We start from the raw sequence: 210,607 nt of genomic DNA, 5'->3' as shown, positions 1-210,607 counted from the left end.
TGACTTCAAAACTACTAATGTAATTTTAAAGCTATTATCGTTCCAACAGAACGATAATGAATTGACTGTGCCAAGTCCGAAGACTTGATTGGTCACTTCGTTTCATTGAAACCTAATTTGATACCGAAGTATCTAATTGGATTATCATCAACGAGTGCCCACACAGATTGATAGGTTCTTATTTTTAAAGAGCAAACTTTGAAGTTCTCTTCAAAGTGGACGGTCATTTTATCGAGATAACTTGCCGTGTCAAACACTTTTTTAAGTTATTTCTCTGTGAGTTAACTTCTAACTCACTGACCTTGTCATCTCGGTTTCGCTTAGCTTGCTTTCCCGTGACAACGGAGGCGCATTATAGGGAGTTCCCTAAGGAACACAAGCCTATTTTTCAAAAAAACTTGGCTTTTTAGTTCGTTCGTATAGAAAACAAACAAAACTCAATAAAAGTGTATTAAAAAGGGGGCTATTGCCCCCTAAAGTTTGAACTTTATCCCACTTTTCAGTGCATCAATGCAATTATTGATGAGCAATGATTTGGTCATTGCTAACAATCAGCTGTACTTTCTTGTCTGGTAATATCTCTCCAGCCAAAATCGACTTCGCTAATGGGTTTTCTACATTCTGTTGAATTGCACGTTTTAAAGGTCGTGCACCATATACTGGGTCGAAGCCAACTTGGGCGATCAAATCGAGGGCTTTATCAGATACCTCAAATTGGTAGCCTTTTTCTTCTAAACGTTTAGCCAAACGTTCTAGTTGAATAGACGCAATAGATTTAATGTGTTCTTGACCTAGTGGGTGGAAGACGACACTTTCATCAACACGGTTTAAGAATTCCGGACGGAAGTGTTTGCTTACAACATCCATCACCTCATTCTTGATTCCTTGGTAATCCAGAGTAGCAAAGTTCTCTTGAATACGAGCCGAACCTAGGTTCGATGTCATAATGACGACCGTGTTACGGAAATCCACCGTACGACCCTGTCCGTCAGTTAAGCGTCCGTCATCTAATACTTGCAGTAGAATATTGAACACATCAGGGTGAGCCTTTTCTACTTCATCTAATAAGATGACGGAATAAGGTTTACGACGAACCGCTTCAGTTAAGTAGCCCCCCTCTTCATAGCCGACATAACCCGGAGGCGCACCAACCAGCCTTGCCACAGAGTGTTTCTCCATGAACTCTGACATATCGATACGTACCATGGCATCTTCACTATCAAACATGAAGCTAGCGAGTGTCTTACACAACTCTGTTTTACCTACGCCTGTTGGACCTAAGAATAAGAAGGAACCAATTGGTTTATTTGGATCGGATAAACCAGCTCGGCTACGACGGATAGCATTCGATACCACCTCAACCGCTTCAGCCTGGCCAATGACACGTTTATGCAGAACATCTTCCATACGGAGTAATTTCTCTTTTTCTGCTTCAAGCATTTTTGAAACAGGAATACCCGTCTGCTTAGAAAGCACTTCTGCAATTTCATTGTCAGTAACCTTATTACGCAGTAGCGTCATCTCTTGCATTTCTGCTTGAGTTGCTAGGTCTAATTGCTTTTCTAATTCAGGAATACGTCCATACTGCAGCTCAGACATACGGTTTAAGTCACCAGCACGACGAGCAAAGTCCATATCCATACGAGCTTGTTCTAACTCACCTTTAATATGTTGCGTACCTGATAGCGCTGCTTTTTCAGCATTCCACACTTCTTCAAGCTCTGCATACTCACGCTCTTTCTCGTTCAACTCATCGTTAAGCACATCCAAACGTTTTTCACTCGCTTCATCATGCTCGTTGCTCAGCGCTTGCTGTTCGATTTTCAGTTGAATGATTTTGCGCTCAAGTTTGTCTAGCGACTCTGGTTTAGAGTCAATTTGTAGACGAATACTAGAAGCAGCTTCATCAATTAAATCGATCGCTTTGTCGGGTAGTTGACGATCAGAAACATAACGATGCGACAAGCTAGCCGCCGCAACAATCGCCGGATCTGTAATTTCTACGTGATGGTGAAGCTCATAGCGTTCTTTTAAACCACGCAGAATTGCAATGGTATCCTCAACACTTGGCTCATCCACCAGCACTTTTTGGAAACGACGCTCAAGCGCAGCATCTTTCTCTATATACTGACGGTATTCATCTAGTGTTGTAGCGCCCACACAATGAAGTTCACCACGAGCCAGCGCTGGTTTTAGCATGTTACCGGCATCCATAGAGCCTTCACCTTTACCTGCACCAACCATAGTATGAAGCTCATCAATAAACAGAATGACGTTGCCTTCTTCTTTGGCTAGTTCATTCAATACCGACTTCAAGCGCTCTTCAAATTCACCACGGTACTTCGCACCCGCAACAAGTGCGCCCATATCTAATGAAAGCACTCGGCGACCACGTAGCCCCTCTGGAACTTCATTATTAATGATGCGCTGAGCCAAACCTTCTACGATTGCTGTTTTACCAACACCTGGTTCACCAATGATTACAGGGTTGTTTTTAGTACGGCGTTGCAATACTTGGATGGTACGACGAATTTCGTCATCACGACCAATAACCGGATCCAACTTACCCTGCTCTGCACGTTCAGTAAGGTCTATGGTGAACTTTTCCAACGCTTGTCGAAGTTCTTCCGCATTCGGGTCATTAACCTTTTGGCCACCTCTGATCTTTTCGATCGCTTGACTCACTTTTTGCTCGGTCAAGCCCATCTCTTTCAATAACTGACCAAGTGGACCACGGTCTTCTAATGCTGCAAGCAAGAAGACTTCGGAGGAAATGTAGGAGTCCTGACGCTTTTGAGCCACTTTGTCACACAAATTGAAAAGCGTACCCATAGAGCTAGACAGCTGAACATCACCACCGATGCCACTGACTTTAGGCAGTCGATCTAACATTTCGCTCAATTTAGAGCGTAGATGAGTCACGTCGACATCTAACATTGTTAGCAGTGGACGAATTGGGCTACCGTTCTGATCAAGCAATGCCACCATTAGGTGCACTGGTTCGATATATTGATGATCGCGCCCTAACGCTAGTGACTGAGCATCAGAGATAGCGATTTGAAACTTGCTTGTGAATCTATCAAGACGCATATCTTCCTTCCTAACCTCAACTGAAGAAAATTCTTTTGACAGTTAGAAAGATGGATACGCAGAGAGGGAATTTCAAGGGAGAGAATTAATAAAGATAGCTTTGCAAAAATGAAGCTATGCATCTTTGTACTTTTGGGTTGTAGTGGTTAGTCCTCGATCCAAATAAAAGTCGCTTGTCTACCCGTCACACCATCACGACGATATGAGTAAAAATCTTCTCTATTTTGGAAAGTGCACAATCCGGAATCAAATACTTGAGTGACCCCAGCTTTGTTAAGACGTTGAGTTGCAAGCTTGGACATATCAGCCAGCCACTTACCTTCAACATTACGAGGTGTAAAAGCTTGATGCGCTTGAGAATCAAAATCTAAAAAGGATTGTAAGACATCCTCACCCACTTCAAATGCTTGAGGTCCAATTGCAGGACCAAGCCACGCTATTACTTCACCAGAAAATAGCGCTAGTGCATTTTCAACAATACCATTTGCTAAACCGCGCCAACCAGCATGCACGGCTGCCACTTGGCTGCCCTGTGTATTGGTTAATAGAACAGGTAAACAATCTGCAGTCATCGCAGAACAGACAATATTATTTGAAGAAGTAAACACACCATCAGCGTCAAGTACTTGTGTTGTTGGTGTGCTTACTTGAGCTACCACAGTAGAGTGAGTTTGATTCAACCAAATTGGCGCATTTAGCATATTCGCTTGTTGCGCCAACCAATTACGGTTCTTCTCTACTATAGACGCATCATCCCCAACATGCGTACCAAGGTTCAACCCTTGATATGGCGAAGTCGAAAAGCCTCCGACTCTTGTAGAGGCGAAAGCTTTAACATTTTTCGGCGCGGACCAATTGGGAACAATCGTCTTCATATTAGAACTCGTCAGGTAGACCGAACTCTTCTGTATCTTTACGCAGCGCTTCTGTCATCTCTACCATGTCATCAGGAACTGGAGCGTGGAACTCTAGCTCTTCACCAGTGATAGGATGTTCGAAACGTAGCATTACCGCGTGCAATGCTTGACGATCAAAACCACGAATCATGGCTGTTAGCTCTTCCGATGCACCTGTTGGGATACGAGCACGACCGCCATAAGCAGTATCACCGAGTAGCGGATGCTGTAGGTAAGACATATGAACACGGATTTGGTGCGTGCGACCGGTTTCTAGACGAAGACGGATACGTGTGTGTTCACGGAAATGCTCTGCAACACGGTAATGCGTTACCGCCGGTTTACCCAGAGGCGCAACTGCCATTAGCGTACGCTTAGTCGAGTGACGACCAATTGGCTGATCCACTTTACCACCCGCCGTCATACGACCGATTGCAATCGCTTCGTACTCACGAGTGATGTTACGTTTTTGCAAAGCGCGAACCAGACGAGTTTGTGCCGGAACAGTTTTCGCAACCACCATTAGACCAGTGGTGTCTTTATCTAGACGGTGTACGATACCTGCACGAGGTACTTCAGCGATGTCTGGGTAGTGATGCAGCAATGCGTTTAGTACTGTGCCGTCTGGAGTACCCGCACCTGGGTGTACAACAAAATCACGAGGCTTGTTGATTACGATGATATCTTCATCTTCGTAGACGATATCTAGCGGGATATCTTGTGCTTCCCAGCGTTCTTCATCTTCCAGCTCGGCTTGCAAGGTAATTTCCTCACCACCCATTACTTTGGTGCGAGGTTTAGTGACAACTTCACCATTCACTTGTACCTTCCCGTCAAGCAACCACTCTTTCAAGCGAGAACGAGAGAAGTCCGCGAACAATTCGGCGATAGCTTGGTCTAAACGTTGACCTAACTGGCTATCTTTTACGGTGTTGGTTAAAACAATCTGCTGAGCCATATCGAACTTTTTTAAAAACTGTGAGACTAATGCTCACGACTGTGGAAAAATAGACTATTACGTCATTGTATCTGTTACTGGAAAGAAAGTAACGGCAGCTTAAGAAATATTTAGATTCAAGGAACAGACTCCTGATATGAAACATCAGACTTTAACAGGCCTTTTAGCGGTATCCCTTCTGTTTGGCTGTGCAAGCAAAGAAGAAATCGTTCCTGATGTGCCACCTTCTGAACTGTATGCAGACGCGCAAACTTCTCTGCAAAGCGGTAACTGGCTTTCTGCCATCGAGAAATTAGAAGCTTTGGATTCGCGTTACCCGTTTGGTGCCTACTCTGAGCAGGTACAACTTGACCTTATCTACGCGTACTACAAAAACGACGACCTAGCACTCGGTCTAGCAACTATTTCTCGCTTTATGCGTTTGAACCCGACTCATGAAAAAATGGACTGGGTGTTGTACATGCGTGGTTTGAGCCACATGGCACAAGATCGTAACTTCATGCATGACCTATTTAACGTTGATCGTAGTGACCGTGACCCAGAGCCCGTTAAGAAAGCATTTGATGATTTCAAAAAACTGCTAGAGCGTTACCCGAACAGCCCATACGCGGAAGATTCACAGAAACGCATGGTGGCGCTGAAGAACCGTCTTGCAAACTACGATCTTGCGACAGCAGATTTCTACTTGCGTCGTGAAGCTTGGATTGCGGCGATTAACCGTTCTCAAGAGCTTCAAAAGACTTTCCCTGACACAGAAGCAGCTCGCAAGTCGCTTGAGATTCAACTAGAAGCTTACAAACAGTTGAAACTGGATGACGCCGTTGCCAGAACGGAAGAGCTTATCAAGCTAAACCCAGCAAACTAATCCTCAACCGCCACAGCTCAAACTGTGGCGGTTTTGTTTTCCCTTCTTATTTTTACTCCACCCGCTAACTTGATGATTTTTTGAGCGCTACTTATGCTTAAAGTTCTCCTTCACCATCAACATGGATGTGAACGTGACATTATCAAAGTTATGGATAGGATTGCTGCTTCTACTCTCAGCATCGAGCTTTTCTCTTGAGCTCTCCCCTCTTAGACAACCACCTTACACGGGGGATCTGGATGTCATTAAAGAGAAAAATGTTTTACGCGTATTAGTGTCTGCCGACCTTGGTTTCTATTACATAGAAGGTGGAGAACCAAAAGGCATTGGTGCAGAACTATTGGCTCATTTCGAAAAAGAGCTCCGTAAGCTCAAACCAAAACTCAACATTCAAATTATCCCAGTTTCACGCGATGAGTTGCTACCTTCTCTTGAGCAAGGTTTAGGGGATTTAGTGGTTGCCAATCTCACCATTACCGATGCACGCAAGAAGCTGGTCGATTTTAGCGATCCTGCTATTACCGGGATTGAAGAATGGGTCATCACTAACAAAAAAACACCAGCAATGACGAAGATTGAACAACTGAGTGGCAAAGAAATTTGGGTTCGTGCCAGTTCGAGTTATTTCGAGAGCATTCAGGTATTAAACAAACAGCTTAATAAAAAAGGCTTACCACCAGTGGTGGTGCACTTTATTGAAGAGACGCTGCAAGACTATGAACTGGTAGGAATGCTAAACAATGGCTATATCAAAGCTATCGTACTTGATAGCCACAAAGCCAAGCTGTGGATGAACTTTATGGATGACATCCGAGCACACACCAAGATTCCGATTAGAGAAGGGGGTGAAATTGGTTGGGCCATGCGCCATAACAGCCCGGAGCTAAGAAAAGCGGTCAACAAGTTCATCCAAACTTCCAAGTCCGGAACACTACTGGGCAACGTCATTTATGGAAAATACATCGATAACACCAATTGGCTCAACAAAGCACTGAACCCCAAAAAGATTGCTCAGCTTGAAAAGCTCTCATCACTGTTTGCTAAGTATGGGGAGAAGTACGACTTTGACTACCTCCTCATCGCAGCGGTGGCCTATCAGGAATCAGGGTTCGATAACAGTCTAGTATCAAGCCGTGGTGCCGTTGGTATTATGCAAATCTTACCGAGTACGGCGAGTGACCCTAATGTGAACATTAAGAATGTCCGTAATCTAGAGAACAACGTTCATGCAGGGGTGAAATACTTAGCGTTTCTTCGCCGGTATTACTTCAGTGATAGCAACATAACTAAAGAGAACAAGCTCTACTTAACGTTAGCTGCATACAATGCTGGACCTGGAAACATTGAGAGAATGCGTAAACGTGCCGCTCAGCAAGGTTACGATCCGAATGTATGGTTCAATAATGTGGAGGTCGTAACACGTAGAAGCTTAGGGGAAACCATCAGGTACGTAACGAATGTGAACCGCTACTACGTGATCTACAAACAGTTAGAAAGTCTCGACCTAGCAAAAACTCTCGATAATGTTCTGCTTGTGCCTGATGACCCTGTCTTTATGACGCCATTGCGCAGCGTCAGCCAAACGCCTCAATTGAAAACACACTAGCTAGAAACCAAAAACGCCGCTCATTTGTTGAGCGGCGTTTTTGAATCTAACTTATTGTGCACTTTAAGAGTGATCTGATTCACATCTTTGATCTGGTTAATTTTTAACTAACTAGAATTACAGGCCGTATAACTCCCCTAAAAACGGGTTAGTTTTCAGCTCAGTACTCTATCCAATCTAATGATTTCGAATCCGATAACAAGCAATTTTCACATAAATCTCAGCAGTTCTTGAGTGAGATCACATTCATTTTTCATCTCGAAAAACCCATCCAAAAAAGCGATCTAGATCACATTCTTTTCTCCTCAAAGCGGTAATCTGAACTCAACCCATGAGGGATGAAACAGAGGAAAAACATTTATGACAATGAACATTACTGGTAAAAACATCGAAATCACCTCTGCAATCCGCGCTCATATTGAGAGCAAATTTAAAAAGCTGGAGAAATGGCAAGTAGACATCATTGGATGCCAAGCAACATTCAGCGAGGAACCAAACAAACAGAAGAAATTCGAAGCCGTTATTAAAGTTCCTAAAGGCCAGCTAATCGCCTCAGCAACTCACGAAGATCTTTACGCAGCTATTAATGAAGTGGAGCAAAAACTAGAACGACAACTGAATAAGCTGACCCACAAACCTGAAGCTCGACGTGCGAATAAGCCTGAGCTAGTGGAAGAAGAAGAGTAAAACGTCCAGATTGAGGAAGTAGCGCCGAAAGGCGCTATTTTTTTGCTTGACGCTCCCCGCCTGCTTGCTTATTGTGTTTAAACACTCACAAATTAAGCACTATTTATGCACTCAACTAACCTGTTTCTTTTTGACTTCTTTTTCCTTCCATAGTTGGAGGGGCTAACTCGTTTGTGAAAGAAAAGTCAAAAACAAACAGAAAGCCTCCCAAATCGGGGGGCTTTTTTTATAAGGAAAGAATTGATGACTGACCAACCTATTTCCCTGGAAGAAATTCGTTTACGTTTGAATGAACTCGATGACGAGTTATTAAGCCTGCTGTCCGAACGCCGTAAGCTCAGCATTGAAGTCGCTAAAAGCAAAGTTCAAACTTCGAAACCTGTTCGTGATGCCGTCCGTGAACAACAGCTTCTAGTAAAACTGATCACCAATGGTCGTGATAAATACGAACTCGACGCTCAGTACATCACCAAACTTTTCCATACCATCATTGAAGACTCGGTCCTTCTTCAACAAAGCTACCTACAAAACCTTGTTAACCCACAGCAAAGCCGTAAGCCACTTGCTCGTGTTGCTTTTCTTGGTGCGAAAGGCTCTTACTCACACCTTGCAAGTCGCGAATACTTCAGCCGCAAGAACACAGAGTTAATTGAACTCAACTGTGAACACTTCAAAGAAGTGACTCAAACGGTCGAATCAGGTCATGCTGATTATGGTGTGCTGCCAATTGAAAACACCAGTTCAGGCTCGATCAATGAAGTCTACGACCTACTGCAACACACAACGCTGTACATCGTTGGTGAACTGACTCAACCAATTGAACATTGCTTGGTGGCAACCAAAGACATTCGTCTTGAGAACATCAAAACGCTTTACTCTCATCCACAACCACATCAACAATGCGGCGAGTTCCTGAGTCGCATGAAAGGCGTGAAACTAGAATCTTGTGCAAGTACTGCAGATGCGATGCAAAAAGTGCAAGAGCTCAATCGTGATGATGTAGCGGCAATCGGTAATGCTTCAAGCGGTAAGCTTTATGGTCTACAAGCGATTCAGGGCAATATCGCAAACCAAACCGAAAACCACACACGCTTTATCGTAGTTGCGCGTAAACCAGTAGAAGTATCGACACAGATCCCTGCAAAAACCACACTGATCATGTCGACTTCTCAAGAAGCAGGCTCACTGGTTCAAACACTATTGGTACTTCAACGTTACGGCATCAATATGACCAAACTAGAATCACGTCCAATCATGGGTAACCCATGGGAAGAAATGTTCTACGTTGACCTTGAATCTCATCTTGGTTCGAACGAAATGCAACAGGCAATTGATGAGCTAACTAAAATCACTAAGCACTTGAAAGTACTAGGCTGTTATCCAAGTGAGAATGTGAAACCGACTCAAGTTAAACTGAGCTAAAAGACATCCGTAGGTAAAAAGATCATGGCAGGCCAAAAAGTCGTTATCGCATCACTTAACCCAGCGAAAATCAAAGCCGTAGAGAGTGCTTTTCACAGTGCTTTCCCTGAGCAGAAGTTTGAATTCATTGGGGTCAGCGTTCCAAGTGAAGTCGCAGATCAACCAATGACAAATGATGAAACACATCTCGGAGCTCTGAATCGCGTTCGTAACGCTAAAGCCGAAATAACGAATGCCGATTTCTATGTCGGTTTAGAAGCAGGTATTGAAGGGAAAGTCACATTTGCTTGGATGGTGGTTGAATCTGATACGCATCGCGGGGAATCTCGCTCTGCAAGCTTGATGTTGCCACCAGAAGTACTACAGAAGCTTAAACATGCCAATGAACTTGGTGATGTGATGGATGAAGTGTTTGGTACCGACAACATCAAACAGAAAGGTGGTGCAATTGGGTTGCTAACTCAAAACCAACTGACTCGTAGCTCGGTGTATCATCAAGCTTTGATTCTGGCGTTGATTCCATTTACGAATCCCGAGCACTTCCCTGCGAATTTATAACCGCTTTTAGACTCATGGCTAAATAATACACGAATTAAAAAGGGCGGTTTTTCCGCCCTTTTTACTGTCTATGATATAGAAACTCAAACGACCTTACTGAGCACCTTGCTCGAGCAACGTCTTGAGTTTGTCCTTATCGACTTCCGACTTTGACTTCAACTCATTTGAGCCGCGAGTGATCGTTGCTATGCCAACCCCCAGCATTTGACTGATTTGACGTTGAGAAAGCTCACCTTTCAGCAATTCATTCAGAATGTTCACACGTGCGGTGAGTGATTCTCTCTCATCCGGTGTCATTAGCATGGTCAACAACATCTCATGTTGCTGGTTATCCACACTTGAGCGGATCAATTCAACAATCTGCTGCCAGTCTTTGTACTCAGGTTCGTGTGACATCAAGTTACCTCACTCAATACTTGGTATTGATCTCATTTGGGGTCAAGAACGCACCATCGACACCTAAAAGGTCACGGTAATACGTTTCAAACATCAAAATGTTCTGCACATAACCGCGAGTCTCTTTAAACGGAATCGCTTCAATAAAGGAATAAGCGTCCACTTTTCCTTGGGTTCGCTCTCGCCACGTTTTTACTCGGTTAGGTCCTGCATTATAAGCGGCGAGCGCAAAAATACGATTATTATCGTAATCCTCCATTAACCCTTGTAAGTAATGGCTACCTATTTCAATATTCTTACCTACATTGTACAAGTCTTCCGTACCTTGGTATTTAAGCTTGTATTTACGAGCAGTGTACTTCGCGGTTGCAGGCATAATTTGCATCAAGCCACGAGCACCAACGGGTGAGCGAGCCTCAGAGTCCAGTGCACTTTCTTGTCGAGCCAAAGACATCATAGTAATAGGATCGATGTTATGTTTCTCGGCATAGAAATTAAACCACCAGCGGTGAGCGACAGGAAAACGCAGAGGAATGTTGTCCCACATTTTAGCTTGAATACTCGCTGTTACCGTTAAATTATGCCAACGTTTAGAAGCAGCATAAGCCGCCAACATCTTTTTCTCTTCTTTACCAACACGACGCAGCAAATGTGCCCATTCACTTTTGGCAGCAGCAATTTTGTCGGTTTCAATCAACTCTTCAATTCGCACTAACGATTTTTGGTAAGGTTGAACAACCTTTTTATCGAGCTTCACGGTACTCGATGGATACTTAATCGACTGACCAATCGCATTCGCTGCAGCAACACTATAAAAATTCCGTTGACCCGCCAATTTAGCCAAGCGCTGTTTGCCCGCGACTTTATCACCCAACGCCATCTCACTGCGTCCTAACCAGTATTGCCACCGAAGCGTCGCTTGTTCTTTTTCATTTAAAACTGCAATCCACTTCTGTACCCCTTTCCAATCACCATTTTGAATCGATAAACGAATGCGGCTTTCAATCAAGGGTAAATTCTTACTCGATTTCGTCTTATCATCACGCCATTGAGCCAACGAATCTGACTCGGTACGAATCAAACGAATCGCAATATAGTCAGCTAATGCTTGCGCTTTCTCTGGTGAAAACTTCTGTCCTTTCACAACGATTGCGTAAGCGTCTTGCGCCTTTTTTGTATCCTTACGCGCTAGTTTTTCTAACGCGAATTCACTTTGAGCACGGTTGAAATCATTAGCAGGTTGTTTCTTAGCAAATGCAGCGACCGTTTCTGGTTTATCAAACAGTGCCTTCATCGCTTTGGCTTGCTGCTGCGCCTTGCTTGATTTAGGCAGTTTTTGTAGGTAACTCAATAAACCACCGTTACGCGCATCAAACGCCAGCAACATGCGTTGTAAGATAAGTTCATCAGAGCGCTCACCCGCTTTATCCCACGCAGAGAATAATGGGTCACACTCATCTGCAATGCTGCTGCCACGCAACCACATGTGTTCTGCACCTTTGAACGCAGCCACTTGTTTGCCTTGATTTAATTGGGCGACGTAAAAAATACATTGATAGCGCTCACCACTTGGTTCCACTCTCTGAAACTCAGTAATGGTTTTCCAATCTTTCTGACGATAAAGGTTATCTAAGTAAGGGGCACGAATTCGACGTGAGAATGGAAAAGCCTCATGGTCTTTAATAAATTCGTCTACCTGTTGTGGAGACTTACTCGATAATTGCCTCAGAAACACCCGATAATCCACATAAGGAGTCAGTGGATAGTTGGCGATTTTTGAACGGATAGATAAGTAACCATCAATGTCATTCTTATCTAATAGGTCTTGAGCTTGTTCATAGACCTGGCGCTGCTTTTCTAAACTCAGCGCAGCGTTTGCTGATACGCTAACCGCACATAAAGCGGCTGCATAACATACTCTTTTAGCCAATTCAGATACGTTGAATCTCATGTGCGTCATTTTCCTCAGACGTTTATCACTCCATGCCTTACTAATGAAGAATACAAAGCGTAGTAAGTCATAAAGCATATGCATCTATTTACACCGTATTAAGTTCTCATTGTAAAGCGACTTGATGTAATAAATGTTGTACTCGTGAAACTTTAGAACCCTTAAAGACAAATAGATTCCCAACAATCCATTCTTCCTGATGAATCGCAGCACATTGAATTAAGGGTGAACAAGAAAAGTGTATACCCTAAAGTTGTGAGTTTCCGGTCAGCAATGAAGAAGAAATCACATGAGCGGCGAATTTCTTGCAATGCGGTAACAAAACTCAAGGAGTTGGTATAAAATAGACGCTTTGAATGACAGTTAATTTAGGAACGATCGGCAATGGCTGAATACGTATATACCATGTCGCGGGTGAGCAAAATCGTGCCACCTAAGCGTCAAATTCTTAAAGACATCTCTCTAAGCTTCTTCCCAGGTGCAAAAATCGGTGTTCTAGGTCTGAACGGTGCGGGTAAATCAACTCTGCTACGTATCATGGCGGGCATCGATACTGATATCGATGGTGAAGCACGTCCACAACCTGGTCTAAACGTAGGTTACCTACCTCAGGAGCCAGTACTAGACGAATCAAAAACCGTTCGTGAAGTGGTTGAAGAAGCGGTATCTGATGTTGCAGACGCGCTGAAGCGTTTGGATGCGGTATATGCTGCGTATGCAGAACCAGACGCAGACTTCGATGCACTTGCAAAAGAGCAAGGCGAACTAGAAGCGCTAATTCAAGCGAAAGACGGTCATAACCTAGACAACGCGCTAGAGCGTGCGGCTGATGCACTTCGTCTACCTGAGTGGGATCAAAAGATTGCAAACCTATCTGGTGGTGAACGTCGCCGTGTTGCTATCTGTCGTCTTCTTCTAGAGAAGCCAGACATGCTACTACTAGACGAACCAACCAACCACTTGGATGCTGAGTCTGTTGCATGGCTAGAGCGCTTCCTAGTTGATTACACAGGCACTGTAGTTGCGATTACCCACGACCGTTACTTCCTAGATAACGCTGCGGGTTGGATCCTAGAACTTGACCGTGGTGAAGGTATTCCATGGGAAGGTAACTACACGTCTTGGCTAGAGCAAAAAGATGCACGTCTACAACAAGAAGCATCTCAAGAAAAAGCTCGTCAAAAGACCATTGAGAAAGAACTTGAATGGGTTCGTCAAAACCCTAAAGGTCGTCAAGCGAAGTCTAAAGCACGTATGGCGCGCTTTGAAGAGCTGCAAAACACTGACCACCAAAAACGTAACGAAACCAACGAGCTGTTCATCCCACCAGGTGAGCGTCTAGGTGATAAAGTTATCGAAGTGAACAACCTGACGAAATCATTCGACGGTCGCGTTCTTATTGATGACCTATCATTCAGCATGCCTAAGGGTGCAATCGTAGGTATTATCGGTGCCAACGGTGCTGGTAAATCGACCCTATTCAAGATGCTAAGCGGCACAGAACAGCCTGATTCAGGTACGATTGAGCTAGGTGAAACCGTGAAGCTAGCGTCCGTTGAGCAGTTCCGCGACTCAATGAACGACAAGAACACCGTATTCCAAGAAATTTCTGAAGGCGCTGATATCATCAAGATCAACAACTTCGAAATTCCTGCACGTGCTTACTGTTCTCGCTTCAACTTCAAAGGTTCAGATCAACAGAAGATTATCGGCGAACTGTCTGGTGGTGAGCGTAACCGTGTACACCTTGCTAAGCTTCTTAAAGCTGGCGGTAACGTACTATTACTCGATGAGCCAACCAACGACCTTGACGTTGAAACACTACGTGCGCTAGAAGAAGCTCTACTAGAGTTCCCTGGCTGTGCAATGGTTATCTCGCACGACCGCTGGTTCCTAGACCGTATCGCGACACACATCATCGACTACCGCGATGAAGGTCAAGTTAACTTCTACGAAGGTAACTATAACGAGTACATGGAATGGCTGAAGAAGACGCTTGGTCCTGAAGCGGCTGAGCCACACCGTATCAAATACAAGCGCGTATCGAAGTAATTTCGACCGCAGGTTGATGTGCGGTATTTCACCTTACATCTCACCTTTGCTTGTAATTCGTACAAAGGTCGCTATCATAGCGACCTTTGTTGTATGTGTTGCATAAATAGCTCAAATGCCCTTGTAGCATGTAAAGAGCCTAACCTTTAGCCAGCATAACTCTGTAGCATTTTCGACATTTCAAACACAAAAATCGAACATTTTTTGTTCTATTTGGTATAGTCTTGCCATTGTTTGACACTTTACGAGAAAGCTCTATGACGGAAAGACGACGCTTTTCACGCATCATCTACCAAGTACCAGCCTTAATTGAACAGAGAGATTTGGTAATACCAGCTACCATTCAAGACCTTTCTTTACATGGCTTGTTATTAAAAGCTGAAGATGCAAAAAAACTGAATTTATTACAGCCCGTAGAAGTCGGTTTTTCGTTTATTCAATCAGAGCAAACCATGCGATTAAATGCTGACGTCATTTCAATTGCAGACAATGAAGTTCGGCTAAAGATCAGCAACATAGACATCGACAGTATTAGCCAATTAAAACGATTCATAGAATTGAATGTAGGCAATAACGAGCTCCTAAATCGAGAGTTAGAACACCTTTCGGATTTAGGGGAAGAATAAACTGAACGCCTGCTTTAGTAACAATAATCATGTCTAGAAAAATCATCATGCAGATCCCAACCAAAGATGGGAATCAGCAATTTCATTTGGGTCGCCTTTCGATCCTAACCATTTGCGCATCGGTCATTGCGCTACCGGCTGTCATTGGTGGCGCTTGGTATATGAACCAAAAACAGGTTCATGACACACAAACATTAAACCAGACCATCGCAAAGCTTGAGAGCGAGAAAGCACAAATCACTGCATTGTACGAAGAGCAGTTGGACACCAACCATTCATTATCTCAGTCTCTGACGGACAAAAATAACCAAATACAACTTCTCGGGAAGCGCGTATTTGATGTTGAATCCGTACTCGGCTTGGCAGATGAAGAGTTAATAGGTGAAGAAAGCAATCTCGCGTTAGAAGAGCGGATCGATGCAGCTGCGATAGACTCAGCGGTCAGAGCCACCATGTTTCGCTTGATACCAAACGACAGCCCGATGACCTACCAACGTATTTCATCTTCATATGGCAGTCGTATTAACCCTATTTCTGGTAAACGCCATGTTCACACCGGTATCGATCTCACCTGCAAACGCGGTGAAGAGATCCTGGCTCCAGCAGATGGAGTTGTGGAGACAGTACGACCAAGTAACAGAGGTTACGGCAACTACCTAACTCTGCGTCACTCTTTTGGTTTCTCGAGCTCTTTTGCCCACTTAAACCGTTTTAAAGTGAAAAGTGGTCAGTTCGTAAGTAAAGGTGATGTGATTGCACAATGTGGTAATTCAGGTAACTCAACTGGACCACACTTACATTATGAGGTGCGCTTCTTAGGTCGTGCGTTGAATCCTCAATATCTGATGGATTGGACACCAGAAAACTTCAACTACGCATTCGAGAAAGAGAAAAAGGTGAAATGGGGACCATTGGTTCAATTGATTGATAATGTCGTTCGTCTGCAAATCAATCTGACTAACTCACCTTACCGTGATACTAGCATCAGCACCGTATCAAGCGAAGATAAGACAGGAACCGCAACCAACTAAGGCTTTGCGCTCCTTTTCTTCACTTCACATATAAAATGAGCAGCCTCAGGGCTGCTCATTTTATCTATCAAGTCGGTGTTTATCCACGATGGATATTGTCATTCGCTTGTTTTAGCAGATTCTGACTCTCGTTCATAAATTGTTGAGAGTACTCACCAAACCAATCACTGACTTGTTCAAAGCTTTCAACAAATTCTGCTTTGTCTTTGCTATCCAAAATGCTCAGCGCCTCACCAAAACGTTGGTGGAATCGCTTAATCATATCGATGTTCTCTTGCGACGAAAGAATAATGTCACCGTAGAGGTTTGGATCTTGACCAAACAAACGCCCTACCATCGCTAACTCCAAGCGGTAAATTGGCGAGCTCAACTTTAACAACTGTTCAATGTTTGGATTCTCTTTACTTAGGTGCATACCATAAGCAAACGAAGTGAAGTGACGCAGCGCCTGAATCAATGTCATGCCATGATCGTGCTCTTTCGCATCAATTTGGCACAGGCTTGCGCCCCAAATCCCAAACTGTTGCAATAGCCATTGGTATTGTTCGTTACCACGACCATCACAGTACACAATTACCTGTTTCGCTAAGCTTGGTACATCTGGACCAAACATAGGGTGTAAACCAACAACCGGACCTTGGTGCACATTCAACATTGCTTGCAATGGTTTAGACTTGATGGAAGTCAGGTCACAAAGAATGCAGTCTTTTGGTAGATTGCCTAGCTTTTCAATCACACCTTCTGTCAGGTGAATCGGAACAGTAACCACCACCAGCCCAGCATCTTCCAAGATGTCGCCTGCATGATCCCAGTCTTTACTGCCCAGCACTTTAACTTGGTAACCAGAAAGCTTAAACATTCGACCAAACAGACCACCTAACTGACCATTACCACCAATAATAACCACTGAGCGCAATTCTGGGTTCAAACACTTAAAACCGGAATCTTTCTCGCTGGCATAAGACTCACGCATTGTTCGACGAAGAATGTCTTCAATCAGTTGTGGAGGAATCCCCATTTTTTCAGCTTCAGCTCGTCGTGATGCCAGCATTGCCGCCTCACGATCTGGGGCATAAATTGGCAAACCGTGTTCGCTTTTTACTTCCCCTACTTTCTCTACTAGAGCCAAACGCTGAGCTAATAGCTCCAACATTTGCTTGTCGACTGCATCAATCTGATCGCGTAATGCGTTAAGTTCAACTGCCATTGATGTTCCTTAAATCCCGTGTTGTTAGCCTTTTAGACGATTCTCTAAGAAAGGCACCAGCTCTTCGTGTGCATGACGTAATAGTGCCTCAGTTGAATCCCAATTGATACATGCGTCGGTGATCGATACGCCGTATTTCATCTCTTCGAGTGGCAGGTCAGAAGATTGATTACCTTCATTGATATGGCTCTCGATCATCAAGCCAATGATTGACTTGTTTCCTTCACGGATTTGATGAATCACATCTTCTGCGACCAATGGTTGACGACGGTAATCTTTACGCGAGTTCGCATGGCTACAGTCCACCATCAGCGAAGCATCGAGACCAGACTTCGCCATCTCTTGCTCACATTCAGTCACTGATACTGAATCGTAGTTGGTTTGCTTACCTCCACGTAAAATGACATGACCATTTGGGTTGCCTTGTGTCGTTAGCAGTGCCACTTGGCCTTCACGGTTAATTCCCATGAAACGATGACTAGAAGAAGCCGCTTGCATCGCGTTAACAGCAGTTGCCAAGCTACCATCCGTACCATTCTTAAAACCAATAGGCATAGAAAGACCACTTGCCATCTCGCGGTGAGTTTGTGACTCCGTAGTGCGAGCACCGATCGCCGCCCAGCTAAAAGTATCCGCAAGGTATTGTGGGCTGATTGGATCAAGAGCTTCTGTTGCTAGCGGGATTTCCATCTCTGCCAATTCAACCAGCAGTTCACGACCAACATGCAAACCATGTTCAATGTCGAAGCTACCATCTAGGTGTGGGTCATTGATCAAACCTTTCCAACCAACCGTGGTTCGAGGTTTTTCAAAGTAAACACGCATTACAATATACAGTTGGTCGCTTAGTTGTTCTGAAAGGGCTTTTAGGCGCTTAGCGTAGTCCTTCGCTGCCTCTACGTCATGAATAGAACATGGTCCACATACAACAAGCAGACGATGATCTTTCTTGTGAATGATGTCAGCGATGGTTTGACGAGACTCTTGAATGAAACGACGTGCCTTTTCACTCAAAGGAAGCTTAACTTTTAGCTCCTCAGGCGTGATCAGTACTTGTTCTTCGCTGATGTTGATGTTGCTCAATTCACTTCTTTGCATAACTTCGACCTGTATATTTTTGTTTACACTCAACCAATTCCTTGGTGAGACAACTAAGCTTTATCGACAAGATAACAGGCTACAAAAGAAATACAAGCGTACACAATAAAAAACATTTAATGTAAACTTAAATTTACACACAAAGAAAAAGCCGAAATGCAGGGCACTTCGGCTTAAAATAGGTGTTTTCGACAGTTTACGTATCCCCCCAAGTAAACCAATACTCAAGGTTTACATGGCTAACCAATCAATCGCTTCATGGCTTCAGTAGCGTCTTTCCACTCTTGAGACAATTTTAACTCGCTTAGTGTAAAGTTTTGTTTTTTCAGCAAGGCATCAGCAAGAGGAACGGAAGTAATTGGCAGGTTATCGAGTACTTCCACCTGTGCATCGCGCTTGTTACAAACTAATAGCATGTCACAACCTGCTTTTAATGCCTGTATGCCTCGCTGGGCAGGACCACCCATAATTGCGGCACCTTCCATGGTCAAATCATCAGAGAAGATCAAACCTTTAAAACCAAGTTGTTGGCGCAAGATTTGTTTTAACCAGTACTCTGAACCACTTGCAGGTTGATCATCATAATTGGGGAAAATGACATGAGCAGGCATCATCGCATCTAAGATGCCGGAATCGATTTGCGCTTTGAAAATAGCCATATCTTGCTCAAAGATATCACTGCGCTCATCGTACGGAGTCTCTAGATGTGAATCAGCAATCACACCGCCATGACCAGGAAAGTGCTTACCTGTTGTTGCCATACCGACACTCTTCATGCCATGCATGTAAGCAGAACTGTGACGCAAAATTGTGTCCATATCCTCACCAAAAGCTCGACTGCCGATCGCTTTACACTGATGGCCTTTATCCAGCACAGGCGCGAAACTTAGGTCAATGTCATGAGCTATCAGCTCTGCGGCCATCAACCAACCACCCATGCGTGCCAGTTCCTCACTATTTTGGTGCTTGGCATATTCGTCAGCCGCTGGAATGAGAGAGAAGCCTTCACGGAAACGCTGAACGCGCCCGCCCTCTTGGTCAACACCAATCAAAATCGGACGTTTCGCCGCTTTACGGATAGACTGGGTAAGAGCTTGAAGCTGCTTGCTGTCGTGGTAGTTACGTGTAAATAAAATCAAACCACCAACCGTTGGATGTTCCAAAATTTCTCTGTCTTCTGCAGTCAGTTCGTAGCCTGCAACATCAACCCATAACGGTCCCATTGTTTCTCCTCAAAATCGGCTGAATATCTCGTATTCGATGAGGTTATTCGCTTCAGAATTGCTTTACAATAAGTGAATCGAAGAATTGACGGAATCGGCTGTGAATCTTAACAATCTGTACATTGGCGTAATGTCTGGAACCAGCATGGACGGTGTGGATACGGCACTGGTAGAAATTGAAAATGACCATGTTTGCCTAATTGCGCACGATGATTACCCAATGCCGCCTCACATTAAACAAATGCTTCTGTCGATTTGCACAGGACAAGACACTAACCTGAAAGCACTTGGCGAACTGGACCACCAACTCGGGCATTTGTTTGCCGATGCCGTATTACAACTACTGAATAAATCTGGCTATTCCGCTGAGCAAGTCCGAGCCATTGGCAATCATGGTCAAACCGTTTTCCACCAGCCAACTGGCGATCTGCCCTTCACTACTCAACTGGGTGATGCCAACATCATTGCGGTCAAAACCGGTATTGATACCGTGGCAGATTTTCGACGCAAAGACATGGCGCTAGGTGGACAAGGTGCACCACTTGTTCCTGCGTTTCACAAAAGCATCTTTGCGATGCAAGACTCCACAACGGTAGTGCTTAACATCGGTGGTATTGCCAATATCTCTGTATTACATCCCGAGCAGCCGGTGATTGGTTATGACACCGGTCCGGGTAATATGTTGATGGACGCATGGTGTGAGCAGAATACTGGACAAGGCTTCGACAAAGACGCCCAATTTGCTCTGCAAGGTAAGATCAATGCAGCTTTACTGGCTCAACTGTTGGAGGCTCCTTATCTTGCGATGCCACCGCCTAAAAGCACAGGGCGAGAACTGTTCAATATCGATTGGTTACATCAACAGCTAACGAATCACCGTGTCTCTGTACAAGATGTACAACGCACACTTTGCGAATACTCGGCAATGACCATTGCTGTCGAAGTGGAAAAGTTCACTCATGGTCAAAAGCCTCAGCTTTTAGTGTGTGGTGGTGGAGCAAGAAACCCACTATTGATGCAACGTTTGGCAGCCCTTCTCCCTCAGTGGCAAGTCGCAACAACCAACGACAAGGGTGTCGACGGAGACTATATGGAAGCCATGGCTTTTGCTTGGCTTGCACAGCGCCACGTTCATGGATTGCCAAGCAACTTGCCAGAAGTGACAGGGGCAAGTCGTCTTGCTTCACTCGGTGTGCTCTATCCTAAAAACTAAATGAGTTGTCCTAAATACAGCTTAAAGATGAAACGAATTCAGTATTCAAAAGGCTTAAATCACTATGACAAATGACGCGCTTATTGCCGCTCTCGCTCACCTTGTTTCAGAAGGTCGCAACCCAGATACGATGGACATCGACTTATTACCATCTCTGGATATTGTTCAACGTCTTAATCAACAAGACAAACTCGTTCCACTTGCCGTTGAGAAAGCGTTGCCGGAGATCGCCCTCGCGGTAGATAAAATCACCGACGCATTTAAGGTAGGCGGTCGTTTGGTTTACATGGGCGCAGGCACCAGTGGTCGTTTAGGGGTGCTTGATGCATCAGAATGCCCACCAACATTTGGTGTGTCTGACAAGATGGTGGTTGGCTTGATTGCAGGTGGTCCAGAAGCCATCCTCAAAGCGAAAGAAGGCGCAGAAGACTCTCCAATTTTAGGTGAACAAGATTTGAAAGACATCGAGTTCACTCATCATGATGTCGTGGTCGGCATCGCCGCTAGTGGACGCACACCTTACGTGATTGGTGGTTTGGAGTACGCCAACGAGATAGGTGCGACGACAGTGGCACTGTCTTGCAACCCAGACTCACCAATTGCAGAGATCGCTAGCATCGCCATTTGTCCTGTCGTAGGTCCTGAAGCTTTAACCGGTTCAACACGTTTAAAATCAGGAACCGCGCAGAAGCTGGTTCTGAATATGCTGACCACAGCGAGCATGATCCGTTTAGGTAAGAGTTATCAAAACCTGATGGTCGACGTGAAAGCGACCAACAACAAACTGGTAGCGCGCGCCGCACGCATCGTTATGCAAGCGACCGATTGCAGCAAAGAACAAGCAACCGAAGTACTTAAGCAAACAGACTATGAAGTAAAACTGGCGATCTTGATGATCCTGACCGATCTTGATATCGATTCAGCTCGTGCGCATCTGCATCATCAAGATGGCTTCTTACGTAAAGCCGTTGAAAGTCACCAGCCAAAATGACGGGTGAGATGGTTAACCAGATTGACCAACACAAGAAAAACAAAAAGGAGACCTCAAGGTCTCCTTTCTTATTCTGATATCAAGAATCAGTCTTCATATAGCCACTCATCAAATTCTTGGTTAAGCTTGTCATTCGCTTTGCGCTTGATTTGATCAGGATTCGTCATGTTTTTCACACGGTCGACCTTATTGGTGTACTTGCTAGTGGTATTGTTTACCTTGCGCTTAACCTGGTTCTCCACATAAGTGCCATCGGTGATCTCTTTGATATTACGCTTAGTGTGATTGATGGTGTTGGTTATATGATGCTTGTCATGGTCATACTTTCGCTTCACCTTGATCGACTCTTTCAATACATTGGTTGCGCCAACGGTCAAAGGGAACAGTGCTAATACGACCAAAAAGACTTTTTTCATGCTTCTATTTCACTTCTGATTGAATCTAATCATATCAGTACATCAAAGCGATAAAATTCAAATGTCAGAAGATTAACAAGGCAAATTGCTGTCTTGATTATGAAACAGAACTAGTTACTGTATTCGTTCCAACCGCGTTGCCATTCCATTCGAAACTTCTGCGCTTGTGGTGTGCCTTCGCATACACCTTCATAGTACTGACCAGACAATCCCATCTGGTAAGCGAAATCAGGATTACAGTATTCCGTCACCCCTTCGAGATAACCTTGGTCGTAGTCACCTTGCTTAGCATTACCGAGTTGATTGAGTTCTTTCACCGTACGAGAAGTATGCCCTGCAATGCCATCTTGATAACCGATCTGATACCAATCACCAGATTGCGCTAATTCTTCCGTGGTCGCCGCACAGCCTGCCAATAAAGCCAGCGCCAAACCTAACGTTGCCTTTTTCATGATTCTTCCTTAACTAGTTGTTTTCCAAACAAGCTTACCACTAAAGCCCGTAATGTGCCGCTTATCTGTCGATTTCGCCACTTAACTCTTGAGGTAACCACTTACCCTTAATCACAGCCACTCAATGGTGAATAGAACCACTTAGCCCATCGTGCTACCACTAAGCAAACGATAAAACCACTTAATCTTTATATCGACCACTCGCTTCTCTATTCGACCACTCATCCACTGAGCGAATGCACTTAACAAAAGAGGCGAATACCATACATCCTGAGCTTAAAAAATTACCCTACCTAATAAACCAAGGACAATTGCTATGATGTGGTTTCTAACCTGTGTCGCAGCCCTTATCGGCGGATACTTCATCTACGGTGCTTTCGTTGAGAAAGTTTTCGGTATCAATGAGAATCGCCAAACTCCTGCCCATACAAAAACCGACGGTGTTGACTACGTTCCAATGTCAACCAAACGCGTTTACCTTGTTCAACTACTCAACATTGCTGGTGTTGGTCCTATTTTCGGTCCAATCATGGGTGCCCTATACGGTCCTGCCGCTATGTTGTGGATTGTTGTAGGTTGTATCTTTGCAGGTGCAGTACACGATTACTTCTCAGGCATGCTTTCTGTTCGTAATGGTGGTGCATCAGTACCAACGATTACAGGTCGCTACCTAGGTAATGGCGCAAAACACTTTATGAACATCTTTGCCATTGTCCTGCTGCTTCTTGTTGGTGTGGTATTCGTATCTGCGCCTGCTGGCATGATCACGAACCTAATTAACGACCAAACTAGCCTAAGCGTCAGCATGACAACGATGGTTGTATTGATTTTCGCTTACTACATCATCGCTACAATTGTTCCAGTTGATAAAATCATTGGTCGCTTCTACCCACTGTTTGGCGCACTACTGATCTTCATGTCTGTTGGTCTGATGACAGCTGTCGCGTTTTCTAGCGAACACACAGTGATGGGTGATTTCCAAGTAAGCGATATGTTCACTAACTTGAACCCTAACGACATGCCTCTATGGCCAGCACTGTTTATCACTATCGCATGTGGCGCTATCTCTGGCTTCCACGCAACTCAGTCACCACTGATGGCTCGTTGTATGGAAAACGAGAAAAACGGTCGCTTCGTATTCTACGGTGCGATGATTGGTGAAGGTGTTATCGCGTTAATCTGGTGTGCTATCGCTCTGTCTTTCTTCGGTACGCTTGACGGTCTTGCAGAAGCAGTGAAAAACGGCGGTCCTGGTAACGTGGTATACAGTGCTTCATTTGGTCTACTAGGTGTATTCGGTGGTGTGATTGCCTTCCTTGGTGTTGTAATTCTGCCAATCACATCAGGTGACACAGCATTCCGCTCTAGCCGTCTGATTCTTGCTGAATACTTCGGTATGGAACAAAAAACACTACGTAATCGCCTTCTAATGGCTGTACCACTATTCGTTATCGGTGGCGTTTTGACTCAAGTAGATTTCGGTATCATCTGGCGCTACTTCGGCTTCGCAAACCAAACAACAGCAGTAATGATGCTTTGGACTGCATCGGCTTACCTACTGCGCCATAACAAGTTCCACTGGATCACGACTGTCCCAGCGGTCTTCATGACAACCGTGTGTGTTACGTTCATTCTAAACAACAGTACATTAGGCTTTGGCCTGCCAATGCAAATCTCGACCATCGCAGGTATTTTGTTCTCACTAGCCGCTGCTGGCTACGTAATTAAAATCTCTAAAGGTAAAGGTGAGACTGAGCTTGCTGACGAAGAGAAACCACAAGCTGCTTCAGAAACTGCATAATGAATACCTTCGCTTGCTAACCGATTCATTATCAATGACTGGATAAAACCAAGAGCCTGCCCACCGCAGGCTCTTTTTGTTTCTCTTCTACGTTACAATAACAACATCATTTTTAGGTTAGGTTCGCTATGGAACTGGTCATCTCCCTTTTACAACAAATGTGTGTTTACTTAGTGCTGGCTTACATGCTGAGTAAAACGCCGATCATTTTGCCCCTGCTGAGTATCTCCTCTCGCCTCAGTCATCGGCTCATTTGTTATGTACTCTTCTCTGGCTTTTGTATTCTCGGCACCTACTTCGGCTTGCATATTAACGATGCTATCGCCAATACGCGTGCCATTGGTGCTGTGATGGGTGGGTTGTTTGGTGGTCCTGTGGTCGGTTTTGCTGTGGGGTTAACCGGTGGTATTCACCGCTACACACTTGGCGGTTTTACCGATTTAGCCTGCGCAATTTCTACCACGGCTGAAGGCTTGATTGGCGGCTTGCTGCATGTCTACCTTATAAAGCGTAACAAGGGAGCCATGCTGTTCAATCCAAGCGTGGTATTCAGTGTCACTTTTGTAGCAGAAATTGTGCAGATGATTCTGTTACTCGCTGTAGCCAAACCTTTCGACCAAGCCTATGCGCTTGTCTCAGCGATTGCCGCTCCAATGATCATTGCTAACTCGGTTGGTGCGGCACTGTTTATGAGTATCCTGCAAGACCGTAAAACCATTTTCGAAAAATACTCAGCCACCTTCTCCCGCCGAGCATTAAGCATCGCCGATCGCTCAGTTGGTATTCTAAGTACCGGCTTTAACAGTGAGAATGCAGACAAAATCGCCCGCATCATCTACGACGAAACCAAAGTAGGTGCCGTCGCGATCACCGACCAAGAAAAGATCCTAGCTTTCGTTGGTATCGGCGATGATCACCATAAGCCAAATACTCCTATTTCATCGCAAAGCACGCTAGATTCGATGGAAAAGAACGACATCATCTACCTTGATGGTAGCGAACGACCGTATCAATGCTCATTAGCACAAGACTGTAAGTTGGGCTCTGCATTGATAATTCCTCTGCGTGCAGGCAAAGAGGTGGTGGGAACCATTAAGCTTTATGAACCAAAACGCAAACTGTTCTCTACTGCGAATATGTCAATGGCAGAAGGGATTGCTCAGCTTCTTTCAAGCCAAATCTTGTATGGTGATTATCAGCAGCAACAAACTCTACTGGCTCAGGCAGAAATCAAACTGCTGCATGCTCAGGTGAATCCACATTTCTTGTTTAACGCGTTAAATACCATTAGTGCCATCACTCGTCGTGATCCTGACAAAGCACGAGAACTGATCCAAAATCTGTCTCATTTCTTCCGCAGTAACTTAAAGCAGAACATCAATACAGTGACGCTAAAAGAAGAATTGGCGCACGTGAATTCCTACTTATCGATCGAAAAAGCACGTTTTACCGATCGCCTAGAAGTTGAGATTGATATTGAACCAGAATTACTGGATATCAAGCTGCCGAGTTTTACTCTTCAACCTCTGGTCGAAAATGCCATCAAGCATGGTGTTTCTAATATGTTAGAGGGAGGAAAAGTGAAGATTTATAGCCAAGCACACCCTCAAGGTGCGCTGATAACGGTTGAGGACAACGCAGGTAGTTATAAGCCGCCAAAAGAGAATCATTCTGGTTTGGGTATGGAAATCGTCGATAAGCGCTTGTCGAATCAATTTGGGCGTGATTCAGCGCTAAAAATTACCTCTCAGCAGCATCAATTTACTAAAATGAGTTTTATCATTCCCCACTCGCGATAAGCGCAATGAAAACGCACAAAAGGTAATCTTGGATGTTAACCGCCCTCGTCATTGATGATGAACAGTTTGCTCGTGAAGAGTTGGCAGAGCTATTGGATGAAACGGGTCAAATTGAGGTGATTGGCGACGCGTCAAACGCCATCATGGGACTGAAGAAAATCAATGAGCTGAAACCAGATGTGGTGTTTCTCGACATCCAAATGCCTCAGGTGACGGGCATTGAGCTGCTGGGAATGTTAGACCCAGAAACTATGCCTTACGTGGTGTTTGTGACAGCTTATGATCAATACGCTATTCAAGCCTTTGAAGACAATGCCTTCGATTATTTACTCAAGCCCGTTGATCCATGTCGTTTGACCAAAACCGTCAAACGCCTTAGCAAGGTGATGAGTCAATCTGCGCTCACTCAGCAACTGTCAGCCATCGCACCAGAAAACCTCGACCAAATTCCATGTATTGGGCACAACCGCATAGTGATCATGGCGACGGAGACAGTTGAGTGTGCTTACAGTGATATTAGCGGTGTACATGTGCGCTCCACCAGCCAAACCGCAAGTACTCAATTGACCCTGAAAATCTTGGAAGAGAAAACGCCACTGGTACGTTGTCATCGACAGTATCTCGTAAGTATTAAAGCCATCAGCGAGATTAAGCTATTAGAAAACGGGCTGGCAGAAATCATTACCAAAACAGGCTTTGAGATCCCCGTGAGCCGCCGCTACTTAAAAGTACTCAAAGAGCTACTCGGCATTAGTCATTAGGGTATATACCAAAATACCCCCGAAATGGCTGGGTATAAACCATCACGAGTAGATAGAAACCACACAATCAAAAAAGGCGACCTTCTGGTCGCCTTTTGCATATTTTCATCGCCTTAATCAACTTGCTTGATTTGTAGCTCTTTTGGTACTTCGAAGAACATGTTTTCTTCGCGACCAAGCACTTCATCTACGGCTTGCGCCCCAACCAACTCTTTGATGCGATCTAGGATTTGATTAACCAGCTCTTCAGGCGCAGATGCACCAGCAGTCACACCAACCTTGCCTTTACCTTCAAACCATTCAGGCTTAATGTCTTCAGGACAATCTGTTAGGTATCCTGGCGTACCTAGCTTTTCAGCGAGCTCTTTTAAACGCGTTGAGTTTGATGAATTCTTTGAACCTACAACAACCATCACATCTACGTCAGCAGAAAGCTCACGCACAGCATCTTGACGGTTTTGCGTCGCGTAACAGATGTCATCTTTACGAGGACCTTGAATGTCTGGGAATACGCGGCGTAGCTCTTCAATTACGTCAGCGGTTTCATCAACAGACAGTGTCGTTTGGCTCACGTAGTGTAGATCAGATGGATCCTTTACGATCGCTTTTAGCTTCTCAACATCCGCTGGTGTTTCCACAAGGTACATACCGCCTGTATCACTGGAATACTGACCCATTGTGCCTTCCACCTCTGGATGACCAGCGTGACCGATCAATACCACTTCCATATTGCGACGGCTTGCACGTGCTACTTCCATATGTACTTTGGTTACCAGCGGACAGGTCGCATCAAACACAGTTAAATCACGAGACTTCGCTTCTTGGCGAACCGCTTGAGATACACCATGAGCGGAGAAAATCACAATGTTGTTGTCTGGCACTTCGTGCAGTTCTTCAACGAAGATAGCACCACGCTGTTTTAAACCTTCAACCACAAAGCGGTTGTGCACTACTTCATGTCGAACATAGATAGGTGGCTGATACATCTCTAGCGCACGTTCTACGATGCTAATCGCGCGGTCAACACCAGCACAGAAACCACGTGGGTTAGCTAACAGGATTTTCATTTCATTGCTCATGGAAGTTATCTTTTATTTGGTTCGCTATTCTACTGACAAAATTTCGACTTCGAAAGTCACGTCTTGTCCCGCGAGTGGATGGTTGAAGTCCACTGTTACTGAGTCGCCAGCAATCTCAGTAATGATGCCTGGGATTTCCATACCATCGGGACCACTGAACGCCATAATAGTGCCGACTTCAACTTCCGCTTCGCCCACAAATTTAGTGCGATCCATATGGTGGATATGGTCTGGATTTGGCATGCCAAAAGCGTCAGCCGCTTTTAGTTCAATTGCCTTTTGTTCACCTACTTGCAAGCCTAATAGGCACTGCTCAAAGTTCTCACTTAAGCTGCCGTCGCCCATCACGAACTTAGCAGGCTTGCCCATGTTATGTGTGCTGTCCGCTACAGAGCCATCTTGCATTTTGATGGTGAAATGCAGTGTTACTGCTGAATCTTGATTTATTGTTGTCACGTTACTGCTTCCTTGTTCTTGGGTTTTCCAGCGCTCTATATGATCACTCACCGTGATTACTTTTATTGTACGGAGATACGCGGATTGCGCTCCAACATAATAAAAAGCGTCGTCCGAATCAACGGACGACGCTTAGGGTTATTCGATATATCGCAAAAGATTACTTGTCAGCATCCTTTTTGCGGAAGCCATCAAGAATGATCATTGCCGCACCAATACAGATAGTTGTATCTGCAAGGTTGAATGCAGGCCAATGGTAGTTCCCCCAGAAGAAGTCTAGGTAATCAACAACAAAGCCATGAACAACACGGTCAAACACGTTGCCCACTGCACCACCAATAATCAGTGCGTAAGCGATGTTGTTCCATTTTTCTTTCGCTGGAAGCTTGCTCATCCAGTAGGTCAAAAGACCTGTAACAACAAACGCGATACCTGTGAACAACCAGCGCTGCCAACCCGCTTGATCGCTCAAGAAGCTGAATGCTGCACCGTAGTTATGAACATAAAGTAGGTTGAAGAATGGCAGCACCTCAATTCGGTTTGCCCATCCGTAGCCCATGTTGTCCATCACCACCAATTTGATGCCAATATCTGCAATAAATACCAGAATTGCTAACCACAGCCAGCGAACTCCAGATTGCTTTAACGTCAGTGCTTTTTCACTCATTACTTTACCTACAAACAGCCCCAGTAAATACTGGGGCTGTTAATTTTAAAAAAAGTTCAGTTGTACTGGGTAATTACGCGAATTTACGTACTTCACCTTCGCCGTCAACGTTAGACACACAACGACCACAGATCTTCTCGTGACCTTCGATTGTGCCTACGTCTGGCGTGTGGTGCCAACAACGGTCACACTTCTCGCCTTCAGCGGCTGCCACTTCAACAAACAAGCCTTCGATATCTGTCGCTTGTGCTGCATCAGTCTTCTCACTTAGAGACTTAACTTTCGCAGCAGAAGTTAGTAGAACAAAGCGCAGTTCATCTTCTAGCTTGTTGATTTTCGCCGCTAGAGCGTCATCAGCAAATAGCGTCACTTCAGCTTGTAGTGCACCACCGATGGTTTTCTCTTTACGCGCATCTTCTAGAAGTTTGTTTACTGCACCACGAACCGCTTGGATCTCAGTCCAAAATTCGTTGTTCAGCTCTTCACCTTCAGCAAGACCGAATAGGCCATCGAACCACTCACCAGTGAATACGAACTTGTCGCGCTCGCCTGGCATTTCGTTCCAGATTTCATCTGCAGTGAACGACATGATTGGCGCCATCCAACGAACTAGCGCTTCTACGATGTAGTAAAGTGCTGTCTGACAGCTACGTTGAGCGTTACCGCCACGTTTTGCTGTGTACTGACGGTCTTTAATTACGTCTAGGTAGAAAGAGCCCATTTCGATTGAACAGAATTGCATTAGACGCTGAGTTACACCGTGTGTGTTGTACTCTTCGTACGCTTTAACAATCTCTTCTTGTGCTGCTAGCGCACGACCAACAGCCCAGCGATCTAGCGCAACCATCTCTTCAACAGGAACGATGTCTGTTTCTGGGTTGAAGCCGCTCAGGTTAGCTAGGAAGAAACGCGCTGTGTTACGGATACGACGGTACGCATCTGCGCTGCGTTTTAGGATTTCATCAGAAACCGCAACTTCACCAGTGTAGTCAGTAGATGCAACCCATAGGCGAAGAATGTCAGCACCTAGCTTATTAGTTACGTCTTTTGGCGCAACCACGTTACCGATAGATTTCGACATCTTACGACCGTGACCATCAACCACGAAACCGTGTGTCAGTACTTGTTTGTAAGGCGCTTCATCTTTCATCGCGATAGATGAAATTAGAGAAGACTGGAACCAACCGCGGTGTTGGTCAGAACCTTCTAGGTATAGGTCTGCACTGTTGCCGTTGTACTCTTCACGAGCATCAACAACAGAGAAGTGTGTTACACCAGAATCGAACCATACGTCTAGCGTATCTAGTACTTTTTCGTACTGGTCTGCTTCGTCACCTAGTAGTTCTGCTGAATCAACATCCCACCACGCTTGAATGCCTTTCTCTTCAACCAACAGAGCAACCTTCTCGATAAGCTCTAGTGTGTTTGGATGAAGTTCTGCTGTTTCTTTGTGAACGAACAGAGCAATTGGCACACCCCAAGTACGTTGACGAGAGATACACCACTCTGGGCGACCTTCGATCATACCTTCGATACGGCTTTGACCCCACTCAGGCATCCACTCAACATTCTTGATTGACTCTAGTGCTTTAGCACGTAGGCCAGCTTGGTCCATAGAGACGAACCATTGAGGTGTTGCACGGAAGATGATTGGAGTCTTATGACGCCAACAATGTGGGTAACTGTGCTCGTAAGCGTGGTGGTGTAGTAGTGCACCTTTTTCTTTTAGTACTTCTACTACTGCATCGTTCGCTTTAAATACGTGCTGACCAGCAAATAGCTCTGTATCTGGTAGGTAAACGCCGTTTGAACCAACTGGGTTTGCTACTTCTAGGTTGTACTTGTTACCAACCGCAAAGTCTTCTTGACCATGACCAGGAGCAGTGTGAACAACACCAGTACCTGAATCAGTTGTAACGTGATCACCAAGGATCGCCGGTACTGTGAAATCGTAGAATGGGTGTTGGAACTGAGAAAGCTCTAGATCCGCACCTTTTGCAAAGCCTAGGTTGTGGAAGTGCTCGATACCAGCACGATCCATTACGTCTTTCGCTAGCTCAGCAGCAACGATAATACGCTCAGCGTTGTCGCCTTCTGTTTGGATAAGTACGTATTCTAGATCATCACGTAGACATACTGCGCGGTTTGCAGGCAGCGTCCAAGGCGTTGTTGTCCAGATAACGATAGACACGTCACCTTGACCTTCATGACCTTCTGTCAGTTCAAACTTAGATAGCAGTGCCGCTTCGTCAGCCGCTTTAAAACGAACGTCGATAGATGGCGATACTTTATCTTTGTACTCAACTTCTGCTTCAGCAAGAGCTGAACCACAGTCTGTACACCAGTGAACTGGTTTAAAACCTTTCAGTAGGTGACCTTTGCTTGCGATCTTACCAAGAGCACGAATGATGTTCGCTTCAGTTGCGAAATCCATAGTGCGGTATGGCTTGTCCCACTCACCCATGATACCAAGACGCTTGAAGCTCTCTTTCTGACCTTCAACCTGACCGGCCGCGTACTCACGACATTTCTCGCGGAACTCAGCAGCTGTCACTTTTTGTCCTGGTTTGCCAACTTTCTTCTCTACCATCAATTCGATTGGTAGACCGTGACAGTCCCAGCCTGGGATGTAAGGTGCGTCAAAACCTGAAAGTGTTTTGGATTTAATAATAATGTCTTTAAGAATCTTGTTTAGTGCGTGACCAATGTGAATGTCACCGTTCGCGTAAGGAGGGCCATCGTGCAGTACGAATGACTTTTTGCCTTTCTTAGCTTTACGGATTTCACCGTAAAGATCTTCTTTGTACCAACGCTTAAGCATTTCTGGCTCACGATTGGCCAGGTTGCCGCGCATTGGAAACCCTGTTTCAGGTAAGTTCAGGGTATCTTTATACTCACTCATCGATTCTTAATTCCGTTATATTGGGCGAAAATTAGACATTATGTTGCACGGTGGAATAAACCGCTCAACGCTCAAGCTGACGCAGCCACACCCTTGCTGCTTCAGCATCCAATTCGATTTGTTGTTTAAGTGCTTCAAACGACTCAAACTTTTGCTCATCTCGAAGTTTGTGCAAAAGTTCCACTTCTAGCTGCTTGCCATATAAATTAGCGTGAAAGTCGAATAAGTGTACTTCTAACTGCTGGCGAACACCATTTACTGTTGGTCGTTGACCAATATTAGCGACACCGCCAACTGGCTTATCTCCTAAGCCAAGCGCTTGAACAACATAAACTCCGGAAACCGGAGAAACACAGCGTTTCAAAGGAATATTTGCAGTAGGGAACCCAATGGTTCGACCTAGCTTTCTTCCATGAGAAACACGACCGCTGATGCTGTAATCTCTTCCCAGCATCTCTTGCGCGGAATGCAAATCATCACGAGCCAGCGCTTTACGAATAGCCGTGCTACTCACTCGTAATTGCTGTAAACAAAAGCTTTGGGTACTCACGACTTCAAAGCCGTACTTTTCCCCCGCTTCTTGTAACATTGCAAAGTTTCCTGTTCGACCTTTGCCGAAACAGAAATCATCACCAATGACAAGAAACTTAACACCCAATCGACCAACCAACAAGTCACGGATAAACTCTTCCGCCGTAAGGTCAGCAAAATGACGATTGAAGTTAACACACAGCAGACGATCGATGTCGAGCTTACTCAGCTGAACAAACTTATCACGCAGTCGCGTTAACCTCGCAGGTGCCTTATCTCGAGCAAACAGCTCCATCGGCTGAGGTTCAAAGGTCATCACAATCGAAGGTAACGAAAGTTTCTCCGCTTGTTCAGACACTTGCTGCAATACTTGTTGATGACCTCTATGCACGCCATCGAAATTGCCAATAGTCAGCACGCACCCATGATGGTGCGACTTGATATTGTGAATGCCTCTAATCAGTTCCATTGGATACTGCTTTATGCCTCTGTTTTTACTTTGCACTGTGTGAAACTGACGGATTATATACCAATCAACCTTATTCTGTCCCAGCTTTTAGGTCTTTTAAACGTACACCGAGTAAAAACACGACGGCTAGGTAAACACCTGCACCAAGCGCAATCAGCATTCCTAATACGCCACTGCGATGAGCAAAGCTCCAATCTAACCATACCGACATGTCTTCTAGCTGCCACAAAATAGCCGCAACCATCGCAGCTCCCGCGATCATCAAACGTATAATAAAGAGGACTGTACGTTTGGTCACTTGGTACACACCTGCGATATGGAGACCACGGTAGAGTAATGCCATATTTACAAAAGCAGAGAGCGCAGTCGCGATAGCCAGACCAACATAGCCATAGAAATAAGCAAAGATCGCATTGAATACCATGTTAGTTAGCATCGCAATAATGCCGTATTTCACTGGCGTTTTCGTGTCTTGACGAGAGTAGTAACCCGGAGCAAGAACTTTGATCAGCATAAAGTTAAGCAAGCCAGAAGCATACGCTAATAAAGAGAGAGAAGCTTGATGCACATCCTGCGGAGAAAACTCACCACGCATGAACAGCACCATTAGCATCGGCTTCGCCAGTACCATTAAGCCAAGCATTGCTGGGATTCCCAGTAAGGTCACCATACGAATACCCCAATCCATGGTGTGTGCAAAGCCTTCACTGTGAGCATCTACGTGCTTACGTGATAACGCTGGGAGAATCACCGTCGCTATCGCAATACCAAACAGGCCTAACGGGAATTCCAACAATCGATCGGAATAGTACAACCAACTGATTGAACCGGTTTGTAGAAAACTGGCAATAAAAGTGTCAAACAGTAGATTGATTTGGCTTACAGACACACCAAATAAAGCAGGAATCATCAAGGTACGGATCTTCACCACCCCCGGATCGCGCCAACCCCATTTTGGCTTGACCATAACTCCCGCTTTAATAAGGAAAGGAATTTGAAATAAGAACTGAACCAACCCACCAAGAAAAACACCAATGGCAAGACCAATCTCAGGTTGTGACATCTGCGGAGAGATAAACCACGCCGCCAAAATGATCATCACATTGAGGAAGACGGGAGTAAAAGAAGAAACCGCAAACTTACCTAGTGTATTGAGAATGGCTCCCGATAAGGCAACAAAAGTGATGAACCATAAATAAGGAAAGGTAATCTTGAGCATTACGCTGGCAAGTTCAAACTTCTCAGCCGCGGGACCACCATGCATCCAGTCTAAAAACCAACCAAAACCAAATAAAGCAGTCACGACGCCAGAGCCAAGAACACCAAGGATGGTAACAATAGAGACAATCACACCCAATGTACCAGCAGCACGAGCAATCAACTCACGAGTTTTGTCCATGTCCCCTTGTGCGTGACTTTCAGTTAATACAGGAACGAAAGCTTGAGAAAATGCGCCTTCAGCAAACAAACGGCGTAAGAAATTAGGAATTTTATTGGCAAAGAAGAAGACGTCGGCACTTGCGCCTGCCCCCATCAAGTTTGCTACTACTACATCACGAACTAAACCTAGGACGCGCGAAATTAATGTCATGGCACTGACGATCATGCCAGACTTGAGCAGTCGTTTACTCACTGTAACCTCGGAATATCACCAAAAGATAGCCAACCCTATTCCTCTAAGCCTTTGAAAGCTACAAATGGGCGTTAAAAATATATCCGGTTATTGTTAGATCTAAGCGGATAATTATTAGCAATGGTCTAAAAATGCTGTTAGAATCCCCGCCATCTTAACCGCGATAACCTTTCTTACCAAAACTTGTTTTGGCTTCGATGGGTTTTTGCACAAATCATTTGACATTTAGGCGCAAATGAGGGATAGTCCTCGCCCTTAAATTGTCACAGAACTAAGTTTTTGGGAGTTAGACCCTTGGCAAATAGTAAATCTGCTAAGAAGCGCGCTATCCAAGCTGAGAAACGTCGTCAGCACAATGCTAGCCGTCGCTCAATGATGCGTACTTACATGAAGAAAACTGTTGCTGCTATCGAAGCAGGCGACAAAGAAGCTGCAACTGCTGCATTCGCTGCAGTTACACCTATCCTAGACCGTATGGCGACTAAAGGCCTTATTCACAAGAATAAAGCAGCTCGTCATAAGTCTCGTTTCACTGCACAAATCAAAGCTCTATAATAGAGAATTGATTCTACAGTGAAGAAAAAACCGGCTAACGCCGGTTTTTTTATACCTAAAATTCAGCAAAACTCGAATTCAAGATAATAAAAAAGCTGGCACTGCCAGCTTTTCTAATTTGTGACCTGTCATCACGCGGTTGCTTCTGCACAATAAAGACCATGAAGTGTTTGAATTAGCGCTTTCACTTCATCGCTCTTCAATGTGTAGTAGACCGTTTGTGCTTCTTTTCTTGTCGCAACTAACTCATCACGACGAAGCCACGCTAAGTGTTGAGACAATGCCGACTGACTCAACTCTAGTTTTGCGCAAAGTTCCCCGACCGAAAGCTCTTGATTATGCAGCATGCAAAGGATTTGTAGGCGTCTCTCATTTGCCATCGCCTTGAGCAGCACGACAGCCTTGGCGGAGTTTTTCTCCATTTCTTGTAGATTCATGCGTTGGACCTCTAGCTACAACTTACTTTTCCCAACCCTGGCCAGTTTGTTGTGTGTTACAGAATTTTATAATTTCGAGTTATAATTTTATCGATAGTAATCTATTTAATTGAGCAACGGAACGTGTTCATTCAAACATTTGGCTAAAATCTGCATCACATACGTTCTTAACCGCTGGATGTTGTATCATTCGTTCCGCAAAAATGACGTAGTACTCTTCTTTTAAGTCTTCAACGTGACCAATCAGTTGTAAGTTTCGGTCATCTTCAATCTCCGACATATAAACTGTTGGAGCCAAAAAGATCACATCATCGCGGTAGCGTGCAAAAGCTTTCATGAGTGCCACATCGTCAAACTCACCCAATACATCCGGTTGTAAGCCTTGGCGATCAAACCACTGCAATACTTTACGACCCATTGCCGTTCGGCTTGCCGGGATCAACAACTTTTTCTTCTCTAAGACTTCAGGAAAGCTCACTCCTGCGATTTCAGACGAAGCAAAAAAGCTCATACTACTTTCACCCAACTTCTTACTGTACAGACCCGGGCTTTGTGTCGAATCTACTGGGCAATCGGAAAGGATCATATCGAGTTTATGTTGTGACAAGCGCTCCAACAGCAACTCGTGTGTTGATTCATAACAACGTAAATGAATGCTGTTGTCTTCAGGAACTGTCGTCATCAAGACTTTGCTGACAAGACGTTTAGAAAGCGCATCGGCGACGCCGACTTCGAAAAGGATATTAGAGTGTTGGCTATAGTTAACAATATCGAGCATTTCGTAGCTCAAACCAAACATACGGTCGGCATACTTAAAAACTAACTGCCCAAGTTCTGTTGGTTCAACTGTACGTCCATTCCGTTTGGTCAACTTCCCCTTCATACGGTCTTCAAGTGCTTTAATTTGTCCAGTAACCGTTTGAGGCGTCAGGAATAACGCATCTGCTGCTTTTGTTACCGAGCCTTGTTTACACACCATCCAGAAGTAATAAAGGTGGTTGTAGTTTAAATGTGACATAGCCAATCCCTATAAAGAAGATGACACTTTTTATATCAAATGTGACACCGACAAACAATAAGTTCGACAAAACCTACATAAAGCTACAAAACATATGGTTTTACCGAAAGTATAAGATTCACACTGTCATAAAACTTGAAGCCAAACGCACTTTTTTGATCTTGCCCAGAAATAAACCCGCCGATCTATAAGCAATAAATACCCTTAATAATCAACACCTTAATTTGATGTGAAATTTTCTTCACGGATAACTATCAAAAAGAATAATAAAAATCCTCTATAGAAACCTAACTGTAATATTACTGAAATATTTCATCTCTAACATCGCCCTCAGTTTCAACAACAGACCAAATAAACGAACTGAAAGGTCCACGGAGAAAATTATGATGAACCAAGCTACTTCTACAGCAGCACCAATCTCGAGTACGACTCGCTGGTTACGCTGGGCTAACTTGGCATTCATGTTGTATCTGCTTCTTCTAGCAGTATCTATGGTTGGTAGCGGCTTCAAATGGGCGACTGGTGATCAAGCTAAAGTACTCTTTGAATTTGCGTCTCACCCAGTCGCAGGTCTAATGATCGGTTTGGTGGCTACGGCACTGATCCAATCTTCCAGTACCGTAACTTCTATTATTGTAGGTTTGGTTGCAGGTGGTCTACCTGTAGAAACCGCTATCCCTATGGTAATGGGTGCGAACATCGGTACAACCGTAACAAATACACTGGTTTCGCTTGGTCACGTTCGTTGTAAAGACGAATTCAAACGTGCATTCGCAAGCGCAACAATCCACGATTTCTTCAACTTACTTGCAGTACTGATCTTCCTACCACTGGAAATGATGTTCGGCATCCTAGAGAAAATCTCTCACTGGTTGGTGTCACCATTACTAAACACAGGTGATATGAGCATGAAAGGCTTTGATTTCATCAAGCCAATCACGAAACCAGTAGTAAGTGCAATCAAAGAGCCACTAGCAACATTTGGCGACACTATGGGTGGCGTAGCGCTAATCGCTCTAGGTATCGGTACTATCTTCGTAGCTATCACTGTTATGGGTAAGCTAATGAAGAGCCTAATGGTTGGTCGTGCACGTGACATCCTTAAGAACGCAATCGGTCGTGGTCCTATCCACGGTATCGTATCGGGCTCAGTAGTAACTGTTCTTGTTCAGTCTTCTTCTACGACAACAAGTCTAATGGTTCCACTTGTAGGCTCAGGTGTTCTAAAAGTACGTGACATCTACCCGTTCACTCTTGGTGCAAACATTGGTACATGTATCACGGCTCTACTAGCAGCAACAGCGGTATCTGGCGAGTTCGCAGTATTCGCACTACAAATTGCACTAGTACACCTAACGTTCAACATTCTGGCGACACTGTTCATCTTCGGTATCCCGTTCCTACGTGAGATTCCAGTGAAATGTGCAGAAGTGATTTCAGAAATGGCGATTAAGAACAAAGCAGTTGTAGCAGGTTACCTACTAGCAGTATTCATCGTACTACCAGGTTCTATCCTTGCTCTGACAGCATAATAATAAGATTACCATCGCTTATTTAGGCTCCACTTCGGTGGAGCCTTTTTTCGTTTTGGGGAAGCAAGAAGCGCTCTCATTTCTTAATCACGCAGTAAACTATGGTAAAAGAGATTTCCGACGACGCTCCTTCGTCGCTTTCGGGAATGACACCGTTTGATTTCAGAGTGGTTGAAAGTCATCTTCAAGAGCGAGGTACGAGCGAGTTGGGGATCTTTTATTCCCTCTCACGTCTCGAAGCGAAGCGTTCCTCAGGGCAAAGTCCGCTCCCGGCTCTCGAAGCGCAGCGTTCTATAGGGTGAAGCCCGTTCCCTTCTTTCCCTGCCCTTCAGGCGTAAAAAAACCGCCATGCAGGCGGCTTAGAAAACTCAACATACTCGTTAAACTGAGAACGGGTACTGAATTGGATCGTGATGCTCGTAACCTTCTACCCAGAAGTCATCTAGGGTTACCCATGTTTCTAAATCTTCTAGCGATTTAATTTCTGGGTTGATGTGGAAAGTTGCGGCTTTTAGTGGCTCACGTTTCAACTGAATGTCACGCATTGGTGCAAGCTGATCTTCGTAGATGTGTGCGTTAACAATCTTGTGGTATGCCTGACCAGGTTTCTTGCCCGTGATTTGCGCCATGATTGCCAAGAACACATACACTTGAACCATATTGAAATTCAGACCTAGCGGGACATCACAAGAGCGTTGCGTGCTGTTTAAGTAGAGCGTGTCACCTAACAGTGAGAAGTGGTGGCTGTACATACATGGACGCAAACAACCCATGTGGAATTCACCCGGGTTGTAGAAGTTTAGGATTTCACCACGGTCATCAACACCACGCGTTAAATCATCCACAATCTTACGCAGTTGGTCGATATGACCGCCATCTGGCTTCGCCCATGAACGACCTTGAACGCCATATACACGTCCCATGTCATCTTCACCTTTGCGGAACGGGTTGTTTAGCCATGCTTCATTTAGGTTTGCGTTCGCATCCCACGTTTTCGTACCTAGCTTACGGAAATCTTCTGCGTTGTCGTAGCCACGAATGTAGCCAAGTAGCTCAGCAACTGCCGCTTTCCAAAAGCTCTTACGTGTCGTAACTAATGGGAATTGGTTGTTGGCAACATCGTAGGTCAAGTCTGCGTTGATCACCGTTAGGCAGCGTTTGCCTGTGCGCTCGTTTTCAACCCAAGTGCCTTGGTCAACGATACGCTGACACAAATCTAAATACTGTTTCACACCAATTCCTTACTTCGTTTCTGCTTGGACTTTGTCTTGGTAAAGACCACGTTTGTACGCCCAAACCATCATAAGAACACCCAGAATGATCATCGGTGACGATAGGATTTGTCCCATCGAAATGTAACCACCAAATAGACCAAGCTGTGCATCCGGTTCGCGAACAAACTCAACTAGGAAACGGAATGTACCATATCCAGCTAAAAATAGCCCTGATACCGCACCTAAAGGACGAGGCTTTTTGATGAACCAGTTCAGAATGAAGAACAGCACAATGCCCTCTAGGAACATCTCATAAAGCTGAGATGGGTGACGAGGCAGTGGGCCACCATTCGGGAAGATGATCGCCCATGGCACATCTGTTACGCGTCCCCAAAGTTCACTGTTCATGAAGTTACCCATACGCCCCATGCCAAGACCAAACGGCACGAGCGGAGCCACAAAGTCAGCCACACCGAAGAAAGTTCGACCATTCTTATGTGCGTACCAGAACATTGCCGTGATAACACCTAACAAACCGCCGTGGAATGACATGCCGCCAGTCCAAACTTCAAATAGGTATAGGGGGTCTGCTAAGAACAAATCAAAGTTGTAGAAGATAACGTAGCCAACTCGACCACCAATCACTACCCCAAGGAAACCAGCGAACAACAAGTCTGAAACTTGTTCACGCGTCCAACCACTACCCGGTTTATCTGCGCGACGATTTGCCAACCATAGTGCGAACATAAAGCCGACTAGGTACATCAAACCGTACCAACGAACAGAAACAGGACCAATAGAGACTAAAACCGGATCAATATTGGGAAATTCTAAGTATCCCTGAGACATAACTCATTCTCTTCTTATTACTAATAAAACAGGTGGACTTTACAGCAGCATGGTCGCTGCAACAAACATCAAGAACACAGCAAAGATCTTTTTTAAGACTGCCGTAGGAAGGTTGGTTGCCATTTTAGCGCCGACTTTCGTCGTGAGCATCGACGTCATCGCAATCGCCGCTAAAGCTGGTAGGTAAACATAGCCAATACTGTAGTCAGGTAACTCCTCAACTTTGTAGCCATGCAAGATAAATCCAATCATGCCTGAAATCGCAATGACACAACCGCATACCGATGAGGAGCCAACCGCTTTGCGCATTTCAATGCCATGCTTGTTTAAGAAAGGCACCGACAGAGAACCACCGCCAATACCAGCAAGACTAGAGACTACACCAATTCCCGTTCCGTACATCATAGTGACCGGACTACTCGGCATTGGCTTCTCACTTTTCGTCTTGATGGAGCGAAACATTTGTATTGCTAAGCACAGCACAATCACACCGAAGACTTTCGGTAGGTAATGAGTCGGGATCCATTCCGCGATATTAGCCCCAACAAAACCACCGATAACCACGCCAGGCATCAACCATTTGACGACAAACATATCGACATTCCCAAGCTTCAGGTGGTTCAGTGCAGAAGAACCTGATGTGACAATGATACTCGCTAATGACGTTGCTAATGCCATATGCATGCTCATTTCAGGAGAGATACCAGCAAGAGGAAGAAGGTATAGTAACGCAGGTACGACAATCAGCCCGCCTCCGATACCAAGAAGCCCCGCCATCACGCCTACAAAAGCGCCTAGCGCGAGCAATAATATAAATAAAGAGATGGTCACTGTTACCCTACTTCTTACCTGCACGAATAAAGCCGGCAAAGCCTTGCTGGATAAAGAAATCATGCATCATTTGATGGATTTCTTGCCCGTAAGAGCATGACATGGCTTTCTCGACGAGTTTTTCTAGTTCTTTTTGTTGGCTATGACGAATCAAATACTTCACCTTAGCCACGTTCGAGGTGTTCATGCTCAAACTGTTGTAGCCTAAGCCCAACAGGAGCAGCGCACCAAATGGATCACCTGCTAGCTCACCACAAATACACACAGGTACTTGATACTGGTGGCAAACATCGTGAATTTGTTTTAACGCTAACAACACCGCGGGATGCATGGATTCATAGACATCCGCAACACGGGAATTGTTCCGATCAACTGCCAACAAATATTGCGTTAAGTCGTTAGTACCCACCGAAACAAAGTCAACACGATGAGCAATGGCCGGTAACAAGTACACCATTGATGGGACTTCTATCATCACCCCAACCTTTGGTGCTTGAATTCGCTCATCCAGCAACACGACTTCACTGTACGCTTGATTGATAAGCGTAATCGCGTCATCGAGCTCTTTTATTCCCGAAACCATAGGAAGCAAAATACTTAAGTTGCCGCTTTCAGCACTCGCCCTTAGCATCGCTCTCAGTTGGATCAAAAAGATATCCGGATGATCCAAAGTAAAACGAATACCGCGCCAGCCCAAGAACGGATTATCTTCATCAATCGGCAGATACGGCAATGGCTTATCACCACCGATGTCCAAGGTACGCATCACAACGCGCTGATTCGGATAACTATTAAGAATTGCTTGGTACTGATGATACTGCTCATCTTCAGAGGGAAAGTGATGCTGAAGTAAAAAAGCGATTTCTGTTCGATACAGACCAACGCCATCGACACCTGAGTTGATCGCGATATTGCTATCGGCACTCAACCCCGCGTTAAGCATCACTTCAATGTGGCAATCGTCTTTTGTAATGGCTGGCAGTGCCAAGTCTTTGTTCACCATGGCGAACAGTTCAGACTCCTCACTCACAAGGCTACGATACTCGCGTAGAAGCTGCCTGTTAGGTTCTAAATAGATCTCACCAGTGTAACCATCCACAATCCCCTTCTTGCCATTCACGACACTGGTGTTAATGTTCGCGCCCATGATGGCAGGTACACCCAATGCCCTTGAAAGAATCGCCGCGTGAGAGTTCGCTGCACCTTCCAATGACACGACCGCTAAAAGGTGTTGTTTTGGAATCGACGCTAATAACGTGGCCGTCAGTTCATTGGCAACCAAGATCACCGGACGATCGATCGAGGCATGTTCTTGCTCGCTATTGTGCAAGAAATAGAGCAGGCGTTGTCCTAGTTCACGAATATCTTGCGCACGTTCACGCAGATACACATCCGACATACGTGCAAAGCGGTTCGAATAGGTCTCAACAACTTGTCGCAACGCCCAATCTGCTCGGTCGCCTTTCTCGATCTGCTTCTTCAGATCACCACGCAACATTGGATCGTTAAGTAAGTGGGTAAAAAGGTCGAAGATCGCCAAGGCATCTTTATTGATTTCGCTGTCGAACTTTTTCCGCATACGGCGAAAATCACTCAATGCCCTCTCTACTGCAACCGCTAAAAGTTCATGCTCACGCTCTTTATCTAACGCAGACGCAGGAAACACATCATTTAAGTTTGGTTGTGTATTATCAAACCAGAACTCACCAATCGCTACCCCAGTTGAAGCCGGTAGGCCTTTGATCACCGTAGGTTTGGAAGCAAGTTGCCAATGACCGAGGTTTTGCGCATGGGCAATGAGCACCGCAAGCTGTGCCGATAGGGTAACAAGGAAAGACTCTTCCATCTCACTGAACAAACGCGGTGTTTTCTGCTGGATAACCAACACGCCAAGTACTTGTTTGCGATGAATGATTGGCGTACCAAGGAAGGAGTGATAAACCTGCTCGCCTAATTGGGGGAAGAATTTGAAATCAGGGTGAGTGGAAGCTTCTGCTAAGTTAAGTGGCTCTGCACTGCGCTTCACCAAACCAACCAAGCCTTCATTGAAGTTGATATGGATGCTATCGCCTTCAAAAATAAGGCCTTGAGTTGCCATTAACTCAAGGCGCTGCATTTCTTCGTTAGCAAGATAGATAGTACAACATTCAGTGCATAGGGCGGCACAAGTCTCTTTTACCAATATATCGAGTGCCAGATGCACATCATCGACTCTGGAGACTTTCTCAACTATTTCCCTTAGCTGACTGAGCATGTTAACCCTCTATCTACGTTGCTTTTTTCTTTTCCCTTTCGTCTTACGCTCTCGAAAAGGCATGGCTAAAGATGCAAACTCTTTCATTGCTCGACGGTATACGTCACGTTTGAAAGAAACAACTTGCCTAACTGGATACCAGTAGCTTACCCAGCGCCAACCATCAAATTCAGGGGATTTCCCGCGCTGCATATTGATGCGAGACTCATCGCACTCTAATCGCAGCAGAAACCATTTCTGTTTTTGGCCGATACAAACAGGCTTGGAGTCCCAACGCACCAATCGCTTTGGTAGCTTATATCTTAACCAATGACGACTTGTAGCGATGATCTTAACGTCTTTTTTCGTCAGACCGACTTCTTCATATAACTCCCTGAACATGGCTTGTTCAGGTGTTTCACCTTCGTCAATCCCACCTTGTGGAAATTGCCATGAGTGTTGCCCGTATCGTTTAGCCCAGAAGACCTGACCATGGTTATTACATATCACAATACCAACATTGAGTCGGTAACCATCGCCATCTATCACTGGCTAACCTCTATGAATAATTTTTTATTACCGTGATTTTTCCACATATCCCCATTACTAGCAAACTTACTGATGTGATATGAGCAAGATTTATTACCTTTCGCCCCGTTTTGGATATCTTTTGAACAGACATTATTTTATCAACACAAGTTTGAGACATAGCCCACATTTATTCACCTTTTCTGTGAATAACTTTGTGAAGAAAACGCTATCAACAAAGAATTTTGTTCAAAACCATTATTGTCGACATTTATAAAGGCTCAACCAAAAATAGATAACTAAATGATTAAAAAGGAATAAAAAGCAATATTGATGATTTATTGATCTTATTTGCCTTGATGATCTTTTCATCAAATACAGATCGGTCAAAGATCGCACAATCGGTTATTTATCCACATTAGACAGGTAGGACTTCATGGCATCTCAATAAAAGCAAGTCTCAATCGCTACCTAAACCCCTGTTTATTCATCCAGCTCAGCTAGAGATCCTATTGGTCACTTCCTAATCTGTGGATAAGTTATGAATTGATCATTCTTAATCCAGCTCGATGAAATCTTAGACAGAGGATTTTATTCAAATTTGTTAGACTAGATGTTTTCCAATACCACCTTGTCATTATGAAACCAGAACCACAATCCGAAGCTGAACTGATGGAACGCGCGCACGACATTGCTGGCTTAAGCTTTGCTGAGCTTGCCGAAGAGGCTGGCATGACCGTTCCAGAGAACTTGAAACGCTACAAAGGTTGGGTTGGTCAATTGCTTGAATGGCATTTGGGTGCGCCTGCGGGTAGTAAGCCGCAACAAGATTTCGCTAAACTTGGGATCGAACTAAAAAGCATTCCGATCAGTTATTCTGGTAAGCCATTAGAAACCACTTTTGTCTCTGTAGCACCATTGACTGGTGTACAAGGCTTAACATGGGAAACCAGTCACGTACGCAACAAACTTTCCCGCGTACTTTGGGTTCCCGTGGAAGGCGAGCGCGAAATTCCTTTAGCAGAGCGACGAGTTGGCAGTCCATTGATTTGGTCACCAGACCAGGAAGAGGAGCTAGTCCTAAAAAACGATTGGGAAGAGCTGATGGAAATGATCGTGTTAGGTAAGTTTGATCAAATTTCCGCCAGACATGGAGAGGCACTGCACTTACGACCAAAAGCTGCAAACGCAAAAGCTTTAACAGAAGCATACAGTTCAAATGGTAAACCGATCAAAACCCTGCCTCGCGGATTCTACCTCAGAACACAGTTTACTGAGCAGATCCTACTGAAGCACTATATCAACGCTCAATCCGAGTAACTAGGTTCTGTTGGTCTTTTGCGGTTCATTTCTACAGCGTTATCGGCTTCTCATGCAGGCTAGCTACGCTTCAAAGCCTTTGTCTTGTAGAAATTTCCCACAAAGTGCGGCAAAAATCAGCTCAAAAGATCAACAGCCCCTAATGCGTTACCAGTGACAATTCAATATCACAATATGAGGCTGCACCATCGCTACCAAATTCATCGTACGCGTTGTGCAGTCTTAAATAAGCTTTATCAATCCCCAACCTAAGCAGTTCTTCTTTCACCAAGTCTAACGATCCAAAGTGAATCGGATCTTCGCCATCTTTGATCGGCTCAAGTTGGTGTTTGTACTCCACTGCTAATAGATAGTCAGAGACATCAGAACAACCTATCACAAAGACCTTCGGTGTTTTGTAGGAGTCTTTGTGGTGGCCATGCAACCACATGTCGAGTTGATGCTTCTGCATAATGCACCTCCTTCACAAGATCTTTTAAGTCTAGTTACCGTATTGATAACTTTCGAGTTAACTACAAAGCGAAAGTTAAATCATTTGCGACAGCGACTAAAAATCCCCTATATTGGAATGACTTATTCAGTCGGTAATTCTTCAAGGACGTGAAATGCAATATACAAAACTACCGCACTCATCACTCGAGATCAGTAAGATCTGCCTTGGCACTATGACGTTTGGTGAGCAAAACACCGAACAAGAAGCGTTTCAACAACTCGACTTCGCCCTCGACCGTGGCGTGAACTTTATTGATACTGCAGAGATGTATCCCGTTCCACCAAAAGCAGAAACACAAGGACTCACTGAGCAATATATTGGAAATTGGTTAGCGAAAAGTGGCAAGCGCGAAAAAGTGGTATTGACAACGAAAGTCGCTGGTCCACGCAACGTGCCTTATATTCGAGAGAACATGAGTCTGAATCGTCGCCATATTCATACCGCTATCGATGACAGTCTCAAGCGTCTACAAACCGATTATGTCGATCTATACCAATTGCACTGGCCACAACGCCAAACCAACTGCTTTGGTCAACTCAACTACCCTTACCCAGATAAGCAAGAAGAAGTCACACTGATCGAAACACTTGAAGCACTGACCGAACTAGTTAAAGCAGGCAAGGTACGTTACATAGGTGTATCGAACGAAACCCCATGGGGTGTGATGTCACTGCTGCGTTTAGCAGAAAAACACGATCTGCCTAGAATAGTTTCAATCCAAAACCCATATAACTTGTTGAACCGCAGCTTTGAAGTTGGTTTGTCTGAAATCAGCCATTATGAAGGCGTTCAGCTACTTGCTTACTCACCTCTAGCCTTTGGTTGTTTAAGCGGTAAATACCTCAACGATGCGAAGCCAGAAGGTGCCCGATGCACTATTTGGGAACGCTTTGCTCGTTACTTCACTCCACAAGGCGTGAAAGCAACAGAAGCATACGTCAATCTAGCTCGTGACCATGGTTTGGATCCTTCGCAAATGGCACTTGCCTTCGTCAATCAGCGACCATTTGTGGGTTCTAATATCATTGGCGCTACTAACCTAGAACAACTTAAATCCAATATCGACAGTATCGATGTTCACCTCAGTGAAGCGTTACTCAATGACATCCAAGCGATTGGCACCACTTACTCAAACCCTTGTCCGTAAGACTTCATGTTGACGTGACCAACACACTAAAGTAACGGACACTAAAAACAAAACAGGCTGACCATAGTGGTCAGCCTAGTTTGTTTCTATCAAGCCCAAATTGAACCAAGTGCATTAAGGAAAGTTCAATTTGGGCTTTTGATTACGTCAGTATTCGCGAAGTTAAAACTCGGCGAAGATGGCGAACTCGACGATCAACTTTTACGGCGTCTGGGACGCTAGTTCGAGTTGAGCGGCCGTCTTTATCTAAGCCAATATCTTTTAGCAAGTGTTCGTTAGTCCATGGAATATCATGTGAGCTACGACGAACCATACGTTGCCATTGTTTTTCTTCACGTTTTAGATCTGCTTTCAATAGCACAGTTGCTAGTTTCAGATAGATAGAGTGACGCATAACTTATTCTCCAAATTGCGATAAAGGATCGACTGGGAAAAATAGTGCGTAATTGGACAGAAAAATTCTGTTGAGACTAAGCCGCTACTTTTCCGCAGCCTAGTAAAAGAGATAGGTTACGGATTAATTTAATCTAATGAGCCAGTGGCATCCTGTTTAGTCGCATCAAAGGTTGAGCGAACAGCAGGCATACGATCAGCGCAAGCAGTGGTGTTAACAACGTAATGTTTCATCTTGCGCCTCCTAGCTAAAAATTAATCCGTGATTGATGTGGTATAACTCTTTGAGTTACGGCTAAATTGTAAGCAACGGAGGATATTTATCAAACAATTTTTATCCTTTCGATTAAAAACAAACCAATGACCTAAAATTAGGTTTCATATGGTTTTTTGAATAACATATTCAACTAAGGAATATATAAAACATCGAGTTTTATAAATAACCGAATTCTATTCACAAAAAAGGAGCGCATATGCACTCCTTTTTGGGATAAGTTGTTTCGTCAGCACTTACTGATTCAAATTAGATTAAACCGTCTGCTCTGAAATCAAATTATGCTTGTTCAATAGTCGATACATGGTTGCGCGCGATACGCCAAGCTCTTTCGCTGCGTTCGATACCTGACCGGAATGTGATTCCAACACAACAAGCAGTGCATCACGCTCGCTCTTTTCACGAATTGACTTCAAGCTACGTTTAGAATCATTGCGTTGTGGAAGATCAAGATGATGTTCTTCAATCATTACGCTATCCGACATCAGTACAGCGCGTTTGACTTGGTTCATCAACTCACGCACATTACCTGGCCAGAAGTAACGTGTCAGTGCTTTCAGCGCATCTTCAGAAAAGCTTTTCGCCTGCGAGTTATATTCTTTTGAGAACTCTTGTAGGTAGAAGCGCGCCAATAATGCGATATCACTTGCGCGTTCTTTCAAGCTTGGCACATTAATGCGAAGCACATTGATGTAATGGTAAAGCTCTTCATTGAAGTCACCATCAATCAGTGCTTTTTCAACATCAGAAGAGTTAGCAGCAAGAACACGAACGTTAACATTTTTCGCACCATCACGAGTTTCAATCGTGCCTTCTTGCAAGAAACGCAGAAGGTTCATCTGCTGTTCTTTAGAGATGGTCAAGATATCGTTGAAAAGCACGGTACCACCATCAGCCTGCTCAAGCAGACTTGCTTCCATATCGTCATCAGCATCAATGCCAAAGACTTCGGCTTGGAAGCGTTGCTCGTTAAGCGCGCGACAGTTAATTGATAGGAATGGCTTGTGAGAACGTGAGGATACTTTATGAATCGCACGTGCAACAGCTTCTTTGCCTGTACCGCTTTCACCATAGATTAGAATACTTACATCGGTTGGACCGATACGTTTCACTTGGTCACGTAGACGTTTCATTGGGATAGATTCGCCGATCAGCCCCATGTCTAAGCTGCTACCAAAGCTTGGCCATACTTTTTTCTCTAGCTTCAACATACCAAGTTGGTGACCAATGGTACTCAATAGCTGTGCATCAGGGATTGGTGCCGTGAAAAAGTCGATACAGAAGTTCACAATGAACTGACAGATGGTATCAGTTCCGAGTTGAGATTCACGGATGAAGGCTAACCAACGAACGTGCTTGTGAGAACTCACTAAGTTCGCCAAACCATTAAGACTGAACTCGTCATGGCTAAGGTCAACTATACCAATACATGGACCAATATCTTCTAACAATGTGTTGGCTTTACGTAAATCACCCACTTGGTGACATTTCCATCCCACTTGCTCTAGCACCGAAAGCCAAGGTTCATAAGTACCGCCAACTACTACAAGCGATCCCGGAATGGAATCCATCTTAAACTGCCCAGCCATTCTCTAACCCTTATTGATTGTTCATAGAAATTTCGCGCCACAAACCCATCTTTGCGAACGGGTAACATTATCGAGACTACGCGCGCTGAAGTCTGTCTCAATATTAAGACTATGCAACAGATTGAGATTTGGCGAATGCTTATTTAGACCTCTTATATACAATCAAATGCAAACAGTTGAATTTATTCAAATTAAAGATACAAAAAAACCACCCGAAGGTGGTTTTTTCATTACTCAGCGAGGAGATTTACGCTTGTGGGCGCATCGCTGGGAATAGGATCACGTCACGGATAGTGTGCGTGTTAGTCAGCAGCATAACTAGGCGGTCGATACCGATACCTTGACCTGCTGTTGGTGGTAGACCGTGCTCTAGTGCAGTGATGTAGTCTGCATCGTAGAACATTGCTTCGTCATCACCAGACTCTTTCGCTTCTACCTGTGCTTTGAAACGCGCGTCTTGGTCTTCTGCATCGTTAAGCTCAGAGAAGCCGTTTGCTACTTCACGACCACCGATGAAGAACTCAAAGCGGTCTGTGAAGAATGGGTTGTCATCGCTACGACGAGCCAGAGGAGAGATGTCCGCTGGGTAGCCAGTGATGAACGTTGGCTGCATTAGCTTAGGTTCTGCAGTTTCACCGAAGATTTCTTCAAGAAGCTGACCACATGTCCAGAAAGGTTCGACTTCAACGTGCACTGATTTCGCGATAGAAACCATTAGGTCACGGTTTTGAATGTCTTCTTCTGTTAGCGCTTGGATTTGTGCGTGGTCTGGGTTGTAGTGCTTGATTGCTTCAAACATGCTCATACGAGTGTAAGTGCCACCAAACTCAACCGTGTCATCACCGTAAGGCATTGACGTTGAACCTAGAACTTCTAGAGCGACTGAGCTTAGTAGTTCTTCAGTTAGGTCCATAAGATCTTTGTAATCCGCGTACGCCATGTAGAATTCCATCATTGTGAATTCTGGGTTGTGACGTGGAGAAAGACCTTCGTTACGGAAGTTACGGTTGATTTCGAATACGCGATCAAAACCACCAACAACTAGACGTTTCAGGTATAGCTCAGGCGCGATACGTAGGTACATTGGCATGTCTAGTGCGTTGTGGTGCGTGATAAATGGACGCGCACTCGCACCGCCAGGGATAACGTGCATCATTGGCGTTTCAACTTCCATGAACTGTTTAGAGATCATGAAGTTACGGATTGCAGACATTACTTTAGAACGTACTACGAACGCTTGACGAGAATCTTCGTTAACGATTAGGTCAACGTAACGTTGACGGTAACGCATCTCTTGGTCAGTTAGACCGTGGAACTTCTCTGGTAGTGGACGAAGTGCTTTAGTTAGCAACTCGTACTCTTCCATGTTCACGTATAGGTCGCCTTTACCTGATTTGTGCAGCGCACCTTTAACACCGATGATGTCACCGATATCAAGACCTTGGTATTTGTCTTTTAGTACTTTTTGAACCGCTTTGTCAGCGTAAGCTTGAATACGACCAGAAGTCTCTTGGATTACTAGGAATGGACCACGCTTAGCCATGATACGACCAGCGATTGCAACTACGTGGTTAAGCTCTTCTAGCTCTTCCTTCGTCTTTTCACCGAACTCTTTTTGAAGGTCGCCCGCTAGTGCGTCACGACGGAAGTCGTTTGGGTGGCCATTTGCTTTGCAGCTCTTTCGGATTTCATCCAGTTTAGCGCGGCGTTCAGCAATTAGCTTGTTTTCTTCTTGTACAGTTTCGTTTTGAACAGCATCAGTCATTTTCGATGTATCCTGTTTTTGTCGGTGAAAAGCTTTATAGACCTGATTTCAGGCTAGCTTCAATAAATTTGTCCAGATCGCCATCAAGAACCGCTTGAGTATTACGGTTTTCAACGCCCGTACGGAGGTCTTTAATGCGTGAGTCATCCAATACGTAAGAACGGATCTGGCTACCCCAGCCAATGTCAGACTTAGCGTCTTCATTAGCTTGTTTTTCCGCGTTTTGCTTTTGCAATTCAAGCTCAAATAGCTTCGCTCGAAGCTGTTTCATTGCCTGATCTTTGTTCTTATGTTGAGAACGGTCATTCTGACACTGAACCACTGTGTTCGTTGGTACGTGTGTAATACGAACCGCAGATTCGGTGGTGTTTACGTGCTGACCACCAGCACCTGACGCACGGTAAACGTCGATACGTAGGTCAGATGGGTTAATGTCGATATCAATGTTTTCATCAATCTCTGGGTAGATAAACGCAGAAGCAAATGAAGTATGACGACGACCGCCTGAATCGAATGGCGATTTACGAACTAGGCGGTGAACGCCTGTTTCTGTGCGTAGCCAGCCGTAAGCGTACTCACCAGAGATCTTCACTGTTGCGCCCTTAAGACCCGCAACTTCGCCTTCCGATACTTCGATCACCTCAGATTTGAAGCCTTTTGCTTCAGCCCAACGTAGGTACATACGTAGCATCATGTTGGTCCAGTCTTGTGCCTCTGTACCACCTGAGCCAGCTTGCAAATCAATGTAGCAATCAGAGCTGTCATGGTCACCAGAGAACATACGACGGAATTCAAGCTGTTCTAGCTTCTCTTCCAACTCAGCAAGTTCTGGTTCGATCTCGTCAAACGTTTCTTGATCTTCTTCTTCAACCGCAAGCTCAAGAAGACCTTCAACGTCCTCTACACCTTGCTCTAGTTGATCGATAGTTTCAACAACCGCTTCAAGAGATGCACGCTCTTTACCTAGTGCTTGTGCACGTTCTGGTTCGTTCCATACATCTGGTTGTTCAAGTTCTGCGTTGACTTCTTCTAGACGCTCTTTCTTAGCGTCATAGTCAAAGATACCCCCTCAGGACATTCGTGCGCTCAGACACGTCCTGTAGACGGTTTTTAATTGGATTGATTTCAAACATGTTGGCTCAACATTTTAGAATAGAATTTAACCGAGAAATTCTACTCAAAAATGTGACCGAGATACAGGAAAATTTCGGCTGGGAAATCAGATTGCAATTAGAGAGAGCACGGTCATAAAATTTTTGCCCCACAAAAAGGCGACCGTACTCTAAAAGAAGTGACTTTCTAGGTCCTACTTAGCTTCAATGTGATCAATCATTAACTGTAATGATTGGTTGCCGCGAAACTCATTCACATCCAACTTATACGCGAGGCGTACTGTTTTCACTGATGCATCCGGCCAACGACGCAAGTCAACATTAAATGCAATGCCATCGATCATGACGTTTGTTGGATGACCTTTGAAAAGTGGTTCTAGCATCAGCTTAAGGTGCTTCTCACCGACCAGTTTCTGGTGCAATACTTTGAACTCACCATCAAAGATAGGTTCTGGGAACGCTTGCCCAAAAGGACCACCTGAGCGCAATTGTTCAGCAACATTCATCGAGAATTCTTCGGGTTTAAGCTCGCCGTCCGACATAACCACACCTTTCAGCGCCGCTTCGTCCAGTTCTTTCTTCACGACTTCATCAAACAAACGGCTAAAGCGCTCGAAGTCTTGTTCTTTGATGGTCAAGCCTGCCGCCATCGCGTGTCCACCAAATTTGATGATCAAGCCTGGGTTTTGCGTATCGATGAAATCCAGCGCGTCACGCATGTGTAGCCCCGGAATAGAGCGACAAGAACCTTTAATTGTCCCCTCTCCGCCATCGGCAAAGGCGATAACAGGACGATGGAACTTCTCTTTAATGCGCGAAGCAAGAATACCGATAACACCTTGGTGCCAATCACGTTGGAACAGTGCTAAACCGTAAGGCAATTCACTGTTTTCACCAAATTGAAGACGCTCACAAAAAGCCATCGCTTCTTGCTTCATCCCTTCTTCAATCTCTTTACGGGTTTGGTTCAAACCATCCAACTCACTCGCCATACGACGCGCCGCATGGATGTTGTTACACATCAGTAGTTCAACACCGAAAGACATGTCATCCAAACGACCTGCGGCATTAATACGAGGACCAAGTGCAAAGCCAAAATCAGATGCAACCAAACGACGAGCATCTCGCTTCGCGACTTCAATCAGAGCTTGAATTCCCGGGCGTGCTTTGCCTGCACGAATACGCTGCAAGCCTTGGTGCACAAGAATGCGGTTATTTTCATCCAGCGGCACAACGTCGGCGACGGTGCCGAGAGCAACCAAGTCGATCAACTCCATCAACTTAGGCTCTTGCATGCCTTGCTGCGCGAACCAATTTTGTTTACGCATGTACACACAAAGCGCCATCATCAAATAGAAAGCAACGCCAACCCCTGCCAATGCTTTCGATGGGAAAGCACAGCTGTCGAGGTTCGGGTTCACCATGGCATCCACATTCGGCAGCTCTTGCCCTGGTAAGTGATGGTCAGTAACCAGTACAGTAATGCCGTTTTCTTTGGCGTAGCGAACCCCTTCAATCGACGACACACCGTTGTCTACCGTCATAATCATCTCAGCACCCAGCTCTAACGCCTGGTCCACGACTTCAGGACTGAGGCCGTAGCCATCTTCAAAGCGGTTCGGCACCAAGTAGTCCACGTTATTACTGCCAAGCATACGTAGGGCAAGCACTGACAACGCCGAGCTAGTCGCGCCATCAGCATCAAAATCGCCAACGACAATAATGCGCTTTTGCTCATTAATGGCTTGGAACAACAACTCAACCGCCTGGTCAATGCCACCCAACTGTTGGTAAGAATGTAAGCCACGAGCAGAAGTCTCTAACTGTGCTACATCTGTGATACCACGGTTAATGTAGATGCGCTTGAGAATAGGTGGAATGGAATCGGGAAGAAGAGAAAGATCCGGTTCAGGACGTCGTTGAATTTCTATCATGTTTGAAAAGAGCCAACGAATATCGCTGGCTCTGCTCCTTAAAGGATTATTGTTGCTCTAAACGTTTTAGTAGTTCAGCCGGTGGAAGGTAACCGCCTACGAGTTCACCACTTGGTAGGAAGATTGCTGGCGTACCAGAAATACCAAGTTCACGACCTAGGTTGTAGTGCGCTTGAATGGTTTCTTTGCACTGTTTTAGATCTTTCGCTGGATTGTCGAAAGTGCGCTCAACTTTTGCATTGTGCATTGCTGATTTCGGATCTTCTGCACACCAAATTGTCGCCATTTGTTCAGCAACTGGACCTGTTGCACCTTGACGAGGGTACGCCATGTAACGAACAGTAATACCCAAGTCGTTGTAACCTTGCATCTGGCTGTGTAGACGTACACAGTAACCACACGTGATATCGGTAAATACCGTCACCACATACTTCTCGTTGTCCGCTTTGTATTCAATCACGCTATCAGAGAACTTCGCGATTTTCTCTGCGTTCAATGGTGCTTGACGCTCAGCAATCACGTCTTTGTAGCCGCCGTTATCATCGATGGCGTAAAGTGTACCGGCAATAAAGTGGTTGCCATCGTTTGATGCGAACAACACACCACCATTGGTTTGGATTTCTAATAGTCCAGCAACGTCTGATGGTTGGATATCAAGAATAGACACACCCAGCTTAGAGAACTTCGCTTTTAGCGCAGCTTCATCAAAGTTCTGTTTTGCCGCTGGCGCGACTTGTTGTGCAGGAGTTTCCGTTTTTGCCTGACTTTCTTCAGCACCACAAGCGGTTACGAAAAACGGTAAAGTCAGCAGAGTTAGTCGGCGTAATACGCTCATTAAATTCACCTTAAAATAAAATCTTTTCATCCAATGAGACAAAGGATGAACCAAACCATCATTATGCTCTTGGGTGGTGTTGACTGTGGATCTGTTTCAATCGTTCAGTCGCCACGTGAGTATAAATTTGCGTTGTCGATAAGTCACTATGCCCCAACAGCATCTGTACGACCCTGAGATCTGCGCCATAGTTCAATAAGTGTGTCGCAAAAGCATGGCGCAATACGTGTGGAGACAGTTGGTCGGTATCAATACCCGCTATCACAGCGTAGTACTTGATACGGTGCCAAAAGGTCTGACGGGTCATTTGTCTCGCACGTTTACTTGGGAATACCACATCCGACGTAGTCTCTCCCAATAGAGCAGACCGACCTTGCTGGATAAAAGTTTCAATCCAATCGACCGCGTTTTCCCCCATAGGAACCAGGCGTTCTTTACCACCTTTACCGGTCACGCGCACTACCCCTTGACGCAAACTGACGTTTTCCATTGTCAGACTGACCAACTCTGTCACACGCAACCCAGTCGCGTAGAGTAGCTCAAGCATGGCTTTGTCTCGCAGCTCAACGGGATCATTAGGATCTGGTGCATCAAGCAGTGCGTCCACTTGCTCTTCACTGATGTCTTTAGGCAGACGCTGAGGCAACTTTGGGCTGACCAACAGCGCACTCGGATCATCGCCGCGTACTTTTTCACGGTGAATGTATTGGAACAAGCGACGAATCGCTGACAACATACGCGCACGGGATGTCTGCTTGTAATCTAAATCAACGAGGTAACTTTGATACTCTTGCAGACCAGACAAACTGATGAAATCTAGACGGTAGCTATGTTGCTCCATCCACGCGAGCAATTTCATTAAATCATTTCGGTAGGAAGCCAACGTGTTCTCCGATAGACCACGCTCCATCCACATTGCATCTAAGAATTGTTCAACCAGACCAAAATCTTGTTGATTGACAGGCTGTTGTGCCGTCATGAACGCTTCCTTATCTGTTTATATTTACAGTATTGAGAGTAAGGCAACTGCTCAACCAATACCATAAAAAAATCATCTCCCGCGGGATATTCGCTGCAATCTTCCCCGATTTATGGTTAGAATCTGCCACAACAGCAACATAAAAAACGACGAATATAATGAAAATCGGACTCTTTTACGGCTCAACAACCTGCTACACAGAAATGGCAGCAGAGAAAATTCGCAATATCATTGGTGAAGACCTTGTCGACATTCACAACGTGAAAGAGACACCGCTGTCGCTGATGGCAGATTACGATTTACTGCTAATTGGTATCTCTACTTGGGACTTCGGTGAAATCCAAGAAGACTGGAGCGCTATCTGGGAAGATATTGCAACCACACCGCTAAAAGGCAAAGTCGTAGCTTTATTCGGCTTGGGAGACCAAGAAGGCTACGGCGAGTGGTACCTTGATGCGATGGGTCTACTGCATGACGAGCTAAAAGCAACGGGAGCGCAGTTTATTGGTTACTGGCCAAACGAAGGCTATGAGTTCGAAGCATCAAAAGCACTGACAGAAGATGGCAGTCAATTTGTCGGCTTAGCGTTGGATGAAGATTCCCAGTACGAACTCAGTGATGAGCGCATCGAGAAATGGTGTGAGCAAGTCTTAGTAGAGTTCCACGACACACTTTAAGTCATACGGCATCCAGCACTTGCTAGACAACAGATAAACAAAAAGCCCGGCGAATCACTTCACCGGGCTTTTTTTGTTTTGCTAGTCAGCAATTATGCAGTTTCTTCAGTCAACTCTGGTTGTGAGGACTTAGCAATAAAGAACATGCAAACAATCGCTGCAAATGTTGGTAGAACCCAACCCATGCCCACTTCAAATAGCGGCAGCATGTTGAATGCAGACACGTCTAGACCCGCAACTTTCGCAGCATCAATCAATGCAAATAACAGTGATACTAGCAGTACAGAGCGGTAAGCCACTCGTGGGTTTGGAAGCTTGCTACGTACAAACGTTAGCGCAACCAATGCTACTGCTACTGGGTATAGCGCAAACAGAACCGGAACTGATAGAGAAATTAGCTGAGACAGACCAACGTTTGCAATCAGTGCACAAGCCGCACCGTTGATAATAACCCACTGCTTGTAAGTCAGTTTCGTTTTAGAGCTGAAGAAATCTGAACATGCAGAGATAAGACCGATAGCCGTCGTCAAACATGCAAGCAATACGATGATTGAAAGTACAATCTGACCGTAAGGACCAAATAGCGCCTGAACGTATTGGCTCAGCACAGCACCACCGTTGTCTGCGCCTGCTGCAATAGTTGAACTCGTCGCACCTAGGTAGAACAATGAGATGTATACGAACGCAAGACCTGCAGCGGCAATACAGCCAGCACAGATTAGGTATTTTGTCGTTGCTGCACGCTCAGTGATGCCTTTACTGCGAAGTGCGTCCACCATTAGCATACCGAACATCAACGATGCGAACGTATCCATGGTGTTGTAGCCTTCAAGGAAGCCCTTAGTCAATGGTTGAGTTAGGTACTCGCCGTGCGCGCCCATCATTTCGCCTTGTGGGTCAATGAATACCGCAATAGCAAGAACGATAAGACCAAGGAACAGAACTGGCGTTAGCACTTTACCAATCAAATCAATCAAACGACCTTGGAACCAAGCGAAGATCATAGCCACCGCAAAGAACAAGATTGAGAATGATGTTAGATGCGCTTGAGAGGCATCTAGGAAGAATGGTTTCACTGCCATTTCATATGCTACAAGACCTGTACGAGGTGCAGCAAATGCAGGACCAATGATGATGAAGATCAACGCCGCCATCAGCACTGCTGCTTTCTTAGGAAGATCTTGAGTCAAGTGATCCCAAGAGCCGCCTGCCACAGCAATAGCAACGATAGTAATAAGAGGTAGACCTACCGCTGTTAGCAAGAAACCGAACATTGCTGGCATCAGGTGATCACCGGCTAGCTGACCCGCTAGTGGTGGGAAAATGATGTTGCCAGCACCCAAAAAGAACGCAAATAGCATAAAGCCTACTGCGATAATATCTGTTAGTTTTAACGTCTGCTTCACAGATAACCCTTTTTCTCTAATTGATGAATGTTGTGTATGCATCGACCACTTTTTTGTATACCCAAAGTTAATGAGTACCTGTGGTTCAATCTATAAATTTCCGCCGCATAATGACGAAGTACCCATCATTTGGCAACCTTTAAGAAAAAAACACCATATTAATTTAGTTCGTCAACTTAAAAGCAGTGAATATCACTAACTATAGATTTGAGACCAGTTCATTATCTCGATCAAATTGAAATACAATTTAATAACCAACAAGATAACAATCTATACAATTAAGAAACAATAGAGAAATTAACTCTATTATTGAGTAAAAATAAAACAATCATGAAGAGCGAAAAATTTCAGACTAAGGACTTCAAGTTCAAGCAGTTTTCGATTCACGGCGGTGAAAGTGGCATGCCCGTAAGCACTGATGGTGTGATGCTTGGCGCTTGGGCAAATTGCTCACCACAGAGTAAAATTTTGGACATTGGTACAGGCACGGGCTTGCTAGCACTAATGTGTGCACAGCGATTTCCTGCCGCACAGATCACCGCTCTTGATATTGAAACATCAGCGGTAGAAGCAGCGCAGCAAAACTTCACCCTATCCTCTTGGTCCGACAGGCTTCACATCCACCACGCCGATGTATTGCAGTTTGAACCAACACATCGCTTCGAGCACATCATCTGTAATCCGCCCTACTTCAACAGTGGTGAGCAATCGAAGCAAAGCCAACGTGCAACTGCTCGACACACGGATACTTTGCAACACGCTTCATTACTTAAACGCTGTAATGAACTACTCGAAGAAGACGGTACTGCCAGTTTTGTTCTGCCGATTACAGAAGGCGAATTGTTTATTGCCATGGCTAAACAGCAAGGATGGTTCTTATCGCGTATCTGTCGCGTGCAACCATCACAGAAAAAGCCAGTCCACCGTTTACTGTTTGAATTAGCCAAACAAGCTTGTGATACTCAAGAAACGCACTTGATCATTCACTCAAACGAGGGTTATAGCGACGACTTTACTCAGCTAACTCGCGAGTTTTATCTTAAGATGTGAAATAACATGTGATCCTTGTCACCAATCACTTTATAATGTGCGACCTTTTTATATTCTATGCTGCTGTGGCGAACCATTAACCAAGCTTTGCTTGTGGAGAACTCATTGTGATCAGAACCTTTGCTGAACTTGATCTAGACCAAAACCTACTTGAAGCCATTGACGAGATGGGCTACGAACGCCCAACTAAAATTCAGGCAGAAGCGATTCCACAAGCGTTAGATGGTCGTGACATTCTAGCGTCAGCACCAACTGGTACTGGTAAAACGGCAGCATTCGTCCTGCCAGCACTGCAATACCTGCAAGATTTCCCACGTCGTAAACCTGGACCTGCACGTATTCTGATCCTAACCCCAACTCGTGAACTTGCGATGCAGGTAGCGGATCAAGCTCGTGCTTTAGCGAAAAACACCAAGCTAAACATCTTCACCATCACTGGTGGTGTTCAATACCAAGAGCACGCAGATATCCTAGCAACGACGCAAGATATCGTAGTAGCAACACCAGGTCGTCTACGTGAATACATTGACGCAGAACGTTTTGACTGTCGTGCGATTGAATGGCTAATCCTTGATGAAGCAGACCGCATGCTAGACATGGGCTTTGCTCCAACTGTTGACCGTCTGTCTAACGAATGTCGCTGGCGCAAACAAACCCTTCTGTTCTCAGCAACACTAGAAGGCAAAGGCGTAGAGGGTTTCACAGCAGACCTACTGAACGAACCAGCAGAGATCGACGCAAAATCACCACTACGTGAGCGTAAGAAGATCGCACAGTGGTACCACCGTGCTGATGACGCAGAGCATAAACTTGCCCTACTAAAACACATCATCACAGAGCAAGCAGAACGCACTATCGTATTCTTGAAGACTCGCGAGCGTTTAGCAGAGCTTCGTGCCCAGTTAGAGAGCGCACAGATTCCATGTTCTTGGATTCAAGGCGAAATGCCTCAAGATCGTCGTAACAACGCGATTTCTCGCTTCCGTGAAGGCACTGTAAACGTGCTATTAGCGACAGACGTAGCGGCACGCGGTATCGACCTTCCTGACGTATCACACGTAATCAACTACGATATGCCACGCACGGCAGACGTGTACCTTCACCGCATTGGTCGTACGGCTCGTGCAGGTAAGAAAGGTAATGCTATCTCAATCGTAGAAGCGCACGACCAACCAATGATGGATCGCGTTGCTCGTTACGTGAAAGAAGACATCAAAGAACGTTTCGTGAAAGAGATGCGCCCTAAACACAAAAAGCCTGTGTTTAAGAAGAAAAAGAAAAAAGACGACAAGAAGAAAGTAGCGAAAAAGAAAACCGCTAAGAAGAAGTAATCACGTCTAATTGATTTCAAATCTAAAAGAGCCGCAATCGCGGCTCTTTTTGTTTTTCATCTATAGTTGATGAGCAGGCAAGGTTTTGTCTTCATAGGCATCAGCGAAGCCATGGTTACGGTCACGGTGCCCCGCTTCATCCTCTCGAATACGCAAAATCACATCTCTTAGCATCGCATCAGTTGGCAGCTTGTAGTAATCAATCGCCAGAGTCGGGGCTGGTACGTTCTCCACTTCCCCGCTATCAATTTTCTCTAGGTACTCAGTGTAGCTGTTACACGCTTCTTCTTCGAAGTAACCAACAACACGGTGAGCGATTTTAGAAGACAGCAGATAGATGAAGCTGTACACAACAATGAAAACACCTTGTCCCAGCAACACCAACAAACGCTCAACCAAACTTGGCTTGGCAATATCGAGGAAAATCATTAGGTGCATGCGCTCGTTCTCAGCCTCATCGAGAAGTTCTCGGATCCAGCCTTCATCATCTTTCATTCGGCGTAGCGCTTTCAAGTGATTGAACATCCCAGCTACCATACCCGGCACGGCTGCGATGGTTTCGAGAATTACCGCTCGTTTCGCGTATTTCTTGCCATAAAAGATGTTCAGAGTGAATTTCAGCAATTTGGTAATACGCAGTGCAACGTACTCCGATAACTTAGAGGCTTTTTTGTGTGTGAGCTTGAAGTCTGACATAGGAGAACTCCTTATTTTTAAAGTTGCATTTAAAATACAACTTTAAACTTTATTACTCAACTATTTTTTAAGATATAAACTTTTTATGTAAAAATTCGATTAAGATCAGATCGAATAGGCATAAAAAAAGCCGGATAACTATCCGGCTTTTTGGCGTACTTTATTTCGCTGAATCATCAACTCGCGATTGACTGACTTCAATCAGTTTTGCTCTTCTCGTTTGAACACTAAGTCTGTTGGTGTCGACTCTTCTTCAACGAAGTAGTAACCCGCAACATCAAACTTAGTGAGGTCAGCAACGCTTTCGATACGGTTTTCGATGATGTAGCGAGCCATCATGCCGCGCGCTTTCTTCGCGTAAAAGCTGATCACCTTATATTGACCATTCTTACAGTCTTTGAAGATAGGCGTGATCACTTGTGCATCCAAGTTCTTTGGCTTCACCGCTTTGAAATATTCATTTGATGCAAGGTTAATCAATACGTTGTCGCCTTGCGCAGCAATCGCTTCATTCAGCTTATCGGTAATGACATTACCCCAGAACTGGTAAAGGTTAGATCCCTTGTCGTTCGCCAGCTTAGTGCCCATCTCAAGACGGTATGGCTGCATTAAATCGAGTGGCTTAAGCAGACCGTATAGACCAGATAGCATTCTTAGGTGATCTTGAGCGTAGTCAAAATCAGCGTCAGAAAGGGTTTCCGCTTCAAGACCTGTGTACACATCGCCTTTAAATGCCAAAATGGCTTGGCGAGCATTATCTGTGGTGAAAGTTTCACTCCACTCTTGGAAACGGCCAACGTTCAAATCAGCGATTTTGTCGCTCACTTTCATCAGTGATGCAACATCGGCAGGTGTTAATTTACGGCATACCTCGATCAGCGCTTTTGAATAGCTAACCAAGTCAGGTTGAGTAAACTTCTCGGTCGCGAGTGGTGATTCGTAATCGAGCGTTTTAGCTGGAGAAACTACGATGAGCATGACTTTAACTTCCCTAATTCTATTTTCCATTTAGAGTACAAAAAAAGCCATGCATTGTCTGCATGGCTTTTTGAATCGTGTTGATAGCTTTCAACAATGATTGGCAGTGAACATCACTTAGTCTTCTTTTTTCGTGTTGTCCCAAATGCCATCTTCTAGCTGAGACTTCAGCTCAGGGAAGTCATTTGCATCAAACGTCGGCACTTTACCTTCGCTTAGCTGGCGGTTGTAGTCTTTCGCCAGTTTAATCACGATACCAGATAGCAATAGAATCGCCACCAAGTTCACTATCGCCATCAAACCCATTGATACGTCAGCCAGTGACCAAACCACAGGTAGTGATGCTAGCGCACCGAACATAACCATACCCAATACAATGATACGGAAGATGCCTAGACCTGCTTTGTGGTTGTGCTCTAGGAAGATTAGGTTCGTTTCAGCGTATGAGTAGTTCGCAATAATCGAAGTAAATGCGAAGAAGAAGATCGCAACAGCAACAAAGATGCTGCCCCAATCACCAACTTGTGAGCTCAATGCACGCTGAGTTAGCTCAATACCGGTCACTTCCGTTGCTTGACCAACGTACTCACCTGACATAAGGATGATAGCCACTGTCGCAGAACAGATAACAATCGTATCCATGAATACGCCTAGCATCTGAACGTAACCTTGAGATGCAGGGTGCGGTGGATAAGGGGTTGCAGATGCTGCTGCATTTGGTGCAGAACCCATACCAGCTTCGTTCGAGAACAGACCGCGTTTGATACCGTTGATCATCGCTTGTGCGATTGCGTAACCAAGACCACCCGCAGCTGCTTCTTGCAGACCAAATGCGCTCTTGAAGATAAGCATTAGCACATCTGGTAGTTTGTCTAGGTTAGAGAACATCACAAACAACGCTAGTAGTAAGTATGCTAGTGCCATCACTGGAACAATCAGTTCAGCTACTTTCGCAATACGCTTAATACCACCAAAGATAACGACGGCTGACAGTGCTACAACAGCAATACCAACATAAAGGTCATTCCAACCAAATGCAGTGCTCATTGCGTTTGCAATTGAGTTTGCTTGAACGGCATTGAATACCAAACCAAAAGCGATGATTAGGAAAATCGAGAACAGCACGCCCATCCAGCGCATACCCAAACCTTTTTCCATGTAGTAAGCAGGACCACCGCGGTAGTTGCCATCATCATCTTTGGTTTTGTATAGCTGCGCTAGCGTACTTTCCGCAAACGACGTCGCCATACCAAGCATTGCAATCAACCACATCCAGAAGATTGCACCAGGACCACCTGCTGTCAAAGCAACAGCAACACCCGCCATGTTACCTGTACCTACACGTGCAGCAAGACTAGTACAAAGCGCTTGGAAAGAAGAAATACCAGCTTTGTCTGCTTTACGGCTGTTCTTCAGAACAGAGAACATGTGGCCGAAATGACGAAATTGAATGAATCCCAATCGAACGGTGAAGTAGATTCCTACACCAACAAGAAGATAAACCAGAATCGAACCCCAAAGGAGATCGTTCATCAAATTGATTAAGTCTGTCATGTGTACCTCAAAGTGAGTTGCGCCGGTCTTTGCTTCCAAGCCATCCACCAGATTGCCTGCTAAGTGTCAAAGTGTGCTTAGCTTTTTGAGTAATGTTTATTGCGCAATCTAGAATCGTAAACGTCGCTTCATGCATCCATTTTACGTACCAGCGTATTTTTTGACGGGCGGATAATGCAGCCTCGAAAAGCAAAAATCAATATGCAACAAGTAAAATAACCTTGTTATTTTTCACTAGAAAGTCACCAAAAGTTAACATAAAAGGAAAACTTAACGCTCACAAACAGCAACATCTTGTTTATCAAATCTCAACATAAATAGCCCTTCCGTCATTAACAAAACGCAGTACCATTTATTTTTGATGAGGCTAGTTATCACAAGGTATCTGAGAAAAATTTCTTACTCCGCTTTGTTACGATTGGATACATTTTAATCAAAGCGATGCTATGCAACCTTAGTATTCAAAAATTGAGTAAAATGAGCCCTTCGAATTAACATACCAAATCTCTTCATTTAATCGTTTTCGTGAGTTCGTTCGCTTATTTTTTGTCCACTTCAGATATGTGCAAAATGTGATTCTGTGAGTATTTTTACGCGAAAATGTCATGTTACCGACACAAATGCGAAATATATCATGGTTATTCTCACGCCTATTGTGGTACTTAAAAAGCTCCACAAGGACTGGATATAACAGTTTAGATAGAAAAAGGTAAAGGTGGCTTATGGAAGGCTTTCAACTCGATGACCTATTTGGTCTGGATACTACCTCAACAACCAAGTCTCGCTCAAAACCAGTGAAGCGTAAGTGGCGAGAAATCGAAGAAATGAACGATAGACGCAATTTGCTCAAAGAGCTGCGCGAACTCGATGTCTGCAACGACATCACTCTGGATGACATCAAACTATAATTCGCACAAAAGGCACCTCAATGGTGCCTTTTGTCATTTATAGAGAGGACAAAAGTGGGTGATTTTCATGCTGATTTTATTGGCATGACGCCCATTCTTATCTATTGAGAATTTCCCTCAGTTTTCACTCATATTTTAAACGAGACAATTTCTAAACAATTCCCATTAGACAAGAAAATGACGAAACAAACTACGTACACGCAATCGATTACTTCGTCATTTTTATGTTTTAGACAAACTCAGCGTCGTTCTGACGCACTCGATCAGCAAGTTGCTTGTAGCGATCTGCAATAGTATTACCAAACACAGGATCGTCCTCGTTCTCATGCCATAGGCTTTCAACATATTGCCAGTCTTGCGAAGTGAACAACTCTTCAATTAGAGGTAAGATTTGGCGCTCTTCTAGCTCCAGGTGGCGCTTTTGCGTCACGATGAAGTCTTCAAGCTGAGCAACGAACATATCTTGAGGGACAACAGCATCCTGCAAAATCATCTCAATCAACATTGAAAACGCTTTGGTTTTGTCCGCCAGATCTTGATGTTCCTGTTCCAAGTTTTCCATGGTCTTTTGCTGACCATAATGCTCTAGGAAGTAGCGATAGAGAATGTCTTCTTTAGGATGGTGAATTTTTTCTGAATGGTTAGAAAGATAATCCACGATCTCACTCACCAACGCATAGTTGATGGCGCGTTCTTGTTTAATCTCATTCAATTTGTGGCGCAGTATTGCCAGCAGACGGACCATATAGCCGTGTTCGCGTCGAATTCTTTCGATCATCATAGCGTCTCTCCTTAACACCTACTTTTAATAAGTGTATATGAGAAAGCGAAAACCTGACTCGACGGTGTTCAAAAAAACAGCGATCGTGATGTCACGATCGCTGTACTGATTGCTCTCTCCTTATATAAGAGGAAAGTGCACTTTACACCGCCATTGGTAGGTGCCAATTGATGACCTCTTTGCCTTGCTGAGAGAGGATCTGGTTCGCTTGTGAAAATGGTTTGCTACCAAAGAAACCTCGGTGAGCAGACAACGGTGATGGATGCGGTGCCGTTAACACATAGTGTTTGTTACGATCGATAAAGCGACCTTTCTTCTGCGCGTGTGAGCCCCACAGCAGGAACACCACACCTTGTTGATGCTGGTTAATCGCTTCAATTACGCGGTCAGTAAAGGTTTCCCAGCCCGTTTTTGAGTGCGAGTGTGCTTTGCCCTGCTCTACCGTCAATACGGTATTTAGTAGCAACACACCTTGCTCTGCCCAGCTTTGCAAAAAACCATGTTGAGGAATTTGAAAACCTTCGATATCTTGCGCCAACTCTTTGTACATATTCACCAAAGACGGTGGCGTTTTAATGCCGGGCAACACAGAGAAACACAAACCATGCGCTTGATTAGGACCGTGGTAAGGATCTTGCCCCAGAATCACTACCTTAACGTCTTTGAACTCGGTAAAACGAAAAGCGTTAAATACGTCTTTGGCTGGCGGATAAATGGCTTTGCCTGCCGCTCGTTCTGCTTCAACAAAATTCAAAGTATCGACAAAGTAGCTCTGCTGTTTTTCTTCGCCGATCACATCGTGCCAAGTGGGTAACTGATTCATGGAAAGTTCCTGTCCTAAAGTTTCCCTCTATTCTAACGAGCGAAACCCAAACAAACAAAAACTTACCACCAGCTTGAGACGGCTTTTCAAAAACTGACGCGCAGACAGCTGGTGTTAATCCATGCTGGTTTGGCTAAAACCAAAGTAACCAATACTAATAATGATGACGCTAATTACGCTGCGGCGTTCGAAAATGCCCTTGTCCTGAGATATGGCGGTTTGGAGTAGGTAAACGTAATACTCGTCGAGAGTGTGTCGCTGGGATAAAAGAAACTGGTCGAGACATATTGTCATCCTCCTAACTAGCTTCGCCTAACTACAACGTTGAGTTCAGGCGTTTAAAACAAGCGCATAACCGCTCAATGGTTTTAGCTAAGAAAGAAGGATGCCAACTTTACCATCCCGTTAGGAATTAACCATTTCTTCAATGTGGAATTGGCGTAAGGTGTTGATTTCTTGCTGCCAAATATCTGGGTCAATTGTTTCTAAAATCAAAGGGATACCATCAAAACGTGGATCTTTAGCGATGTACTCAAAACAGCTCCAACCGATCTCGCCTTTGCCTAATGAGTGGTGACGGTCAACCTTGCTAGCGAATTCGACTTTTGAATCATTTAGATGCATTGCTCTTAAATAGTGCATGCCTACGATACGATCGAACTCGGCAAAGGTATGCTCACAATCCTCTTTGGTACGCAGATCGTAACCGGCAGTAAACGTGTGGCAAGTATCAAGACACACGCCAACACGTTCTTTGTCTTCTACTTGATCGATGATTTCAGCAAGATGCTCAAACTTCCAACCCAAGTTAGTGCCCTGACCTGCAGTGTTCTCAATCACTGCGATCACATTCGGCACTGCTTTGTGCGCCAGGTTGATCGACTCAGCGATCGTCGACAAACACGCCTGTTCTGACACTTTCTTTAAGTGGCTACCAGGGTGGAAGTTGAGCAAGGTTAAACCTAACTGGTTACAACGCTCCATCTCGTCAATAAATGCCGCGCGGGATTTATTCAGCTTTTCTTCTTCCGGCGCCCCCAAGTTAATCAGATAAGAGTCATGGGGCAGAATGTGTTCGGCGCCGAAGCCAAGCATTTTGCAGTTTGCTTTGAATGCACTAATGGTTTTTTCTTCGAGTGGTTTAGCAACCCATTGACGCTGGTTCTTAGTAAACAGAGCAAACGCATTCGCACCAATCTCACGAGCACGAAGAGGCGCTTGATCGACTCCTCCAGCCGCGGACACGTGAGCACCAATAAATTTGTTTCCAAACTTGTTTTTCATGTTTGTCATTTAATCACTTTAGACTTTCAGGATGACTACCTAAATACAGGCAGTTGCGTTACCAAGGTTAATTTTTGAGCTCATTTTGTAGTAAATTTACAACAAAATTAACTTTTAAATATTTTTTATATTATCAAATAAATTGTAAATAGTATGTTTTCAAACGTTTTATTGATTTAACTCAAGAAAATCACCTTCAAAAAATTAAGGTTTTTAGTTGTTTTTTGACTTAAATCAATATTAAAATAATGGATATTGGCTATATAATACTTAGCTCGACAAAAATTCGAAAATTAACACCAATAATCACCACGTAAGTGGTCTAGGAGATAGTGATGATCCAAGGTATCCAAATTACTAAAGCAGCTAACGACGAACTACTAAACTCAATCTGGCTACTAGATAGCGAGAAGAACGAAGCGCGTTGTGTTGCTGCAGCATCAACTTACGAAGCAGACCAAGTTATCGCAATCAGCGACCTAGGTGAATACGAAAGCCGTGAAGTAGCAATCGAAACTGCTCCTCGCATCGAAGGTGGTCAACACCTAAACGTGAACGTTCTTAAACGTGAAACTCTAGAAGATGCAGTTGCACACCCAGAGAACTACCCACAGCTAACTATCCGTGTTTCTGGTTACGCAGTACGTTTCAACTCGCTAACTCCAGAACAGCAACGTGACGTAATCGCTCGTACTTTTACTGAGTCTCTATAATCTCTCAGTAAACTAGTTTGCTAGAATTTAAAAAGCTTGGTCAGCAATGACCAAGCTTTTTTTGTTTCTGGATCCTTCAAAACCCTTCCGATAGTAAAAAGCAACTCGCCTTCAAGGTGCATTTCTTTGCGAAGGATCTTTCTGAAACGCTTGTGCCAACGAGGTTGGATCAAGCCTATCTCTTTGCAGTGACGCCCCTTCTGCCCACCAAATCAGTTGATGCAGGGTGCGATTCATATAACTGTCCCACTGCGCCTGCTCCGACTCATTCGCAGCCACACCGTGCTCATCAAATACCTCTTGTGCTTTCGGAATGTGGATCATTGCCGACACAGGCAAGCACCCCAACTCGGATAAGAAAGTACGCATCGACACTGCAGCACGAGCACCACCCCATTGCCCGGCAGAGTAGGTCACGATAGCACTTGGCTTATAGGAAAACAGCGAACTGCCAAAGTGATTAAGCATGTTTGCCAAAGCTGGGCTCATCGAATGGTTGTATTCCGGGCTAACCATCACATACCCATCGGCCTGTTTGATTTTGTCTGCCAACTCACTTAGGTGCTGCGGCACTTTAGAGCGGTGATAAGCAAACTCGGGCTTAAACACATCGCCAAAGTCATAGTTCAATGGGTCGATGATTTCGACAGTATGTTGCGAATGCTGACTCACGATGAGTTTTTCACACGCTAAACTGACTCGCATCCCTAAACGGGCTGGTCGTGGTGGTGTACTGTCTCTCACTGAGCCAAGAAAAATCAAAAAATGCATGCTTCTCTTTCCATCTCATTCGGTTAAGTTCGTTTCTCAAGCATAAAGAGAGTTAAAACTTATCGGCAATAAAAAAGGTGAATGATTACTCATCCACCTCTCGCTATTTCTGTTTTGGTGCTTGCTGTGCTTTTGAAGCTTACTGCACGCGGCGCAGTACTTGTTTCAATGCGTCAAAGTCTGCGTCGAGATCTTCTGATAACAGTTCCATCGCAGCGTGCTTCGCTAGCGGTGCAGGAAGGTCAATGTCAGATTGCAGAATGTCATCCACCACTTCTTTGAACTTCGCAGGGTGTGCAGTACATAGGAACAGACCGGTCTCACCATCTTGCAGTTGCTCTTCAAGAACACGGTAAGCAATCGCACCGTGCGGTTCACACAGGTAACCTAAAGCATGTAAGTCTTTCACTGACTGAGCGCTTTGCTCATCAGATACAGCACCTTTTCCTAGCGTCTCCAAGCCCCACTCTTTCACGCGACACAACTCTTCGATACGAGGCCAGTTGTTTGGTTGACTCACGTCCATCGCGTTCGATGTCGTTGCGACCGTTGGTTTTGGCTCCCACTTACCCGTTTGTAGGTAACGCGGTACCGTGTCATTAGCATTAGTTGCAGCGATAAAACGTTTGATAGGCAGACCCAGCGCTTTTGCCAGTAGACCAGCAGTTAGGTTACCAAAGTTACCACTTGGTACAGACACGACTAGGTTTTCACGCTCTTGCTTACTCATTTGCGCGGCAGCTTCAAAGTAGTAACAGATTTGTGCCATCAAGCGGCTGATGTTGATTGAGTTTGCAGAGTTCAGACCGATCTCTTCACGCAATGCCGAATCATCAAAAGCTTGCTTAACCAGAGCCTGACACGCGTCGAAGTCACCATCGATCGCGACAGTGTGAATGTTTTTACCAAGCGTACAGAATAGCTTTTCTTGCAGTGGGCTGATCTTGCCTTTCGGGTAAAGAATCACAACGTTGATGTCTTCCATACCGTAGAAAGCATGCGCAACGGCTGCGCCAGTATCGCCAGAAGTTGCAGTCAGAATGGTGATCTTGCCGCCGTCCGAAACGGCTGCAAGAGATTGCGCCATAAAGCGACCACCAAAGTCTTTAAATGCAAGCGTTGGACCATGGAACAGTTCCAGAGCGTAAACACCGTCTTTCACTTGATTAATTGGCGCAGGGAATTGGAATGCAGCGTCAACCAATGCGTTAACTTGCTCTTCCGCCAGCTCATCACCAATCAGTGCAGATAGGATTTTCGTGCTACGAGAGACAAAGTCTTCTGCCAGTAGCGCATCAACGTCTTCAAATTTTGGTAGTTCCGATGGGAAAAATAGACCTTGGTTACGACCTAACCCTTGGCGAACGGCTTGACCAAAGGAAACTTGTTCATCATTTTCTTTTATATTGTAAAGCTTCATAGCTCACTTCCTGTTACTTTCGAACCCTGCTTATCTAGACGACAAACGTGGACGAATCCTTCTTCGTTTTGTACGTAGTTCTGTTCTAACCAGCGAGCAACTCGCTCAGCGACATCTTTCTCTTTGCAAATACTGAACAGTGTCGGACCACTGCCAGAAATACCGGTTGCCAATGCACCCGCAGACGCTGCGTATTGACGTGCATTTGCAAAACCCGGGAGCAGTTTCTCACGATACGGTTCTGCGATCACGTCTTTGATCATTTTTGCAGCAAGTTCTGGCTGACCAGAATGACACGCATGAATAAAGCCCGCAAGATGGCGACCATGAGCAATGATATCTTGTCGGCGATATTGAGATGGTAGGATCTCACGCGCTTCTGCTGTTGATACTTTGATACCCGGATATGCCATTACCCAGAACCAATCATCAAAGCAAGGCACTTCTTGGCTGATAATACCCAACTCTTCAAGCATCAATTGCACACCGCCAAGGTAACACGGTGCGACGTTATCGTAGTGAATACCACCAGAGATCTTACCTTCCATTTCTCCCATCAGCGCCAGTAACTCTGTCTCGTTAAGCGGCTGACCATGGAATCGGTTCAATGCATCTAATGCAGCAACGATAGAACATGCACTTGAGCCTAATCCAGAGCCGATTGGCATGTTCTTTTCTAGTGTCATTTCAAGTGGCTTTAGCTCGACGCCTTTCTTGTCTAGCTCGCGAGCAAACACTACCCAACAATCGTAAACGATGTTCTCTTTTGGCTCAGTTGGTAGCTTCTCAACAAAATCACCAGCCGTCTTTAGGCTGAACGGCTCAGCCCCAGATTTAACCAATACACGGTCACCCAATAGTGTGCCATCAACTGGGGACACCGCCGCCCCCAGAACATCAAAACCAACGCTTACATTACCAATTGATGCTGGGGCGTAGACCACTACATCCATATCACTTGAACTCATTGTCGTTATACCCCTAGCTTCCAACCTAAAGTACGCATCACATCCGAGAATACGCCCGCTGCCGTAACCTCAGTACCCGCACCGTAACCACGCAATACCAGTGGAATTGGTTGGTAGTAGCGGCTGTAGAATGCCAGTGCGTTTTCACCATCTTTGATCTTAAACATCGGATCATTTTCATCTACGGCAGCAATGCTTACCGTGCATTTACCATCAACGATTTCACCTACATAACGCAGCACTTTGCCCTCTTCCGCCGCTTTAGCTGACAGCTCTTTAAAGTACGCGTCCGCCTCTGGTAAACGTTCCATGAACTCTTCAACGCTGCCTGAGTCGTCAAAACCTGGTGGCAGAGCTTGATCAACCACAACGTCTTCTAGTTCTAGGGACATACCAGCTTCACGAGCAAGGATAAGTAGCTTACGCGCAACGTCCATACCCGATAGATCATCACGAGGGTCAGGCTCGGTAAAGCCGTTTTGCTTGGCGATGTTGGTTGCTTCACTTAGGCTCATGCCTTCGTCTAACTTGCCGAAGATGTAAGAAAGAGAGCCAGAAAGGATGCCGCTGAAGCGCTCTAGTTCATCACCTGCTGAGATTAAGTTTTGTAGGTTTTCGATTACCGGTAGACCTGCACCTACGGTTGTTTCATACATCAGCTTACGACGAGAGCTGCGCGCTACATCGCGAAGTTGATGGTAGTAAGCCATGCTTGCTGTGTTTGCTTTCTTGTTTGGCGTGACTACGTGGAAACCTGCTGCTAGGAAGTCTGCGTATTGATTCGCGATATCTTCACTTGAAGTACAGTCAACCAATACTGGGTTGATGATGTGGTTGCGTTGCACTAAAGAAATCAGACGCGCTAGGCTGAATTCTTCTGTCGCTGCCGACATACGGTCACGCCAATGCTCCAGTGGCAGCCCTTCACTATCAAGTAGAAGACCTTTACTGTTTGCTAAGCCGCATACGCGAATCACAATGCCTTTTTCCGCAAGCTTCGCTTGTTGACGCTCGATCTGATCCACCAGTTCACCACCAACGCCGCCAATACCAACCACGAATACATCTAAGAAGTGCTTAGAGTTGAATAGGTTCTCGTGACAGGCTTTGATCGCTTCAGAGATTTTATCTTCAGGAATCACAGCTGAGATTGCACGCTCAGATGAGCCCTGTGCAATGGCGACAATGTTTACGTTCACTTCAGCAAGAGATGAGAAGAAACGAGATGCAACACCGCGTGATGTACGCATACCGTCACCCACAAGTGTCACAATAGAAACATCATCAATGAACTCGACTGGTTCAAGTAGACCGTCTTTTAGTTCAAGTTCAAACGCATCCGCCAATACTTGTTGTGCTTTTGCTTTGTCTTGCGCTTCGATACAGAAGCTGATGCTGTACTCAGAAGAAGATTGAGTGATCAGAACGATAGACACACCGGCTGATGACATTGCACCAAATACTCGGCTTGCCATGCCAACCATACCCTTCATACCAGGACCAGACACGTTAACCATCGTTAGGTCGTTCAGCGTCGTGATGCCTTTGATTGCGAGGTTATCTTCGCCAGTGTCTTGACCAATCAGCGTACCTGCCCCTTGTGGGTTAAAGCTGTTTTTGATCAGACAAGGAATATGGAATTGTGCGATTGGTGCGATGGTTTTCGGATGCAGAACGGATGCACCAAAGTAAGAAAGCTCCATCGCTTCTTGGTAGCTCAGTGATTTAAGAAGACGAGCATCTTCCACCAAACGAGGGTCACAGTTGTAAACACCATCAACGTCAGTCCAAATTTCACAGCAATCTGCGCGCAGACACGCTGCAAGAACCGCAGCAGAGTAGTCAGAGCCATTACGACCAAGTGTTACTAACTCACCTTTCTCATTACCTGCGGTAAAACCAGGCATGATATTTACGTGACCTTGAGGAAGAGGATTTTGGCGGAAGTTCTGAGTAGAGACTTCAACATCGACCATCGCTTCTAGGTGATCGCCTTTTGCGTATAGATACTCGACTGGGTCGATAAGATGCGCAGGTTGCCCTTTCGCTTCTAATACCGCTTTCATCAACTGAATCGAGACGCGCTCACCTTTACTAATGATGCGTGCGTTGACGTTGTTTGGGCACATACCAAGAAGATTGATGCCGTGAACGAATTGGCGAAGCTGAGAAAGTGAAGTTTTTACTTGGTTATCAAATGCAGCACCATCGATGTTTGGCAATACATTTTGGATATCTGAAAATAATGCTTTGAACGAAGCTTCAAGTTCATTGATTTGCAACTCAGCTTCACCATTGCGAAGTGCACCTTCAATCACCGCGACCAGTTTATTGGTCGTTTTGCCTGGTGCTGAAAGTACCACTGCGACTTCTTCTTGCTGCGCATTGTTGGCGATGATATCCGCCGCTCTTAGAAAGCGATCTGCATCCGCTAATGATGAGCCGCCAAACTTTAATACTCGCATCCCTTCCTCCGATGTATCTTCTTAGATCTGTCTAAATTCTTTATAAAAAAGCATAAAAAAAGGCCTGTATCTTGTTGGATACAGGCCTTTCTTGTGAATTTCTTTCGCTCAGCAGCCTGCCCCAACATTGGTCGTGTCGGTAATAATAATGGTTGTGGTCATTACTACTTGGCTGTGAGATGTCATAAATAAATATTCAACGATAGTTGTGTGTTTTCTTAACTCTACGTTTACCGAGTTTCCGAAACAGAGTCAACAAAAAATTGTGTATTTTCCGGCCTTGTAGAGATTTCTGCTGCGCAATGTCGTTGATATTTAAGTGTAATTACAATGAGTTAGTCTGCTTACGATTTTATTCTTTTTTTTCAGTCATTCGCTCATGGTTCTTACAGATCTATTAGGATGAAGATCCTATGTAAGATCTTGATGCAAATATGCACAATCGAAAACTGATCTTTGCAGGTTCTATTTAACAACAACTTAACTGTGATCAAGGTTCCTAGGATCGAATTAAGTGGAAAATAAATGAGCTGGCTTTCATATTCTATGCTTTAATAGTGAGAAGCTTTTAGCACATACTAATAACAAAGTTAGACACAAGGAGTGGTCACATGAAAAAATGGATTTTTCTGTTGCTATTCGCCGTGCCTAGCGTTTGTCTTGCTAACGATCTTCCGCCTCTTCCAGGCAAAACTTCTTCGTCTCCACACAAGCTTTTCATCTCTAGTGAAAACTATCAAACAGATAGCTTCGATGTATGGAACATAGATGGTGGTTACTCATACGAGCTGTTTGATTCCGTTGATCTTTACGTTGGTGCGCGAGTCAACAACTCGCCAACAAAAAACCAAAGCGGTTTTCTTAGTGGGATCAGTTATCACTTTAATGATCGAGTAACAGTGAAAAGTACTGTTAGATCTTATAAAGCTGAAACGGCGGAAGGTATCCGAGAAGAAGACAGTAGCCTTGCTGCTGAAGTCTCAAGTCGCGTGAAAATCACCGAGAATTTGGATCTTCACGCCACTCTAGATTACCAAGATTGGCAACAAGGCTTCGAAGTAGGATTAGGTTTCCGCTTCTAGAAGTCCAGCGCTTCTTTCGAAATCAAAACCCCATTCCAGTCTGCGTAAACATAGTGTTTTGGCTGCACGATTTGGTTTTGCATCGTCAATGTCACGTTGATTTCTCCCACGCCACGCTTCTCTGTTTTAAACGGGCATGTACCCAAAGCTTGAACACCAATATCCATTTGTGACATTTGTGCCACATCGCGAATCGCACCGTAAACAATAATGCCTTCCCAACCATTTTCGATACCGAGAATCGCGAGCTGATCACCTAGCAACGCTTTTTGACATGAGCCGTGTCCATCAACAATCAGCACTTTTCCAGTGCCATCTTCGTTCAGTACTTCGCGTACTTTGGAGTTATCGTGGTAACAACGTACAGTGACAATCTCGCCATGAAAGGCCGTGCGTTGACCAAAGTTCTGCAATGGTAAGCTAAGCAGGATGACTTGGTCCTCAAACTGGTCACAAATGTCTGGTGTTATGTCTCTCATATTTCCTCCGTGAATTGTCTCACCTAAGCTGAAGCTCAGATAAGTAGTATCCTTCTAGACGAGTCGCGGCTGTATTGTTCCGAGCTTGTGCAAAACTTCAGGTTCTGAACAAGCAATCAAGTAAAGCTCGTCATCAATGACGTAATAAATCGCGTTTTGTTGAAATTGATTCGCCAGGTCTATTGCGGCTTGCGGTGTTAACTCAGCAGCATAGCTCTCTTCAAACCATTCAAATGTCTGATCGCCAACCGTGACAGGCACGTATTTAACGTGGTTTAATTGTTGTTCGAGTTTATGATTACTTATGCAGTTCTCTTCTTTTGACCGCAGATTACTGTAAGGGTTCCAAGCAGTTATCACCGCGTAGTTGGTTACCTCCCATTCAGCGTGAAAACGGAAGAAAGACTCTGAATAAGCATTCCATAACGATGCGTCTATGTTCGTATTACTTTTTTCTATCATAACTCTTAAACGATTAATAACAGTTACATTTCATCAATTGATGTAAATCAACAAACTGAATGGAATTAACATTTGAGCATTGTTAGCATGCTGTTAACAATATAAAATCCGCTCCATATCTTAGGGTGTTTACGTTTCAGGCTCCGTAATTACAGGGAATTGAAAGGTAAACAAGCCCTATAGAATAAACGTCGCCATCGGATACTGGTGAGTTGGCAAAATTCCAAGGAAGGCGGATAACTGAAAGAAGTGTTTTTTTGATCAACTTGATTTATTATCAAAATCACATTACCTGTATGTTATATTTTTGCCTAGAATTTATTCTATTAGCACAATTTTGTCACAAATTTAGGTACCGCCAATGCAAACCCCGCAGATTCTTATCGTAGAAGATGAGCAAGTAACTCGTAACACTCTTAAGAGTATTTTTGAAGCAGAGGGATACGCTGTTTTTGAAGCCAGTGACGGTGAAGAAATGCACCAAGTGTTGTCTGAAAATTCAATCAACTTGGTTATTATGGACATTAATCTTCCAGGCAAGAATGGTCTCCTTCTAGCACGTGAACTTCGCGAGCAAGCGAACATCGCACTGATGTTCCTGACTGGTCGTGACAATGAAGTAGACAAGATCCTAGGTCTTGAAATCGGTGCTGATGACTACATCACGAAACCATTCAATCCGCGTGAACTAACTATCCGTGCTCGCAACCTGCTAAGCCGCTCAATGAGCACTAACGCTGTACAGGAAGAGAAACGCTCGGTAGAAAAATACGAGTTCAACGGTTGGGTGTTAGACATCAACAGCCGCTCTCTAGTGAGCCCATCTGGTGACAGCTACAAACTGCCACGCTCTGAGTTCCGTGCTCTACTGCACTTCTGTGAGAACCCAGGTAAGATTCAAACTCGTGCTGACCTTCTTAAGAAGATGACAGGTCGTGAGCTTAAGCCACATGACCGTACTGTAGACGTAACTATCCGTCGCATTCGTAAGCACTTCGAATCAGTATCAGGTACACCTGAAATCATCGCGACTATTCACGGTGAAGGCTACCGCTTCTGTGGCGATCTAGAAGACTAATCTGCCCCAGCATAAACAATAAGGGCTTGCTCAATGAGCAAGCCCTTTTGCTATCTGTCACTTAGCAATAAATGCAAACTTAATGGTTAATACAAGCTTAGTGGCTAATACACTTTGTCGATCTTGATGCCTTTCTCGACTAACCACTCTTTCTTGCCTGCGTCATCTAACAATAACGCCAAATCGACCGACTTCTCCATATCCGCTTCGATTTGCCATACAAACGCCACTTCCCACTGATTTTCACTGTGGGTACGTAACTCTAATAAGTCACCATCAATTTCCCACTCTGAATCACCTTGCTTAATAATCAGAGCATCAACCGTTAAGTTTGCAGGCAGCTCATTATCTGCTTTTAGGTACAATGCGCCATGAACGTTCTGCTCTTGAACTTCACCAATGGTTGGCATCAGGTTTACCCATAGGTTGCTCTTTAGCTCAACGTTCACTGTATTCATCGTGACTTGGCTGCCTTGTTGCCATCCAACTTGAGGAGCAGAACTACAACCCGCCAGTAGCGCAATTGCCAGTGCTGCCGATGCAAATTTCTTCATTTTATTTCCTCTGTTCCAACCAACTCTTCAATACTTGAATATCATTTTGATATTCGTTTTTAATTTCTTCGACCCAATCCGATATGTTCTCCCACCAAGCAGGCATATCAGGAGATTGTGCTTTCTGTGCGACGCTTTGGATGTGTTTTAAACCAATCGAGCCTGCTGCACCTTTAATTTTATGTGCTTCAGAAACAATACCGTCTTGGTCTTTTGCCGTCATGTTTGAGTCCAACACCTCGATATAATCAGGCATCATGTCTTCAAACATCTTAATACTGTCATACACAGGCTTCACGCCAACGATATCCACGTAAGACTCTAGCATATCAAGATCCAGCAAGTGGGTATTGATGACTGGAGATGGCATCGGTGTCGCCTCTTCGATGACTTCAGCTTCTGCGATCTCTTCCATCACACTCTCATTGTTCTCAACGCGCTCAACGAAGAACTTATCGATCACCGCTTGTAACGCTTGAACTGCAAGTGGTTTGCTTATGGCATCATCCATACCGTTATCGAGATATTCACGACGATCTTTCATGACATTCGCAGTCAATGCCACCAGCGGCGGTAGATTATCGTAGTGTTCACGGTAGTACTTAGCCACGTCAAACCCAGTCATGTCCGGAAGCTGAATATCAAGCAAAGCTAAGTCGTATTCATCCGGTACGAAGTTCACCAGCGCTTCCTCACCCGTCATTGCGACAGTAACAGAGTGCCCCAAGCTTTCGAGCAGAGATTTCGCAACAGTGACATTAAGTTCGATGTCTTCGACCATAAAGATATTAAGATGTACATTGTCGCGTTTTGCATCGATAACAGGTGCTTCTAACTCAACCACTGGCACGTGAATCGATACGGTAAAGGTACTACCGAATCCTTCCTCACTTGCTACGGTAATGTCACCGTCCATCATGTTGATCAGCTGCTTAGAAACCGCCAAACCGATACCAGTACCCACCGCATGCAGGTTATCTTTGCCTGATTTCACTTGGTAGTACATCGCAAAGATCTTATCTAACTCCTCATCAGGGATACCGATGCCAGTATCTTCCACTTCCATAATGATGGTCGCATAATCATCTTCTACATCTGCACTCACCGTCATTACGACGCCACCTTCTTTGGTGAACTTCATGGCGTTGCTAACCAAGTTCCAGATAACCTGGCGTAGACGTGTCGCATCCACTTCTATCGCTTTTGGTAGCGAGCTCAAACGCTCTAGATCGAAGCGTAGCCCTTTCTGTTCAGCCATCAGAGCCGAGATACTTTCAATTTCAGCGACGAAGTCTTCAAAGTTCAATGGTGCAGGTAACAACTCCAACTTACGACGGTCAAATTTGTCCATGTCGATAATGTCGTTAAAGATGTTGCCCAAAGTAATGGCACTAACATTGATGGTTTGCATGTGTTTACGTTGCTCTTCAGTCAACTGACTATCAAGCAACATACGACTCAAGCCTACAATGCCGTTTAACGGTGTGCGCAGCTCATGACTGATAGTGGAGATAAAGGTGGTTTTATCACGGCTGGCTTTTTCTAATGATTCTTCATGGCGCTTACGCTCGGTGATATCGCGACCGAAACCAACCAGACCAAGGTGGCGACCATCTTTGCTGTAGAACGGTACTTTGCGCAATTCAAAGTAATGTTTGCGACCATCAGGGTATTCTAGCCATTGCTCGTAGGTAATTGCTTGGTTATCAGCAAAGACTTTTTGGTCGGTATCGACGATATGCTCAGCCACTTCTTTGCTGTAGACATCCCAAGGGCTCAAGCCCACTAATTGGTGTTCTTTCTTACCAGTTAACTCTTCCATCGCGCGGTTACAGCCAGAAAAAACACCATCAGCGTTGCGGTAGTAAATCAAATCTGGAGATGCATCGATAAAAGAACGTAACAGCGCCGTACGCTCGGCAAGCTCAAGCTGAGTACGCTCACGTTGGAACACCTCATTCTCCAAGTCTTGCATCGCTTCTTCACGTGCTTCTTCTGCTTTAATACGCTCTTCAATTTCTTGGTTGAGCTTTTCAATGTTCTGCTGCAGTTGAAAGTTCAGCTCTTGGTCACGCGAACGCATGTCCTTAAGCTTAGATACTAACTTGGTCAGTCTTTGACGAGACTCTTCAAGCTGATCCACCACGACAGATAGGAAATACACCGCCCAAGGGGTAATAAGTAGACCAAAGAATACCGAACGAACGATATCTATATCGTCAACGTTACCCTTAAGCGCCAACGTGATACCAACTTGCACAACAACAGCCAGTGCAACCAGCGCCAACGCCAGTAGTATCGAGAAACGGACAATCCCCAGCTTAACCAATAGGTCAACATAGTACTGGGCGAGATTTTTCATGGGCTTCATTCACTACTCCATGGAACAAGCTAGACATCGAACCCTGATCAGTTTGAAAAGCAAAACCGTTAAGCGCAGTTACTCAACAGCATCAATGTTTGAAAGACACACAACTGAAATGGCGACGCTTCAGGGCTCATCAGCGCCTCATGCTGTGTATTCGCAGTTTAACGTGTTTGATACGGTGATTTAAACCGCCTGCTCTCAACTTAGAGCAAGCGGTCACAAAGCGTTAATAAGAACCAGGATGAACTCGAGTGCAGTCACGCCCATCAGCCTTAGCTTGATAGAGTGCGCTGTCTGCCATTGCAACGCCCATTTCTGGTTCGTCACCATGATGCGGGATGTAAGAAACAAAGCCGATACTCATCGTCAACCGATCCGAAGTCGTTGAGTTACTATGTTCCACAGCAAGTTCGTGGATTTGTTCATGGATGCGTTTGGCAACTTTGTGTGCACCTTCCGTTGTGGTGTTTGGCAAGATAAAGCCAAACTCTTCCCCACCATATCGTGCTACGCAGTCCGATGACCGACTCACCACCTGTTGAAACGCCGCAGCGACTTGGACTAAAGCATCATCACCTTTTTGGTGACCATAGCAGTCGTTATAGTCTTTAAAGAAATCAATATCACACAACATGATCGTCAGCGGCAATTTCTCACGAATATGGTGATACCAAAGAGTATGAAGTTGTTCATCGAAGCGGCGACGGTTAGCGACTTTTGTCAGGCTGTCAGAGAAGCTTAATTTTTCTAACTCCAAATTCGCTTCCTCAAGCTTTTGCTCTGCAAGATAACGCTCAGAGATATCACGTGCCATAATCAATACACCGTTAGTACCCGATGCTCGGTCTTTAAACGGCGATTTCACCACATCAAACCAAGTATGATACCCATCAGTGCTGCTCACTTTATCGATGTAGCGTACAGGTTGTGTTTGCTGCAATGCTTGCATGTCACTAGCTTCCAAACGAAGGTAAATATCATCAGGCACTACGTCTTGTAGTCGCTTACCAATCAAATCCCCTACATCAGAAATGCCTAACGCATTCACAAATGGTTTATTACAAGCCTGGTAAACCATGTTTTCATTGAAGATACCGATAGAGTCTGGGCTGGCATCCAAAATGGTTTGTAAGATTGTATCGCGCTGTGCCAAGGCGACTTCGGTATCTTTACGACGTTCCATTTCGTCGCGCAAATTCTGCTGCATCTTGTGCCATTCAGTAACATCATGGCTGATAGATAAAGTACCAATCATCTCTCCGGACTGAGAAACCAAAGAACTTTGGTTTACTTCCAACAAACAACTTCGACCTTGCTGATCGGTTGTCCAACGCCTCTCAGTTTTACGTGTAGCTATTGGGTTCATCTTGGAGGAGCAAGCTTCTTCTCTGCGCCCTTCCCAAAACAGGTCAAACGCACGGTTGGTTGTCAGTACTTTACCTTGCTTATCTTGCAGACATATCAATTCAGATAACGAGTCGAGAGCGGAACGAGCAATACCTAACTGCTCTAATTCTTGTTGCTGCTCTTGGCGAGTAAACTGGTAAGGCTGAGCGTAAATAATCCATACGCGATGCCCACGAAGTAAGCTCTTTCGACCAGATAACTCAATCTTAATATTCTCTGTTTCAGACAACCGCCAATCAAACAGCTGCTGCCCAAAATGTCGGCTGGAAAAGCTATCAAGTAATGCAATTATCTCGTCAGTATTAAAAGAAGCAGGATAGAGAAACCCAGAACCTAAACGGCGGATACCAAGCAATTGCATGGCAGAATCATTGGAGAGCAACAATTGACCACTGCCCGCATCTAACACGAGAACAGGGTAAGGAGAGTCAGTAACGATAAGTTTTAAAGCAGATTGAAATCGTATATAGATCAGCGTAACTGTGATTACACATACAACAGAGAGCAGGACCACAAATCCGTAGTCGCCCTGCCCATCCCAGAGCCAATTGAGTAACTGATCCATTTTTCCGACCTTTCAAGCAAATCGGAGGAAATATAACAGTTATTAATCGATCATTCTGCCTTTAATTCTGGTTTGATATAGATGAAGGCATCACCAGTTAAGCTGCCTTGTGGGCCTTCTCGATCCAATGCACGACCAATTTCAGTCATCGCTAACCAGCGGTTTTCACACCACAACGGCGACAAAAGAGTAGGACGGCGAGCTGCTGAGGAAACGCGATGGAAGATCACTTCTTTAGGAGTCATGCGGATCATTTCACTGGCGATAGCAACGTAATCCTCCAATTCTGGGGCTTCTAGCTTTCCGGCACGCCACGCTTTCGCCATTGTACTGCCTTCTACGATATGTAAACCATGCAGTTTGATACCATCTGTGCCGACGCCCAAAACTTTACGCAATGTGTCGATGTTGTCATCGCGTGTTTCTCTAGGCAAACCGACGATCAGATGAGTACAAACTCTAATACCTAGTGCCCGAGCGCGCTTGGTGATTTCTGCATAACACTCAAAATCATGACCACGGTTGATACGCTTGAGGGTGTCATTGTTGGCAGTTTGAAGACCCAGTTCTAGCCAAATCTCATAACCTTGATTCACATAGTCAGACAGTAAATCCAGCACAGCATCAGGAACGCAATCTGGACGAGTGCCCACACAAAGGCCGACGATATCTGCAGCCTTGAGTGCTTCCTCGTACATGTTTTTAAGAACTTGCACTTCTGCATAGGTACTGGTGTACGCCTGAAAATATGCCAGATACTTCTTCGCCCTGTGGATCTCTCCAGCACGATCTTTCAATTGATCGTGGATACTTTTGATCTGTACTTCTTCATCCGCAAATGAAGCCACATTACAAAATGTGCATCCACCTCGACCAATAGTGCCATCGCGGTTTGGACAACTGAAACCACCGTGCAAAGTCAGTTTATGGACTTTTTCGCCATAACGGCGCTGAAGGTCTTGGCCTAATGTGTTGACCAACTCATGTAACTGCATAGATTCTCACCAATAGTAAACCGTAATAAATCTCACTACGATTTATGTAACTAAATTACATCCCTGCAAGAAAAAACAAATAATTCTAGTCAATTCAAACAAACAGGTGGCGGTGCGAAATCAATAAAACTGCATAAAACCAACTTAAAACCTGCAATGTTGCGTAAATGTTAAACAAAAAGTGAATATTTAAACGAAAAAATTGGGTCACAAAGACGACTTTTCGTTGCATTTCGAAGTCACAAAATTGTAGGATACTTACACAACCCCGTCGTTTTTGTGACTTTTATTACAACATCAACTGCGGGAATTGTCGGCGTTATCCCGCTCCCACCTATATAAGTCACTAAATTGTGACAATAAATAAAGGGATATCACCAAGGATTGTTTTTCTCGCAAAATTTTTCCTGCGAGATACGGAAAGGAATCAAGACTGGTCAACCTCGATCAGTGGCGAATCATAAATATAAAGGACAAGACGTACAGAGCGTACCTAAGACAGTCGAGATCTGTCCGGGGTTCTTGCGTCGACATTGAACTGGAAGGATGTATCTATGGTAGATAGAGAGCAAAATTCACAGGGTCTGTACACTCCGGAACTGGAGCATGACGCTTGTGGTATCGGTTTTGTTGCTCACCTTAAAAACCGTAAATCTCATGAAGTAGTGACTCAAGCATTGGATATGCTGGCTCGCATGGAACACCGTGGTGGTCAAGGTTGTGACCCATGCAGCGGTGATGGTGCGGGTATCTTGCTACAAAAACCTCATGAATTCCTATTAGAAGAAGCCGTTAAGCTAGGCATTAAACTGCCTTCATTTGAAAAGTATGGTGTTGGTGTCGTTCTTTTCCCGAAAGACGAATACAAACGCGAACAATGCCGAGATATTCTAGAACGCAACGCACAGCGTCTAGACCTTGAAGTTATCGGCTACCGCGTTTTGCCAACCGACAACTCAATGATCGGTGCCGACCCGCTAAGCACAGAGCCTCAGTTTGAGCATGTGTTTATCTCTGGTGGTCCAGGCATCACACCTGAAGAGCTAGAACGCAAACTGTACGTACTTCGTAACTACACAGTGCGAGTTTGCCTAGAAAGCGTTTCGAACATTGGTGACGACTTCTACATTAACTCAATGTCTTACAAGACATTGGTGTACAAAGGTCAGTTAACAACCGAGCAAGTACCTCAGTATTTCCTTGATCTGCAAAACCCAACCATGGTGACTGCACTGGCACTGGTACACTCTCGTTTCTCTACCAATACCTTCCCGAAATGGCGTCTTGCACAGCCTTTCCGTTACATTGCCCACAACGGTGAAATTAATACAGTTCGCGGTAACTTGAACTGGATGAAAGCCCGTGAAGCAATCTTAGAATCAGACCTATTTACTCAGGCTGAAATCGACATGCTTCTTCCAATCTGTCAGGAAGGTAGCTCGGATTCATCTAACTTCGATATGGCACTTGAGCTCCTAGTTCTTTCTGGTCGTAGCCTGCCACACGCATTGATGATGATGATCCCGGAAGCATGGCAAGAAAACAAAAACATGGATCCTAAACGTCGCGCGTTCTATCAGTACCACGCGAACATCATGGAACCATGGGATGGTCCTGCTTCAGTATGTTTTACTGACGGTGTTCAAGTTGGTGCGACACTCGACCGTAACGGTCTACGCCCTTCTCGCTACACAGTGACCAAAGACAACTTCCTAGTGATGGCATCAGAATCTGGTGTGGTAGACATTGAACCAGAGAACGTAGAGTTCCGTGGGCGTCTACAGCCAGGTCGTATCTTCGTTGCTGACCTAGAGCAAGGCCGCATCATCTCTGATGAAGAAGTGAAAGACACCATTGCAACGGCGCAGCCTTACGAGAAGTGGGTAGAAGAAAACCTACTGAGCTTGAAGAAGCTGCCAGATGCAAGCAACCAGTTCAGCCAACCTTCTCCTGAGCGTTTGTTGCACCGTCAACAAGCTTTCGGTGTGAGCACTGAAGAAGTGAACGAAATCATCGTTCCAATGGCGAATGATGCGAAAGAGCCATTATCAGCCATGGGTGCAGACTGGCCTCTTGCGGTTCTATCTCATCAGTCTCAACATCTTTCAAACTACTTCAAGCAACTGTTCGCACAGGTAACCAACCCACCGATCGACCCGATCCGTGAGCGTATGGTTATGTCACTGAACACTTACTTGGGTAAAGACCAAAACCTTCTGACTGAAACACCACTTCACTGTCAGAAAGTAGAATTGGAATCGCCTGTTCTGGCGAACTCTGAGCTTGAGAAATTGCGTGCGATCGATAACGAGCACCTACAAGCGAAGACGTTGGATATCGTGTTCCAAGCTAATGAAGATCAAGGCAAGCTTGAGCGCGCACTAAAACGTATCTGCCAATACGCAGAAGACGCGGTTATCGATGGTTACTCAATCATCCTATTAACTGACCGTGCAGTAAATTCAAACCACGCGGCGATCCCAGCAATGCTGGCAGTTGGCGCAGTGCACCACCACTTGATCCGCAAGGGTCTACGTGCGAAGTGTGACATCGTGGTTGAAACCGGTGATGCGCGTGAAACGCACCACTTTGCAACACTACTTGGTTACGGTGCGAATGCGGTTAACCCTTACCTAGTGATTGAAACCATCATTGAACTTCAACGTACGAAGAAGTTGGATCCAGAAGCGAACCCTCGCGATCTGTTCAACAACTACCGTAAAGCGATCAATGGCGGTCTTCTGAAGATCTTCTCGAAGATGGGTATCTCTACGCTACAGTCATACCACGGTGCGCAAATCTTCGAAGCCTTGGGTATCCACAAATCAGTGGTCGACAAGTACTTCACAGGTACGGTTTCTCGTATCCAAGGTCTAACCCTTGATGATATCGCCAAAGAAGTACTTATCCGTCACCGCATCGGTTACCCACAACGCGAAATCCCAATTCAAATGCTGGATGTAGGCGGTGTTTACCAATGGAAACAGCGTGGCGAGAAGCACCTCTTCAACCCAGAAACCATTTCTCTACTGCAAGAGTCTACGCGCAACAAGAACTACGATCAGTTCAAGCAATACGCGACAGCAGTAGATAAGCAAGGCGATAACGCGGTAACCCTACGCAGCCAGCTAGAATTCATTAAGAACCCAGCAGGTTCTATCTCTATCGACGACGTCGAGCCAATTGAAAGCATCGTGAAACGCTTCGCGACGGGTGCTATGTCATTTGGTTCTATTTCTTACGAAGCACACTCCACACTGGCTGTTGCGATGAACCGTCTTGGCGCGAAATCGAACTCTGGTGAAGGTGGTGAAGACCCAACGCGTTTCGAGCGCAAAGAGAACGGCGATTGGGAACGCTCTGCGATCAAGCAGGTGGCTTCAGGTCGTTTCGGCGTAACCTCTTACTACCTAACTAACGCTGAAGAGCTGCAAATCAAAATGGCTCAAGGTGCGAAGCCAGGTGAAGGTGGTCAGCTACCAGGCGATAAAGTAGATGACTGGATCGGTGCTACACGTCACTCAACTCCGGGCGTCGGTCTTATCTCGCCACCGCCACACCACGATATCTACTCAATCGAGGATTTGGCTCAGCTTATCTACGACTTGAAGAACGCGAACCGCGCGGGTCGTGTGAACGTGAAGCTGGTATCAGAAGCAGGCGTAGGTACGATCGCTTCTGGTGTAGCGAAAGCGAAAGCGGACGTTGTACTTATCGCAGGTTTCGACGGTGGTACAGGTGCATCCCCAATGTCTTCAATCCGTCATACCGGTCTTCCTTGGGAACTTGGCTTGGCAGAAACGCACCAAACGCTACTGAAGAACGGTCTACGTAACCGTATCGTGGTTCAAGCGGATGGTCAGATGAAGACACCTCGTGACCTTGCAGTCGCAACACTACTTGGTGCAGAAGAATGGGGCGTGGCAACCGCAGCATTGGTGGTTGAAGGTTGTATCATGATGCGTAAGTGTCATAAGAACACCTGTCCTGTTGGTATCGCGACTCAAAACAAGACGCTTCGTGAGCGCTTTGATGGTCGCGTAGAAGACGTCGTAACCTTCTTCCAATACATGGCACAAGGTCTGCGTGAAATCATGGCTGAACTTGGCTTCCGCACTATCGATGAGATGGTCGGTCAAGGTCAGAAACTGAAGATTCGCCAAGACGTTTCTCACTGGAAATACAAGAACCTAGATCTGTCTCCTGTTCTCCACGTTGAACAGCCACGCGAAGCCGATGGCGTATTCAACCAAGCTCAGCAGAACCACAACCTAGAAGAAGTGCTAGACCGTAAGCTGATTCAAGCAGCGATTCCTGCACTCGAGAAAGGCGAAGCGGTGAATGCCGAGTTCCCTATCGTCAACACGGACCGCTCTGCAGGTACCATGTTGTCGAACGAAATCTCGAAAGTGTATAAAGATGCCGGTCTACCTCAGCCAATGAACGTGAAGTTCAAAGGTTCCGCGGGTCAATCATTCGGTGCATTCCTAGCTAAGGGCGTGAAGTTCGAAGTAGAAGGCGATGCGAACGACTACTGGGGTAAAGGCTTATCTGGCGGCACCTTAGTACTTTACCCAGATGCGAAATCAAGTATTGTCGCGGAAGACAACATCGTGGTTGGTAACGTGTGTTTCTACGGTGCAACTTCGGGTGAGTCTTTCATTCGTGGTATGGCTGGTGAACGTTTCTGTGTTCGTAACTCAGGCGCGAAAGTAGTAGTAGAAGGCGTCGGTGATCACGGTTGTGAATACATGACTGGTGGTGCTGCAATTATCCTTGGTTCAACAGGTCGTAACTTTGCCGCAGGTATGAGCGGCGGCGTGGCTTACGTATGGGATAAATCAGGTGACTTTGAGTCAAAACTGAACCCAGAGCTAGTAGACCTAGATCCAATCGAGCAAGAAGACAGAGATCTATTACTCGACATGCTAACTAAGCATGTTCAATTCACAGGAAGTGAAGTCGCTCAGTCTTTCCTAGACAACTTTGAAGCAAGCCTAGCCTCTATGGTTAAGGTAATGCCGCGTGACTACAAAGCGGTTCTTCAAAAGCGTAAAGCTGAAGCACAGTCTCAAGGAAACGAAACTCAAGCGGAGGCCGTATAATGGGTAAGCCTACTGGATTTTTAGAGCATGGTCGTGAACTACCACAGAAGATCGACCCAGCTGAACGCATCAAGAACAACAAAGAGTTCGTTCTGAACGAGGAGTTTGGTGACAAGATCAATACTCAGGCTTCTCGTTGTATGGATTGTGGTGTGCCGTTTTGTCATAACGGCTGCCCTATCGGTAACATCATCCCAGAGTTTAATGACGCAGTTTATCGTGATAGCTGGGAAGAAGCATGGAACATTCTAAGCTCGACTAATAACTTCCCTGAGTTTACTGGTCGTGTTTGCCCAGCACCATGTGAAAGTGCTTGTGTACTTGGCATCAACCAAGACCCGATCACTATCTGTAATATCGAGAAAACCATCGTAGAAACGGCATATCGAGAAGGGTACGCCAAACCAAAAACACCACGCTCTCGCACAGGTAAAACTGTTGCGATCATCGGTTCAGGTCCTGCAGGTCTTGCGGCTGCCGAGCAGCTAAATAGCGCTGGTCATACTGTGACTGTATTCGAGCGAGACGAGAAAGTGGGTGGTCTACTGCGTTTTGGTATCCCAGACTTCAAACTGGGTATGGATGTGATTGACCGCAAAATCAACTTGATGGCAGAAGCGGGTATCGAATTCAAAGTAAATCAACACGTTGGTGTCGATGTGAATGCCCAGCAACTACGTCAAGAATTCGATGTGGTTCTGCTGACTGGTGGCTCAACTGTTCCACGTGATTTGCCCGTTCCGGGTCGTAAACTAAAAGGCGTCCATTTTGCAATGGAGTTCCTAGGTCAAAACAACCGTCGTGCCAATGATATGGATCTTAAGGGTGAAGAACTTCACGCTGCGAGTAAGCATGTTGTGGTGATCGGTGGTGGTGATACCGGCTCTGACTGTGTGGGTACATCTAACCGTCATGGCGCAGCAAGCATCACTCAGGTTGAAATCATGCCGATTCCACCAGAGAAGCGCCCTGCTAACATGCCATGGCCACAGTACCCAATGATTCTACGTACTTCGACCTCTCATGAAGAAGGTGTTGATCGTCACTGGAACATCCTGACCAAAGAGTTCATTGGCAATGACAAGGGTGAAGTTACAGGTCTTCGTTTAGCTGACATCGTTTGGCAAGATGCGAAACCAGGCGAACGTCCGAGCTTCAAAGAAGTAGAAGGCAGTGAGCGAGTGATCCCATGTGATATGGCTTTCCTAGCGATGGGATTCCTGCACCCAGAACCAACAGGTGTACTTGCTCAATTGGATATTGCACTCGATGATCGCGGTAATGTAGCAACCCAAGGTTTTGCTACAAACCAAGAAGGCGTATTTGCAGCTGGTGATATGCGAACAGGACAATCTCTGGTTGTTCGTTGTATCAACGAAGGTCGTGAATGTGCCCGTGCTATCGATGACTATTTAATGGGTGGCACAAACCTAGAAGCAAAAGCAGATTCACTGATGCTTTCTGCGTAAAGGGAGTGTTCTCACTTCCTCTTTCTGAGCATTAAACCCAGCCATCAGTAGTATCGATGGCTGGTAGCAAAGAAAGAAAACAGTTCCTTCCAACCTTTTTATTTTGACCAGCATTTTGTGCTGGTCTTTTTTATTCCTGCTAGAATCAAATGTTACTTTTTTGTAACAATTATTTTTCTATCTAACTGAATTTATTAGATTATTTTAGCCAATTAAATGGTAAATCGCATATTCACGTGATTATTCACTAATAACTTGACCTTTTTTACAATAAGCTATAGCTTGTGAAGTTGGTGAAAATAAAACACACAATTTTTGTTAAGATATTTGACGAATTTTATTGAATAGATATACATAAAACTTAGAAAGTGACGCATAGTTAGTCATCATTATCAACTTGAGCAGTGTTGATATATCTGTCGGGATGACAGATAAGCAAAGGGAGAATTGCAATGGCTCTTTATGATCCAAGTCTTGAGAAAGACAACTGTGGATTTGGCTTAATCGCGCACATGGAAGGCGAGCAAAGTCACAAGCTGGTACGTACAGCAATTTCTGCACTTGATCGCATGACCCACCGTGGTGGCATCGCCGCCGATGGAAAAACCGGTGATGGTTGTGGTCTTCTTCTACAAAAGCCCGATTCCTATTTACGCCTTATCGCCGAAGAAAATGGCTTCAACCTTGGCAAGCAATACGCCGTGGGGATGATTTTCTTTAACCAAGATCCGGTGAAAGCTCAACTCACCAAAGACATCGTAAACAAAGAACTGGCTCAAGAGACCTTAACCGTAGCGGGCTGGCGTGAAGTTCCAACTAATTCAGAAGTACTCGGTCCGATCGCTGCTGATTCACTTCCAGACATTCAACAAGTCTTTATCTCTGCACCAGCAGGTTGGCGCGAGCGTGACATTGAACGTCGCCTCTATATCGCACGCCGTCGCATCGAGAAACAAATTACAGAAGATCCTGACTTCTACATCTGTAGCTTGTCGACACAAGTTCTGGTGTACAAAGGCTTGTGCATGCCTGCGGACTTACCGCGCTTCTATCTTGATCTTGCTGATCTACGCATGGAATCTGCTATCTGCCTGTTCCACCAGCGTTTTTCAACCAATACTCAACCTCGTTGGCCTCTGGCTCAACCGTTCCGTTACCTCGCTCATAATGGTGAGATCAATACCATTGAAGGTAACCGCCAATGGGCTCGCGCTCGTGCTTACAAGTTCTCATCACCACTGCTGCCCGACCTACAAACTGCGGCACCATTTGTGAACGAGACTGGCTCAGACTCTTCCAGCTTAGATAATATGTTGGATCTCTTTTTAGCAGGCGGTATGGATATCTTCCGTGCCATGCGCATGCTTGTGCCACCAGCATGGCAAAACCACCCAGATATGGACCCAGATCTGCGAGCGTTTTATGACTTCAACTCCAAACATATGGAGCCATGGGATGGTCCGGCAGGTATTGTTCTGTCCGATGGTCGATACGCCGCATGTAACTTAGATCGTAATGGTCTGCGTCCTGCACGTTATGTGATAACTAAAGACAGGCTGATCACTCTAGCATCAGAGATCGGTATTTGGGATTACGCTCCGGATGAGGTTGCCGAAAAAGGGCGTGTTGGTCCTGGCGAACTGCTGGTTGTCGATACTCGCAAAGGCAAACTATGGCAATCAAGTGAGATCGATAACGATCTGAAATCTCGCCACCCTTATCGCGAATGGATGGAAAACAACGTTCGCAAACTCACACCTTTTGCTCAATTACCAGAAGAGCAAGTTGGCGAGCGCAGCTTTGATGAAGACTTGCTTAAGACTTACCAAAAGCAATTCGCCATGAGCAACGAAGAAGTCGATCAAGTGTTGCGCGTTCTCGGTGATATGGGACAAGAAGCGGTCGGCTCTATGGGTGATGACACCCCGATGGCCGTCTTATCCTCTAAAGAGCGCTTGGTGACTGACTATTTCCGTCAGAAGTTCGCGCAGGTAACCAACCCGCCGATCGATCCACTGCGTGAAAAACACGTGATGTCACTAGCAACCAGCATCGGTCAAGAGATGAATGTCTTCTGTGAAACTGATGGACACGCGCACCGAGTAACCTTCGATTCACCAGTGTTACTTTACTCAGACATGCAGCAATTACTCGAGCTTGGAGACAATTACTATCGTAATACCATTCTCGATATCAACTACGATCCACAACAGAAAGATCTTAAACAAGCCATTAATGATCTGTGTGAGCAAGCAGAACACGTGGTGCGTGAAGGCACCGTGCTAGTGGTGCTTTCGGATCGTGCTTTAGTCAAAGGCAAACTGCCAATTCCTGCGGCAATGGCGGTCGGTGCTGTTCAAACTCGCCTGATCGATGCGAACTTACGTTGTGATGCCAACATTGTTGTTGAAACAGCCACGGCACGTGACCCACACCAATTTGCCGTCTTGCTTGGATTTGGTGCCACTGCCGTTTACCCATACCTTGCTTATGAAGCGCTAGGTAAACTCATTGATGATAAAGCGCTAGAAAAAGACTATCGCGATGTGATGCAAAACTACCAATACGGCATTAATAAAGGTCTGTACAAGATCATGTCGAAAATGGGTATTTCTACCATCGCCTCTTACCGTTGCTCGCAACTGTTTGAAGCAGTTGGCTTGAGCCAAGAAGTGGTCGATTTGTGCTTTAAAGGTGTAACAACTCGTATTGAAGGCGCAAATTTCGACGACTTCCAACAAGACTTGTACAACCTTTCTCGCAAAGCTTGGGCGAAACGTAAAGCCATCGAGCATGGTGGTTTATTGAAATATGTCCACGGTGGTGAATATCACGCCTACAATCCAGACGTGGTTGGCACACTGCAAACTGCGGTGAAATCAGGCGAAAGCAACGATTATCAGAGCTTTGCTAAACAGGTGAACCAACGTCCTGTTGCCATGCTGCGTGACTTAATGGCGCTGAAAAAATCAGATTCCCCATTACCACTTGAGCAAATCGAGCCAAGCACAGAACTCTTCAAACGTTTTGACTCGGCGGCAATGTCCATTGGTGCACTTAGCCCAGAAGCACACGAAGCACTTGCAACAGCGATGAACCGCCTTGGTGGCTATTCTAACTCAGGTGAAGGTGGTGAAGATCCACGTCGCTTCGGTACAGAGCGTAACTCACGCATCAAGCAGATTGCTTCAGGTCGATTTGGTGTTACGCCTCACTACCTAATCAATGCAGACGTACTGCAGATCAAGGTCGCACAGGGTGCGAAGCCGGGTGAAGGTGGTCAGTTACCGGGACACAAAGTCACCGCAGAAATCGCAAAACTGCGTTATTCGGTACAGGGGGTGACTCTGATCTCCCCTCCTCCACACCACGATATTTATTCGATTGAAGACTTAGCCCAGCTGATCTTCGACCTAAAACAAGTCAATCCAAACGCATTGGTTTCGGTGAAGTTAGTTTCTGAGCCAGGTGTCGGCACCATCGCAACAGGTGTCGCGAAAGCTTACGCTGATCTCATTACCATCTCGGGCTACGACGGTGGTACTGCAGCAAGTCCACTAACCTCAGTGAAATACGCTGGTAGCCCTTGGGAATTGGGACTGGCAGAGACACAACAAGCACTGGTTGCTAATGGTCTACGTCATAAGATTCGTCTACAGGTAGATGGTGGTCTAAAAACCGGTCTGGACGTGGTGAAAGCGGCAATTCTCGGTGCCGAAAGCTTCGGTTTTGGTACTGCGCCAATGGTGGCAATGGGTTGTAAGTTCCTACGTATTTGTCACCTCAACAACTGTGCTACTGGTGTTGCAACTCAAGACGAGACGCTGCGTAAAGAGTACTTCAAAGGTCTTCCGGAAATGGTGATGAACTACTTCATTGGTCTGGCGGACGAAGTACGCGGATTACTCTCTGAACTTGGTGTTGAAAAACTAACTGACTTGATCGGTCGTACCGATTTATTGGAGACCGTTGAAGGTCTGACAGCAAAACAAACCAAGCTGGATTTGTCGAATATCCTTGAGGCACCAGTCTCTCCAGAAGGGCACCCTCTTTATTGGACACAGCCAAATACACCATTTGATAAAGCAGAGCTAAACAACAAGATCATTGAAGACGCGCTGCAAGCGGTTGAGAAACGTCAATCTGCTAGCTTCTTCTACAACGTGATCAACACCGACCGTTCTGTGGGTGCTCGCCTATCAGGTGAAATCGCTCAGCGTTACGGCAACCAAGGCATGGCGGCAACGCCAATCAAGCTGCATTTGGACGGCACAGCTGGTCAGTCATTTGGCGTTTGGAACGCAGGTGGCGTAGAGCTTTACCTCACTGGTGATGCCAACGACTACGTAGGTAAAGGCATGGCTGGCGGTAAGGTGGTTATCAAACCTCACCTTGGCACTGCATTTAAGTGTAATGAAGCGGCCATCATTGGTAACACCTGTTTGTACGGCGCGACCGGCGGTAAACTGTTTGCGGCAGGTAAAGCAGGTGAGCGTTTCGGCGTACGTAACTCAGGTACGATTGCCGTCATTGAAGGCGCTGGTGATAACGCTTGTGAGTACATGACCGGTGGTATTGTTGCCATTCTAGGTGCGACTGGCGTGAACTTCGGCGCAGGCATGACCGGCGGGTTTGCATACGTATTGGATGAGAACCAAGACTTCCAAGGTCGCGTGAACAACGAATCGGTTGAAGCGATATCTCTGTCAGATCTCTACATCCACCAAGAGCACTTGCGTGGCCTGATTGCCGAACATCTCGAAGAAACCGGCTCTAGCCACGCAGAAGATATCTTGGCGAACTTTGATGAATGGATTCCAAAGTTCTACTTGGTGAAACCACAAGCGGCGGACTTGCGCACGCTACTTGGTCACCAGAGTCGCAGTGCCGCAGAACTGCGCGTTCAAGCCCAGTAATCATGGAGGATGTTTGAATCATGAGTCAGAACGTTTATCAATTTATCGATGTTCAACGCGTAGATCCTGCGAAGAAGCCTATCAAAGTTCGTAAGATCGAATTCGTTGAAATCTATGAACCATTTACCAAGCAACAAGCGACTGCACAGGCGGATCGCTGCTTGGATTGTGGTAACCCATATTGTGAATGGAAGTGCCCAGTACACAACTACATCCCACAATGGCTAAAGCTTGCCAATGAAGGTCGTATCCTCGAAGCCGTAGAGCTATCGCACCAAACTAACAGCTTGCCTGAAGTTTGTGGTCGAGTGTGTCCGCAAGATCGTCTATGTGAGGGCTCTTGTACTCTCAATGAAGACTTTGGCGCCGTCACTATAGGTAACGTTGAAAAATACATTACCGACAAAGCCTTCGAAATGGGCTGGAAGCCTGACATGTCTAAGGTGGAGTGGACCGATAAAAAGGTTGCCATCATTGGTGCAGGTCCAGCAGGCTTGGCTGCTGCCGATATCCTAGTGCGCAATGGCGTGAAACCTGTGGTGTTTGACCGCTACCCTGAAATTGGCGGCCTACTGACCTTCGGTATCCCTTCGTTCAAGCTTGAAAAAGGCGTGATGGAAAACCGCCGCCGCGTCTTCACCGAAATGGGCGTAGAGTTTCAGATGAATGTCGAAGTAGGTAAAGATGTGCAGATGCAAGAACTGCTTGATGAGTACGATGCCGTCTTTTTGGGGGTTGGTACTTACAAGTACATGCGTGCGGGACTAGAAAATGAAGGTGCACCGGGTGTTTACGACGCTCTGCCATTCTTGATTTCAAATACTTACAAGGTCATGGGCTTGGAGCACGACAAACCTTTTATCGACATGGCAAAGCAGCGCGTAGTTGTACTCGGAGGTGGTGATACCGCGATGGACTGTGTTCGTACCTCTATTCGCCAAGGCGCGTCAAACGTGGTATGTGCTTACCGTCGTGATGAAGCCAATATGCCCGGCTCTCGCCGCGAGGTGAAAAACGCCAAAGAAGAAGGCGTGAAGTTTATGTTCAACCTTCAGCCTTTAGGAATTGAAGTCGATGCGTCAGGTAAGGTCTCGGGTGTCAAAGTGGTGAAAACCGCTCTTGGTGAGCCTGATGAAGCGGGTCGTCGCCGTCCAGAGCCCGTCGAAGGCAGCGAACACGTTCTACCGGCAGACGTCGTGATCATGGCGTTTGGTTTCCAGCCACACAAAATGGACTGGTTAGCTCCGTTTGATGTCGATTTAGATCAATGGGGTCGTATCAAAGCCCCTGCGAAACAAGAGTTCCAATTCCAGACCAGCAATGAAAAGATCTTCGCGGGTGGCGATGCGGTGCGAGGCTCTGATCTAGTCGTCACTGCAATTGATGAAGGACGAAAAGCAGCAGAAGGCATTCTCGATTACCTCGAAGTTTAATCACAGCTAACATCACAAAAAGGATCCTATTATTGGATCCTTTTTCTTTTGTATCCATATAATTAGAAGCAAAATTATAAGAGTAAATACAATGAAAAAAGCCGCTCTCCTTTCCATCACTTTGCTCGGCTTAACCGCTTGTAGCCAAGGAGTCACAACCATGACGGATCGTTCTCAATCACCTTGTGGTGACAAACCAAACTGCGTCTCCACTCAAGATACGCGTGCAGAATACAACCTAACGCCATTCACCCTGACTGATTCAGCGAACATCGATGCTATTGAGCAAATTGCGCTTGAACTGCCAGGTGCGAAAACAGCGGTGAAAGAAGGCAACTACATACGCGTAGAGTGCACATCTAAAATCATGCGCTTTGTGGACGATTTAGAACTTAAGGTAGAAGGCGATCAGCTAATTGTTCGCTCAGAATCTCGTGTTGGCTATTCAGACTTTGGCGTGAACCGTAAGCGTGCTGAACAATTACGTTCACTGCTGATGAATGCTGAGTTAATCAAATAACGACCACATATTGGTGCAGAGTGGTATACTCTCGCCAACTTAAATTTTTATCGAAAGAGAGTGTTATGAAAGTTGGTATCATCGGTGCGATGGAACAAGAAGTCACCATCCTGAAAGAAGCAATGACAAACTGCCAAACAGTGAACAAAGCAGGTTGCACGTTTTTCTCTGGTCAGATTAACGACGTTGATGTGGTACTGCTTCAATCTGGCATCGGTAAAGTAGCAGCAGCAGTTGGTACAACCATTCTGCTAGACGAATACCAACCAGATGTGGTTATCAACACTGGCTCTGCGGGCGGTTTCGACTCAAGCCTAAACCTAGGCGACGTTGTTATCTCAACAGAAGTTCGTCACCACGATGCAGACGTAACCGCGTTTGGCTACGAAATGGGTCAAATGGCAGGTCAACCAGCGGCATTCAAAGCAGATGAGAAGCTAATGGACCTTGCTGAAAAAGCATTGGCTCAAATGGAAAACACTCACGCAGTTCGCGGCCTGATCTGTACTGGTGATGCGTTTGTTTGCACGGCAGAACGCCAAGAGTTTATCCGTAAACACTTCCCTTCAGTTATCGCTGTAGAAATGGAAGCATCTGCTATCGCTCAAACTTGTCACCAATTCAACACGCCGTTTGTTGTTGTGCGCGCTATCTCTGACGTAGCAGACAAAGAATCACCAATGAGCTTCGAAGAGTTCTTACCGCTAGCGGCGAAAAGCTCTTCAGAAATGGTATTCAAAATGTTGGAACTGACTAAGTAAGTCTGTCGAATTTCATGGAAGAAACCTTTCAGCAGTTTTATGCCAATGGTGCGCTCCTCGTCATGTGGGGCGCATTATTATTCCATCTCCTGCTCCCCATACCGCACGCTGCGCATCCAGTGACGCTTTGGCATAAATTCGCCGAACAACTGGCTAACAAGGTCAATAACAACCACAACTACTCGCAAAGTATCATCTCTGGCGGACTCGCTCTTCTTCTTATGCTTGTGCCTTGCTTGATATTACTGCTCGCGATGAAGCCTTTAGTTTGGCAAGCACCGCTATTTGAGCTGGCATTACTGCTGATTGCTCTTGACTGGCGAAACAATGAATCACTTGCTAAACAACTCGTCACCGCAATGTCGAATGAGAATAAAGTACAATGCCGAGCACTACTCAAGCCTTACCTGAACCGCGATACAGAGAGCTTATCGCTACTAGGCATTGGTAAAGCTGGAGCAGAAACCATCATCATGGGTTACGGACGTAACGTAGTGTGTGTGCTGTTTTGGTATGGAGTAACTGGTGGAATTGGCGCGTTGATGTATCGTCTTACTGCTGAGTTAGCTCGAGCATGGTCTCCTAGTCGACGTCAATATTCACCATTTGGCAAACCAGTTATTCAATTAACGGCGGTCCTAGAAATCATTCCATTACGCTTATTCGCGATGTTTATTGGTGCGGGTAAAAACGTGTCAAGCGTTTCAACTGCTATGCTTCAACAAGCGAAATCTTGGCCGCTTCCTGGACCGGCATGGTTGTTGTGCTCGATTGGTAACAAGCTTCAATTGTCACTTGGTGGTCCAGCTTTGTATCAAGGACTGCGAGCCGAACGTGCAAAACTTGGGGGGCGTATTGCACCATCAGCCATTCATCTAGCGCAAATCCAAACACTGATAGTTTGGCGTATCTTTGCTTGGATAGTTATCCAAAGCCTAATTCTCGGATTCATTTATCAAGGACTATAATGAAAAATCTTTGCTTTGCCCTTCCTCTTATCTTCTCTGCTGTTTCTTTTGCCAATGAACCTGTTCAACGAGTCATCAGCCTAGCGCCACATGCAACAGAAATCGCCTATGCAGCTGGTCTTGGAGACAAGCTGATTGCGGTCAGTGAGATGAGTGACTACCCCGAGCAAGCCAAAGACCTAGAAAAAGTATCAAACTATCAAGGCATTAAACTCGAACGCATCATCGCCCTTCAACCCGATTTAGTTATCGCTTGGCCTGCAGGTAATCCAGCCAAAGAACTTGATAAACTCAAGCAGTTTGGCATTCCGATTTACTACTCAACAACAGGAACGTTAGAGGATATTGCCAAGAATATTGAACAACTCAGCCGATACAGTGAGAAGCCGGAAGTAGGACGAAAAGCCGCTGAAGATTTTCGTGCACAGTTAGAAGCGTTAAAAGAAAAGTACAATACCGAAGATAAAGTTAGCTACTTCTATCAGTTGAGTGAAAAACCGATCATCACCGTTGCGGGCAAGAACTGGCCAAGTGAAGTCTTCACCTTCTGTGGTGGTGAAAATATCTTTGCCAAAGGCAGTGCCCCTTACCCACAAGTCAGCATCGAGCAAGTGATTACTCGCCAGCCTGAAGTACTGTTTACCTCTCGCCATGCCATGAGTAATGATGGAATGTGGGCAGAATGGAAGAGCGACATCCCTGCATTAAAAAATGGTCATGTTTGGTCACTTAATTCCGATTGGATCAACCGCCCGACCCCAAGAACCTTAAACGCGATCACAGAGGTGTGTGAACACTTTGAAAGCGTTCGGCAAAAACGCTAACGTTTTCGTTGGAAATCCCGTACAATTTCCGTCCCATTTCTGTTCCCCCACAATTTGTTTATAAGGTACCAAGTAACATGGACTCCATGCTGCTTTATATGATCGATTTATTCGGTACTGCTGTCTTTGCGGTTTCTGGAGTTTTGCTCGCAGGTCGATTAAAGATGGATCCTTTCGGTGTGATCGTGCTCGGTAGTGTGACTGCTATTGGCGGTGGCACTATTCGTGATATGGCGCTTGGCGCTACCCCTGTATTCTGGATTACTGACACGACCTATCTATGGGTAATTTTCATTACCTGTTTATTAACCATGATTTTAGTTCGTCGCCCTAAACGTCTACCTTGGTGGGTCCTTCCTGTATGTGACGCAATTGGTTTGGCAGTATTTGTTGGTATCGGTGTTGAAAAAGCCCTAGCTTACAATGCATCCGGCATGGTGGCAGTTATCATGGGCGTCATTACTGGCTGTGGCGGCGGCATCATTCGCGATGTGCTAGCACGTGAAGTGCCGATGGTTTTGAGAAGCGAAGTCTATGCGACAGCATGTATCATCGGTGGTATTTTTCACACGACCGCATTGAGCATGGGTCATGACCACTCTTTCGCCCTACTTGCAGGCGTCGTTTCAACATTGATTATTCGCCTTGGGGCGATTCGCTGGCACTTATCACTGCCAACCTTCGCCATAAATCGATAATGTTCACCTATTGATTGAAAAGAGCCGTCATAACCGACGGCTTTTTTTTGGTAAACGTCAGTCGCTTCTGATTCTGAGCTTAGTTATATTAAGGCTATTATTCCCAACATTCATGGATAGACATGTTACTGGAAGGCATCGAAACACTATTAGTTTTAAGCAAAGCGAAAACCATGAGCCGCACAGGGAGTTTGCTGTATATCAGCCAATCTGCGGTAAGTAAACGCATCGCGAATCTAGAGAAAAAACTGGGAAAGAAGCTAGTAGAACCGTCAGGGAGAACTATTAAACTCACACCTGATGGCATGGCTTTGATCGAAAATATTGGTCCCTCTTTTAATGAGTTACGTGGTCTTATCTATGAACAGCAAGAACTAGAAGATACGTCTTTAATCACCCTCGATAGCTCAAAGTCTCTCATTGCAGGTTATCTCGGGAAAACGATTGGTGATTACCTCAAACAAGACCAGTACTTAACCATAACCACTAACCACAGCCCTAGAATCGTTGAGCGAGTTCAATCCGGTAAAGCGACCGTTGGGCTTTGTGCAGGGCTATTGCCACCGCATCATGGTTTGATGGCTTTCCACTTATGTGATGAGCCTTTTTTCCTCGTTAGTGATCAACCACTGTATACGCTCCCGAAAAAAGTAATCACAAATGATTTAACCAATCCATCCAATAGCTACCAACTGCCAGCATTAGAGAAAATCGGTATTAAGCCATTGATGGAAATGGATGCCTACACAGCGGCAGCCCAACTCGCACTGGGAGGAGCAGCTCCTGCATTAATCCCGCTATCAATCGTCAGAGCGTTGAAGATTCCTGGCGATAACTGCTTTATGTTTGAGCCACTGACCTCTTTGATTCGACCAATTCATATCTGCGTTAGGCAGAACGTGTACCAGTCGCCAAGAGTTAAAACAGTGATAGAAACCATTGGTGATGTTGTTGCCAAAGAAGTTTTGTCGCCATCAACATAGACATGGTAATGACTAAAGGTCGAATCCATTTTTGACCTTTGGTGACGACAACTTTGGCACCAAGCTGAGCACCAATAAAGCCACCTACGGCCATGGTAAGGCCGATTTCCCACACAGGTAAACCAGCAAGAATAAAGAACAGTAGCGCCGCAATGTTTGAGGTGAAGTTAAGAATCTTAGTGCGGGCAGTCGCATCAACCAGTGAAAAGTGACCTAGTGCGACAAAACAAAGAGCAAAGATAGAGCCAGTGCCTGGTCCAAAGAAACCATCGTAGAAGCCTACACCCCCACCAACACACAAAGCAAACATCGCTTCAGAAAGCTTGGGGTCACCTTCAGCCGCTTTCGAGGTTGAAGAAAGCAAAAAGTAGAGAGAAATCGCGATCAGCAAGACTGGGATAAGACTAGTGAGCACACCGGCATCGATAAACTGCACAGCCTCTGCACCAATGGCAGAACCAATAAAGGTACATAGAATCGCTAAGCGCATCTCTTTCAGGCTAACAATACCATTACGCACAAAGTACCAACTGGCAGAAAAGCTTCCAAACGAGCTTTGGAGTTTGTTGGTCGCCAATGCCTGAGTAGGACTTAACCCTGCGGCCAACAAAGCAGGGAGCGTCAAGAGACCACCGCCACCAGCCATCGCATCAATAAATCCCGCAGCAGATGCGACAAAAAACAATGCAATTAAGATTTCGAACGTAATTTCCACTTGTGCGTCCTTGTAAATATTTGTAACCAAGATGGAGCAACGATAGCACTGTCTGACAGACGAACAAAAGGAAACTCAAGACACCAACCTATTCCAGATTTTCATCATTTAACTTAAAAAACACATCATTTAACTTAAAAAACAATAAATAACAAAATAGATTATTACACAAAGACTTTTAACTCCGCCCATTAAATAACAAATATGCCTTATCCCCATCAATTAATTGATGCAAAATAATTATTAATCCATAAAAATAAAACGCTATGTATCATAGTAACTTCTCAAGACAAATTATCTAGAAAAAATATATTCTTATATGAATTTTAATCTCTAAGTTAAGAAGCCATTCAAAATATGATAAAGCTCAAACCTTAATGAGGACATTGGAAATTTAAATTAAATAATTTATAAAAATCAAAACTGGATGAGGAGATGTCTTTAAAATGAATAACAACAAAAAAAGGTTAGAAAACAAAACATATATATTTCTATCCGCTATAATTTTCTCCACGTTAGGAGTTTCAATGATACACATGTCATTTAATGAAATATTTAATTTCATCAGAAACATAGAGATTGAAGAGAGAAGTGTGAATTTTTCACGTTCATCCATAGCCTTAACTTCTGGGTCAATATTATTTATACTTTTCTCCTGCTACTCTTTAGTTGCATTAATTAGAGATAAAAAATTCTCCAAAGAAACAAATGAAGTGACATTAAAAATATTTTTTATAATATTCTTCACATCTATAATATCACCATACCCTGTTAGCTACTATTTAGAAAAAGTAGCACTAGAAAATGGATATAAATACTCAGAAAAATTAAGTCAATCCTGGCTGTATGATAAGAACTACGTTTATATAAAGTGATAAGAATTAGAAAACCAATATTATTTGGAGTAATCATCCTCTACATTCGATAAGAATAGGTTGTGATACTAGAAATGGAATATTAACACATGAGTAAATGGGTATTATGATGAAGCATGGTAACTACGATAGAACGCAAGCATTATTCTACTTGATACTCTTACTCACATCATCAATCTCTCTATTTATATACTCATTTAAAGGTATCGTCGACTTCTATGACAATATAGTCACCAAAAGTGAAATAGCAACCTTTGATCAAGTATATGTATATATGTTTGGAGCGAGTTTCATTCTTTTTGAATGCTTGAGAATACTAGTTATCTCAATTATATCAAACAACTTTTTGACTAAGAGCCAATTCAAAAAATCAAGTGAGATTTTTTTAGCACTCTCCATAACTACTTTTTTATCATTATACCCTGCAATTATCTTAGCTGATGTATTTGCTAAGTCTAATAACTATATATTTAGCAAAGACGAATCAACTTACAATTTTTTATTGGAGAAAAGATCATACAAAATAAAAAATAGAGTTTAATGTATGGAGCGCGACTCCTTATAAATTACTCTCGAAATCGGATACATATCAAGTTTCAACTTAAGAATTAAAGAGGGTCGCATGACTAAATGGTTTCTCCCTATTGCTTTATATCTATGCTTGACTGTAGGTCTAGCAATAAGCCTAAACATCTGGAATGAATGTTTTTCTATCAAGCGAAGAATTGGGGTTGATATTTACTTAATTCTCTTCGGCACAATAACTGCAATAGTAATATGTGTTCCAAACATTCTAACGATTAGCAAAGGCTTGAGTATTGCAGCTAAGGTAAATTTGATCACTATTGCATTTATTCTGGTTACTTGTAGCTCTAATTTTGTTATTGCAAATGGCAGTGCTATTTCTTCATCTTTAGGGACGTTACTTTCAGCCATTAGTTTGATGCTGTACAAAAGTCCGCTCTATCAGGCTTTCTTAGCGCACTTCAATTCTCTCCATTTTAAGCAACCTTAAAGACAAAAAAGCCCGCTCAAATGAGCGGGCAATGAGGTTGTCATATAAGCCCTATTTTTCGGGCTTACTGATTTTTATCTATTACGCTTCTAGGCTAGCTTTCACTTTTGCGTGTAGCTCTTGAACCGAAGTTACTGTGCTCTTCGCATCTGCCGTGTGTGCCATACAAGTCGCGAATGCAGCGTTTAGTGTTGTCGTGTAGTTCACTTTCTCAGCTAGTGCACCGCGACGCAGAACTTTAGAGTCTTCAATCGCTTGACGACCAGCAGCCGTGTTTACGATGTAGGTGTACTCGTTGTTCTTAATACGGTCAAGAATGTGAGGGCGACCTTCGTGTACTTTGTTTACTAGACGTGGGTTAATGCCAGCTTCACCAAGAATGACAGCTGTACCGTGTGTTGCATCCAACTGGTAACCAAGTTTTGTCAACTTAGACGCTAGGTCCACAACGCGCTCTTTGTCACCTGCACGAACAGAAAGAAGTGCACGACCACCTTCTGGGTAAATGTTACCACAACCCAATTCTGCTTTCGCGTAAGCTTCTGCAAACGTTGCACCAACACCCATAACTTCACCAGTAGAGCGCATTTCAGGGCCCAACAGTGGGTCAACACCTGGGAACTTATTGAATGGCAGTACAACTTCTTTTACAGAGTAGTACGGTGGGATGATTTCTTTCGTAAAGCCTTGAGACTCTAGCGATTGACCCGCCATTACACGCGCAGCAATCTTAGCGATTGGCGCACCAGTTGCTTTAGATACGAACGGTACCGTACGCGCTGCACGAGGGTTAACCTCGATTAGGTATACTTGGTTGTTCTTAACCGCGAACTGCGTGTTCATCAGACCACGAACACCCAATTCAAACGCTAGCTTTTCAACTTGCTCACGCATTACGTCTTGGATTTCTTGGCTTAGCGTGTATGCAGGAAGAGAACATGCTGAGTCACCTGAGTGAACACCCGCTTGCTCGATGTGCTCCATGATACCGCCGATAACCACACGCTCACCGTCACAGATAGCATCGATATCGACTTCAACTGCGTCGTCTAGGAAGCTATCTAGTAGTACTGGAGATTCGTTTGATACGCTTACTGCTTCGTTGAAGTAGCGACGTAGATCTTGCTCATCGTATACGATTTCCATCGCACGACCACCAAGTACGTAAGAAGGACGTACAACCAGTGGGTAACCGATTTCACGAGATTTCTCTACTGCTTGCTCCATCGTCGTTACTGTCGCGTTCTCTGGCTGTAGAAGACCTAGACGGTCGACAGCAACTTGGAAACGCTCACGGTCTTCTGCACGGTCGATTGCATCAGGGCTAGTACCGATGATTGGCACGCCAGCTGCTTCAAGTGCACGAGCCAGTTTAAGTGGTGTTTGACCACCGTACTGAACGATAACGCCTTTTGGCTTCTCAACACGTGCGATTGCTAGTACGTCTTCCAGTGTTACTGGTTCGAAGTACAAACGGTCAGATGTATCGTAGTCTGTTGAAACAGTCTCAGGGTTACAGTTAACCATGATAGTTTCGTAGCCATCTTCACGTAGTGCTAGCGATGCGTGTACACAACAGTAGTCAAATTCAATACCTTGACCGATACGGTTTGGACCACCGCCTAGAATCATGATCTTGTCTTTGTCTGTTGGGTTAGCTTCACACTCGTCATCGTAAGATGAGTACATGTAAGCTGTATCAGATGAGAACTCAGCCGCACACGTATCAACACGCTTGTACACTGGGTGAATATCGTACTGGTCACGTAGACGACGGATTTCGCTTTCCGCTACACCTAGAATTTTAGATAGGCGCGCATCAGCAAAACCTTTACGCTTCAGCTTGTTAAGTTCTTCTTTGTTTAGACCAGCGAAACCTTTTGCTTTTAGCTCTTGCTCAAGCTTCACGATGTCTTCGATTTGAACTAGGAACCAGCGGTCGATTTGCGTTAGGTTGAATACGCCATCGACTGACATACCCGCACGGAATGCATCCGCGATGTACCAAATACGCTCTGCGCCTGCTTCTTTCAGCTCATGACGAATTTTCGTCAGAGCGTCTGGTGCATCTAGGTCAACCATCTCGTCAAAACCAGTAGCGCCAACTTCTAAACCGCGAAGTGCTTTTTGTAGTGACTCTTGTTGGTTACGACCAATTGCCATTACCTCACCAACTGACTTCATTTGCGTCGTTAGGCGGTCATTAGCACCTGCAAATTTCTCGAAGTTAAAGCGAGGAATCTTAGTTACTACGTAGTCGATGGTTGGTTCGAATGATGCTGGTGTAGCGCCACCAGTAATGTCGTTCATTAGCTCGTCTAGTGTAAAGCCAACAGCCAGTTTCGCTGCAATCTTAGCGATTGGGAAACCTGTTGCTTTTGAAGCTAGAGCAGAAGAGCGAGATACACGTGGGTTCATCTCGATGATAACCATGCGGCCATCTTTCGGGTTGATACCAAACTGTACGTTAGAACCACCAGTTTCAACGCCAATCTCACGCAGTACTGCTAGAGATGCGTTACGCATTAGCTGGTATTCTTTGTCTGTTAGTGTTTGCGCTGGTGCAACCGTGATTGAGTCACCCGTGTGGATGCCCATTGGATCGAAGTTTTCAATCGCACATACGATGATACAGTTGTCCGCTTTGTCGCGAACCACTTCCATCTCGTACTCTTTCCAACCAATAAGAGACTCATCGATTAGAAGTTCGTTAGTTGGCGACAGGTCTAGACCGCGACGACAGATTTCTTCGAACTCTTCTTTGTTGTATGCAATACCGCCACCAGTACCACCCATAGTAAATGATGGACGGATGATACAAGGGAAGCCAACCATATCGAGTACAGCGTAAGCTTCTTCCATCGTTTTAGCAGTATCCGCACGTGGACACTCAAGGCCGATAGACTTCATCGCTTTATCGAAACGAGAGCGGTCTTCCGCTTTGTCGATTGCATCAGCCGTTGCGCCAATCATCTCAACGCCGAACTCTTCTAGAACGCCGTATTTCTCTAGGTCTAGAGCACAGTTCAATGCAGTTTGACCACCCATTGTAGGTAGTACTGCATCCGGTTTTTCTTTCGCGATGATGTTACGAACCACTTCCCATTGGATTGGCTCGATGTAAGTTGCATCCGCCATGTCTGGGTCAGTCATGATGGTTGCAGGGTTAGAGTTCACTAGGATAACTCGGTAACCCTCTTCACGCAGTGCTTTACACGCTTGTGCGCCAGAGTAGTCAAACTCACATGCCTGACCGATAACAATCGGACCAGCACCAAGAATAAGAATACTTTGAATGTCAGTACGTTTTGGCATTATCTACTACTCCGAATTAAGCGCTGTGTTTTTTGATTAGTTCGATAAAGTGGTCAAATAGCGGTGCCGCGTCGTGTGGACCTGGGCTCGCTTCAGGGTGACCTTGGAAGCTAAATGCTGGCTTGTCTGTACGGTGAATACCTTGTAGAGAGCCATCAAATAGCGATACGTGAGTAGCACGTAGATTTTCAGGTAGTGTTGCTTCGTCTGCGGCAAAACCGTGGTTCTGCGACGTAATCATCACAACATTACGCTCCAAATCTTTTACTGGGTGGTTTGCGCCGTGGTGACCAAACTTCATTTTCACTGTTTGTGCACCCGATGCTAGCGCAAGGATTTGGTGACCTAGACAGATACCAAAGATTGGCAGGCCTTTTTCTAGGAATACTTTTGTCGCTTCAATCGCGTAAGTACATGGTTCTGGGTCACCAGGGCCGTTTGATAGGAAAACGCCATCTGGGTTTAGAGCCAGAACTTCTTCTGCTGAAGTTTCAGCAGGAACAACCGTTAGGCGGCAGCCTCGGTCAACCAACATGCGCAGGATGTTACGTTTTGCGCCGAAGTCGTAGGCAACAACGTGATATGGCAATTCGCTGTCGTCTTTCGCTTCTGGAAGTCCACCCTCAAGCGTCCACGAACCTTGTTTCCATTGATACGCTTCTTTTGTTGTAACCTCTTTCGCAAGATCCATTCCTTTCAAACCAGGGAATTCTTTTGCTTTCGCTAGTGCCAAAGCTTCGTCTAGATTCTCTCCGTTTATAGAAGAGCCAGCTACGATACAACCGTTTTGAGCACCTTTTTCACGCAGGATACGAGTTAGCTTACGCGTGTCGATGTCTGCAATGCCGACGATGTTTTGCGACTTGAGGTAATCAGAAAGGGATTGTTCATTACGGAAGTTAGAAGCGATAAGAGGGAGATCGCGAATCACAAGGCCTTGTGCGTGGATTGAAGAAGATTCTTCGTCTTCGGAATTGGTTCCGGTATTGCCAATGTGAGGATAAGTAAGAGTAACGATTTGTTGAGAATAGGAAGGATCAGTGAGAATTTCTTGGTACCCCGTCATCGAGGTATTAAAAACAACTTCACCAACGGAAATACCATCTGCTCCAATGGAAACACCGCGGAACACTGTCCCATCTTCTAGGACTAACAGTGCTAATTTACCCAAGACAACCTCCAGAATAAAAATGCATAAAAAATAAATTAAGCTGCAAATTTGCCTTCCTTTACCTTGATAATTTACATAAACAGGTATTTTTGACAAATTGGCGGTATTCTAAAGACGGACTTTGAAACTGTCAACACACATTGAAAAATAAATTGGTACTTTCTAGCGAGTAATGACGTTTCAACAGAAAAAGCCCTAAAAAAGTAAGTTTTAGCTATCTACAGATCACTTACCATGACTTTTTTGTGAATTTTACAAATTTGAACTTATTGAAGATCACAAATTTTTGTGAGATTTTTGCGCAAACGTTCATCCCGCAACTTCAACTGCAACTTTTAGGGCTTACAGCCATTTTTACAAGTCAAGTACACAAAATGACAATAAAACCATGAGAAGTCTTGCGACCTTATGGAACCATTTTGTTTACATAATTTTCTCCAAAAACAAAAAAGCCGGCTTACGCCGGCGAATAATTATGTATTTACAGTTCATTAAGCCCGAGAACATCAGTCATGGTATAAAAACCTGCTGGCTTAGCATGCAACCAAACTGCGGCTTTTACCGCCCCATTAGCAAAGGTCATTCGGTCGGTCGCTTTATGAGTAATCTCAACGCGTTCACCAATGTCAGCAAACATTGCAGTATGTTCACCTACAATATCCCCAGCACGGATCGTAGCAAAACCAATTTCATCTTTTGTTCGCTCACCCGTAATACCTTCACGAGCGTAAACGGCAACATCGCTTAGCTTATTGCCCATCGCTCCTGCGATCGCTTCCCCCATACCAATCGCGGTACCAGACGGAGCATCAACTTTGTGGCGGTGATGCGCTTCAACAATCTCAATATCACAGTAATCCCCCATCACTTTGGCCGCTTTCTCGAGAAGCTTAAAGACAAGGTTCACACCGACTGAATAGTTAGGAGCCATCACAACTGGCACTTGCTTCGCAGCAGCATCGATCAATTCACGCTCTTCTTCGCTAAAGCCAGTCGTGCCAATGACGATACTCTTGCCATGTTGTTTGCAAAGCTCTAGATTCGCTAGCGTGCTCACTGGAGCCGTAAAGTCGATAACAACATCGAAGTTGTCGACCTCTTTTGCTAAATCATCCGTCAGAAAGACATCAAACTTACCTTCACCGCACAACTCACCAACATCTACGCCAACTAGCGAAGACTCTGGACGTTCAGATCCCGCAGTCACGGATGCCTCTGAGTTTAAATGCGATGCTTTAACTAGGTTGCGACCCATGCGGCCAGCAGCTCCTGCAATTGCAATACGAACCATTGCGCTTTCTCTCCTTCTCTGGATAAACGAGGCTTGCCTCGTCCTCTTTCGTTTCGCCGAATCTTTTTAAACTAACAATATCCCGTGTTAACCACAAGATAGTTCGCAGCGAGTTAAGAAAACTCTTTAATCACTCGCTCTAGAATCGGTACGTTTGCCTCTGGGAAGGTGTAATCAAGTAATGCAGCAACATCAACCCAACGTCCTTCTTGACCTTCGCGACCATAAGGTTGGTTATCGAACTGAGATACTGTCATGAAATCAAACTTCAAAGACTTTTCTGGATAGTCATATTCCAAGTGTTCAAATAGGGATTGCTCTGTCACTGTGATACCAATCTCTTCTTCCAGCTCACGAATCATCGCTTGCTCAACACTTTCACCTTGCTCTACTTTGCCACCAGGGAACTCCCAGAATCCTCCTTTGTGTTTGTCATCTGGACGTTTAGTGATGAAGATTTGCGATTTATCTTGGTTAAAGATGATTGCCGCAACAATATGAATTCTTTTCATTAGATTCGTTCCTAGATCCATCGATACAAAAAGAGCCGCCTAAGCGACTCTTTATCAATATTTTCGGACTGTATTAGTCAATTTTCCCGTGGCACTGTTTGTACTTTTTACCACTGCCACATGGACAAGGCTCATTACGACCCACTTTACGCTCTTCACGAACCATTGGTTGGTTAGACGTTTCTTCAGACTCTTCGCCTTCAGTTAGTGGGTTTTGTGCTGCTGCGTGTTGAGCTTGGGCACGACGAGCTGCTTCTTCAGCTTGCGCGCGACGTTGCTCTTCCATACGCTCAACTTCTTCTTGTTGTTGAACACGTACGCGAGATAGCACGGTAATCACATCCGTCTTAAGCGCTTCTAGTAGACCTTCAAACAGTTCAAACGACTCACGCTTGTACTCTTGTTTCGGGTTCTTCTGCGCATAACCACGTAGGTGAATACCTTGACGTAGGTGATCCATTGCCGCTAGATGCTCTTTCCAAAGCGTATCTAGCGTTTGAAGCATAACTGACTTCTCGAAGTTGCGAAGTACTTGCGCACCGACTACTTCTTCTTTCGCTTTGTAGACTTCAACTGCTAGGTTGATGATCTTCTCACGCAACGCTTCTTCGTATAGCTTGTCGTCTTCTTCAAGCCATTGCTTAATAGGCGCATCTAGATCGAAGTCCGCTTTCAAGCGCTCTTGAAGACCTTCCACATCCCACATATCTTCTAGAGATTGTGGTGGAATGTATTCATCGATGATCGCAGTAACAACATCTTCACGGTTTTGTTCGATCATATCGCTAATGTCGTCAACGCTCATTAGCTCATCACGTAATTCGTAAACTACTTTACGCTGATCATTTGCTACATCATCGTATTCAAGAAGCTGTTTACGGATGTCGAAGTTACGACCTTCCACTTTACGTTGTGCTTTTTCGATTGAACGAGACAACATCTTAGATTCAATCGCCTCACCTTCTTCCATACCGCTTTGGATAAGGCTAGCCATACGATCTGAAGTGAAGATACGTAGTAGTGAATCTTCCATCGATAGGTAGAAACGAGATGAACCTGCGTCACCTTGGCGACCTGAACGACCACGTAACTGGTTATCGATACGACGAGATTCGTGACGCTCAGTACCAATGATGTGCAGACCACCTGATTCTAGTACTTGATCGTGAACTTGTTTCCACTCAGCTTTGATAGCATCGATCTGTTCTTTGGTTGGATCTTGAAGCGCTTCGACTTTCGCTTGCCAGCTACCACCCAACACGATATCCGTACCACGACCAGCCATGTTAGTCGCGATCGTTACCGCACCAGGTGTACCCGCTTCTGCAACGATCTCTGCTTCGCGCTCGTGGAACTTAGCGTTCAGTACATTGTGTTTAATCTTAGCTTTCTTAAGTGCGTTAGAGAGTAGCTCTGATTTCTCGATAGAAACCGTACCTACTAGAGATGGTTGACCTTTCTCTACGCGCTCTTTGATGTCTTCGATAATTGCAGCGAATTTCTCAGCTTCAGTACGGTAAACTACGTCTGGCATATCGTTACGGATCATAGGTTTGTTGGTTGGGATAACCACTGTCTCTAGACCGTAAATCGATTGGAATTCGAATGCTTCTGTATCCGCTGTACCTGTCATACCTGACAGTTTTTCGTATAGGCGGAAGTAGTTCTGGAAGGTGATCGATGCCAGCGTTTGGTTTTCGTTTTGAATCTTAACGCCTTCTTTCGCTTCAACCGCTTGATGAAGACCTTCAGACCAACGACGACCCGGCATTGTACGACCGGTATGTTCATCGACGATCACAACTTCGCCGTCATCATTGACGATGTAATCTACATTGCGTTCAAACAATACGTGTGCACGAAGCGCTGCATTAACGTGGTGCAGTAGGCTGATGTTAGTTGGAGAGTAAAGTGTATCGCCCTCTTCCATCAGACCATTTTTCACCATTAGTTCTTCAACGAATTCTTGACCCGTTTCCGTTAAGTGAACTTGTTTAGATTTCTCATCAACCGTGTAGTGACCGTCGCCGCGGTATTCTTCAGAGTCTTCTTTATCTTGCTTTTGAAGATTTGGAATAAGCAGGTTAATACGAGTGTATAGATCCGAGCTATCTTCTGCTGGACCAGAGATGATCAGAGGAGTGCGAGCTTCATCGATAAGGATTGAGTCCACTTCATCGACAACTGCGAAAAAGCGTTCACGTTGAACACGGTCTTCATTGCGGAAAGCCATGTTGTCACGTAGGTAGTCAAAGCCAAACTCGTTGTTTGTACCGTAAAGGATATCAGCTTGGTAAGCTTCTTTTTTCGCTTGAGGAGGCATGTTTGGCACGTTCACGCCAACTATCATACCTAAGAATTCAAATAGTGGACGGTTAGTCTCAGCATCACGTGTTGCTAGGTAGTCGTTCACTGTGACTACGTGTACACCTTTACCTGGAAGTGCGTTTAGGTAAGCAGGAAGGGTTGCAGTTAAAGTTTTACCTTCACCAGTGCGCATTTCCGCAATTTGACCGCCGTTCAGTACCATACCACCGATAAGCTGAACGTCGAAGTGACGCATACCGTAAACACGCTTAGATGCTTCACGAACCGTAGCAAAAGCTTCTGGAAGTAGCTTATCAAGAGTCTCACCTTGCTCTAGGCGCTCACGGAACTCAACAGTTTTCGCTTTTAGCTCTTCATCAGAAAGTGCTTCGAACGTTGGTTCGTAGTTATTAATCTCTTTTACAATTTTTCTAAGGCGGCGCAGTGTTCGGTCGTTGCGACTGCCAATTACTTTTGTCAGTAGCTTAGTTATCATTTTTCGTGAATCTCTCTTTAATCAGACCGTTCCCGATCTACTCGTAATGCCTTCAGTCTCTGCCAGTTTGGAACTAAGAATACTGAGATAAATCATTTATCAAAGATATTGAGTTCAAACATCCATATTTCAAGGCTAAATTTTGAATCAATGTGGCTTAGTGTAAGGATTTTTCGTCGATACAACCATAAATAGACGTATTTGTTTGAAGCACTCGTAAGTTTTTAGACAAACTGATGATGTATTAGCCACTATTACCCCCTCATCAAAGCGCAAAGTCGGTATTTTATAGGCCATTCTTTAGAAGAATCAGCCTCTAGTGGCTAAGTTCAAATCGTCGCTATGAGCTGAAGATAAAGGCAATAATGTAAACCATCGCCCAGTAGAAAGCTGCTTTTGAATACCCATATCTCAACAAAATTAGATTTTACCTATGTAAGATCATAATTTTATCGCCTTCACTTAAAAAGGATCCTAAGTTTGGTGTTCAACGTTAAAAGATCATAATGGTAAGAAAAGGATCGGCAACGCCTTGCCAAGCGGTAAAAAGTGGCAATGTTTCACTATTCGCCATTGCCATTTCTAATAGGCATTTACAGGACATCTGTATTCATTGAAAGTAATATCTTCATAGAAGATCGTTGAACGATCATTTGCAGAACGCTTCACATGCTGCCAAAAGCCTATGTCAAACAAAGCGTACGTCAGAAAACATAGACTCAACATTCAGATACTAAAAAGCCAGGCATTGCCTGGCTTTTTTAATCTGTTTGCGCTGTTTATTACGCTAAAACCATGTTTGGTTCTGCAAAAGCAACTGGTGAACCCACTTCTTCTTCGAATGTTGTCCATTCCCATGCTTCTTGATCCGCAAGAACTGCACGTAGAAGTTGGTTGTTTAGACCGTGACCTGATTTGAAAGCACGGAACTCACCGATAATGGCATGACCACACATGTAAAGGTCACCAATAGCATCTAGTACTTTGTGAGTAACAAACTCATTATCAAAGCGTAGACCTTCTTCGTTAAGAATACGGTAATCATCCAGTACAATTGCATTATCGAAACTACCACCAAGAACTAAGTTCTGAGATTGTAAGTATTCAATATCACGCATGAAACCAAACGTACGTGCGCGAGAAATTTCACGAACGAAACCTTGAGATGAGAAATCAAACAGAAGACGTTGCTCGTCTGATTCAATCGCAGGGTGGTTAAAGTCGATTTCGAAGTCCATACGGAAGCCATTAAATGGAACAAACTCTGCCCACTTATCGCCATCTTCAAAACGAACTGGTTTCTTAATACGAATAAAACGCTTAGGTGCATTTTGCGTTTCAACACCAGCTTGCTGTAGCAGGTATACAAACGGGCTTGCACTGCCATCCATAATTGGAATTTCAGGAGCGTCTACTTCGACAATAATATTGTCGATACCCATACCAGCAAGTGCTGCATTCAAGTGTTCTACAGTTGAAATTCGCACGCCTTCATCGTTCACCAATGCTGTACATAGCATAGTGTCACGAACAGACGCTGGGTCAGCTGGAAAATCTACAGGTGGGTTTACATCTGTACGACGGTAAATGATACCTGTGTTTGCAGCAGCTGGGCGCAGAGTAAGTGTGACTTTACGACCAGAGTGGAGACCCACACCAGTTGTTTTCACTATTTCTTTCAGAGTACGTTGTCTGATCATCTGCTTGCCTCTCTAAAATATGCTACAAAACACGGTCGTCTGTAACGTCGACCGTGAATGCTACCATAATCTTGAGCTATGTCAAATTTATGGGTTAAAGATTAATCAGCCTGACGACGCAAAAATGCCGGGATATCTAAATAACCACTTTCCTTCTCTTGCTTAGGAGCGGCAGAACTCTGCCCCGCAGAAGCTGGAGAAGAAGAAACTGTGTTTGTCGGCTGAGGAGTTACCTGTGGCTTCTCTTGCACTGGAGTAGTTTGCAAAGTCTGTGCCGGTTTCTCTTCAGCTTGTGGTGCAGCAGCTTGCTGTTGTGGTTGAGCTTGCGGAGTCGCAGTTGGTGCTACTTTCGCTTTGCCACCAGCAACTAGCGTAATGTCTGGTTTTTTCTCGTTGCCGATACCTGTCGCAACAACTGTTACGCGGATTTCATCAGTCATATCTGGGTCTAGAGAAGTACCGATAACTACGGTTGCATTGTCAGAAGCAAATGCTTTCACTGTGTTACCAACAGTCTCAAACTCATCAAGACGCATATCCAGACCTGCAGTGATGTTAACAAGAACACCACGAGCACCAGCTAGATCGATGTCTTCTAGAAGTGGGCTAGAAATTGCCATTTCCGCTGCCTCTTCTGCACGATCTTCGCCTTTCGCGATACCGCTACCCATCATTGCGTGACCCATTTCAGACATCACAGTACGTACGTCTGCAAAGTCGACGTTGATCATGCCAGGGCGAGTAATTAGCTCCGCAATACCTTGAACAGCGTTCTTAAGAACGTCGTTCGCACTTGCGAAAGCTTCTAATAGCGTTACACCACGACCAAGTACTTTAAGTAGCTTTTCGTTTGGAATTGTGATCAAAGAGTCAACATGCTTAGACAGCTCATCGATACCTTGCTCAGCAAATGCCAAACGCTTTTTGCCTTCAAAGCTGAACGGTTTTGTTACGACCGCAACAGTAAGAATGCCAAGCTCTTTAGCTACTTCAGCAATAACAGGTGCTGCACCAGTACCTGTACCGCCACCCATACCTGCTGCGATAAACACCATATCGGCACCAGTTAGGGAATCTTTAATTCTATCTCTGTCTTCGAGAGCTGCCTCACGGCCGACCTGTGGATTCGCACCTGCACCCAGACCTTTAGTGATATCACCACCAATCTGAATGACATTGCCAACGCTTGTCTTACGAAGTGCTTGCGCATCAGTGTTGACGCTGATGAATTCCACACCTTCGATGGATTCACGCACCATGTGTTCAACGGCGTTACCACCGCCGCCACCAACTCCAACGACCTTGATTACTGCATCGTCAGACATTTCCATCATCGGTTCAAACATGTGTTGTCTCCGTTTATCCTGCAACTCAGGTTAAAACTCTTTTTGTATCCAATTACGCAATTTACCGAAAAAGCCAGTAACAGATGAGCGCTTAGGTTCATTATAATCGCTATCGTCGCTAGACTGCATGTCTCTTGCGTAATGAAGTAATCCAACTGCCGTAGAATGGTACGGCTCTTTTACATAGTCAGTTAACCCGCTGACTTCAAGCGGTTTGCCAACCCTTACTTGGTTGCGGAATACGCGTTCCGCACATTCTACCACTCCTTCGATTTGCGCAGCACCGCCGGTAAGAACTACACCCGCAGCGAGATGGTGCTTAATGCCCTCTTCGCGCAATTTCGCTTGTACAGAGTCGATAGTTTGGTTAACCAGTCCCATAAGCTCAGAGTATCGTGGTTCAATCACTTCTGACAACGTCTGACGTTGCAGACTACGTGAAGGTCGACCACCTACGCTAGGAACGTTAACCGTGTCATCCTTACTGACTAGTTCGCTCAAGGCACAGCCATATTTGACTTTTATTTCTTCAGCATCGCTCACTGGCGTACCAAAAGCAAAAGCAATATCGCTAGTTACTGCATTTCCTGCGTAAGAAAATACTTCAGTGTGACGTAACGCACCACCGGTCCAGATAGAAATGTCCATCGTGCCGGCACCGATATCAACCACACAAACCCCAAGCTCTCTTTCATCCTCGGTGATCACTGCATTACTTGCAGCAAGCCCAGAAAACACAAGTTGCTCTACTTTAAGACCACAACGTTCTACAGCCTTAATAATATTGCGTGCCATATCATTATGGCATGAGATCAAATGGACACTGACTTCCATTCTCACTCCTGATAAACCAAGTGGGTTTTTAATGCCCTCTTGGTAGTCGATGGTGAACTCTTGTGGAATCACATGAAGGATTCGTTGTTCATCACCGATTTTAATCGATTTTGCAGTATGGATAGCGCGATCCATATCTTCCTGAGACACTTCCTCATCAGATATGGTGCCCATGCCTTTTTCAATTCGGCTTGCGATATGCTTACCAGACAACGAAATAAATACTCGGCTGATTTGGCATTCCGCCATCAACTCAGCTTGATCAATTGCGCGTTGTACTGATTTTACAACCGACTCCAAATCATTCACGCCGCCTTTATCCATGCCACGTGAAGGGCTGCTACCCGCACCAATAATATTTATTTGGCCATCCGGTAGAATCTCACCCACTAGAGCTGATACGGTTGCAGTGCCTATATCAAGACCAACAATAATGTTGTCATCAGCGGCCTTAGTCATTCGTACTCTCTTGTTCTAACTCATGTTCAGGGAACCAACCAACTGCGGCTCCCGTATCGTACCTAAGATCGATATAACTGATTCTTTGAGTGTCACTGCCGAGCTTGTTATAAAGCAAAAAGAAGCGCTCTATCCGCTCATCCAGAGACTCTTTACCGAGCTCTAGTCGAATACCGTTATCAAGGATGATCTGCCAAGCTCGTCGTTCGTTTAACACTAATGACGAAATAGCCAGCCCCAACGTTTGGAACTTAGGACGGAGATCGCGATAGGTTTGCAAAACTTCCGGTCCAGTCTCATTGGGACCATATAACTTAACTTTTTCTTCCTTTAGCAGGCCAACATCACCATTAAATACTAAGCCATTAGCATCTAACAGCTCATTGCCATTCCAGATGGCAACGGGTTGATGTTCTGTCAAAAATACTTTTACCGTGTCTGGCCATTGCTTACGAATCGCAGCATGCGCGACCCATGGAAGGGCTTCGACACTTTGCTGCAACACATCAATGTCTTGAGACATAAAGGTGCCAATATGATCAATTTGTCCAAACGCGGCTTGCACATCGTCTGCTGTGACATACTCCAGTTTTCCCTGAAGCACAATTTTGGAGAGAGGTAACCTTTGGTCATCCCACATCCAACTGATCGCTGAGTACAAAACAGAACTAATTAAGGTCACCACAACAAAGAAAAATAGCGCACCCAAGATTTTATCTTGACGACCACGGTTATTGTCCGTGTTAAGTCGCTCTTCATTCAGTGCAATATTCAACAACGTCTTCGTTTCCTGACTTTTGTCCTGTACTTTTCACCGTGTTAGTACACATTGGCAAAAGCATTGACTTTAACCTTGGGATTATACTGAGCTCTTGTAAACTATCAAACACTGATAGTGATAAATCACAACGTTCTTGACGCAAAATCGAGATCTAGGTCTTTCTCTGCACTTTGCGCCCGTCCCTATTGTTAGCCAAGCATCTTATTTATATTCAATTCAAGAGCAGCAAGCTGCTTGGCAACTTTACCAACATCACCTGCGCCTTGAGTCAAAATCAGGTCGCCATCTTGTATAACGTTAGCCAAAACTGAAGGTAATTGCTCGATTTCTGGGACAAAAATTGGATCGACCTTTCCGCGACTACGAATAGTGCGGCATAAAGCACGTCCATCCGCGCCGGCAATCGGTTTTTCGCCCGCTGCGTATACATCCAACATGATCAGAACATCCACTTGCTCCAGCACATTCGCAAAGTCATCGTATAAGTCACGGGTACGGCTATAACGATGAGGCTGGAAAATCATGACGAGACGTTTATCCTGCCAGCCGCTGCGTGCTGCGTTAATCGTCACGTCCACTTCTGTTGGGTGATGACCATAGTCATCGACAAGCATTGCATGACCATTACCAGTATCGAACTCGCCTAAATGATCAAATCGACGACCTGTACCTTGTGTACCCGCCATTGCTTTTAAGATCGCTTCATCACTGATGTCGTCTTCTGTAGCAACCGCAATCGCTGCAGATGCGTTCAATGCGTTATGGCGACCAGGGATGTTCAGCGTGATATCCAGGTTTGCACGACCTTCGCGAACCACAGTGAACTTGCCCTGTTGACCTTCTTGATGGTAATTCTCTATGCGCACATCAGCGTCTTCAGAGAAGCCGTAAGTTATCACTTGGCGACTAATACGTGGAATAAGCTCACGAATGACTGGATCGTCAATACAGACAATAGCTTGACCATAAAACGGCAAGTTGTGAAGAAAATCGATGAATGTCTGCTTCAACGTTTCGAAATCGCCACCGTAAGTATCCATGTGGTCAGCTTCGATGTTCGTCACGATGCTTACCATAGGTTGTAGGTGCAAAAATGAAGCATCACTTTCATCTGCTTCTGCAATCAGAATTCGGCTCGAACCTAAGCGTGCATTTGTACCTGCACTCTTAACTAAACCACCGTTAACAAACGTTGGGTCAAGACCTGCTTCAGAATAGATTTGCGTAACTAGAGCAGTCGTCGTCGTTTTACCGTGTGTACCCGCAACAGCAATCCCGTGACGGAAGCGCATTAATTCAGCAAGCATCTCAGCTCGACGCACGATAGGGATACGCAACTCACGTGCTGCCATCACTTCTGGGTTTTCTTCGTTGATCGCGGTTGAAACCACAACAACACTGGCTTTTTCAACATTACTTGCTTGGTGACCGATAAATACCGTCGCACCTTTTGATACTAAACGCTCTGTCACTGGGTTCTCTGATAAATCAGAGCCTGTGATTTGGTAGCCTTCGTTCAACAGCACTTCTGCAATGCCGCTCATGCCCGCACCACCAATACCGATGAAGTGGATGGATTTCACGCGGCGCATCTCTGGCACCATTGCGCGAATCTGAGCTAAGTCTTGTGTATGTTGGATAGTCATCAATTCTATTCTCAATAATTCGTTAACGCTTTTCGGTCAAAGCGACAATGGCTTGTGCGACAACTCGGTCCGCATTCAATTTTGCAGCGCCACGCGCTTGCTCTGCCATTGTAAGTAAAGCATGTCGATCCAATTGTTGGATCTGCTGAGTCAGTGACTCAACGGTTAAATCTGGTTGTTCAATCATTTTCGCTGCACCGCAATCGACTAAGTGGTCTGCATTTAATGCTTGCTGACGGTCTTTATGCATAAACGGAACGAAGATAGCACCCACACCAGCAGCAGACACTTCAGATACCGTTAGCGCGCCTGAGCGACAAACCAGTAAGTCTGCCCACGCATAAGCTTGCGCCACATCATCGATAAACTCTGTTACCTCTGCATTCACCACGCCATTGGCTTGGTATGCTGCGTTGACTTCTTCCGCTGCGCCTTTGCCCGCTTGATGGCGAATAATGTAATCTTGACCCAATTTCGCCATCACTTCTGGCAGAGTTTGGTTAAGAATGCGTGCGCCTTGGCTGCCACCCATAACCAGAATGCGAATAGGGCCTTGGCGTTCTTGCATGCGTTCGGTTGGCGCGGTTAATTGAGTCACGTCTTCACGAACTGGGTTACCAACCACTTCGGCATTTGGAAAAGCGCCCGGGAAAGCTTGAAAAACCTTCTTAGCGATTTTTGATAACCATTGGTTCGTTAAACCTGCTACTGCATTTTGCTCGTGCAATACAACAGGGATTCCGCTCACCCAAGCCGCAATACCACCGGGACCACTGACATAGCCGCCCATGCCCAGCACAGCATCGGGTTGCCAGCGCTTCATATGAGTGCGAGCTTGCATGATGGCATTAATAATCTGAAATGGTGCCGCAAGAAGACGCTTAACGCCTTGACCTCGTAGACCTTTTACTTTGATAAAGTCGATTTCGATACCGTGTTTTGGCACCAAATCAGCTTCCATTCTATCCGCGGTACCCAACCAGCGAATTTCCCAGCCTTGCTCTTGTAGCTGCTTAGCTACCGCTAGACCAGGGAATACGTGACCGCCAGTACCACCAGCCATCACCATCAAACGTTTATTTTTCTTCATCGACTTGTTGTTCTGATTCTTTCTTGCCGTGCTTTAAACGGCATTCATGATCGATACGCAGCAAGATAGACACCGCCACGGACATAATAATAAGACTCGAACCACCATAACTGATCAGTGGAAGAGTAAGACCTTTGGTTGGAACGATACCGGCAGCAGCGCCGACGTTAACCAACGTCTGAAAGGCAAACCAAATACCAATACCAAATGCGAGGTAACCACCAAACATTTCGCCTTCTTCGAACGCTCGTTTGCCAATGTAAACCGCTTTAAGCACCAAGCTGAAAATCAGCATTAGCACTAACACGACACCAACAAAACCCAGCTCTTCAGCCAGTACCGCAAACACGAAGTCAGTGTGCGCTTCAGGTAGGTATTCAAGTTTTTGGATTGAGTTACCAAGACCTTGACCAAACCACTCACCACGACCAAATGCCATTAAAGATTGCGTTAGCTGATAACCACTACCGAACGGGTCTTCCCAAGGGTCTAAGAACGAAGTGACACGACGAATACGGTATGGCTCGACCAAAATCAAGCCAACAACAGCCGCAATACCGGCAATCATTAGAGCCAAGAACTGTGTCAGCTTCGCCCCTGCAATGAACAACATGCCAAATAAGGTCACCAACATTACAACCACAGTACCTAAATCGGGCTGCCCCAGGAGCAATACTGCGAAGAAAGCAAATACCATGATTGGCTTCATAAATCCGCCAAAGAAAGTCTGACGGACCTCGTCTTGCTTACGTACTAAATAACCAGACATGAAGACAAATAGCGAGAGCTTGGCGACTTCGGCAGGCTGCAAGTTAAACAGACCGAGAGGAATCCAACGCGATGCACCGTTAACCGACTTACCTGCTAGCAGTACAATGATCAGTAACCCGAAAGAGAGCCAAAGAAGATAATGACTTCTCTTAAACCACTGCTCTAATGGCACTTGCAGAATTACGGAAGAGACACCTATCGCGAGTACAAGAAAGGTTGCATGACGGAACATGAAATGAAATGGCTGATCCGTCAAACGAGAGCTGATTGGAAATGATGCTGATGTCACCATCACCAAACCCGTTAACATCAAACCCAACGCAATCCATACAAGCTGACGATCAAAAAGCGCCTCAGGTGCAGGATGCTTAAGCCAAGTACCAATGCTGCGTTTAACGTTACCTAAACCCACGAAGTGTGTGACCTTTAATTATGCGTATTTCTCGGCAAGAGCTGCGAATGCGTCACCTCTTGCCATAAAGTTGTCGAATTGATCAAAGCTAGCACATGCCGGAGACAGCATCACCATATCACCCGTTTTTAACTGCGAAGATATCTGTTGAATCACATCTTCCATGGTGTCGAAACGAGTTGCTGATTCGTGCAGTGGCATAAATTCATCGCCATCAGCGCCAAAACAGCAAAGTTGCAGGTTCAGTGTCGCGAAGATCGGTTTTAGTGGAGCGAAATCCGCACCTTTACCAACACCACCAACGAGCAAGTACAGTTTGCCCGTCGACTCTAAACCAGAAAGCGCTGCCATAGTGCTCGCAATATTGGTCGCTTTTGAGTCATTCACCCATTTTACGCCACGATTATCCGCAACCACTTGGCATCGATGTGTCAAACCCGTGTAAGTTTTAAGTGCATTCAATGATTTGTGATAATCCACACCTGCCGCTTTAAGCAGTGCAAGTACGACTAGAGCATTGGCTAAATTGTGCTTACCAACCAGCTTTAGCTCATCACTAGCAATGACACGCTGACCATGATCGAGCAACCAAGTACGATTGCCATCCAATTCAAGGCCGTAAGCTTGCTCATCGCTCCCGAATGTCACTAACGGCATATCAATATCAGGGAAGGTCTCTTGGTCATCTCGATTTACAACTGCCAGTTCTGCATGGTTGAAAATACGCAATTTAGCTTGTCGATAATCCGCCATACCGTCATAACGATCCATGTGATCTTCAGAAAGGTTTAGAAACGCAGCGGCTTTGAGTTTTAAGCTCGACGTAGTTTCTAATTGGAAGCTGGACAATTCAAGGACATACAAATCTGCATCTTGCTCTAGCAAATCAAGAGCAGGAACACCGATATTGCCACCGACACCTACCGTTAGACCTGCGGCTTTCGCCATGACACCAGTTAAGTCCGTTACTGTGCTTTTACCGTTAGAGCCAGTAATCGCAATAACAGGTTTATCGGCGGCCCAAGCGAAGAGTTCAATATCGCCAACAACTGGCGTCCCTTTCGCAAGGATGACTTGAATTTCTGGTGTCGCCAAAGCAATGCCGGGATTAGTCACCACTAAGTCAGCTTCTGCAAGCCACTCAGTATTCCACCCGCCACTGTGCAATTCGACTTGCTCAGGCAAGCGTTCAGCCCCAGGAGGGTTAGTACGCGTATCAATGACTTTGACCGCTAGTTGCGGTTGTGTTTTTGTTAGGTGTTTAACGACAGAGAGCCCGGTAATACCGAGCCCTACAACAACAACCTTATGTATGTTTTGCCAACGTTCCATATTTGCTCACGCAATTTGTCTTATTCTTGGAAAATGCGATTAACGCACTTTCAGTGTCGCTAGACCAATCAGAACAAGAACCATAGAAATAATCCAGAAACGCACGATTACGCGAGGCTCTGGCCAACCTTTCAATTCGTAGTGATGGTGAATCGGTGCCATACGGAAAATACGTTGACCACGTAGCTTGTACGAACCTACCTGTAGGATTACCGACAGTGTTTCCATTACAAACACACCACCCATGATCACCAATACCAACTCTTGACGAACAAGTACTGCGATCGTACCAAGCGCACCACCAAGAGCAAGTGAACCAACATCACCCATAAACACTTGCGCTGGGTATGTGTTGAACCACAAGAAACCAAGACCCGCACCAACAATTGCCGTACATACAACTACCAACTCAGATGCGTGTGGTAGATATGGAATGTGGAGGTATTCTGAGAAGTTAACGTTACCCGTCGCCCACGCAATCACGGCAAAGCCGGCTGCAACTAAAACGGTCGGCATAATTGCCAAGCCATCCAGACCATCGGTTAGGTTTACCGCATTACTGGTACCCACAATCACAAAGTAAGTGAGGATAATGTACATGAAACCAAGTTGCGGCATGATGTCTTTGAAGAACGGCACAACAAGTTGAGTAGCGGCTGTGTCTTTGCCATAAGCGTACAACGCAAACGCCACAACAAATGCAATCAACGACTGCCAGAAGTACTTCCAACGAGCAATCAAACCATCGGTGTTCTTACGAACGACCTTACGATAATCGTCGACAAAGCCAATCGCACCATAACCTAACAACACGGTTAGTACTGCCCATACGTAAGGGTTTGATAAGTCAGTCCACAAAAGAATGGTGATAGAAATAGCTGCCAAAATCATGATACCGCCCATCGTTGGGGTACCACGCTTGCTAAAGTGGGATTCTGGACCTTCGTTACGGACAACCTGACCAATTTGTAGCATCTGTAGACGCTTGATCATGATAGGTCCCATCCATAGGGATAAACCTAAAGCGGTTAATACGCTGAGTATTGCTCGAAAAGAGAGGTATTCAAACAATCGGAAAAAAGATAGGTATGGCTGTAGCAGCTCGGCAAGCCAAATAATCATTAATAATACTCCTTCAAAGCAGCAGCGACTTCAAACATACGTGCACCGTTCGCCCCTTTCACCAACATCGTGTGATGCTCAGGAGCCGCTTGGTCTAGATGCTGCTTGATGTAGTCAATCATCTCTTGATGTGTCTCAAAATGGATGCCGTCGCAGAGTTCGCTAATAACCCTTGCATCTGCACCATACGTGAGAACATGTTCAAATTTTTGTGGGGCAGCATGTTCCCCGACTTGACGATGAAGTGCAAGACTTTCCTCACCCAACTCCGCCATATTGCCTAAAATCAACCAACGTTGTCCTTGAAATGCCGCTAGCAAATCAACAGCAGCCTTCATTGCGGGAACACTTGCGTTGTAGCTGTCGTCAATCAGTTTGATCTTGTCGCTCAGCTCTTCCACTTCGACACGACCTTTAACTTTATTAAGATGCTTAAGACCAGCTCGAACCTCTTCTAAGGTCGCTCCCATTTGCAGTGCAATGATAGATGCGGCAATTGCGTTAGACACGTTGTGTTGACCAATAATACCCAGAGACAGTTCAATTTCTTGTGAACCTGCGGCGATATGTAAGTCAAAGCTTGCTTCACCTGCGGCGTTCATCACGATATTTGTCGCATAAAAGTCAGCGTTTGTGTTGCTTTGTGAGAAAGTAATCACCTTCTTATCAGCGAGAACACCCTCCCACTTAGCTTCACCATGACTGTCTAAGTTCACAATCGCGACGCCACCAGCGGAAAGCCCTTGGTAGATCTCTCCTTTTGCTTGCTTCACTCCATCAATCGAACCAAAGCCTTCAAGGTGTGCTGCAGCTACGTTGTTAACAAGGGCCATATCGGGTTTAACTAATTGAGTAGTATAAGCAATCTCACCAATGTGGTTTGCTCCAAGCTCAATCACAGCGTAGTCATCGTTTTTTTGCGAACGTAATAGTGTCAGCGGAACGCCGATGTCATTATTAAAGTTACCCGCAGTAAATAACACCTGACCTTTCAATTGTAAGATGCTTGCGACCATCTCTTTTACTGTGGTTTTTCCACAACTTCCGGTGATCGCAACCGTTGGTGTTTGACATGATTGGTGAACCCACGCAGCAACTTCGCCCAATGCTATCTTACTATCAGCAACAACAACTTGAGGCACATTCACATTAAGTGTTTTTTGCACCAATAGTGCCCCAGCACCAGACTCTACGGCTTGTTCACAGAAATCATGAGCATCAAAACGCTCACCGACTAAAGCAACAAATAGTGCCCCTAGGTCGATTGTGCGAGTATCAGTAGAAACAGATTCGATGGCAACGTCATTGCCAACCAATTCACCACCTGTGATTTCAGCAATTTGAGAAAGCGTTACGGTGATCATGATCAAAGCCCCAATAATGTCATGGCTGACTCGCGGTCAGAGTAGTGAATGGTTCCAGAATTTAGAACTTGATAGTCTTCATGACCTTTACCAGCCAGAAGAATAATGTCTTGAGAAGAGGCATTTTCAAGTGCATAAGACAGTGCTTTGAAGCGGTCGTGTTGCACAATAGCATCAGCTGGCTTAGTTAACCCTGCCAGCATATCTTTCATGATAAGAGCCGGATCTTCACTGCGTGGATTGTCGTCCGTCAGAACCACTTTATCACCCAAACGCTCGGCAATTTCCGCCATCATTGGGCGTTTTCCAGCATCACGATCGCCCCCACAACCGAAGATCGCCCAAAGATTACCTTGGCAATGAACACGAAGCGCTTGCAGCGCTTTTTCCAAAGCATCAGGTGTATGAGCATAATCCACAACCACTTTCGCGCACTCTTCCGCTTGAAACAGTTCCATTCGACCAAGTACAGGCTGCAACTGTGCAGCCGTTGCAAGCAAGCTCTGTTTATCGAAACCTAGGCTAAGCAACGTTGTAAATGCCAACATTAGGTTCGCTGCATTAAATTCTCCGATCAGCGGAGCATGTAATGTGCCCTCACCAAACTTGCCGCTAAACTCAATCGTAATGCCTGATTCTGCATAAGCAATATGATTAGCAAACACTGTATGCGCAAAATCTGTCGTTGGTTTGAGTGATACGGCTAGAGCATTAGGAAGCTGCTTCGCCCAAGTTGCACCGACTACATCGTCTACATTGATGATTGCGTGTTCGCATTGATGGGCTGTAAATAGGGTAAGTTTAGCTTTAGCGTACTCTTCCATAGTGCCGTGGTAGTCTAGATGATCTCGGCTTAGGTTAGTAAATACACCCGCAGCGAAAGACAGAGCCTTAACACGACCTTGAATCAGACCGTGGGAAGAAACCTCAAGCGCAGTGTATTGCGCTTTTTGCTCAGCGAGGGAAGCAAGTGTCTTTTGGATTTCAACGGCGTTGCCCGTTGTATTTGCAGCTTCTTGCAGGTTATCAAGGAAACCATTACCCGTTGTACCCATAACCGCTGCTTTTGCACCGACTAAATCAATCCACTGAGCAATCAGTTGAGTGATGGTGGTTTTTCCGTTCGTACCTGTGACACCAATCAGCTCCATATTTGGATAGTGGTACAACTGACCCGCAATTTGAGATAAGCATTTGTCTAATGCATCAAGATAAACAACTGGTACGTCGTTAATGATCTCAATCGAGCCATGCGCTTTTACATCACAGGCTTGAGCGATAACCGCGTTCGCTCCTTGTTCAATTGCTGTTGGGATAAACTGACGTCCATCGACAACATGACCGATAATGGCAACAAACGTGGTACCAGATTGAACTCTTCGGCTATCGAGTTCCAATTCAGAGACAAGGATAGAGGACAAGCTAGGGCAATCTACCCAAGCGGAAAGCAGCGTGTCCATACTGATGGCTTTAGTCATATATGTTCTCCGAGCATGCGCTCAGCTTTCTTCATTTTGTTTCTTAGCAGACTTATAAGCCTACTGTTGGAATTTATTTTCGTCAGGGGCAACATTCAAGATTTGCAGCGCACCTTTCATGATTTCGGAAAAGACAGGAGATGCTACTGAACCACCGTAGTAATCATCACCTTGTGGCTCATTCACAATCACTACCAACGCAATTCGCGGGTCGCTCACAGGCGCAAGACCAGCGGTATATGTAATGTATTCATCACTATAGCCACCTGCTGTCGCTTTACGTGACGTACCGGTTTTTGCCCCGACTCGGTAACCTGGAACAGCCGCTCTTCGAGCTGAACCACCTTTTTGTGTTACCGTCTCTAGCATATCTAACACTTGACGAGCATGCTCTTTGCTCACCACTTGGCGTGACATATCGTTATCGTTACTTTCGATAATATGAATCGGTTCGTATTTTCCTAAGTTGCCTAGCGTCGCGTACGCATGAGCAAGCTGAATTGGCGTGATGGATAAGCCGTAACCAAAAGAAATCGTTGCTCGCTCAATAGGAGACCAACGAGAGCGGCTTGGGAAAATACCGGTCACCTCACCAACCAAGTTCAAGCCGGACAATTCGCCCAAACCAACAGAGCTATACAAACCCAATAACGCTTCCACTGGCATTCGCATCGCAAGCTTGGTCACACCGATATTACTCGATTTTTTCAAAATCTTGGTCAGGCTTGCTTTACCTACTTTGGACACGTCACGAACACGGCTACCACCGAGTTGAAGAATGCCATTTCCGGTATCGACAATCGTATCTTTGTCCGCCACACCATTTTCTAAAGCGGCTAAGATCACGAATGGCTTAATCGTCGAACCAGGCTCCATTGAGTCGGTAATAACTCGGTTACGCATCTTGTAGCTTTGCCAGTCGCTGCGGTTATTTGGGTTATAAGATGGCGCATTCACCATCGCCAACACGGCACCTGTTTTTACATCAAGCATTACTGCAGAGCCGGAAGTTGCACGGTGATCGGCTACAGCTTGCTTAATTGCGCGATACGCGATGGCTTGCAGTCTTTGGTCAATGGTCAGTTGCAGCGGCTTACCTTCTTGCTTCTCTTCCAAAGCAATGTTCTCGACGACACGACCATAACGGTCTTTACGAATGGTTTTCTTACCCGCAGCGCCAGTCAGCCATTCATCGTAGCTACGTTCAACACCTTCTAAACCATGTCCATCAATGCCTGTTACACCGACTAAGTGGGCACTAACTTCACCTGCGGGATAGTAACGACGAGATTCGGATTTCAACCCCACACCCGGCAGCTTTAACTCTCGAATGTAGTTCGCCATCGCTGGACTTACTTGACGTTGAAGGTAAATAAAACGGCGGGATTCGTTCTTCTTAATTTTGTTAATCAGACCTTGGCGATCTAAGCCAAGCACGTCGGCAAGTGCGTACCAACTCTTAGTTTGCTGCAGTGCGCCTTCTTTAAAGATGGTTTTCGGGTCTGCCCAAACGGCTTCTACCGGTACGCTCACTGCCAGCGGTTCACCGTTACGGTCAGAGATGATCCCACGCGCGGAAGGAATGGCTTTTACACGGATAGAACGAAGATCACCTTGCTTGATAAGGTTGTCTGGCTCGATGATTTGAATGTAAGCCACGCGCCCAACGAGAAGAGCGAAGGCACAGAAGACAAAAAACAGCAGCAAGTGAAAACGCCAGCGAATCAAAAATGACTCTGGTTCTGCCGTTACTTCTGTTTCTTTTGTTTCTTTGGTGGGTTGCGGTTTTGCTGCAGAAACTTTCTTTTCTTTTGCAGCAGACTTGCGCGTATTTCCTTGTTTAGATTTGGCTTTCTTTCCAATCATTTTAGCGTGATAACCACTTCTTTATCGCCATCTGGTCGTTTCATTTCAAGATCCTTCTTTGCCAAGTCTTGAACGCGACTGTGTTCTGCGAGAGCTGTTTCTTCCAACATTAGGTTGCGCCATTCGCTGTCCAATCGCTCCCGCTCAACCAATGTATGATCTTTTTCAGTGATCGCTTGACGCGCATGGTGGGTTGCAAACACCACTCCCATTGCGGTTGCGAAGATCAAAATCATCAACAACAACGACCAGCGACCGACGGTAATCAAATCCGTCGCTATCAACTTAGCAAGGTTAGGAGTGGTTTTCGTCATAATAATTAAAGCTTTTCTGCAATTCTTAGCACTGAGCTTCGAGAACGCGGGTTCATGTCAATTTCTTGCTTAGTTGGTTTGATTGCTTTACCAACAGGCTTCATGTTTGCACTACCCAGAGCACGAATTTGCTCTTCTGTCATTGGAATACCGTGTGGCACTTCTGGACCTTTACTCTCTTTACGAATAAAGCGTTTTACCATACGGTCCTCTAAAGAGTGGAAACTGATCACTGATAAACGTCCCTCTGGAGCCAAGATGCTCGCAGCGCCTTTTAGTGCTGTATCAATTTCTTCTAATTCACTGTTGATGTAAATACGAAACGCCTGAAAAGCACGAGTCGCTGGGTGTTTTTTCTCTTTGAAACTCTTTGGAGCGGCATCCGAGATCAATTTAGCTAATTGACCAGTACGAACCATAGGCTCGTTTTCTTCATCTTCGCGGTATGCCACGATCGCTTTCGCTATGCGACGTGCGTGTTTGTCTTCACCGAACTCGCGAATGACCCAAGTAATGTCATCCAAATCCGCTTCCATCAACCATTGAGAAACAGGGATACCTGATGTTGGGTCCATACGCATATCTAGTGGACCATCTTTCATAAAGCTAAAGCCACGCTCAGCATCATCTAACTGTGGAGAAGACACGCCAAGATCAAGCAGGACACCGTCAACTTTACCAACTAAACCGTATTCTTCTGCATACTTCGCCATACCAGAAAATGGACCATGAATGATGGTAAAACGAGGGTCGTCGATTTTGCTCGCTTCTGCGATAGCCTGTGGATCACGGTCGATACTGTATAGACGACCATTCTCCCCGAGCTTCGACAAGATAGTTCGGCTGTGACCGCCACGGCCAAATGTTCCATCGATATAGATACCATCGGGTTTGATAGCCAAGCCATCAATGGATTCATTTAATAACACTGAGATATGTTGAAATGTTTCGGTCATAGCTTTCTCGTTGAATGATCTTGAAGCGATTCTTTAGTGTACTGATTTCCCACATCATCGCCACCTCAAGTCTAAAGTTAGACGTGATTCAGCGCCAAGTTTATTGGTAATGACATAGTTTGCGTCAATAAAATGCAAAAAACCCATCACTACCGAAGTAGGGATGGGTCTCGAATAGGTGGAGCCGACACATAAGCCGGGTTCTGTTCCGCTTGCGCGGCGGTAGCCATTCGTCTAGGCCAGCAATCACTCACTGGCTCGAGCAACCTACCCGCCTCCTTACGCGAGCAACGCAATGTGGAGGCCTATTTGGTCTTGCTTCAGGTGGAGTTTACCCTGCTACGAACTATTACTAGTCGTCCGGTGCGCTCTTACCGCACCCTTTCACCCTTACCTGTGCCCTAAGGCCATCGGCGGTCTTCTCTCTGCTGCACTTGTCGTAGGCTTGCGCCCCCCAGGCGTTACCTGGCACCTTGCTCTATGAAGCCCGGACTTTCCTCCCCTTTGTCAGTCTCCCGAAGGACGTCAACGTCAGTCTCCCAAAGGGACTTCGACGTCAGTCTCCCGAAGGACATCAACAAAGCAGCGACTACCCAGTCAGCTCCGATGGCGGATTGTATAGAGTTATCCCTTCTGAGTCTAGTGAGATCACAGATATGATGAAATGAGGATGTTAATTGCTCAGAAAACAAACAAGAATACTCAAATTTGGGGAACATTGCGTTGCCGAATTCGAGAACCGGGAGCGCGATACTCCGAAGAGAGAACGTTGTAGGTAAGCTTAGAAAATAAAAAGGAGAACCGAGTTGATGGTTCTCCTTTCAGACAGAAATTCACTTAAGATAAATGAACGTCTTGGGATATATTGATAGCTGAGCGCAGGATTAAGACCGCTATATTCTCGAGTCTCACCTCCAGAAGCGAAGCGTTTCCAAAGTGCCGGCGTTCGTTCTAGAAGCTTTTAACCCAGATTCTCCAAGCCCCACTTATATAAAGCATTCTTCTTCAAACTGTAGATTTCAGCGGCAAGCGCAGCGGCTTTCTTCAATGGTAACTCTTTAGTCAAGATGCCCAATGTACGCGTCGCTTCATCAGGTAGGCTCTCTTCCGTTGAATCTCGGTGACCATGAATCAGCAATACCATCTCACCACGTTGTTGGTTATCGTCACTCTTCACCCACTCAATCAACTCACCAAGAGGCATTCCTTGAATAGTTTCAAAGGTTTTGGTTAGTTCACGAGCCAATACCACTTCACGTTCTGGACCAAGAACGTCTAACATATCTTGTAGAGAGTCTAAAATACGATGCGGAGATTCGTAGAAGATACAAGTACGTTCAACAGAAGCAATCTCCAAGAACTTGTCTTTACGACCTTTACTTTTCGGTGGTAAGAAGCCTTCGAAACTGAATCGGTCAGATGGTAGACCTGAAGCACTTAACGCAGTGATGACCGCACACGCACCAGGAAGAGGCACAACTCTTACGCCCGCTTGACGACATTTTGTCACCAAATGGTATCCTGGATCGCTTATTAGCGGCGTACCAGCGTCAGAAACCAATGCGATAGACTGACCTGACAGTAGCTTTTCAACTAGAACTTGTGCTTTTTGTTGCTCGTTGTGATCATGCAGCGCAAAAGTTTTGGTTTGGATATTGAAGTGAGACAGTAATTTGCCTGTATGTCGAGTATCCTCAGCGGCAATGATGTCCACATTCGACAGAACTTCGATAGCACGTTGAGTGATATCCGCTAAATTTCCGATTGGAGTCGGTACGATGTATAGAGTTGGCCCCTCATTCGGCAACTTATTTTTATCTGTCATTTGTTTACCATCACTTCAACGATTAATATAGAGACAATTTTGTACAAAATTATAGAGAACTCACGGCAATGATGAACCATAAGAGACTCAGTGTACCACGCTTACTCACTCCTGTTGCACTGGCAATTACGCTCGCCGCCTGTTCTTCAGGTCCGCGACAACCAGATAGCGTAGATATTACACTTGAGCCGACACAGTCTGTTCAGAACTACATGATTCAAGCTGATAGCACCGAAGGTAGCCTACAAAACGACTGGTTGATCATGGCAACCAAAGCGGCAATCCAAGCAAATGAGTTAGACCAAGCTGAGCTGTTAATCAAACGTCTTTCTCGTCAGCAACTGAGCGAAGTTCAACAGGCTGAGTGGCAATTGGCTCGTGCGACCTTACAGCAAAAGCAAGGTAAATACTCACAGTTGCTGCAAGGGCTGAACTTTAAACCTTGGTGGAAACTGCCAAGCGAACAGTGGAAAGACTACTACGAGTTGCGCGCGGACGCTTACCAAAGCTTAAACCAACCGTTTGAAGCAAACCGCCAATTGGTAGCCAAAGGTCAATACGCGTCATCAGCAGAGCAACGTGAGATCTCTAGCCGTATTTGGATGAACTTCGGCAGTTACTCTGAAAATGAACTGACGGCATTACAAACTGAACCAAGCGAAGACGTGCTAGATGGTTGGCTACAATTAGCGATCTATGCAAAAACGTTATCGAGCAATATACCTCAGCTTAAAAACACGCTTGAGCACTGGTTAAGTGAAAACCCTTCACATCCAGCAGCGGTTTATACTCCTGCAGAAATTCAAAACATCCTCTCGTTAGAGATTGTGAAACCAAACAACACAGCGCTTCTGTTACCGCTAACGGGTAAATTTGCTCCGCAAGCACAACTGATCCGCGATGGTTTCATCTTTGCGATGATGAACGACCAAGCACGAGATCCAAGTGCGACGCTGACGGTGATTGATACACACGCTTACAGCGCTGATCAAATCAAACAGCGCTTAATCAATGAGAACATCGATTTTGTCGTTGGTCCTCTACAAAAAGAAAACGTAGAGAAGCTACAAGCGACATTAGACGGTACCGAAACAGGCGTGAAAATTCCAACATTGGCACTTAACATTCCGGAAGAAGTGCAAGCTGGCACAGACATGTGTTACCTAGCACTTTCTCCAGAGCAAGAAGTTGCACAGGCAGCCAAGTACCTATTCAGCCAAGGCTACCAATTCCCAATGATCTTAGCGCCAAACGGAGCTTATGGTCAGCGTGTTGTTGAAGCGTTTAATGAAGAGTGGAGCAAATACAGCTCAAACAAAGTTGCGACTAGTTACTTTGGTGATAAACGCCAACTGCAAAAGAACATTAATGGTGTATTTGGCTTACAAGAGAGTCAGCAACGCATCGCACAAATGCAGTCTCTGATGCGCATCTCTTTAGAGAGCCAACCTCGTAGTCGTCGTGATGTGGATGCGGTATATATTGTCGCACGCAGTTCCGAACTGACGTTGATCAAGCCATTTATCGAAGTCGCGATTAACCCAGATGCAAAACCACCTAAGTTGTTCTCTAACTCTCGCAGTAACAGTGGTGGCGCAACTTACGAAGATCTATCAGGCGTGGCGTACAGCGACATTCCGATGTTAATCAATCCAGATCCAACCATCGCAGCACAAATGAATGAGCTATGGCCAGATCAATCCAATATGGAAAAACGCTTAGAAGCATTAGGTATGGACGCATACAAACTGCTTGGTGAGTTACCACAAATGAAGTTACTACCGGGCTACTCAGTTGATGGTCAAACAGGTGTATTAAGTATCAACAACAACTGTGTAGTACAACGTGAGTTAGACTGGGCCGAGCGTGGGGCTCTTTAGTAAGCGACAAATCGGCAATCAATACGAAACCCTGGCGAAGCGATATTTGCAGCGTCAGGGTTTGCGCTTTTTAGATCAAAACTTCCTAACGAAAGTCGGTGAAATTGATTTAATTTTCCAACAAGGTGAAACTATCATTTTTGTTGAGGTCAAATATCGTAAGAATGATGCTTTTGGCTCTGCAGCAGAAATGGTCACCTACGCAAAAATGCGTAAACTAGTCAAAACAGCTCAAATTTGGCTAAGCCAGCAAAAATGCTCGGCACACACTATCGATTATCGGTTTGATGTTATTGCCATTCACGACAGTGGTCGAGACATCAACTGGATACAAAATGCAATCTCTGAAGGATAAACGATGCTAGACAGCATTAAAGACAGTTTTACAGAAAGTATTCAAATTCAAATCGCTGCAGCAGAAGCACTACCAGATGCAATTACTCACGCTGCTCAGGCAATGGTTTCAAGCTTACTCAACGGCAATAAAATCCTATGCTGTGGCAACGGGGGCAGTGCGTCGAATTCACAACAATTTGTCTCTTGTCTTTTGAACCGATTCGAAACAGAGCGCCCTAGCCTACCAGCAATGACGTTGACGGCGGATAACACAACGCTCACTGCCGTTGCCAATGACTACCACTACCAAGAGATCTTCTCCAAGCAAGTACGCGCTTTTGGTCAGCCGGGTGACATCTTGCTCGCAATCTCTACCAGTGGTAACAGCAAAAACATCATCAAAGCAATGGAAGCCGCGGTAACTCGCGATATGACGATCATTGCTCTTACTGGTAAAGATGGCGGTGAAATGGCTGGCTTGCTTGGTGAAAATGATGTGGAAATTCGCATTCCATCACATCGGACAGCACGCATCCATGAAGTACATATGGTGACCCTTCATTGCTTGTGTGACCTTATCGACCAAGTTCTTTTCCCTGCTCACGAAGAATAATTGAAATTGAGAGTTTAGAAATATGATACGTAGTCTTGTCATTTTATTTGCAGCACTCAGCATGAGTGGCTGTGCGGGTTTGTTTATTGCAGGGGCAGCAACTACTGCCAATATCGTTACAGATACACGTACAACCAAAGAAATTTGGCAAGACAACAACATCGAATTTGAAGTTGCAGCGATTGGCAATAAAGCACCATTCAAAGGAAAAGCTCGCGTCGTTGCGAGTTCATACAATGGGACCGTTGTATTAATGGGACAAGCCCCAACTCGCGAACTGATTAATGAGTTTGAACGTCGAGCTCGTGCTGTAAGTGGTGTGAAAAATATCCATAACCAGATCAAACAAAAAGAACCATTGAGCGTAACTCAAATCAGCAACGATAGCTGGATCACCACCAAGGTTAAATCAGCATTACTGACTGATAGCGAGTTAAATGGCATCAAAGTAAAAGTGATTACTGAAGACAGCGATGTATTCTTGTTTGGTTACGTCACGCCACAACAAAGCGATCGAGCAACAGAGATTGCACGTAATATCTCAGGCGTAAAACAAGTGATTAAAGGCTTCCAATATGGTAATGAAAAGCCATTAAAAGTGGAAGAACCAGAAACAACACAGCCTGAAGCAACAGTCACTGAATTAGGCTCTCAAGTGAACTAGCTAGACAGTTGTTTAATACAACTTAGCAGATAATAAAAAAGCAGCGTGGGCACGCTGCTTTTTTTTATTTGATAACTCGTAAGCTTGGTCTGCCTTTCGGACGAGGTGCTTCTTCCTCTTCAGACTCCGAGTCCATGACTTCTGAATCATCACTCACGGTAGTAAAAGTTGGTGACTGTTCTTCTTCAACAATCCCTTCTTCTTCGATATGAGTGTACGCTTCTTCAGGTTCAAACATGGTGCCAGCGCCATTCTCTCGAGCGTAAATCGCTTGTACCGCATAAACCGGCACGATCACTGAATGAGGGCGACCACTAAAACGAGCATGGAAGGTAATCGCATCATTACCCAACTCAAGTTGACCAACAGCACGTGGAGCAATATTCAAGATGATTTGACCATCTTGAATAAACTCAACTGGTACACGCACACCCGGCATCGTTGCATCAACCACCAAGTGAGGAGTTAAGTCGTTGTCTACCAACCAATCGTAAAATGCACGAAGCATATACGGACGGCGAGCAGTCATTTTTGCAATATCCATAACGTGTTATCTAAATCGCTTAGCGAACTAGGCGCATTTCACGTTCAGCTTCAGTTAGAGAAGCAAGGAATGAATCACGCTCAAATACGCGGTTCATGTAAACTTTGATCTCTTTTGAACCAGGACCTACAAGGTCGATACCTAGTTGAGGCAGACGCCACAATAGTGGAGCTAGGTAGCAGTCGATTAGGCTGAACTCTTCGCTCATGAAGTATTCGTATTCAGCGAAGATTGGCGCTAGAGTCAGAAGATCGTTACGTAGTTTAGTACGTGCTTTTTCTGATTCTTCCGCGTTACCCTTAACAACTTTTTCAGCTAGTGAGTACCAGTTGCGTTCAATACGGTACATCATCAAACGGCTGTTACCACGAGCAACTGGGTAAACAGGCATTAGAGGTGGATGAGGGAAACGCTCGTCCAAGTACTCCATGATGATTTTTGAATCGTAAAGAGCTAGCTCACGGTCCACAAGAGTTGGTACTGATTTGTATGGGTTCAGTTCCACAAGCTCAGCAGGAAGGTTAGCTTCATCAACAAGCTCAACTTCAACACTTACGCCTTTTTCAGCTAATACGATGCGAACCTGATGGCTATACAAATCTGATGCACTTGAGAAAAGAGTCATCACAGAACGTTTATTGGCAGCTACAGCCATGGAGCCCTCCAGCACACTTACAAATAAAAATAATGGAGGCTAAGCCTCCATTATTCGTCAATTAAAATTGGGAATTAGCACGGTATGATAGCACAATTAATGCACATCACGCCAATACTCTTTCTTGAGCATCACGACAACAATTGTTAGTAGAACGAGGAAGCCCATCACCCACCAACCAAGCGCATGACGCTCTAGTTGAACTGGGTCGCCTGAGTAAACTAGGAAGTTAACTAGGTCACCAACCGCTTTGTCATATTCGCCAGAGCTTAGCTCACCAGTACCGTCTGTTTCAGTACCTACAACGACCTGAACTTCCTCACCATCAACCACTTTCGTGCCGTAGACTGGAGTAGGAATGCCTTGAAGCTCTTCAAGTACATGTGGCATACCAACGCTTGGGAATACAATGTTGTTCACACCAAACGGACGTGATGGGTCAACATAGAAAGAGCGTAGGTAAGTGTACAGCCAATCTGCACCACGAACTCGAGCAACAAGAGTTAGATCCGGTGGCGGAGCACCAAACCAATCACCAGCTTGCTTTGCAGGCATTGCGTTCACCATAAGGTCACCAATTTTCGCTTCAGGGTCGAAAATCAGGTTTTCCTTCATTAGGTCAACAGGAATATCCAAGTCTGTTGCCACTCGCTCGTAACGCTGGTATTGCGTTGAGTGACAAGCAAAACAGTAGTTCATGAATAGCTTCGCGCCGTTTTGTAGCGAAGCTTTATCCGATAGATCCACGTTCGCTTTGTCTAGCGGTACGTTGGCACCCGCTGCCATCGCAAGAGATGGCAACATAGCAAATAGAATTACAATCCACTTCTTCATTTGAATGTCACCCTCTCTGGTAATGGTTTGGTCGCTTCATTTTTGCTGTAGAAGAACAGCAGGACAAAGAACATGAAGTAACACAAGCTAAAGATCTGAGACAAAAGCGTGTACAGCGGCGTTGCCGGTAGTGCCCCCAAAATACCCAGAGCGATAAAGGCGATAGTGAACTGAACAATATTCAATAGGTGAATTTTGCTGCGGTAACGGTAAGAACGAACTTTACAACGATCCAACCAAGGTAGAACAAACAGTACTGCAATTGACGCACCCATTAGGATTACACCCAATAGCTTGTCCGGAACCGCACGTAAGATTGCGTAGAATGGTGTGAAGTACCAAACAGGAGCGATATGCTCAGGTGTCTTCAGTGGGTTTGCAGCTTCAAAGTTAGGCGGCTCAAGGAAGTATCCACCCATTTCTGGGTTAAAGAACAGCACATAACAGAAGAAGAACAAGAAACCAGCCACACCAACTAGGTCCTTAACCGTACCGTATGGATGGAAAGGAATCGAATCGATGATGTCGTATTTCTTCGTGTAGTAATCGTGGAACTTGAACTGTGTTTCGTAATCGTCGCCCATTGAGCCTTTTGGTAGCTTAGTCTCGATACCATCCGGGTTGTTAGAGCCAACTTCGTGTAGTGCCAATACGTGCAGAACAACAAGAAGAAGTAGAACGATAGGTAGCGCAATAACGTGTAGTGCGAAGAAACGGTTTAGCGTTGCACCTGAGATGATGTAGTCACCACGGATCCAAAGCGTTAAGTCATCGCCAATAACAGGAATCGCACCAAATAGAGAAATGATTACCTGAGCACCCCAGTATGACATCTGACCCCATGGTAATAGGTAACCCATGAAAGCTTCAGCCATTAGAACCAAGAAGATCAACATACCGAAGATCCAAAGTAGCTCACGAGGCTTTTGGTATGAACCGTAAATCAGACCACGGAACATGTGCAGGTAAACAACAACGAAAAACGCTGACGCGCCAGTTGAGTGCATGTAACGCAACAACCAGCCGTAATCAACGTCACGCATGATGTATTCGATAGAAGCAAACGCACCATCACCAGAAGGAACGTAGTTCATTGTTAACCAAATACCGGTTAGGATTTGGTTAACCAGTACCAACATTGCCAGAGAACCGAAAAGGTACCAAAAGTTGAAGTTCTTAGGCATTGGGTATTCAGACAAATGCTTTTTATAAGCATTCATCGCGGGAATTCGTTTTTCAACCCAGTCTAGTAGTGCTTGCATTATGCGTCTCCCTCATCAACACCGATCATGAGCTTCGTATCACTCAAGTACATGTGCTTAGGAACCACAAGGTTCAGAGGTGCAGGAACACCTTGGAACACTCGACCAGCCATATCGAATTTAGAACCGTGACATGGACAGAAGAAGCCAGACTTAACGCCTTGAACTTGCTCGGAGAACGTGTCAGGTAGATAGGTCGGTGAACAACCTAAGTGAGTACAGAAGCCAACTGCCACGAAATACTCAGGCTTGATCGAACGATGCGCGTTCTGAGCATAAACTGGCTGTTGTTCCATTTCTGATTGTGGGTCACGAAGCTGTCCGTCGATGTTCTTTAGGTTATCCACCACTTCTTGAGTGCGACGTACAACCCATACAGGCTTACCTTGCCACTCAACACGAACCATCTGACCGGCTTCGATTTTACTGATATCCACTTCCACCGGTGCACCCGCAGCTTTTGCTTTGGCGCTCGGATTCCATGATTTGATAAAAGGCACGGCGACGGCAGCTGCCCCTAATCCACCAACAACTGCCGTTGTAGCGGTTAGAAAACGCCTGCGACCGTTATTTAAAGGCGCGTTGCTCATCCAAACATTCTCCCATTTGCTCCCTTTGGATCGTTATTATTCCGCTTATAAGAGCATGGCTAACAAATAATGAATTTAGTTCTATTTATTGGGGGGAAATGATAAAGAAAACCCTACTTTTTGACAAGATAAAGCTACCTTTTTGTAACAATTGTGAGGCAAATCGCTCACGCCGTCACAAAAGCGGCAAAATTATAAAAAATAGATGTGATTTGTAACAAGAAAGCGAAACGAAGAATGGCTAAGAATGGGATAAAAAGCCTTGTATTCCGGCTGTTTTCAGTCGATTACATAGAAAGATATGTCAAGAATGTGAAGGGACTCCCCACTTTTGTTATCTCCGTCTTGTAGCACGAATAAATCCAGAAAAAGTGCAGATAAAACATTCAAATGTTGCGAGGATATTAAGTGGCGATGTGAAGTTCGATATGAAATGAAAAAACGCTTTTCCACATGTTAGAAAAACAAAAAGCTCGGCATATAGCCGAGCTTTGGTACACAGTATCCAGAGAAACTCTGGAACAGCATAATTTCCGATAAAAGGAAATTAACGCTTAGAGAACTGTGGACGACGACGTGCTTTACGTAGACCAACTTTCTTACGTTCAACGCAACGAGCGTCACGAGTAACGTAACCAGCTGCACGTAGAGTAGGACGTAGAGACTCATCGTACTCCATAAGAGCGCGAGTGATACCGTGACGGATAGCACCAGCTTGACCAGAAATACCGCCACCTTTAACAGTAACGTATAGGTCTAGCTTCTCAGTTAGTTCAACTAGCTCAAGAGGTTGTTTAACAACCATGCGAGAAGTTGGACGACCGAAGTACTCATCAAGGCTACGCTTGTTGATTACGATGTTGCCGCTGCCTGGTTTGATGAAAACACGCGCAGCTGAGCTTTTGCGACGGCCAGTGCCGTAGTATTGATTCTCTGCCATTTTCGAAATCCCCAATTAGATGTCTAGTACTTGTGGTTGTTGAGCAACATGGTTGTGCTCAGCGCCCGCGTAAACTTTAAGCTTACGGTACATAGCACGGCCTAGAGGACCACGTGGAAGCATGCCTTTAACTGCAAGCTCAAGAGCCATCTCAGGTTTACGATCGATCAACTTTTCAAAAGTGATAGATTTTAGACCACCTGGGAATTCAGAGTGACGGTAGTACACTTTGTTCTTAGCTTTGTTACCAGTTACAGCAACTTTCTCAGCGTTGATAACGATGATGTAATCACCAGTGTCAACGTGAGGAGTGTATTCAGCTTTGTGTTTGCCACGTAGGCGAGATGCAATTTCACTTGCTAGACGGCCAAGAGTTTTACCCTCTGCGTCTACAACGTACCAGTCGCGTTTTACAGTTTCTGGTTTAGCAACGAAAGTTTTCATGCTAATAATAACCCGTTAATTAAAATTTAAACTTTAAAGGAACACCCAATAGTGCTCCCACACTGTCTAAGAGCCCAGTCATCACCCCTTCGAGTCGTTGGTACTCTCGACCTTCTATGTCGAAATAACTTCGATAATCAGGTCTGCAGTAACGGTGGGTCGCAGGATTATAGAGAAGAGCGAAGAAAAAATCACCTTTTTTTGCGTTAAATCACGAATTTTTTCTTCACTTTTTTAAGATGAGTTGTCGATTTTTACGCCAGATGCTCTCTAGCGAGGTATTCATGGCTTTGCATCTCAGTCAATCGAGACAAACAACGTTTAAATTCGAACTCTAACTGCCCTTGCGTATACAGAGACTCCATCGAGACTTCTGCAGAAATAATCAGTTTCACGTTACGTTCGTAAAATTCATCGACTAAAGCGATAAAACGTCTTGCTGCATCATCAATCTTACGATCCATCTGCTTCACCTCTGCCAACAATACCGTATGGTAAATACGCGACAGTTCAATATAGTCATTCTGACTGCGTGGTGTCTGGCAAAGTTGCTCAAAAGACGCATGTAGCACGCCATCACTTGCTTCAATTACTTTAACTTCACGATGATTTACTTCAATGCTGTGTGCTGCGACCTTTCTTTCGCCAATCAACTGGTGGTAGTACTTATTGAGATTGACGGACGCTTGTTCATCTAGCGGATAATGGTAGATTTCAGCTTGTTGCAGCGTTCTTAGACGGTAATCCACTCCACTGTCGACATTAAGCACGTCACAGCGCTGAATGATCATGTCTATCGCTGGTAAGAAGCGCGCCCGTTGTAAGCCATTACGGTACAAGTTTTCAGGTTCAATGTTGGATGTTGCAACCAAAATCATCTGGCGTTTAAACATCTCTTGCAGCAATGTCGCTAAAATCATCGCATCGGTAATGTCAGAAACAAAAAACTCATCGAAGCAGACCACATCCGCTTCTTTTTTGAATAAGTCAGCGACTTTTGACAGTGGATTTTCAACTTCCCCTAACCGCTTGAGTTCATCATGGACTCGATACATAAAGCGGTGAAAATGCACTCGCATCTTTCGTTCTGTAGGCAACGCGTCAAAAAACGCATCCATAAGATAAGTTTTACCACGCCCAACACCACCCCAAAAGTAGAGCCCTTTCGGCGGTTCTGGTAATTCTGGCTTTTTACCAAGTAATTTCTGCCAAGTGCTAAGCTGAGGAATAGGCGCAGACTGAAACTCTGCAATCGCATGGTAAAGATTGTCTAAAGCAACGACAGCGTTATATTGGGCTTCATCACGCTGGAATCCATGCTCTGCTATGTCTTGTTGGTATCGTTTTAATGGTGTCATGGTATAGAGTCGTATCAGAGGTACAGAAAAAATTGTCACCTCGGGGTCAGCGTTGAGCATAGAGAGAGGTAGATATCAGTCCCCGAAGACTTACCGCTATTTTTCTTTATCGGCTGTTCAAGCCATAGTAACATGGACAAGCACCGCGTGTAACTAAGTAGTAAAAGACTTGTTAAAACAACTATAAGGAGCAGTTATGCCTTGGATTTATGCCATTGTGGGTTTGCTGGTCGGTACAATCGTAGGCGTAGTCATTAGTAGACTAACCACCCCCGAATACAAAAAACAAAAGTCTGTGCAAAAAGAGCTGGAAGCAGCCAAATTTGAACTAGAGCAACAACGTCAAGAGCTCGTCGATCACTTTGCACAAACTGCAGAAATGCTGGACACCTTAGGTAAAGATTATACCAAGCTATACCAGCACATGGCGAAGACGTCTTCTGAACTTCTGCCAAACTTGCCTGAGCAAGACAATCCATTCGATAAGAAGACTGCAATGTCATCTGATAAAGTCGAAGAGGATCAATCAGACGTCAATGAACAACCAAAAGACTATGCCAACGGCGCAACTGGTCTTTTAAAAGATCAGGAAAAAGAAATCATCGACGCACCTGAAGCAGTCACAGCGAAAGCGTCTTAATCCCCTTATCCTGCCTAATTGGGTCAATACATTCACATTTCTTATCAATTTGTATTGACCCTTGTTGAACTTTTCTTAAGCAACTCATCTCTAACAACTTGTGTGCTGCCGCCACGTTTTGATTGTCCGAATTCGTCCCTATATTAATTACTATCAATAAGAGACAAAGCATTCGGATATTTCTTTTTTGGCAGACCCGTTTCAAGAGGAGTTATTGGATGAAAAAACCATTGCTTGCGTTAACCGTTCTATCTTTAAGCTTGGGTTCAATCATCACCCCAGTCACCGCAACAGCGGCGCTTCCACTCAGTGTGGATGGGGAGCAGTTACCTAGTCTTGCCCCAATGCTCGAAAAAGTAACCCCTGCGGTTGTGAGTATTGCGGTCGAAGGCAAACAAGTTCAAACCAGTCGTATTCCAGAGCAGTTTCAGTTCTTCTTTGGTCCTGATTTCCCGACAGAACAAACTCGTGAGCGTCCGTTCCGAGGTTTAGGTTCTGGTGTCATTATTGACGCTAAGAAAGGTCAAATCGTAACGAACTATCACGTTATCAAAGGCGCTGATGACATTCGTGTCCGTCTATATGATGGTAGAGAGTACGATGCAGAACTCGTCGGCGGAGACGAGATGTCAGACATTGCCTTGCTTAAGCTCGAAAAAGCAAAAGACCTGACACAAATTAAAGTCGCGGATTCAGACAAACTACGCGTAGGTGATTTTACCGTAGCCATTGGTAACCCGTTTGGTCTAGGTCAGACAGTGACATCCGGCATCGTTTCTGCACTGGGTCGAAGCGGCTTAAATGTCGAAAACTTTGAAAACTTCATTCAAACCGATGCAGCAATTAACAGTGGTAACTCCGGTGGCGCTTTGGTTAATCTCAATGGTGAACTGATCGGCATCAATACCGCCATTCTTGGTCCAAACGGAGGCAACGTCGGTATTGGCTTTGCGATTCCGTCCAACATGATGAAAAACCTAACTGATCAAATCTTGGAGTTTGGTGAAGTAAAACGCGGCATGCTTGGTGTTCAAGGTGGTGAAGTCACTTCTGAGTTGGCAGAAGCTCTGGGCTATGAATCAAGTAAAGGTGCCTTTGTTAGTCAAGTGGTTCCGGACAGTGCCGCTGACAAGGCTGGTCTAAAAGCTGGTGATGTCATCGTTTCGATTAATGGCAAAGCGATTGATACGTTCGCCGAGCTTCGCGCGAAAGTCGCAACCTTAGGGGCTGGTAAAAAAGTCACGCTTGGCGTTGTCCGAGACGGTAAGAAGAAGAGCTTTGATGTGACCTTGGGAGAATCAACCAATGTCAAAGCGAAGGCTGAGACTCTACATGAAGGGCTCAAAGGCGCTGAACTTAGCAATACGACACCAAGTGATTCTATCCAAGGTGTGAAGGTAACAAGCGTTGCTGAGAACTCGCCAGCAGCACAATATCAGTTGGCAGAAGGCGACATTATCATTGGTGTAAACCGTAAACGCGTGAAGAACTTAGCAGAGTTACGTGCGATTGTAGAGAAGCATCAAGGTGTACTCGCGATCAACGTTCAACGCGGCGATCGAACGGTTTACCTCGTTATCCGCTAATTGTGTTGAGTTAACAGCAATCACGTAGGCTGAAGTAAACGTGCGTTAACCACATCGATATTCGTGATAACGCTCGAACACTTTACCTCTTATGTCATGGTTTTATAAAAGGGTAAGACGATTACGTCTTGCCCTTTTGTTATTTTTCAATGTAATGCTATCCTTCAGTTTTCTATGCCAATTGGGCGCTCAATCATGGAGAGGTTATGCTTAGCTTTTTGTTACGTTCTGTCTTTTTAGGCTTAGCAACTGCCATCATCGTATTACTCGCCGTTCCATCTTTGCGCAGCAATGTTATTCCTACAGCACTCAGCGATCCGCAGCCGAGCAATATCGCCTCGCTCGAAGTCTCTTTTAACCAAGCGGTAAGAAAGGCAGCGCCAGCGGTTGTGAATATCTATAGTCGCAAGTATGTTGAAAACGACCGAAGCAAGCTTTCAACTCAGGGCTTGGGATCTGGTGTGATTGTTAGCGAGAAAGGCTACATCATTACTAACTATCATGTCGTCGCCCAAGCAGACCAAATAGTGGTCGCACTGCAAGATGGTCGTGTTGCTGCAGCTCAGTTGGTCGGTACGGACAAGCGTACAGATATCGCGATTTTGCGCGTTGAAGGCTCTAATTTACCTGTCATCCCACTGAATCCTGATTACAAGCCTCAGGTTGGTGACGTGGTACTGGCTATCGGAAACCCATACAACTTAGGTCAAACCACGACGTTTGGCATCATCTCAGCAACAGGACGCTCATCGATCAGCGATGGTCGTCAAGCCTTCATTCAAACCGATGCGGCAATCAACGAAGGTAACTCTGGCGGCGCTTTGGTCAACACTCAAGGTGAACTGGTAGGCATTAATACGGCTTCATTCCAACAGGCGACAGACCTTGAGACCTACGGTATCTCTTTTGCGATTCCGGCTCCTCTGGCGAATAAGATCATGCAAAAGATCATTGCTGATGGTCGCGTGATCCGTGGCTACATTGGTATTGACGGACAGGATATCAATGCGGTTACTGCCCGCTTACTAGGTAACCAGCACATTGGCGGTATTGTCGTCCTAGGCATTGATCCAAATGGACCTGCAAGTGCGGCTGGCTTTGAAAAGCAGGACATCATTATCAGCATTAACGGAACCAAGGTGCAAGGTCGTCAAAGTGTGATGGATATTGTTACTGACTTGCGTCCAGGCACCAGCGTTGATGTTGGTATTATCCGCAAGGGTAAAGAAATGAATTTGAAAGTAACCATCGCCGAAGACAAACAAGAAGCATAAAAAAATCCCAGCCATTGGCTGGGATTTTTGTTTGTGCGTTATTCGCTATCGCTCGGCTCTTCTGAAACCTCTGAGCTTCCACCCATTTCAATTTCAATTCGAGTTACGCGCTGCAAACCTCGCGGTAGCAAGCTGCCTCGACGTCCGCGTTCACCACGGAAGTTCTCAAGATCAGCAGGTTTCAAACCTAACTTTCGCTTACCTGCATAAAGTGTAAGAGACGCACCTTGTGGCAGAGCCATCAAGTGAGAAAGCACCTCTTCACGTTCTTTCGCCTTCGCTGCTGGGATGTTGATGATCTTGTTACCCTTACCTTTCGCTAATTGCGGTAGGTCTTTGATTGGGAACAACAGCATACGACCTTGATTCGTAATAGCTAGAATTTCATCTGAATCCAAGTCTGCAATCGTCTTTGGTGTCATCACCTCAGAGTTTGCAGGTAGAGTCACCAATGCTTTACCGCTGCGGTTCTTAGATAGCAAATCTGAGCCTTTACATACAAAGCCGTAACCAGCATCAGAACCCACCAGCCATAGCTGATCTTCTTCACCCATGATCACTTGGCGAATATTGCTGCCTGCGGTGATATTCAAACGACCTGTAATTGGCTCGCCTTGACTTCTTGCAGACGGTAATGAATGCGACTCAAGTGAGTAGCTTCGACCATCACTGCCAAAGAACACCGCTTGCTGGTTACTCTTACCACGCGCATGTGCTAAGTATTGGTCACCAGACTTGTAGCTCAAGCCTTCAGCATCCACATCGTGACCTTTCGCGTGACGAATCCAACCTTTCTCAGAAAGCACAACCGTGATTGGCTCACTTGGTACTAGGTCGCGTTCAGTCAATGCTTTTGCTTCTGCACGTTCAACCATTGGAGAACGGCGGTCATCACCATATTTCTCTGCGTCTGCTTTGATTTCTTTCTTCAGTAGTGTGTTCAGACGACGCTCAGAGCCTAGTAGCTGTTCTAGCTTCTCACGTTCTTTCTCTAGCTCGTCTTGCTCACCACGGATCTTCATCTCTTCTAGTTTTGCTAGATGACGAAGTTTGGTATCTAGAATTGCATCCGCTTGGATATCGGTAATGCCAAAGCGTTCCATCAGCACTGCTTTTGGATCGTCTTCAGTACGAATGATCTCAATCACTTCATCTAGGTTTAGGTAAGCAACCAACAAACCTTCCAAGATGTGTAGACGAGCCATTACTTTGTCTAGGCGATGTTGTAGACGGCGACGTACAGTCGTACGACGGAACTCGATCCACTCAGACAGAATTTGTACCAGGCCTTTAACTTGAGGACGGTTATCCAAACCAATCATGTTCAAGTTAACGCGGTAGCTGCGCTCAAGATCCGTAGAAGCGAACAAGTGGTTCATCAACAGATCGCAATCAACGCGGTTTGACTTCGGAACCACAACGATACGCGTCGGGTTCTCGTGATCCGATTCATCACGAAGATCGTCAACCATTGGCAGCTTCTTAGCACGCATTTGGTTAGCGATTTGCTCAAGTAATTTTGCACCTGATACTTGGTGTGGCAGAGAAGTGATCACGATATCTGAACCTTCTTTGTGCCATACCGCGCGCATCTTGATGCTGCCACGACCGTTGCGGTAAATCTTCTCAATATCTGCTTGTGGCGAGATGATTTCCGCTTCTGTTGGGTAATCCGGACCTTTAACGAACTGCATCACATCTGGCAGTTCCGCCTTCGGGTTGTCGATCAAATGAATGGTCGCATCCGCCACTTCACGAACGTTGTGAGGTGGAATATCCGTCGCCATACCAACCGCGATACCGGTTACACCGTTTAGCAGAATATGAGGCAGACGTGCTGGCAACATTTGTGGCTCTTTCATCGTGCCATCAAAGTTAGGTTGCCATTCAACTGTACCCTGACCTAATTCGCCTAACAGTACTTCGGCAAACTTAGACAGTTTTGCTTCGGTATAACGCATTGCTGCGAATGATTTCGGGTCATCTGGCGCACCCCAGTTACCTTGACCGTCAACCAATGGGTAACGGTAAGAGAATGGCTGCGCCATCAATACCATCGCTTCGTAACATGCAGAGTCACCGTGCGGGTGGTATTTACCCAACACGTCACCAACGGTACGTGCGGATTTTTTGTATTTTGCTGATGCCGAAAGACCAAGCTCCGACATTGCGTAAATGATGCGTCGTTGAACCGGTTTCAGACCATCGCCAATGTATGGCAATGCGCGGTCCATGATCACGTACATCGAGTAGTTCAGATAAGCGTCTTCGGTGAACTTGCGCATTGGCAACTGTTCAACGCCATCGTAAGTAATTTCTGTAGACATCCGTTAAACCTCTGCCATATCGCCGTTGTTTTGCAGCCAAGAACGACGATCATCTGCTCGTTTCTTACCAAGCAGCATGTCCATCATTTCCATGGTCGCCGCCGAGTCATCGATGGTTAGCTGAACCAAGCGACGCGTATTTGGATCCATGGTCGTTTCGCGCAACTGAAGTGGGTTCATCTCACCCAAACCTTTGAATCGTTGCACGTTGATTTTGGCTTTCTTCTTAGACAAGCGCTCTAATACACCATCTTTTTCGTCATCGTCTAAGGCATAGAATACTTCTTTGCCACAGTCGATACGGTATAGAGGCGGCATCGCGACGTAGATATGACCAGCTTCAACCAGCGCACGGAAGTGACGAGTGAACAGCGCGCATAACAGCGTTGCGATGTGCAAACCGTCCGAGTCCGCATCGGCAAGGATACAGATTTTACCGTAACGAAGGCTGTCTAGGTTGTCGCTGTCTGGGTCAATGCCCAGAGCAACTGAGATATCGTGCACTTCTTGAGATGCAAGCACTTGGTCTGCAGAGACTTCCCACGTGTTTAGGATCTTACCGCGCAGTGGCATTACCGCTTGGAACTCACGATCACGTGCTTGTTTAGCAGAACCGCCCGCCGAGTCACCCTCCACGAAGAAGATTTCGGTGCGGTTGAGGTCTTGCACAGAACAGTCTGTCAGTTTGCCTGGTAGAGCAGGACCTGATGCAACCTTCTTACGCACAACCTTTTTACTAGCACGCATACGGCGGTGGGCATTCGCTATACACACTTCCGCTAACTGCTCAGCCAGTTGTGGCTTTTCGTTCAACCATAGGCTGAATGCATCTTTTACTACACCAGAGACAAAGGCAGCCGTTTGACGAGAAGACAAACGCTCTTTGGTTTGACCGGCAAATTGCGGGTCTTGGATCTTGACTGACAGGACGTAAGAACAGCGGTCGAAAACGTCATCACCAGTTAGCTTCACACCACGAGGTAACAAATTGCGGAATTCACAGAACTCACGCATCGCATCAAGCAAACCTTGGCGTAGACCGTTAACGTGTGTACCACCTTGAGCGGTAGGGATAAGGTTCACGTAACTTTCCGTGATCATCTCGCCGCCTTCCGGCTGCCAGATTACCGCCCAGTTTGCCGCTTCAGTTTCTGCTGAGAACTCACCAGTAAATGGTTCTTCAGGTAGAACTGGATAACCTTTCACACCTTCCGCTAGATAGTCTTTAAGACCATCTTCGTAGTGCCATTTGTAGTCTTTGTTGTTTACTTTATCGGTAAACGTAATCTCTAGACCCGGGCAAAGTACTGCTTTCGCACGTAGGTTGTTCACCAGACGCGTAACAGAGAAGTTTGCGGAATCAAAGTACTTTGCATCTGGCCAGAAATGCACGCTGGTACCACGGTTACGACGACCGCATGTCCCTGTGACAGTTAGGTCAGAAACCTTGTCACCATGCTCGAAAGCAATCTCATAAATTTGACCGTCACGACGAACCGTCACTTCAACACGCTTTGATAGCGCGTTTACTACAGAGATACCTACACCATGCAAACCACCAGAGAATTGATAGTTCTTGTTGGAGAATTTACCACCCGCATGAAGCTTACATAGGATCAGCTCAACGCCTGATACCTTTTCTTCTGGGTGTATATCAACAGGCATGCCTCGACCATCATCGATCACTTCTAGTGATTGGTCAGCATGTAGGATGACTTGTACTTTTGAGGCATGTCCGGCAAGCGCTTCATCGACACTGTTATCGATAACTTCTTGGCCCAAGTGGTTTGGGCGCGCTGTATCCGTATACATCCCTGGTCGGCGACGTACTGGCTCTAAGCCATTCAGTACTTCAATGGCACCAGCATTATATTGTTCAGTCATAATACGGAATTGTTCTCAAAGTTTACTTGTAACCCGAGCCTCGCATTCACGCGAGCTGTACTCGAGAAACGAAAAAGCTACCCCGTCTGCACATTTATCTAAAGATAAAGAAGATGCATAACAAAGTAGTCAGGGCTTAAATACCCTTAAGATCTTTTTGGCAAAACATAGTCGGAAAGCATATCGACTATGTCAAGAAACAGTTGGATATATCAATAAAAACTATGAGCCTATTCCAATCCGTCTCTTTAGTATTACAGTTTTAAGAATTCAATGATTTGAGCAGGATAACGCTCAAAGCCTACAAAACTGTGATCACCGCCCTCTTCTACCGTTTGCGTCGCGTGTGCGAACTTTTCTACGGCTTGGCGATAGTCTAAAACCTCATCTTCGGTTTGTTGTAAAAGCCAAAAGGATTGAGGCGACGCGATGCTTTGTACATCAAGAGCTTTTAGCTCGTCAATATGACAAGCTTCAAGTGTATAGGTTTCATGCGTGTAGGGGTTAGTTTGCTCCCCTAAATAGTCCACCAGCAACTCATACGGCTTTACCGCGGGGTTAACAACCACTGCTCTAAAACCAAACTTATCGTTGAGCCAAGTAGACATGTATCCACCCAATGAGCTACCCACCAAACCGATGTTGTAGTCATCTTTGTATTGCTCAATGATATCGAGCAAGCATTGTGCAGCAAGTTGAGGGAAGCATGGTAACTGAGGCACGATGACTTTTATATCTGGACGCTGCTGCTCACAATACTCTTTCATCAAGTTCGCTTTCATCGAAAGCGGTGAGCTGTTAAAACCGTGAATATAAAGCAGCAAAGAAGATTGGCTCATGGTTGCCTCATGTAAAAAAGTAAGCCCGAACATAAAGTTCGGGCATGGTAATGATTAGTAACCGCTTGAGGTAAAATCTGGCTGGAATTGACCATCTGGTAAACGGTTAACCTGTGTCGAGATGTCACCGTTACTATGTAGTTCTAATTCCCGCCAGCCTGGAGACTGTGTATCTAATGCAAAGTCATCAGAGTTCGGCTTGAATTGTACACACGTTGAAGGCGTTGCCATCACACGAATACCTTTGTGAATAATGTTCATATCCTGATGAACATGACCACAGAGAATACCCTTCACATTGTCAAATCGGTCTACGACCTGCCAAAACGCCTCTGCGTCTTTCAGCGTGTGTTGATCTAGCCAAGCACTGCCCACTAAAAGTGGATGATGATGCAAAAGCACCAACGTATGTCGCTGCGGATTTTCTGCGAGCTTTTCTTCAAGCAAAGTCAGTTGTTGATCGCTTAATCGCCCATGAGGAACGCCAACCACTTGTGAATCCAGCAGAATTACCTGCCAATGGTCACCCAGCTTTAGGTGTTCAACAGCTTGAATTTGAGGGGATGGTAGCACACTACCCATGTTTGGCTTGTAGTCGTGGTTGCCCGGAAGCCAAAAACAATCTTTTTTCAGCGGCGAGATACCCTCAGCAAAACGCTGATATGACTCTGCACTATGATCTTGTGAAATGTCGCCTGTAGCCAAGATGTATTCAAATGGCACTTGACGATGAAGAATCTCTTTTACCACGGCTGCAAAGCTGTCGGCGGTTCTTACGCTCAGCAAACTGCCCTCATCTGCCTCAAACAGATGAGTATCCGTGATTTGTAATAGCTTTATGCTGTCACTAGATGGTTGCAAAATGAAAACCTGATTCGTCCACTATATAGTTTTTTGTTATTTTTCCTTAGTGACGTGACAATCAATTGAAGGCAAGCGGCGTTCTACTAATGCCACTTCGTAAACAGAATGTCAGCCATTCACCAAGAAACGTATTAAGCTGATGCTTTTCATCTTTCTGCATCAACTGGTCGTTGGGATAATCATATTTAGCTTTAATGCGAGAAAACTCTCCGCTTGAGCATACTTCAGCTACTCTCGCATCGTGATAAAGCCTGACAGACATCGTCGGTAAAGGAAACACTGGTGTTTCATCACTCTGACATATCTCAACAACTGTGGTGTATTTTGTGATTTCATTCACGGTCAGTTGATAAACCATATTCGCCGCCTGATAACAGCGTACGTCACCAACTTCGGCAGAGGCAGGCAGCAAAGCGTTCAACTTCGCATAGTTGGTCTCATAAGTTCTCATAAGACCTGCTAAGTCGACATGGTATCTTTGCTTTTCAGCTACTTGCGCCATTACTTACTCTCCACCATAGGGGATTTACCCCATTGTGATGTCAATTCTTGATGATTTAACTGCAACCATTGAAGCGCAATGATTGAAGCACCATTTTCAAATTTGCCATCTTTCACCCACTGATACGCAGTTTCACGGCTCATTACATGGACTCGAATATCTTCATTCTCATAGTCTAAACCATGAATGCCATGCGCTTTAGATGCATCGACTTCACCAATGAACACATCAAGCTTCTCTGAGCAGCCGCCCGAAGAGGGATAATAAGAGGTAACCGAAGCAACACGTCCTACTTGAATGCCCGCTTCCTCTTCTGCTTCTCGACGAATCACAGCTTCTGCTGATTCATCTCGATCAATCATGCCAGCAACAATTTCGAACTGCCATGGGTGCGAATGCTCTAATGCTCCAACGCGGATCTGTTCGATGATCACGACTTGGTCAGTCACGGGGTCATACGGGAGCATGGCTGCAGCATGACCACGTTCGAACATTTCTCGTTCGACAATCCCACTCCAGCCACCGGCGAATAATCTATGCTTAAAACGGTATTTCACCATTTTAAAGAAGCCTTTAAATACGGTTTCTTTTGAGATTATTTCCACATCTTGGGGAGTAAAATCATTCTGTTGCTTGTCACACTGTTGCATTCAACACCTCTCTGAGTGAATCTTGTAGTTTACTCATTGTTATTCGCTTGCTCAAAGGACTTGGCTCAACTTTTTGTACAATAGTTATAAATTATTTTAAGCAATTCTCATTTATTTATTGCACAACTGGATAATTACGTGTAAAAAAGTGCAATGTTTCGAGTAAATATCGTCCAAATTGAGTTAAACTACTGAGAATTAACCAATCTATAGACCGCGGGAATAGAAAATGAAAAAACTGCTTCCACTATTTATCAGTGCAGCGCTAGGCAGTATGAGTACATCTGCATGGGCAGACTCTCTTGCTGAAATCTATGACTTAGCAAAACAAAATGATCCTCAATTGCTCAGTGTAGCAGCGCAGCGTGATCAAGCTTTTGAAGCAATCAACTCTAGCCGCAGTGCCCTACTACCACAGATCAACTTGACAGCAGGCTACGACATCACTCGTGGCGACAGAGATCTAGATGCAGGCGGAAAAACGTCTACTGACGAAAATGTACTGTCAGCAGGTGTTGGTTTTACACAAGAGCTATACAACCGTGCATCTTGGATCACGCTTGATACCGCAGAGAAAACAGCTCGTCGTGCCGACGCAAACTATGCCGCAACACAACAAGGTTTGATCCTTCGAGTTTCTCAAGCGTACTTCGAAGTGCTACGTGCACAAGACAACCTAGTGTTCGTTCGTGCAGAAAAAGCAGCGGTTGGTCGCCAACTAGAGCAAACTAAACAACGTTTTGAAGTTGGTTTGTCAGCAATCACTGACGTACACGATGCGCAAGCACAATACGATGCTGTACTTGCAGACGAAGTATTGGCGGAAAACTCGCTAATCAACAGCTACGAATCGCTACGTGAGATTACAGGTCAAGAGCACAAGAACCTAAACGTTCTAGATACAGCTCGCTTCTCTGCAAGCCGCTCTTCTGAAGCTGCTGAAACATTGATTGAAGAAGCGAAGACAACCAACCTAAGTCTATTATCTGCACGTATCGGACAAGACATCGCGCGCGATAACATCTCACTAGCAAGCTCTGGTCACCTGCCAACGCTTTCGCTAGACGGTGGCTACAACTACGCAGATACATCTGAAAGTGTTACAGATAACACGACTGACGGTTTCAAAGTCGGTGTTAACTTAGCAGTTCCTCTATACACTGGTGGTCGTACAACGTCTGAAGTGAAACAAGCAGAATACGGCTATGTATCAGCAAGCGAAGAGCTGGAAAAAGAATACCGTAGTGTTGTGAAAGAAGTGCGTGCACAAAACAACAACATCAACGCTTCTATCGGCGCACTAAAAGCGTACGAACAGTCTGTAGTGTCAGCGCAATCTGCACTAGAAGCGACAGAAGCCGGTTTCGATGTAGGTACTCGTACTATCGTTGACGTATTAGACGCAACTCGCCGTCTATACGATGCAAACAAGAACTTGTCAGACGCACGTTACAACTACATTCTTGCTGGTCTTCAGCTACGCCAAGCGGTAGGTACACTGAGCGAGCAAGATATCCTAGATGTTGATGCAGGTCTTAAGCCAGCAAAATAAATGTCTCATGTATACCCAGCTTAGTTCAGCGAGAATGACTTGGGTATAATGCATAAAACGCCAGTTGAGCTTTCAACTGGCGTTTTTTTATTGCGAGCTATTTTGCTAAGCATTACATTCCAAAAAACAATTACGATCAAAAAAGGTCGCCCATAGAGCGACCTTTTCTTTAAGAATCGAAAGCAAGGAAGGCTTAGCCTTTACCGCCTTTGATGGCATTGATGATTTCGCTAGTTGAGCAACCATCTTCAAAGTTCAGCACGCGAACCTCACCGCCTGCGGCAATCACTTCTTTACCACCAGCGATCTCTTCAGGCTTGTAATCACCACCTTTCACTAACAAGCTTGGTAGTACTTCCGAAATAAGGCGTTGAGGCGTGTCTTCGCTGAAAGGCACAACCCAATCAACAGCACCTAAACCAGCTAACACAGCCATACGACGATCGGTTGGGTTTACTGGACGACCAGGACCTTTTAGACGTTTTACCGAATCATCCGTGTTTACCGCAACAATCAAGCGATCACCGAGTTCTGCGGCGTGGTTTAAGTAAGACACGTGACCAGCGTGTAAGATATCGAAACAACCATTAGTCATCACAACCTTCTCACCTTTCGCTCGTGCTTTCTTCACGGCTTCAATCAGAGCTTGCTCTGAAATCACACCGTAATCTGTATCTTGGCTACCGTGAATGGCTTCTGCCAGCTCAATTTCAGAAAGCGTTGAGGTACCCAATTTACCAACCACAACACCTGCCGCTGCATTGGCTAGAGCACAAGCTTCTTCAAATGATTTGCCTGCGGCAACAGAAGCCGCCAATACAGAGATCACCGTATCGCCCGCACCAGTTACGTCATAGACTTCTTTTGCTTGAGTCGGTAGATGGAATGGTTCCTGACCACGGCGGATCAGCGTCATACCATTTTCACTGCGCGTTACCAATAGAGCTTCAAACTCGAACTCTTCTACTAGTGCTAACGCTTTTTCTACCAGCTCTTGCTCTGACTTCACCTTACCAACAACATCTTCAAACTCTTTCATGTTTGGTGTCAGTAGCGTTGCACCACGGTAGCGTTCGAAGTCTGCGCCTTTCGGGTCGATGAAGACTGGGATATTCGCAGCACGTGCTTTCTGGATGTAAGCCTGTACATGCTCTAACGAACCTTTCGCGTAATCAGACATGATCACAGCTTTCACGCTTGGCAAAGCAGTTTCCATACGAGATAACACAGGTTCAGCATCGGTGTTTTCGAACTTGTCTTCAAAATCCAGACGAATCAATTGCTGACCACGGCTCATCACACGTAGCTTAGTGATGGTTGGGTAATCAGGCAGCGCGACGAAATCGCATTTTACTTTTAGCGAGTTCAGCGTTTCAGTCAGAACTTTCGCTGGCTCATCCATCCCCGTTAGACCAACAATGTGAGCGTGACCGCCAAGTGAAGCAATATTCATTGCCACGTTCGCAGCACCACCCGGACGCTCTTCATTATTTTCTACTTTCACAACAGGTACTGGCGCTTCAGGAGAGATACGTCCAGTCGGGCCATACCAGTAACGATCTAGCATGACATCGCCGATGATAAGCACACCAGCGCTGTTGTAATCAGGTAGAATTGGTTTCATTATTGGTCTCCAAAAATTAAATCGTGGTGAGTTTAACACAGCCTTTTTCTAGGCTGAACCTTGTGCACTACTTCTGCTTAGGCAAACCATTGATTCCATGCTTGCTTCACCCACTCTCGCTCCGCAATAAATTTCTCTTCTGCCACATCGGCATCTAAGTTAAGCAAGTTTCGACGATGAGTTTCATCGCGCATTGATGTGTATGCGCGTGTCAGTTGCATCGCTTGATCTTCTTCCATGACACCTTGTGCGATTAGAGTTTCAAAAATACGTACATTATCGCACCAGCGAATGAGCTTAGGCTTACTGTGACTGTAGTTGAGCACAAGGTATTGAGCGAGAAATTCGATATCGGTAATGCCGCCATTATCTTGCTTAAGCATAAAACGACCGGACTTTTTCCCGCCAAGATGGTCACGCATTTTCTCACGCATATCGACCACTTCTTTCTTTAACGTGTCTTGGTCACGCGGTTTACACAACACATCATGGCGAGTGTTATGGAAGGCGATCGCCAAAGGCTCATCACCATAAATCATACGAGCACGCACAAGAGCTTGATGCTCCCACGTCCAGGCATCTTTATGTTGATAATCATCAAATGCATCTGTTGGGCTGACTAATAAGCCTGAAGCGCCAGATGGGCGTAAGCGAGTATCCACTTCGTACAGAATGCCTGATGCTGTACGAGTTGAGAAAATATGGATGATGCGCTGCGCTAAACGAAGATAGAACTGGCGACCATCGATTTCTTTTTTACCATCGGTATAAACGTTAACTGGGCAATCGTGCATGAACACAATATCAAGGTCTGAGTTATAACCCAGTTCCCAGCCGCCGACTTTCCCGTAACCAATCACGGCGAAGCCTTTGCCTTCACGATCTTTCACATGCGTTGGCTCGCCATACTTTTCCGACACTTGCAGCCACGCTTGGTTCACTACCGCTTCAACGATCGCTTCCGCCAAATACGTTAAGTGGTCACTCACTTTCATGACGGGCAATACACCTGCAATGTCTGCCGCTGCAATACGTAAGATACAGATTTGCTTAAACTGGCGCAGCGCTTCCATCTGCTGCTCCATATCATCCTCTGGGATGCGGGCAAGGAAATCACGTAGCTCTGTTCGGTAGCTATCAAGTGGAATTGGGTTGTACAGATGTTGAGGGTCTATCAATTCATCAAGGAGAATTGGGTAACGCGATAACTGCTCTGAAATCATAGGACTGGCGGTACATAAACGAACCAGTTGTACCAAGGCTGCCGGATGTTCATCCAACAATTCAAGATACGTTGTACGAGTACAGATGTTGTGCAGCAAGTGCAAAACACGTGGCAAGCCGAATTGCGCATCTGGGTGGGCAAATACCGCATCAAAGACTTTAGGCATCAACTTAGTCAGCACTTCACGACCACGCGGTCCAAGTGTTTTCTTTGCCAAGTCCGCTTTGAACTGCATGATGGTTTTTGCTAACTCTTGTGAATTTTCAGCTTTAATGTCCTCTTGTAGAACGTGTTCAAGCACATCTTGCTTGGTCGCCATGTCCCACAATTCGTGAAAATGACGAGCCACCGCTTCTGTTTCATCTTCTTCGTCATCACCGATTAAGCTTTCAAACACCTTGTGGACATTTGCCATGTGTTGTTGGGTTTGAGCAATGAGCGTATCCCAAGATTCAAAACGCATCGCCGTAGCAAGTTTCAATTGCTCATCTTCACAATCCGGCAAGGTTTGCGTTTGCTTGTCTGCCATGGCTTGCAACAGGTTTTCTAGCTGGCGCAGATATTTATAGGCAGCTTCAAGATTATCAACCTCTGATTGAGTCAGCTGACCTAGCTCACCAATGGCATTCAAAGTTTCTAGTAAACCACGACCACGTAAAGAAGGTTCACGACCACCACGAATTAACTGGAACACTTGAGCGATAAACTCAATCTCGCGAATGCCGCCAGCACCCAGTTTAATGTTGTTACTCAAACCGCGACGGCGCACTTCACTGCTGATCATTGATTTCATGCGGCGCAGGGATTGAATCGCGCTGAAGTCGATATAACGGCGGAAAACAAACGGACGCAGCATCTGGCGCAACTCTTGATATTGCGGATACATTTCACTGCCCATCACACGCGCTTTGATCATCGCGTAACGTTCCCAATCTCTTCCTTGTTCTTGGTAGTAATCCTCTAGTGCCGCATAGCTCATTACCAACGGACCACTCTCACCAAACGGACGCAAACGCATATCTACACGGTAACAGAAGCCGTCAAAGGTTTGTTGGTCGAGCGCTTTAATGATGCGCTGCCCTAAACGGGTAAAGAATTGCGCATTAGCAATGCTGCGGCGCGCGCCTTGTGTCTCACCGTTTTCTGGATAAGTAAAAATCAGATCGATATCAGAAGAGAAGTTCAGCTCGCCGCCACCAAGTTTACCCATGCCGATGATCAGCATAGGCTGCGCTTCACCTTCGGCATTGGTTGGCGTGCCCCACTCATTACAGCAAATCTTGTATTGCCATTGATAAGTTTCGAAGATCATCGCTTCAGCCAGTTGAGACAAATGACAAAGCGATTCTTCTAACGTCCAAGTATGGGTGAAGTCTTTCCACGCAATGTAAACCATTTCGCGGTTACGGAACTGACGCAGCACACGATGCCCAGCCATCTCATCTTGGCATCCAGCCAATAGCTCTGCTAGACGAGCACGATACGCTTGTTGTCGACTGCTTTCTGCCAGCATGTTTGGCAAGTCTTGCGCGAGTTTCTCATCACGGTGAATCGCTTCGGTAATGAACTTACTTAGACCAGACACAAAACGAAACTGTTCGGCAATCTCGGTAGACCATTGTTGAAAGTATCCCGCTTGCTCAGCATTTTGAACCGCGGAATCCGCGACAGAAATCAGTGACGAAGGCAGCTGCATTTTTCTTCCTTGTTTGAAAAGCACTGTGGTTTGAGAGGTATACACTCTTTTATACCAGAGTTGACATAAATAAAAACGCCCACAAAAGGTTTGTGGGCGTTTTATCAAAGCTTACAGAAACTAGACTTCGAAAGATTTAATCTTCTTATCTAGCTCTTCGGCGTTGCTTTGCATCATCTCAGAGGTTTCCAATAGCTCAGTCACGACCACAACTGAAGCTTCAACAAGCTCACGAACGTTGGTTAAGTTTTGACTCATTTCCTCTGCAACGCTGCTTTGTTGGCCTGACGCCGTTGCGATTTGGAAGTTCATGTCGTTAATCTGCGTCACCTGCCCAACAATGCCGTCCAACTCGCTACCAGCATTTGATACCAGCTCTACCCCTTCTGCTGCTTCAACAACACTTTTCTCCATCAATTCCACTGCTGAGGTGGCACTTGATTGAAGCTGAGTAATCATCTCTTGGATTTCAACGGTTGCTTGCTGAGTGCGTTGTGCAAGGTTACGAACTTCATCTGCAACGACAGCAAAGCCGCGACCAGCTTCACCAGCTCGCGCCGCTTCAATTGCCGCATTCAGTGCAAGCAAGTTAGTTTGCTCAGAAATACCTTGAATGGTGCCAACGACACTGCCAATTGCGTCAACACGCTCTTCTACTTGGTTAACGGCACTTGCCGAAGACGCGATATCGGAAGACAGTTCACTCATCTTAGAGACCGTTTTCTGCAAGAACTGCTGACCAGTCACGGCTTGCGTTGATGCCTGCTCGGTCAATGAAGATGCCGTCTGCGCATGATCCGCAACCGTTTGAACTGTCGATGACATCTCACTCATTGCGGTAGCAAGTTGATCGATCTCATTAAACTCTTCTTGTGCCGACTCTTTCGTTTCCGACATACTCAATGTCATCACTTCGGTCAACGTTGCAAGCTCATCAGATGCGTTGATCTGCATTTGGATGACATCATGCAACTGACGACGGGTTTTCTCTAGCTCACGCGCTACGTCACCGTATTCGTCTTTACAATCCATACCAAATGGCACAGAAAGGTTTTTGCTTGCCATTAACTTGATTGCATCGTTCAAGTATTGTGTTTGTCGTAGCATGACACGAGCTGCTGCAAGCAGTAACACCACAAACACCACAATCAACAATGCAGTTTGCCAAGCCACTTGTGTTAAGTAGGCTTCATAGTGCTGTTGGGCAACTTGTTCATTTTGCGTTGCTGCAAGTAATGAGTTATAGAAGGTACTTGCGTCCCACAATTGCTTTGCCACAATCAAGATGGTGCTGAATACCATCAACATGACCATTTTCGGAACGAGCTTGATGTCGGATATCACCCTTTCCCACGGCTTAAATGCCAGCTTTTCCATTGTCAGTTCTCCACCGAGTCTTATATAGTCTTTGTATTACTTATAGTTATGCGCGCGATTGGCTCTGGTTGCGCGATTTATTTCGAGCTTCGTATGAAAAACTATGATATCAAAGACAGCACCAAACCGATGGGGTTGCTATCACTAATATTGTCCTTTATGGCGCTATTTGTGATCTCAGGCCTGTTGTTTTTCCCACTTGATCACGAAACCCGTCAAGTTCTTATCGGTCTGGATTTTATAATCTGTAGTATTTTTCTACTGCAGCTCATCGTAGATTTGATCCGAGCCACAGATCGTTGGTCATTTCTCAAGCATCACTGGATTGATTTTGTGGCGAGCATCCCAATGATTGAGCCTTTGCGCTTCGCTCGCTTATTTCACATCCTGCGTGTCATTCTGGTCTTACGCTCTTCAAAGTTCATTCTTTTCCAGCTCAAGCAAAACCGCCGTGAAACTACATTAGCGTCTATTCTGCTGTTAATGGTGGTTCTCATCACTCTTGGTTCTAGCGCCATGTTGTTTATTGAAGGGCAAAACCCTGAAGCCAATATTCAAACAGGAACAGACGCTTTGTGGTGGGCATTTGTCACTATTTCGACCGTTGGCTACGGCGACCACTATCCAGTCACGACAGGAGGCAAGCTGCTTGCCGTACTGATCATCATTTGTGGTGTCGGCATCTTCGGTATGATTTCAGGTTTGATCACGTCGATCCTAACCGCACCGACCAGACAACAGGACAATCGTTCTAAGAATAAAGAGAAGCTCTTGGAGCAAGTATTAGAAAGGCAGGAGCAGATCTTAAATCGACTGCAGTCCATCGAAGATGAACTACAAGAGCAAAAACAACAGACAAAAAAATAGGACCAGAGGGTCCTATTTTTTGCTCTTATTCTTGCCAGTATGGCTCGACTTCAACACTAATTGCACGAGTCTGATCCATGGCATGCAGGATGGAACGTTCTTGGCGGTGCAGCCAGCGCTCTAACTGCTCTTGTTCTTCCCCTTCTAACATGCCAATTAATGGCAGAAGGTGATTAAGCATAAGCAGGTCGTCGATACCATGCACTAGGTCTGCCCATGGTAAACGGAAGGTATTGCGCTCTTCTGCATCGTACAAGCTCGCAAAACCAATACCGGTGTACAAGTTACGTAAAAGACGGTATCGCTGATCCACGTACTCTTGAGCCGAGAGTTCTCGCTCTGCGGGGAAAGCTTCCATCAGCTCAGCCCAAGTGCGATCCAACTGCTTCACTGAGAAAGGTTGAATGTTGCTCGACATCTTTTCGCGCGCTTTATCATCCAAAAACGGCTGCCAACCACGCGTCAGAATCCAACGGCTCAAATCCAATAACAAACCGGTGTAACGTGCAGAGCTTAATAGCTCTAACACCGCTTCGCGGCTTGGCAACTCGCCCAGTTGTTGTGTCAGCTCAGAAACAAGGAACTTACGCGCATCAAGTTTGCGCAGCACGTTGCCTTTATCATCTAGCAGCTCTTCTAAGTGAGCGTGTTCATCTAACCATTCAAGCTCTTCTTCTAGCCACTTCATTTCTTGGCGAAGAATTGCACTTGCTCGACGCGGCACCATGCTGCCAAAGATAGTAAATGTCTGGCGGATAAAGCGAATCGCATTAACGATTTCACGTAATGCTTCAACGCAATCACGCTCAGTGTAGATTTGCTCATGGTAATGCCAGTGCGATAGCGCATGCTCTAGCGAATTAATCAGGCAGTACTCGACTGTGTCGTTTTTCGTGCTGTCCACTAATGCTAGTGGTTTGACTTCATCACCAGCGTAACCACTGGCTAAGCGATAGCCTTTCGCAGCTTTACTCAGGTTACCAAGGCGCATACCACCTGCCTCACACAAACTGCGAGCAAGGGTAAACAAAGCGTCTGTCTGACCCGATTTCAGCTCTAATTCAACTTCACAGATAGGATCTTGCTTCTCTTCTCCATCCGTACCTTGAGCAATCACAGCTCCTTGGTCGAACGCAACTTCGATTTGGCTACCATCAGGCATCCCAATCAACCATTGTTCACGAGTAAAGTTGGTAGAAAAGAGCGGCGTCAGTTCCGCTTGTAGCGTAGCGACATCTTTGCCAGAAGGCCAGATATCAGAAGGATGAAGCGTGAGGTCCGGCTCATTACTGGTGTGCTCAGCATTGTATTCTGGTCTTTGATGAAGGCCTGCAACAACGCGTCCTGCTGTTTTTACAGTCTGGACAAAAACATCATCAAAACGGCGAATTCTTAAACCAATGTCGTGCTTTCTTAACCATTTATCAGCGGTATCAAAGTAGGTGTTACCCAAATCACGACTACTGTGCTGAAGTACTTTTGTTTCGGAAATTTTAGCTCTTAAAGTCTCTGAAAATTCAGGAGAAACAAAAAACTTCAGTTCTATCTCGGTTTCCATAGCTATACCTTTCAAAGCAGATAGAAACAGGATATTGCCTAATTTCTCACACGGCAAGAAAGAAATATCACCCGAATGATGATCTAAAACAGTTTTAATGAGCGATTTAATGCGTTAACATGCGCGCCTTTATAGCCATCGTTCAACATTTCGCCAAGAAATGGTGTATGTTTTTTTAAGGTTATAGTTATTAGGTTGAATGACCATGCCAGTAAATACAATTATGGGGTTATTTGCAAAGTCCCCAATTAAGCCTTTGCAGCGCCACGTTGTGTGTGTCAACGAATGTTGTTCACACCTGGTTAAGTTCTTTGAAGTATCTTCAAAGGGTGACTGGGAAAAAGCAGCTGAAATCCGTGCTCAAATTTCTCACCTAGAGAAAGAAGCGGACGTGCTAAAACGTGAAATCCGTCTAAAACTGCCTCGCGGTTTGTTTATGCCAGTCGATCGTACTGACATGCTTGAGCTTCTAACTCAACAAGACAAACTTGCTAACCTGGCAAAAGACATTGCTGGCCGTGTATATGGTCGTCAACTTGTCATTCCTGAGGCTCTCCAACCAAACTTCCTCGCATACGTTCAACGTTGTCTTGATGCGGCTGATCAGGCGCAAAAAGTAATTAACGAACTTGATGAACTTCTAGAGACCGGCTTCAAAGGCCGTGAAGTAACGCTCGTTGCTGAAATGATTCATCAATTGGACGTGATTGAAGATGATACCGATGCAATGCAGATTGAACTTCGCCAACAACTGATGGTGATTGAATCTGACATGAACCCTATCGATGTCATGTTCTTGTACAAGATTCTTGAATGGGTAGGTGGTATTGCCGACCAAGCGCAGCGCGTAGGTGCTCGTTTGGAAGTCATGCTATCTCGATCTTAAAACATAAGTTAACGACATAACGAAGAGCATTATTCACGCGTGTCAGATAGACGATGACAAAATTCACCGTCTTATGGGCTGACGCGCGCAAAATTTTGCTCCGCTTGTTATAAAACAACTAGGTATTACGATGGATATCCTTGCGAACTACGGCACTGTCCTGATTATTGTTGCAGCGATTTTTGGTTTCATGATGGCGATTGGTATTGGCGCGAACGACGTTGCTAATGCTATGGGTACATCTGTTGGCTCAAAAGCGCTAACCGTAAAACAAGCAATCATCATTGCGATGATCTTTGAATTTGCGGGTGCATACCTTGCAGGCGGTGAAGTAACCGACACTATCCGTAAAGGTGTTATCGAAACATCTCTATTTGCTAGCCAACCTGATATTCTTGTCTACGGCATGATGTCAGCGCTTCTTGCGGCTGGTACTTGGCTTCTACTTGCTTCTTACATGGGCTGGCCAGTATCGACTACTCACTCTATCATCGGTGCAATCATCGGTTTTGCGTGTGTGTCTGTAGGTACTGAAGCAGTTGATTGGAGCAGTGTACAAGGGATTGTCGGTAGCTGGATTATTACTCCGGTTATCTCAGGCTTCTTTGCTTACGTCATTTTTGTCAGCGCACAGCGTCTGATCTTTGATACTGAGAACCCACTATTCAACGCAAAACGTTTCGTTCCGGTTTACATGTTCATCACGACGATGGTGATTGCACTTGTAACTATCAAGAAAGGTCTGAAACACGTAGGTCTACACCTTAGCAACGGTGAAGCATGGATGTGGGCAGCAGTCGTATCTGCAGCAGTAATGGCTGGCGGTTACTTCTACATTCAGAAGAAATTTGCTAACCGTGAAGAAGACCGCAGCTTTGCTGGCGTAGAAGGTATCTTCAGCGTACTAATGGTTATCACAGCGTGTGCTATGGCATTCGCTCACGGTTCAAACGACGTAGCTAACGCGATCGGTCCACTGTCTGCAGTTGTATCAACTGTTGAGCACATGGGTGAAATCACAACGAAGAGCTCAATCGCATGGTGGATTCTTCCTCTAGGTGGTTTTGGTATCGTTGTTGGTCTAGCAACACTAGGTCACAAAGTAATGGCAACAGTTGGTACTGGTATCACTGAACTAACACCAAGCCGTGGCTTTGCTGCTCAGCTAGCAACAGCATGTACAGTAGTTCTAGCGTCAGGTACAGGTCTACCTATCTCTACAACGCAAACACTGGTTGGTGCGGTTCTAGGTGTAGGTTTCGCTCGTGGTATTGCAGCCCTTAACTTAGGCGTAGTTCGTAACATCGTTGCATCTTGGATCGTTACACTACCTGCAGGTGCACTACTAGCAGTCGTATTCTTCTACGGCATCCAAGCGATGTTCTCATAACACTGCTTTAGCGCGAAGCGCTGGGTCAATACAATGTAAACGCTTTGTCATTATTGACTCAAACGCACAGAAAGGGAGGCTTTGCCTCCCTTCTTTGTTGCACCCAAGTTTGAAACTGCATAATATTCGTCTATTTCCGGCTCCAATAATTCGGTGCCAAAGCTGTATCCAAGAAAATCGTTAAGGGATTTACTGTGAAAAAACTAATCATCACGGTTTTGTTTACTTTGCTAGCAGCGCCAGCGGCACTAGCGGCAGACCGTTATATTTCTGATGACCTATTCACTTTCATGCACTCTGGTCCAAACAACACTTACCGTATCATGGGTAGTGTTAACGCAGGCTCTAAAGTACAACTTCTTCAAACAAACAAAGACACGGGTTACACCCAAATCCGTGATGCACGCGGTCGTACTGGCTGGGTTCAAAGCAAGTTTGTAACTAACCAAGAGAGCATGGCAATCCGCCTTCCTCGCGTTGAGAAAGAACTGAAAGAAGTGAAAGAGCAACTGGCAAACGCACGCCAGAACTCAGACACAGAAAAAGCGGGTCTAGTAACGTCACTAGAAACACGCAACCAACAAATTTCTGATCTAGAGAAGAAATACTCTGAAATCAGCGACCAGCTTACTTCTGTTGAAACAGAAAACCGCGAACTTCGCGCCAAACTAGACACACAAAAAGACGACATGTTACTGAAGTACTTTACTTACGGTGGTGGTGTTGCAGGTCTAGGTCTACTGTTTGGTTTGATTCTTCCTCATATCATCCCACGTAGAAAGAAATCACCAGCAGGTTGGGCGTAATCACCTTACTCTGAATCGGTAAAAGAAAAGCCAGTCGAACTCGACTGGCTTTTTTGTTTTGTCTGTTTAGTCCTGAATGACACAGAGAAAGAAACGATAGGATGCCTCTAGCCTTTCCATTCATACAAAGCAGGGATACGGATCTGCTCGCCTTGGAATTCGACAATGACCGCTTGAGGTTGGATCTCTTTTAAGGTCACTTGCCCATCGACAACATCGCCTTGGTGGTACTCAACATTGTTAATTTTCACCCAACGTCGCTTTACATCACTTGAGTACATGTGAGTTTGTAAGTTAAGAGCAGGCAAACGACCATGCCATTGTTGAGCTTCTCGCTCTAAATCGTCAACAGACGAGCTATCGTTTGTCGATGGCTGGTCATCGTTCGCAAGCGCGTTCTCTACTTTCAAAGCAAGGTCAGGCGACAATGAGGACAAATCAAGATCATCTAAAGACAAACCAAGGTCATCACCACTTCGCATTGTAGGGCTTGTTTTTACTGTTTTCTGAGGCTCGTTGAGTAGCTCTTGCTCACCAGGAACGGCGTCATTACTCGCATACTCTTCACCAATAAAGGTACCAATGTCCTGTGAGAGCTCTGCTGTTGGCCATTCACGCTGAAGCTGCGCCAATTGGGGCTCTTCAGGATAACTCAAGCTTTCAAAGTTAGTCGTAGATTTAAGCTCGACCAATGCATTGGTTGCTTGTGCTTGTATCTCTGTTGCCGCTGGAGCTATGCCCTCTTGAGCAAATAAGTCCAAATACCAAGCAGCACCGACTGCCGTAATGCTTACCGGCAATAAAAAGAGCCCCACATGCTTCATGACTGACATTATGCGCCCTCCTCTTTAATCTGTTTCAAGGCAGGAGCATCAGTTTGCACGCTCTGCTGTAAGCGCTCTAAAGTTCTTTGGCCGGCAATACCATCAACGCCAATGCCCTGCCAACGCTGGAACAATTCCACTCGCTCTTTTAATGCAGCATCAAAGATGTCCGTGCCTAATGGCTGTTCATTCACCGCTTGAGCGAGAAGGGTATCCAATACTTCAATTGCTGGACCTTCCATATCTAAACGTAGGGTCTCTCTCAGAGGAGCTTGCCACAATTCAATGACATTGCCCTGCCACAATGGTTTAAGCCATGAAACAGGCAATCGCAAACGTTGGCTACCATTAAGGACTTCCACCTTGTCATTTCCAATCGCGTACAACAAGACGTAACCCACTTGCCCTTGGTAATTCAGCTCTAAGATGACAGGGCGATTTTGTTGCACTAACAACGGCCACGTTGCCATTTTACGCTCACAACGCATGGTTGATTGCGGTTCAGACAAACACAAGTTATCACGAACAGAGGCACGATAGCCCCACAGCTTGTACAGTTCATTAACTGCCAAGTTCGATTGCGTCTGCTCTAAGAGCATATTGCGTTGTTCACTGGTGAGTTGCTCGTTCATCTCTGCGATTACAGGTTGCGATGTCGTCTGAGCAACTTGAATGGGGTTAGATTGGATACTGGTACTAACTTGAGATGGCATTTTCTGCATCACTGCCCAACCAATACCTACCGCGGCAAACACGCCAATCGCAGCAGAGCCCCAAGTAGGCCATTCAAAGCTACGACGGACAGGCTGGTCTTGCTGGTAAATTTCGGCTTGGAACTGCATCACCTCTTCACAAGCCTGATGTACTGTTTGCTTATCAACCACAACATTACCTTTGTGGTAACTCAGGTTTAACGACTTATCACAAATCAGGTTAATCAAGCGTGGGATGCCGTGACTGTACTTAGCAATCAATTTGGTCGAGCTACGGTCAAACAACTGTTTATCACCACCAGCAGTATGCAGGCGGAAAGTAATATAGTCCGCAGTCTCTTTCTCATCGAGTGGTAGCAGGTGATATCGACCAGTAATCCGTTGAGCAAGTTGACGCAATTGAGTGGTTTGCAGCAAGCGTTGCAGCTCTGGCTGACCAACTAACAGCACTTTGAGGAGCTTTCTGGTATCCGTTTCTAAGTTGGTTAATAAGCGAAGCTGTTCAAGCACATCAGCGGCTAAGTGCTGAGCCTCATCAATCACCAATAAGGTCGTCCAGCCCATTTTATGATTGCGCAATAAGTAATCATGAATCGCTTGGTTAAGCTGCTTGAGGCTCGCTTCTTCAGGGTAGGTGACTTTGAACTCGTCACAAATGGCTTCAAGTAAATCGCGGCTTGAGAAGGTCGGATTAAGGATCAAGCCCGCTTTCGTATTCTCATCCAAGTTTGCCAGCATGGCTTTAGCAACCGTGGTTTTACCTGTCCCTACTTCACCGGTTAGCATGGCAAAACCACCACCATCGCCTAACCCCGCCTGCAGATGCGTAATCGCCTCTTTATGACGTTGACTCAGATACAGATAACGCGAGTTTGGAACTATGGAAAATGGCAGTTCAACAAACCCGAAAAAGTCCTTATACATTAGGATCTCCAGCTAAAACCCACCCTCAATCAAATCGGGTATTTCCTTATTAGACTTAAACAAAGCGCTAAGTTCTTTTAGAAGTAAAGAAAAGTACCATTGCTTGCTACAATGTCCAACGTCAGATCGATAAATTAAGAGGTAATCCGTGCAAGTTTATTTAGTTGGTGGAGCAGTTCGAGATCATTTGCTTGGAATAGACAGCTACGACAAAGACTGGGTTGTAGTTGGAGCAACGCCGGAAATCATGCTTAGCCAAGGCTATACTGCAGTTGGAAAAGATTTCCCTGTGTTCTTACACCCTAAGAGCAAAGAAGAACATGCCCTTGCACGAACCGAAAGAAAATCTGGCGCAGGCTACACTGGCTTTGATTGCTTTTTCGATCAAAGTGTCACATTAGAAGACGATCTGATCCGTCGTGACCTCACTATCAATGCGATGGCAATGGATAATGACGGCAAGTTGTACGACCCCCATGGTGGCCAGCAAGACCTGCAAGCTAAAGTGCTGCGCCATGTTTCGAATGCCTTTATCGAAGATCCACTGCGTGTTTTGCGTGTCGCACGCTTTGCAGCAAAGTTAGCCCATTTAGGCTTTAGTGTCGCAGAAGAAACCATGCTGCTGATGCGCAATATAGCAGAATCAGGAGAACTGAGCACGCTGACACCAGAACGCGTTTGGCAAGAATGGCACAAATCATTGTCCACTGCTCGACCTGACGTATTCTTATCAGTGCTTAGAGATTGCGGTGCATTAGCGGTTGTCTTGCCTGAAATTGATGCGTTGTTTGGGGTCCCTCAACCAGAGAAGTGGCACCCGGAGATTGATACTGGTATCCACACCTTAATGGTGGCTGAGCAAGCAGCAAAACTCAGTGATTCACTGCCAGTTCGATTTGCTGCACAAGTGCATGATTTGGGTAAAGGCATCACGCCTGAAAAGGAATGGCCGAGCCATAAGATGCATTGTCATACCGGTTTGAAGCTAATCAAAAAACTGTGCGTTCGTGTACGCGTACCTAATGAGTTCCGCGACTTAGCATTAATGGTGTGCGAACAGCACTCCAATATTCATCGAGCGGCTGAGCTTAAACCTCAAACCGTCATCAAAATTCTCAATAAGTTTGATGTTTGGCGTAAATCCGAACGCTTGCAAGATATCTTAATTTGCTGCCAAGCCGATCACGCAGGTCGTAAAGGATTAGAACTGCAACCCTACCCGCAAGCAGAATTGTTTATGCAAGCCTATAAAGCGGCGGCATCAGTCGATGTGCAAGCCATTATTAAAGACGGTTTTCAAGGACCCGCTATTCGTGATGAACAAGAGAAGCGCCGTGTAGAAGCGGTTAGAATTGCATTAGGCAAATAAGTCCGGCAAAGCAGGTAGACAGACAAAAACGCCCGCAATTAAAAGCGGGCGTTTTTATTTCAGTTTTAGCTGCTCAACTTAAGCCGTTAGCAAGAAGGCGAATAAACCGAAACCTAGAATCAGACGGTAAATCACAAATGGCGTCATACCCATACGTGAAATCATCTTCAAGAAGAAGTGGATACAAATGTACGCACTGATAAAGGAAGTCACAATACCGGTTAGCAGGAAGCCAACGTGTACAGGCTCGCCACTTGTTACCAGTTTCAAGCCTAGGTAACCACCAGCCAAGGTGATGATTGGAATCGACATCAGAAACGAGAAACGCGCCGCAGCTTCACGAGTAAAGCCAAGGTACAAAGCCGCAGTAATCGTGGCACCAGAACGAGAAGTGCCAGGGATCATAGCAAGCGCCTGAGCGATACCAATAAATAGCGCTTTCTTCCAACCCGTTTGGTATTCATCGGCAACCAGTTTTGCATTCTTGTCTACCCACCAAAGTAGCAGACCAAAAATGATGGTCGTCGTTGCAATTACATAGGCACTGCGCAAATAGATCTCAATGATGTCTTTCATCAACAAACCAAATACACATGCAGGAATCGTAGCCAGCACGATCATCCATGCTAATTTGGCTTCTTTACTGCGATCACCCTTAAAGATAGAAGCAAATAGCGCTTGGAATAGCGTGATGACTTCTTGTCGGAAGTAAATCACAACGGCCATTAACGTACCAACGTGAACAGCAACATCAAATGCCAGACCTTGGTCTTCCCAACCAAGAATGGCAGAAGGCAGGATCAAATGGGCAGAGCTGGAAATTGGCAAAAACTCTGTCAGACCCTGAATCAGAGCCAAAATAAAGGCTTCAAAGTAACTCATGTAAACAACTCAAAATTAAAGTGAAAAAGAAACTGGTTTGAGTGAATCGACTGGCTGCATCGCCTGCCAAATATCTGCGATTGTTCTTCCATCGCCGGGGATCACCAATTGAGGTTCGAGATCATACAGGGGCTTTGTTACAAAAGGATATTTGTAGATATCACTGCGAGGTAGCTCAGGTTTTTGTGGCGAAATGCATTCACCGAACAAGACTATATCGAGATCTAAGGTTCGATCCTGATACTTTTGCGCGTTTTCTTCGCGCCCCCACTGAAATTCAATCTCGCGTAAGTGGTGACTCAACTCTTCGAGTGATAGCTTCGTGGAGAAACTAATCACGAAGTTGTAGAAGTTTTGACTACTAAAGCCGATTGGCTCGCATTCATATATCGGAGAAACACACAGATCGCAGCCTAGCTTTTGCAACTCTTGATAAGCTACTCGCGCGTGCTGCTCTCTTTCTATATTGGTGCCTACTCCGATATACGTTTTGATCATGCCTGACCTCGCTCAATCACAACGCCAACTGCGCGTGCTTGAGGCACCGCACCAGGCTTCGCCAAACGAATTTTCACCCAAGGTACAGAGAAACGTTGCATGATAAGTTCTGCAACTTCTTCTGCGACACGCTCAACCAACAAGAAACGACCATTTTCGATGTGATTCAACACCGCTTCACTCACTTGTGAGTAATCCAACGCATCTTGAACATCATCACTCTTACCCGCAGGTTTGTTGTCGTGTGCCATTTCGATATCCAGAACCAGCTTTTGCTTGATTTGCTGTTCCCAATCGTAAACGCCGATGGTGGTGATTACTTCTAACTGTTCAATAAAAACTTTATCCAGAGCCATCTTATGTCCTTCTTTTACAGAGGTCGGATACCCGATTTGGGCAAATTGATCGTACTATTCTATACCCAAGCAACCTACTATGACCTTTCACTCTGTAAATTGGCTGAAAAAGTCGCTTGGGTATAAACTGCGAAGACTCTTTATATACAAGAAATCCCATAATGCAAGCTCTATCGCAGAGAGTATTTTTGCTCAAAGCCGAATCGCGGTATGATAGCAATTACTCAGGAACTGAGCATTAAATTCCAATCCATCAAGGACTTCTATGGACGCACTGGCACTAATAATGACAATGGCAGCCTATTTGCTGGGTTCTATCTCCAGCGCGGTGCTAATTTGTCGTTTATTAAGACTGCCGGATCCGCGTAAAGTGGGCTCTAACAATCCTGGAGCCACCAATGTCCTGCGTATCGGAGGCAAAGGTGCAGCGGCGGCAGTGTTGCTGTTCGACATGCTCAAAGGAACAATTCCGGTTTGGAGCGGCTACTTTCTTGGTATCGACCCAATCATCCTTGGCGTTATTGCCATTGCAGCGTGCCTTGGTCACATGTACCCAATATTCTTCCACTTTAAGGGAGGGAAAGGTGTCGCAACAGCACTTGGTGCAATAGCCCCTATTGGATTGGACCTGACTGGGCTGGTCATGCTGACTTGGTTATCGGTCGCTTTGTTGTTTCGCTACTCTTCTCTAGCTGCGCTTGTTACGGTACTCGTTACGCCCTTCTATGCTTGGATGTTCAAACCGCAGTACACCTTACCTGTCGCGATGCTTTGTTGTTTGATCGTGTTTAAACATCATCAGAATATTCGCCGCTTATTGTCAGGGGAAGAACCCAAGATTGGTGAAAAGAAATTGGTAGAAAAAAACTCGGCGTAATGCCGAGTTTTTTGTTTATTCAATCGTTACTTGAAAAAATTACGACGCATGCACTTTATTCAAGAAATCCAACAACATCTGGTTGACGATTTCTGGCTGTTCCAATGAACTGATATGACCCGCTTCAGGGATCTCAACCAACTCACTGCCAGTGATGCAATCGTTCATTAAGTAAGATTCAAATACTGGACGAGGCTTATCCTCGCGACCAACCGCAATCAAGGTTGGCAATGCAAACATCTCTGCATCTTCGATAACGTCACGACGCCCAAACACCATACGTCCAATACGAGCTACTTCGACCGCGCGCTCACCTTGCAATGCTTCAAGACTTTGCTTGAATGATGCCACAAGTTCAGGATTGGCTTGCTCTGCGTTGTTGGCAAAGAACAGCGGTGTGACAGCCTCAACGATCGGTGCTGGTACGGCTTGAACTTGGCTTATCGCATCCAACATCGCAAAGTATTTCTTATGCGTAACTTCAGGTTCCAAACCGATGAATGTATCCATAAGAACCAGAGATTTAACACGTTGAGGAGCTTGTGACGTCAGCTCTGCTCCCCACATCCCACCAACCGATAAACCAACAATAGAGAATTGTTCGATCTCCAAATGATCCATGAGTGCCAGCATATGTTGAGCGTAATCGACTAAAGATCGTGTCGAAGCAGGCGCGGCGTCCGACTCACCATGCGCCCATAGATCAGGCACGATACAACGATATGATTGGCTCAACACTTCAATCTGTGGAGCCCACATTTGGTTATCCCACAAGTAGCTGTGACCAAACAGCAATACAGGACCTTCGCCCTTATCTAGGTAAGCAAGCTGCTGACCTTCAATTTCAAACTTATTCATTGTTATATCCATTTATTATTCTTCGGCACAATCCTATCACTGAAACGAAACAAAACTGCTCGCATCAGTTAGGCTCTTACAATCAATTACACAAGGTCTTTCAATTAGCTAGTTAAAAATAAAGGCCTCTGATGAGCAGAGACCTTTATCGTGTTGAATATATTTCAAACCTTCAGTAGAAGTTTGATTACGCGATTGGCGTAAGCTGGTCGATAGGCCAACGCGGACGCGCTTCTACCGACATATCTGCCACTTCACCGTTTTTCAGGCGTTGCATACCTGCGTATGCGATCATCGCGCCATTGTCCGTACAGAACTCAGTGCGTGGGTAGTAAACTTCACCACCAACTTTCTTCGCCAGTTTTTCAAGTTCAGCACGCAGACGACGGTTAGCACTTACACCGCCAGCAATAACAATGCGCTTCATACCCGTTTGCTCAAGTGCGCGCTTACATTTAATTGCCAGCGTAGCACATACCGCTTCTTCGAATGCGTAAGCGATATCAGCGCGAGTTTGTTCATCATCACCGTTTGCAGCAATCGTGTTTGCCGTGAAAGTTTTTAGACCTGAGAAACTCATGTCCAAACCTGGCACATTCGTCATTGGACGTGGGAATTTAAAGCGACCCGGAGTACCTTTTTCAGCCAACTTAGATAACAGTGGACCACCAGGGTAATCCAAGCCCATTAGCTTCGCAGTCTTATCGAATGCTTCACCCGCCGCATCATCAATAGATTCGCCTAGGATTTTGTACTCGCCGATGCCTTTAACTTCAACCATCATTGAGTGACCACCCGATACCAATACCGCCACAAATGGGAACGGTGGTGGGTTATCTTCTAGCATAGGCGCCAGTAGGTGACCTTCCATATGGTGAACAGGCACCGCAGGCACACCCCAAGCATAAGCAATACTGCGACCGATAGTGGCACCGACAAGCAATGCACCTACCAAACCCGGACCTGCCGTGTATGCAACACCGTCGATGTCTTTGGAAGTCAGATTCGCTTCTTTCAGAGCCTCTTTAATAAGAGGAATGGTTTTCTTAACATGGTCACGTGAAGCCAACTCAGGCACCACGCCGCCGTAATCTGCGTGAAGTTTTACTTGGCTGTAAAGCTTGTGTGATAAAAGACCTTTCTCATCGTCATAAATCGCGATGCCAGTCTCGTCACAAGAGGTTTCAATACCAATAATGCGCATGGTTTTCTCAGTGTGCTTTCTATATAGAGGAAATTTGGGCGTCATATTACCCTGCCTTGGTGCTTCAAACAAATTTTGTACAGACAATAGGCGATAAAACGCTTTACAAAGCTGTGTTGATCGGATTAAAATTCCGCACCATTTTTGATCAAGCTGGTAACTGACCAAACAATTGTGATTTGGTTCATTAAATTCCAGCGTTAACGAATAACCCCTGAGGTGAAAGGCATATGCCAGTAGTTAAAGTACGTGAAAACGAACCGTTCGACGTTGCTCTACGTCGTTTCAAGCGCTCTTGCGAAAAAGCAGGTATCCTTTCTGAAGTGCGTCGTCGTGAGCACTACGAAAAACCAACTACAGTTCGCAAACGCGCTAAAGCAGCAGCTCAAAAGCGTCACGCTAAGAAGCTAGCTCGCGAAAACGCTCGTCGCGTTCGCCTGTACTAATAACTGAGCTCCGGAAAGGAATTTAGTTATGGCTCTGATTGATAAACTCAAAGAAGAGCAAAAATTAGCGATGAAAGCCAAGGACAAATTGCGCCTTGGTACTATTCGTTTAGCTCTATCTGCAATTAAGCAACGTGAAGTTGACGAACAGATTACTCTGGGCGACGACGACATTCTTGCTGTGTTGACCAAGATGGTTAAACAACGTCGCGACTCTGTAACGCAATTTGAAGCAGCAGGTCGTCAAGATCTTGCTGATGCGGAACAAGCTGAAATTACCGTTCTTGAGGACTTTATGCCTCAACCACTGACAGACGAAGAAGTTGCAGCTCTTATTGAGAGCGCAGTTGCTGAATCTGGCGCAGCTGGCATGCAAGACATGGGCAAAGTAATGGGCGTTCTGAAACCGCAAATTCAAGGGCGTGCAGATATGGGTAAAGTAAGCGGTTTAGTTCGCGCTAAATTGGCTTAATACCCCACCCAATTGCAGCAAGCCGTGCTATCCTTTGGAACGCACGGCTTGTTTGTATCTGGCAGAATGGAATAACAAAAAGCCGCACACATGCTTTTCTCTGTAACCCATTCACACCAATCATGATTTTCTTTTTTTGTTAGGTTTTATGGCTGGACACATCCCTCGCAGTTTTATTGATGACCTCCTAGCTCGACTCGATATTGTCGATATCATCGACGCGCGCGTGAAACTTAAGAAAAAAGGCAAAAACTACGGCGCTTGCTGCCCTTTCCATAACGAAAAGACACCGTCATTCAGCGTTAGCCAAGAAAAGCAGTTTTATCACTGTTTTGGTTGTGGCGTACATGGCAATGCCATCGACTTCATTATGGAGTTCGAACGCCTAGACTTTGTCGAAGCCATTGAAGAACTGGCATCTTATCTTGGATTAGATGTACCACGCGAACAACGCAGTGGTGTTGGCGGTCAATTTAGCTCAGGACCACAAGCCAGCAGCAGCGAAAAGCGTAGTCTCTACGATATCATGGGCAGCATTGCTCAGTTCTATCGTAACCAACTCAAGCAGCCAACAAGTAAAGTGGCGATTGAGTACCTAAAAGACCGCGGTTTGTCGGGTGAAATCGTACAGAAGTTTGGCATCGGCTATGTGGCGGATGAATGGGACTTGGTCCGTAAAAACTTTGGTCAGAACAAAGACAACCAAGACATGCTTGTGACTGGCGGCATGTTGATCGAGAACGATAAAGGTAACCGCTATGACCGCTTCCGTGGTCGTATCATGTTCCCCATTCGTGATCGCCGTGGTCGAGTGATTGGATTTGGCGGTCGCGTACTTGGTGACGGCACTCCAAAATATCTGAACTCACCAGAAACGCCTATCTTCCATAAAGGTAAAGAGCTTTATGGTCTTTACGAAGTGCTACAAGCATATCGTGAACCACCACGAATTTTGGTGGTTGAAGGTTATATGGATGTTGTCGCGTTGGCGCAATATGGCGTAGATTACTCTGTCGCCTCTTTGGGCACGTCAACTACTGGCGACCACATTCAAATGCTGTTTAGGCAAACGAATACCGTCGTATGTTGTTACGATGGTGACCGAGCAGGTAAAGAAGCCGCATGGCGCGCGCTAGAAAATGCACTTCAGTACCTTAAAACGGGTAATACATTGAAGTTCCTGTTCTTACCTGACGGTGAAGACCCTGACAGCTACGTTCGAAAATATGGCAAGCAAGCCTTCGAACAGCAAATAGAACAAGCCACACCGCTTTCGAGTTATCTCTTTGATAACCTGATTGAATTACACCAAATCAACTTGGGTAATAATGAAGGTAAATCAGCACTACGAGCCTATGCGAGTGCATTGATTGACAAGATTCCTGATCCCTATTTTCAGGAGTTACTCGAAAAGCTGCTTGATGAACGCACGGGTTTTGATAACCGCTTACGTCAACCACGTAAAAAGACGGGTGAAAGTCGACCTCAGCCGCACAAAGAGATCAAACGAACTCCGATGCGCGAGGTAATCGCTCTACTTATTCAGAATCCGAGCTATGCTCAAATGGTACCAGATCTTTCCTCAGTGAGAGATTTATCCATACCAGGCCTAAGTTTATTTGTTGATGTACTTGATAAATGTCAGGCGCATCCCCATATCAACACTGGCCAATTATTAGAGCATTGGCGAAACAGCCAAAATGAGACCCTTCTGTCTCGTCTCGCGAGCTGGGATATTCCCCTCGATGAAGACAACCAAGAAGAAATATTTTTAGACTCACTGGATAAAATTATTGCCCAGTGCGTAGAAAAACAAATTGAAAACCTGCAGGCCAAAGCAAGAAGTGTCGGTTTATCAGCCGAAGAGAAAAGGGAGCTGCTAGCTTTGATGCTAGATTTAAAAGCGTAACCCTGTTTAATTAGTCAGCAACAATTTAATTTGTTATAGTAAGTGGTTTGCATTTCGCATACTGATTCCTTCACCAGATTACGAAGTTGGATACCGTCTATGGATCAAAATCCGCAGTCACAGCTAAAGTTACTTGTTATTAAAGGCAAGGAACAAGGCTATCTGACCTACGCCGAAGTAAACGACCACCTACCTGCTGAAATCGTAGATTCAGAACAGGTAGAAGACATCATTCAGATGATCAACGACATGGGCATCAAGGTAGTAGAAACTGCTCCTGATGCTGATGATCTTGCACTGAACGATGACACAAACATCACCGATGAAGATGCAGCTGAAGCTGCAGCAGCAGCACTTTCTAGCGTAGAAAGTGAAATTGGTCGTACAACAGACCCAGTGCGCATGTACATGCGTGAAATGGGTACTGTAGAGCTGCTGACTCGCGAAGGCGAAATCGACATCGCAAAACGTATTGAAGAAGGTATTAACCAAGTTCAATCGTCTGTTGCTGAATACCCTGGCACTATCCCATACATTCTTGAGCAGTTTGACAAAGTTCAAGCAGAAGAACTTCGTCTAACTGACCTAATCTCTGGATTTGTTGACCCTGATGCAGACGACACAGCTGCACCAACAGCGACGCACATCGGTTCTGAACTAACTGAATCTCAGCTAGAAGAAGAAGACGAAGAAGACGTTGATGAAGACGAAGAAAGTGATGACGATTCAGATGACACTGAAGAAGATGTAGGTATCGACCCAGAGCTTGCGCTTGAGAAATTCAACCAGCTACGCAGCACATACCAAAACCTTCAGCTTGCAATCAACGAGCACGGTTACGAAAGCCCGAAAGCAACAGTAGCTAACGAGTTGATGCTAGACGTATTTAAAGAATTCCGTCTAACACCAAAACAGTTCGACCACTTAGTGAATGAACTGCGCACAGCAATGGATCGCGTTCGTACTCAAGAACGTCTGATCATGAAGTCTGCAGTTGAATACGGCAAAATGCCGAAGAAATCGTTCATCGCGCTGTTCACAGGTAACGAATCAAGCGAAGCATGGTTAGATGAAATCCTATCATCTGACAAGCCATACGCTGAGAAGATCAAACGTAACGAAGAAGAAATCCGTCGTTCAATCGCTAAACTAAAAATGATTGAAGAAGAGACTTCTCTGAACGTTCAAAACATTAAAGACATCAGCCGTCGTATGTCTATCGGTGAAGCGAAAGCTCGCCGTGCGAAGAAAGAGATGGTTGAGGCGAACTTACGTCTAGTAATTTCTATCGCTAAAAAGTACACCAACCGTGGTCTACAGTTCTTGGACCTAATCCAAGAAGGTAACATCGGTCTGATGAAAGCGGTAGATAAGTTCGAATACCGTCGTGGTTACAAGTTCTCGACTTACGCAACGTGGTGGATCCGTCAGGCAATCACTCGTTCAATCGCGGACCAAGCACGTACGATTCGTATTCCGGTACACATGATCGAAACGATCAACAAACTAAACCGTATCTCTCGTCAAATGCTACAAGAGATGGGTCGTGAGCCGTTACCGGAAGAACTGGCAGAACGTATGCAAATGCCAGAAGACAAGATTCGTAAAGTACTGAAGATCGCTAAAGAGCCAATCTCTATGGAGACACCAATCGGTGACGACGAAGATTCGCATCTAGGTGATTTCATCGAAGATACTACGCTAGAGCTACCACTAGATTCTGCTACGGCAACGAGCCTGAAAATGGCAACGAAAGACGTACTTGCAGGTCTAACGCCACGTGAAGCAAAAGTACTTCGTATGCGCTTTGGTATCGACATGAACACTGACCATACTCTAGAAGAAGTAGGTAAGCAGTTCGACGTTACTCGTGAACGTATCCGTCAGATCGAAGCGAAAGCACTACGTAAACTACGTCACCCAAGCCGCTCAGAAACACTGCGCAGCTTCCTAGACGAGTAATCGAAGCGATTAAAATCAAAAAAGGTGACCAATGGGTCGCCTTTTTTATTATCTGTGAAGCTAAGTGAATAAAAACTAAGCGCAATTGCCCCACCTAGTGGCTAGACACCTCGCAACGCTTCCCCTATAATCGTTGACCTATTAAGGCCCCTTAGCTCAGTGGTTAGAGCAGTCGACTCATAATCGATTGGTCCCCAGTTCAAGTCTGGGAGGGGCCACCATATTCAGAAGGCTCGTAGAGAAATCTACGGGCCTTTGTTGTATCTGGAAGATAGAGATTCCATCCAATATCCTCATCGCAAGCCAAGCATTTACGTTTAGGTTTATTTCCAGCTAAGGGCGCTCTAACTCAAGCTTGCTGACCTGATACTCTTCTGTTGCTGAAACTAAGCCGGGACGGTTAATCACTTTCCATAAGAAATAAGGCGGGATCAGGAATGCGATAAAGTAGAACGATTCATGGAAAAAAATATGGGCAATATTCTCTTGATGTTCGCACAGCGCTACAAGAGCGCAGAAGTCCAGTAAGATACTCAATACTCCGAATACCACAGAGACAACAATGGTTAAGCCTAACAACTCTCTGAGGTAATGTTTAAAGGCCATTCTAGTAATTCCTTCTAGCTAATAAGTGCGGTCAAAATTACGCCTCTAACTCCTTCTGTGAATTGACTTTTATCAACTTCATTGCCAAACAAATAAGAACTTAGTTTTATAAAAGATCACTTGCATAAACGAGAAAACCTACAGCACTTATAATGCAATCGATTGAACATAAAAAAGCCAGTCAAATGACTGGCTTGTGAGATTAGGTTGAAACTTGAGATAATCTTACTTAGTCCGATAGGTAATACTGAACAGTTGAAACAACGCGTACCTTCTTGATGTAAGGCGTATTGCTATCTCGGTCATAAATTGAGAACTGACCTTGTGTCGCTCGCTTAATTTTACCGAGCGAGCTCTGTGAGTCTTTAGCAAATTTTTCTGCTACTTCTCGTGCATTCTTCGTCGCTTCCTCAATCATATCAGGCTTAATCTCGTTAAGCTTAGTAAAGCTGTACTCCACACGATTCGAGTAAGGATCTTGGTTTAATAAAACGCCCTGTTTGCCTAGTTCGCCAATTTCATTGATTGCCGCTCTCACCAAATCAATGTTCTGGCTGTAAACCGTCACAGTTCGGTTTGCGAGGTAGCGATATTCGATATCTTGCTCACTACCATATTGCTGAGCTTTACGGTCAATGACAGCTGGTGATGACAGAGAGAAGTTTGATTCATTCAGTCCTTTTGCCACAAGAAAATCGATGACCAGCTTAGTCTGCTGATCAATGTCATCAAACATTGCGGTCATATCATTACTCGCCACAGTAAATTGAATAGGCCAAATTACTGTATCCGCTGGGTACTCTCGCTCAGACAAGCCTTTCACCGTAACCACACGTTCATACGCTTTGTATTTCACCGCTGTCTGCTGGATAAAGAAACCCAACACTCCCAAACCAATAATTAGACACAGCCCTAACCATATTGACGCTTTGTTGGAAACGTTCTCCATTCATCCTCCTGATTTCGTTAAACCAATCAATTTGTTATGCAGATAAGATAGCCTACGAATGGCAACAAAATAGCGACCAAAAGCTAAATTTCTGTCATATCACTCGAAATGATGAAGACAATAACATAAAATCGAACAGTGTTTTATTATTGAGTTAATCATCATGTTGAAAACAAAGTTAATGCTTATTATTAGTGGTGTCTTCATCTCAACTTCTTGTTTTAGTGCCAACAATATGACCTCTGAAGACCCAACGATTGATAAGCAAATCACCGAAGAAAATACGCATGAAGAGCGAACATTGGCTTGCGAAGAAGAGCCTTGTGGAACCAAGGGGTTTGATGGTCGTCTACTATTGGAAAATGAACCAACCAAACAGGTATTAAGCTCTATAGAGTCAATCAGTAAAACGCTTAACACCATGAGCGTCCTGATGTTTGCCGGTGATAAATCATAAACAAACTCCCCTCATAAATCTGGGTGAATAGCCTTTGTTCAATAAAGCTTCACGGCTTTGTCATCAAAGGCTCATGCTTTTGCCTCTGAACTGTCATCTGTAATTTCTACCATCCAATCAGCAACTTGTACGCTGAGGTAAATATGGATAGTTCGACCCCCTTTCGTCTCCCTCGTAAAACGCCATTTGGCATTGGTGAAAATGTTACTGAATGGGCAACGGGTTTAAACCAACTTGATAAGTTCTACGCCCAACGACCTATCAATGCCGACACCAAAACCTTTCTCCGCTTTACCCTGGATATCTTGGGCATCAATTATCGTATCACTCATGGTTCACTCGACTCTGTTCCTAAACAAGGTGCAACCGTCATAGTGGCGAACCACCCTCTAGGGTGTGTGGAAGGCGTGATCTTGGCGGAGCTGCTGTTGATGGTCAGGGGTGATATTCAAATCTTAGCCAATCAATACCTTAAGACCGTTCCTGAGCTGGATCAGCTCTTCATTGGCGTCGATGTATTTGAAGGCAAAGACGCTGTCAAATCCAACATGAAAGCACTTAGAGCAGCCAACAAGCATCTGGCTAATGGTGGCTTATTACTCGTCTTTCCTGCCGGTGAAGTATCGCAATTAATCGATGCGAAACCACAACGTTTAGAAGACAAAGAGTGGAGCCGCAGTGTCAGTAGCCTTATCCGCAAAAACAAAGCGACCACGGTACCAGTCTTTATCAGTGGTCAAAATTCCAAACGCTTTTACATGGCGGGGAAAATCCACCCACTTTTGCGTACCCTAATGCTTGGTCGAGAGCTATTGAACAAACACGCACAAACCATCAAGCTTTCGTTTGGGCAAGCCATAAAATTTAAAGAGCTCAACACACTTAACAATGATCAGGTCGTTAACTATTTGCGCCTCAATACTTATTTACTTAATCGTGACACCCAACCAATCAAGCCCTCGTCCTCTTCGGAAATGCTCTCTCCAATTGCGGCAGGGTTACCCATAGGCGAATTGCTTGAAGAACTGAACAACCTACCAGAAGAAGCAAAGCTACTCGAAAGTGGAGAGTTCGATGTCTATTGTGCTGAGGCGAAGAGCATTCCTTCTCTACTGCATGAAATTGGTCGTCTACGTGAATTCAATTTTCGTCAAGTTGGTGAAGGCACTGGATTAGCGATAGATATTGATCACTTCGATCATGACTATCTGCACCTATTTGTGTGGGACAGAGAAAACCAATGCTTGGTCGGCGCTTATCGCTTAGGTCTGGTTGATCAACTGATTGAGAAGCGTGGTGTAGAAGGTCTGTATTCACGTACGCTGTTTAACTATGACCAATGCTTTTTAGATCAGATGGGAAAATCGATCGAGATGGGGCGTTCGGTGATCGCTCAGCAATATCAAAAGAGCATGAGTGCATTATTGCTACTGTGGAAAGGCATTGCGACCTTCGTACATCAAAACCCAGATTACACACACCTATTTGGTCCAGTCAGTATCAGCAATGACTACAGCGACACAGCACGCCAGTTGTTGGCTCAATCAATGACACTGCACCACTATGACAAAGACTGTGCGGAATACGTCACGCCATCTAACCCTCTGCCAGAGAACCATCGTGGTTGGAATACCAGCATGCTTACGGCATTAGGCGATTTACAACTACTGTCTCGAGTGATTGCCAGAATTGACGAAGGGAAAGGTGTGCCAGTGTTGCTACGTCAGTATTTAAGTCTCAACGGCAAGCTGGTTTGCTTCAATGTAGATCCAGCATTCAACAACGCTTTGGATGGATTGATCATGGTTGACTTGCGTAATGTCCAAGAAAAAACATTAGCACGGTACATGGGGGGCGAGCAGGCTCACCGTTACTTAGGTCAACACCGCTGAGTATTGAAATATCAATGAAAAGTGCGTTGTCATGGATAGAATGAAGCCCTAGAGCAATGCACTTCTAATCTTTCTATCACTAATGACATATCACTGCGTGAAGTGGCTCGAAAAGACATTCATCAACGCAATTTATCAAAACCTTAGCGATGACATTGGTCACGCTAATTACGTCAAAAACTTTCACAAATTACCAAACCAGATATAGATCACACTTACAAGACCAGACAACACAACACAAAGTGTGACATTGATCGCTTGCAGTATTTAATTCGGATTTCAAAAGAAATCAAAAGTGATCTAAATCACAAAGTATTTTGGATTTAAATTTGTCAGAAGATCGAATTGATCACTAGTATTTTTATTGACAGATTTGAAAGTGGCTTTTTGTTATTTATTTACAGGTCAATAAGTCGATCCAAGTCACTTAAAAACCGTTTCTCAGCCTAGGAAATGCGGGCGTAGATCACGAAAAACCCGTTGTCAGTTCCAATTGGAAAATGTGTGGTAAATTGATTGGGTACTAAGCAATCAAACAAGCGGTTTTGGCGAACCGTTTACTACAACAATATTCATCAGAACATCGAACGGGGAATTGTTATGATATCACCAGATGCCAAGATCAAGATACAAAATTTTGGTCGTTTTCTGTCAAACATGGTAATGCCAAACATCGGCGCGTTTATCGCGTGGGGCTTTATCACTGCTCTATTCATCCCAACTGGATGGCTACCTAACGAAACGTTAGCCTCTATGGTTGGTCCTATGATTACCTACTTGCTACCACTGCTTATCGGTTATACCGGTGGTAAATTAGTCGGTGGCGATCGCGGTGCGGTAGTCGGCGCAATCACAACAATGGGTGTGATTGTCGGTACAGACATCCCAATGTTTATGGGTGCAATGATGGTCGGTCCGATGGGTGGCTGGGCGATCAAAAAATTCGATAACTACATCGATGGTAAAGTAAAAAGTGGCTTTGAGATGTTGGTTAACAACTTCTCTGCAGGCATCATCGGCATGCTATGTGCGATTCTTGCTTTTATCTTTATCGGTCCATTCGTAAAAATTCTATCTGGTGGCTTAGCAGCTGGCGTTAACTTCCTAGTATCTGCTCACCTGTTACCACTGACTTCAATCTTCGTTGAACCTGCGAAGATCCTGTTCCTAAACAACGCGATCAACCACGGTATCTTCTCTCCACTAGGTATCCAACAAGCGTCTGAGACAGGTCAATCTATCTTCTTCCTAATCGAAGCGAACCCAGGTCCTGGTCTAGGTATCTTGCTGGCTTACATGGTGTTTGGTAAAGGAACGGCTCGTCAAACTGCCGGTGGTGCATCAATCATCCACTTCTTCGGCGGTATCCACGAAATTTACTTCCCATACATTTTAATGAACCCTCGCCTAATCCTAGCAGCTATTGCAGGTGGTATGACTGGCGTATTCGTTCTAACAATGTTTAACGCAGGTATCGTTTCTCCAGCATCACCAGGTTCAATCTTCGCTATCTTGTTGATGACTCAGAAAGGTTCAATCGTAGGTGTACTCGCATCTATCGCAGCAGCAACAGGTGTGTCATTCGCAGTAGCGGCACTACTAATGAAGACGCAAACGTCAACAGAAGAAGACGGTGATGAAGCTGCACTAGAGAAAGCAACATCACAAATGAAAGACATGAAATCTGCATCTAAAAACGATGCGGTGGTAAACAGCCAAAGCAAAGGTGACGTAGACCTAGCGACAGTACAAAGCATCATTGTCGCTTGCGATGCGGGCATGGGTTCAAGCGCAATGGGTGCAAGCATGCTGCGCAAAAAGGTTCAAGACGCCGGTCTGAACATCCATGTAACCAACCTTGCTATTAACAACTTACCAGAGAGTGCAGATATCGTGATTACTCATAAAGACTTAACGGATCGTGCACGTAAGCATGCTCCGAACGCACACCACATTTCATTGACGAACTTCCTAGACAGCGAAATGTACAACCAGCTAGTCACCAAACTACTAGCAGCACAAAACCAATCCGCAGCCAATGACGACCAAATGGTAAAAGTGTCGGTAATGGCGGCGAACGACGACAGCTTTGAGCCACAGCAACCATCTGTATTCCAAATTCAACGTGAGAACATTCACCTAGGTTTGAAAGCAGCCAACAAAGAAGAAGCCATTCGCTTTGCAGGCAACAAATTGGTTGAACTTGGCTACGCAGAACCAGAATACGTAGACGCGATGTTTGAACGTGAAGCGTTGGTTCCAACTTACCTAGGCGAATCTATCGCAGTACCTCACGGTACCGTAGAAGCGAAAGACCGCGTGAAGAAAACAGGCATTGTAATCTGCCAATACCCTGCGGGTATCCAATTTACTGAAGACGACGATGATGTAGCAAAACTGGTTATCGGTATTGCCGCTAAGAACGATGAGCACATCCAGGTGATTACCACCATTACAAACGCGCTCGATGAGCCGGAGGCAATTGAGAAGCTAACTAGCACCAACGATGTAGAAGAGATTCTGAACATCCTTGGTGGTCAGCAAGCGGCTTAATCACTCCTTTTAATTTGCTCCTGAGCAAACCGAGGTCAGCTGTCACCCCCTATGCGGTTGGCCTCACCCTAGATTCGTTTTAGTCAACATTTCAGACATTGGTAGGTAAGAATTATGAAAAACGCAGTTCATTTTGGCGCAGGTAACATTGGTCGTGGCTTCATCGGAAAACTATTGGCAGATGCAGAAGTCGAGGTCACATTTGCAGACGTTGATGCTCCACTGGTTGATCAACTTAGCCACAAACAAGAATACAAAGTAAAAGTGGTCGGTACGGAATGCCAGATTGACACCGTAACCCACGTCACCGCTGTTAACTCCGCCAGCGAAGATGTCATCGATCGCATTGTAAAAACTGACTTGGTAACCACTGCCGTAGGTCCCAACGTACTGGACATCATTGCAAAAACCATCGCGACCGGCATTGCAAAGCGCTTTGCGGCAGGCAACGAAAAACCGTTGAACATCATCGCGTGCGAAAACATGGTTCGTGGCACGACTCACCTAAAAGGTGAAGTGTACAAACATTTGGATGAATCATTACACGCAAAAGCAGACGAGCTAGTTGGCTTCGTCGACTCCGCAGTGGACCGCATCGTACCACCAGCAGAAGCCGCGAACGATGACCCACTAGAAGTCACGGTAGAGAGTTTTAGTGAATGGATTGTGGATGAACAGCAATTCAAAGGTGAAATCCCTGATATCGCTGGCATGGAAAGAACCAACAATCTAATGGCGTTTGTCGAGCGTAAGCTGTTCACCCTAAATACGGGTCATTGCATTACCGCTTACTTAGGTTGCTTGAAAGGACATCGCACTATTCGCGAAGCAATTGAAGACCCAAGCATTCACGCAGAAGTAAAACAAGCAATGCAAGAAAGCGGAGAAGTACTGCTCAAACGCTACGGTTTTGACCGCGACATGCACAACGCTTACATCGAAAAGATCCTAGGTCGCTTTGCCAACCCTTACTTAGTTGATGAAGTTGATCGTGTTGGTCGCCAACCAATTCGTAAATTGGGGGCGAACGATAGATTAGTGAAGCCTTTACTCGGTACAATTGAGTATGGCACTGAAAATAAAACTCTTTTGAAAGGCATTGCTGCTGCGTTGAAGTACACTAACGACACCGACCCACAAGCAGTAGAACTGCAAATCTCATTAAAAGAAGTGGGTGTGAAGAAGACGCTAGCGACATACACAGGTCTTGCAGAAGACAGTGCTGAAGTGGCTCAAATCGAGACACTTTACAACCAACTTTGATTTACCTAGGGGAGCTTGGCTCCCCTTCTATATCCTTATCCACTTAAAGAGATGGGGATACTAATAATTAGAAATGTATTCAGTATATGGCAGATAACATCAACGAAACCGAGATCATTGAGCGATTAAACAGCGCACCTTCGGTACGAGGCTTTTTTATTGCAACCGTCGACGTATTTAACGATTCGATCGATGGGTTAGTGCAAAGAATTTTTCGTAAAGATAACTTCGCTGTCCAATCTGTGGTCGGTCCGCTGCTACAAGACTCAGGACCGCTGGGCGATCTATCTGTTCGTTTGAAGTTATTGTTTGGCTTAGGTGTGCTTCCCGATGACATTTATCACGACATCGAAGACATCATCAAACTCAAAAACCAACTCAATAGTGACGCTTCTGATTACGAGTTCACAGACCCCAATATTCTAGAGCCAATCAAAAAACTGCACTTGGTGAAGAAGATGGGTATGGTACAACTCGAAGTCAGCGAACCAGATGACGACATCGACCTTGAGTTTTATCAGCTTCAACTGCAACGTCAACAACAAATCATTAAGTCAGGGCTCTCGCTTGCTATTGTCGAAATCTGTAATGAACTCGGCAAAGAGAGCCCATTCTAACGCTATTTATACCCAAGTTACCTTCAAAAGGATTCGAGGTTGCTTAGGTATAACAACATAATCAATGTCAGCCGCTCTACACCCTACGTAGGAGCTCTACCAATGTTAAAAGCTGTACTTTTTGATATGGATGGACTGATTTTCGACACCGAGTCTATCTACAAACAGAGTTGGCAGTACGCCGCCACCGAGCAAGGCTTAGCCATCACTGATGATTTCTATCAACAATTCATCGGCGTCCAAGACCCTGAATGTGAAAGAATACTCGCCGAGCATTTTCAACAAGCCATCGATATGCCGCGCTACAAGGCTGTGCGAGATGAGCATTTCCATCACCTCAGAGACCAAGGTATTGCACTCAAACCTGGCTTCGATTCGTTGTTACGAGCCATTAAACAACGTGGTTTGCTCACTGCTATTGTGACCTCTTCTCATCTCCCAGAAGTAAAACATAACTTCAATAATACTGAGTACCTTACCCAGTTCGATTTAGTGATTACCGCTGAAGATGTAAAACGTGGTAAGCCCAACCCCGACTGCTATCAAATGGCTTGTCACCACCTCGGCATCGATGCAAAAGAAAGCCTTGTATTGGAAGATTCGAACAATGGCATTAAAGCTGCTCTCGCTGCTGAATGCCACGCCGTGATGATTCCAGATTTACTGCCACCACTGCAGGAATTTAAAGATAAAGTGATAATTAAAGCATCTCTTGAGGAAGTGATTCCGCTTCTGGATACGCTTTAGCTGCGGGCAATATTAAACAGAACTGGGTTTGGTGTTCTTCTGAAGTCACGGTGATCTTGCCATTATAAGCGTGAACGATCGACTGTGTGATCGACAACCCTAGCCCAGCTCCAACGCTGCCAGAATGTTGGCGTGACTTGTCGACTCGATAAAAGCGATCAAATAGATACGGTAGATTTTGCTTAGGTATCGTCTCACCGACGTTGTGAACGGTAATGGTGACAAACTCATCACTCTGCTCGGCATCAACACGAATCGTTGTTTCATCATAAGCATGGCGAATGGCATTAGAGAGCAAATTCCCTACCGCTCTCTCAAACATATTTCGATCCATGTACAACATCGCTTGCCCCGAAGTGATGATGCTCAAAGCAGAATCTTCCGCCAGTATGTCAAAGTACTCGATTAAGTGAGCAAGCTGTTCATGAACAGCGAAGTGCTCGTTGTGTCGATGGATAAGCTTATTCTCCGCTTTTGCGATATACAGCAAATCATTGATGGTCTTGGTAATTCGGTTTAACTCTTCAAGCGTAGAAGCAATCGCTTCTTGGTATTCCTCCGATGTACGGCACGCGCCTAATATCACTTGGTTTTGGGTCGTAATATTGGTCAAAGGCGTTTTGAGCTCATGAGCAATATCAGAAGAAAACTCACTCAAACGATGAAAACCAGTTTGTAACCGATCCAGCATGGCATTGTGCTTAGTAGCAAGTTCACGTAGCTCTACTGGTAAGGTTTCTGGGGCAATGCGGATATCCAACTGTTCTGGTGTGATGTGTTGAATGTGCTTATTTAAGGTCAAAATGGGCTTTAAACCGCGATTAACGATCACCCGGCTAAATAGCGTCGATGCAATAAATGCGAAGCCTAAAGACCAAAATAAGATCCAACCAAGCTTATTTAAGAATAATCGATGATGGTTGATGCTCACGCCAATAACAACAGTGACATCTTTGGTTTTAAAAGCGAACGCTCGAATATCTAACGAGTTTTCACGCCACTCTATCGCATTGTTTTGATTTAAGATCTGTGGAGAGCTCAGCGTCAACGACAAATCCTTAGGGATAGAGAGCGTCGAGTTTTTGTAAGTCAGTGCTTCCTCTTTAAATGCCCACATATAGACAGAGCTATTGTCGATAAGTAGATAAGCTGACTCCGGCGAGACCAGCATCGTCTTTTCTATCGAGTTATATTTGGTCACTGTGTCGTTGTAATCTTGAGTAAAGAAATGACGTTCGATGGTGTAATACAGAATGAATGCTAAAGCGAGATATACCACCAATGTCGTGCCAACAAACATCAAAACGAGCTTGTTTTGCATAGAGAGGTTGGCTGGTAACTTACGCATCAAGAGCTTCCAACTTGTAGCCCATCCCTCTAACGGTGTGGATCAAAGGTACCTCAAACGGTTTGTCGACCTTTTGGCGCAATCGCTTAACGGCAACATCGATAACATTGGTGTCGCTATCAAAGTTCATATCCCACACCAGTGAAGCAATGGTCGTTCGTGATAGGACTTGTCCCTCTTTTCGCATCAAAAGCTCAAGTAGCGCGTATTCTTTGGCAGTTAAAGTGATGGTTTGCCCGTTCCGCGTCGCAACTCGCTTCATCATGTCCAGCTTTAGGTCGGCTATTTGCAGCGTCTGCGAAGAAGTTAAAACTCGCGAGGAAGTATGATGGCGAAACACATTTTGAATTCTCGCCAGAAGCTCGGCAAAGGCATAAGGTTTGACGACGTAATCATTGGCTCCTAATTCAAAACCACGAACACGATCCTCAATTTGTTCTTTAGCCGTAAGCATAATGACCGGGGTATGGATATCACTGCTACGCAGGGTGTTAAGGACTTGCCAACCGTCGAGCTTTGGTAACATGATATCGAGAAGAATAAGATCATAAGACTCACTTGTTGCATGATACAGCCCCTCTACACCATCGCGCACCCAGTCAACAACATAACCCGATTCTACCAGCCCTTTTTGCAAGTATTCTCCGGCTTTCAATTCATCTTCTACAATCAGTAATTTCAACTTCTATCCTCAACCTCAGCCATCAAAAAAAGAGTACGACGCAACAACATCATACTCTTTTCACGCTTCACTTTTATCGATTACTGTCGCGCTCTGCATAGTGCACTTTGACATTCACTGTACCGACATATTCCAGCTGCCCATCTGCGTTCATGCGTTCTTGAACCGTGATGAACCCACTGTCTTTCAGATGAGTGCTCTTAGATGCAATATTGAAGTTAGAGATATTCAGCTCTTTATTAAGCTCACGAGCCGACATGCTTTTCAAAGCATTCAGTTCAGCGAAAGCTTGTTGGTATGCGGCATCTGACGTTGCGGTAGGTTCCACAGAGAGAGTCTTCATCTCTTCTCTGCTCACATAATTACCGCTAGTGAAGATAGGGTTGGCAAACGCGGATGCGCTAGTGATTGCCATAGCTGCGACAAGGAGAGCGGTTTTCATTGCTTTCATGTTGATGACCTTTTCAGTGTGTTTGTTTTCAATGACTTCATTATTCAACAAGACACCTGACACCAACCTATCCCAAAGATGACATTTTTGTCATAAATCCAACAATCATCTTCGCCTCACAAGGAGCATAATCAAATCTCGTAAGTTAAACCAAAGTGGAATTTGTAGTCGTCTTTCTCTGGTACTACCCCCTCCGAGTCGGCTTTGGTGTCAGAGACATGATCCCAAACGGCTTTAATGCTAAGTTCAAGATCATCAACAAGATCGATATCGAAACCTAGCTCATTGGTATGACGGGCGCCGCCCGCGTCGTTACTTGCCCAATTCAGGTTATAGGTATGGCTCAAATCGATGTCATCGGTCAGTTCATACTCAAAGTTAGATTCAAACGCCAGCGTGTTACTGGTCGCGTCACCCGATTCCCCCTCTTCTACCGTCTTAAAATCGGTGTACTGATAACCGGGACCAATAGAGACATCCCACTCTGTTTGTGAATTGGCAATGATAAAGTAACCCATCTGCATTGAAGCATTAACCTGGTATTCAATGTTTTGAAACTCATCACTGAGTACAGAGAGTTTGAGCGGTCGAAAGAACAGACGATTGCTCAAATAGATATCGTAGGAGCCATCAAACGAACTATTGTTTGCCGTCGTTTTATCATTCGTCTTGGAGTTTTCGTGCTTCGCTTTTAACTTAGTGCGCGAGCCAACGGTATTTCTTTCCGCTTCCACTTCACCGAGCAGTGAAAACTCATCGGTGTTGCCTTTGCTAATGTCTAAACCAAAGAAAATCTCGGTCGTCCAATGATCAGAATCTTTCTCTGCCCCGCGATAAATCGATACAACATCCGTAATAGGAAACGCCATCTCTTCACCGTCATTAGTCAAGTACAGCTGCTCATCACGAATCGACAAGTAACCGTCGAAAACATCACCGCTTGCGGTTCGAATGGTAAAAAAGCTCGCTGTTTCTAATATCGCGATATCTTCCAGTTCAATCTCTTGATCGAACGAGTTCGTTTCTTCTTTGATTGTCCCCGTTAACTCGCCTTTGATCACCTCGCCAGATTTAAGTTGTAGCCAATCATCGTTTTCATCAATAAATACTGTTTGGCTTTTGCGTTGCTGCGTTTTTTCTTCATCTGCTAAGGCGTAGTGATGGTAGAACGAAGAAACAATACATACTGCCAAGAGTTTGATTTTCATAGTGACCTTTTCAGTTCAATAGAAACCACATCCGTTGGGCTTACGATAGTAATGCTCGCCGTCCGACGTGTCAGAAAGTAAACAAGTGAATGTCAACGTATTGCGCATCATAACCATGTCAACAAGCATAAAAAAAGCGAAGTCATGTGACTTCGCTTTAGGTTCTCGCTACTTACATAGCGCAACATAAACAAGTGTAATCTTAATCACACCATGTGTTGATTATTCTACGGTTACCGCTTTCGCTAGGTTACGTGGTTGATCTACGTCCGTACCTTTGATCAGCGCTACGTAGTAAGAAAGTAGCTGCATTGGAATGGTGTAGTAGATCGCCGCCGTGATTTCACTAACGTGTGGCATTGTGATGATCTTCATTGTCTCATCACCTTCGAAGCCTGCGTCAGCATCGGCAAATACGTAAAGCAGACCACCACGAGCACGTACTTCTTCAACGTTTGATTTCAGCTTCTCTAGAAGATCGTTGCTTGGTGCAACAACCACAACTGGCATATCTGCATCGATCAATGCTAAAGGACCGTGTTTCAATTCACCTGCCGCGTAGGCTTCTGCGTGAATGTAAGAGATCTCTTTTAGTTTTAGAGACGCTTCCATCGCGATTGGGTAGAACTCACCACGACCTAGGAATAGAGTGTGGTGTTTATCGGCAAAGTCTGGTGCTAGTGCTTCAATTTCTTTTTCGAAAGACAGCGCTGCATTGATTTGTTTCGGTAGAGCGTGAAGCGCTTCTACGATCTCTTTTTCTTTCTCTTTGCTAATGCGGTTTTGTTGCTTACCAAGTGCCGTCACTAGCATGAGTAGCGCAGAAAGCTGAGTCGTGAACGCTTTAGTTGATGCCACACCGATTTCCACGCCTGCACGTGTCATGAATGCGAAGTCAGACTCACGAACCAAAGAAGAACCCGCTACGTTACAGATGGTCATTGCCGCCATGTAACCTTTCTCTTTTGCTAGGCGAAGTGCTGCTAGCGTATCGGCGGTTTCACCAGATTGAGAAAGCGTGATCAATAGGCTGTTTGGACGCGTCACAAACTTGCGGTAACGGAATTCAGACGCGATTTCTACATCACAGCTCACGCCCGCAATGTCTTCAAACCAGTAACGTGCTGTCATACCAGCGTTGTAAGATGTACCACATGCAACGATTTGTACGTGTTCCACTTTGCTTAGGATTTCTGCCGCGTTAACACCGATTGCTTCAGTGACAACAGAGTCTGCCGTGATACGACCTTCCATTGTGTTGATCAACGCTGTTGGTTGTTCGTAGATCTCTTTCTGCATGAAGTGACGGTATTGACCTTTGTCACCTGCGTCGTGTTCCGCGTTTGATTCTGTGATTTCGCGTTCTACACGCTCACCTGTTGCATCAAATACCGTTACGTCACGACGAGTGATCTCAGCAACATCACCTTCTTCTAGGTACATGAAACGGCGTGTTACGTTAAGTAGCGCAAGTTGGTCAGACGCGAGGAAGTTTTCACCCACACCAAAACCAATAACGATTGGGCTACCTGAGCGCGCCACAACAATACGTGAAGGATCTTTACGATCCAGTGCCACTGTACCGTATGCACCTTCAAGTTGTTTTGCTGTTTTTTGTACTGCTTCAAGCAATGTTTCTGAAGTGCGAAGCTCCCACTCAACCATGTGAGCGATAACTTCAGTATCCGTTTGAGATTCAAATACGTAACCGCGAGATTGAAGTAGCTCACGTAGCTCTTCGTGGTTTTCGATGATGCCGTTGTGTACTACTGCGATGTCACCAGACATGTGTGGGTGTGCGTTCACTTCTGAAGGCTCACCGTGTGTTGCCCAACGAGTGTGTGCGATACCAGTACCGCCGATCACTTTTGCTTGATCAACTGCGTCTGCCAGCTCTTGCACTTTACCTAGACGACGAATACGCGTTAGGTTGGTTTCGCCATCAACGATCGCTACGCCCGCTGAGTCATAACCGCGGTATTCCAAGCGACGTAGACCTTCAACCAAAATTTCTGCAACATCTCGTTGTGCTACTGCACCTACGATTCCACACATGTGTTTATCTCCGTTTGTAGTTTTGTTCTTCCCTAGCCATGGTTTCAAATAGAGGCAGCAAGCAAAGGCCTTTATCCAGAGGGAAGTGAAATATGAAACTGTTTACTTAGTTAGATTAGGCGCAAATGACTTTTACGCCATGTTGTTCAATCTGTGCTTTGTGTTCTGGCTGTAACTCTGCGTCGGTAACCAATACATCAATTTGGTCCCAAGCCAACTCTAAGTTCGGAATTTTGCGTCCGACTTTTTCAGACTCGATCATGACAATGACTTCACGAGAGACTTCTGCCATGACTTTGCTTAAGCCAACCAATTCATTGAACGTTGTGGTTCCGCGCTCTAAATCGATACCATCAGCACCGATAAACAGCTGGTCAAAGTCGTAAGCTCTTAGTACAGATTCGGCTACTTTGCCTTGGAAGGATTCTGAGTGCGTATCCCAAGTTCCACCTGTCATTAACAGGGTTGGTTCGCTCTCTAATTCGTTAAGTGCATTTGCGACATGCAACGAGTTGGTCATTACAACCAAACCACGTTTGTCGTTTAATTGCTGAATCAATGCCGCTGTTGTGCTGCCACTGTCGATCACAATTCGGTTATGGTCACGAATCAGTGATGCCGCCGCTTTTGCTAGACTTAACTTTCGACTCGAAACAATTGGACTCAATTCTTCATGAATAACTTCGGTTGGAATCGAAATCGCACCACCGTAACGGCGCAAAAGTTGTCCATTTTTCTCTAAAGAAGCTAAGTCCTTTCTAATCGTGACTTCTGAGGTTTCAAATTTCTGCGCCAGTTCATCAACGCTGACTTCCCCAAGCTCATTTACTAGGTTAGAAATGGCGTGTCTTCTTAGTTGAGTGTTTCGTTTCGACATTTATGTTTTGATTTTAAGTTTCGGTTTGAAATTTATTATAGTCAAAACGAAACTTTTAAGTCCATTTATTTCGATCCAAAAAATTAATATTTCTCGATAAAACCTTGTCCTAAGACAATTCTTAAACAGTGATATTGGATTCATTCGGTGGTAGAATTCGCCACCGAAAAGAAAAAAAATTACAGAATTGAAGGTTATTTTTTTGCAACTTTCTGCATATAAAGTGGGATTAGTCACAAAAAGGTAACCAAAATCGCCGATCTTTTAGTCATAAAATGACTAAACTTGGTGAAAGACTTACAGAATCTGAAGTTCCAATAATGCGGCGGAAAATCGGTGGGTGACAGGCACTAAATGTCATCAAAACGCCCTAACTTCAGAGTAAACAACCGACTTTCAAATTGTAACTATACTTACCGGAGAGTATCTTCCATGAAAAAGACCAAAATCGTTTGTACGATTGGCCCTAAAACTGAATCTGTAGAGAAGCTAACTGAACTAGTAAACGCTGGCATGAACGTTATGCGTCTTAACTTCTCTCACGGTGACTACGCAGAGCACGGCACTCGTATCGCGAACTTCCGCCAAGTAATGGAAGCTACAGGCAAACAACTTGCAATCCTTCTAGACACTAAAGGTCCAGAAATCCGCACTATCAAACTAGAAGACGGCAACGACGTTGATCTAGTAGCTGGTCAAGAATTCACTTTCACAACTGACATCTCAGTTGTAGGTAACAAAGACAAAGTTGCAGTAACTTACGCTGGTTTTGCTAACGACCTAAACGTTGGCAACACTATCCTAGTAGACGACGGTCTAATCGAAATGGAAGTGCTTGCAACTTCTGAAACTGAAGTTAAGTGTAAAGTTCTTAACAACGGTGCTCTAGGCGAAAACAAAGGTGTTAACCTTCCAGGCGTTTCTGTAAACCTACCTGCACTATCTGAAAAAGATAAGAACGACCTTAAATTCGGTTGTGAGCAAGGCGTTGATTTCGTAGCTGCTTCTTTCATCCGTAAAGCTTCTGACGTTCAAGAAATCCGTGAAGTACTTGCTGCAAACGGCGGCGAGAACATCCACATCATCTCTAAGATCGAAAACCAAGAAGGTGTTGATAACTTCGACGAGATCCTAGAGCTTTCTGACGGCATCATGGTTGCTCGTGGTGACCTAGGTGTTGAAATCCCAGCTGAAGAAGTAATCTTCGCTCAGAAGATGATGATCGAGAAGTGTAACCGTGCACGTAAGATGGTTATCACTGCAACTCAAATGCTTGATTCTATGATCAACAACCCACGTCCTACTCGTGCGGAAGCTGGCGACGTTGCTAACGCGGTAATGGACGGTACTGACGCAGTTATGCTTTCTGGTGAAACTGCTAAAGGTAAGTACCCAGTTGAAGCTGTAACTATCATGGCTCAAATCGCGAACCGTACTGATTCAGCTCTAAAAGCTGAGCTAGGTTCTCGTCTAGACAGCCCACGTCTTCGCATCACTGAAGCAGTATGTAAAGGCGCGGTAGACACAGCTGAAAAACTAGCTGCTCCACTTATCGTTGTTGCAACTGAAGGTGGTAAGTCTGCACGTTCAGTACGTAAGTACTTCCCAACTGCAAACATCCTAGCACTAACGACTAACACTAAGACTGCTGCACAGCTAGTTCTAACTAAAGGTGTTACTCCAGTAGTTGTTGAGTCTATCCAAAGCACTGACGCGTTCTACGTAGCAGGTAAAGAACTTGCTCTAGAATCAGGTCTAGGCAACAAAGGCGATATCGTTGTTATGGTTTCTGGTGCTCTAGTAGCTTCAGGCACAACGAACACAGCTTCTGTACACGTTCTATAAGACTGAAGAATTCAATCATCAGTTCAATAAAAAAGAGGGCTTTGGCCCTCTTTTTTTATATATTTAATCTTGCCCTCATAATCAGTACGCTGTATTATCAATCACAACCGAACTACGTACTGTTTAGTTGTCGTCACGATAATAAAATTTCATGAGGTTGCTTGTGTCCAGTCCTACTCTTACCGACAAAGTTTCGAAAATGATCTGTCAGGACATCCTGACGGGTGAATTAAAGCCAGGTCAAAAGCTTGTGGTTGCTGACCTGAAAGAGAAATACAACGTTGGTGCATCACCTATCCGCGAAGCACTTGTGCAACTGTCTTGGAGCAAGTATGTAAAGCTTGAGCCACAAAAAGGCTGTTGGGTTGCGCCTGTGTGCAAAAAAGAATTGAACGACCTATACGAAAGCCTTCGTGTGGTTTCTTCTGTACTGCTTAAGAAAGCAATCTTGGCGGGTGATGAAAGCTGGGAATTGGACGTGCTAACGTCATACCATAAGCTATCTCGTCTGAACTTTGACGAAACATTCTGTTGGAAAGAGTGGGAAGAGCGCCACCATCAGTTCCACGTCTCTTTGTTGGAAGGTGCCGATTCAAAGAACATGTTTGAGTTCTTCAGTGATCTGATCAACCAAATCAAACGCTACCGCTACTTTGCGATGCAAACATTGAACTCTGAGCAAGATGCTCTGTTCAACATTGATGAACATGAGATGATCATGAAGCTTGTTCTTGCGAAGAACAGCGAAGAAGCAATGACACTGCTTGATAAGCATTTATTGAGCTCAATGCAGCGTATTGAAACCGTACTAGAGCTAGAAACGGCTTAATCATATCGTCGCCCAATAGATAGCAAAAAGTCGGGGTTATCCCGATTTTTTTATTTGCTAGAGAAGCCAATTACTGCTTTTTCTCATCGCCTTTAAGCAATGTCATCAAAACTGTGACAAATCGACACTCGGTTCCGCCCTGCACTTTTTGACTCGTACAGGGCAATATCGGCACATTTGTAACTGCGAGTTCTATCCGCAGTCACATCGCTGTAACCCACACTTACGGTCACTGAACGGTCACTACTTAGCTCTACTGCAACACGCAAGCGATTCAAAACCACTTCTGCCTCTTGCGTAGTAGTGTGCGGCATGATCACCGCGAACTCCTCTCCACCAACTCGAGCCACGAAGTCGGTGCTTCTCACCCCACGAAGTAAAGTTTCAGCCACCGTACAAATGACTTTGTCGCCTTCATCATGCCCCAGTTCATCGTTGATACGCTTGAAATGGTCGATATCAAACAAGGCTAAACAAGTCGTGGGTGTATTCGGATAGCGTTCAACCAAGTTGGTATATTGTGCAAGCTGCTCTTCAAATTTACGACGATTCCAAAGGCTGGTTAAACCATCTTTCTCACTTAAGTTGCGCAGCTTTTCTTCTAGCTCTTTACGCTCCGAAATATCCACCAGTGAAGTGATGTAATAACTGACCTTACCAGACTTTGCCATAATGGCTTGAATACGCATAATGGCAGTAAACACATGATTAAGTTTAGTACGACAACGCACCTCACCTTCCCATACTTGCTCAACACCCAGTTGATTCCAAATCGCCAGAATATTTTCAATGTCTTCGGGGATAAAAATCAGATTGTGGGCATTCCAGCCTCGTAAGCGAGAATTCGAATAACCCATCATGTTTTCGAACTCTTGGTTAACCATCATAATTCGGTGTGAAGTATCCGAAATCATCACTGCGGTCATGCCATCCAGTGCCGCTCGAGCCAGCTTGGACTCAATGCTATGGCGACGATAGTGCAGTGCTAAAGTTGTTATCGGGAGCGCGAAAACCAGCATCAAGCTTAAAACAAAGAGAGCTTCTTGCAATAAGTCATCAATGTCTCGATCAGCTCGCTCTAAGAGCTGTTCTTGCGAAAGATCGATAATTAAATGAAGAGACTCCCCCGGCACAAAGTTAATCGTATTAAAGATCACCAGATGGTTACCATCGTATTCGTAACCCATCTTTTCTGCCCCCATGTTCTGCCAAACTTTGGGGTGAAGCAAACCAAAGTTGAATCGAGAGCGAGCAGGAATAATATCGCCATACAACTTGTCATTATGAGAGCTCGCAACGTAGTAGCCCGCTTGGTTGATAAGCTCGATGTTAAAATCTCTTACAGGTGAGTAATTTAAACGTGACGACAAATATTGAACGTTGATGTTCAGTACCAGATAGCCTTCGCGCGTGCCATCCATCGCAACAGGCATCATGATACGAATCGATGGACTGTACGGATAAACGAGCTCACTATTTTCTCGTTCTAACTCTATCCCCCAAGAGCCGATCTGGTCATTGCTAAGATTCTGAGCGAATTGGAAATAAGCTCGCTCGGACTTATCTTGCAAAACCTGAGCTGGCGCAGCAATGCCCGTTTTGAAGTCGTAATTAATCCGTACGTTCTCTTGCCCTTCAAGGTTTAGGAAACGTATCTGTCGATACCATTTTTGGTTAACGGCGACTGAGCTCCACACCTCTTGTAAAATGGCGAGATTTTTGTCGCTAGGATCACGCAAATAATCGTAAAGGCTTTGGCTATGACCGAGTAGATCACTGATGGAAGAGATTTGATCTTGAACGTTGTTATATTCTCGCTCGGAATACGCGAGTTGATGAAGAGCTTCTTTAGCGGTGCTCTTGACGTTATCCGCTAACAGCGTTTGATATTTCTGATAGTAGTAGATTGAGATGAGCGCGCTAAAAAATAGCGTCGTCGCCAACAAAGCGCTGACTAACTTCCTGACTTTCACGCGTTCTACTACTCACATTGATTACGAAAGCAGCAATTATATCATTGTTTGTTATTTTCTAAACAAAAAGCCATCGAACAACGATGGCTTTTCTTAAATGCATCAGATTTCATTAAGGCTTGAGGCAACGTTCCCCGCGAGCAATGCCTACGACACCGCTTCGAGCCACTTCGACCACTTCCGTAACTTCCGAAATCGCTTGGATGAAAGCGTCCAGTTTCTCACTGGTACCCGCAAGTTGCACCGTATATTGAGAAGCCGTGACATCAACAATCTGACCACGGAAAATATCCGCAGTACGCTTCACTTCAGCACGAGCAAAACCACTCGCTTTCACCTTGACCATCATCAGTTCGCGCTCGATGTGGTCAAATTCCGTGACTTCTTGCACTTTGAGCACATCGATCAGCTTATGCAGTTGCTTCTGAATCTGCTCCAACTGCATTTCATCAGAGTTAGTCGTGATATTTAGACGCGACAGTGTTTCGTCATCAGTTGGTGATACGTTCAACGATTCAATGTTGTAACCACGCTGAGAAAACAAACCGACAACGCGAGACAAAGCACCTGGCTGGTTTTCCATTAACAAAGAAATAATGTGTCTCATATTAAGTACGCTCCGTTTTGCTTAGCCACATCTTGTCCATACCCTCGCCTTTGATCTGCATTGGGTAAACGTGTTCGGTTTCATCTACGTTGATGTCGACAAACACCAAACGATCTTTCATGTCGAGCGCCTTTTGGAGACCCGCTTCTAGCTGATCTGGCGTTTCGATACGAATACCGACGTGACCATAAGCTTCTGCAATCGCTGCAAAATCAGGAACAGAACTCATGTACGAGTTAGAGTGACGACCTTGATAAATAATGTCTTGCCATTGTTTTACCATGCCTAGGAAACGGTTATTCAAGTTAATGATTTTTACAGGGATGTCGTATTGCATGGCCGTCGACAACTCCTGAATATTCATTTGGATACTGCCATCACCAGTCACAACCACCACTTCTTCTTCTGGCATGGCGAATTTCACACCCATACCAGCAGGTAGACCGAAGCCCATTGTGCCGAGACCACCCGAGTTAATCCAACGGCGTGGCTTATTAAATGGATAGTAAAGCGCCGCAAACATCTGGTGCTGTCCCACATCAGACGCAACGTAAGCGTCTCCCTTGGTTAGCTTGTGCAGCGTTTCGATAACTTGTTGCGGCTTAATGCGCTCAGGAGATGTCTCATACGCCAAGCAGTTGCGATCTCGCCATACTTGAATGTCTTCCCACCACTGACCTATCGCTTCTTGATCGTTGTTATTGCCCTGCTCGTTGAGCAGACCAACCATGGTCGCTAATACTTTTTCAGCAGAACCTACGATAGGCAAATCAACTTTCACATTTTTCGAGATAGAAGATGGGTCAATATCAATGTGCATCACTTTAGCATTCGGACAATACTTCTCTAGATTATTAGTCGTACGGTCATCAAAACGTACCCCAATACCAAAGATAAGATCCGCTTCATGCATCGCCATGTTAGCTTCATAAGTACCGTGCATACCTAGCATACCAAGCGAGTTTTTATGTGTACCCGGGAAGGCACCTAACCCCATTAGTGTGCTTACAACAGGAAGGTTTAACTGCTCCGATAGCGTTTGAATATGCTCATGCGCACCGGAAATTACCGCCCCACCACCGATGTACAATACTGGTTTCTTCGCTTCAACAAGCGACTTCAACGCTTTTTTGATCTGACCTTTGTGACCAGACGTCGTTGGCTTATATGAACGCATCGAAATGCTTTCTGGGTACTCGTAAGGAAGCTTGATTTGCGGGTTCAAAATATCTTTCGGCAAATCAATCACAACCGGTCCAGGTCGACCTGTTGTCGAGATGTAGAACGCTTTTTTGATCGTTTCAGGAATGTCTTCCGCTTTCTTGACGAGGAAGCTGTGTTTCACAACAGGGCGTGAAACACCCACAATGTCACACTCTTGGAAGGCATCATTACCAATCAGGTTGTTTGGTACGTTACCTGAGATAACAATCATTGGAATTGAATCCATGTATGCAGTCGCAATACCTGTGATGGTATTGGTTGCACCAGGACCAGAACATACCAGTACGACTCCGGGCTTGCCCGTCGCTCGCGCATAGCCATCTGCCATATGGGTAGCGGCTTGTTCGTGTCTTACTAGTACGTGTTTGATTTGATCGGTTTTGGCGTGCAGTGCGTCGTAGATATCTAAAACGGACCCGCCAGGGTAACCAAAGATTTGCTCTACGCTCTCTTCAATCAGAGATTGCACAACCATCTCTGCGCCTGACAACATTGCTGTCATAATTTGCTCTCCTTACCAGTTTTCCTCACCGTAAGGCCAACGGTTTGGTCTGGTTTTACATAGTCTAGGTCTTATTCGTAGCCTAATAGAAATACTTCCACTTTTTCAGCTATGTCTTACGTCTGTCATAACAAAACGCAAGGTAACACAACAAATGTAACGTTTTATTATCAACGGGTCTAATGAGAGTTGAATCAAATTTTAAACAAGATGCTATAAATCAGAACAAAGGCAGGGTTTGACGCTAACTAAGTAGCGCAAAATAGAATCAAGATAAGAAACCAAAAGAAAATAAAGTGAATAATTTCACTAGAAATGGCAACTTTCAGCGAAACTTCCTTCATAAGTCACAACTAAAAGTGTGAAAGACGGTCATAAAAAATCCCCAGCAGCACAATATCAGGCAACTGGGGACATTTTCATCAATCTGAAATCTAAGTTAGCTTAAATTACTTTTTATCAGACTTTTCAGTGTACATTTCTTCGATTTCATCTTGGTATTTGTCGTTAATGACTTTACGACGAAGTTTTTGTGTTGGGGTCAACTCACCATCATCCATCGAGAATGCTTTAGGTAAAAGTTTGAATTTCTTAACTTGTTCAAACTTAGCCAGTTCTTTCTGCAGGTCATTAACACGCTTCTCAAGCATCTCAACAATCTGATGATGTTTGATCAATTCAACACGATCGTGGTACTTGATATTTAGTTCTTTCGCATACTCTTCAAGTGAGTCGTAACACGGAACAATCAGAGCCGATACAAATTTACGTGTATCTGCGATGACAGCAATCTGCTCAATGAAGTGGTCTTTACCGATTGCACCTTCTACGACTTGAGGTGCAATGTACTTACCGTTTGAAGTCTTCATCAGTTCTTTGATGCGGTCAGTAATGAACAAGTTGCCATTTTCGTCAATGTAACCTGCATCGCCAGTCTTCAAGAAGCCATGTTCGTCAAACGTCTTCTCAGTTTCCTCTGGCATTTTGTAGTAGCCACGCATCACCATTGGACCGCGCACTAAAATTTCGTTGTTTTCACCAATCTTAACTTGAGCGCCTGGCATTGCCATACCGATAGAGCTCGGATCAAAGCATTGATCATCCCAACAAGATACGGTTGCCGTGGTTTCTGTCATACCGTAGCCAAGCTTAACATTGATGCCAATTGCGTGGAAAAAACGCCCAATGGTTTCATCTAGCTTCGCGCCACCACATGGCATGAAATTAATGCGTCCACCCAATAATGCACGTAGCTTGCTCAACACTAGCTTGTCTGCCAAAGCGTAAGATTTACGTAGCATTAGTGATGGCTTGCGGTTTTCTTGATGACAAGCAGCCATCTTCGCACCCATGTTGACCGCCCAAGTAAACATAATTTTGCGATGGAATGGTGCACGTGACACTTTCTCGTGGATCGCAGAGAAGATCTTCTCATAAAAACGAGGAACCGCACTCATCGCGGTTGGGCGTACTTCACTCAGGGCATCACGTACTTGCATGGTGTCTTGCAGGTAGCAGTTGGTACCACCTTTATAAAGCACATAGAATGTCCATGCACGCTCAAACACGTGTGATAATGGCAAGAAACACAGCGATACGTCGTCTTCAGTTAAACTCAAGCGCTCATCATGACCTTCAAGTTGGGCAGAGATATTCGCGTAATCTAGCATTACACCTTTCGGTTGACCTGTGGTACCAGAGGTGTAAATCAGGGTCAGTAGATCTTCTTCTTGCGCATGTTCTAAACGAGTTTCTAGCTCAGCTTGGTGACTAACGTCGCCCTTAGCAACGAAGTCTTTCCATGTCATGGCAAATGCATGATCGCCTAGGTCAATATCATCTGACATCGCAACGATCAGTTCTAGCTGCTTACATTCATCGAAAATGCTAACCGCGGCATCAAACTGTGGCTGCTCACCAACAAACAACACTTTGACGTCTGCGTTATCAATGATGTAAGCCGATTGAGCTGCGGTGTTAGTTGGATAGATAGGTACGGTAACGCCACGCAATTGCAGTGCTGCAAAATCAGCAATGGTCCATTGCGGCATGTTATTTGAGAAAATACCGATCTTATCTTGAACGCCCAATCCCTGAGCCAAAAGCGCAAGTGACAAAGCATCTACTTGCTGACCAAACTGCTCCCAAGTAATACCTTGCCATGTGTCGCCGACTTTATGTTTAAGCGCAACACGAGTACTACCCTTCGCAATTTGTTCACGAATACGTTTTACGATATGAAAATCTAACTTGGCCATTCTTTACATTACCTTTTGGCTTACAGGCGTAAGCTATTTGAGCGCACAAGTGTAACCTCGACGCTTAAAAACGCAACTGACCATTATCAAACTTATCATTATTAAGAGACGACTATCACTAATGAGAGCATAGCAGGTCTTTAACTGCTGAAGGTTTAATCAACTTAAGTCGCTGTTTCGACTATTAAATAGCGGACATAAAAAGCCCCTGAGAGACGGCGTTCTCTCAGGGGCAAGGAATTGTAAAAATTGATGATTACAAGTCCAGTCTGACCAGTTGATCAGGCTAAAAATTCAGCTTATTTAAGCGCAACAACTTCACCACAAGTGATCATGAGTTGGTCACGTAACCAGATGTGGCCTTTGTCCTTCTCACTTGATTCGTGCCAGCTTAGGTAACCACTGATTTCCTTGTTTTCAAATGGGAAATCTAGGATTTGCAACTGGTCGCTGTTCACTGCATTCTCAGCCATCCAGCGAGGAGCGATAGTCACAAGCTCAGATTGGCTTACTACGTATAGCAGGTTGCTTAGGCTTGAACCTTCATAAGCGGCTTGGCAATCAAGTTCGCGGTACGCTTGCTCAGAGAAGCTACGTTGACCATGTACACGTGATAGCTTCGCGTGTTTCTCGTTGATCAGTTGCTCAGCAGATACACCACCTTGGATGCGAGGGTGCGTCTTAGAAGCAATAACCACTAGCTCATCTTTAAAGATTTCAGTGCTTGAGAAGCCTTGATCATCAAAACGTGCGTAGTCAATTACGAAGTCGATTTCTTGGTAGCGCATACGCTCAGATAGAAGGCGATCAAATTCCGCATCTAGGTGTAGCTGTACGCTTGGTGCTTGCTCGTTAATGTTAGCCATGATTCTCGGTGCGAAACGCATATCACATGGGCTACAAATCGCCAGTTTAAATAGACGAGTTGAAGACTCAGGTTGGAAAACTGAGCTTGGAAGTTCGTTACGAATAAGCTGTAGTGCTTGGCGGATAGGACCAAACAGTTGACGAGCACGCTGAGTTGGCTGAATACCACGACCCTGACGCATGAATAGCTCATCATTAAACATTACTTTTAGGCGAGCAACCGCATTACTTACTGCTGGTTGTGACATGCCAAGGTTATGTGCTGCACGAGTAATATTTTGCTCTTGCATCACTGCATCAAATACGGTCAATAGGTTTAAATCTACACCACGCAATGTGCTTTCCATACGGTAGCTAGCAATTGCGCTCATCGCGTCTTTTTTATCTAACATGGAGTGCGCCTCTTATGTAATCGTCAACTTGGTTCAATGAATTCTTAACGAATAGAATCTCTTTGCACACAAACGACCGTGGCTGGATTCAAATCATTTTTTAAGGAATAGAAAACCGAATTTGTATTATATTTATCGTCCAGATATTTCCGGCTCGAACCGTACTATCAACTAATCAATCAAGGTTTCGCAACTAGATTGATATTTAATCATTAAATTTTAGCCAATTAGTTATTTATTCCATATTTATCATATCGTTAAGAAAAACATAAAAAAGTATAAAACACCTAAATCAGAGGTTTCTTACAACCTATTTAGCACGTTAATGACAATCTACAGGGATCATACAACCCATTTACCCTGCTTATTATTTGCATTTGCGTTCAAAAACCAGCATCAATAGTTAAGTTCACAAAACATGCAAATCAGTTAAAGAGTCAGCAAAATGACCGTGAATAGAAATGATATAGAAGGCATAAAAATGCAGCCAATCAGCGCGTGAATGACTGCAACTTAGAAGATAAATCAGACGTTAAATATTCGATACGTAACTCGGAAAATCGACTTGTTCCCATAGTTGTTCAGAGAGTTTTTCAGGTGCATCCCAGACACCTTGTAATACCCAGTTGGCGATCGCTTTTGCAACATCAGGATACTTCACGCTTTCTGCTTGTTGTTCTTTCAACCATTGACGTACCGTCGAAATATCAAGATTTTCCATCGAAGATGCTAGCCCTAAATCTTCCAATGTTGCGACGTTACTTTGCTGTTCAAATTGCCCAGAAAGCGGTTTAAGTAATAGCTTCTTGCCAAGAGAAAGGGCTTCCGATGGCAGTTCAAAACCACCATTGGCAATCACTCCACTACAACGTTGCAAATGAGATTGAAAGTTAGTGTGACACAGAGGTCTTAGTTCAATATTTTCCACTTGCTCACACTCAATCACGTTCGGGTGATAACAGACAAAAGACTGTTGATTAAAATGGAACAACAAATCGCTGATGTCTTCTATTGATTCAAACGGAAGATAGACGAGAACAAAGTCATCATTACCACTCGTTTGCTCAAGCGTATGAACGATAGGCGGTAAGATCGGCTGATCAAAGTGATACCAATGCAAGCCTAGGTGGTGTTGCGAAGGAGCAAAATGCTCTATGACGGATTTATCCAACCAACTCGCCCCCTTAAGAGGTACTGGGTAGCGGAATGCATTTTGATGACTGATACCAATACAAGGTTTGTTCTGCTTACGAGCAGCCCAAGCCGAGACGGGTTCGAAATCATTGATCACCAGATCATAAGAAGACAAATCCAGCTGATTTACTTCTTGGATAAACTGAATCAAGTTATTGCGTAATGCCGTTTTAGCATAGCTCACGGCACCTTTCTCTGTCACAAAGGTAAAGCCACGCCGAGTTTGATAGTTTCCAAAAGACTCCATTGAAAAGTACTTTTCTGGTTCGCGTCCAGAGAAAAGAAAATCAACCTGCACGTCGTGAGTTTGAAAAGCTTTACTCATAGCTCTTGCGCGGGCGATGTGACCATTTCCTGTGCCTTGAACACCATACAGAATTTTCATCCATTAACCTCCAATGAGCCCAATTGCCAAAGAACCACATAGGCTCCCCAACAAAGCACCAATGATAATGTCAGTAAAAAAGTGCACGCCAAGCAGAATACGTGATGTCCCAATCAAGGCTGCCCAAGTGAAAGCAAATATGCCTAAGTCTGGATAAAAATGATGAATGAGCGTCGCCATCAAAAAGCCCGCCGCAGTATGACCTGACGGTAAGCTGTAGCGGTCAGAAGGAGTAATAAAGGCAGGAAGCAACGCGCTCAATTCCTCAGGACGACGGCGCTTAAAGCTGTTTTTCAACACCCAGTAAATGGGTAATTCGATGGCAAATGCGGTTAACCCGGTAATCAAGAACCAATGACCATGTTGCTTATCAAGTAGCCAAGCTAACAACCCTAACACCACATAGAGGTGTCCATCCCCACTATGAGAAACTCCTTTACTGATATTCGCGACTTGCTGATTAAATCGATGTTGTAAACACACACTGGAGAACGCCAAATCAAATTTAGCAATGCTTGCCATTGGCTGGCTAATTGTCTCTAAAGCTCGCATGTAACATTCCTTTACTTTGACCTTTATATGAAAACTAGGCGTGTAAGGTGACAACTACATGACGAGAATTTGGATAATTAATGACACGTTATCATTTGCAGCAGAACAGAAAAAACGGCGGGAGTTAAGAGTAGCAATAAGCTCGGTAATCGTTACGTTGATCAACCGAGCTCATAAGTACGAAGATATTCACCCAGAAGATCTGAGCATAAAAGATCAAGACTGATTGGAAGCAGAGACTGGTGCATCGATGTACCAGATCTTTCTTTGTTTACGACATGCTCTAAGCGAGCCGGTGGTCATGTGACCATCTTTCGTGAGCTCATAGCTCAAATCACGGCAAGTATAGCTACCGAACAATTCGTTTTTCCCTTGTTCGCTTGGCTCAACATTATGCTTTAATAGTGGATTAGGCTTGATCGACAAAATGTCTCGGTTGACGACATTACTACGAGCGTAGTCTTTGTGTACGTAACCTCTAATCACACCTTTTTGTTCGACCAGCAACCATGGTTCGCCTTCCACTTTAGCAAGAGCATTAAAGACCTCACCTTTGGTTAGCTCTCCCAGCTTCTCTCCTTTTAAGCTCGGTTTTGCTCGCAAATTAAGAGTGGTCTTTGAGCGATATGAAACATCCATAAATTCAAGTGTATTTGACGTATCCACTCCCTCTACAATAGGACGACTTACTTCTGCTTCCTTCCATTGATTTGGCTGGACACGGATCTTCCACCAAGAGTAAGTGTCTGGATCTTTACCTTTAAACTTGTCACGGTTATCCGACTCTAACGCCACCAGCATTTGATTTAGAAAGGATTCACGTCCATCTTCACTCAAGTATTCATCCATTTGGTGGTTGATCATCAAGACACTATGAGCATGATCGCTCGCCACCACTGAAGAGGTCGCCTCTGTCGGTTGCCCAAATTGAAGTAACTGACACCCAGATAAAGAAACCAGAGCTAGAGCCAGCGCAGAACGTCCAAGTTGTTTCGCTAAATCCATTAATCCCTAACCTATTTGCCTCAAAAATTCGGTAGATACAACCGTTCTACTATAAATCGCTCTGCTGAATTTATGCCAACCAATTGCCTCCTTTGTGTGATAGCTCGCAAAGCATGCAGTATCAAAACAATGAGAAGAAGATGGTGAGCGTGATCTTAGTCGCGGCAATAATTGTTGTAGCACAAACATCTCCCCTTTCTTCACATTGAAGACGTCCATCATTGATAGAAGATTAATTCACCTACTGATCCGATATGAATAAAAAATCAACTTTAGGGTTGACGTGCTCCATTGAGTGCGGTACTAATTTGTTAACTTAATTTTGTGGAATGCTTAACAACTATGTCAGCACGTTTTTCTATCCTGCTTAGCCTCCTCCTGATCGTGACCAGTTCGCGCGGGTAGGCTGTGGAAGAAAAATAACCACACCAATTTCTTAGAAACCCGCATGCAAATGCGGGTTTTTTTATATCTAAATACCGGAAGTAAACGATTAACTTGCGCGAAAGTGCAAAAATCATGAAGGAAGCAAACATGAACGATCAGGTCATTATATTCGACACCACATTGCGTGATGGCGAACAAGCGTTGTCAGCAAGCTTGACGGTTAAAGAAAAACTGCAGATTGCCTATGCGCTTGAAAGGCTGGGCGTTGATGTTATCGAAGCGGGTTTTCCTGTCTCTTCACCAGGTGATTTCGAGTCCGTACAAACCATCGCAAAACACATAAAAAATAGTCGAGTTTGTGCCCTTTCGCGTGCCGTTGCGAAAGACATCGATGCCGCCGCTGAAGCACTAAAAGTCGCTGATGCTTTCCGAATTCACACCTTCATCTCCACTTCGACTGTTCACGTTCAGGACAAACTTCGCCGCAGCTACGACGATGTGGTTGAAATGGGTGTTAAAGCAGTAAAACACGCACGCAATTACACCGACGACGTCGAGTTTTCTTGTGAAGACGCAGGGCGCACTCCAATCGACAACCTATGCCGCATGGTTGAAGCCGCTATCGATGCGGGCGCAAGCACCATCAACATTCCAGACACCGTTGGCTACACAGTACCAAGTGAGTTTGGCGGCATCATTGAAACCCTATTCAACCGCGTACCCAACATCGACAAAGCCATCATCTCTGTGCACTGCCACGATGACTTAGGTATGTCAGTCGCAAACTCTATCGCAGCCGTCCAAGCAGGGGCGCGACAAGTAGAAGGCACCATTAACGGTATCGGTGAGCGTGCAGGTAACTGTTCTTTAGAAGAAATCGCGATGATCCTAAAAACACGCCAAGAATTCATGGGTGTGCATACCGGTCTAAAACACGACGAAATCCACCGCACCAGCAAGTTGGTTAGTCAGCTATGTAACATGCCAATTCAGAGCAATAAAGCGATCGTTGGTGCCAACGCATTCAGCCACTCTTCAGGCATTCACCAAGATGGGATGCTAAAGAACAAAAACACTTACGAGATCATGACGCCTGAATCGATCGGTCTTAAAAACCAAGCTCTGAACCTAACCAGCCGCAGTGGTCGTGCAGCCGTGAAAAGCCACATGGATTCAATGGGCTACAAAGAAGAAGAATACAACTTAGATGCGTTGTACGAGGACTTCTTGAAGCTTGCCGACCGTAAGGGTCAAGTATTTGATTACGATCTAGAAGCCCTAATGCACTTCTCAAACTTGCGTGAAGAAGATGATTTCTACAAGTTGAACTACCTAAGTGTGCAATCAGGCAGCGTAATGGCGACCACCAGCATCAAGATGCAATGTGGTGATGAGGAAACGTGTGAGGCTGCAGTCGGCAATGGTCCGGTTGATGCGCTATACCAATGTATCTACCGCGTGACAGGTTACGACATCGTTCTAGACAAGTTCGACCTAACGGCAAAAGGTGAAGGTGAAGATGGTCTTGGTCAAGCAGACATTATCGCCAACTACAAAGGTCGCAAGTACCACGGTACCGGCGTTTCTACCGATATCGTAGAAGCATCTGGTCAAGCGCTATTACACGTCATCAACAGCATTCATCGTGCCGATAAGATTGAAGAGATGAAGCAAAAGAAAATCGCGACAGTTTAATGTGATTCATTGGGGTCTGATTTACATCTCAGACTCCAACCAAATTCGTTTAGATAAGCTCAAAAATTTAGAAATATTAAAGGATTAACATGACAGACAAATCATACAAAATTGCCGTTTTACCTGGCGACGGTATCGGCCCAGAAGTGATGGCGCAAGCACATAAAGTGTTGGATGCAATCGAAAAGAAACACGGTATTGCATTTGAGCGTGACGAGCATGATGTTGGTGGTATTGCAATCGACAATCACGGCTGCCCACTTCCAGAAAGTACAGTCAAAGCGTGTGAAGAGTCTGATGCCGTCCTATTCGGTTCAGTAGGCGGACCAAAGTGGGAGCACTTACCACCAAATGACCAACCTGAACGTGGTGCCCTACTTCCGCTACGTAAACACTTCCAATTATTCTGTAATCTTCGTCCAGCACAGATCCACTCTGGTCTAGAAGCCTTCTCACCACTTCGTGCAGACATCTCAGGTCGTGGTTTTGACATCGTGGTAGTACGTGAATTAACTGGTGGTATCTACTTCGGTCAACCGAAAGGTCGTGAAGGTGAAGGCGCAACAGAAAAAGCATTTGATACCGAGGTTTACCACCGCTTTGAGATCGAACGTATCGCAAAAATTGCGTTTGAATCTGCACGTCTACGCCGTAAGAAGGTGTGTTCAATCGATAAAGCGAACGTTCTGCAAAGCTCAATCCTATGGCGTGAAGTGGTAGAAGAAATCGCAAAAGATTACCCAGATGTCGAGCTGTCACACATGTACATTGATAACGCAACAATGCAGTTGATTAAAGACCCAGCTCAGTTTGACGTAATGCTTTGTTCAAACATCTTCGGCGACATCATTTCTGATGAGTGTGCAA

General features: G+C 45.1%; 175 protein-coding genes, 1 tRNA gene, 1 other RNA gene and 2 other annotated features (1 of these 179 running past the window's edge). Of the genes, 66 read left to right on the top strand and 111 right to left on the bottom strand.

Annotated elements, in window-relative coordinates; translation table 11 throughout:
* Positions 1–516: 516 nt before the first annotated feature.
* From clpB to rluD, 3 genes are all read right to left on the bottom strand, one after another.
* Positions 517–3,090: an ATP-dependent chaperone ClpB gene (gene clpB, locus NL647_RS16350; RefSeq protein ID WP_005447963.1), complete on the bottom strand. Its 2,574-nt coding sequence runs from the start codon at positions 3,088–3,090 to the stop codon at positions 517–519.
* Between the two features lie 146 nt (positions 3,091–3,236).
* Positions 3,237–3,965: a peptidoglycan editing factor PgeF gene (gene pgeF, locus NL647_RS16345; RefSeq protein ID WP_253650397.1), complete on the bottom strand. Its 729-nt coding sequence runs from the start codon at positions 3,963–3,965 to the stop codon at positions 3,237–3,239.
* Position 3,966: 1 nt separating this feature from the next.
* Positions 3,967–4,944, bottom strand: coding sequence for a 23S rRNA pseudouridine(1911/1915/1917) synthase RluD (rluD, locus tag NL647_RS16340; protein WP_005447961.1), 978 nt, complete (start codon positions 4,942–4,944; stop codon positions 3,967–3,969).
* A 136-nt stretch (positions 4,945–5,080) separates the two neighbouring features.
* Here rluD and NL647_RS16335 point away from each other — a divergent pair, with 136 nt between their 5' ends.
* The 5 genes from NL647_RS16335 to yjjX all read left to right on the top strand — a co-directional run bounded on the left by NL647_RS16335 (position 5,081) and on the right by yjjX (position 10,082).
* On the top strand, positions 5,081–5,809 hold the full coding sequence (locus tag NL647_RS16335; RefSeq protein WP_005447960.1) for an outer membrane protein assembly factor BamD: 729 nt from the start codon (positions 5,081–5,083) through the stop codon (positions 5,807–5,809).
* Positions 5,810–5,930: 121 nt separating this feature from the next.
* A complete protein-coding gene (locus NL647_RS16330) occupies positions 5,931–7,415 on the top strand; it encodes a lytic transglycosylase F (RefSeq protein WP_009697650.1) in 1,485 nt (494 codons plus the stop codon).
* Positions 7,416–7,775: 360 nt separating this feature from the next.
* A complete protein-coding gene (gene raiA / locus NL647_RS16325; RefSeq protein WP_005447957.1) occupies positions 7,776–8,102 on the top strand; it encodes a ribosome-associated translation inhibitor RaiA in 327 nt (108 codons plus the stop codon).
* A gap of 107 nt (positions 8,103–8,209) precedes the next feature.
* Positions 8,210–8,332, top strand: a sequence feature (Phe leader region).
* Between the two features lie 13 nt (positions 8,333–8,345).
* The gene (gene pheA, locus NL647_RS16320; RefSeq protein WP_253650396.1) at positions 8,346–9,524 is read left to right on the top strand and encodes a prephenate dehydratase; all 1,179 of its coding nucleotides are present in this window, start codon (positions 8,346–8,348) and stop codon (positions 9,522–9,524) included.
* 24 nt (positions 9,525–9,548) lie between these two features.
* Positions 9,549–10,082 (top strand): inosine/xanthosine triphosphatase, encoded by a 534-nt coding sequence (yjjX, locus tag NL647_RS16315; protein WP_049534745.1) that lies wholly within the window; start codon positions 9,549–9,551, stop codon positions 10,080–10,082.
* 93 nt (positions 10,083–10,175) lie between these two features.
* On the opposite strand, the gene trpR is transcribed toward yjjX, so the two are convergent.
* Together trpR and sltY are read right to left on the bottom strand one after the other, a co-directional pair.
* The gene (gene trpR, locus NL647_RS16310; protein WP_005447954.1) at positions 10,176–10,478 is read right to left on the bottom strand and encodes a trp operon repressor; all 303 of its coding nucleotides are present in this window, start codon (positions 10,476–10,478) and stop codon (positions 10,176–10,178) included.
* Positions 10,479–10,491: 13 nt separating this feature from the next.
* Positions 10,492–12,438 (bottom strand): murein transglycosylase, encoded by a 1,947-nt coding sequence (sltY, locus tag NL647_RS16305; RefSeq protein ID WP_017190117.1) that lies wholly within the window; start codon positions 12,436–12,438, stop codon positions 10,492–10,494.
* 375 nt (positions 12,439–12,813) lie between these two features.
* On the opposite strand from sltY, the gene ettA reads away from it, so the two are divergent.
* The 3 genes from ettA to NL647_RS16290 all read left to right on the top strand — a co-directional run bounded on the left by ettA (position 12,814) and on the right by NL647_RS16290 (position 16,138).
* Positions 12,814–14,481 carry an energy-dependent translational throttle protein EttA gene (gene ettA / locus NL647_RS16300; protein ID WP_005447952.1) on the top strand — a complete coding sequence of 556 codons (1,668 nt, stop codon included), beginning with the start codon at positions 12,814–12,816 and terminating at the stop codon, positions 14,479–14,481.
* A 257-nt stretch (positions 14,482–14,738) separates the two neighbouring features.
* Positions 14,739–15,107, top strand: a complete 369-nt coding sequence (locus NL647_RS16295) for a PilZ domain-containing protein (RefSeq protein WP_009697646.1) — start codon at positions 14,739–14,741, stop codon at positions 15,105–15,107.
* A gap of 29 nt (positions 15,108–15,136) precedes the next feature.
* Entirely contained in the window at positions 15,137–16,138 is a 1,002-nt protein-coding gene (locus NL647_RS16290) for a M23 family metallopeptidase (protein ID WP_110415235.1), read from the top strand.
* Between the two features lie 79 nt (positions 16,139–16,217).
* Here NL647_RS16290 and tyrA read toward each other — a convergent pair whose 3' ends face one another.
* The 3 genes from tyrA to nagZ all read right to left on the bottom strand — a co-directional run bounded on the left by tyrA (position 16,218) and on the right by nagZ (position 19,666).
* Positions 16,218–17,345, bottom strand: coding sequence for a bifunctional chorismate mutase/prephenate dehydrogenase (tyrA, locus tag NL647_RS16285; RefSeq protein WP_253650395.1), 1,128 nt, complete (start codon positions 17,343–17,345; stop codon positions 16,218–16,220).
* A gap of 24 nt (positions 17,346–17,369) precedes the next feature.
* Complete coding sequence (locus tag NL647_RS16280) at positions 17,370–18,443, bottom strand: 3-deoxy-7-phosphoheptulonate synthase (protein WP_005447945.1); 1,074 nt, start codon at positions 18,441–18,443, stop codon at positions 17,370–17,372.
* Positions 18,444–18,682: 239 nt separating this feature from the next.
* Positions 18,683–19,666, bottom strand: a complete 984-nt coding sequence (gene nagZ, locus NL647_RS16275; protein ID WP_009697644.1) for a beta-N-acetylhexosaminidase — start codon at positions 19,664–19,666, stop codon at positions 18,683–18,685.
* A 100-nt stretch (positions 19,667–19,766) separates the two neighbouring features.
* On the opposite strand from nagZ, the gene NL647_RS16270 reads away from it, so the two are divergent.
* Together NL647_RS16270 and murQ are read left to right on the top strand one after the other, a co-directional pair.
* Entirely contained in the window at positions 19,767–20,879 is a 1,113-nt protein-coding gene (locus tag NL647_RS16270; RefSeq protein WP_026138182.1) for an anhydro-N-acetylmuramic acid kinase, read from the top strand.
* Positions 20,880–20,943: 64 nt separating this feature from the next.
* Positions 20,944–21,870, top strand: coding sequence for an N-acetylmuramic acid 6-phosphate etherase (gene murQ, locus NL647_RS16265; RefSeq protein WP_005447940.1), 927 nt, complete (start codon positions 20,944–20,946; stop codon positions 21,868–21,870).
* An 86-nt stretch (positions 21,871–21,956) separates the two neighbouring features.
* On the opposite strand, the gene NL647_RS16260 is transcribed toward murQ, so the two are convergent.
* Positions 21,957–22,286, bottom strand: a complete 330-nt coding sequence (locus tag NL647_RS16260; RefSeq protein WP_009697642.1) for a hypothetical protein — start codon at positions 22,284–22,286, stop codon at positions 21,957–21,959.
* A gap of 110 nt (positions 22,287–22,396) precedes the next feature.
* Positions 22,397–22,738: a DUF2799 domain-containing protein gene (locus NL647_RS16255; RefSeq protein ID WP_005425322.1), complete on the bottom strand. Its 342-nt coding sequence runs from the start codon at positions 22,736–22,738 to the stop codon at positions 22,397–22,399.
* 316 nt (positions 22,739–23,054) lie between these two features.
* Between NL647_RS16255 and NL647_RS16250 the strand changes: the two genes are divergently transcribed.
* The 3 genes from NL647_RS16250 to btsR all read left to right on the top strand — a co-directional run bounded on the left by NL647_RS16250 (position 23,055) and on the right by btsR (position 27,099).
* Positions 23,055–24,539 carry a carbon starvation protein A gene (locus tag NL647_RS16250; protein ID WP_005447938.1) on the top strand — a complete coding sequence of 495 codons (1,485 nt, stop codon included), beginning with the start codon at positions 23,055–23,057 and terminating at the stop codon, positions 24,537–24,539.
* Positions 24,540–24,667: 128 nt separating this feature from the next.
* Entirely contained in the window at positions 24,668–26,338 is a 1,671-nt protein-coding gene (locus tag NL647_RS16245; RefSeq protein WP_009697640.1) for a sensor histidine kinase, read from the top strand.
* A 32-nt stretch (positions 26,339–26,370) separates the two neighbouring features.
* Positions 26,371–27,099 carry a two-component system response regulator BtsR gene (btsR, locus tag NL647_RS16240; RefSeq protein WP_017190110.1) on the top strand — a complete coding sequence of 243 codons (729 nt, stop codon included), beginning with the start codon at positions 26,371–26,373 and terminating at the stop codon, positions 27,097–27,099.
* Positions 27,100–27,212: 113 nt separating this feature from the next.
* Here the strand turns inward: btsR and ispH are convergent, their stop codons facing one another.
* The 6 genes from ispH to murJ form a co-directional block, all read right to left on the bottom strand.
* A complete protein-coding gene (ispH, locus tag NL647_RS16235; protein WP_017190109.1) occupies positions 27,213–28,178 on the bottom strand; it encodes a 4-hydroxy-3-methylbut-2-enyl diphosphate reductase in 966 nt (321 codons plus the stop codon).
* Positions 28,179–28,202: 24 nt separating this feature from the next.
* Complete coding sequence (gene fkpB / locus NL647_RS16230; protein ID WP_005447933.1) at positions 28,203–28,634, bottom strand: FKBP-type peptidyl-prolyl cis-trans isomerase; 432 nt, start codon at positions 28,632–28,634, stop codon at positions 28,203–28,205.
* Positions 28,635–28,794: 160 nt separating this feature from the next.
* Complete coding sequence (lspA, locus tag NL647_RS16225) at positions 28,795–29,301, bottom strand: signal peptidase II (protein ID WP_005440576.1); 507 nt, start codon at positions 29,299–29,301, stop codon at positions 28,795–28,797.
* A gap of 73 nt (positions 29,302–29,374) precedes the next feature.
* Positions 29,375–32,203 carry an isoleucine--tRNA ligase gene (gene ileS, locus NL647_RS16220; protein WP_045490851.1) on the bottom strand — a complete coding sequence of 943 codons (2,829 nt, stop codon included), beginning with the start codon at positions 32,201–32,203 and terminating at the stop codon, positions 29,375–29,377.
* A gap of 64 nt (positions 32,204–32,267) precedes the next feature.
* Entirely contained in the window at positions 32,268–33,203 is a 936-nt protein-coding gene (gene ribF, locus NL647_RS16215; protein ID WP_253650394.1) for a bifunctional riboflavin kinase/FAD synthetase, read from the bottom strand.
* Between the two features lie 70 nt (positions 33,204–33,273).
* Entirely contained in the window at positions 33,274–34,836 is a 1,563-nt protein-coding gene (gene murJ / locus NL647_RS16210) for a murein biosynthesis integral membrane protein MurJ (RefSeq protein WP_005447928.1), read from the bottom strand.
* 294 nt (positions 34,837–35,130) lie between these two features.
* Between murJ and rpsT the strand changes: the two genes are divergently transcribed.
* Complete coding sequence (gene rpsT / locus NL647_RS16205; RefSeq protein ID WP_005447926.1) at positions 35,131–35,391, top strand: 30S ribosomal protein S20; 261 nt, start codon at positions 35,131–35,133, stop codon at positions 35,389–35,391.
* A 131-nt stretch (positions 35,392–35,522) separates the two neighbouring features.
* Here rpsT and NL647_RS16200 read toward each other — a convergent pair whose 3' ends face one another.
* Positions 35,523–35,828, bottom strand: coding sequence for a metalloregulator ArsR/SmtB family transcription factor (locus NL647_RS16200; RefSeq protein WP_005447923.1), 306 nt, complete (start codon positions 35,826–35,828; stop codon positions 35,523–35,525).
* A gap of 127 nt (positions 35,829–35,955) precedes the next feature.
* A complete protein-coding gene (nhaR, locus tag NL647_RS16195; RefSeq protein ID WP_005447920.1) occupies positions 35,956–36,846 on the bottom strand; it encodes a transcriptional activator NhaR in 891 nt (296 codons plus the stop codon).
* A 383-nt stretch (positions 36,847–37,229) separates the two neighbouring features.
* Here nhaR and NL647_RS16190 point away from each other — a divergent pair, with 383 nt between their 5' ends.
* Positions 37,230–38,378, top strand: coding sequence for a Na/Pi symporter (locus NL647_RS16190; RefSeq protein WP_005447917.1), 1,149 nt, complete (start codon positions 37,230–37,232; stop codon positions 38,376–38,378).
* A 380-nt stretch (positions 38,379–38,758) separates the two neighbouring features.
* Here NL647_RS16190 and NL647_RS16185 read toward each other — a convergent pair whose 3' ends face one another.
* Genes NL647_RS16185 through rppH form a run of 5 tightly spaced genes read right to left on the bottom strand, consistent with a single transcriptional unit; the run spans position 38,759 to position 44,054 of the window.
* Positions 38,759–39,610, bottom strand: coding sequence for a thymidylate synthase (locus tag NL647_RS16185; RefSeq protein WP_005434888.1), 852 nt, complete (start codon positions 39,608–39,610; stop codon positions 38,759–38,761).
* 9 nt (positions 39,611–39,619) lie between these two features.
* On the bottom strand, positions 39,620–40,441 hold the full coding sequence (gene lgt / locus NL647_RS16180; RefSeq protein WP_253650393.1) for a prolipoprotein diacylglyceryl transferase: 822 nt from the start codon (positions 40,439–40,441) through the stop codon (positions 39,620–39,622).
* Between the two features lie 39 nt (positions 40,442–40,480).
* The gene (locus NL647_RS16175; protein ID WP_253650392.1) at positions 40,481–41,272 is read right to left on the bottom strand and encodes a sulfite exporter TauE/SafE family protein; all 792 of its coding nucleotides are present in this window, start codon (positions 41,270–41,272) and stop codon (positions 40,481–40,483) included.
* Between the two features lie 7 nt (positions 41,273–41,279).
* Positions 41,280–43,526: a phosphoenolpyruvate--protein phosphotransferase gene (gene ptsP / locus NL647_RS16170; protein ID WP_017190105.1), complete on the bottom strand. Its 2,247-nt coding sequence runs from the start codon at positions 43,524–43,526 to the stop codon at positions 41,280–41,282.
* A 9-nt stretch (positions 43,527–43,535) separates the two neighbouring features.
* Positions 43,536–44,054, bottom strand: a complete 519-nt coding sequence (gene rppH, locus NL647_RS16165; protein ID WP_005434895.1) for an RNA pyrophosphohydrolase — start codon at positions 44,052–44,054, stop codon at positions 43,536–43,538.
* A 618-nt stretch (positions 44,055–44,672) separates the two neighbouring features.
* On the opposite strand from rppH, the gene mutH reads away from it, so the two are divergent.
* The gene (gene mutH / locus NL647_RS16160; protein WP_253650391.1) at positions 44,673–45,353 is read left to right on the top strand and encodes a DNA mismatch repair endonuclease MutH; all 681 of its coding nucleotides are present in this window, start codon (positions 44,673–44,675) and stop codon (positions 45,351–45,353) included.
* 139 nt (positions 45,354–45,492) lie between these two features.
* Here mutH and NL647_RS16155 read toward each other — a convergent pair whose 3' ends face one another.
* Positions 45,493–45,804 (bottom strand): DUF6482 family protein, encoded by a 312-nt coding sequence (locus NL647_RS16155; RefSeq protein WP_005447906.1) that lies wholly within the window; start codon positions 45,802–45,804, stop codon positions 45,493–45,495.
* A gap of 154 nt (positions 45,805–45,958) precedes the next feature.
* Between NL647_RS16155 and NL647_RS16150 the strand changes: the two genes are divergently transcribed.
* Positions 45,959–46,993 carry an NADP(H)-dependent aldo-keto reductase gene (locus NL647_RS16150; protein WP_253650390.1) on the top strand — a complete coding sequence of 345 codons (1,035 nt, stop codon included), beginning with the start codon at positions 45,959–45,961 and terminating at the stop codon, positions 46,991–46,993.
* A 142-nt stretch (positions 46,994–47,135) separates the two neighbouring features.
* Here NL647_RS16150 and NL647_RS16145 read toward each other — a convergent pair whose 3' ends face one another.
* The 7 genes from NL647_RS16145 to xerD all read right to left on the bottom strand — a co-directional run bounded on the left by NL647_RS16145 (position 47,136) and on the right by xerD (position 55,874).
* Complete coding sequence (locus tag NL647_RS16145) at positions 47,136–47,387, bottom strand: hypothetical protein (protein WP_005447902.1); 252 nt, start codon at positions 47,385–47,387, stop codon at positions 47,136–47,138.
* A gap of 527 nt (positions 47,388–47,914) precedes the next feature.
* Positions 47,915–49,249: a cyclic-di-GMP-binding transcriptional regulator VpsR gene (vpsR, locus tag NL647_RS16140; protein ID WP_009699342.1), complete on the bottom strand. Its 1,335-nt coding sequence runs from the start codon at positions 49,247–49,249 to the stop codon at positions 47,915–47,917.
* 247 nt (positions 49,250–49,496) lie between these two features.
* Positions 49,497–51,014, bottom strand: a complete 1,518-nt coding sequence (gene lysS / locus NL647_RS16135) for a lysine--tRNA ligase (protein WP_005447896.1) — start codon at positions 51,012–51,014, stop codon at positions 49,497–49,499.
* Between the two features lie 34 nt (positions 51,015–51,048).
* Positions 51,049–52,147 (bottom strand): peptide chain release factor 2 gene (gene prfB / locus NL647_RS16130; RefSeq protein WP_100208484.1). Its coding sequence is split into 2 segments (ribosomal slippage): positions 51,049–52,071 and positions 52,073–52,147, totalling 1,098 coding nucleotides; the frame shifts between segments, so codons are not numbered across the junction.
* A 173-nt stretch (positions 52,148–52,320) separates the two neighbouring features.
* Positions 52,321–54,060: a single-stranded-DNA-specific exonuclease RecJ gene (gene recJ, locus NL647_RS16125; protein WP_005447894.1), complete on the bottom strand. Its 1,740-nt coding sequence runs from the start codon at positions 54,058–54,060 to the stop codon at positions 52,321–52,323.
* A gap of 46 nt (positions 54,061–54,106) precedes the next feature.
* Positions 54,107–54,895: a bifunctional protein-disulfide isomerase/oxidoreductase DsbC gene (gene dsbC / locus NL647_RS16120; RefSeq protein ID WP_009697631.1), complete on the bottom strand. Its 789-nt coding sequence runs from the start codon at positions 54,893–54,895 to the stop codon at positions 54,107–54,109.
* A 61-nt stretch (positions 54,896–54,956) separates the two neighbouring features.
* Positions 54,957–55,874: a site-specific tyrosine recombinase XerD gene (xerD, locus tag NL647_RS16115; protein WP_005447892.1), complete on the bottom strand. Its 918-nt coding sequence runs from the start codon at positions 55,872–55,874 to the stop codon at positions 54,957–54,959.
* 158 nt (positions 55,875–56,032) lie between these two features.
* Here xerD and fldB point away from each other — a divergent pair, with 158 nt between their 5' ends.
* Entirely contained in the window at positions 56,033–56,551 is a 519-nt protein-coding gene (fldB, locus tag NL647_RS16110; RefSeq protein WP_005447890.1) for a flavodoxin FldB, read from the top strand.
* Positions 56,552–56,643: 92 nt separating this feature from the next.
* Here fldB and brnQ read toward each other — a convergent pair whose 3' ends face one another.
* Positions 56,644–57,957: a branched-chain amino acid transport system II carrier protein gene (gene brnQ, locus NL647_RS16105; protein ID WP_009697628.1), complete on the bottom strand. Its 1,314-nt coding sequence runs from the start codon at positions 57,955–57,957 to the stop codon at positions 56,644–56,646.
* Between the two features lie 330 nt (positions 57,958–58,287).
* On the opposite strand from brnQ, the gene NL647_RS16100 reads away from it, so the two are divergent.
* Together NL647_RS16100 and srmB are read left to right on the top strand one after the other, a co-directional pair.
* Complete coding sequence (locus tag NL647_RS16100) at positions 58,288–59,007, top strand: tRNA1(Val) (adenine(37)-N6)-methyltransferase (RefSeq protein ID WP_009700497.1); 720 nt, start codon at positions 58,288–58,290, stop codon at positions 59,005–59,007.
* A gap of 107 nt (positions 59,008–59,114) precedes the next feature.
* Positions 59,115–60,338 (top strand): ATP-dependent RNA helicase SrmB, encoded by a 1,224-nt coding sequence (gene srmB, locus NL647_RS16095; protein ID WP_005447883.1) that lies wholly within the window; start codon positions 59,115–59,117, stop codon positions 60,336–60,338.
* Positions 60,339–60,398: 60 nt separating this feature from the next.
* Here srmB and NL647_RS16090 read toward each other — a convergent pair whose 3' ends face one another.
* The 3 genes from NL647_RS16090 to NL647_RS16080 all read right to left on the bottom strand — a co-directional run bounded on the left by NL647_RS16090 (position 60,399) and on the right by NL647_RS16080 (position 63,566).
* Positions 60,399–61,034 carry an alternative oxidase gene (locus NL647_RS16090; protein WP_005447882.1) on the bottom strand — a complete coding sequence of 212 codons (636 nt, stop codon included), beginning with the start codon at positions 61,032–61,034 and terminating at the stop codon, positions 60,399–60,401.
* A gap of 201 nt (positions 61,035–61,235) precedes the next feature.
* Positions 61,236–62,012, bottom strand: a complete 777-nt coding sequence (gene yaaA, locus NL647_RS16085) for a peroxide stress protein YaaA (protein WP_005447880.1) — start codon at positions 62,010–62,012, stop codon at positions 61,236–61,238.
* A 117-nt stretch (positions 62,013–62,129) separates the two neighbouring features.
* Complete coding sequence (locus NL647_RS16080; RefSeq protein WP_005447878.1) at positions 62,130–63,566, bottom strand: sodium:alanine symporter family protein; 1,437 nt, start codon at positions 63,564–63,566, stop codon at positions 62,130–62,132.
* A 722-nt stretch (positions 63,567–64,288) separates the two neighbouring features.
* Between NL647_RS16080 and NL647_RS16075 the strand changes: the two genes are divergently transcribed.
* Positions 64,289–64,474 (top strand): DUF3545 family protein, encoded by a 186-nt coding sequence (locus NL647_RS16075; protein WP_005447876.1) that lies wholly within the window; start codon positions 64,289–64,291, stop codon positions 64,472–64,474.
* Between the two features lie 229 nt (positions 64,475–64,703).
* On the opposite strand, the gene NL647_RS16070 is transcribed toward NL647_RS16075, so the two are convergent.
* From NL647_RS16070 to nfo, 3 genes are all read right to left on the bottom strand, one after another.
* Positions 64,704–65,255, bottom strand: a complete 552-nt coding sequence (locus NL647_RS16070; RefSeq protein ID WP_005447874.1) for a hemerythrin domain-containing protein — start codon at positions 65,253–65,255, stop codon at positions 64,704–64,706.
* Between the two features lie 142 nt (positions 65,256–65,397).
* On the bottom strand, positions 65,398–66,078 hold the full coding sequence (ung, locus tag NL647_RS16065; RefSeq protein WP_005447865.1) for a uracil-DNA glycosylase: 681 nt from the start codon (positions 66,076–66,078) through the stop codon (positions 65,398–65,400).
* Positions 66,079–66,483: 405 nt separating this feature from the next.
* Positions 66,484–67,371 (bottom strand): deoxyribonuclease IV, encoded by an 888-nt coding sequence (gene nfo, locus NL647_RS16060; RefSeq protein WP_005447864.1) that lies wholly within the window; start codon positions 67,369–67,371, stop codon positions 66,484–66,486.
* Positions 67,372–67,697: 326 nt separating this feature from the next.
* Between nfo and grcA the strand changes: the two genes are divergently transcribed.
* A complete protein-coding gene (gene grcA / locus NL647_RS16055) occupies positions 67,698–68,075 on the top strand; it encodes an autonomous glycyl radical cofactor GrcA (RefSeq protein ID WP_005434930.1) in 378 nt (125 codons plus the stop codon).
* A 111-nt stretch (positions 68,076–68,186) separates the two neighbouring features.
* Here grcA and NL647_RS16050 read toward each other — a convergent pair whose 3' ends face one another.
* The 4 genes from NL647_RS16050 to thrA all read right to left on the bottom strand — a co-directional run bounded on the left by NL647_RS16050 (position 68,187) and on the right by thrA (position 73,699).
* Entirely contained in the window at positions 68,187–68,846 is a 660-nt protein-coding gene (locus NL647_RS16050) for an NADPH-dependent FMN reductase (RefSeq protein ID WP_047512476.1), read from the bottom strand.
* A gap of 139 nt (positions 68,847–68,985) precedes the next feature.
* Complete coding sequence (gene thrC, locus NL647_RS16045; RefSeq protein WP_009702444.1) at positions 68,986–70,266, bottom strand: threonine synthase; 1,281 nt, start codon at positions 70,264–70,266, stop codon at positions 68,986–68,988.
* Positions 70,263–71,219 (bottom strand): homoserine kinase, encoded by a 957-nt coding sequence (thrB, locus tag NL647_RS16040; protein WP_005447861.1) that lies wholly within the window; start codon positions 71,217–71,219, stop codon positions 70,263–70,265. Before thrB ends, thrC begins: the two co-directional genes overlap by 4 nt.
* A 20-nt stretch (positions 71,220–71,239) precedes the next feature.
* Complete coding sequence (thrA, locus tag NL647_RS16035) at positions 71,240–73,699, bottom strand: bifunctional aspartate kinase/homoserine dehydrogenase I (RefSeq protein WP_005447860.1); 2,460 nt, start codon at positions 73,697–73,699, stop codon at positions 71,240–71,242.
* A 53-nt stretch (positions 73,700–73,752) separates the two neighbouring features.
* Positions 73,753–73,869: a sequence feature (Thr leader region), on the bottom strand.
* 441 nt (positions 73,870–74,310) lie between these two features.
* Between thrA and NL647_RS16030 the strand changes: the two genes are divergently transcribed.
* Positions 74,311–74,781 carry a hypothetical protein gene (locus tag NL647_RS16030; RefSeq protein ID WP_005447857.1) on the top strand — a complete coding sequence of 157 codons (471 nt, stop codon included), beginning with the start codon at positions 74,311–74,313 and terminating at the stop codon, positions 74,779–74,781.
* Here NL647_RS16030 and NL647_RS16025 read toward each other — a convergent pair.
* Positions 74,778–75,260 carry a putative 4-hydroxy-4-methyl-2-oxoglutarate aldolase gene (locus NL647_RS16025; protein WP_074051069.1) on the bottom strand — a complete coding sequence of 161 codons (483 nt, stop codon included), beginning with the start codon at positions 75,258–75,260 and terminating at the stop codon, positions 74,778–74,780. The two genes, NL647_RS16030 and NL647_RS16025, sit on opposite strands and share 4 nt — an antisense overlap.
* A 54-nt stretch (positions 75,261–75,314) precedes the next feature.
* Complete coding sequence (locus NL647_RS16020) at positions 75,315–75,722, bottom strand: DUF3293 domain-containing protein (protein WP_005447853.1); 408 nt, start codon at positions 75,720–75,722, stop codon at positions 75,315–75,317.
* 361 nt (positions 75,723–76,083) lie between these two features.
* Here NL647_RS16020 and arcA point away from each other — a divergent pair, with 361 nt between their 5' ends.
* On the top strand, positions 76,084–76,800 hold the full coding sequence (gene arcA / locus NL647_RS16015) for a two-component system response regulator ArcA (RefSeq protein ID WP_005447851.1): 717 nt from the start codon (positions 76,084–76,086) through the stop codon (positions 76,798–76,800).
* A 104-nt stretch (positions 76,801–76,904) separates the two neighbouring features.
* Here the strand turns inward: arcA and NL647_RS16010 are convergent, their stop codons facing one another.
* A complete protein-coding gene (locus tag NL647_RS16010; protein ID WP_005447850.1) occupies positions 76,905–77,354 on the bottom strand; it encodes a hypothetical protein in 450 nt (149 codons plus the stop codon).
* A 1-nt stretch (position 77,355) separates the two neighbouring features.
* Complete coding sequence (arcB, locus tag NL647_RS16005; RefSeq protein WP_017190094.1) at positions 77,356–79,725, bottom strand: aerobic respiration two-component sensor histidine kinase ArcB; 2,370 nt, start codon at positions 79,723–79,725, stop codon at positions 77,356–77,358.
* On the opposite strand from arcB, the gene NL647_RS16000 reads away from it, so the two are divergent.
* On the top strand, positions 79,715–79,909 hold the full coding sequence (locus tag NL647_RS16000) for a hypothetical protein (RefSeq protein ID WP_069218190.1): 195 nt from the start codon (positions 79,715–79,717) through the stop codon (positions 79,907–79,909). The genes arcB and NL647_RS16000 overlap by 11 nt on opposite strands.
* Before the next feature lie 39 nt (positions 79,910–79,948).
* On the opposite strand, the gene NL647_RS15995 is transcribed toward NL647_RS16000, so the two are convergent.
* Both NL647_RS15995 and NL647_RS15990 read right to left on the bottom strand, forming a co-directional pair.
* A complete protein-coding gene (locus NL647_RS15995; RefSeq protein WP_253650389.1) occupies positions 79,949–81,694 on the bottom strand; it encodes a diguanylate cyclase in 1,746 nt (581 codons plus the stop codon).
* 50 nt (positions 81,695–81,744) lie between these two features.
* On the bottom strand, positions 81,745–82,689 hold the full coding sequence (locus NL647_RS15990) for a TIGR01212 family radical SAM protein (RefSeq protein WP_253650388.1): 945 nt from the start codon (positions 82,687–82,689) through the stop codon (positions 81,745–81,747).
* Positions 82,690–83,243: 554 nt separating this feature from the next.
* On the opposite strand from NL647_RS15990, the gene gltB (NL647_RS15985) reads away from it, so the two are divergent.
* The 10 genes from gltB (NL647_RS15985) to NL647_RS15940 all read left to right on the top strand — a co-directional run bounded on the left by gltB (NL647_RS15985) (position 83,244) and on the right by NL647_RS15940 (position 100,366).
* Positions 83,244–87,794: a glutamate synthase large subunit gene (gene gltB / locus NL647_RS15985; protein ID WP_005447837.1), complete on the top strand. Its 4,551-nt coding sequence runs from the start codon at positions 83,244–83,246 to the stop codon at positions 87,792–87,794.
* Positions 87,794–89,263 carry a glutamate synthase subunit beta gene (locus tag NL647_RS15980; RefSeq protein ID WP_253650387.1) on the top strand — a complete coding sequence of 490 codons (1,470 nt, stop codon included), beginning with the start codon at positions 87,794–87,796 and terminating at the stop codon, positions 89,261–89,263. Before gltB (NL647_RS15985) ends, NL647_RS15980 begins: the two co-directional genes overlap by 1 nt.
* A 452-nt stretch (positions 89,264–89,715) precedes the next feature.
* Complete coding sequence (gene gltB / locus NL647_RS15975) at positions 89,716–94,179, top strand: glutamate synthase large subunit (protein ID WP_253650386.1); 4,464 nt, start codon at positions 89,716–89,718, stop codon at positions 94,177–94,179.
* A gap of 20 nt (positions 94,180–94,199) precedes the next feature.
* Positions 94,200–95,612: an FAD-dependent oxidoreductase gene (locus NL647_RS15970; protein WP_005447834.1), complete on the top strand. Its 1,413-nt coding sequence runs from the start codon at positions 94,200–94,202 to the stop codon at positions 95,610–95,612.
* Positions 95,613–95,703: 91 nt separating this feature from the next.
* Positions 95,704–96,132, top strand: coding sequence for a DUF1499 domain-containing protein (locus NL647_RS15965; protein ID WP_005447833.1), 429 nt, complete (start codon positions 95,704–95,706; stop codon positions 96,130–96,132).
* Positions 96,133–96,197: 65 nt separating this feature from the next.
* Complete coding sequence (mtnN, locus tag NL647_RS15960; protein WP_005447825.1) at positions 96,198–96,893, top strand: 5'-methylthioadenosine/S-adenosylhomocysteine nucleosidase; 696 nt, start codon at positions 96,198–96,200, stop codon at positions 96,891–96,893.
* Between the two features lie 14 nt (positions 96,894–96,907).
* On the top strand, positions 96,908–97,861 hold the full coding sequence (locus NL647_RS15955; protein ID WP_009697615.1) for a cobalamin biosynthesis family protein: 954 nt from the start codon (positions 96,908–96,910) through the stop codon (positions 97,859–97,861).
* Positions 97,861–98,685: a vitamin B12 ABC transporter substrate-binding protein BtuF gene (gene btuF / locus NL647_RS15950; RefSeq protein ID WP_053049200.1), complete on the top strand. Its 825-nt coding sequence runs from the start codon at positions 97,861–97,863 to the stop codon at positions 98,683–98,685. Before NL647_RS15955 ends, btuF begins: the two co-directional genes overlap by 1 nt.
* A 77-nt stretch (positions 98,686–98,762) precedes the next feature.
* A complete protein-coding gene (locus NL647_RS15945; protein ID WP_017190089.1) occupies positions 98,763–99,383 on the top strand; it encodes a TRIC cation channel family protein in 621 nt (206 codons plus the stop codon).
* Positions 99,384–99,505: 122 nt separating this feature from the next.
* Positions 99,506–100,366: a LysR family transcriptional regulator gene (locus NL647_RS15940; protein ID WP_017190088.1), complete on the top strand. Its 861-nt coding sequence runs from the start codon at positions 99,506–99,508 to the stop codon at positions 100,364–100,366.
* Here NL647_RS15940 and NL647_RS15935 read toward each other — a convergent pair.
* Positions 100,302–101,081 (bottom strand): TSUP family transporter, encoded by a 780-nt coding sequence (locus tag NL647_RS15935; RefSeq protein ID WP_253650385.1) that lies wholly within the window; start codon positions 101,079–101,081, stop codon positions 100,302–100,304. The two genes, NL647_RS15940 and NL647_RS15935, sit on opposite strands and share 65 nt — an antisense overlap.
* A 446-nt stretch (positions 101,082–101,527) precedes the next feature.
* Between NL647_RS15935 and NL647_RS15930 the strand changes: the two genes are divergently transcribed.
* Together NL647_RS15930 and NL647_RS15925 are read left to right on the top strand one after the other, a co-directional pair.
* Complete coding sequence (locus NL647_RS15930) at positions 101,528–101,956, top strand: hypothetical protein (protein ID WP_145994114.1); 429 nt, start codon at positions 101,528–101,530, stop codon at positions 101,954–101,956.
* 622 nt (positions 101,957–102,578) lie between these two features.
* A complete protein-coding gene (locus NL647_RS15925; protein ID WP_172458590.1) occupies positions 102,579–102,971 on the top strand; it encodes a hypothetical protein in 393 nt (130 codons plus the stop codon).
* Between the two features lie 81 nt (positions 102,972–103,052).
* On the opposite strand, the gene carB is transcribed toward NL647_RS15925, so the two are convergent.
* From carB to rsmI, 21 genes are all read right to left on the bottom strand, one after another.
* Positions 103,053–106,286, bottom strand: coding sequence for a carbamoyl-phosphate synthase large subunit (gene carB, locus NL647_RS15920; protein ID WP_005447814.1), 3,234 nt, complete (start codon positions 106,284–106,286; stop codon positions 103,053–103,055).
* 16 nt (positions 106,287–106,302) lie between these two features.
* Complete coding sequence (gene carA / locus NL647_RS15915; protein ID WP_005447811.1) at positions 106,303–107,457, bottom strand: glutamine-hydrolyzing carbamoyl-phosphate synthase small subunit; 1,155 nt, start codon at positions 107,455–107,457, stop codon at positions 106,303–106,305.
* 481 nt (positions 107,458–107,938) lie between these two features.
* On the bottom strand, positions 107,939–108,748 hold the full coding sequence (gene dapB / locus NL647_RS15910) for a 4-hydroxy-tetrahydrodipicolinate reductase (RefSeq protein ID WP_009702641.1): 810 nt from the start codon (positions 108,746–108,748) through the stop codon (positions 107,939–107,941).
* Positions 108,749–108,861: 113 nt separating this feature from the next.
* Entirely contained in the window at positions 108,862–109,260 is a 399-nt protein-coding gene (mutT, locus tag NL647_RS15905) for an 8-oxo-dGTP diphosphatase MutT (protein WP_009697612.1), read from the bottom strand.
* A 73-nt stretch (positions 109,261–109,333) separates the two neighbouring features.
* Positions 109,334–112,063: a preprotein translocase subunit SecA gene (gene secA / locus NL647_RS15900; protein ID WP_253650384.1), complete on the bottom strand. Its 2,730-nt coding sequence runs from the start codon at positions 112,061–112,063 to the stop codon at positions 109,334–109,336.
* Positions 112,064–112,845: 782 nt separating this feature from the next.
* Positions 112,846–113,763, bottom strand: coding sequence for a UDP-3-O-acyl-N-acetylglucosamine deacetylase (gene lpxC, locus NL647_RS15895; protein ID WP_005447804.1), 918 nt, complete (start codon positions 113,761–113,763; stop codon positions 112,846–112,848).
* A gap of 101 nt (positions 113,764–113,864) precedes the next feature.
* Positions 113,865–115,109, bottom strand: a complete 1,245-nt coding sequence (gene ftsZ / locus NL647_RS15890; protein WP_009697610.1) for a cell division protein FtsZ — start codon at positions 115,107–115,109, stop codon at positions 113,865–113,867.
* Between the two features lie 30 nt (positions 115,110–115,139).
* The gene (gene ftsA, locus NL647_RS15885; RefSeq protein ID WP_005447800.1) at positions 115,140–116,402 is read right to left on the bottom strand and encodes a cell division protein FtsA; all 1,263 of its coding nucleotides are present in this window, start codon (positions 116,400–116,402) and stop codon (positions 115,140–115,142) included.
* On the bottom strand, positions 116,395–117,180 hold the full coding sequence (locus NL647_RS15880) for a cell division protein FtsQ/DivIB (protein WP_009697609.1): 786 nt from the start codon (positions 117,178–117,180) through the stop codon (positions 116,395–116,397). Before NL647_RS15880 ends, ftsA begins: the two co-directional genes overlap by 8 nt.
* A gap of 191 nt (positions 117,181–117,371) precedes the next feature.
* Positions 117,372–118,829, bottom strand: coding sequence for a UDP-N-acetylmuramate--L-alanine ligase (gene murC, locus NL647_RS15875; RefSeq protein ID WP_005447797.1), 1,458 nt, complete (start codon positions 118,827–118,829; stop codon positions 117,372–117,374).
* A 22-nt stretch (positions 118,830–118,851) separates the two neighbouring features.
* A complete protein-coding gene (gene murG, locus NL647_RS15870) occupies positions 118,852–119,919 on the bottom strand; it encodes an undecaprenyldiphospho-muramoylpentapeptide beta-N-acetylglucosaminyltransferase (RefSeq protein WP_029788783.1) in 1,068 nt (355 codons plus the stop codon).
* The gene (gene ftsW / locus NL647_RS15865; protein WP_005447794.1) at positions 119,906–121,102 is read right to left on the bottom strand and encodes a cell division protein FtsW; all 1,197 of its coding nucleotides are present in this window, start codon (positions 121,100–121,102) and stop codon (positions 119,906–119,908) included. Before ftsW ends, murG begins: the two co-directional genes overlap by 14 nt.
* An 18-nt stretch (positions 121,103–121,120) precedes the next feature.
* On the bottom strand, positions 121,121–122,434 hold the full coding sequence (murD, locus tag NL647_RS15860; protein ID WP_253650383.1) for a UDP-N-acetylmuramoyl-L-alanine--D-glutamate ligase: 1,314 nt from the start codon (positions 122,432–122,434) through the stop codon (positions 121,121–121,123).
* 39 nt (positions 122,435–122,473) lie between these two features.
* On the bottom strand, positions 122,474–123,556 hold the full coding sequence (gene mraY, locus NL647_RS15855) for a phospho-N-acetylmuramoyl-pentapeptide-transferase (protein ID WP_005447790.1): 1,083 nt from the start codon (positions 123,554–123,556) through the stop codon (positions 122,474–122,476).
* A complete protein-coding gene (gene murF / locus NL647_RS15850) occupies positions 123,556–124,920 on the bottom strand; it encodes a UDP-N-acetylmuramoyl-tripeptide--D-alanyl-D-alanine ligase (RefSeq protein WP_005447788.1) in 1,365 nt (454 codons plus the stop codon). Before murF ends, mraY begins: the two co-directional genes overlap by 1 nt.
* Positions 124,921–124,922: 2 nt before the next feature.
* Positions 124,923–126,398, bottom strand: a complete 1,476-nt coding sequence (gene murE, locus NL647_RS15845; protein WP_050934694.1) for a UDP-N-acetylmuramoyl-L-alanyl-D-glutamate--2,6-diaminopimelate ligase — start codon at positions 126,396–126,398, stop codon at positions 124,923–124,925.
* A gap of 60 nt (positions 126,399–126,458) precedes the next feature.
* Positions 126,459–128,264 carry a peptidoglycan glycosyltransferase FtsI gene (locus tag NL647_RS15840; RefSeq protein ID WP_005447785.1) on the bottom strand — a complete coding sequence of 602 codons (1,806 nt, stop codon included), beginning with the start codon at positions 128,262–128,264 and terminating at the stop codon, positions 126,459–126,461.
* Positions 128,261–128,578: a cell division protein FtsL gene (ftsL, locus tag NL647_RS15835; RefSeq protein WP_005428577.1), complete on the bottom strand. Its 318-nt coding sequence runs from the start codon at positions 128,576–128,578 to the stop codon at positions 128,261–128,263. Before ftsL ends, NL647_RS15840 begins: the two co-directional genes overlap by 4 nt.
* A gap of 5 nt (positions 128,579–128,583) precedes the next feature.
* Positions 128,584–129,534: a 16S rRNA (cytosine(1402)-N(4))-methyltransferase RsmH gene (gene rsmH / locus NL647_RS15830; RefSeq protein ID WP_005447784.1), complete on the bottom strand. Its 951-nt coding sequence runs from the start codon at positions 129,532–129,534 to the stop codon at positions 128,584–128,586.
* Between the two features lie 176 nt (positions 129,535–129,710).
* Positions 129,711–130,139: RNase P RNA component class A (gene rnpB, locus NL647_RS15825), an RNA gene on the bottom strand.
* A gap of 356 nt (positions 130,140–130,495) precedes the next feature.
* On the bottom strand, positions 130,496–131,359 hold the full coding sequence (gene rsmI, locus NL647_RS15820) for a 16S rRNA (cytidine(1402)-2'-O)-methyltransferase (RefSeq protein ID WP_005447783.1): 864 nt from the start codon (positions 131,357–131,359) through the stop codon (positions 130,496–130,498).
* Positions 131,360–131,427: 68 nt separating this feature from the next.
* Here rsmI and NL647_RS15815 point away from each other — a divergent pair, with 68 nt between their 5' ends.
* From NL647_RS15815 to NL647_RS15800, 4 genes are read left to right on the top strand one after another with little or no spacing between them, the layout of a single operon-like run.
* Positions 131,428–133,239, top strand: coding sequence for a penicillin-binding protein activator (locus NL647_RS15815; RefSeq protein WP_253650382.1), 1,812 nt, complete (start codon positions 131,428–131,430; stop codon positions 133,237–133,239).
* The gene (locus tag NL647_RS15810; protein ID WP_038897790.1) at positions 133,226–133,594 is read left to right on the top strand and encodes a YraN family protein; all 369 of its coding nucleotides are present in this window, start codon (positions 133,226–133,228) and stop codon (positions 133,592–133,594) included. Before NL647_RS15815 ends, NL647_RS15810 begins: the two co-directional genes overlap by 14 nt.
* A 3-nt stretch (positions 133,595–133,597) precedes the next feature.
* Positions 133,598–134,188, top strand: a complete 591-nt coding sequence (locus NL647_RS15805; protein ID WP_005447772.1) for a phosphoheptose isomerase — start codon at positions 133,598–133,600, stop codon at positions 134,186–134,188.
* Positions 134,189–134,210: 22 nt separating this feature from the next.
* Positions 134,211–134,852 (top strand): BON domain-containing protein, encoded by a 642-nt coding sequence (locus NL647_RS15800; protein WP_050907498.1) that lies wholly within the window; start codon positions 134,211–134,213, stop codon positions 134,850–134,852.
* A 64-nt stretch (positions 134,853–134,916) separates the two neighbouring features.
* Here NL647_RS15800 and sspB read toward each other — a convergent pair whose 3' ends face one another.
* From sspB to zapE, 8 genes are all read right to left on the bottom strand, one after another.
* Complete coding sequence (sspB, locus tag NL647_RS15795; protein ID WP_005447768.1) at positions 134,917–135,396, bottom strand: ClpXP protease specificity-enhancing factor; 480 nt, start codon at positions 135,394–135,396, stop codon at positions 134,917–134,919.
* Positions 135,397–135,415: 19 nt separating this feature from the next.
* Positions 135,416–136,051: a stringent starvation protein SspA gene (gene sspA, locus NL647_RS15790; RefSeq protein ID WP_005436105.1), complete on the bottom strand. Its 636-nt coding sequence runs from the start codon at positions 136,049–136,051 to the stop codon at positions 135,416–135,418.
* Between the two features lie 96 nt (positions 136,052–136,147).
* Positions 136,148–136,885, bottom strand: coding sequence for a cytochrome c1 (locus NL647_RS15785; RefSeq protein WP_009697600.1), 738 nt, complete (start codon positions 136,883–136,885; stop codon positions 136,148–136,150).
* On the bottom strand, positions 136,882–138,147 hold the full coding sequence (locus NL647_RS15780; RefSeq protein WP_005447764.1) for a cytochrome bc complex cytochrome b subunit: 1,266 nt from the start codon (positions 138,145–138,147) through the stop codon (positions 136,882–136,884). Before NL647_RS15780 ends, NL647_RS15785 begins: the two co-directional genes overlap by 4 nt.
* A complete protein-coding gene (gene petA, locus NL647_RS15775; RefSeq protein ID WP_005436095.1) occupies positions 138,147–138,737 on the bottom strand; it encodes a ubiquinol-cytochrome c reductase iron-sulfur subunit in 591 nt (196 codons plus the stop codon). The genes NL647_RS15780 and petA overlap by 1 nt, the downstream gene beginning before the upstream one ends.
* A 547-nt stretch (positions 138,738–139,284) precedes the next feature.
* Positions 139,285–139,677, bottom strand: a complete 393-nt coding sequence (gene rpsI / locus NL647_RS15770) for a 30S ribosomal protein S9 (RefSeq protein ID WP_005436094.1) — start codon at positions 139,675–139,677, stop codon at positions 139,285–139,287.
* 15 nt (positions 139,678–139,692) lie between these two features.
* On the bottom strand, positions 139,693–140,121 hold the full coding sequence (gene rplM, locus NL647_RS15765) for a 50S ribosomal protein L13 (protein ID WP_005372872.1): 429 nt from the start codon (positions 140,119–140,121) through the stop codon (positions 139,693–139,695).
* 254 nt (positions 140,122–140,375) lie between these two features.
* The gene (zapE, locus tag NL647_RS15760; protein WP_005447762.1) at positions 140,376–141,479 is read right to left on the bottom strand and encodes a cell division protein ZapE; all 1,104 of its coding nucleotides are present in this window, start codon (positions 141,477–141,479) and stop codon (positions 140,376–140,378) included.
* 196 nt (positions 141,480–141,675) lie between these two features.
* Between zapE and zapG the strand changes: the two genes are divergently transcribed.
* From zapG to degS, 3 genes are all read left to right on the top strand, one after another.
* A complete protein-coding gene (zapG, locus tag NL647_RS15755) occupies positions 141,676–142,119 on the top strand; it encodes a Z-ring associated protein ZapG (RefSeq protein WP_005447760.1) in 444 nt (147 codons plus the stop codon).
* A gap of 218 nt (positions 142,120–142,337) precedes the next feature.
* The gene (locus tag NL647_RS15750) at positions 142,338–143,705 is read left to right on the top strand and encodes a Do family serine endopeptidase (protein WP_005447751.1); all 1,368 of its coding nucleotides are present in this window, start codon (positions 142,338–142,340) and stop codon (positions 143,703–143,705) included.
* Between the two features lie 206 nt (positions 143,706–143,911).
* The gene (degS, locus tag NL647_RS15745) at positions 143,912–144,979 is read left to right on the top strand and encodes an outer membrane-stress sensor serine endopeptidase DegS (protein ID WP_009697598.1); all 1,068 of its coding nucleotides are present in this window, start codon (positions 143,912–143,914) and stop codon (positions 144,977–144,979) included.
* Positions 144,980–145,017: 38 nt separating this feature from the next.
* On the opposite strand, the gene parC is transcribed toward degS, so the two are convergent.
* From parC to nudF, 6 genes are all read right to left on the bottom strand, one after another.
* Complete coding sequence (gene parC, locus NL647_RS15740) at positions 145,018–147,306, bottom strand: DNA topoisomerase IV subunit A (protein WP_005447746.1); 2,289 nt, start codon at positions 147,304–147,306, stop codon at positions 145,018–145,020.
* 3 nt (positions 147,307–147,309) lie between these two features.
* Entirely contained in the window at positions 147,310–149,190 is a 1,881-nt protein-coding gene (parE, locus tag NL647_RS15735; protein ID WP_005447744.1) for a DNA topoisomerase IV subunit B, read from the bottom strand.
* Between the two features lie 254 nt (positions 149,191–149,444).
* Positions 149,445–150,029 carry an esterase YqiA gene (gene yqiA / locus NL647_RS15730; protein WP_222325820.1) on the bottom strand — a complete coding sequence of 195 codons (585 nt, stop codon included), beginning with the start codon at positions 150,027–150,029 and terminating at the stop codon, positions 149,445–149,447.
* Between the two features lie 54 nt (positions 150,030–150,083).
* The gene (cpdA, locus tag NL647_RS15725; protein WP_009697596.1) at positions 150,084–150,890 is read right to left on the bottom strand and encodes a 3',5'-cyclic-AMP phosphodiesterase; all 807 of its coding nucleotides are present in this window, start codon (positions 150,888–150,890) and stop codon (positions 150,084–150,086) included.
* A 61-nt stretch (positions 150,891–150,951) separates the two neighbouring features.
* Positions 150,952–151,395, bottom strand: a complete 444-nt coding sequence (locus NL647_RS15720; RefSeq protein ID WP_005395930.1) for a DUF1249 family protein — start codon at positions 151,393–151,395, stop codon at positions 150,952–150,954.
* Positions 151,395–152,045: an ADP-ribose diphosphatase gene (gene nudF / locus NL647_RS15715; RefSeq protein WP_005450390.1), complete on the bottom strand. Its 651-nt coding sequence runs from the start codon at positions 152,043–152,045 to the stop codon at positions 151,395–151,397. Before nudF ends, NL647_RS15720 begins: the two co-directional genes overlap by 1 nt.
* 229 nt (positions 152,046–152,274) lie before the next feature.
* On the opposite strand from nudF, the gene tolC reads away from it, so the two are divergent.
* Positions 152,275–153,597 (top strand): outer membrane channel protein TolC, encoded by a 1,323-nt coding sequence (gene tolC / locus NL647_RS15710; protein WP_005450392.1) that lies wholly within the window; start codon positions 152,275–152,277, stop codon positions 153,595–153,597.
* 193 nt (positions 153,598–153,790) lie between these two features.
* Here tolC and hldE read toward each other — a convergent pair whose 3' ends face one another.
* From hldE to NL647_RS15695, 3 genes are all read right to left on the bottom strand, one after another.
* Positions 153,791–155,221 carry a bifunctional D-glycero-beta-D-manno-heptose-7-phosphate kinase/D-glycero-beta-D-manno-heptose 1-phosphate adenylyltransferase HldE gene (hldE, locus tag NL647_RS15705; RefSeq protein WP_005450394.1) on the bottom strand — a complete coding sequence of 477 codons (1,431 nt, stop codon included), beginning with the start codon at positions 155,219–155,221 and terminating at the stop codon, positions 153,791–153,793.
* 77 nt (positions 155,222–155,298) lie between these two features.
* On the bottom strand, positions 155,299–158,142 hold the full coding sequence (glnE, locus tag NL647_RS15700; RefSeq protein WP_253650381.1) for a bifunctional [glutamate--ammonia ligase]-adenylyl-L-tyrosine phosphorylase/[glutamate--ammonia-ligase] adenylyltransferase: 2,844 nt from the start codon (positions 158,140–158,142) through the stop codon (positions 155,299–155,301).
* A gap of 120 nt (positions 158,143–158,262) precedes the next feature.
* A complete protein-coding gene (locus tag NL647_RS15695; RefSeq protein WP_005450397.1) occupies positions 158,263–159,519 on the bottom strand; it encodes a methyl-accepting chemotaxis protein in 1,257 nt (418 codons plus the stop codon).
* Positions 159,520–159,567: 48 nt separating this feature from the next.
* Here NL647_RS15695 and NL647_RS15690 point away from each other — a divergent pair, with 48 nt between their 5' ends.
* Positions 159,568–160,386, top strand: a complete 819-nt coding sequence (locus NL647_RS15690; RefSeq protein WP_005450400.1) for an ion transporter — start codon at positions 159,568–159,570, stop codon at positions 160,384–160,386.
* 25 nt (positions 160,387–160,411) lie between these two features.
* Here the strand turns inward: NL647_RS15690 and NL647_RS15685 are convergent, their stop codons facing one another.
* Positions 160,412–161,944 (bottom strand): inorganic triphosphatase, encoded by a 1,533-nt coding sequence (locus NL647_RS15685; protein WP_009697592.1) that lies wholly within the window; start codon positions 161,942–161,944, stop codon positions 160,412–160,414.
* Positions 161,945–162,149: 205 nt separating this feature from the next.
* On the opposite strand from NL647_RS15685, the gene NL647_RS15680 reads away from it, so the two are divergent.
* The 3 genes from NL647_RS15680 to NL647_RS15670 all read left to right on the top strand — a co-directional run bounded on the left by NL647_RS15680 (position 162,150) and on the right by NL647_RS15670 (position 165,026).
* Positions 162,150–162,830: a TIGR00153 family protein gene (locus NL647_RS15680; protein ID WP_005450406.1), complete on the top strand. Its 681-nt coding sequence runs from the start codon at positions 162,150–162,152 to the stop codon at positions 162,828–162,830.
* Positions 162,831–162,960: 130 nt separating this feature from the next.
* A complete protein-coding gene (locus tag NL647_RS15675) occupies positions 162,961–164,220 on the top strand; it encodes an inorganic phosphate transporter (RefSeq protein WP_005450407.1) in 1,260 nt (419 codons plus the stop codon).
* 194 nt (positions 164,221–164,414) lie between these two features.
* The gene (locus NL647_RS15670) at positions 164,415–165,026 is read left to right on the top strand and encodes a TIGR04211 family SH3 domain-containing protein (RefSeq protein ID WP_005450408.1); all 612 of its coding nucleotides are present in this window, start codon (positions 164,415–164,417) and stop codon (positions 165,024–165,026) included.
* 107 nt (positions 165,027–165,133) lie between these two features.
* Here NL647_RS15670 and NL647_RS15665 read toward each other — a convergent pair whose 3' ends face one another.
* A complete protein-coding gene (locus NL647_RS15665; protein ID WP_009697591.1) occupies positions 165,134–165,859 on the bottom strand; it encodes a general secretion pathway protein GspB in 726 nt (241 codons plus the stop codon).
* The gene (locus NL647_RS15660; RefSeq protein ID WP_253650380.1) at positions 165,859–167,487 is read right to left on the bottom strand and encodes an ExeA family protein; all 1,629 of its coding nucleotides are present in this window, start codon (positions 167,485–167,487) and stop codon (positions 165,859–165,861) included. Before NL647_RS15660 ends, NL647_RS15665 begins: the two co-directional genes overlap by 1 nt.
* A gap of 148 nt (positions 167,488–167,635) precedes the next feature.
* Here NL647_RS15660 and NL647_RS15655 point away from each other — a divergent pair, with 148 nt between their 5' ends.
* Entirely contained in the window at positions 167,636–168,856 is a 1,221-nt protein-coding gene (locus NL647_RS15655) for a multifunctional CCA addition/repair protein (RefSeq protein ID WP_253650379.1), read from the top strand.
* A 78-nt stretch (positions 168,857–168,934) separates the two neighbouring features.
* Here the strand turns inward: NL647_RS15655 and NL647_RS15650 are convergent, their stop codons facing one another.
* The 3 genes from NL647_RS15650 to folB are packed head-to-tail and all read right to left on the bottom strand — an operon-like array spanning position 168,935 to position 170,592.
* Complete coding sequence (locus NL647_RS15650; protein WP_009697588.1) at positions 168,935–169,738, bottom strand: undecaprenyl-diphosphate phosphatase; 804 nt, start codon at positions 169,736–169,738, stop codon at positions 168,935–168,937.
* 15 nt (positions 169,739–169,753) lie between these two features.
* Positions 169,754–170,236, bottom strand: a complete 483-nt coding sequence (gene folK, locus NL647_RS15645; protein ID WP_005450416.1) for a 2-amino-4-hydroxy-6-hydroxymethyldihydropteridine diphosphokinase — start codon at positions 170,234–170,236, stop codon at positions 169,754–169,756.
* Complete coding sequence (gene folB, locus NL647_RS15640; protein ID WP_005436044.1) at positions 170,233–170,592, bottom strand: bifunctional dihydroneopterin aldolase/7,8-dihydroneopterin epimerase; 360 nt, start codon at positions 170,590–170,592, stop codon at positions 170,233–170,235. Before folB ends, folK begins: the two co-directional genes overlap by 4 nt.
* 265 nt (positions 170,593–170,857) lie before the next feature.
* Here folB and plsY point away from each other — a divergent pair, with 265 nt between their 5' ends.
* Positions 170,858–171,469, top strand: a complete 612-nt coding sequence (plsY, locus tag NL647_RS15635) for a glycerol-3-phosphate 1-O-acyltransferase PlsY (RefSeq protein ID WP_005450419.1) — start codon at positions 170,858–170,860, stop codon at positions 171,467–171,469.
* A 39-nt stretch (positions 171,470–171,508) separates the two neighbouring features.
* Here plsY and NL647_RS15630 read toward each other — a convergent pair whose 3' ends face one another.
* Together NL647_RS15630 and tsaD are read right to left on the bottom strand one after the other, a co-directional pair.
* Entirely contained in the window at positions 171,509–172,327 is an 819-nt protein-coding gene (locus NL647_RS15630; RefSeq protein WP_005450420.1) for an alpha/beta fold hydrolase, read from the bottom strand.
* A 187-nt stretch (positions 172,328–172,514) separates the two neighbouring features.
* Positions 172,515–173,531: a tRNA (adenosine(37)-N6)-threonylcarbamoyltransferase complex transferase subunit TsaD gene (tsaD, locus tag NL647_RS15625; protein WP_005450422.1), complete on the bottom strand. Its 1,017-nt coding sequence runs from the start codon at positions 173,529–173,531 to the stop codon at positions 172,515–172,517.
* A 230-nt stretch (positions 173,532–173,761) separates the two neighbouring features.
* Here tsaD and rpsU point away from each other — a divergent pair, with 230 nt between their 5' ends.
* From rpsU to NL647_RS15600, 5 genes are all read left to right on the top strand, one after another.
* Positions 173,762–173,977 (top strand): 30S ribosomal protein S21, encoded by a 216-nt coding sequence (gene rpsU, locus NL647_RS15620; RefSeq protein ID WP_001145625.1) that lies wholly within the window; start codon positions 173,762–173,764, stop codon positions 173,975–173,977.
* Between the two features lie 28 nt (positions 173,978–174,005).
* Positions 174,006–174,449, top strand: a complete 444-nt coding sequence (locus NL647_RS15615) for a GatB/YqeY domain-containing protein (protein ID WP_005450424.1) — start codon at positions 174,006–174,008, stop codon at positions 174,447–174,449.
* 148 nt (positions 174,450–174,597) lie between these two features.
* On the top strand, positions 174,598–176,358 hold the full coding sequence (gene dnaG, locus NL647_RS15610; RefSeq protein ID WP_253650378.1) for a DNA primase: 1,761 nt from the start codon (positions 174,598–174,600) through the stop codon (positions 176,356–176,358).
* A gap of 99 nt (positions 176,359–176,457) precedes the next feature.
* Positions 176,458–178,320, top strand: coding sequence for an RNA polymerase sigma factor RpoD (gene rpoD, locus NL647_RS15605; RefSeq protein ID WP_009697585.1), 1,863 nt, complete (start codon positions 176,458–176,460; stop codon positions 178,318–178,320).
* A 145-nt stretch (positions 178,321–178,465) separates the two neighbouring features.
* Positions 178,466–178,541: transfer RNA gene (locus NL647_RS15600), tRNA-Ile, on the top strand.
* Between the two features lie 112 nt (positions 178,542–178,653).
* Here the strand turns inward: NL647_RS15600 and NL647_RS15595 are convergent.
* Positions 178,654–178,926, bottom strand: a complete 273-nt coding sequence (locus NL647_RS15595) for a hypothetical protein (protein WP_009698831.1) — start codon at positions 178,924–178,926, stop codon at positions 178,654–178,656.
* 229 nt (positions 178,927–179,155) lie between these two features.
* The gene (locus NL647_RS15590; protein WP_005450432.1) at positions 179,156–179,875 is read right to left on the bottom strand and encodes an SIMPL domain-containing protein; all 720 of its coding nucleotides are present in this window, start codon (positions 179,873–179,875) and stop codon (positions 179,156–179,158) included.
* A 163-nt stretch (positions 179,876–180,038) separates the two neighbouring features.
* Here NL647_RS15590 and NL647_RS15585 point away from each other — a divergent pair, with 163 nt between their 5' ends.
* From NL647_RS15585 to NL647_RS15560, 6 genes are all read left to right on the top strand, one after another.
* On the top strand, positions 180,039–180,332 hold the full coding sequence (locus tag NL647_RS15585; RefSeq protein WP_017817264.1) for a hypothetical protein: 294 nt from the start codon (positions 180,039–180,041) through the stop codon (positions 180,330–180,332).
* A gap of 143 nt (positions 180,333–180,475) precedes the next feature.
* Positions 180,476–182,224, top strand: a complete 1,749-nt coding sequence (locus NL647_RS15580) for a lysophospholipid acyltransferase family protein (protein WP_053049217.1) — start codon at positions 180,476–180,478, stop codon at positions 182,222–182,224.
* Positions 182,225–182,824: 600 nt separating this feature from the next.
* Positions 182,825–184,777 (top strand): PTS mannitol transporter subunit IICBA, encoded by a 1,953-nt coding sequence (locus NL647_RS15575; protein ID WP_017190060.1) that lies wholly within the window; start codon positions 182,825–182,827, stop codon positions 184,775–184,777.
* A gap of 114 nt (positions 184,778–184,891) precedes the next feature.
* Positions 184,892–186,040, top strand: coding sequence for a mannitol-1-phosphate 5-dehydrogenase (locus NL647_RS15570; RefSeq protein ID WP_253650377.1), 1,149 nt, complete (start codon positions 184,892–184,894; stop codon positions 186,038–186,040).
* Between the two features lie 86 nt (positions 186,041–186,126).
* The gene (locus NL647_RS15565) at positions 186,127–186,657 is read left to right on the top strand and encodes an MltR family transcriptional regulator (protein ID WP_005450437.1); all 531 of its coding nucleotides are present in this window, start codon (positions 186,127–186,129) and stop codon (positions 186,655–186,657) included.
* 102 nt (positions 186,658–186,759) lie between these two features.
* Positions 186,760–187,404, top strand: coding sequence for an HAD family phosphatase (locus tag NL647_RS15560; protein ID WP_253650376.1), 645 nt, complete (start codon positions 186,760–186,762; stop codon positions 187,402–187,404).
* Here NL647_RS15560 and NL647_RS15555 read toward each other — a convergent pair.
* From NL647_RS15555 to NL647_RS15530, 6 genes are all read right to left on the bottom strand, one after another.
* Complete coding sequence (locus NL647_RS15555) at positions 187,358–188,752, bottom strand: heavy metal sensor histidine kinase (protein ID WP_253650375.1); 1,395 nt, start codon at positions 188,750–188,752, stop codon at positions 187,358–187,360. The genes NL647_RS15560 and NL647_RS15555 overlap by 47 nt on opposite strands.
* The gene (locus NL647_RS15550; RefSeq protein WP_253650374.1) at positions 188,745–189,434 is read right to left on the bottom strand and encodes a heavy metal response regulator transcription factor; all 690 of its coding nucleotides are present in this window, start codon (positions 189,432–189,434) and stop codon (positions 188,745–188,747) included. The genes NL647_RS15555 and NL647_RS15550 overlap by 8 nt, the downstream gene beginning before the upstream one ends.
* Positions 189,435–189,507: 73 nt before the next feature.
* Positions 189,508–189,885 carry a DUF3316 domain-containing protein gene (locus NL647_RS15545; RefSeq protein WP_009698839.1) on the bottom strand — a complete coding sequence of 126 codons (378 nt, stop codon included), beginning with the start codon at positions 189,883–189,885 and terminating at the stop codon, positions 189,508–189,510.
* A gap of 131 nt (positions 189,886–190,016) precedes the next feature.
* Positions 190,017–191,093: a YdiY family protein gene (locus NL647_RS15540; RefSeq protein ID WP_253650373.1), complete on the bottom strand. Its 1,077-nt coding sequence runs from the start codon at positions 191,091–191,093 to the stop codon at positions 190,017–190,019.
* Between the two features lie 222 nt (positions 191,094–191,315).
* Positions 191,316–193,148, bottom strand: a complete 1,833-nt coding sequence (gene glmS, locus NL647_RS15535; RefSeq protein ID WP_005450449.1) for a glutamine--fructose-6-phosphate transaminase (isomerizing) — start codon at positions 193,146–193,148, stop codon at positions 191,316–191,318.
* Positions 193,149–193,263: 115 nt separating this feature from the next.
* Positions 193,264–194,025: a DeoR/GlpR family DNA-binding transcription regulator gene (locus NL647_RS15530; protein WP_005450450.1), complete on the bottom strand. Its 762-nt coding sequence runs from the start codon at positions 194,023–194,025 to the stop codon at positions 193,264–193,266.
* A 432-nt stretch (positions 194,026–194,457) separates the two neighbouring features.
* Between NL647_RS15530 and pykF the strand changes: the two genes are divergently transcribed.
* On the top strand, positions 194,458–195,870 hold the full coding sequence (pykF, locus tag NL647_RS15525; protein ID WP_005450451.1) for a pyruvate kinase PykF: 1,413 nt from the start codon (positions 194,458–194,460) through the stop codon (positions 195,868–195,870).
* 151 nt (positions 195,871–196,021) lie between these two features.
* Entirely contained in the window at positions 196,022–196,699 is a 678-nt protein-coding gene (locus NL647_RS15520) for a GntR family transcriptional regulator (RefSeq protein WP_017190055.1), read from the top strand.
* A gap of 92 nt (positions 196,700–196,791) precedes the next feature.
* On the opposite strand, the gene NL647_RS15515 is transcribed toward NL647_RS15520, so the two are convergent.
* The 8 genes from NL647_RS15515 to NL647_RS15480 all read right to left on the bottom strand — a co-directional run bounded on the left by NL647_RS15515 (position 196,792) and on the right by NL647_RS15480 (position 207,658).
* Positions 196,792–198,672, bottom strand: a complete 1,881-nt coding sequence (locus tag NL647_RS15515) for a diguanylate cyclase (RefSeq protein WP_005450453.1) — start codon at positions 198,670–198,672, stop codon at positions 196,792–196,794.
* A gap of 112 nt (positions 198,673–198,784) precedes the next feature.
* The gene (gene ilvN, locus NL647_RS15510; protein ID WP_005450454.1) at positions 198,785–199,279 is read right to left on the bottom strand and encodes an acetolactate synthase small subunit; all 495 of its coding nucleotides are present in this window, start codon (positions 199,277–199,279) and stop codon (positions 198,785–198,787) included.
* Between the two features lies 1 nt (position 199,280).
* On the bottom strand, positions 199,281–201,005 hold the full coding sequence (locus tag NL647_RS15505; RefSeq protein ID WP_005450455.1) for an acetolactate synthase 3 large subunit: 1,725 nt from the start codon (positions 201,003–201,005) through the stop codon (positions 199,281–199,283).
* A gap of 449 nt (positions 201,006–201,454) precedes the next feature.
* Positions 201,455–203,263: a long-chain fatty acid--CoA ligase gene (locus NL647_RS15500; RefSeq protein ID WP_253650372.1), complete on the bottom strand. Its 1,809-nt coding sequence runs from the start codon at positions 203,261–203,263 to the stop codon at positions 201,455–201,457.
* Between the two features lie 299 nt (positions 203,264–203,562).
* Positions 203,563–204,522 (bottom strand): LysR family transcriptional regulator CalR, encoded by a 960-nt coding sequence (gene calR, locus NL647_RS15495; protein WP_005430441.1) that lies wholly within the window; start codon positions 204,520–204,522, stop codon positions 203,563–203,565.
* A gap of 532 nt (positions 204,523–205,054) precedes the next feature.
* Positions 205,055–206,101: an MJ1255/VC2487 family glycosyltransferase gene (locus NL647_RS15490; protein WP_017190054.1), complete on the bottom strand. Its 1,047-nt coding sequence runs from the start codon at positions 206,099–206,101 to the stop codon at positions 205,055–205,057.
* 3 nt (positions 206,102–206,104) lie between these two features.
* The gene (locus NL647_RS15485) at positions 206,105–206,653 is read right to left on the bottom strand and encodes a phosphatase PAP2 family protein (RefSeq protein WP_005450458.1); all 549 of its coding nucleotides are present in this window, start codon (positions 206,651–206,653) and stop codon (positions 206,105–206,107) included.
* Positions 206,654–206,869: 216 nt separating this feature from the next.
* Positions 206,870–207,658 (bottom strand): SH3 domain-containing protein, encoded by a 789-nt coding sequence (locus NL647_RS15480; RefSeq protein WP_005450460.1) that lies wholly within the window; start codon positions 207,656–207,658, stop codon positions 206,870–206,872.
* 534 nt (positions 207,659–208,192) lie between these two features.
* Between NL647_RS15480 and leuA the strand changes: the two genes are divergently transcribed.
* Both leuA and leuB read left to right on the top strand, forming a co-directional pair.
* Positions 208,193–209,740: a 2-isopropylmalate synthase gene (gene leuA / locus NL647_RS15475; RefSeq protein ID WP_005450461.1), complete on the top strand. Its 1,548-nt coding sequence runs from the start codon at positions 208,193–208,195 to the stop codon at positions 209,738–209,740.
* 89 nt (positions 209,741–209,829) lie between these two features.
* Positions 209,830–210,607 carry the 5' portion of a 3-isopropylmalate dehydrogenase gene (leuB, locus tag NL647_RS15470; RefSeq protein ID WP_005450462.1) on the top strand. It continues 314 nt past the right edge of the window, so only the first 778 of its 1,092 coding nucleotides appear in the window; it begins with the start codon at positions 209,830–209,832; its stop codon lies beyond the right edge, outside the window.

Source organism: Vibrio sp. Y29_XK_CS5, assembly GCF_024181835.1.
In the GTDB taxonomy this organism is placed as follows: Bacteria; Pseudomonadota; Gammaproteobacteria; order Enterobacterales; family Vibrionaceae; genus Vibrio; species Vibrio harveyi.
Note: the sequence above shows the minus strand (reverse complement) of the source record. Positions and strands in the feature narration are given on the sequence as shown.

What these genes read in the sequence shown, in the direction of transcription:
- ettA (WP_005447952.1), top strand. Translation starts at nt 12,814, where the DNA reads ATGGCTGAATACGTATATACCATGTCGCGGGTGAGCAAAATCGTGCCA.
- NL647_RS15955 (WP_009697615.1), top strand. Translation starts at nt 96,908, where the DNA reads ATGGAAGAAACCTTTCAGCAGTTTTATGCCAATGGTGCGCTCCTCGTC.
- thrC (WP_009702444.1), bottom strand. Translation starts at nt 70,266, where the DNA reads ATGAAGCTTTACAATATAAAAGAAAATGATGAACAAGTTTCCTTTGGT.
- arcA (WP_005447851.1), top strand. Translation starts at nt 76,084, where the DNA reads ATGCAAACCCCGCAGATTCTTATCGTAGAAGATGAGCAAGTAACTCGT.
- NL647_RS15690 (WP_005450400.1), top strand. Translation starts at nt 159,568, where the DNA reads ATGCGCGCGATTGGCTCTGGTTGCGCGATTTATTTCGAGCTTCGTATG.
- NL647_RS15585 (WP_017817264.1), top strand. Translation starts at nt 180,039, where the DNA reads ATGTTGAAAACAAAGTTAATGCTTATTATTAGTGGTGTCTTCATCTCA.
- NL647_RS16280 (WP_005447945.1), bottom strand. Translation starts at nt 18,443, where the DNA reads ATGCAAAGAAGTGAATTGAGCAACATCAACATCAGCGAAGAACAAGTA.
- mutH (WP_253650391.1), top strand. Translation starts at nt 44,673, where the DNA reads ATGAAACCAGAACCACAATCCGAAGCTGAACTGATGGAACGCGCGCAC.
- rpsI (WP_005436094.1), bottom strand. Translation starts at nt 139,677, where the DNA reads ATGGCAGAGAATCAATACTACGGCACTGGCCGTCGCAAAAGCTCAGCT.
- NL647_RS15990 (WP_253650388.1), bottom strand. Translation starts at nt 82,689, where the DNA reads ATGCAGTTACATGAGTTGGTCAACACATTAGGCCAAGACCTTCAGCGC.
- thrB (WP_005447861.1), bottom strand. Translation starts at nt 71,219, where the DNA reads ATGGATGTAGTGGTCTACGCCCCAGCATCAATTGGTAATGTAAGCGTT.
- dsbC (WP_009697631.1), bottom strand. Translation starts at nt 54,895, where the DNA reads ATGAGCGTATTACGCCGACTAACTCTGCTGACTTTACCGTTTTTCGTA.
- murC (WP_005447797.1), bottom strand. Translation starts at nt 118,829, where the DNA reads ATGACTATCCAACATACACAAGACTTAGCTCAGATTCGCGCAATGGTG.
- NL647_RS16260 (WP_009697642.1), bottom strand. Translation starts at nt 22,286, where the DNA reads ATGAAAAAAGTCTTTTTGGTCGTATTAGCACTGTTCCCTTTGACCGTT.
- NL647_RS15555 (WP_253650375.1), bottom strand. Translation starts at nt 188,752, where the DNA reads ATGCGTAAGTTACCAGCCAACCTCTCTATGCAAAACAAGCTCGTTTTG.
- ftsA (WP_005447800.1), bottom strand. Translation starts at nt 116,402, where the DNA reads ATGACTAAGGCCGCTGATGACAACATTATTGTTGGTCTTGATATAGGC.
- mutT (WP_009697612.1), bottom strand. Translation starts at nt 109,260, where the DNA reads ATGAAAAGAATTCATATTGTTGCGGCAATCATCTTTAACCAAGATAAA.
- NL647_RS16145 (WP_005447902.1), bottom strand. Translation starts at nt 47,387, where the DNA reads ATGCGTCACTCTATCTATCTGAAACTAGCAACTGTGCTATTGAAAGCA.
- ribF (WP_253650394.1), bottom strand. Translation starts at nt 33,203, where the DNA reads ATGGAACTGATTAGAGGCATTCACAATATCAAGTCGCACCATCATGGG.
- ilvN (WP_005450454.1), bottom strand. Translation starts at nt 199,279, where the DNA reads ATGAGACACATTATTTCTTTGTTAATGGAAAACCAGCCAGGTGCTTTG.
- leuA (WP_005450461.1), top strand. Translation starts at nt 208,193, where the DNA reads ATGAACGATCAGGTCATTATATTCGACACCACATTGCGTGATGGCGAA.
- NL647_RS16150 (WP_253650390.1), top strand. Translation starts at nt 45,959, where the DNA reads ATGCAATATACAAAACTACCGCACTCATCACTCGAGATCAGTAAGATC.
- NL647_RS16200 (WP_005447923.1), bottom strand. Translation starts at nt 35,828, where the DNA reads ATGAATCTACAAGAAATGGAGAAAAACTCCGCCAAGGCTGTCGTGCTG.
- NL647_RS15595 (WP_009698831.1), bottom strand. Translation starts at nt 178,926, where the DNA reads ATGGCCTTTAAACATTACCTCAGAGAGTTGTTAGGCTTAACCATTGTT.
- NL647_RS15995 (WP_253650389.1), bottom strand. Translation starts at nt 81,694, where the DNA reads ATGGATCAGTTACTCAATTGGCTCTGGGATGGGCAGGGCGACTACGGA.
- NL647_RS16255 (WP_005425322.1), bottom strand. Translation starts at nt 22,738, where the DNA reads ATGAAAAAGGCAACGTTAGGTTTGGCGCTGGCTTTATTGGCAGGCTGT.
- NL647_RS15965 (WP_005447833.1), top strand. Translation starts at nt 95,704, where the DNA reads ATGAAAAAAGCCGCTCTCCTTTCCATCACTTTGCTCGGCTTAACCGCT.
- NL647_RS16010 (WP_005447850.1), bottom strand. Translation starts at nt 77,354, where the DNA reads ATGAAGAAATTTGCATCGGCAGCACTGGCAATTGCGCTACTGGCGGGT.
- degS (WP_009697598.1), top strand. Translation starts at nt 143,912, where the DNA reads ATGCTTAGCTTTTTGTTACGTTCTGTCTTTTTAGGCTTAGCAACTGCC.
- NL647_RS15945 (WP_017190089.1), top strand. Translation starts at nt 98,763, where the DNA reads ATGGACTCCATGCTGCTTTATATGATCGATTTATTCGGTACTGCTGTC.
- NL647_RS16030 (WP_005447857.1), top strand. Translation starts at nt 74,311, where the DNA reads ATGAAAAAATGGATTTTTCTGTTGCTATTCGCCGTGCCTAGCGTTTGT.
- parE (WP_005447744.1), bottom strand. Translation starts at nt 149,190, where the DNA reads ATGACTGAACAATATAATGCTGGTGCCATTGAAGTACTGAATGGCTTA.
- NL647_RS15630 (WP_005450420.1), bottom strand. Translation starts at nt 172,327, where the DNA reads ATGAATAAGTTTGAAATTGAAGGTCAGCAGCTTGCTTACCTAGATAAG.
- nudF (WP_005450390.1), bottom strand. Translation starts at nt 152,045, where the DNA reads ATGCAACAGTGTGACAAGCAACAGAATGATTTTACTCCCCAAGATGTG.
- rpoD (WP_009697585.1), top strand. Translation starts at nt 176,458, where the DNA reads ATGGATCAAAATCCGCAGTCACAGCTAAAGTTACTTGTTATTAAAGGC.
- NL647_RS15695 (WP_005450397.1), bottom strand. Translation starts at nt 159,519, where the DNA reads ATGGAAAAGCTGGCATTTAAGCCGTGGGAAAGGGTGATATCCGACATC.
- sspB (WP_005447768.1), bottom strand. Translation starts at nt 135,396, where the DNA reads ATGGATATTGCAAAAATGACTGCTCGCCGTCCGTATATGCTTCGTGCA.
- NL647_RS15940 (WP_017190088.1), top strand. Translation starts at nt 99,506, where the DNA reads ATGTTACTGGAAGGCATCGAAACACTATTAGTTTTAAGCAAAGCGAAA.
- ung (WP_005447865.1), bottom strand. Translation starts at nt 66,078, where the DNA reads ATGAATCAGTTACCCACTTGGCACGATGTGATCGGCGAAGAAAAACAG.
- glnE (WP_253650381.1), bottom strand. Translation starts at nt 158,142, where the DNA reads ATGCAGCTGCCTTCGTCACTGATTTCTGTCGCGGATTCCGCGGTTCAA.
- NL647_RS16020 (WP_005447853.1), bottom strand. Translation starts at nt 75,722, where the DNA reads ATGATAGAAAAAAGTAATACGAACATAGACGCATCGTTATGGAATGCT.
- rluD (WP_005447961.1), bottom strand. Translation starts at nt 4,944, where the DNA reads ATGGCTCAGCAGATTGTTTTAACCAACACCGTAAAAGATAGCCAGTTA.
- NL647_RS15930 (WP_145994114.1), top strand. Translation starts at nt 101,528, where the DNA reads ATGAATAACAACAAAAAAAGGTTAGAAAACAAAACATATATATTTCTA.
- yjjX (WP_049534745.1), top strand. Translation starts at nt 9,549, where the DNA reads ATGGCAGGCCAAAAAGTCGTTATCGCATCACTTAACCCAGCGAAAATC.
- recJ (WP_005447894.1), bottom strand. Translation starts at nt 54,060, where the DNA reads ATGATAGAAATTCAACGACGTCCTGAACCGGATCTTTCTCTTCTTCCC.
- NL647_RS15480 (WP_005450460.1), bottom strand. Translation starts at nt 207,658, where the DNA reads ATGGATTTAGCGAAACAACTTGGACGTTCTGCGCTGGCTCTAGCTCTG.
- hldE (WP_005450394.1), bottom strand. Translation starts at nt 155,221, where the DNA reads ATGAAACCAATTCTACCTGATTACAACAGCGCTGGTGTGCTTATCATC.
- sspA (WP_005436105.1), bottom strand. Translation starts at nt 136,051, where the DNA reads ATGGCTGTAGCTGCCAATAAACGTTCTGTGATGACTCTTTTCTCAAGT.
- NL647_RS16080 (WP_005447878.1), bottom strand. Translation starts at nt 63,566, where the DNA reads ATGACAGACTTAATCAATTTGATGAACGATCTCCTTTGGGGTTCGATT.
- yqiA (WP_222325820.1), bottom strand. Translation starts at nt 150,029, where the DNA reads ATGAGCCAATCTTCTTTGCTGCTTTATATTCACGGTTTTAACAGCTCA.
- NL647_RS15520 (WP_017190055.1), top strand. Translation starts at nt 196,022, where the DNA reads ATGAGGTTGCTTGTGTCCAGTCCTACTCTTACCGACAAAGTTTCGAAA.
- nhaR (WP_005447920.1), bottom strand. Translation starts at nt 36,846, where the DNA reads ATGTCACATTTAAACTACAACCACCTTTATTACTTCTGGATGGTGTGT.
- NL647_RS15560 (WP_253650376.1), top strand. Translation starts at nt 186,760, where the DNA reads ATGTTAAAAGCTGTACTTTTTGATATGGATGGACTGATTTTCGACACC.
- arcB (WP_017190094.1), bottom strand. Translation starts at nt 79,725, where the DNA reads ATGAAGCCCATGAAAAATCTCGCCCAGTACTATGTTGACCTATTGGTT.
- NL647_RS15490 (WP_017190054.1), bottom strand. Translation starts at nt 206,101, where the DNA reads ATGAAAATTCTGTATGGTGTTCAAGGCACAGGAAATGGTCACATCGCC.
- glmS (WP_005450449.1), bottom strand. Translation starts at nt 193,148, where the DNA reads ATGTGTGGAATCGTAGGTGCAGTAGCACAACGAGATGTTGCAGAAATT.
- gltB (WP_005447837.1), top strand. Translation starts at nt 83,244, where the DNA reads ATGGTAGATAGAGAGCAAAATTCACAGGGTCTGTACACTCCGGAACTG.
- NL647_RS15840 (WP_005447785.1), bottom strand. Translation starts at nt 128,264, where the DNA reads ATGATTGGAAAGAAAGCCAAATCTAAACAAGGAAATACGCGCAAGTCT.
- NL647_RS15675 (WP_005450407.1), top strand. Translation starts at nt 162,961, where the DNA reads ATGGATATCCTTGCGAACTACGGCACTGTCCTGATTATTGTTGCAGCG.
- nagZ (WP_009697644.1), bottom strand. Translation starts at nt 19,666, where the DNA reads ATGGGACCGTTATGGGTTGATGTTGCAGGCTACGAACTGACTGCAGAA.
- lysS (WP_005447896.1), bottom strand. Translation starts at nt 51,014, where the DNA reads ATGACTGATGCTGTTCAAAACGAAACTGTACAAGAAGAAAACAAGCTA.
- rplM (WP_005372872.1), bottom strand. Translation starts at nt 140,121, where the DNA reads ATGAAAACTTTCGTTGCTAAACCAGAAACTGTAAAACGCGACTGGTAC.
- pheA (WP_253650396.1), top strand. Translation starts at nt 8,346, where the DNA reads ATGACTGACCAACCTATTTCCCTGGAAGAAATTCGTTTACGTTTGAAT.
- NL647_RS15590 (WP_005450432.1), bottom strand. Translation starts at nt 179,875, where the DNA reads ATGGAGAACGTTTCCAACAAAGCGTCAATATGGTTAGGGCTGTGTCTA.
- murF (WP_005447788.1), bottom strand. Translation starts at nt 124,920, where the DNA reads ATGATCACCGTAACGCTTTCTCAAATTGCTGAAATCACAGGTGGTGAA.
- NL647_RS15580 (WP_053049217.1), top strand. Translation starts at nt 180,476, where the DNA reads ATGGATAGTTCGACCCCCTTTCGTCTCCCTCGTAAAACGCCATTTGGC.
- mraY (WP_005447790.1), bottom strand. Translation starts at nt 123,556, where the DNA reads ATGATTATTTGGCTTGCCGAGCTGCTACAGCCATACCTATCTTTTTTC.
- secA (WP_253650384.1), bottom strand. Translation starts at nt 112,063, where the DNA reads ATGATAACTAAGCTACTGACAAAAGTAATTGGCAGTCGCAACGACCGA.
- NL647_RS15750 (WP_005447751.1), top strand. Translation starts at nt 142,338, where the DNA reads ATGAAAAAACCATTGCTTGCGTTAACCGTTCTATCTTTAAGCTTGGGT.
- NL647_RS15570 (WP_253650377.1), top strand. Translation starts at nt 184,892, where the DNA reads ATGAAAAACGCAGTTCATTTTGGCGCAGGTAACATTGGTCGTGGCTTC.
- dapB (WP_009702641.1), bottom strand. Translation starts at nt 108,748, where the DNA reads ATGGTTCGTATTGCAATTGCAGGAGCTGCTGGCCGCATGGGTCGCAAC.
- rsmI (WP_005447783.1), bottom strand. Translation starts at nt 131,359, where the DNA reads ATGACAGATAAAAATAAGTTGCCGAATGAGGGGCCAACTCTATACATC.
- NL647_RS16075 (WP_005447876.1), top strand. Translation starts at nt 64,289, where the DNA reads ATGGAAGGCTTTCAACTCGATGACCTATTTGGTCTGGATACTACCTCA.
- NL647_RS16295 (WP_009697646.1), top strand. Translation starts at nt 14,739, where the DNA reads ATGACGGAAAGACGACGCTTTTCACGCATCATCTACCAAGTACCAGCC.
- tyrA (WP_253650395.1), bottom strand. Translation starts at nt 17,345, where the DNA reads ATGGCAGTTGAACTTAACGCATTACGCGATCAGATTGATGCAGTCGAC.
- clpB (WP_005447963.1), bottom strand. Translation starts at nt 3,090, where the DNA reads ATGCGTCTTGATAGATTCACAAGCAAGTTTCAAATCGCTATCTCTGAT.
- NL647_RS15575 (WP_017190060.1), top strand. Translation starts at nt 182,825, where the DNA reads ATGATATCACCAGATGCCAAGATCAAGATACAAAATTTTGGTCGTTTT.
- NL647_RS15980 (WP_253650387.1), top strand. Translation starts at nt 87,794, where the DNA reads ATGGGTAAGCCTACTGGATTTTTAGAGCATGGTCGTGAACTACCACAG.
- thrA (WP_005447860.1), bottom strand. Translation starts at nt 73,699, where the DNA reads ATGCGAGTATTAAAGTTTGGCGGCTCATCATTAGCGGATGCAGATCGC.
- gltB (WP_253650386.1), top strand. Translation starts at nt 89,716, where the DNA reads ATGGCTCTTTATGATCCAAGTCTTGAGAAAGACAACTGTGGATTTGGC.
- pgeF (WP_253650397.1), bottom strand. Translation starts at nt 3,965, where the DNA reads ATGAAGACGATTGTTCCCAATTGGTCCGCGCCGAAAAATGTTAAAGCT.
- mtnN (WP_005447825.1), top strand. Translation starts at nt 96,198, where the DNA reads ATGAAAGTTGGTATCATCGGTGCGATGGAACAAGAAGTCACCATCCTG.
- rpsU (WP_001145625.1), top strand. Translation starts at nt 173,762, where the DNA reads ATGCCAGTAGTTAAAGTACGTGAAAACGAACCGTTCGACGTTGCTCTA.
- ptsP (WP_017190105.1), bottom strand. Translation starts at nt 43,526, where the DNA reads ATGCTCAGTCAGCTAAGGGAAATAGTTGAGAAAGTCTCCAGAGTCGAT.
- NL647_RS15685 (WP_009697592.1), bottom strand. Translation starts at nt 161,944, where the DNA reads ATGGAAACCGAGATAGAACTGAAGTTTTTTGTTTCTCCTGAATTTTCA.
- dnaG (WP_253650378.1), top strand. Translation starts at nt 174,598, where the DNA reads ATGGCTGGACACATCCCTCGCAGTTTTATTGATGACCTCCTAGCTCGA.
- sltY (WP_017190117.1), bottom strand. Translation starts at nt 12,438, where the DNA reads ATGACGCACATGAGATTCAACGTATCTGAATTGGCTAAAAGAGTATGT.
- NL647_RS16330 (WP_009697650.1), top strand. Translation starts at nt 5,931, where the DNA reads ATGGATGTGAACGTGACATTATCAAAGTTATGGATAGGATTGCTGCTT.
- NL647_RS16290 (WP_110415235.1), top strand. Translation starts at nt 15,137, where the DNA reads ATGTCTAGAAAAATCATCATGCAGATCCCAACCAAAGATGGGAATCAG.
- NL647_RS15970 (WP_005447834.1), top strand. Translation starts at nt 94,200, where the DNA reads ATGAGTCAGAACGTTTATCAATTTATCGATGTTCAACGCGTAGATCCT.
- parC (WP_005447746.1), bottom strand. Translation starts at nt 147,306, where the DNA reads ATGTCTACAGAAATTACTTACGATGGCGTTGAACAGTTGCCAATGCGC.
- NL647_RS16250 (WP_005447938.1), top strand. Translation starts at nt 23,055, where the DNA reads ATGATGTGGTTTCTAACCTGTGTCGCAGCCCTTATCGGCGGATACTTC.
- NL647_RS16025 (WP_074051069.1), bottom strand. Translation starts at nt 75,260, where the DNA reads ATGAGAGACATAACACCAGACATTTGTGACCAGTTTGAGGACCAAGTC.
- NL647_RS15565 (WP_005450437.1), top strand. Translation starts at nt 186,127, where the DNA reads ATGGCAGATAACATCAACGAAACCGAGATCATTGAGCGATTAAACAGC.
- murQ (WP_005447940.1), top strand. Translation starts at nt 20,944, where the DNA reads ATGACAAATGACGCGCTTATTGCCGCTCTCGCTCACCTTGTTTCAGAA.
- NL647_RS16335 (WP_005447960.1), top strand. Translation starts at nt 5,081, where the DNA reads ATGAAACATCAGACTTTAACAGGCCTTTTAGCGGTATCCCTTCTGTTT.
- NL647_RS15505 (WP_005450455.1), bottom strand. Translation starts at nt 201,005, where the DNA reads ATGACAGCAATGTTGTCAGGCGCAGAGATGGTTGTGCAATCTCTGATT.
- ftsL (WP_005428577.1), bottom strand. Translation starts at nt 128,578, where the DNA reads ATGACGAAAACCACTCCTAACCTTGCTAAGTTGATAGCGACGGATTTG.
- ispH (WP_017190109.1), bottom strand. Translation starts at nt 28,178, where the DNA reads ATGAGCAATGAAATGAAAATCCTGTTAGCTAACCCACGTGGTTTCTGT.
- grcA (WP_005434930.1), top strand. Translation starts at nt 67,698, where the DNA reads ATGATCCAAGGTATCCAAATTACTAAAGCAGCTAACGACGAACTACTA.
- murD (WP_253650383.1), bottom strand. Translation starts at nt 122,434, where the DNA reads ATGGAACGTTGGCAAAACATACATAAGGTTGTTGTTGTAGGGCTCGGT.
- murG (WP_029788783.1), bottom strand. Translation starts at nt 119,919, where the DNA reads ATGAAGAAAAATAAACGTTTGATGGTGATGGCTGGTGGTACTGGCGGT.
- btsR (WP_017190110.1), top strand. Translation starts at nt 26,371, where the DNA reads ATGTTAACCGCCCTCGTCATTGATGATGAACAGTTTGCTCGTGAAGAG.
- tolC (WP_005450392.1), top strand. Translation starts at nt 152,275, where the DNA reads ATGAAAAAACTGCTTCCACTATTTATCAGTGCAGCGCTAGGCAGTATG.
- fldB (WP_005447890.1), top strand. Translation starts at nt 56,033, where the DNA reads ATGAAAATCGGACTCTTTTACGGCTCAACAACCTGCTACACAGAAATG.
- lgt (WP_253650393.1), bottom strand. Translation starts at nt 40,441, where the DNA reads ATGTCTCAGGGATACTTAGAATTTCCCAATATTGATCCGGTTTTAGTC.
- tsaD (WP_005450422.1), bottom strand. Translation starts at nt 173,531, where the DNA reads ATGCGCATTATTGGTATTGAAACCTCTTGTGACGAGACTGGCATCGCG.
- lspA (WP_005440576.1), bottom strand. Translation starts at nt 29,301, where the DNA reads ATGAGTGAAAAAGCACTGACGTTAAAGCAATCTGGAGTTCGCTGGCTG.
- vpsR (WP_009699342.1), bottom strand. Translation starts at nt 49,249, where the DNA reads ATGGCTGGGCAGTTTAAGATGGATTCCATTCCGGGATCGCTTGTAGTA.
- plsY (WP_005450419.1), top strand. Translation starts at nt 170,858, where the DNA reads ATGGACGCACTGGCACTAATAATGACAATGGCAGCCTATTTGCTGGGT.
- NL647_RS16070 (WP_005447874.1), bottom strand. Translation starts at nt 65,255, where the DNA reads ATGATGATCGAAAGAATTCGACGCGAACACGGCTATATGGTCCGTCTG.
- NL647_RS15785 (WP_009697600.1), bottom strand. Translation starts at nt 136,885, where the DNA reads ATGAAGAAGTGGATTGTAATTCTATTTGCTATGTTGCCATCTCTTGCG.
- NL647_RS16090 (WP_005447882.1), bottom strand. Translation starts at nt 61,034, where the DNA reads ATGTCAGACTTCAAGCTCACACACAAAAAAGCCTCTAAGTTATCGGAG.
- NL647_RS15650 (WP_009697588.1), bottom strand. Translation starts at nt 169,738, where the DNA reads ATGAGTTACTTTGAAGCCTTTATTTTGGCTCTGATTCAGGGTCTGACA.
- NL647_RS15545 (WP_009698839.1), bottom strand. Translation starts at nt 189,885, where the DNA reads ATGAAAGCAATGAAAACCGCTCTCCTTGTCGCAGCTATGGCAATCACT.
- NL647_RS15665 (WP_009697591.1), bottom strand. Translation starts at nt 165,859, where the DNA reads ATGTCAGTCATGAAGCATGTGGGGCTCTTTTTATTGCCGGTAAGCATT.
- NL647_RS16190 (WP_005447917.1), top strand. Translation starts at nt 37,230, where the DNA reads ATGATGAACCAAGCTACTTCTACAGCAGCACCAATCTCGAGTACGACT.
- yaaA (WP_005447880.1), bottom strand. Translation starts at nt 62,012, where the DNA reads ATGCTCATCGTAGTTTCTCCAGCTAAAACGCTCGATTACGAATCACCA.
- NL647_RS15540 (WP_253650373.1), bottom strand. Translation starts at nt 191,093, where the DNA reads ATGAAAATCAAACTCTTGGCAGTATGTATTGTTTCTTCGTTCTACCAT.
- nfo (WP_005447864.1), bottom strand. Translation starts at nt 67,371, where the DNA reads ATGACAAACATGAAAAACAAGTTTGGAAACAAATTTATTGGTGCTCAC.
- raiA (WP_005447957.1), top strand. Translation starts at nt 7,776, where the DNA reads ATGACAATGAACATTACTGGTAAAAACATCGAAATCACCTCTGCAATC.
- NL647_RS15485 (WP_005450458.1), bottom strand. Translation starts at nt 206,653, where the DNA reads ATGCGAGCTTTAGAGACAATTAGCCAGCCAATGGCAAGCATTGCTAAA.
- NL647_RS16245 (WP_009697640.1), top strand. Translation starts at nt 24,668, where the DNA reads ATGGAACTGGTCATCTCCCTTTTACAACAAATGTGTGTTTACTTAGTG.
- murE (WP_050934694.1), bottom strand. Translation starts at nt 126,398, where the DNA reads ATGACTAAAGCCATCAGTATGGACACGCTGCTTTCCGCTTGGGTAGAT.
- folB (WP_005436044.1), bottom strand. Translation starts at nt 170,592, where the DNA reads ATGGCTCTGGATAAAGTTTTTATTGAACAGTTAGAAGTAATCACCACC.
- pykF (WP_005450451.1), top strand. Translation starts at nt 194,458, where the DNA reads ATGAAAAAGACCAAAATCGTTTGTACGATTGGCCCTAAAACTGAATCT.
- ftsZ (WP_009697610.1), bottom strand. Translation starts at nt 115,109, where the DNA reads ATGTTTGAACCGATGATGGAAATGTCTGACGATGCAGTAATCAAGGTC.
- NL647_RS16100 (WP_009700497.1), top strand. Translation starts at nt 58,288, where the DNA reads ATGAAGAGCGAAAAATTTCAGACTAAGGACTTCAAGTTCAAGCAGTTT.
- NL647_RS15500 (WP_253650372.1), bottom strand. Translation starts at nt 203,263, where the DNA reads ATGGCCAAGTTAGATTTTCATATCGTAAAACGTATTCGTGAACAAATT.
- xerD (WP_005447892.1), bottom strand. Translation starts at nt 55,874, where the DNA reads ATGACGGCACAACAGCCTGTCAATCAACAAGATTTTGGTCTGGTTGAA.
- NL647_RS15815 (WP_253650382.1), top strand. Translation starts at nt 131,428, where the DNA reads ATGATGAACCATAAGAGACTCAGTGTACCACGCTTACTCACTCCTGTT.
- lpxC (WP_005447804.1), bottom strand. Translation starts at nt 113,763, where the DNA reads ATGATCAGACAACGTACTCTGAAAGAAATAGTGAAAACAACTGGTGTG.
- NL647_RS15800 (WP_050907498.1), top strand. Translation starts at nt 134,211, where the DNA reads ATGATACGTAGTCTTGTCATTTTATTTGCAGCACTCAGCATGAGTGGC.
- NL647_RS16050 (WP_047512476.1), bottom strand. Translation starts at nt 68,846, where the DNA reads ATGCATTTTTTGATTTTTCTTGGCTCAGTGAGAGACAGTACACCACCA.
- ileS (WP_045490851.1), bottom strand. Translation starts at nt 32,203, where the DNA reads ATGAGTGAGTATAAAGATACCCTGAACTTACCTGAAACAGGGTTTCCA.
- carB (WP_005447814.1), bottom strand. Translation starts at nt 106,286, where the DNA reads ATGCCAAAACGTACTGACATTCAAAGTATTCTTATTCTTGGTGCTGGT.
- NL647_RS15615 (WP_005450424.1), top strand. Translation starts at nt 174,006, where the DNA reads ATGGCTCTGATTGATAAACTCAAAGAAGAGCAAAAATTAGCGATGAAA.
- folK (WP_005450416.1), bottom strand. Translation starts at nt 170,236, where the DNA reads ATGATCAAAACGTATATCGGAGTAGGCACCAATATAGAAAGAGAGCAG.
- zapE (WP_005447762.1), bottom strand. Translation starts at nt 141,479, where the DNA reads ATGACACCATTAAAACGATACCAACAAGACATAGCAGAGCATGGATTC.
- petA (WP_005436095.1), bottom strand. Translation starts at nt 138,737, where the DNA reads ATGAGCAACGCGCCTTTAAATAACGGTCGCAGGCGTTTTCTAACCGCT.
- trpR (WP_005447954.1), bottom strand. Translation starts at nt 10,478, where the DNA reads ATGTCACACGAACCTGAGTACAAAGACTGGCAGCAGATTGTTGAATTG.
- NL647_RS15805 (WP_005447772.1), top strand. Translation starts at nt 133,598, where the DNA reads ATGCTAGACAGCATTAAAGACAGTTTTACAGAAAGTATTCAAATTCAA.
- NL647_RS15780 (WP_005447764.1), bottom strand. Translation starts at nt 138,147, where the DNA reads ATGCAAGCACTACTAGACTGGGTTGAAAAACGAATTCCCGCGATGAAT.
- NL647_RS16155 (WP_005447906.1), bottom strand. Translation starts at nt 45,804, where the DNA reads ATGCAGAAGCATCAACTCGACATGTGGTTGCATGGCCACCACAAAGAC.
- btuF (WP_053049200.1), top strand. Translation starts at nt 97,861, where the DNA reads ATGAAAAATCTTTGCTTTGCCCTTCCTCTTATCTTCTCTGCTGTTTCT.
- rsmH (WP_005447784.1), bottom strand. Translation starts at nt 129,534, where the DNA reads ATGACCGAAACATTTCAACATATCTCAGTGTTATTAAATGAATCCATT.
- NL647_RS15720 (WP_005395930.1), bottom strand. Translation starts at nt 151,395, where the DNA reads ATGGCGCAAGTAGCTGAAAAGCAAAGATACCATGTCGACTTAGCAGGT.
- NL647_RS16000 (WP_069218190.1), top strand. Translation starts at nt 79,715, where the DNA reads ATGGGCTTCATTCACTACTCCATGGAACAAGCTAGACATCGAACCCTG.
- zapG (WP_005447760.1), top strand. Translation starts at nt 141,676, where the DNA reads ATGCCTTGGATTTATGCCATTGTGGGTTTGCTGGTCGGTACAATCGTA.
- NL647_RS15925 (WP_172458590.1), top strand. Translation starts at nt 102,579, where the DNA reads ATGACTAAATGGTTTCTCCCTATTGCTTTATATCTATGCTTGACTGTA.
- NL647_RS15660 (WP_253650380.1), bottom strand. Translation starts at nt 167,487, where the DNA reads ATGTATAAGGACTTTTTCGGGTTTGTTGAACTGCCATTTTCCATAGTT.
- calR (WP_005430441.1), bottom strand. Translation starts at nt 204,522, where the DNA reads ATGTTAGATAAAAAAGACGCGATGAGCGCAATTGCTAGCTACCGTATG.
- NL647_RS15680 (WP_005450406.1), top strand. Translation starts at nt 162,150, where the DNA reads ATGCCAGTAAATACAATTATGGGGTTATTTGCAAAGTCCCCAATTAAG.
- NL647_RS15530 (WP_005450450.1), bottom strand. Translation starts at nt 194,025, where the DNA reads ATGTCGAAACGAAACACTCAACTAAGAAGACACGCCATTTCTAACCTA.